General features: G+C 42.2%; 215 protein-coding genes (2 of these 215 cut by a window edge). 106 read left to right on the forward strand and 109 right to left on the reverse strand.

The annotated features are described in order from the left end of the window. Window positions 1–282 carry the 5' end (the start) of a chromosomal replication initiator protein DnaA gene (dnaA, locus tag H6F42_RS00915; protein WP_190397467.1) on the reverse strand. The gene continues 1,185 nt to the left of window position 1, outside the view, so the window shows 282 of its 1,467 coding nt (coding positions 1–282); it begins with the start codon at window positions 280–282; its stop codon lies beyond the left edge, outside the window. 373 nt (window positions 283–655) lie between these two features. On the opposite strand from dnaA, the gene pdxA reads away from it, so the two are divergent. Further along, on the forward strand, window positions 656–1,759 hold the full coding sequence (pdxA, locus tag H6F42_RS00920; RefSeq protein WP_190397468.1) for a 4-hydroxythreonine-4-phosphate dehydrogenase PdxA: 1,104 nt from the start codon (window positions 656–658) through the stop codon (window positions 1,757–1,759). Here pdxA and H6F42_RS00925 read toward each other — a convergent pair. After that, window positions 1,743–2,402 carry a Uma2 family endonuclease gene (locus tag H6F42_RS00925; RefSeq protein ID WP_190397469.1) on the reverse strand — a complete coding sequence of 220 codons (660 nt, stop codon included), beginning with the start codon at window positions 2,400–2,402 and terminating at the stop codon, window positions 1,743–1,745. The two genes, pdxA and H6F42_RS00925, sit on opposite strands and share 17 nt — an antisense overlap. Window positions 2,403–2,525: 123 nt before the next feature. Here H6F42_RS00925 and H6F42_RS00930 point away from each other — a divergent pair, with 123 nt between their 5' ends. The 5 genes from H6F42_RS00930 (at window position 2,526) to H6F42_RS00950 (ending at window position 6,109) form a co-directional block, all read left to right on the forward strand. Then, the gene (locus H6F42_RS00930; protein ID WP_190397470.1) at window positions 2,526–2,927 is read left to right on the forward strand and encodes a hypothetical protein; all 402 of its coding nucleotides are present in this window, start codon (window positions 2,526–2,528) and stop codon (window positions 2,925–2,927) included. Between the two features lie 3 nt (window positions 2,928–2,930). Beyond that, window positions 2,931–3,116 (forward strand): hypothetical protein, encoded by a 186-nt coding sequence (locus tag H6F42_RS00935; RefSeq protein ID WP_190397471.1) that lies wholly within the window; start codon window positions 2,931–2,933, stop codon window positions 3,114–3,116. Window positions 3,117–3,118: 2 nt separating this feature from the next. Continuing rightward, window positions 3,119–3,394 (forward strand): hypothetical protein, encoded by a 276-nt coding sequence (locus tag H6F42_RS00940; protein WP_190397472.1) that lies wholly within the window; start codon window positions 3,119–3,121, stop codon window positions 3,392–3,394. 32 nt (window positions 3,395–3,426) lie between these two features. Further along, window positions 3,427–5,034, forward strand: a complete 1,608-nt coding sequence (locus H6F42_RS00945) for a GUN4 domain-containing protein (RefSeq protein WP_190397473.1) — start codon at window positions 3,427–3,429, stop codon at window positions 5,032–5,034. 595 nt (window positions 5,035–5,629) lie between these two features. Continuing rightward, on the forward strand, window positions 5,630–6,109 hold the full coding sequence (locus H6F42_RS00950) for a transposase (protein ID WP_190397474.1): 480 nt from the start codon (window positions 5,630–5,632) through the stop codon (window positions 6,107–6,109). A gap of 230 nt (window positions 6,110–6,339) precedes the next feature. Here the strand turns inward: H6F42_RS00950 and rplI are convergent, their stop codons facing one another. Beyond that, entirely contained in the window at window positions 6,340–6,801 is a 462-nt protein-coding gene (gene rplI, locus H6F42_RS00955) for a 50S ribosomal protein L9 (RefSeq protein WP_190397475.1), read from the reverse strand. A 214-nt stretch (window positions 6,802–7,015) separates the two neighbouring features. Here rplI and H6F42_RS00960 point away from each other — a divergent pair, with 214 nt between their 5' ends. The 3 genes from H6F42_RS00960 to H6F42_RS00970 all read left to right on the forward strand — a co-directional run bounded on the left by H6F42_RS00960 (window position 7,016) and on the right by H6F42_RS00970 (window position 11,343). Further along, window positions 7,016–8,173, forward strand: a complete 1,158-nt coding sequence (locus H6F42_RS00960) for a FecR domain-containing protein (protein ID WP_190397476.1) — start codon at window positions 7,016–7,018, stop codon at window positions 8,171–8,173. Window positions 8,174–8,333: 160 nt separating this feature from the next. After that, window positions 8,334–9,467 (forward strand): two-component regulator propeller domain-containing protein, encoded by a 1,134-nt coding sequence (locus H6F42_RS00965; protein ID WP_190397477.1) that lies wholly within the window; start codon window positions 8,334–8,336, stop codon window positions 9,465–9,467. Window positions 9,468–9,858: 391 nt separating this feature from the next. After that, window positions 9,859–11,343: a mechanosensitive ion channel domain-containing protein gene (locus H6F42_RS00970; protein ID WP_190397478.1), complete on the forward strand. Its 1,485-nt coding sequence runs from the start codon at window positions 9,859–9,861 to the stop codon at window positions 11,341–11,343. A 92-nt stretch (window positions 11,344–11,435) separates the two neighbouring features. On the opposite strand, the gene H6F42_RS00975 is transcribed toward H6F42_RS00970, so the two are convergent. Then, window positions 11,436–11,882 carry a hypothetical protein gene (locus H6F42_RS00975; RefSeq protein WP_190397479.1) on the reverse strand — a complete coding sequence of 149 codons (447 nt, stop codon included), beginning with the start codon at window positions 11,880–11,882 and terminating at the stop codon, window positions 11,436–11,438. Window positions 11,883–12,177: 295 nt separating this feature from the next. Here H6F42_RS00975 and hisH point away from each other — a divergent pair, with 295 nt between their 5' ends. From hisH to surE, 3 genes are all read left to right on the forward strand, one after another. Continuing rightward, window positions 12,178–12,801 (forward strand): imidazole glycerol phosphate synthase subunit HisH, encoded by a 624-nt coding sequence (gene hisH / locus H6F42_RS00980; RefSeq protein ID WP_190397480.1) that lies wholly within the window; start codon window positions 12,178–12,180, stop codon window positions 12,799–12,801. Window positions 12,802–12,839: 38 nt separating this feature from the next. Further along, complete coding sequence (locus tag H6F42_RS00985) at window positions 12,840–13,355, forward strand: DUF2808 domain-containing protein (RefSeq protein ID WP_190397481.1); 516 nt, start codon at window positions 12,840–12,842, stop codon at window positions 13,353–13,355. A gap of 416 nt (window positions 13,356–13,771) precedes the next feature. Beyond that, the gene (gene surE / locus H6F42_RS00990) at window positions 13,772–14,539 is read left to right on the forward strand and encodes a 5'/3'-nucleotidase SurE (protein ID WP_190397482.1); all 768 of its coding nucleotides are present in this window, start codon (window positions 13,772–13,774) and stop codon (window positions 14,537–14,539) included. 40 nt (window positions 14,540–14,579) lie between these two features. Here the strand turns inward: surE and H6F42_RS00995 are convergent, their stop codons facing one another. The 4 genes from H6F42_RS00995 to cobS form a co-directional block, all read right to left on the reverse strand. Beyond that, entirely contained in the window at window positions 14,580–16,460 is a 1,881-nt protein-coding gene (locus H6F42_RS00995) for a bifunctional serine/threonine-protein kinase/formylglycine-generating enzyme family protein (protein WP_190397483.1), read from the reverse strand. An 8-nt stretch (window positions 16,461–16,468) separates the two neighbouring features. Continuing rightward, the gene (locus H6F42_RS01000; RefSeq protein WP_190397484.1) at window positions 16,469–17,266 is read right to left on the reverse strand and encodes a DUF2993 domain-containing protein; all 798 of its coding nucleotides are present in this window, start codon (window positions 17,264–17,266) and stop codon (window positions 16,469–16,471) included. A gap of 67 nt (window positions 17,267–17,333) precedes the next feature. Then, window positions 17,334–18,059 (reverse strand): hypothetical protein, encoded by a 726-nt coding sequence (locus H6F42_RS01005; protein ID WP_190397485.1) that lies wholly within the window; start codon window positions 18,057–18,059, stop codon window positions 17,334–17,336. A gap of 185 nt (window positions 18,060–18,244) precedes the next feature. Continuing rightward, entirely contained in the window at window positions 18,245–18,997 is a 753-nt protein-coding gene (gene cobS / locus H6F42_RS01010; protein ID WP_190397486.1) for an adenosylcobinamide-GDP ribazoletransferase, read from the reverse strand. Between the two features lie 144 nt (window positions 18,998–19,141). Between cobS and H6F42_RS01015 the strand changes: the two genes are divergently transcribed. Next, window positions 19,142–20,416: a S41 family peptidase gene (locus tag H6F42_RS01015; protein WP_190397487.1), complete on the forward strand. Its 1,275-nt coding sequence runs from the start codon at window positions 19,142–19,144 to the stop codon at window positions 20,414–20,416. A gap of 83 nt (window positions 20,417–20,499) precedes the next feature. Here the strand turns inward: H6F42_RS01015 and cysK are convergent, their stop codons facing one another. Next, on the reverse strand, window positions 20,500–21,453 hold the full coding sequence (gene cysK, locus H6F42_RS01020; protein WP_190397488.1) for a cysteine synthase A: 954 nt from the start codon (window positions 21,451–21,453) through the stop codon (window positions 20,500–20,502). Between the two features lie 216 nt (window positions 21,454–21,669). Between cysK and H6F42_RS01025 the strand changes: the two genes are divergently transcribed. The 14 genes from H6F42_RS01025 (at window position 21,670) to H6F42_RS01090 (ending at window position 26,594) form a co-directional block, all read left to right on the forward strand. After that, window positions 21,670–22,077, forward strand: a complete 408-nt coding sequence (locus H6F42_RS01025; protein ID WP_190397489.1) for a ChuX/HutX family heme-like substrate-binding protein — start codon at window positions 21,670–21,672, stop codon at window positions 22,075–22,077. A gap of 49 nt (window positions 22,078–22,126) precedes the next feature. Beyond that, window positions 22,127–22,411, forward strand: a complete 285-nt coding sequence (locus tag H6F42_RS01030; protein ID WP_190397490.1) for a DUF2281 domain-containing protein — start codon at window positions 22,127–22,129, stop codon at window positions 22,409–22,411. 5 nt (window positions 22,412–22,416) lie between these two features. Next, window positions 22,417–22,800 (forward strand): type II toxin-antitoxin system VapC family toxin, encoded by a 384-nt coding sequence (locus H6F42_RS01035; RefSeq protein ID WP_190397491.1) that lies wholly within the window; start codon window positions 22,417–22,419, stop codon window positions 22,798–22,800. 224 nt (window positions 22,801–23,024) lie between these two features. Next, window positions 23,025–23,315, forward strand: coding sequence for a DUF4258 domain-containing protein (locus tag H6F42_RS01040; protein ID WP_190397492.1), 291 nt, complete (start codon window positions 23,025–23,027; stop codon window positions 23,313–23,315). A gap of 16 nt (window positions 23,316–23,331) precedes the next feature. Then, on the forward strand, window positions 23,332–23,574 hold the full coding sequence (locus tag H6F42_RS01045) for a YgiT-type zinc finger protein (protein WP_199288857.1): 243 nt from the start codon (window positions 23,332–23,334) through the stop codon (window positions 23,572–23,574). Window positions 23,575–23,725: 151 nt separating this feature from the next. After that, window positions 23,726–23,947, forward strand: coding sequence for a hypothetical protein (locus tag H6F42_RS01050; protein WP_190397493.1), 222 nt, complete (start codon window positions 23,726–23,728; stop codon window positions 23,945–23,947). After that, window positions 23,925–24,188, forward strand: a complete 264-nt coding sequence (locus tag H6F42_RS01055; RefSeq protein WP_190397494.1) for a hypothetical protein — start codon at window positions 23,925–23,927, stop codon at window positions 24,186–24,188. The genes H6F42_RS01050 and H6F42_RS01055 overlap by 23 nt, the downstream gene beginning before the upstream one ends. A 135-nt stretch (window positions 24,189–24,323) precedes the next feature. Then, entirely contained in the window at window positions 24,324–24,515 is a 192-nt protein-coding gene (locus tag H6F42_RS01060; RefSeq protein ID WP_190397495.1) for a hypothetical protein, read from the forward strand. Beyond that, complete coding sequence (locus H6F42_RS01065; RefSeq protein ID WP_190397496.1) at window positions 24,508–24,843, forward strand: type II toxin-antitoxin system PemK/MazF family toxin; 336 nt, start codon at window positions 24,508–24,510, stop codon at window positions 24,841–24,843. The genes H6F42_RS01060 and H6F42_RS01065 overlap by 8 nt, the downstream gene beginning before the upstream one ends. A 157-nt stretch (window positions 24,844–25,000) precedes the next feature. Further along, window positions 25,001–25,216 (forward strand): hypothetical protein, encoded by a 216-nt coding sequence (locus tag H6F42_RS01070; protein ID WP_190397497.1) that lies wholly within the window; start codon window positions 25,001–25,003, stop codon window positions 25,214–25,216. After that, the gene (locus H6F42_RS01075; protein ID WP_190397498.1) at window positions 25,217–25,639 is read left to right on the forward strand and encodes a PIN domain-containing protein; all 423 of its coding nucleotides are present in this window, start codon (window positions 25,217–25,219) and stop codon (window positions 25,637–25,639) included. Window positions 25,640–25,680: 41 nt separating this feature from the next. After that, window positions 25,681–25,977, forward strand: coding sequence for a HigA family addiction module antitoxin (locus H6F42_RS01080; protein WP_190397499.1), 297 nt, complete (start codon window positions 25,681–25,683; stop codon window positions 25,975–25,977). Between the two features lie 99 nt (window positions 25,978–26,076). Beyond that, window positions 26,077–26,304 (forward strand): addiction module protein, encoded by a 228-nt coding sequence (locus H6F42_RS01085; protein ID WP_190397500.1) that lies wholly within the window; start codon window positions 26,077–26,079, stop codon window positions 26,302–26,304. Continuing rightward, window positions 26,304–26,594 carry a type II toxin-antitoxin system RelE/ParE family toxin gene (locus H6F42_RS01090; protein ID WP_190397501.1) on the forward strand — a complete coding sequence of 97 codons (291 nt, stop codon included), beginning with the start codon at window positions 26,304–26,306 and terminating at the stop codon, window positions 26,592–26,594. The genes H6F42_RS01085 and H6F42_RS01090 overlap by 1 nt, the downstream gene beginning before the upstream one ends. Window positions 26,595–26,665: 71 nt before the next feature. Here the strand turns inward: H6F42_RS01090 and H6F42_RS01095 are convergent, their stop codons facing one another. Next, the gene (locus H6F42_RS01095) at window positions 26,666–28,720 is read right to left on the reverse strand and encodes a serine/threonine-protein kinase (RefSeq protein WP_190397502.1); all 2,055 of its coding nucleotides are present in this window, start codon (window positions 28,718–28,720) and stop codon (window positions 26,666–26,668) included. A gap of 183 nt (window positions 28,721–28,903) precedes the next feature. Between H6F42_RS01095 and H6F42_RS01100 the strand changes: the two genes are divergently transcribed. The 5 genes from H6F42_RS01100 (at window position 28,904) to H6F42_RS01120 (ending at window position 36,832) form a co-directional block, all read left to right on the forward strand. Further along, the gene (locus H6F42_RS01100) at window positions 28,904–29,332 is read left to right on the forward strand and encodes a BlaI/MecI/CopY family transcriptional regulator (RefSeq protein WP_190397503.1); all 429 of its coding nucleotides are present in this window, start codon (window positions 28,904–28,906) and stop codon (window positions 29,330–29,332) included. A 4-nt stretch (window positions 29,333–29,336) separates the two neighbouring features. Further along, window positions 29,337–30,230: a M56 family metallopeptidase gene (locus H6F42_RS01105; protein ID WP_190397504.1), complete on the forward strand. Its 894-nt coding sequence runs from the start codon at window positions 29,337–29,339 to the stop codon at window positions 30,228–30,230. A gap of 440 nt (window positions 30,231–30,670) precedes the next feature. Next, window positions 30,671–31,882 carry a DnaJ domain-containing protein gene (locus H6F42_RS01110; protein ID WP_190397505.1) on the forward strand — a complete coding sequence of 404 codons (1,212 nt, stop codon included), beginning with the start codon at window positions 30,671–30,673 and terminating at the stop codon, window positions 31,880–31,882. Between the two features lie 188 nt (window positions 31,883–32,070). Next, window positions 32,071–35,025 carry a CHAT domain-containing protein gene (locus H6F42_RS01115; RefSeq protein WP_190397506.1) on the forward strand — a complete coding sequence of 985 codons (2,955 nt, stop codon included), beginning with the start codon at window positions 32,071–32,073 and terminating at the stop codon, window positions 35,023–35,025. Window positions 35,026–35,158: 133 nt separating this feature from the next. After that, a complete protein-coding gene (locus H6F42_RS01120; protein WP_190397507.1) occupies window positions 35,159–36,832 on the forward strand; it encodes a ShlB/FhaC/HecB family hemolysin secretion/activation protein in 1,674 nt (557 codons plus the stop codon). A 252-nt stretch (window positions 36,833–37,084) separates the two neighbouring features. On the opposite strand, the gene gltX is transcribed toward H6F42_RS01120, so the two are convergent. Further along, window positions 37,085–38,521, reverse strand: a complete 1,437-nt coding sequence (gene gltX, locus H6F42_RS01125; RefSeq protein WP_190397508.1) for a glutamate--tRNA ligase — start codon at window positions 38,519–38,521, stop codon at window positions 37,085–37,087. Window positions 38,522–39,010: 489 nt separating this feature from the next. Here gltX and H6F42_RS01130 point away from each other — a divergent pair, with 489 nt between their 5' ends. From H6F42_RS01130 to H6F42_RS01140, 3 genes are all read left to right on the forward strand, one after another. Next, the gene (locus tag H6F42_RS01130; protein WP_190397509.1) at window positions 39,011–41,479 is read left to right on the forward strand and encodes an NAD-binding protein; all 2,469 of its coding nucleotides are present in this window, start codon (window positions 39,011–39,013) and stop codon (window positions 41,477–41,479) included. Between the two features lie 219 nt (window positions 41,480–41,698). Next, window positions 41,699–42,094 carry a hypothetical protein gene (locus H6F42_RS01135; protein WP_190397510.1) on the forward strand — a complete coding sequence of 132 codons (396 nt, stop codon included), beginning with the start codon at window positions 41,699–41,701 and terminating at the stop codon, window positions 42,092–42,094. A 207-nt stretch (window positions 42,095–42,301) separates the two neighbouring features. After that, the gene (locus H6F42_RS01140) at window positions 42,302–42,508 is read left to right on the forward strand and encodes a DUF433 domain-containing protein (RefSeq protein ID WP_190397511.1); all 207 of its coding nucleotides are present in this window, start codon (window positions 42,302–42,304) and stop codon (window positions 42,506–42,508) included. On the opposite strand, the gene H6F42_RS01145 is transcribed toward H6F42_RS01140, so the two are convergent. The 6 genes from H6F42_RS01145 to uvrB form a co-directional block, all read right to left on the reverse strand. Continuing rightward, window positions 42,505–42,918, reverse strand: a complete 414-nt coding sequence (locus H6F42_RS01145; RefSeq protein ID WP_190397512.1) for a hypothetical protein — start codon at window positions 42,916–42,918, stop codon at window positions 42,505–42,507. The two genes, H6F42_RS01140 and H6F42_RS01145, sit on opposite strands and share 4 nt — an antisense overlap. Before the next feature lie 4 nt (window positions 42,919–42,922). Next, complete coding sequence (locus tag H6F42_RS01150) at window positions 42,923–43,267, reverse strand: hypothetical protein (protein WP_190397513.1); 345 nt, start codon at window positions 43,265–43,267, stop codon at window positions 42,923–42,925. Then, window positions 43,257–44,390: a dual specificity protein phosphatase gene (locus tag H6F42_RS01155; protein ID WP_190397514.1), complete on the reverse strand. Its 1,134-nt coding sequence runs from the start codon at window positions 44,388–44,390 to the stop codon at window positions 43,257–43,259. Before H6F42_RS01155 ends, H6F42_RS01150 begins: the two co-directional genes overlap by 11 nt. A 214-nt stretch (window positions 44,391–44,604) precedes the next feature. After that, a complete protein-coding gene (locus H6F42_RS01160) occupies window positions 44,605–45,045 on the reverse strand; it encodes a putative toxin-antitoxin system toxin component, PIN family (RefSeq protein ID WP_190397515.1) in 441 nt (146 codons plus the stop codon). Then, window positions 45,042–45,449 carry a hypothetical protein gene (locus H6F42_RS01165; RefSeq protein ID WP_190397730.1) on the reverse strand — a complete coding sequence of 136 codons (408 nt, stop codon included), beginning with the start codon at window positions 45,447–45,449 and terminating at the stop codon, window positions 45,042–45,044. The genes H6F42_RS01160 and H6F42_RS01165 overlap by 4 nt, the downstream gene beginning before the upstream one ends. A 136-nt stretch (window positions 45,450–45,585) precedes the next feature. Further along, window positions 45,586–47,589 carry an excinuclease ABC subunit UvrB gene (gene uvrB / locus H6F42_RS01170; protein ID WP_190397516.1) on the reverse strand — a complete coding sequence of 668 codons (2,004 nt, stop codon included), beginning with the start codon at window positions 47,587–47,589 and terminating at the stop codon, window positions 45,586–45,588. Window positions 47,590–47,942: 353 nt separating this feature from the next. On the opposite strand from uvrB, the gene thrC (H6F42_RS01175) reads away from it, so the two are divergent. Beyond that, the gene (thrC, locus tag H6F42_RS01175) at window positions 47,943–49,250 is read left to right on the forward strand and encodes a threonine synthase (protein ID WP_190397517.1); all 1,308 of its coding nucleotides are present in this window, start codon (window positions 47,943–47,945) and stop codon (window positions 49,248–49,250) included. A gap of 37 nt (window positions 49,251–49,287) precedes the next feature. Here the strand turns inward: thrC (H6F42_RS01175) and H6F42_RS01180 are convergent, their stop codons facing one another. The 4 genes from H6F42_RS01180 to H6F42_RS01195 form a co-directional block, all read right to left on the reverse strand. Next, the gene (locus H6F42_RS01180) at window positions 49,288–50,781 is read right to left on the reverse strand and encodes a glycosyl hydrolase family 57 (RefSeq protein ID WP_199288858.1); all 1,494 of its coding nucleotides are present in this window, start codon (window positions 50,779–50,781) and stop codon (window positions 49,288–49,290) included. Window positions 50,782–51,100: 319 nt separating this feature from the next. Beyond that, entirely contained in the window at window positions 51,101–51,550 is a 450-nt protein-coding gene (locus H6F42_RS01185) for an Hsp20/alpha crystallin family protein (RefSeq protein WP_190397518.1), read from the reverse strand. 291 nt (window positions 51,551–51,841) lie between these two features. Then, complete coding sequence (locus H6F42_RS01190) at window positions 51,842–53,053, reverse strand: MFS transporter (RefSeq protein ID WP_190397519.1); 1,212 nt, start codon at window positions 53,051–53,053, stop codon at window positions 51,842–51,844. Between the two features lie 243 nt (window positions 53,054–53,296). Further along, window positions 53,297–54,112 carry a mechanosensitive ion channel family protein gene (locus tag H6F42_RS01195; RefSeq protein ID WP_190397520.1) on the reverse strand — a complete coding sequence of 272 codons (816 nt, stop codon included), beginning with the start codon at window positions 54,110–54,112 and terminating at the stop codon, window positions 53,297–53,299. A 739-nt stretch (window positions 54,113–54,851) separates the two neighbouring features. Here H6F42_RS01195 and H6F42_RS01200 point away from each other — a divergent pair. The 9 genes from H6F42_RS01200 to H6F42_RS01240 all read left to right on the forward strand — a co-directional run bounded on the left by H6F42_RS01200 (window position 54,852) and on the right by H6F42_RS01240 (window position 66,035). Further along, window positions 54,852–55,283 carry a hypothetical protein gene (locus H6F42_RS01200; protein ID WP_190397521.1) on the forward strand — a complete coding sequence of 144 codons (432 nt, stop codon included), beginning with the start codon at window positions 54,852–54,854 and terminating at the stop codon, window positions 55,281–55,283. Between the two features lie 23 nt (window positions 55,284–55,306). Beyond that, window positions 55,307–55,729, forward strand: coding sequence for a large conductance mechanosensitive channel protein MscL (gene mscL, locus H6F42_RS01205; RefSeq protein WP_190397522.1), 423 nt, complete (start codon window positions 55,307–55,309; stop codon window positions 55,727–55,729). Window position 55,730: 1 nt separating this feature from the next. Further along, a complete protein-coding gene (locus tag H6F42_RS01210) occupies window positions 55,731–56,816 on the forward strand; it encodes a hypothetical protein (protein ID WP_190397523.1) in 1,086 nt (361 codons plus the stop codon). A gap of 341 nt (window positions 56,817–57,157) precedes the next feature. After that, entirely contained in the window at window positions 57,158–58,405 is a 1,248-nt protein-coding gene (locus tag H6F42_RS01215; protein WP_190397524.1) for a dihydroorotase, read from the forward strand. Between the two features lie 478 nt (window positions 58,406–58,883). After that, window positions 58,884–60,230 carry a CmpA/NrtA family ABC transporter substrate-binding protein gene (locus H6F42_RS01220; protein ID WP_190397525.1) on the forward strand — a complete coding sequence of 449 codons (1,347 nt, stop codon included), beginning with the start codon at window positions 58,884–58,886 and terminating at the stop codon, window positions 60,228–60,230. A 74-nt stretch (window positions 60,231–60,304) separates the two neighbouring features. Then, window positions 60,305–62,035: an iron uptake porin gene (locus H6F42_RS01225; protein WP_190397526.1), complete on the forward strand. Its 1,731-nt coding sequence runs from the start codon at window positions 60,305–60,307 to the stop codon at window positions 62,033–62,035. Between the two features lie 50 nt (window positions 62,036–62,085). Continuing rightward, on the forward strand, window positions 62,086–62,928 hold the full coding sequence (gene ntrB / locus H6F42_RS01230) for a nitrate ABC transporter permease (protein WP_190397527.1): 843 nt from the start codon (window positions 62,086–62,088) through the stop codon (window positions 62,926–62,928). 154 nt (window positions 62,929–63,082) lie between these two features. Continuing rightward, window positions 63,083–65,080 carry a nitrate ABC transporter ATP-binding protein gene (locus tag H6F42_RS01235; RefSeq protein WP_190397528.1) on the forward strand — a complete coding sequence of 666 codons (1,998 nt, stop codon included), beginning with the start codon at window positions 63,083–63,085 and terminating at the stop codon, window positions 65,078–65,080. Window positions 65,081–65,201: 121 nt separating this feature from the next. Then, a complete protein-coding gene (locus H6F42_RS01240; protein WP_190397529.1) occupies window positions 65,202–66,035 on the forward strand; it encodes a nitrate ABC transporter ATP-binding protein in 834 nt (277 codons plus the stop codon). 261 nt (window positions 66,036–66,296) lie between these two features. Here the strand turns inward: H6F42_RS01240 and recQ are convergent, their stop codons facing one another. The 3 genes from recQ to mnmE all read right to left on the reverse strand — a co-directional run bounded on the left by recQ (window position 66,297) and on the right by mnmE (window position 70,794). Continuing rightward, window positions 66,297–68,519 carry a DNA helicase RecQ gene (gene recQ, locus H6F42_RS01245; protein WP_190397530.1) on the reverse strand — a complete coding sequence of 741 codons (2,223 nt, stop codon included), beginning with the start codon at window positions 68,517–68,519 and terminating at the stop codon, window positions 66,297–66,299. A 3-nt stretch (window positions 68,520–68,522) separates the two neighbouring features. Further along, a complete protein-coding gene (locus H6F42_RS01250; protein WP_190397531.1) occupies window positions 68,523–69,221 on the reverse strand; it encodes a Uma2 family endonuclease in 699 nt (232 codons plus the stop codon). Window positions 69,222–69,369: 148 nt separating this feature from the next. Continuing rightward, the gene (mnmE, locus tag H6F42_RS01255) at window positions 69,370–70,794 is read right to left on the reverse strand and encodes a tRNA uridine-5-carboxymethylaminomethyl(34) synthesis GTPase MnmE (RefSeq protein ID WP_190397532.1); all 1,425 of its coding nucleotides are present in this window, start codon (window positions 70,792–70,794) and stop codon (window positions 69,370–69,372) included. A gap of 543 nt (window positions 70,795–71,337) precedes the next feature. On the opposite strand from mnmE, the gene H6F42_RS01260 reads away from it, so the two are divergent. The 3 genes from H6F42_RS01260 (at window position 71,338) to H6F42_RS01270 (ending at window position 77,086) form a co-directional block, all read left to right on the forward strand. After that, on the forward strand, window positions 71,338–74,928 hold the full coding sequence (locus H6F42_RS01260) for a PAS domain S-box protein (protein ID WP_190397533.1): 3,591 nt from the start codon (window positions 71,338–71,340) through the stop codon (window positions 74,926–74,928). Window positions 74,929–74,994: 66 nt separating this feature from the next. Next, on the forward strand, window positions 74,995–76,035 hold the full coding sequence (locus H6F42_RS01265; protein WP_190397534.1) for a PleD family two-component system response regulator: 1,041 nt from the start codon (window positions 74,995–74,997) through the stop codon (window positions 76,033–76,035). A 436-nt stretch (window positions 76,036–76,471) separates the two neighbouring features. Next, a complete protein-coding gene (locus H6F42_RS01270) occupies window positions 76,472–77,086 on the forward strand; it encodes a precorrin-8X methylmutase (RefSeq protein ID WP_190397535.1) in 615 nt (204 codons plus the stop codon). Between the two features lie 66 nt (window positions 77,087–77,152). Here the strand turns inward: H6F42_RS01270 and H6F42_RS01275 are convergent, their stop codons facing one another. Both H6F42_RS01275 and H6F42_RS01280 read right to left on the reverse strand, forming a co-directional pair. Continuing rightward, window positions 77,153–77,884, reverse strand: a complete 732-nt coding sequence (locus tag H6F42_RS01275) for a pentapeptide repeat-containing protein (RefSeq protein ID WP_190397536.1) — start codon at window positions 77,882–77,884, stop codon at window positions 77,153–77,155. A gap of 50 nt (window positions 77,885–77,934) precedes the next feature. Then, the gene (locus H6F42_RS01280; RefSeq protein WP_190397537.1) at window positions 77,935–78,162 is read right to left on the reverse strand and encodes a gas vesicle protein GvpG; all 228 of its coding nucleotides are present in this window, start codon (window positions 78,160–78,162) and stop codon (window positions 77,935–77,937) included. A 177-nt stretch (window positions 78,163–78,339) separates the two neighbouring features. On the opposite strand from H6F42_RS01280, the gene H6F42_RS01285 reads away from it, so the two are divergent. Both H6F42_RS01285 and H6F42_RS01290 read left to right on the forward strand, forming a co-directional pair. Further along, the gene (locus H6F42_RS01285; RefSeq protein WP_190397715.1) at window positions 78,340–79,452 is read left to right on the forward strand and encodes a quinone-dependent dihydroorotate dehydrogenase; all 1,113 of its coding nucleotides are present in this window, start codon (window positions 78,340–78,342) and stop codon (window positions 79,450–79,452) included. 222 nt (window positions 79,453–79,674) lie between these two features. Further along, complete coding sequence (locus H6F42_RS01290) at window positions 79,675–80,895, forward strand: DUF4336 domain-containing protein (protein WP_190397538.1); 1,221 nt, start codon at window positions 79,675–79,677, stop codon at window positions 80,893–80,895. A gap of 93 nt (window positions 80,896–80,988) precedes the next feature. Here H6F42_RS01290 and H6F42_RS01295 read toward each other — a convergent pair whose 3' ends face one another. The 7 genes from H6F42_RS01295 to H6F42_RS01325 all read right to left on the reverse strand — a co-directional run bounded on the left by H6F42_RS01295 (window position 80,989) and on the right by H6F42_RS01325 (window position 84,659). Beyond that, window positions 80,989–81,240: a hypothetical protein gene (locus tag H6F42_RS01295; RefSeq protein ID WP_190397539.1), complete on the reverse strand. Its 252-nt coding sequence runs from the start codon at window positions 81,238–81,240 to the stop codon at window positions 80,989–80,991. Between the two features lie 88 nt (window positions 81,241–81,328). Then, window positions 81,329–81,553 carry a hypothetical protein gene (locus H6F42_RS01300; protein ID WP_190397540.1) on the reverse strand — a complete coding sequence of 75 codons (225 nt, stop codon included), beginning with the start codon at window positions 81,551–81,553 and terminating at the stop codon, window positions 81,329–81,331. A 144-nt stretch (window positions 81,554–81,697) separates the two neighbouring features. Beyond that, window positions 81,698–81,904, reverse strand: a complete 207-nt coding sequence (locus tag H6F42_RS01305) for a hypothetical protein (RefSeq protein ID WP_190397541.1) — start codon at window positions 81,902–81,904, stop codon at window positions 81,698–81,700. Between the two features lie 7 nt (window positions 81,905–81,911). Next, the gene (locus H6F42_RS01310; RefSeq protein WP_190397542.1) at window positions 81,912–82,286 is read right to left on the reverse strand and encodes a GIY-YIG nuclease family protein; all 375 of its coding nucleotides are present in this window, start codon (window positions 82,284–82,286) and stop codon (window positions 81,912–81,914) included. Window positions 82,287–82,482: 196 nt separating this feature from the next. Beyond that, window positions 82,483–83,799: a hypothetical protein gene (locus H6F42_RS01315; protein WP_190397543.1), complete on the reverse strand. Its 1,317-nt coding sequence runs from the start codon at window positions 83,797–83,799 to the stop codon at window positions 82,483–82,485. Continuing rightward, window positions 83,786–84,232 (reverse strand): hypothetical protein, encoded by a 447-nt coding sequence (locus tag H6F42_RS01320; protein WP_190397544.1) that lies wholly within the window; start codon window positions 84,230–84,232, stop codon window positions 83,786–83,788. The genes H6F42_RS01315 and H6F42_RS01320 overlap by 14 nt, the downstream gene beginning before the upstream one ends. A gap of 199 nt (window positions 84,233–84,431) precedes the next feature. Beyond that, window positions 84,432–84,659 (reverse strand): hypothetical protein, encoded by a 228-nt coding sequence (locus H6F42_RS01325; protein WP_190397545.1) that lies wholly within the window; start codon window positions 84,657–84,659, stop codon window positions 84,432–84,434. Window positions 84,660–84,813: 154 nt separating this feature from the next. Here H6F42_RS01325 and H6F42_RS01330 point away from each other — a divergent pair, with 154 nt between their 5' ends. Both H6F42_RS01330 and H6F42_RS01335 read left to right on the forward strand, forming a co-directional pair. Further along, entirely contained in the window at window positions 84,814–84,999 is a 186-nt protein-coding gene (locus H6F42_RS01330; protein WP_190397546.1) for a hypothetical protein, read from the forward strand. 209 nt (window positions 85,000–85,208) lie between these two features. Beyond that, window positions 85,209–85,418: a hypothetical protein gene (locus H6F42_RS01335; protein WP_190397547.1), complete on the forward strand. Its 210-nt coding sequence runs from the start codon at window positions 85,209–85,211 to the stop codon at window positions 85,416–85,418. Window positions 85,419–85,460: 42 nt separating this feature from the next. Here H6F42_RS01335 and H6F42_RS01340 read toward each other — a convergent pair whose 3' ends face one another. The 4 genes from H6F42_RS01340 to H6F42_RS01355 all read right to left on the reverse strand — a co-directional run bounded on the left by H6F42_RS01340 (window position 85,461) and on the right by H6F42_RS01355 (window position 89,466). After that, window positions 85,461–85,796 carry a ribulose bisphosphate carboxylase small subunit gene (locus H6F42_RS01340; RefSeq protein ID WP_190397548.1) on the reverse strand — a complete coding sequence of 112 codons (336 nt, stop codon included), beginning with the start codon at window positions 85,794–85,796 and terminating at the stop codon, window positions 85,461–85,463. 27 nt (window positions 85,797–85,823) lie between these two features. Then, a complete protein-coding gene (locus H6F42_RS01345) occupies window positions 85,824–86,315 on the reverse strand; it encodes a chaperonin family protein RbcX (protein WP_190397549.1) in 492 nt (163 codons plus the stop codon). Window positions 86,316–86,387: 72 nt separating this feature from the next. After that, window positions 86,388–87,818, reverse strand: coding sequence for a form I ribulose bisphosphate carboxylase large subunit (locus H6F42_RS01350; RefSeq protein ID WP_190397550.1), 1,431 nt, complete (start codon window positions 87,816–87,818; stop codon window positions 86,388–86,390). Between the two features lie 883 nt (window positions 87,819–88,701). Continuing rightward, window positions 88,702–89,466, reverse strand: a complete 765-nt coding sequence (locus tag H6F42_RS01355) for a DUF1350 family protein (RefSeq protein WP_190397551.1) — start codon at window positions 89,464–89,466, stop codon at window positions 88,702–88,704. A gap of 63 nt (window positions 89,467–89,529) precedes the next feature. On the opposite strand from H6F42_RS01355, the gene H6F42_RS01360 reads away from it, so the two are divergent. Continuing rightward, entirely contained in the window at window positions 89,530–90,393 is an 864-nt protein-coding gene (locus H6F42_RS01360) for a bile acid:sodium symporter family protein (protein ID WP_190397552.1), read from the forward strand. A gap of 29 nt (window positions 90,394–90,422) precedes the next feature. Here the strand turns inward: H6F42_RS01360 and H6F42_RS01365 are convergent, their stop codons facing one another. After that, the gene (locus H6F42_RS01365; RefSeq protein ID WP_190397553.1) at window positions 90,423–91,031 is read right to left on the reverse strand and encodes a DUF3611 family protein; all 609 of its coding nucleotides are present in this window, start codon (window positions 91,029–91,031) and stop codon (window positions 90,423–90,425) included. Window positions 91,032–91,145: 114 nt separating this feature from the next. Continuing rightward, entirely contained in the window at window positions 91,146–92,858 is a 1,713-nt protein-coding gene (locus tag H6F42_RS01370) for an RluA family pseudouridine synthase (RefSeq protein ID WP_190397554.1), read from the reverse strand. A gap of 68 nt (window positions 92,859–92,926) precedes the next feature. Here H6F42_RS01370 and H6F42_RS01375 point away from each other — a divergent pair, with 68 nt between their 5' ends. Continuing rightward, window positions 92,927–94,420: a YdiU family protein gene (locus tag H6F42_RS01375; protein ID WP_190397555.1), complete on the forward strand. Its 1,494-nt coding sequence runs from the start codon at window positions 92,927–92,929 to the stop codon at window positions 94,418–94,420. Between the two features lie 402 nt (window positions 94,421–94,822). Here the strand turns inward: H6F42_RS01375 and H6F42_RS01380 are convergent, their stop codons facing one another. Together H6F42_RS01380 and H6F42_RS01385 are read right to left on the reverse strand one after the other, a co-directional pair. Continuing rightward, entirely contained in the window at window positions 94,823–95,140 is a 318-nt protein-coding gene (locus H6F42_RS01380; RefSeq protein WP_190397556.1) for a hypothetical protein, read from the reverse strand. Between the two features lie 65 nt (window positions 95,141–95,205). Beyond that, the gene (locus H6F42_RS01385) at window positions 95,206–95,358 is read right to left on the reverse strand and encodes a hypothetical protein (RefSeq protein ID WP_190397557.1); all 153 of its coding nucleotides are present in this window, start codon (window positions 95,356–95,358) and stop codon (window positions 95,206–95,208) included. Window positions 95,359–96,033: 675 nt separating this feature from the next. Between H6F42_RS01385 and H6F42_RS01390 the strand changes: the two genes are divergently transcribed. Further along, the gene (locus tag H6F42_RS01390; protein ID WP_190397558.1) at window positions 96,034–96,414 is read left to right on the forward strand and encodes an AbrB family transcriptional regulator; all 381 of its coding nucleotides are present in this window, start codon (window positions 96,034–96,036) and stop codon (window positions 96,412–96,414) included. A gap of 55 nt (window positions 96,415–96,469) precedes the next feature. Here H6F42_RS01390 and recF read toward each other — a convergent pair whose 3' ends face one another. Beyond that, entirely contained in the window at window positions 96,470–97,600 is a 1,131-nt protein-coding gene (gene recF, locus H6F42_RS01395; RefSeq protein WP_190397559.1) for a DNA replication/repair protein RecF, read from the reverse strand. Window positions 97,601–98,064: 464 nt separating this feature from the next. Between recF and H6F42_RS01400 the strand changes: the two genes are divergently transcribed. After that, window positions 98,065–99,990 carry an SPFH domain-containing protein gene (locus tag H6F42_RS01400; protein ID WP_190397716.1) on the forward strand — a complete coding sequence of 642 codons (1,926 nt, stop codon included), beginning with the start codon at window positions 98,065–98,067 and terminating at the stop codon, window positions 99,988–99,990. 85 nt (window positions 99,991–100,075) lie between these two features. Here H6F42_RS01400 and H6F42_RS01405 read toward each other — a convergent pair whose 3' ends face one another. Beyond that, window positions 100,076–100,264: a hypothetical protein gene (locus tag H6F42_RS01405; protein WP_190397560.1), complete on the reverse strand. Its 189-nt coding sequence runs from the start codon at window positions 100,262–100,264 to the stop codon at window positions 100,076–100,078. A 410-nt stretch (window positions 100,265–100,674) separates the two neighbouring features. On the opposite strand from H6F42_RS01405, the gene H6F42_RS01410 reads away from it, so the two are divergent. Both H6F42_RS01410 and H6F42_RS01415 read left to right on the forward strand, forming a co-directional pair. Beyond that, entirely contained in the window at window positions 100,675–101,592 is a 918-nt protein-coding gene (locus H6F42_RS01410) for an NAD(+) kinase (protein WP_190397561.1), read from the forward strand. Window positions 101,593–101,718: 126 nt separating this feature from the next. After that, entirely contained in the window at window positions 101,719–102,477 is a 759-nt protein-coding gene (locus H6F42_RS01415) for a pentapeptide repeat-containing protein (protein ID WP_190397562.1), read from the forward strand. 76 nt (window positions 102,478–102,553) lie between these two features. Here H6F42_RS01415 and pdhA read toward each other — a convergent pair whose 3' ends face one another. The 5 genes from pdhA to H6F42_RS01440 form a co-directional block, all read right to left on the reverse strand. Next, window positions 102,554–103,582, reverse strand: coding sequence for a pyruvate dehydrogenase (acetyl-transferring) E1 component subunit alpha (pdhA, locus tag H6F42_RS01420; protein WP_190397563.1), 1,029 nt, complete (start codon window positions 103,580–103,582; stop codon window positions 102,554–102,556). An 88-nt stretch (window positions 103,583–103,670) separates the two neighbouring features. Then, window positions 103,671–104,252 (reverse strand): Uma2 family endonuclease, encoded by a 582-nt coding sequence (locus H6F42_RS01425; protein WP_190397564.1) that lies wholly within the window; start codon window positions 104,250–104,252, stop codon window positions 103,671–103,673. Between the two features lie 368 nt (window positions 104,253–104,620). Further along, a complete protein-coding gene (locus tag H6F42_RS22240) occupies window positions 104,621–106,402 on the reverse strand; it encodes an SUMF1/EgtB/PvdO family nonheme iron enzyme (RefSeq protein ID WP_347272277.1) in 1,782 nt (593 codons plus the stop codon). 5 nt (window positions 106,403–106,407) lie between these two features. Beyond that, window positions 106,408–106,788 carry a hypothetical protein gene (locus tag H6F42_RS01435; protein ID WP_190397565.1) on the reverse strand — a complete coding sequence of 127 codons (381 nt, stop codon included), beginning with the start codon at window positions 106,786–106,788 and terminating at the stop codon, window positions 106,408–106,410. Between the two features lie 16 nt (window positions 106,789–106,804). Continuing rightward, window positions 106,805–108,241, reverse strand: coding sequence for a GTP-binding protein (locus tag H6F42_RS01440; RefSeq protein WP_190397566.1), 1,437 nt, complete (start codon window positions 108,239–108,241; stop codon window positions 106,805–106,807). A 258-nt stretch (window positions 108,242–108,499) separates the two neighbouring features. On the opposite strand from H6F42_RS01440, the gene H6F42_RS01445 reads away from it, so the two are divergent. Next, entirely contained in the window at window positions 108,500–109,342 is an 843-nt protein-coding gene (locus H6F42_RS01445) for a Tic22 family protein (protein WP_190397567.1), read from the forward strand. A gap of 84 nt (window positions 109,343–109,426) precedes the next feature. On the opposite strand, the gene H6F42_RS01450 is transcribed toward H6F42_RS01445, so the two are convergent. The 3 genes from H6F42_RS01450 to H6F42_RS01460 all read right to left on the reverse strand — a co-directional run bounded on the left by H6F42_RS01450 (window position 109,427) and on the right by H6F42_RS01460 (window position 110,999). Continuing rightward, complete coding sequence (locus tag H6F42_RS01450; RefSeq protein ID WP_190397568.1) at window positions 109,427–110,524, reverse strand: nucleotidyltransferase domain-containing protein; 1,098 nt, start codon at window positions 110,522–110,524, stop codon at window positions 109,427–109,429. A gap of 9 nt (window positions 110,525–110,533) precedes the next feature. Further along, the gene (locus H6F42_RS01455; RefSeq protein ID WP_190397569.1) at window positions 110,534–110,788 is read right to left on the reverse strand and encodes a hypothetical protein; all 255 of its coding nucleotides are present in this window, start codon (window positions 110,786–110,788) and stop codon (window positions 110,534–110,536) included. 73 nt (window positions 110,789–110,861) lie between these two features. Further along, complete coding sequence (locus tag H6F42_RS01460; protein ID WP_190397570.1) at window positions 110,862–110,999, reverse strand: hypothetical protein; 138 nt, start codon at window positions 110,997–110,999, stop codon at window positions 110,862–110,864. A gap of 86 nt (window positions 111,000–111,085) precedes the next feature. Between H6F42_RS01460 and H6F42_RS01465 the strand changes: the two genes are divergently transcribed. The 7 genes from H6F42_RS01465 to H6F42_RS01495 all read left to right on the forward strand — a co-directional run bounded on the left by H6F42_RS01465 (window position 111,086) and on the right by H6F42_RS01495 (window position 115,330). Beyond that, window positions 111,086–111,433, forward strand: coding sequence for a cation:proton antiporter subunit C (locus H6F42_RS01465; RefSeq protein ID WP_190397571.1), 348 nt, complete (start codon window positions 111,086–111,088; stop codon window positions 111,431–111,433). Next, complete coding sequence (locus H6F42_RS01470) at window positions 111,430–112,872, forward strand: cation:proton antiporter (protein ID WP_190397572.1); 1,443 nt, start codon at window positions 111,430–111,432, stop codon at window positions 112,870–112,872. Before H6F42_RS01465 ends, H6F42_RS01470 begins: the two co-directional genes overlap by 4 nt. Beyond that, a complete protein-coding gene (locus H6F42_RS01475; RefSeq protein ID WP_190397573.1) occupies window positions 112,869–113,261 on the forward strand; it encodes a Na+/H+ antiporter subunit E in 393 nt (130 codons plus the stop codon). Before H6F42_RS01470 ends, H6F42_RS01475 begins: the two co-directional genes overlap by 4 nt. After that, window positions 113,258–113,542 (forward strand): hypothetical protein, encoded by a 285-nt coding sequence (locus tag H6F42_RS01480; RefSeq protein WP_190397574.1) that lies wholly within the window; start codon window positions 113,258–113,260, stop codon window positions 113,540–113,542. Before H6F42_RS01475 ends, H6F42_RS01480 begins: the two co-directional genes overlap by 4 nt. A gap of 8 nt (window positions 113,543–113,550) precedes the next feature. Continuing rightward, window positions 113,551–113,832, forward strand: coding sequence for a monovalent cation/H(+) antiporter subunit G (locus tag H6F42_RS01485; RefSeq protein ID WP_190397718.1), 282 nt, complete (start codon window positions 113,551–113,553; stop codon window positions 113,830–113,832). Window positions 113,833–113,875: 43 nt separating this feature from the next. Further along, on the forward strand, window positions 113,876–114,556 hold the full coding sequence (locus H6F42_RS01490) for a DUF4040 domain-containing protein (protein WP_190397575.1): 681 nt from the start codon (window positions 113,876–113,878) through the stop codon (window positions 114,554–114,556). A gap of 114 nt (window positions 114,557–114,670) precedes the next feature. Then, window positions 114,671–115,330 (forward strand): Na(+)/H(+) antiporter subunit B, encoded by a 660-nt coding sequence (locus H6F42_RS01495; RefSeq protein WP_190397576.1) that lies wholly within the window; start codon window positions 114,671–114,673, stop codon window positions 115,328–115,330. 228 nt (window positions 115,331–115,558) lie between these two features. On the opposite strand, the gene rlmD is transcribed toward H6F42_RS01495, so the two are convergent. Continuing rightward, window positions 115,559–116,923 (reverse strand): 23S rRNA (uracil(1939)-C(5))-methyltransferase RlmD, encoded by a 1,365-nt coding sequence (gene rlmD / locus H6F42_RS01500; RefSeq protein WP_190397577.1) that lies wholly within the window; start codon window positions 116,921–116,923, stop codon window positions 115,559–115,561. 18 nt (window positions 116,924–116,941) lie between these two features. Continuing rightward, the gene (locus H6F42_RS01505; RefSeq protein WP_190397578.1) at window positions 116,942–117,448 is read right to left on the reverse strand and encodes a hypothetical protein; all 507 of its coding nucleotides are present in this window, start codon (window positions 117,446–117,448) and stop codon (window positions 116,942–116,944) included. 104 nt (window positions 117,449–117,552) lie between these two features. Between H6F42_RS01505 and H6F42_RS21780 the strand changes: the two genes are divergently transcribed. Further along, window positions 117,553–118,728 carry a rhodanese-related sulfurtransferase gene (locus tag H6F42_RS21780; protein ID WP_242018288.1) on the forward strand — a complete coding sequence of 392 codons (1,176 nt, stop codon included), beginning with the start codon at window positions 117,553–117,555 and terminating at the stop codon, window positions 118,726–118,728. A 33-nt stretch (window positions 118,729–118,761) separates the two neighbouring features. On the opposite strand, the gene H6F42_RS01515 is transcribed toward H6F42_RS21780, so the two are convergent. Further along, entirely contained in the window at window positions 118,762–121,773 is a 3,012-nt protein-coding gene (locus tag H6F42_RS01515; RefSeq protein WP_190397579.1) for an SMC family ATPase, read from the reverse strand. A gap of 157 nt (window positions 121,774–121,930) precedes the next feature. Here H6F42_RS01515 and H6F42_RS01520 point away from each other — a divergent pair, with 157 nt between their 5' ends. After that, the gene (locus H6F42_RS01520; protein WP_190397580.1) at window positions 121,931–122,302 is read left to right on the forward strand and encodes a hypothetical protein; all 372 of its coding nucleotides are present in this window, start codon (window positions 121,931–121,933) and stop codon (window positions 122,300–122,302) included. An 88-nt stretch (window positions 122,303–122,390) separates the two neighbouring features. On the opposite strand, the gene H6F42_RS01525 is transcribed toward H6F42_RS01520, so the two are convergent. Next, window positions 122,391–123,044: a DUF4276 family protein gene (locus H6F42_RS01525; protein WP_190397581.1), complete on the reverse strand. Its 654-nt coding sequence runs from the start codon at window positions 123,042–123,044 to the stop codon at window positions 122,391–122,393. After that, window positions 123,041–124,612, reverse strand: coding sequence for an AAA family ATPase (locus tag H6F42_RS01530; protein ID WP_190397582.1), 1,572 nt, complete (start codon window positions 124,610–124,612; stop codon window positions 123,041–123,043). The genes H6F42_RS01525 and H6F42_RS01530 overlap by 4 nt, the downstream gene beginning before the upstream one ends. Before the next feature lie 206 nt (window positions 124,613–124,818). On the opposite strand from H6F42_RS01530, the gene bchD reads away from it, so the two are divergent. Next, window positions 124,819–126,864: a magnesium chelatase ATPase subunit D gene (gene bchD / locus H6F42_RS01535; RefSeq protein ID WP_190397583.1), complete on the forward strand. Its 2,046-nt coding sequence runs from the start codon at window positions 124,819–124,821 to the stop codon at window positions 126,862–126,864. A 99-nt stretch (window positions 126,865–126,963) separates the two neighbouring features. Continuing rightward, entirely contained in the window at window positions 126,964–127,617 is a 654-nt protein-coding gene (locus H6F42_RS01540) for a DUF2459 domain-containing protein (protein WP_190397584.1), read from the forward strand. 23 nt (window positions 127,618–127,640) lie between these two features. On the opposite strand, the gene H6F42_RS01545 is transcribed toward H6F42_RS01540, so the two are convergent. Then, window positions 127,641–128,894 carry a tetratricopeptide repeat protein gene (locus H6F42_RS01545; protein WP_190397585.1) on the reverse strand — a complete coding sequence of 418 codons (1,254 nt, stop codon included), beginning with the start codon at window positions 128,892–128,894 and terminating at the stop codon, window positions 127,641–127,643. Between the two features lie 230 nt (window positions 128,895–129,124). Beyond that, the gene (locus H6F42_RS01550; RefSeq protein ID WP_190397586.1) at window positions 129,125–129,706 is read right to left on the reverse strand and encodes a type IV pilin-like G/H family protein; all 582 of its coding nucleotides are present in this window, start codon (window positions 129,704–129,706) and stop codon (window positions 129,125–129,127) included. Window positions 129,707–130,200: 494 nt separating this feature from the next. Here H6F42_RS01550 and H6F42_RS01555 point away from each other — a divergent pair, with 494 nt between their 5' ends. Further along, a complete protein-coding gene (locus H6F42_RS01555) occupies window positions 130,201–131,271 on the forward strand; it encodes a DUF1176 domain-containing protein (RefSeq protein ID WP_190397587.1) in 1,071 nt (356 codons plus the stop codon). Between the two features lie 145 nt (window positions 131,272–131,416). Here the strand turns inward: H6F42_RS01555 and H6F42_RS01560 are convergent, their stop codons facing one another. Beyond that, on the reverse strand, window positions 131,417–132,643 hold the full coding sequence (locus H6F42_RS01560) for a hybrid sensor histidine kinase/response regulator (RefSeq protein ID WP_190397588.1): 1,227 nt from the start codon (window positions 132,641–132,643) through the stop codon (window positions 131,417–131,419). Between the two features lie 216 nt (window positions 132,644–132,859). On the opposite strand from H6F42_RS01560, the gene ispF reads away from it, so the two are divergent. The 3 genes from ispF (at window position 132,860) to H6F42_RS01575 (ending at window position 135,970) form a co-directional block, all read left to right on the forward strand. After that, window positions 132,860–133,336 (forward strand): 2-C-methyl-D-erythritol 2,4-cyclodiphosphate synthase, encoded by a 477-nt coding sequence (gene ispF, locus H6F42_RS01565; protein WP_190397589.1) that lies wholly within the window; start codon window positions 132,860–132,862, stop codon window positions 133,334–133,336. 91 nt (window positions 133,337–133,427) lie between these two features. Continuing rightward, entirely contained in the window at window positions 133,428–135,206 is a 1,779-nt protein-coding gene (locus H6F42_RS01570; protein WP_190397590.1) for an ABC transporter substrate-binding protein, read from the forward strand. A gap of 71 nt (window positions 135,207–135,277) precedes the next feature. Next, window positions 135,278–135,970 carry a hypothetical protein gene (locus H6F42_RS01575; protein ID WP_190397591.1) on the forward strand — a complete coding sequence of 231 codons (693 nt, stop codon included), beginning with the start codon at window positions 135,278–135,280 and terminating at the stop codon, window positions 135,968–135,970. Between the two features lie 82 nt (window positions 135,971–136,052). Here H6F42_RS01575 and H6F42_RS01580 read toward each other — a convergent pair whose 3' ends face one another. The 4 genes from H6F42_RS01580 to H6F42_RS01595 all read right to left on the reverse strand — a co-directional run bounded on the left by H6F42_RS01580 (window position 136,053) and on the right by H6F42_RS01595 (window position 140,000). Further along, window positions 136,053–137,486, reverse strand: a complete 1,434-nt coding sequence (locus H6F42_RS01580) for a nucleobase:cation symporter-2 family protein (protein WP_190397592.1) — start codon at window positions 137,484–137,486, stop codon at window positions 136,053–136,055. A 184-nt stretch (window positions 137,487–137,670) separates the two neighbouring features. Then, window positions 137,671–138,216, reverse strand: a complete 546-nt coding sequence (gene mreD, locus H6F42_RS01585; RefSeq protein WP_190397593.1) for a rod shape-determining protein MreD — start codon at window positions 138,214–138,216, stop codon at window positions 137,671–137,673. After that, the gene (gene mreC, locus H6F42_RS01590; RefSeq protein WP_190397594.1) at window positions 138,217–138,963 is read right to left on the reverse strand and encodes a rod shape-determining protein MreC; all 747 of its coding nucleotides are present in this window, start codon (window positions 138,961–138,963) and stop codon (window positions 138,217–138,219) included. A gap of 11 nt (window positions 138,964–138,974) precedes the next feature. Further along, complete coding sequence (locus H6F42_RS01595; RefSeq protein ID WP_190397595.1) at window positions 138,975–140,000, reverse strand: rod shape-determining protein MreB; 1,026 nt, start codon at window positions 139,998–140,000, stop codon at window positions 138,975–138,977. 439 nt (window positions 140,001–140,439) lie between these two features. On the opposite strand from H6F42_RS01595, the gene H6F42_RS01600 reads away from it, so the two are divergent. After that, a complete protein-coding gene (locus tag H6F42_RS01600) occupies window positions 140,440–140,886 on the forward strand; it encodes an SRPBCC family protein (protein WP_190397596.1) in 447 nt (148 codons plus the stop codon). A gap of 103 nt (window positions 140,887–140,989) precedes the next feature. On the opposite strand, the gene H6F42_RS01605 is transcribed toward H6F42_RS01600, so the two are convergent. After that, window positions 140,990–141,451 (reverse strand): transcriptional repressor, encoded by a 462-nt coding sequence (locus H6F42_RS01605; protein ID WP_190397597.1) that lies wholly within the window; start codon window positions 141,449–141,451, stop codon window positions 140,990–140,992. Window positions 141,452–141,729: 278 nt separating this feature from the next. On the opposite strand from H6F42_RS01605, the gene H6F42_RS01610 reads away from it, so the two are divergent. From H6F42_RS01610 to thrC (H6F42_RS01630), 5 genes are all read left to right on the forward strand, one after another. Continuing rightward, window positions 141,730–142,941, forward strand: a complete 1,212-nt coding sequence (locus H6F42_RS01610; RefSeq protein WP_190397598.1) for a class I SAM-dependent rRNA methyltransferase — start codon at window positions 141,730–141,732, stop codon at window positions 142,939–142,941. 930 nt (window positions 142,942–143,871) lie between these two features. Then, window positions 143,872–145,647, forward strand: a complete 1,776-nt coding sequence (locus H6F42_RS01615) for an NB-ARC domain-containing protein (protein ID WP_190397599.1) — start codon at window positions 143,872–143,874, stop codon at window positions 145,645–145,647. A gap of 360 nt (window positions 145,648–146,007) precedes the next feature. Further along, complete coding sequence (locus H6F42_RS01620; RefSeq protein ID WP_190397600.1) at window positions 146,008–146,850, forward strand: Npun_R2479 family HD domain-containing metalloprotein; 843 nt, start codon at window positions 146,008–146,010, stop codon at window positions 146,848–146,850. Window positions 146,851–146,973: 123 nt separating this feature from the next. Then, a complete protein-coding gene (locus H6F42_RS01625; protein ID WP_190397601.1) occupies window positions 146,974–147,153 on the forward strand; it encodes a (2Fe-2S) ferredoxin domain-containing protein in 180 nt (59 codons plus the stop codon). A gap of 243 nt (window positions 147,154–147,396) precedes the next feature. Continuing rightward, complete coding sequence (gene thrC / locus H6F42_RS01630; RefSeq protein ID WP_190397602.1) at window positions 147,397–148,497, forward strand: threonine synthase; 1,101 nt, start codon at window positions 147,397–147,399, stop codon at window positions 148,495–148,497. A 79-nt stretch (window positions 148,498–148,576) separates the two neighbouring features. Here thrC (H6F42_RS01630) and H6F42_RS01635 read toward each other — a convergent pair whose 3' ends face one another. The 3 genes from H6F42_RS01635 to hisD form a co-directional block, all read right to left on the reverse strand. Then, a complete protein-coding gene (locus H6F42_RS01635) occupies window positions 148,577–150,259 on the reverse strand; it encodes an iron uptake porin (RefSeq protein WP_190397603.1) in 1,683 nt (560 codons plus the stop codon). 103 nt (window positions 150,260–150,362) lie between these two features. Further along, a complete protein-coding gene (locus H6F42_RS01640) occupies window positions 150,363–150,980 on the reverse strand; it encodes a Uma2 family endonuclease (protein ID WP_190397604.1) in 618 nt (205 codons plus the stop codon). A 6-nt stretch (window positions 150,981–150,986) separates the two neighbouring features. Beyond that, a complete protein-coding gene (hisD, locus tag H6F42_RS01645) occupies window positions 150,987–152,285 on the reverse strand; it encodes a histidinol dehydrogenase (RefSeq protein ID WP_190397605.1) in 1,299 nt (432 codons plus the stop codon). Window positions 152,286–152,380: 95 nt separating this feature from the next. On the opposite strand from hisD, the gene H6F42_RS01650 reads away from it, so the two are divergent. The 4 genes from H6F42_RS01650 (at window position 152,381) to H6F42_RS01665 (ending at window position 155,982) form a co-directional block, all read left to right on the forward strand. Continuing rightward, window positions 152,381–152,746: a nucleotidyltransferase domain-containing protein gene (locus tag H6F42_RS01650; RefSeq protein WP_190397606.1), complete on the forward strand. Its 366-nt coding sequence runs from the start codon at window positions 152,381–152,383 to the stop codon at window positions 152,744–152,746. After that, complete coding sequence (cobD, locus tag H6F42_RS01655) at window positions 152,743–153,828, forward strand: threonine-phosphate decarboxylase CobD (RefSeq protein ID WP_190397607.1); 1,086 nt, start codon at window positions 152,743–152,745, stop codon at window positions 153,826–153,828. The genes H6F42_RS01650 and cobD overlap by 4 nt, the downstream gene beginning before the upstream one ends. 210 nt (window positions 153,829–154,038) lie before the next feature. Beyond that, complete coding sequence (locus H6F42_RS01660; RefSeq protein WP_190397608.1) at window positions 154,039–154,548, forward strand: hypothetical protein; 510 nt, start codon at window positions 154,039–154,041, stop codon at window positions 154,546–154,548. A 252-nt stretch (window positions 154,549–154,800) separates the two neighbouring features. Beyond that, window positions 154,801–155,982: an RtcB family protein gene (locus tag H6F42_RS01665; protein WP_190397609.1), complete on the forward strand. Its 1,182-nt coding sequence runs from the start codon at window positions 154,801–154,803 to the stop codon at window positions 155,980–155,982. Window positions 155,983–156,042: 60 nt separating this feature from the next. Here the strand turns inward: H6F42_RS01665 and H6F42_RS01670 are convergent, their stop codons facing one another. The 5 genes from H6F42_RS01670 to H6F42_RS01690 form a co-directional block, all read right to left on the reverse strand. Then, window positions 156,043–157,005 carry a hypothetical protein gene (locus tag H6F42_RS01670; protein WP_190397610.1) on the reverse strand — a complete coding sequence of 321 codons (963 nt, stop codon included), beginning with the start codon at window positions 157,003–157,005 and terminating at the stop codon, window positions 156,043–156,045. A 238-nt stretch (window positions 157,006–157,243) separates the two neighbouring features. Next, a complete protein-coding gene (locus H6F42_RS01675) occupies window positions 157,244–157,432 on the reverse strand; it encodes a hypothetical protein (protein ID WP_190397611.1) in 189 nt (62 codons plus the stop codon). A gap of 355 nt (window positions 157,433–157,787) precedes the next feature. Continuing rightward, window positions 157,788–158,066, reverse strand: a complete 279-nt coding sequence (locus tag H6F42_RS01680) for a hypothetical protein (protein ID WP_190397612.1) — start codon at window positions 158,064–158,066, stop codon at window positions 157,788–157,790. A 224-nt stretch (window positions 158,067–158,290) separates the two neighbouring features. Next, window positions 158,291–158,641, reverse strand: coding sequence for a YkgJ family cysteine cluster protein (locus H6F42_RS01685; protein ID WP_190397613.1), 351 nt, complete (start codon window positions 158,639–158,641; stop codon window positions 158,291–158,293). A 143-nt stretch (window positions 158,642–158,784) separates the two neighbouring features. Then, a complete protein-coding gene (locus H6F42_RS01690) occupies window positions 158,785–159,669 on the reverse strand; it encodes an alpha/beta fold hydrolase (protein WP_190397614.1) in 885 nt (294 codons plus the stop codon). 240 nt (window positions 159,670–159,909) lie between these two features. Between H6F42_RS01690 and H6F42_RS01695 the strand changes: the two genes are divergently transcribed. Then, window positions 159,910–160,869, forward strand: coding sequence for an asparaginase (locus tag H6F42_RS01695; protein ID WP_190397615.1), 960 nt, complete (start codon window positions 159,910–159,912; stop codon window positions 160,867–160,869). A 30-nt stretch (window positions 160,870–160,899) separates the two neighbouring features. Here the strand turns inward: H6F42_RS01695 and H6F42_RS01700 are convergent, their stop codons facing one another. Then, entirely contained in the window at window positions 160,900–162,960 is a 2,061-nt protein-coding gene (locus tag H6F42_RS01700) for a hypothetical protein (RefSeq protein ID WP_190397616.1), read from the reverse strand. Between the two features lie 21 nt (window positions 162,961–162,981). Here H6F42_RS01700 and H6F42_RS01705 point away from each other — a divergent pair, with 21 nt between their 5' ends. Then, entirely contained in the window at window positions 162,982–163,617 is a 636-nt protein-coding gene (locus H6F42_RS01705) for an Npun_F5749 family FMN-dependent PPOX-type flavoprotein (RefSeq protein WP_347272279.1), read from the forward strand. Window positions 163,618–163,678: 61 nt separating this feature from the next. On the opposite strand, the gene H6F42_RS01710 is transcribed toward H6F42_RS01705, so the two are convergent. Then, window positions 163,679–165,382 (reverse strand): hypothetical protein, encoded by a 1,704-nt coding sequence (locus tag H6F42_RS01710; RefSeq protein WP_190397617.1) that lies wholly within the window; start codon window positions 165,380–165,382, stop codon window positions 163,679–163,681. 255 nt (window positions 165,383–165,637) lie between these two features. On the opposite strand from H6F42_RS01710, the gene dapF reads away from it, so the two are divergent. The 5 genes from dapF (at window position 165,638) to H6F42_RS01735 (ending at window position 174,511) form a co-directional block, all read left to right on the forward strand. Beyond that, entirely contained in the window at window positions 165,638–166,471 is an 834-nt protein-coding gene (dapF, locus tag H6F42_RS01715) for a diaminopimelate epimerase (protein ID WP_190397618.1), read from the forward strand. 62 nt (window positions 166,472–166,533) lie between these two features. After that, a complete protein-coding gene (locus H6F42_RS01720; protein WP_190397619.1) occupies window positions 166,534–166,872 on the forward strand; it encodes a histidine triad nucleotide-binding protein in 339 nt (112 codons plus the stop codon). A gap of 229 nt (window positions 166,873–167,101) precedes the next feature. Continuing rightward, complete coding sequence (locus H6F42_RS01725) at window positions 167,102–168,742, forward strand: Hsp70 family protein (RefSeq protein WP_190397620.1); 1,641 nt, start codon at window positions 167,102–167,104, stop codon at window positions 168,740–168,742. A gap of 277 nt (window positions 168,743–169,019) precedes the next feature. After that, window positions 169,020–169,529: a hypothetical protein gene (locus H6F42_RS01730; RefSeq protein ID WP_347272280.1), complete on the forward strand. Its 510-nt coding sequence runs from the start codon at window positions 169,020–169,022 to the stop codon at window positions 169,527–169,529. Between the two features lie 581 nt (window positions 169,530–170,110). Then, the gene (locus H6F42_RS01735; protein WP_190397621.1) at window positions 170,111–174,511 is read left to right on the forward strand and encodes a PAS domain S-box protein; all 4,401 of its coding nucleotides are present in this window, start codon (window positions 170,111–170,113) and stop codon (window positions 174,509–174,511) included. Window positions 174,512–174,540: 29 nt separating this feature from the next. Here the strand turns inward: H6F42_RS01735 and H6F42_RS01740 are convergent, their stop codons facing one another. The 4 genes from H6F42_RS01740 to H6F42_RS01755 form a co-directional block, all read right to left on the reverse strand. After that, complete coding sequence (locus H6F42_RS01740; RefSeq protein WP_190397622.1) at window positions 174,541–175,506, reverse strand: ABC transporter permease; 966 nt, start codon at window positions 175,504–175,506, stop codon at window positions 174,541–174,543. 177 nt (window positions 175,507–175,683) lie between these two features. Further along, a complete protein-coding gene (locus H6F42_RS01745; protein ID WP_242018290.1) occupies window positions 175,684–176,745 on the reverse strand; it encodes an ABC transporter permease in 1,062 nt (353 codons plus the stop codon). Next, complete coding sequence (locus H6F42_RS01750) at window positions 176,738–178,282, reverse strand: ATP-binding cassette domain-containing protein (RefSeq protein WP_190397623.1); 1,545 nt, start codon at window positions 178,280–178,282, stop codon at window positions 176,738–176,740. Before H6F42_RS01750 ends, H6F42_RS01745 begins: the two co-directional genes overlap by 8 nt. Before the next feature lie 2 nt (window positions 178,283–178,284). Beyond that, window positions 178,285–179,541 carry a BMP family ABC transporter substrate-binding protein gene (locus H6F42_RS01755; RefSeq protein ID WP_190397624.1) on the reverse strand — a complete coding sequence of 419 codons (1,257 nt, stop codon included), beginning with the start codon at window positions 179,539–179,541 and terminating at the stop codon, window positions 178,285–178,287. A gap of 442 nt (window positions 179,542–179,983) precedes the next feature. Between H6F42_RS01755 and H6F42_RS01760 the strand changes: the two genes are divergently transcribed. Beyond that, a complete protein-coding gene (locus H6F42_RS01760; RefSeq protein WP_190397625.1) occupies window positions 179,984–180,700 on the forward strand; it encodes a glutathione S-transferase in 717 nt (238 codons plus the stop codon). 94 nt (window positions 180,701–180,794) lie between these two features. On the opposite strand, the gene H6F42_RS01765 is transcribed toward H6F42_RS01760, so the two are convergent. Beyond that, window positions 180,795–181,139, reverse strand: a complete 345-nt coding sequence (locus tag H6F42_RS01765; RefSeq protein WP_190397626.1) for a hypothetical protein — start codon at window positions 181,137–181,139, stop codon at window positions 180,795–180,797. Between the two features lie 280 nt (window positions 181,140–181,419). On the opposite strand from H6F42_RS01765, the gene H6F42_RS01770 reads away from it, so the two are divergent. Genes H6F42_RS01770 through H6F42_RS01780 form a run of 3 tightly spaced genes read left to right on the forward strand, consistent with a single transcriptional unit; the run spans window position 181,420 to window position 183,949 of the window. After that, window positions 181,420–181,662, forward strand: coding sequence for a hypothetical protein (locus H6F42_RS01770; RefSeq protein ID WP_190397627.1), 243 nt, complete (start codon window positions 181,420–181,422; stop codon window positions 181,660–181,662). A gap of 39 nt (window positions 181,663–181,701) precedes the next feature. Then, entirely contained in the window at window positions 181,702–183,102 is a 1,401-nt protein-coding gene (locus H6F42_RS01775) for an ATP-binding protein (protein ID WP_190397628.1), read from the forward strand. 55 nt (window positions 183,103–183,157) lie between these two features. After that, window positions 183,158–183,949 carry a CPBP family glutamic-type intramembrane protease gene (locus tag H6F42_RS01780; RefSeq protein ID WP_190397629.1) on the forward strand — a complete coding sequence of 264 codons (792 nt, stop codon included), beginning with the start codon at window positions 183,158–183,160 and terminating at the stop codon, window positions 183,947–183,949. 109 nt (window positions 183,950–184,058) lie between these two features. On the opposite strand, the gene H6F42_RS01785 is transcribed toward H6F42_RS01780, so the two are convergent. From H6F42_RS01785 to H6F42_RS01820, 8 genes are all read right to left on the reverse strand, one after another. Beyond that, window positions 184,059–184,424, reverse strand: coding sequence for a DUF5615 family PIN-like protein (locus H6F42_RS01785; protein ID WP_190397630.1), 366 nt, complete (start codon window positions 184,422–184,424; stop codon window positions 184,059–184,061). Continuing rightward, window positions 184,421–184,669, reverse strand: coding sequence for a DUF433 domain-containing protein (locus tag H6F42_RS01790; protein ID WP_190397631.1), 249 nt, complete (start codon window positions 184,667–184,669; stop codon window positions 184,421–184,423). Before H6F42_RS01790 ends, H6F42_RS01785 begins: the two co-directional genes overlap by 4 nt. 73 nt (window positions 184,670–184,742) lie before the next feature. Next, window positions 184,743–185,087 (reverse strand): type II toxin-antitoxin system RelE/ParE family toxin, encoded by a 345-nt coding sequence (locus tag H6F42_RS01795; protein ID WP_190397632.1) that lies wholly within the window; start codon window positions 185,085–185,087, stop codon window positions 184,743–184,745. After that, complete coding sequence (locus H6F42_RS01800) at window positions 185,077–185,352, reverse strand: hypothetical protein (protein ID WP_190397633.1); 276 nt, start codon at window positions 185,350–185,352, stop codon at window positions 185,077–185,079. The genes H6F42_RS01795 and H6F42_RS01800 overlap by 11 nt, the downstream gene beginning before the upstream one ends. A gap of 441 nt (window positions 185,353–185,793) precedes the next feature. After that, window positions 185,794–187,323: a protein kinase gene (locus H6F42_RS01805; protein ID WP_190397634.1), complete on the reverse strand. Its 1,530-nt coding sequence runs from the start codon at window positions 187,321–187,323 to the stop codon at window positions 185,794–185,796. A gap of 155 nt (window positions 187,324–187,478) precedes the next feature. Next, window positions 187,479–187,877 carry a PIN domain-containing protein gene (locus H6F42_RS01810; RefSeq protein ID WP_190397635.1) on the reverse strand — a complete coding sequence of 133 codons (399 nt, stop codon included), beginning with the start codon at window positions 187,875–187,877 and terminating at the stop codon, window positions 187,479–187,481. An 11-nt stretch (window positions 187,878–187,888) separates the two neighbouring features. After that, window positions 187,889–188,122 carry a hypothetical protein gene (locus H6F42_RS01815; protein ID WP_190397636.1) on the reverse strand — a complete coding sequence of 78 codons (234 nt, stop codon included), beginning with the start codon at window positions 188,120–188,122 and terminating at the stop codon, window positions 187,889–187,891. Between the two features lie 98 nt (window positions 188,123–188,220). After that, a complete protein-coding gene (locus H6F42_RS01820; RefSeq protein ID WP_190397637.1) occupies window positions 188,221–188,901 on the reverse strand; it encodes a response regulator transcription factor in 681 nt (226 codons plus the stop codon). A gap of 479 nt (window positions 188,902–189,380) precedes the next feature. Between H6F42_RS01820 and purH the strand changes: the two genes are divergently transcribed. After that, on the forward strand, window positions 189,381–190,979 hold the full coding sequence (gene purH, locus H6F42_RS01825) for a bifunctional phosphoribosylaminoimidazolecarboxamide formyltransferase/IMP cyclohydrolase (RefSeq protein WP_190397638.1): 1,599 nt from the start codon (window positions 189,381–189,383) through the stop codon (window positions 190,977–190,979). A gap of 48 nt (window positions 190,980–191,027) precedes the next feature. Here the strand turns inward: purH and H6F42_RS01830 are convergent, their stop codons facing one another. From H6F42_RS01830 to H6F42_RS01845, 4 genes are all read right to left on the reverse strand, one after another. After that, the gene (locus H6F42_RS01830; RefSeq protein WP_190397639.1) at window positions 191,028–194,081 is read right to left on the reverse strand and encodes an ATP-binding protein; all 3,054 of its coding nucleotides are present in this window, start codon (window positions 194,079–194,081) and stop codon (window positions 191,028–191,030) included. A gap of 152 nt (window positions 194,082–194,233) precedes the next feature. After that, complete coding sequence (locus tag H6F42_RS01835; RefSeq protein ID WP_190397640.1) at window positions 194,234–195,649, reverse strand: ABC transporter substrate-binding protein; 1,416 nt, start codon at window positions 195,647–195,649, stop codon at window positions 194,234–194,236. Between the two features lie 150 nt (window positions 195,650–195,799). After that, window positions 195,800–196,636: an HAD-IIA family hydrolase gene (locus tag H6F42_RS01840; RefSeq protein WP_190397641.1), complete on the reverse strand. Its 837-nt coding sequence runs from the start codon at window positions 196,634–196,636 to the stop codon at window positions 195,800–195,802. A gap of 93 nt (window positions 196,637–196,729) precedes the next feature. Then, window positions 196,730–197,512 (reverse strand): aldolase/citrate lyase family protein, encoded by a 783-nt coding sequence (locus tag H6F42_RS01845; protein WP_190397642.1) that lies wholly within the window; start codon window positions 197,510–197,512, stop codon window positions 196,730–196,732. Window positions 197,513–198,226: 714 nt separating this feature from the next. On the opposite strand from H6F42_RS01845, the gene H6F42_RS01850 reads away from it, so the two are divergent. Further along, window positions 198,227–199,261, forward strand: a complete 1,035-nt coding sequence (locus H6F42_RS01850) for an AEC family transporter (RefSeq protein WP_190397643.1) — start codon at window positions 198,227–198,229, stop codon at window positions 199,259–199,261. A gap of 75 nt (window positions 199,262–199,336) precedes the next feature. Here H6F42_RS01850 and H6F42_RS01855 read toward each other — a convergent pair whose 3' ends face one another. Further along, a complete protein-coding gene (locus H6F42_RS01855; protein ID WP_190397644.1) occupies window positions 199,337–200,935 on the reverse strand; it encodes an iron uptake porin in 1,599 nt (532 codons plus the stop codon). Window positions 200,936–201,029: 94 nt separating this feature from the next. Here H6F42_RS01855 and H6F42_RS01860 point away from each other — a divergent pair, with 94 nt between their 5' ends. From H6F42_RS01860 to H6F42_RS01875, 4 genes are all read left to right on the forward strand, one after another. Continuing rightward, the gene (locus H6F42_RS01860; protein WP_190397645.1) at window positions 201,030–201,869 is read left to right on the forward strand and encodes a glutaminase; all 840 of its coding nucleotides are present in this window, start codon (window positions 201,030–201,032) and stop codon (window positions 201,867–201,869) included. A 328-nt stretch (window positions 201,870–202,197) separates the two neighbouring features. Beyond that, window positions 202,198–202,434 (forward strand): acyl carrier protein, encoded by a 237-nt coding sequence (acpP, locus tag H6F42_RS01865; protein ID WP_190397646.1) that lies wholly within the window; start codon window positions 202,198–202,200, stop codon window positions 202,432–202,434. Between the two features lie 118 nt (window positions 202,435–202,552). After that, window positions 202,553–203,806 (forward strand): beta-ketoacyl-ACP synthase II, encoded by a 1,254-nt coding sequence (gene fabF / locus H6F42_RS01870; RefSeq protein ID WP_190397647.1) that lies wholly within the window; start codon window positions 202,553–202,555, stop codon window positions 203,804–203,806. A gap of 723 nt (window positions 203,807–204,529) precedes the next feature. After that, window positions 204,530–205,063 (forward strand): hypothetical protein, encoded by a 534-nt coding sequence (locus H6F42_RS01875; protein WP_190397648.1) that lies wholly within the window; start codon window positions 204,530–204,532, stop codon window positions 205,061–205,063. A 78-nt stretch (window positions 205,064–205,141) separates the two neighbouring features. Here the strand turns inward: H6F42_RS01875 and purD are convergent, their stop codons facing one another. The 6 genes from purD to H6F42_RS01905 all read right to left on the reverse strand — a co-directional run bounded on the left by purD (window position 205,142) and on the right by H6F42_RS01905 (window position 214,026). Continuing rightward, window positions 205,142–206,416, reverse strand: a complete 1,275-nt coding sequence (gene purD / locus H6F42_RS01880; RefSeq protein ID WP_190397649.1) for a phosphoribosylamine--glycine ligase — start codon at window positions 206,414–206,416, stop codon at window positions 205,142–205,144. A 57-nt stretch (window positions 206,417–206,473) separates the two neighbouring features. Further along, window positions 206,474–207,097 carry a chromophore lyase CpcT/CpeT gene (locus tag H6F42_RS01885; RefSeq protein ID WP_190397650.1) on the reverse strand — a complete coding sequence of 208 codons (624 nt, stop codon included), beginning with the start codon at window positions 207,095–207,097 and terminating at the stop codon, window positions 206,474–206,476. Window positions 207,098–207,274: 177 nt separating this feature from the next. Continuing rightward, the gene (locus tag H6F42_RS01890; RefSeq protein WP_190397651.1) at window positions 207,275–209,593 is read right to left on the reverse strand and encodes a diguanylate cyclase; all 2,319 of its coding nucleotides are present in this window, start codon (window positions 209,591–209,593) and stop codon (window positions 207,275–207,277) included. A 340-nt stretch (window positions 209,594–209,933) separates the two neighbouring features. Beyond that, complete coding sequence (locus tag H6F42_RS01895) at window positions 209,934–211,673, reverse strand: DUF3352 domain-containing protein (protein WP_190397652.1); 1,740 nt, start codon at window positions 211,671–211,673, stop codon at window positions 209,934–209,936. A gap of 161 nt (window positions 211,674–211,834) precedes the next feature. Then, entirely contained in the window at window positions 211,835–212,863 is a 1,029-nt protein-coding gene (locus tag H6F42_RS01900) for an ABC transporter permease (RefSeq protein WP_190397653.1), read from the reverse strand. Window positions 212,864–212,925: 62 nt separating this feature from the next. Further along, on the reverse strand, window positions 212,926–214,026 hold the full coding sequence (locus H6F42_RS01905) for an ATP-dependent 6-phosphofructokinase (RefSeq protein ID WP_190397654.1): 1,101 nt from the start codon (window positions 214,024–214,026) through the stop codon (window positions 212,926–212,928). Between the two features lie 250 nt (window positions 214,027–214,276). Between H6F42_RS01905 and H6F42_RS01910 the strand changes: the two genes are divergently transcribed. After that, a complete protein-coding gene (locus H6F42_RS01910; protein WP_190397655.1) occupies window positions 214,277–215,380 on the forward strand; it encodes a VWA domain-containing protein in 1,104 nt (367 codons plus the stop codon). Window positions 215,381–215,387: 7 nt separating this feature from the next. Here the strand turns inward: H6F42_RS01910 and H6F42_RS01915 are convergent, their stop codons facing one another. After that, window positions 215,388–215,705 carry a type II toxin-antitoxin system RelE/ParE family toxin gene (locus H6F42_RS01915; protein ID WP_190397656.1) on the reverse strand — a complete coding sequence of 106 codons (318 nt, stop codon included), beginning with the start codon at window positions 215,703–215,705 and terminating at the stop codon, window positions 215,388–215,390. Window positions 215,706–215,707: 2 nt separating this feature from the next. Then, window positions 215,708–215,953, reverse strand: a complete 246-nt coding sequence (locus H6F42_RS01920) for a type II toxin-antitoxin system ParD family antitoxin (RefSeq protein ID WP_190397657.1) — start codon at window positions 215,951–215,953, stop codon at window positions 215,708–215,710. A gap of 274 nt (window positions 215,954–216,227) precedes the next feature. On the opposite strand from H6F42_RS01920, the gene H6F42_RS01925 reads away from it, so the two are divergent. From H6F42_RS01925 to H6F42_RS01940, 4 genes are all read left to right on the forward strand, one after another. Beyond that, entirely contained in the window at window positions 216,228–219,527 is a 3,300-nt protein-coding gene (locus H6F42_RS01925) for a tubulin-like doman-containing protein (protein WP_190397658.1), read from the forward strand. Between the two features lie 6 nt (window positions 219,528–219,533). Beyond that, a complete protein-coding gene (locus tag H6F42_RS01930) occupies window positions 219,534–221,237 on the forward strand; it encodes a hypothetical protein (RefSeq protein WP_190397659.1) in 1,704 nt (567 codons plus the stop codon). A gap of 8 nt (window positions 221,238–221,245) precedes the next feature. Continuing rightward, on the forward strand, window positions 221,246–222,028 hold the full coding sequence (locus H6F42_RS01935) for a flagellar motor protein (protein ID WP_190397660.1): 783 nt from the start codon (window positions 221,246–221,248) through the stop codon (window positions 222,026–222,028). An 87-nt stretch (window positions 222,029–222,115) separates the two neighbouring features. Beyond that, window positions 222,116–222,511: a hypothetical protein gene (locus H6F42_RS01940; protein WP_190397661.1), complete on the forward strand. Its 396-nt coding sequence runs from the start codon at window positions 222,116–222,118 to the stop codon at window positions 222,509–222,511. Between the two features lie 32 nt (window positions 222,512–222,543). Here H6F42_RS01940 and H6F42_RS01945 read toward each other — a convergent pair whose 3' ends face one another. The 9 genes from H6F42_RS01945 to H6F42_RS01980 form a co-directional block, all read right to left on the reverse strand. Continuing rightward, the gene (locus H6F42_RS01945) at window positions 222,544–224,499 is read right to left on the reverse strand and encodes an adenylate/guanylate cyclase domain-containing protein (protein ID WP_190397662.1); all 1,956 of its coding nucleotides are present in this window, start codon (window positions 224,497–224,499) and stop codon (window positions 222,544–222,546) included. A gap of 489 nt (window positions 224,500–224,988) precedes the next feature. After that, on the reverse strand, window positions 224,989–226,002 hold the full coding sequence (locus H6F42_RS01950; protein ID WP_190397663.1) for a type I glyceraldehyde-3-phosphate dehydrogenase: 1,014 nt from the start codon (window positions 226,000–226,002) through the stop codon (window positions 224,989–224,991). Between the two features lie 410 nt (window positions 226,003–226,412). After that, entirely contained in the window at window positions 226,413–226,568 is a 156-nt protein-coding gene (locus H6F42_RS21540) for a hypothetical protein (RefSeq protein WP_199288862.1), read from the reverse strand. Between the two features lie 30 nt (window positions 226,569–226,598). Then, window positions 226,599–226,742 (reverse strand): hypothetical protein, encoded by a 144-nt coding sequence (locus H6F42_RS21545; protein WP_199288863.1) that lies wholly within the window; start codon window positions 226,740–226,742, stop codon window positions 226,599–226,601. Between the two features lie 394 nt (window positions 226,743–227,136). Further along, a complete protein-coding gene (locus H6F42_RS01960) occupies window positions 227,137–227,520 on the reverse strand; it encodes a DUF5615 family PIN-like protein (protein WP_190397664.1) in 384 nt (127 codons plus the stop codon). Then, on the reverse strand, window positions 227,513–227,851 hold the full coding sequence (locus tag H6F42_RS01965) for a DUF433 domain-containing protein (protein ID WP_190397665.1): 339 nt from the start codon (window positions 227,849–227,851) through the stop codon (window positions 227,513–227,515). Before H6F42_RS01965 ends, H6F42_RS01960 begins: the two co-directional genes overlap by 8 nt. Window positions 227,852–227,878: 27 nt before the next feature. Beyond that, a complete protein-coding gene (locus H6F42_RS01970) occupies window positions 227,879–229,450 on the reverse strand; it encodes a WD40 repeat domain-containing protein (protein ID WP_190397666.1) in 1,572 nt (523 codons plus the stop codon). 66 nt (window positions 229,451–229,516) lie between these two features. Then, entirely contained in the window at window positions 229,517–229,726 is a 210-nt protein-coding gene (locus H6F42_RS01975) for a hypothetical protein (protein WP_190397667.1), read from the reverse strand. Between the two features lie 239 nt (window positions 229,727–229,965). Next, on the reverse strand, window positions 229,966–230,686 hold the end of the coding sequence (locus H6F42_RS01980) for a phycobilisome rod-core linker polypeptide (protein ID WP_190397668.1). The gene runs 2,030 nt beyond the window's last position; 721 of the gene's 2,751 nt are visible here — the last part of the coding sequence; its start codon lies off the right edge, out of view; it ends in the stop codon at window positions 229,966–229,968.

The raw sequence follows: 230,686 nt of genomic DNA on the forward strand, positions 1-230,686 counted from the left end.
GGGTTGCCCACTGGGCGGCTCGGCACTGGGCGCGGAAACAATATGCACCTCAACGGGATAGCCTAAAATTTCGCTTACCGCATCTGTAATATTTTGAAAATAATATTTATGGAGCCAATTTTTCGCAAAGGTGGATGGCGTGCGAATAGTCAAGCGATCGGCCGTTAGCTCATCAGCCACAACTGTCTTGATCCATCCTTCGTAGGTTGGGCGACTTAGTTGGCTTTCAAGTAGTTCAAGGACTTGATTCCAGAGTGTTTCTAAGGAAATATCAACAGACATTGTTGGTTGCGATCGGGAGGGCTAATGGCGAAGAATTACGATCTTATCCTGTGTACTAAAATTTGGGGAGTTATTTTGCAGAGTAATAGTAATTCTCATTATAAAAATTAGCTTTTCAGAAACCAATTTTGGTGATTCCAGTGCCAAAGGCACTGGAATCACCAAAATTGGTTTCATAATGGCAATTGCTGAGGGAGTAGAGCGATCGCCAAACCATTTATAGCCGTGGTCATTCTTGGAAGGACACAAAACCAGAAGACGAGTTGTGGCGCTTCGCGCCGCAACTCGCTTCTTGGGTTTTGATTTGTCCTTAGGCAAGTGACCCCAGCTATAGTCAATCTAGACGCACTTTACAGGAAATTTAAAATAATTTATGGAAATGAATGTGCTGCGGACTTCTCACCGCCAAAAACAACCGCGAATAGCTCTCACTATAGGCGATCCCGCAGGTATCGGCATGGAAATCATTCTGAAGGCTCTAAATAATCCTACTTTGCTGGATCTAGATGCAATTTTTACAATCTTTGGCGATCGCCAATATCTGACCCAAAGTTATCATTTGTTAAAAAATCAGACCGATGCATCAATGGTCGATCCCGATCGCTTGCCTGAGCATATAAAAATTGTCGATATCGCAGTAGATGGGGTAGATAGCAAGGATATTGTTTTAGGGCTAGGCAATCGCGCTAGTGGGGCAGCAAGTTTTGCATATCTTGATACAGCGATCGCCCAAACTCTAGCAGGAAAATTTGAGGCGATCGTCACTGCTCCCATTGCCAAATCTGCATGGAAACAAGCGGAACATAACTATGCGGGACAAACTGAGTTACTAGCGGAACGTAGCCAAATCAAGGATTTTGGGATGTTATTTGTCGGCAAATCGCCCTATACGGATTGGATCTTTAAAACTTTGCTTGCGACCGTGCATATTCCTTTGAGTGAAGTATCTCAGCGCTTAACTCCTGAGTTAATCGAACAGAAGCTAGACCTATTGAGCCGATCGCTCCTACAGGATTTCGGGATTTCTAATCCTCGCATAGCCCTATCGGGGATCAATCCCCATAGTGGTGAGATGGGACAACTGGGGCGCGAAGAATGTGATTGGTTACAGCCACTCATAGATCGCTATCGCCTCAAACATCCCCATGTCACCATTACTAATCCGATTCCGCCCGATACCATGTGGATTAACCCCGCTAAAGCTTGGCGCGATCGCGATCGGGTACATCTTGGTTATGACGCTTATCTTGCCATGTATCACGATCAGGGCTTGATCCCCGTCAAGCTGTTAGCCTTTGATCGTGCAGTAAATACAACTATTGGGTTGCCCTTTGTGCGAACATCTCCCGATCACGGCACAGCCTTTGATATTGCAGGCAAAGGCTGTGCCGATCCCGCCAGTATGGTCGAGTCCATTAAATTAGCGATCGAGCTTGCCAAAATCAGGAAAGAAACTGTATCTACTCAATCCCTGTGATGCGGCGATAAATTTCTGAAAGGGGAATTTCGATATTGAGGCTGGGCAAGATGACTTTCTGATCTAAGCGATCGCTTATTTGCAACTGCCAGATATTTCTATTCTCAGCCTTAAAATTGGTATTAGAGTAATGCTCGATATATGGCTCTGATTGACTGATGAGTAGATATTCAGCGAGGTGGGGAATGGAACGATATTTACGGAACTTCTCACCGCGATCATAGCCCTCTGTTGATGGAGATAATACTTCCACAATCAGCAAAGGATTGAGAATTTCGTCAGTGCGGTTCTCATTAAACTCTGGTTCACCATCAATCACCAGCACATCGGCATAAGTACCACAATTGAATTCTGGAATCCAGATCCGCATATCGCCGTTGTATATACGCAAATCGGTATCTCTTAGTAAAAACCCCAGATAAATGATCAAATTAACAGCGATCGCACTATGATTTGCGGTTCCTCCAGACATCGTAAAAACTTCTCCATTACAGTATTCGAGACGCTCTTCGGCAGTTTCAGAAAGCGATCGATATTCATCCAGAGTTACAAAAGTTTGGTTATTTAGATTAGCCTCTTGATCGGCAATATTTGGATCACTTTCGGGTGATGTTGGCTTAAGGCGATCGACTGTAACGACCATGACTACACCTTGAATTAATCTTTGATAATTATAGTGGTTTTCTATTAATCGCCCCAAACCCTATGACTCAGGCAGCAAAATGGAGCATAATTATTAGCAGAAATTTAGCTTTAAGGCAAACCTATGCAGGATCAAAATTGGGGTGATGAGGAGTTATGGATCGTGACCGCTAGTTCGGCAAATGTCCCACAAGCATCGACCACTGGTCAAAAAAGTCCAACTCGTGATTTCAATCCCTATAACAATCCTTCTAAGGCAACGGTATCAGGTGAGGAAGTGCAAGCGAGTCGCGTCAAGGCAGAAACTTTGGCTGTCCAAATGTCTCAGTTTGTTAGGATTATTGGTCGAGTCTTTGCTACTGCTCAACAACAAATCGATCCTCTCGCGGGGCTGCAACTGGATGAGATTAAGCTTGCCGTTGAGATTTCAGGTAAGGGTGAAATTAAGTTGCTGGGTACTGGTATCGAGACATCTGGCAAAGGGGCGATCGAGTTAAAATTTAAAAGGATTGATCCATCTAAATAAGTAATGGGTAAAAAGAATCATGAGAAATCAATTAATTCGCTTAAACAACGAATTATTGAGCATCAGCAAAAAATTGACGTAGAGCTACTGAAAGATTATCCCGACTTGGGATTAATTCGTCATTGGCAAAAAGAGATTCGCGCCTTTGAACTTGGTATTGAAAAAGCACAAAAAAGATTAAGGAGATAAATATGCAGGTTACAGAGTTCCCGATAAATTCTCTAGTGAATTCCTATAGACCAAAGACGATCGCCAATCCGACTCTTAATACTTTGATTGCTGAGCTAGGGGTTGAATGTCAGAGGGTGATCATGCTGGTACATCAACTGCAATTACCAAATATTAGCGATCGCCAAAAAGTTGATGTATTGGCAGAGTTAAATGCTTCTATAATTCATTTACAGTCTCATTGTGACGACGATTTACAGGATCTGATTGCGGATGAGTTGGAAAGTATTATTCCTTAAATCACATTTTTAGAAAGAGTTTGCAGTCAGCTATGGCGAGAAATTGCGCGGTAATTGTCGGAATCAATGACTATGATGAGATTTCGCCTCTGAAGTATGCCAAAAGCGATGCGGAGAGAATGCGTGATTTTTTCATGCAGGATTTGGGCGTTAGTCAGGACGATCTGTACTTTTTTACCGATGACTCGCCGCGCAATGCTCAGGGGCGCAAGACACAGCCGACCTATGGCACGCTCAAGTCTTTTTTAGGCGATCGCTTTGCCAACCCTTTTCTATCCGCAGGGGATACACTGTGGTTTTACTTTAGTGGTCATGGGATGCCCTGTGAGGGGCGCGATTATCTTTTGCCTAGCGATGGTAATCCGCGTTCTATTCCCGATCTGGCGATTCCGATTGGTTATGTGACGGAACGCTTGCGGCGGAGTGGTGCGGATAATGTGGTGATGTTGATCGATGCTTGTCGCAGTGATGGTGCGAAGAATGCGGGTATGGGCATCGGTGAGGAGAAGCAGCAGGGTGTAATTACGTTCTTTTCTTGCAGTCCGTCACAGGTTTCCTATGAGATTGATGAGATTGGACAAGGGGCGTTTACGAATGTGTTGTTGGAGGCGTTGCGGATTCAGGGTGAAGGAAATTGCGCGACAGTGGAGCGTTTTTATCAATTTTTGAGAACTCAAGTACCACGTCTGACGCAACGCTATAAGAACTATGTGCAAACACCCTATGCTGCGATCGAGCCAGCTACGAAGTTACATTATATTTTGTTGCCGAAATTTGCCAACCTCACCGATATTGGCTTACTGCGAGAAGAGGCGGGTGATGCCGAACTTGAAGGGGATTTTGCTTTAGCTTTTCAGTTATGGCTGCGGGTAAATGTCGCGGCTGGTGGTACGGATATAAAGGCTATTAAAGCTTTTCAGCGTTTGGCTAATAAGCAATCTGCGCCTAATTCGCAAACACAAGAAAGAATTAGCGATCAGGGTAGTAAAACTCCTTCAGTGTCGTCTATTTCACCACCTGCTGTTCCTAAAGAATTGCAGAGAGATATTTCCAGAACAACGCTGCAAATGTCGTTAGAGCCAGAGGTGACTAATAATCTTGTGAACTTGCTGAGTACTAAAGGGATCGACTATTGCGAGCTAGAAAATTTGCTGAAGAATAAGCAATGGTATGAGGCGGATAAATTGACCGATCGCTTGATGCTTAAGGCTTCAGGACGGGAGAAAGAAAGATGGATCGATCTTGATAGTATTAAAAACTTTCCCTGCGAAGATTTACAGACGATTGATCGCCTATGGGTGCATTACAGCAATGGACTTTATGGCTTTAGCGTCCAGAAAAAAATATATGTTGAGTGTGGTGGTAAGCTAAATTTTAGTAATCCGATTTTCAATTCTGAGCCTTGGAAAAGATTTTGCGATCGCACAGCATGGAAAAGCGAGGGTAGGTGGGTGGAATATCACCAACCATTTTTCAAGGAAAATTTTATGTGTGTTAAGGGACACCTCCCATTTTATAGGGGTTGTGGGAATGCGAAGGGTCTGGATTTTTATGGTTTCCATTTTGTGGGTGAAATTAATAGAATGGGGGGGTGGGTGGGTATTTACTTCTTTTCTCGCATCGAGACTTGTGAAGTCTAAACCGTAAAGCTTTCACACCTCTATTAAGATTTGTAAGCCGACAATTTCTTACAGCATAATCAGCATCCTAGCGTTTCGTTACCTGTCACCAGACCCATCATCCTGTAGGGGCAAAGCATTCCCACCACAATCTATAAATTCTGCAATTATCTCAAATTGGGAATGCTCTGCCCTTAACCTCCAACATTTATCGAAAATCCCCAAACTTCCCTTAACCTCCAACATTCACCGAAAATCTCAAACCGCTGGGATAAATTATCGGTAACCGCCAAGAGGGTAGAGCATTTGCGTATAAAGATTTCGGTGATAATTTGCAGATATTGCCGCAAATGCTCTACCCCTACAGCGATTGATTTCACGATTCCCTTAGAGGCAGAGCATTCCCGCCACAATCTATAAATTCTACAATCATCTCAAATTGGGAATGCTCTGCCCTTAACCTCCAACATCTACCGAAAATCTCAAACCGCTGGGATAAATTATCGGTAACCGCCAAGAGGGTAGAGCATTTGCGTATAAAGATTTCGGTGATAATTTGCAGATATTGCCGCAAATGCTCTACCCCTACATTTATCGTATTTGCCACATTTGTTTTATGTCTTACAATCCTGAAATTCATCATCGGCGCTCTATCCGTTTGCAAGGATATGACTACACAAACACAGGAATCTATTTTTTAACTATCTGTTGCAATCAAAGACAGCATTTGTTTGGAGAAATAGATAATGGAGAGATGAAAATAAATGCGATCGGTCAAATTATTTCTAATCTATGGCAAAAAATTCCTCAGCATTTCCCTAATGTAGAACTTGATAGATTCGTTCTGATGCCCGATCACCTTCATGAAATTATCCTAATCTCAGAATCAACAGAAAAATCCTCATTAGCCAATATTGTCCAGAATTTTAAATCTATTTCCTCTCGCAAAATCAACCGTATTAACAAAAACTACGGCGTATCAATTTGGCAACGCAACTATTATGAAAAGATTGTCAGGTCTGAACAGGAATTAAAAAATCTGCGTGAATATATCGAGAATAATCCAGCTAATTGGACAGATCGCAAGACCGAATAAATCGAAATAACGTTTTTATTTCCATAATTCCCTTAGGGGCAGAGCATTTCCGCAGAAATTTATGATTTTTCAGAACGCCTCAAATTGGGAATGCTCTGCCCTAAACCTCCAACATTCATCAACAATCCCCAGACCGCAGGGATAAGCGATCAATAAAAGCAAAGATGTCAACTTTAATACCATTAGCAAAAAAAAGAGGCGGCGCATTGCGCCGCCTCTTTTTTAGGAAATTATTCAGGAATAACTTGGATTTTAATGTTAGCAGTGACTTCAGCATGAAGCTTAATCGATACATCGTAAGTACCTGTTTGATTAATTTCAGGAATTGTGATGTCGCGGTGATCGATTTCGAGCATAGACTTAGCTGTAATCAACAGAGCTACTTCGCGATCGGTCACAGTCCCGAAAATAGAGTTGCCTTCGCCAACCTTTTTCTTGATAATAAAGCCGCCAATAGTTGAAAGCGCTACCTTACGGCTTTCAGCCTCTTGACGAATAGCAATCAAGCGTTGACGCTCAACTTCTTTACGTCTTTCGACTTCTTTAACAACACCTGTGGTTGCACGGATTGCTAAACCTTGAGGTATGAGGAAATTTTGAGCATAACCGGGCGCTACGGATACTAAATCGCCGAGTTTACCTAATTTTGTGACATTTTTGGTCAGCATGACCTGCAAATTACTCTTTGCCATGTGCTTTTGACTCTTGTTCGTTTAAAGATAAATTTGATGTTTACAAAAGTTAGCTTATAGCCAAATTTTGTAAAGCTAGGAAGTAGAATTGGAGCTACCTATGGTCAAACAACAATGTTAGACCTAATATAGATACATTAGGATTTACGGTTTTAACCAGACTCCCTAGTATAGCGAAAAAAACTGGCTTTGTAGACTCTACAAAAAATTTACGATGCAGCGTTGGCAGTTATCTAAAATCTTTGGGCGAACTTTGGGGCAAATCTCTGGGAAAATCTCTGGGCGAATTTTGCTTCTGTTGGGCTTATCGCTAACAGCCCTATCCCTACCGAGCTGTACGATCAACCAACCTCCTAAACCCTTTAGCTCTGAAGCTTTACCCACCGAAGCGATCGCCGAAATTAGTGAAATTCGCAGCTATCCAGTGCGGGTTAAGTACATTAACTCCTCATCCGCAAGACCCGCAACCGTTGGCGTACCCCTCAAGGTAAATGAAAGTGTTAGCACTGAAGATCAATCAACGGCTCAAGTAACCTTACGCAGTGGCACAATTATTCGCATCGGTGGTAATGCGAAATTGACCCTCAAACCTCAAAACCAAGTGGAATTTGCCTCGGGGCGTTTAGTCGCATGGGCAGCCAGCGATCGCAAAGCTCCCGCCCAGATCAAAACGACCTTTGGCGAAATTTCTAGCAATGATGGCACGCTGTATCTAGAAATTCCTGAAAAGGCCGCAGAAGATCGGCGCATTATGGCTCTTGATGGCACAGTTACCGTTTTACTAAAAAGCACATCGGAAATTGTGACCATCGGCAAAGGCGAAGAAATCAAGATCAAAGCCGACGGTAAGGCAACTGCACCTAAACGCATCGACAAAGAAAGCATTGATAAACGGATCGCTAATAATTCGCTGATTTTTGGCTTTAATAATCAATTAGCCAGCTTGCCCCAAATCACTTCTGAATTTGGAGTGACCGCAACGGTCAAGGAAGCCAGCACGATCCAGTTCCGCCGATCTGACTTGCCTACTAAGCCTGCTAATGATGCCAATAAGCCCAAGGTTACTTACACCTCAGGATCGGCAAATAACGATCGCCGCGAAGAGCAAAGTAGCCCCAGACGTGAGGAACAAGCGGCGGCTAAAAATACGGAACCTGCACCTTCGGCAAAACCAGCTGAGCCTACACCAGTAGATCCTAAATCGCCGACAACGCCACCACCCTCAGAGCCAAGTCCTGTTACCACCAATACTCCTCCCAAACCTATTGAACCTGTGGCTCCGCAACCAGTCCCCCTCGAGCCACCTCCTCAACCCGTTCAGCCCGAAATACCTGCCCCAGAGCCACTACCTAGCACTAAGCCCAAAAACTAGAAATAAAAAAGCGCCGCAAAGCGGTGCTTTTTTATTTCTAGTTTTTCGATACGAACAAATTGTGTATGAAAAAACATTTTTTTGTATGGCGATCGCAAACTCTTGTGTTAACATCTGACGCTTAAAAGCGTTTAAAGAGCATCAAGTGATGGTGGATAAAATGGTTGTAGCCCCAAACACATCAAAAAACATTGCTAAGGCAAAAGGAGCGATCGCTACAAAGTTCCCCAAAGCCCTATTAGCCCTAACAGTTAACCTAATCGGTCTATGGGCTGTAGGTTCGGTAAACATAAATAAGGCGGAAGCCGTAATCGTTGATAGTCAACTTCAGGCTAATGAAAGAGCCGACTTAAAATCCTTATCGCCCCATTCTTTATCCCCGAATTTTTTATTTGCCGCCAAACCGTTATCGATTGATCGCCGTATTAGCGCCACTTTAATTGATAGTCAAAATAAGTTATGGATTGGGACTTGGCGGGGCTTAATCCAAATCGATCGCCGCACGGGCGGAGCAGTTACTTCCATATCTTTGCCAAATTCTACAGTTACGGCTCTATTAGAAGATCAACGGGGATATTTCTGGGTTGGCACAACTTCGGGACTATATCAAATTGATCCCGACTCAGGCAAAATCGAAAATATTGCGATCCAGCTATCATCTAGCCGCATTTTAAGTCTCGCCATGGATCGCGCAGGGTTTATCTGGGTAGGAACTGATTTGGGCATAACTCGCATCAGTCCCTACAACGCGGAAACCTATGCCAGATTACCAAATATTCCCGGAACTGCCGCTAATGTGATGCAGCTTGATAAGGATGGAAATATTTGGGTTGGCACTTTAGAGGGTTTATTTAAACTCAATCCGGGAACTGCCAAAATTATCACTCGGATAGCCTTTGTTTCAGGGCAGATCGTGCAAACGATCGCGATCGATCCATCGGGTACAGTCTGGGCGGGAACCCCTCGCAATGTTATTGAAATTAATCCTAAAACCAACAAAGCGATCGCTCGCATTAATCCCGTGACAGGTCGAGATATTGTGGCTTTAGCTAGTAATAAGAAGGGAGAACTATGGATTGGAATGCGTGATGGACTGGTTTTAGCTAATACTTACAATGGCGAAATTACCTCACTGGTGAATAATTTGCCTAACAGTACGATTAGTAATCTCTTAATCCGCGATCGGCAATTGTGGATTGGGACAGAGGGGGGATTGAGTAAGATTAATACCACCCTAAAAGAATCAGAAATACCCAACGCAACTGCTACCGTAGTTTATAAAGTACAGAAGTAGACTAATACCGAACCCGCCAAGAATTAAAGGTGAGGGGCTTTGCCCCTCACCTTTAATTCTTGGCGGGCATGGCGGGGTTGGAAAAGAGCTTTTTTAGGCTTTCTGCATGATCAAGCTTTTTTCAGAAATTGGTATTATAGCGGTGGTCACTTGCATTAGGACAAATCAAAATCCAAGAAGCAAGTTGTGGTACTTCCCGTCCCAACTCGTCTTCTGGAGTTGTGTTCTAACAAAAATGGCAACAGCTAATCCCTTCCGAGTCTAAAAAATGGACATTAAAACCCAAGAATTAGCTATGCGGCGCGAAGCACCGCATAGCTAATTCTTGAGTGGGAAAGGAGTAGCTACTTATTTAAAAGCGACATATTTGTGTTGGAGAAATAGACAAACAATGGAAGTGGTAGCCACCAAACTGCACGAAATCTTCACAGCACAAATACTAGACATCGGGGGTACTAAATTCTCGATCGCCACCTTTGCTTCTTTGCTATCGCTAATCGTCTTATCTCTTTTTATTTCCAGACTTATTAGCGAACTAATTCGGCGATCGCTGTTAACCCGCCTCCGAATCAATCGCGGTTTACAAGAAGCAATTACAGTATTTATTAAATATCTATTGATCGTATTGAGCAGTACGATTATTTTGCAAACCGCAGGATTTAATCTAAGTTCCTTAGCGGTGATTGCTGGGGTTATTGGTATTGGTATTGGTTTCGGTTTACAAAATATTGCTAGTAACTTTATCAGTGGATTAGTCCTACTTTTTGAGCAGACTCTTAAAGTAGGCGACTATATCGAAATTGGCGAACTCAAAGGCACAATCGAAAAAATTTCTATTCGCTCCACGATTTTACGAACTGATGACGATGTATTTGTGATTGTGCCGAACCAACGTTTTTTGGAAAATAACACGGTTAACTGGAGCTATGCAGGGCATACTTGCCGCATCCATATTCCCATTAGTGTGGCTCAAGATACCGATCTCCTCATCCTCACAGAAGCCTTGCTCACCGCCGCAAGACATGAACCCAGAGTCTTATCCAATCCCCCTCCCGAAGTTTGGTTCAAAAAATTTGGTGGTGATTCCTTAGATTTTGAGTTACTAGTTTGGATTGATGAACCTGATGTCAATGAACCCATTCGCAGTTCACTAAACTTTCGGATTGCCTATGAAATTCGCGAAAGAGGTATCATCGTTCCGTTCCCTACGCGAGAAATCATATTGCGTAATCCTCAAGCTTTGACTCCTACTCTCACAGCATTAACTTCGGGAAATTACAGTGACCAAATTCCACAGACCAAAATTAAGCCTCAACTAATAGAAACCTCTTCTTCGGTTCCCAAGGAAATTAACAGCAAAAATTTACGAGATTTATTACGAAAAATCTCTTATTTTGAAAGATGTACAGAAGTAGAGCTTTTTGCGCTAATTGCAAGAGGCTATCGAAGACATTTTGATATTGCCCAAGTAATTTGCCAAGAAAACGACCCTAGTGACGAGTTTTATATTATTTTGTCGGGAGTTGTCGAAGTCTTTTCGGAGAAAAACAATCAGCCGATCGCGACTTTAGGCGAAGGAGAGTTTTTTGGAGAAATATCCTTATTAACTGGTACGCCGCGAACTGCTACCGTTCGCGCTCTCGCTCCCGATACAGTTTTATTTGTGGTGGAGCGACTCCAGTTGCAAAAGCTATTGAGTGAGCATAAGGAGTTAGGCGAACAAATTGCTTTAAAGCTGTCCGAGCGTCAACAGGTTCTCATTAGTCTAGGTTTACTTAACGAAGAAGAATTGCAGCGATCGCAACATGCGGCTTTGTCATGGGTGCGCGATCGCCTCAATGTCTTATTTGGCATTAACCTTGGCAAAAATGTCTAGCTTTCGCGCCGTCACTTTTATCTGGGGTTTGTGTCTTACTCCCAAGAATTAGCTGTGCGGCGCTTCGCGCCGCACAGCTAATTCTATTAAAATCAAAACTGCTGCTGAAAAGTTTGTGGGGCAACTACGCGAAAAGGTTCTGCACCAAGGGACTTAGGTTCTATATGCCAAGCCTCTGCTAGGGAGCTATATTCGGCTAACTTCTGCGATCGCCGATTATGTAGAACTACATTAAAATTTTGCTTTTGGGCTTCAGTTCCTAACTTAAACAAAAAGCTGAACCGCTTTAAATAATCAGAAGCGCCCCATCTAGTTGTATTGACCGTGATGATCGCCTTTCTAGTTTCAGGCTCAATATTAATGCCCTCGACCCAGCCCTCCTCTAGTCTTTGCGATTTCCACCAGAGGCTTGGCTCGACTAACTGTTGCGGGATGTTAATAGTCTCTTCAGCGATCGCTGAATTGGTAAGGCTAAAGGGGGCGATCGCTGTGGTACAAGCGACCAATAGCAAAGGGGTTATTGCTAGTTTGTTAGTCATCCTAACCTCTGAATGTGTTTTTGCTAAACGCTTATATTATATATAGCAAGATACAAAGTGGCGGCGCAAAGCGCCGCCACTTTGTATCTTGCTATAGCCAAATAAGAACCCAGAAGAGAGTTGCGGCGCGAAGCGCCGCAACTCTCTTCTGGGTGGAGCACCCCTTTGATTGATATAGCAAGGTAAATTACCTTGTGCTGTGACAGCTATAATTCTTTGTATAGAGAATTTTAAACCTGTGGAGAATACAAAGTATTCTCCACAGGTTTAATGATTAATACATAGGAGTAATATCATGCCAGTTGTGGCAGTGATTGACTACGATATGGGCAATCTGCACTCAGCTTGTAAAGGCTTAGAGCTAGCAGGTGCTACCCCAATTGTCACCAACAACCCACAGGAATTAGCCGCCGCCGATGGCATTGTTTTACCCGGGGTCGGTTCCTTTGATCCTGCAATGCATAAACTACGAGCCAATCAACTCGAACAGCCAATTCATGAGGCGATCGCTTCGGGTAAACCATTTCTAGGGATCTGTCTTGGAATGCAAATTTTGTTTGAAAGCAGTGAAGAAGGTCAAGAAAAAGGCTTAGGTCTTATCAAGGGTAAGGTCAAACGGTTCAGCCCTGAGCCAAATCTGACAATTCCGCACATGGGCTGGAACCAGCTAGAAATAACCCAAGAGAAATGCCAACTATGGCAAGACTTAGGTGATCATCCTTGGATGTATTTTGTGCATTCCTATTACACTTCCCCCATTGATGACACTGTTTCAGCCGCAAAAACTACTCACGGAAGCCAAACTGTCACCGTCGCGATCGCCAAAGATAATGTGATGGCAGTCCAATTTCACCCCGAAAAATCCTCAACCCATGGGATACATTTACTAACCAATTTCGTCAGAATGATGAGTGCGTAGCATAATAATAAAGTCTCGTGAGATTTATGAAGATCCAAATGATCAAAAAACTAGGTATTGTTTCTTGTCTGGCTGTAGCTTGCGCGGTGATTTCTCCCTCGGTAGTTCGCGCCCAATCGAATGCGGGATTTATTTTATTTGGCGGGGTTAAAGATAGCGCACTCGATTACTGTCTTGATAATGGTGGCAGCAGTCGAACAGATCGCTACTATCTAGAAGTCAAACCGCAAAAATTTAAAGTTTCCGAAATTATCATTACCTATCCAGATCATTTCACAGGCAGTTTTGATACGTCGGACATAAAGCTACGCATAACGGATCAATGTCGTGGTGGTAAGGATTTGGAAGTTGCCTCTGCTACTTGGGATAAAGAAACTCGCCGCGTTACCGTTATACCGAAGGAAGCGATTCCTTCCAAAACTGCTTTGAGAGTGGTGTTATCTAATGTGCGAAACCCTGACTATAGTGGTTTCTATCAATTTGATGGCAGGGTGTTGCGTGCGGATATACCTGTGCCCGTCTACATCGGTTCTTGGGTAATTACCCTTGATTAAAAAATAAAGGGGGCGATTTGCCCCCTTTATTTTTTAATCAAATTGAAATCACAAGAAAACCTTTAAAAGCGTTGCTTTGCAACGCTTTTAAAGGTTTTCTTTGAGTCGGTTTTGAGCGTAAAGCGTTGCAGGTAACTGATGTTACGTGCAACCCTCACCCCCCAGCCCCCTCTCCCATCAAGGGCGAGGGGGAGTAAGACTAATTTCTTGTTCCCCTCTCCCCCTTTGGGAGAGGGGCTAGGGGTGAGGGTCTTGGAAACTTCCACGTAACAACAGTATGTAAGTAGCTAGGCAAATTAAAAAAAGTCAAAACCTGTGGCGCTTACTGCGCCACAGGTTTTGGGGTTTTATATTTAATAGCGCTCAGCTATTTTTTTAGCAACAAAATTCTGGAAATTATTTTTATATCTGTAAATATGAATATTCTGATTAGTAATGATGATGGCATTTATGCACCGGGGGTAAGAGCATTAGCCGAAGCTCTTAGCGAGACAGAACATCGAATTACCGTGGTTTGTCCCGATCGCGAAAGATCGGCAACGGGTCACGCATTAACCCTGCAAGAGCCTTTGCGAGTAGATCAAATAACAGGAATTTATCCAGACAGCATCGAAGCTTGGGCTTGTTCGGGTACACCATCGGATACAGTGAAATTAGCCCTTGATGCCTTGTTAGTGGAACCTCCCGATTTAGTATTGTCAGGAATTAATCGGGGCGCAAACTTAGGAACTGATGTTTTATACTCTGGCACTGTTTCCGCCGCAATGGAAGGTGTGATGGAAGGTTTACCAAGTATCGCTTTTAGCCTTGCTAGTTTTGCTCATCTAGATTTTAGTGCGGCGGCGAATTTTGCCAAGAAAATGGTGAAGGCGATCGCCGCTTATCCGTTAGAAGAAGCAATCTTACTAAATGTTAATGTCCCCGCGATCGCGGAAGAAGATATCTGCGGTACGGTGATTACCCGTTTGGGAATCCGCCGTTATAAAGATCTCTTTGAGAAGCGCATCGATCCCCGTGGCAAGACTTACTATTGGTTATCAGGCGTAGTGGTGGAAGAGGAAGCAGAAGCGGATACTGATATTCAAGCCATTAGAGATAACTACATTACAATTACGCCGCTTAAATACGACCTAACCCTAGCCCCAGCTATTCCTTTTCTCAAAACATGGACAGATAAAGTGTAATTTAAGTTTTTGGTGAGTAGCAAAGCTACTCACCAAAAACTTAAATTACCAAGGTAACGGCAAGGCGAAACCCTGTACAGCGATCGCCTTGATTAACGGCATTTTTAAAGCGCTTGGCAGAGCGGCAGTAATGGGCAGGATCGCGCCACGAGCCACCACGAACTACCCGACAACTAGAGTCGCCCCCTTGAGTCCAAGCCGATCCATCCTTCGGCAATAGGTCATAATCATCATGCCAATTGTCCTGACACCATTCCCACACATTGCCATGCATATCATGTAGTCCAAAAGCATTCGCGGGATAGCTGCCCACCTCAGTCGTACCAGAATTACTAATTCCCTGCGGAGCATATTTATAAGGAACTGTGGCATTGTAACTGGCTAAATTAGCGGTGAGCGTTTCGCCAAAAGCAAAAGCAGTCATCCCCCCGCCCCGACAGGCATATTCCCATTCCGATTCACTGGGGAGGCGATAGGGTTTGCCAGTGCGCTCAATTAGCTTCTGACAAAAAATCTGAGTGTCATTCCAAGATACCGTTTCCACTGGGCGATCGCCATTGCCAATAAAAATAGCAGGGTTATTATCCATAATTACTTTCCATTGTCTTTGGGTAATGGGAAACCTTGAGATAAAAAATGTGGGAACATTCACCATGTGGCGAGGAGATTCATCTTCACTATGTTCCATTTCCGTATTTGGTGAGCCAATGTGGAACTTGCCAGAGGGAATATATACCATTTCTAAGTTGATAGATTTTCCTTGAATATGACCTAAAGTCTCAAAATAGGAACGTCCCGACTTGGTTTTAGTTTCGATTTGTAATTGAGTTTTGGTAAGTTTCCCAACTCCAATCCGTTTGATCTTGACTGTCGCTGTCTCAAAGGTAAATTGGGTGAGTTGCGGAGCGATCGCCTTAATAGATGGATTTACTGGTGCGGCAATCGGCGTAATGTTAGTTTTGGCGCTTGCCTTATAACTACTGGGTCTGACAAAGCGAGGAACATAGGCTTGATGGGATGGTGAACTCAGGTTTTGGAGATCATTAATGACAGCTTGAGCCGTCTGATAGCGCTGACTGGGAGCCACACAAATCAAGCGATCAAGAATTTGTCCAAGCACAGAACTAATGGCATTATCCCTTAAAAAATTTCGCCAAATCCATGTTCCATCCATATCCATTAATTCAAAGGGAGAAACATCTGTTAATAAATGGATGCAGGTCACCCCCAAACTATAGAGATCGCTTGCAAATATCGCCTTACCGCGCATCTGTTCAGGAGCTACATAGACGGCACTACCAATCCTTGTACCTGTCTGCATCATGGCTGCCGTAGATACAAATTTCGCTGCGCCAAAATCCACTAACACATGACTGCCCGCCGCCACTGAGCCTGAAACACTTGGCAAGCGTCGCCGAATAATATTTTCGGGTTTAATATCTCGATGGATTACTTGGCGATCGTGAATGAATTGAAGGATAGGCAGTAAATCCACCAATAGTAGCCGAATTTTGGCTTCGCTAAAGGCTCCTTGCTCCTGCAATTCCTTTAATAAATCCTGTCCATCGATAAACTCTTGAATGAGATATTGTTTGCCGTCCAGTTCTAAATGAGCATACAAAGTTGGTATTTGCGGATATTTACCCAAATCATCAAGTCTAATCGCCTCCTGTTGAAAAAGTTCGGCGGCTTTATCGGCACTCCCCAGATCCGCAGGAAAAAACTGCTTAATCACACATTTTGGTTGTGAAGGGAGAGCTTGGTCAATACCAATAAATGTTCTACCAAAACCTCCTTGTCCAAGAATTTGCAGCGCTCGATAGCGATCGCCAATTTTGAGTTTCGCTCCACATTGCTGACAAAAACTAAGCGATGGTTCAAAATTGAGATGATTGCAGCTAGGGTTGAGGCATTGACTCATAATCGCAACTACTGAGTGGGAATAGAATCCATTTTGGCAAAACCAATTACTTGCATTTTGCCTTCCGTTAATTCCAATTTGAGAACCCTCGCAAAAATGCCCTTGCTTTCCAATTGTCGCAAATCTAAGACTTTATTCAATCCTTGAGCAAAAGCATTAGCAATCTTATCGGGAACAGGTGTTCCTTCTAGTTCAATTCTAGGATTAACTATTTGGAGCTTCGTACCGCCTATGGTTTTTAATTCTGCATTCACCGAGACGTTAAGTTTTGTAGGCTTGGGTTTAATAGCTGTGGGTTGAGACTGCAAGCTTGCGGATAAGCGCAGGCGATCGCCTTCTAAAAAAGTAACTTCGGGATTCACTAAATCTAATATTTCGGGATTCTTATTGGTTCCTGTAATGTCAATGCTGAGGCTTTTGAAGGAGGATTGAATAGTTGGCGATCGCAGAGCCATATTAACGTCTTCAGATTTTAAGACCACTCTTGCTGCGGCTTGAAGCGGACGACGCAGCACGATCTGACCCGATTGCAAGGCATTTGGGTCGATACTAATAGGATCGGTTTCTAAATCAATCTGATCGATTCGCAAAAAATCTAAAACGTAGACTCCTCGACCCGCTACCCGAATGCGATCGACATTTCCTAAAAGGATTTGATAGTTAGGTGCATTGTCCACACGTACTTCTAGGGAATCGGCTCTAACGATTTGCCCCCGCAAAAAATCCGTTGCAATCCGATCAATTGCAAGACCGGGAGCGCCTGCTAATCCTAAAACTGATGTGAGTAACCCAGCGAGTAATTCCATAATCAGCAGATAAGTACTTCTGCAATCATATAGCAAAAAACACCAATATTGATTGAGCAATAAGTCATTAAACAGGCAAGCCTAGAAAGGTTTTGATTAACTTGATATTTTCTTGGGCTTTTTGTTGCCAATTGCCGTTATTAGAGAACAAATCTAAAGCTAAATAAACGGATATCTTTTGACCTGAATTTAGAACTACATAAACTGGATTTACGGGAACACCGTTGGTTGCTAATGCTTCTGGACTGATAATAACATCTGAGATTTCCTCTAAAGAATATTCAGAGCTTTTTTGACTTATTAAGCCTTTACTTTCTATCTTAAATTTATAGAGATTCTTGTCAAAGGTGCAAATTCTAATCTGAGCAACTGCCAAGAAAAATAATGTACTAAGGGGCATCCATAGGCAAAACCAAATTAGTAAAATTGCACTGGGATACAGATTTACGGAAAATGATTTTTGCTGACTATTTCTCAAGAAATTATTGATTTGATAAGCCATTTCATCTTGCTTTAGAGTATTGCCTCCGCTTTCCCATACCTCACTTAATGGAATACTTCCTTGTTTCGTATTAATTTCGATGCGATGCAGTATTCCTTCCCGATCATATTTTCGCTTAACCTCAGCACTTAGCAACTGGTTGAGTGGAATTTGGGTCGTGCGAGTTCCTAGCACACTGACAGTTGATTTTTGGCATAGGTCATTTCCCGTGCCTTGTCTTTTACAGCTAAAGGATTTGATGTCTATGAAAAAAGCACCAATTAACAGACCAATCGTAGGAAATATTGCCATAAATAGCCACAATCCCATCGGTCTGCTATAGAACACAAGTCTCTTGGGTGTCTGTTCTAATATCTTCATGGCATTAAAGGTTTAGCTTTTAACTATAGTAATAGTCCCGCAATTGAATGAAGAACTAATTTTTGTGGCGCGGCAAAGCTGCACCACAAAAATTAGTTCTTTTGAAATTATAGGTTTTATAAGAAAGCGATCGCTACTAAACTCAAAGCCTCCGTCCACTCGACGATCGCCCCGTAAGTATCGCCTGTATGCCCACCAAGTTGGCGATGAAACCATGCACCCATCAACCAAGCCAACCCAAAACATATCGCTGTTAAATTAATTGCGAAAGCAAATGAATTGTAAACATAGCCGATCGCTAAATTAGAGATCGTTAACAAAATCGCCACTAGCCACACTTGCCAGTGATGCAAATCCTCTTGATGGAACTTGCCTTTACCTGTCGCTTTGAGATAGGGATAAGCCATGATTGCGCGTAACTGTCCCCACCTTGCCCAAGCCCAAATACTCGCTAAAATCCAAAGGCGATGATTGCTGATACTGGCAAGGGCGAAAACTTTTAATAACAAAATGGCGATCGCTGCCATTGCCCCGAAAGCTCCCGTATTGCTATCCGCCATCACCTCAAGGCGACGCTGAGGATCGGTGACTGCTAACCCATCGGCGGTATCCATAGCCCCGTCAAGATGTAAGCCACCTGTGATTAATAGCCCTAATAAAATCGTGAGTAGCGATCGCAGGTAGATAAAGTCAGGTGTGGGCTTGAGCAGTCCTAGCCCGAAGTCCAAACAGGCGATCGCCCCCCCAATCAAAGCCCCAATCAGGGGAGCATAAAGGGCAATTCCCCGAAAATCTAGGGTTCCTTGGGGATTTAAGGGCAAACAAGTATAAAAAATCAAAGCTGCTTGAAATTTTCGCCAATATTGCATTTTAAGTAAAGCTAAAGTAAAGCTAGATTATCTCCATTTGGCGCTATTTAGACAGCCCGCAGCGCCGCCTAAATAGCGCCAAATGAAGTTAGATTGGTTAGGATAGAGAGAATATTTTTTGCATCAAGAGTTTGCATAGAGAGCATGATAAAGCAGCGTCGTATTTGGTCTTGGTTATTAATTGGTGTAATGGCGATCGCGATCCAGTTTTTGGCGATTAGTGGCGCAAATGCTGCGGTTACCGACTATTTACAAGAACAAAAATTTTTAACTAATGTTTGGCAAATCGTTAATCGTTCCTATTTCGATCCTGAATTTAATAATCAAAATTGGTATAAAGTTCGCCGCCAATTCATCAATCGCAAGTTTAATAGTCGAGAAGAAACCTATGCGGCGATTAAAGAAATGTTGGCAACTTTAGATGAACCATTTACAAGGTTTCTCGAGCCAGAAAAGTTTAAAAGTATGCAAACCAGTACGGCGGGAGAGTTAACTGGGGTGGGTTTGCAGATTGCGGTTGATGAATTTGATGAGCGAGTGACCGTAATTGCGCCGATTGAGGGTTCGCCTGCGGATCTAGCGGGGGTGCGATCGCGCGATCGCATTGTTGGCATTGATAATATCCCCACTAAGGGCTTAACGCTGGATGAATGCGCTAACAGAATGCGTGGAGCGATCGGCTCTGAGGTCAAGCTCACCCTAGAACGCCCTCTCGCTGATGGTAAAGGCGTTGAAAAATTAGACCTATTGATTAAACGCGATCGCATTGCTGTAACACCAATTATCGCCAAACTCAATCAAGAGGGCGATCATAAAGTTGGCTATGTTCGTCTCAATCAATTTAATGGCAATGCCTCGGCGGACATGGAAAAAACCCTGAAGAAGTTTAAAGCGGAAGGAGCCGATCGCTATGTCTTAGATCTACGCGGAAATCCGGGGGGGCTGTTTGATGCGGGCTTACAAATTGCGCGGATGCTCATTTCTGAAGGAACTGTTGTCTACACCGTAGATCGGCATGGAGTGCAAGAAAGCTTTGAAACTAAAGGGGACGCAATTATCAATGAGCCTTTAGTTGTTCTGACCGATGGCGGCACGGCAAGCGCTAGTGAGATTCTCGCGGGTGCTTTACAGGAAAACCATCGCGCCCAATTAGTAGGTACAAAAACCTTTGGCAAGGGCTTAATTCAATCTCTCTATGAATTAGAAGATGGCGCAGGTTTAGCCGTGACGATCGCTAAATATGAAACTCCCTTACATCACAATATCCATAAACGCGGCATTATTCCTGATGTGGAAGTTTCCCTCAGTGAGCCAATTACTCGTAAGCAATTAGGCACAAACGAAGATTCGCAATATATTGCGGCTCTATCAGTTCTAGATGGAACCTATAAAAATGTAATTGTGAAGTCTGCTAACTAACCCCCTTTGGTTCCCCCTTGGAAAGGGGGAAGACCATAAATCTAGTTTCCTCCCCTTCCAAAGGGGAGGACTAAGGAGGGGTTCTAACTTAGTGCCATCAATTCAGGATCTTGGAATAGAGGCGTACTTAAGTAGCGCTCACCAAAACTAGGCTGAATCATCACTACCATCTTGCCAGCATTCTCAGGACGTTTTGCAATTTGAACTGCGGCATAAAGCGCCGCACCACTAGAAATACCCGATAGAAGTCCCTCTTCTCTGGCTAATCTGCGTCCAAAGGCGATCGCTTGATCATCCGATACAGGAATAATCTCATCAATCAGTTCGGTTTTCAAAACCTCTGGGATAAATCCTGCGCCGATGCCTTGAATCTTATGAGGGCCGGGGCGACTTCCTGCTAAAACTTGACTATTGGCTGGCTCAACGGCGATCGCTTTAAACGATGGCTTACGGGACTTAATTACTTCCGCAATCCCTGTAATCGTTCCGCCAGTACCAACTCCAGAAATCAAGAAATCAATTCCGCCATCGGTATCTTCCCAAATCTCTTCCGCCGTAGTTTTGCGATGGATTGCAGGATTGGAAGGATTGCGGAACTGCTGCAACATATAAGCATCGGGAGTGGTTTCGCTGATTTCCTTAGCGCGACGGATTGCGCCGCCCATTCCTTCTGTTCCGGGGGTAAGTTCGAGAGTGGCTCCGTAAGCACGTAACATTGATCGCCTTTCCATACTCATAGTTTCAGGCATGGTCAAGATCAATTTATATCCCTTCGCCGCCGCTACCATGGCTAGGGCAATGCCTGTATTGCCCGAAGTTGGCTCTACTAAAACGGTCTTATTGGGTGAAATTAAGCCCTGTTCCTCGGCTTCTTGAATCATATTCACCCCAATCCGATCCTTGACTGAGGCGGCGGGATTCATGCCCTCTAGTTTGACGATAATTCTTGCTACACAGCCTTCAGCCTTGGGAATACGCTGCAATTCGACAAGGGGAGTACGACCGACTAATTCAGTTATGTTATTGGCGATTTTCATAGATAAAAGCTTAGATGATTGCGGGTAAATGAGCTTGTAGTCAACTTTAGAGCATTTTTGAGGGCTTGGAGCTTTTAGACAAATCCCGCGATCGCTACTTTTCTCCCCCAAAAGCTACACACACTAACCTTTTTCGGCTTTAATGGGGATGTGGCGATCGCAAAAAAATTTCACAACATCATCACAAACTTATTAATTAATATTAAATAAACTCCTATGGCTGCTACTTTAAAAGATTTTTTAGAAGAATGTCACACTCTCGGCTTAGTCCGTCTGATCGTTACCAGTGATGCGGGTGTGTTGGAAGCTAGGGTAAATATCGAGAAGCTTTTTTATGCGGAACTCCCCAAGGGCAAGTATGCGAATATGCATTCTGAGCATATCGAGTTTCATCTAAACATGGACAAAATCACCGATGTCCGTTTTGAAACCGCCGAAGCCAAACGCGGCAATTTCACCACCTACGCCATCCGCTTCCTCGATGCTGATGACAAGGCGCAAATGAGTGCTTTCTTGCAATGGGGTAAACCGGGGGAATATGCTGAAGGTCAGGTCGAAGCATGGACTGCTCTCAAGGTCAAGTACGGCGAAACTTGGAAGCCTGAACCTGTTGAGAGTGTATAGGTCATAATTGTTAATATTTCTATCTGCAACTACGCCAGAGTGAAAGTCAATGCAACAAACTATTACTAAAGATCAAGAACTTAGCACCAATATTTCCTTAGATGATGAGGTGCTAAAAATCTTTGCGAAAATGCCAGACGCTCTCAAGATCGAGGTTCTGCACTATGCGGAATATCTATTGAATAAGGGAATTGAAAAATCATCGGGTTCGGCGATCGCAAGTGATGGCATACCCAAGAAAAAGTACAGGCAAGCAGGAACGATGACAGGGCTGATTGTGATGGCAGAGGATTTTGATGAGCCATTGGCAGAAATGCAAGAGTATATGTATTAAGTCCTATGCTTTTAGATACGCATACTCTACTTTGGTTTCTCAATAATGATTTACGCTTGCCAGTAAATGTCAGACAAAAAATTGAAGAAACTGAGCTTATATTTGTTAGTGCTGTTTCTCTTTGGGAGATTGCAATCAAAATCAATATTGGCAAACTAAACATCCTGACTTCTTTTGAAGCAATCAAAGAGAATATGAATGCTCTGAACATTCAAGAGTTGCCGATTGAATTTGATGATAGCCTTGCCTATATTGGTTTGCCAATCCTAAAAGAACATAAAGATCCCTTTGATCGGATGATTGTCTCCCAAGCTATGAGGCGATCGTTGACTCTAGTTAGCGCAGATAAAAAACTTGATGCTTATCCAGTTAACAGACTCTGGGAATAAGTGAAGTTATAATCAGATTTCAAAGACAAGTACTGTAAAACTTGAAAACCTCAACCAGTTGATAGTGCATAAGTTTTGTAAAAATATTTTGATATATCCAAATTCGATATTTCAAGAGATTATCAAAAAGCACTTATTTTGTTCAGATTGCCTATAAAAATGCAATAGATTTCAATTATTGCTACTTTGTCTCCAAGTAAATGTTTCTGAAATCTATGATAAATATGTCGAGAAACAATCAAAATGATAATACGATCAATCTTATTAAAGATAAAATTCAACGGCGTTATTATGATATTTCACGTTTTGCAATGGAGTCTGCGGCTCAATGCGGTCTAACAATCTTGGATATTGAAGTAGCTATTTTAAATGGTGAGATCATCAATATTGAAGAAGACTCTAAAGGAGAAAAATATGAAATCGTGGGTGAAGATGGTCTAATTATTGTTGAGGGTAGATTTTCATTCGCTGGCAAATATATGATTTTTTCAGTTTACACAATAAATGTATGGTAGCGAAATATTAATATTTATGAAAATGGATAATAATTGTGAATATTGCCAAGGAACTATTTATCAGCACTATGTCAAACAAGAAGTATTTAAGCATAAAGTGAGAATTGTAATTATTGAAAATACCTATGTTGGAGTCTGCGGTAGCTGCGGAAGTAGATATTATTCAGCACAGCTTCTTCATTTGGTTCATGACGTTGCTACAGGAACTAAATTGCCACAAAGAATTGAACAAATTCCAGTCATAGACTTATTAAATTAGCCCTAGTTGCCCAAACAGCTTAAACAATGCGTGATCGATTTTTGATTTTTGAAGTGGCGATTGCGATTTTGGGTGTTGGGGGGGCGATCTCTTGACCTCATGTTAGGATTTGTCAATGTAAATATACTGATACTCACAAATTAATTCTCTTATGAACACCCTAGTAGAGATTAAAACAGCGATCACTAGATTATCTGATGACGAAGCATCAACATTATTGTCGTGGCTACAAGAACGCTCAGAAGATGACTGGGACAAGCAAATAAAGAAAGACTCAGAGCAAGGTAAATTAAACAAAGTCCTTCAACGAACAAAAGCTCATATCGCCGCCAATCGCGTAAAGAAACTGGATGAAGTCCTTAACAACTCCTGATTTTTGGGAATCTTGCGCAGCCTTGCCACCAGCCATCAAAGCCCAAGCCCAAAAAACTTATCAAATCTGGATAAGCGATCGCTTCTATCCATCCTTACACTTTAAAAAAGTCAATCAAAATCTATGGTCTATTCGCATCAATAGAGAATATCGAGCTTTAGCCTTAAAAGAAGGAGATGATTACTATTGGTTCTGGATCGGTTTACATGACAAATACGAGAGATTAATTGATGAAAGTTGATTTTGAACAGGCGATCGCTGGTTGATTTTTTTGAAGTAGCGATCGCGATTTTGAGTTTTGAGGAGGCGATCGCTGTTTAAATTTTTTGTTGTGAGGGTCATGTTAACCTGTAGATAGAAATTAGGGAATAAAGCGATGACTGCTGTAGTACAAGAGCTTCTAAATACCTTTGACAATCTGACATACTCAGAAAGACTAGATTTGTTGTCAGAAATTTTGAGGCGTACAGTTGATCTAGAATTTGAACCATTATCTGACGAAGAACTAACACTAAATGCCGAAGATATTTTTCTAGCATTAGACGAAGAAGAGTTAACCTATGATTAGTCCCGAACGTGGAGAAGTTTGGTTAGTTGATCTTGGCTATGTCGCGAAAGTCAGACCATGCTTAGTTATCAGCATTCCAGCCCTAGAAAGCGATCGCGCCTTAGTAACCCTAGTTCCACATACAACAAGTTTGCGCGATTCCAGATTTGAAGTACAACTTAAAGCTAAATTTCTTAGAGAAGGCGCATTTGACGTACAAAATCTCATCACAATTCCTCACGCCAAACTTTTACGTAAATTGGGAGAGCTAACATTAGAGCAAATGCAAGACTTAGAAGATGTATTGCTAGTATGGTTGGGACTTGAATCCGAAGAAGATGAAGACTAAGTATGGAAAAATTTGAGGCTTTAAGAAAGGCGATCGCTGGGTGATTTTTTTGAAGTAGCGATCGCAATTTTGGGTGTTGAGGGGGCGATCAGTCTGTATTAACAAAGCGACTCAATTGTTATAATCATTTTTACAACATGAATGAGTTCTAACCCTAATGTCAATAACCCTAGAAGAAAGAGTAGCAATCCTAGAAGCTGAAATCAACTTGATTAAGAATAAAGTGGAAAGTTCCACAACTACAGTAAAACCTTGGTGGGAGCAAATCACAGGAACATTTGCTGATAGCCCAGACTATGACAAAGCCATGCAACTAGGCAAAAAATACCGTGAGTCATTGCGTAAGACATCAACAAAGTCCCGCAAAAAATAGATGTACATCCTCGATACAGACCATCTCAGCGTATTGGATCGTGGGGGGATTAACGCTCAGCGTCTTCTTACTCACTTAGCAAAAGTCAATCCTAATCAAGTCTCAGCAACCATCATCAGCTATGAAGAACAGACAAGAGGGTGGTTAAGCCACATTTCCAAAGCACGCAATCTTGAAGCACAAGTTGAAATTTACAAACAACTTAAAAGGCAAATCAACAATTACTGCGCTATCCCAATTATTGATTTTGATATAGAAGCCGCGAATGAATTCCAACGCCTCAGAAAGTTATATCCTCGCCTCGGCACAATGGACTTAAAAATTGCAGCGATCGCGATCATTAACAATGCGATCGTATTGACTCGTAATACTTCTGATTTTGGGCAAATTGCTAACTTACAAATAGAAGATTGGACACAGTAAATAATATTGTGAAAATTGTTGATTATCATTGAGGAATCAAAATGAACGAAGATAAACTTAATCCAATTCATCCTGGGGAAGTTCTTTTAGAAGAATTTCTTAAGCCAATGAACTTGAGTCAAAACCAACTAGCGTTAGCTCTTCGAGTTCCCGCCCGACGTATTAACGAAATCATTCACGGTAAGCGACGAATCACCACAGATACGGCAATTCGCTTAGCATTCTATTTCAATATGTCCCCCAGATTTTGGCTTGGATTACAAATGGATTACGATTTAGATATAGCTGAAGATGAAGTTGGAGAAAAACTAAAAATGGAAGTAGCAGTTTTTAGCTAAAGCGATCGCTGTTTGATTTTTGGTTGAGACGCTATTACACCCATTAAATTTGTTTTTTGCTAGACTACATACCAAATACTCATTACTTTGAGGTTATTTATGAGATCAATAGAGCTACTAACGAAAGAATTATTATCTCTCCCTAGCATTTCTAGAGCGCTATTAGCAGAAAAACTAGTCGAAAGCCTAGAATTTGATACCGATCCAAATGTTCAGGCAACATGGATAGCCGAAGCAAAAAAAAGACGTGATGCAGTCCGTGATGGTTCTGTTCAAACAATCGAGGGAGAAGATGCTCTAGCTCAGGTAAGACGGTTACTTGCATAATGAAGTATGTATTTCATTCTGAAGCACTTGCCGAATATTCTGAGGCAGTTCAATATTATGCTGAACAGAGAACGGAAATCGCCCAAGCTTTTATCAATACAATTGAAGATGCAATTTTTCGGATTAAAGAATCTCCTAATCGTTACGCCACAATTGATGAAGATATTCGACGATGCATGACAGGGAAGTTCCCTTACGGAATCCTCTATACGATTGAGGAAGATTATATTCTGATCTTAGCCGTGATGCATTGCAGTCGAGAAGTTGGATATTGGAAAAATAGGAAGTAGGGCGATCGCTATTTGATTTTAGGTGGAGGTGATCGCGATTCTCTGTCAGTCAAGTGATTGGAAGGAGAACATTATTTTATTTTCCAGACTTTTATTTTGCCATCTAGACTGCCACTGACCAGTAACTTTTGATCGTTGCTGAAATCGACAGACGAGACTCCACGTTCATGTTCGGATATGATTTGAACTGTTCGTTTGTCTTTCAAACTCCAAATTCTGATGGTTTTATCAGCACTGCCCGTAGCTAGCAAGCGATCGTCATTGGTAAAAGCTAAGGTATGAACTTCGCCACTATGCCCCGTCAGAACTTCCTTAAGTTGCCCCGATTTACTATCCCATAGACGCACCGTATTATCTTCCATTGCAGTAGCAATAATCTTGCCATCATTACTATAGGCAAGCGATCGCACAGAGCTACCACTAGCAATCAAAGTTTTGATGACTTTACCTGTGGCGACATCCCATAGACGGATCGCTCCATCCTTACTGCCACTGGCTAAAATTTTGCCATCGGGCGTAAAAGATACGTCATAAATCCATGATTTATCTTGAAGAATGTGGATTGATTTTCCTGTATCTGCGTTCCATAGTCGAATTGTGCGATCGGAACTAGAACTAGCGACAATCTTGGCATCGGGACTAAAAATCGCTGTATATACTCGTTCCTGATGACCTTCTAAGGTATTTAAAATCTTGCCTGTTTTGACATCCCAAATTATCACTTTGCGATCGTCACCGCCACTTACTAGCCGCTTACCGTCGGGACTAAAGTAAATATCGTAAACCCTTCCGATATGTCCTTTGAGGGTTTGAATTTTTTGACCAGTTTGGAGATTCCATAGTTCAATATTGCGATCGGATGTCCCCCCCGCCACAATGGACATATCTGGACTAATACTGGCTCCATAAAATGCATCGTTACTATCGACAGAGAATTCCTTAAATAAGGCGGGATTAGCATTAGTCGAAATTGTAGAATTATTGGGTAATGGGTTACTTGAATCAGAGGGAAGAGATGGATTTTCGGTGGTTAATGGTTCGGAAATACTACGAGTCGTTTTAGAAGAATTACCAAATAGAACGACAATTGTGGTAATGGCGATCGCCCCGAAAGTGATGATAAATAAGCCAATATGCCAAGGCTGAATATATTGCCAAATCCCAATTTGGGACGATCGCGATGATGCGAATTTTTGATCAACTGGGCGATCACTGGTATTACTAATTAGGCTGGTTTCAAAGGTAATTGGGATAGTTGGGAGACTGTGATTAATGCTGGAGATAGGGTAGCGATCGGCAAATTCTCTAATCGCATCATAGGCAGCTTCCGCAGATTGATAACGTTGGCGAAAATCAAATTTCACCATTTTTGATAGGATTTCCGCCAACTCTGGATAGACCTTAGGCGCATATTCTCGCCATATTATTTCTAGTTGATCGTCCTTGTTGAGATGATTTGGCGGCATCCCTGTTAAAGCTTGGATACCAATCATGCCGATCGCATAGAGATCGCTTGCAAACTTGGGTTCCCCATGAGCCTGCTCGCTAGGCATATAACCGGGGGTTCCAATTCCCACCGTATAATTTTCCGAGGTATTGCCAGAAGCAATCATCGTGGGGGAGGCGATTTGTTTAACCACGCCAAAATCAATTAAAAAAAGCTGTCCATCACGACGACGAATAATATTTTCAGGTTTAATATCCCGATGGATGACATTATTTTTGTGGACAAAGCTAAGAACAGTTAAGAGATTTTGTAATAAACTAACAACGATAAACTGCTCCCATATTTTGCCCCGTAAAAGTTCATGACTAAGATCATTTCCATCTATATATTCTTGAACCAGATAAAATTCAGATAATTCTTCAAAGTGAGCAAATAGCTGAGGGATTTGGGGATGTGTGCCTAATCGATAGAGAACTTGAGCCTCAGTTTCAAAAAGTCGTCGGGAAAGCTGTAATACATTTTCTTCTTGAATACGCGGACTGAGTCTTTTAATTACTCGTAATGGATGATCGGGCAAGTGTAAGTCTTCTGAGAGATAGGTTTCTCCAAATCCACCACCCCCCAAACGAGCCATAACTTTGTAATGCCCGCCGACTAATTGCCCTTCTGTAAGACTCATAAGTTATTTTTTTGGACAGTAGATTTAATTATGAATCCAATTTTGTTTTTTTCAGCATAGAATACTTAAAAAAAACAAGAAGAGAAAAGTATCCTTTATCTTCTTGTTTTTCTCTTCTTGTTTTTTGTGGAACAACATAAAGCGCGGTATTATTGATATCTAAATAATCCAGTCTCCGCCGCTATGACTCAGTTGCCGAAATATCGACCTAAACAATTATCTCTAGGTCCCTTAGAATCGGAACTCCTAAATGTGATTTGGGATTGTCCTCGACTAAGTGCCACAGAGATTCACGATCGCATTTTGGCTGATCCCGATCGCGAACTTGCCTACGGTTCGGTAATGACCGTCTTGCGCCGCTTAGAGCAGAAGGGGTGGATTGATTATGAAAAAGAGGGGCGGACTCTCTGTTGGCAAGCCCGCATTTCCCGTGAAGAGGCTCAAGCCCTGAAAGCCTATCACCAACTTAACCGCTTTTTAGAGGTGGGTGATGCGGATATTGTGGCAGCCTTTGCTGATGACTTAGACTGCGCCAGCATGGACAAACTTGCCGCGATCGCCGATCGCCTCAAAAATATGCGTCAATCCCGCACCCAATCACAGGAAGGTTAATGCCATGCATTTTGTGATGATAATTGGTTCCCTAGGACTTGCTTGGGGATTGCGTTATGGTTGGCAAAATCTACGCGGAGATTGGGCTTCCCGTTGGCAGAAAGCTCTCATTTGCTATGTCCTGCCACCGCTACTGGTCATCATGACGGCAATCGCGGTGTTATGTATGGGAGCCGATGGACAAATGATCGGCTTACAGGCTGGGCGCATGAGCTATGCGATCGCTTGCCTATTTTTAGTTTATAGCGGTGTGCGGATTGGACAACTTGCCTTGCAGGGTTGGCAATCTCTGCGAAGGTTAGAAAATCTAGTTATAGATCAAGATGCCGAGTCGGTAGGGATAGGGCTTCCCATTTCGGAGCCTGTAAAGCTGTTAAATCTACCAATGTTTTTTGCGGCGCAAATTGGCTTTTGGCGATCGCATTTATTCGTGAGCCAAAGTTTGCTCGAACATCTGGATGCGCCCCATCTAGAAGCCGTATTACTGCATGAACGCGCCCACGCCCATTATCGAGATACCTTCTGGTTTTTCTGGCTAGGTTGCCTCAGACAAATTATGCCTTGGCTACCCCATACCCAAGCCCTTTGGGAAGAGTTGCTATTACTGCGCGAACTTCGCGCCGATCGCTGGGCGGCTCAGCACTTAGATGGGCTTTTACTGGCGGAATCATTGCTAGCTCTAGTCAGTAGCAATATGCAACCGACAGAAGTTTTTACGGCTGCTTTTGGCTCTAGCAATAATAGCGATCGCCTTGAGGAACGGATTAACTTTTTGCTAGCTGAACCAGAACCACTGCCCCAATTGTCGTTGCTTTCCTTCTTTTGGCTCAGTTTGTCACTTTTGCCTTTAACCCTCTTACCCTTTCACGAAAATATACAGCTTTTTTCCCTTTCTTAAATCTCATTTCCAGCAAACAAATCAAGAAAATTTTTTAAAAGTGTTGCAAAGCAACACTTTTAAAAAATTTTCTTGGTTCAGAAATTACTTGTATAGCAATATAAGTTTTGATTAGGGCATAAAATCCAAAAAGCGAGTTGCGGCGCTTCGCGCCGCAACTCGCTTTTTGGGTTTTAGATAGCTGTTGCCATTCTGGTTAGAACACAAACCCCAGAAGACTAGGTGCGGCGCTTCGCGCCGCACCTAGTCTTCTGGGGTTTTGATTTTTCCCAATGCAAGTGATCACAGCTATATTTCTCTTTATTTTAAGATATAGCGTTACAATCTAAGGATTTGGCACAATTTATAGCTTTTAGCAAAACTTTAGTTTTATAATTGTAGCAATACGACTTTTGTCGTAAACGATCGCCACCATTGCATATTCATGGTCAAAGCGAAATATGAATCAACCGCCATCGGAGCAAAAACTCCAATATATCCGCATTGATCGCGGCATTAGTCAGTTTAACAATGATTATTATGCGGCTTTGGGATTGCCGATTATTACCAGTCCCAATTATATTCGCTATGTCTATTTGAGCATTGTGCGGATTTTGCACCCGGATGTGTATGGGTTTTCTCCTGAGCAAAAGGAAATGGCTACCCAGTATTTAGCCAAGCTAGTTAATCCTGCCTATAACGTCTTGATGAAGGATCAAGAGAGGCATACCTATCAAGCAATTTTTAAGCTGCTCGCGAAGCGGCTCATGCAAAAATCGCGCAATATTCCTATTTATTCCGCCGCAGCTTGTGAGTTATTGATGAATCCTAATGATGGCACTTACGAGCGCTCAGTCTCCGCGATCGCTAAGTTGCAATACTCATCCCTCGACAATATTCTGGAATATACTGCTCAGATTAGCGAACTCAATCTCGTTTATATTTTGTGCAAAGAAGGATATAACTACGCTTCAGATACTATTTCTCCAGTCCTCGATCCCAAAATCAAGGTTAGCTCTAACCGTACTAATTACAATCTCAATCAAAACATCGTCATCCCCCAGCCCTCCGTGACGAGAGCTAATACTACTAGCTATCCGACCACTCCTAAAACCAGTCATAATTACCAAAATTATCAAAATCCTCAACCTAATACCTATCAACCTTCTCAATCTCGTCAGTCATCGTCAAAACCAGATGCTGATGAAACTGTAATTCAGTCCAAAATTGATGTAGGGAATGTGAGTGGAGTTAGCGATCGCCTCAGAGTTTGCGAAATCTATATGAGTCAGGGTGATTGGAAATCGGCACTTAAGGAACTGCGCGATATTCTATTAATTGATAAAGACAATAGTAAAGCTCATGCCATGCTAGGCGTGGTTTACAAAAATATCAATCAGCCTCAAATGGCAAAGGTTAGTTTGAAGCGATCGCTTCAACTTAATCCTCAAGAACCATTAGCCCTTAAGCATATTCAAGATCTTAATAATTCCAGTTCCTCTCAGCCTATTTCTACAACCAAAATCCAAAAGTCCAGCGCTCAGACTAAGAAAGTTGATGCTAAGGAAAATACTGAGAAAAGTGCTAAAAAAGCCAACATTCCTGAGCCAGAAAAACGAGGTTGGTTATCTAATCTGTTGGGATGGGTTTCTCCTAACGATCCCAAAAATTAGTTGTCTTTAGATAAACTTGCCTAAGCGATCGCTTATATTTTGTAAGAAAGCAAGGGGCTTAAGCCCAATTATAACGAGGAGATTACATGGGTATTTTTAAGCAATGTTTAAGGCTTTTTCTTTTATCTTTAGTAATATATCCAGCTAACAGCATTTACGCCCAAAGTATCATCCCCGCAAATGATGGATTGAATACAAATGTCAATCAAATAGACAGACAATATAACATCACGGGCGGCACACAGGCAGGAGCAAATCTATTTTATAGCTTACAAAAGCTTGGCTTAACGACAGGAGAAATCGCCAATTTTATTAGCAATCCCAATGTGCAGAACATTCTCACTCGCGTCACAGGTGGAGAATCTTCCTTAATCAATGGATTGATACAAGTTACAGGCGGAAATTCCAATCTATTTATTCTCAATCCCGCAGGAATCGTATTTGGCGCAAATGCGAGTTTGAATTTACCTGCTAATTTCTCCGCGACTACGGCGACAGGGATTCAAGTTGGGAATGGCTGGTTTGGGGTTAATAGCAGCGTAGATGAGGTTCGCCAACTCACTGGCAATATTACGGGCTATGGGTTTACTACGCCTTCACCAAGTTTAGATAACAATAATTCGGGAGTAATCCTCAATCAAGGTAACCTTAGTACTAATGCTGGTCAAAGTGTCACTTTAGTGGGTGGAAAAGTTGTTAATACTGGCACGATCGCCACACCTTCGGGAAACATTACGATCGCTACGACTTCTGACAATAAATTCATCAAAATCACCAATGAGGGCAATGTCCTTAGTTATGAATTACCAATTAGCGATCGGCAAGCCTTAGGGAATGCAACCGTATTGCGAGGTGTGGATTTGCCAAGCTTGTTGACTGGTAAAAATGCAGGAACTACGGTTATTTCTGGCAATTTGGATGTGTCAGGAGATAAGGGCGGTAATGTCCAAGTTTTAGGAAATGATGTTAGCTTGGTTAGCGCGAATATCAATGCATCGGGCATCAATGGCGGCGGTAAGGTCTTAATTGGTGGAGATTTGCAGGGTGTTGGTACTACGCCTAAATCTTTGTTTACGAGTGTTGATGCAAATAGCAAGATTAATGCTGATGCTTTGGTGAGTGGGAATGGTGGTCAGGTAATTGTTTGGTCAGATGGGTCTACGGTCTTTGATGGCAATATTTCAGCCAAGGCTGGGGCTTTAAGTGGCGATGGTGGATTGGTTGAGACTTCTGGGAAGGTAAATCTCTCGATTGGCAGTAATGCTCAAGTTGACACTTCGGCTTTGAATGGTTTAACGGGAACTTGGTTGCTCGATCCCGTTAATTTAGTGGTGGTGAATTTTGGTGGAACTAGCCCAATTGTGGATGGAACTAATAGTGTTGCGGATAGCACGATCAATAACTCTACAATTGTGGCAGCGTTGAATATTACAAATGTTAATCTGACAGCAACTAATTCAATTTCTGTTAATGCGGTGATCGATGCTCGGGGGAATGCTAATGCGCGTAATTTGACACTGAATGCTCCGATCGCAAATTTGAATGCACCGATCGCTCTGAGAACAGGAGGTGTGTTATCTGGAACGGCAACTACGGTCAATCTTGGAGCTAATGCTGTGATCCAGAATGGGCTGGATGTGGCGGCTAGGAATGGCATAATTAACTCGGCTATCCCGAATTTGCCGAATTCAAGGGTGAGTATCAGTAAAGAATTCGCTTCAACGATTCTGAATATTTTTTATTCCAATAAAGACATTAATCAAAACCAAAAACAAATAATTGCGACTATATCACCGTCACAAATACTGCCAAGCCTGATTAGTGGGAAATTTTCAACTCAAAATCTCAATCAAGCATTTTCTATCGCAAAAGTAGCTTTATCTACATCTCAACGTGACCAAGCTACTCAATTTATTAGAGGTGGCAAATTGCAAGAAGCGATCGCCAATCTGGAATTAAGTCGCATCTCTGAAATAGAGGCTTTTATAGGCAGACCCATACTCACTTCATTGTTGAACGTTAGACCAGATCCATCACTCACTCGCGAAGAGCTAAGTCGAGTTTCAGAAATTACAGGTAGTTCCACAGCTTTATTTTATCCACTTATTCTTAGCGATCGCCTAGAGATTTTGGTATTCTTCCCCAGTGGAAATATATTACAAAAAACTGTAAATGATGTTCCTAGAGAAGCTATTCAAGCCTTAATTTCAGACTTTCGCGCCAACCTGCTGGATGCGGGATCTAACGATTATCTCAATGAGGCCCAAAAACTTCATAGCTGGCTCATTAAGCCAGTGGAAGCAGGGCTAGATGCAGAAAAAATTGGTACGATTGTTTTTGTAATGGACGGAGTGCTGAGATCAATACCACCTGCGGCGCTCCATGATGGCAAAAAATTTCTCATTGAGAAATATGCCGTAGCTAGTGTACCGAGTCTCCGCTTAGCCAAATTAGAAGAACGCGATCGCCGCAATAGCCAAGTATTAGCGATGGGCTTAACCGAATCAGTTCAAGGATTTTCCGCCTTGCCATCGGTAGATGTCGAAATCAATAACATCGTGGGTAGGAATAACGCACCTTCATTGCTAAACGGAGATTCTTTTCTTAACAAACAGTTTACTGTCGATAATTTGCAGACACAAAGACAAAAGAAAAACTACGGCATCATTCACCTTGCGACTCACGCTCAGTTTTTGAGCAATAGCGCCGATGGTGCTTTTATCCAATTCTATAATGATCGCCTTAATCTCAGACAGATTCCGCAACTCAGTCTGGATAACCCTCAAGTAGAAATGTTGACCTTGAGTGCTTGCCAAACCGCAGTGGGTAACAATCTGGGACTTGGCGGACTGGCAGTAACCTCAGGAGTTCGCAGCGTCTTAGCCTCCCTTTGGACAGTGAGTGATGCTGGCACTGTTCCTTTAATGCTGGGCTTTTACAGCCGCTTTTCTGATGCACCCAGCAAAGCGATCGCCTTACAAAAGGCGCAGTTAGCCATCATCAAAGGTGAAGTGAAAATAGATAAAGATAAGATAATTGGCATTCCCTCTTTGCCATCAGTTTCATTACCTGAAAACAGTCCAACTAACATTATCCATCCCTATTTTTGGTCTTCTTTTATGCTCGTTGGTAGTTGGCTATGACAAGTAAGGGCAATTCATGAATAGCCCTTACTTGTCATAGCCAGAGAAATTTGGGGAGGCGGCGCTCCGCGACGCTTTCCCAAATTTCTCTGATATATATACAGAAAATCAATCAAATGGTGTGAGAAACCCAATGAATAGAACAACAAGATATGCTTTTGACAATTTCAATTTACTGCTTGGATTGGCGATCGCTTTAGGTTATTTCGTAATGCCTCAACCTAGCGATGCAGAACTGAACAAGCAAAAGAATTTGCCAGAGGTAAAATTAGTATCTGAAAAAACTAGAGATTCCAAAATCGCGCAAGCCAAGACTATCCAAAAAGTTCAGCTAATTGGAAATACTATTCTCACAACAGCAGAAGTAAATCCCATCCTCCAATCTCTAAGCAATCAAACCATCACTCCTGAAACAGTTGAAGCGATCGCTGAAGCACTCACCCAAATTTATATCAGTAAAGGCTACGTTACTTCTCTCGTCAAATTTGACCCACAAGATCCCAATAGCATTATTAATGGAGTTGCTCAAATTAGAGCGATCGAAGGACAAATTGAACGAATTGATATTGTAGGGCTATCCCATACTAATCCTGATTATGTGCGATCGCGCCTAAATTTAGGGATCACAAATCCATTTAATGCCAACCAAATTGAAGATCAATTAAGACTGTTAAGGAGCGATCCACTATTTCGGAGTGTTACCTCTAGTCTCAAGCCTAGCAATACCGAAGGGAAAAGTTTGCTAGTTGTCCAAATAGAAGAGGTAAATCAGTTAACTGGTTCCGTCAGCTTTGACAATTACTCTCCAGTTTCCGTTGGTTCCGAGCGCATTGGTGGGACGCTAAACTATCGGAACCTCACAAGGTTTGGTGATTTACTCACTACCTCTTACTATCGCAGCACTACAGGCGGTTCCAATCTTTACGACTTGAGCTATAGCATACCCGTTAATCCCATGAATGGTACTGTAGCAATCCGCTACGCTCCAAATAACTATCGCATTACCATTTCTCCCTTCTCAGATTTAAACATCCGTGGTTCCAATAGTGTCTATGACATCGTTTATCGGCAACCCCTCATTCGTTCGCCTAGAGAAGAATTTGCGCTCTCCTTAGGATTTAATTATCAAACTGGTCAAACCTTCCTATTTGAGAACCTTGCCGTTCCTTTTGGCATTGGTCCCGATGCTAATGGAGTCAGTACCACCAGTGTTTTTCGCTTTGGACAAGACTACACTCTTCGCGATACCGAGGGTACTTGGGCTTTGCGATCGCAATTCAATCTGGGTACAGGATTATTTAACGCCACCTTTGTCACTACCCCTAATGCTGGGTTCTTCAGTTGGATCGGACAAGCGCAACGGGTGCAAGTATTAGGCAGTGATGCCCTTTTGATTGCGTCCCTTGATTCCCAATTATCTGCCAATGCTCTATTACCATCTCAACAATTTGTGATTGGTGGTGGTCAGTCATTGCGAGGCTTTCGCCAAAATGCGCGATCAGGCGACAATGGCATCAGGTTGAGTCTGGAAACTCGCATCACTGCGATGCGTGAAGAAAAGAGCAGGCGATCGCTTGTCCAAATTGCGCCATTTATCGATCTCGGTGCGGTTTGGAATAATGGCAATAATCCCACACCTTCTCAATCTCAAAGTTTTTTAGCCGCAAGTGGGCTAGGCTTAATTATCGAACCCATCGAGCGACTTATTTTACGCCTTGATGCAGCCATTCCCTTTGTAAATCTGCAACAGCGCGGTAACAATCTCCAAGATGCTGCTGTTTATTTCAGCACTAGCTATCAGTTCTAAGTACCTCGTAGAGACCAGATAAGCTGATTCGTCCGCTTCGCGGACGAATCAGACAATTATTTACTGATGTTGCGTGGAAGTTTCCAAGACCCTCACCCCTAGCCCCTCTCCCAAAAGGGGAGAGGGGAACAAGAAATTGTCTTACTCCCCTTCTCCCTTGATGGGAGAGGGGACTGGGGGGTGAGGGTTCCACGTAACATCAGTTAATCATGTCTACCCACTTAAAGGCGGCGCTTTGCGCCGCCTTTAAGTCTATTGGTTTAACGCTCTTTGGAGACGGCTTAAAGCTAAGCCTTTGCGGTGAAGTAATACCAAAGTAGGTAAGATCTCTGGCCCATGCAGATCGCCTGTGAGGGCGGCGCGTAGGGGTTTCATCACTGCACCTTTTTTCACCCCTTGGGACTTTGTGACGGTCTTAATGATTTCACCAGCACTCTCAGCATCAAGGTCAGCAACTTCCTTAAGAGCCTCAATCAGGGCGGTGATAATGCCAAAAACAGGTTCACCTTGCAGCGTAGTCTTTGCTTCTTCGGTGTAGTCCTCAAACTCAGTGAAGAAAAACTTGCTAATCGTCGCCGCATCGGTCAAGAGCGTTAAGCTAGGCGCAATGAGCTTAGTCAGATCGAGCAACCACTGCCGATCTACTGTTTCTAAATCATAGCCAGCATCTTTGAGAAAGGGAATTAGGCGATCGCATACATCCTCGGTGGGTAAAGAATGTAAATATTGGCTATTAATCCAATTCAACTTATCCCAATCAAATTTTGCGCCTGCCTTATTTACGCGATCAAAGCTAAAAATTTGAGAGGCTTCTTGGAGGGTGAAAAGTTCCTTGCCATCGCTTGGAGACCAACCCAACAAAGCCATGTAGTTATTAAAGGCTTCGGGAATATAACCCATATTCCGAAATTCCCAAACCGAAGTTGCGCCATCACGTTTGGAGATTTTTGCGCCTTGCTGATTGAGAATTAGCGGCGTATGTCCAAACTGAGGTGGAGTTGCACCAAGAGCTTCATAAATCAAAATTTGTTTAGCGGTATTCGCAATATGATCTTCTCCACGAATTACTTGGGTAATTTGCATATCAATATCGTCTACGACTACCGCAAAGTTATATAGAGGTAAGCCAATATTGCCTTGCTCATCGACACGGGCAATCACCATATCGCCGCCAAGGTCGCTGCTGCTCCATGACACATTACCGCGTACTAGGTCATTCCATGCAACGGTGCGGGGTTCCTCAATGATAAAGCGGACAACGGGACGACGACCTTCGGCTTCAAAGGCTTGACGTTGCTCATCGGTGAGGTTGCGATGGCGATTGTCATAACGGGGGGCTTGTTTATTAGCTTTTTGGGCTTCGCGCATTGCGTCTAGCTCCGCCTCAGTGCTGTAGCAAAAGTAAGCTTTTTTGTCAGCTAGCAACTTTTGAACAGTGGCGATATAGCGATCGCTGCGTTGGGTTTGGAAAAAGGGACCCTCATCAAAATTAATTCCCAGCCAAGCCAAGCCTTCTAAAATATTCTGAGTATATTCATCCTTAGATCTTTCGCGATCGGTGTCTTCGACTCTCAGGATAAATGTCCCTTGTTGGTTACGGGCATATAGCCAGTTAAATACGGCTGTACGGGCCGTGCCTATATGTAGGTTACCCGTTGGGCTTGGTGCAATACGAACTCGAACAGACATGAATTTGTAAACGTTATAAAATCCGATTATCCTTCATATAGCACTTTTCAAGCAAGGTAGGGAGTTTGTTTATCCGCCTTCGGCGAATAAACAACGCCGACATTGACCATAATCTCCCATTAATGTTTGTGGTTTATGCTTAAAGCTTTAACTAACTGATGTTCCGTGGAAGCTTACAAGACCCTCACCCCTAGCCCCTCTCCCAAAAGGGGAGAGGGGAACAAGAAACTACTAGTCTTGCTCCCCCTCTCCCTTAATGGGAGAGGGGGCTGGGGGGTGAGGGCGATATTCATTCCACGTAGCATCAGTAACTATTTGATTATGTCCAACTACTTACAGTAATTGCCGAGCAAACGAGCTACAAAAAGATTTTTTGAAAGTGTTGCTTCGCCACACTTTCAAAAAATTTCTGGGTTCGGGTTTAAGCACAAAGCACTGTAGGCTATTAATTTTGTCACGATCGGATCGATGAATATCGATCAATAAAGAATGAGATCACTTGCCCTACTCATTAAAAATTGTTTACTTGATTTAGAGATCAAAGTAAATGTCACCATTCGACAAAAGCGCAAAGAACTGCATATTTTGTTAGAGTCTACCTTTTTTGGCGATCGCCAAAGGCTGCTCGAGACAATTGACAAGTGTTTGCAAGATGTTGATGATCATTTAAAAATAGCCAGAATTTATGCTTTTCAGTTTGGACAACCTTTACCACAATGGATCGAAATAATCGATCTCGATCAACCTCCCGAAAGTACTGGCAAAGCTAAAGAAGAATTTATTGCCAGAATTTTTGAGAAAGAACCTGAAAAAGAATCGGAGAAGGTGGCTGTATGCGATCGCTTTATTATTTGCGGCTTAGGGAGTTTAGGGCAACATTCGGTATTTAATTTAAAGAAGTTTGCCTATGGGGAATATGAAGTCAAAATCTGCGCGATCGATAAGATGCAGCCAGAGATAATGGAATTTGATAACTTTAATGAATTGCTAGATGAGCCTTTAATCATTGGCGATTGTCGGCGCTCAGAGGCTTTAATTAAGGCGGGAATCTATGACTGTCGAGCAGTTTTGTTGGTAACGAGTAATGAGAATATCAACATTGAGACTGCCATCTCAGCAAGGCGACTTAATCCGAATGTCCATCTTGTGGTTCGCTCTTCGCGGCAAAATCTCAATCAATTACTGAAGGATCAGTTAGGGAACTTTGTAGCCCTTGATCCTGTAGATTTACCTGCGGCGGCTTTTGCCGTAGCAGGTTTGGGTGAGGGGACTTTGGGCTTATTTCAAATAGGCGATCGCAAATTGCGGATTGTGGAACGTAATTTAGAAGCAGACGATTATCAATTTATAAATACGCCTGCCTATTTGCTCCATAAAAAATATTTGCGCCTGTTAAGTATTGATGATACTCAGAGCGATCGCCTGTTTTTTCAATGGCAACCTGATCAATTCCTGCAAATTAACAACACAATCGCCTTCATAGAATGTTTGGATAACGATACATCTCTAATTAATAATAAGAATAATTATAGGAATAGTTACGGACGTAAGAAAAGTGAATTAGTAGGAAATCAAGAACATTCTCAATTATCTAACTGGGGAGATTTACAGAGCCTTGACACCATCAAGCAACAAATCTCCCATCAAAGCTTAGGGGGCTATTTGGGCAGCTATTTGGGCAACTATTTGGGCAACTATAAATGGAAACAAATAGTTACTTGGTTTAAAGCAGAGCGATCGCGCAGTTTAGTACTTTTTGGCGTAATTACAGCGATCGGACTTTTGTCGATCAGTTCCGTAGTTTTGTACTACAACGTGCCGAATATGTCGTGGCAAAGTGCCATCTCTACGAGTACGATTTTGCTTTTGGGAGGCTATGGCGATGTTTTTGGCGGCTTAGGTGGAGAGGATCGCGTTCCCTTTTGGCTAATGATTTTTTGCATAGCCATTACCCTCATTAGTTTGCTATTTGTCTTAGGAGTAGTCGGGTTAATTGCAGATAAAATCCTCAGCGCTAAATTTGAATTTTTTAAGCGATCGCTCCCTTTACCAGAACGCGATCACATTATCCTGATTGGATTTGGCAGATTAGGACAAAGGATCGCTGATCTTCTCTTTAAGTTACAGATTCCATTTATTATCGTCAGCGAAAATCCCCATGATTGTGACCTTGCTGCTAAGGTTCCTTGGCTAACAGGCAGCACTATTGAGGAACTCTCTAAAACCAATCTTGCAATGGCAAGGAGCATTCTCACGGTCACCGACGATCAAATGCTCAATCTCGAAGCGGCTTTATTGGCTCGTGATGCGGCAAAAAAAGCTAACAGAGAGATGAATCTCGCCATTCGTACCTACGATCGCTACTTCAGCGAAAATCTCGCGGAATTATTACCGAAATCTCAATCCTTTTGCGCCTATGCTCTATCGGCAGAAGCGTTTGCAGGAGCAGCTTTTGGCGAAAATATGCTCAGCTTATTTCGATTAAATCAGCGCACAGTGCTAGTGGCGGAATATCTAATTACGGAGAACGATACTCTCATTGGGAAGAATCTATCGCAAATTGCCTACGGCTATACCGTTGTGCCAGTCTATTTAAAAACCCGTGAGCCTAAAGCGGGTGGTCATCGCGACTTCTTTATGCCATCCGATGATGAGGTGATGAAGATAGGCGATCGCTTGACGGTTTTAGCTTCTATTTCTGGGTTGCGTCGCATTGAGCTAGGCAATCTCCGTGCGCCCAAGCAATGGCAACTGCGGGCTAAGCCGCCCCTTAATTCGAGTGTGTTACTTGATGCGGGAAATAAGCTCAAAAACATCTCTGGTTGCGACTTGGAGCTTGCCCGTAGGTTTATGCAAAGTCTCCCTGCGGCGATCGAGTTACCGATGTATGACACTCAAGCCCATCGCTTAGGACAAGCACTCATGCGTCTTTTACCAATTAAAATTTATCCACTTTAAACAAGCGCAAAGCTTTCATTAACCCAAAGATAAGTGACGGTACTTCGCGCCACTTATCTTTTTTGGTTTTGAGTAGCTACAGCTTTTCTTTATATTTTGTAATTTTTAATACAGAAAAATACGCATCAACTATTTTTGTAGCAAAATATACTAAGTAATATAATCAACGCAAAAAATATAGTGGCGCGAGATCGAGCCATTAAGACTAGGAGTAATGTTATGAACCAAGTTACCAATTCTGCCTTTCTTTACGGCGGCTCGACAGTTTCTGATAGTTACAAGAAACATCTGGCAAGTATGTGGGATACCCTAGAGCGTCGGATTGAGATTGCTCGTACTAACCACAACGCCGAGCTTTTAGCGCTATTAGAACTAGAAAAAAGTGCGATCGCTCCTTATCAAGTAAAGACAATCGCGACTCCTGTTAACAATTTCGCATCGGCATGGCAATCGCTAAGGAATGTTCTATTACCCAAAGCCGAAATTAAGGTTAAGCAAGTTTGCGATCGGGCTGGCAATCAGTGGTGGTATGCCTACAATCCTTTAACAGGTCAGTCTGTCTATGCCGAAACTGATAATGAAATGCGTCTATGGATCGAGCAACAAGCGCTATAAAGTTGAACGATGAGAGGATTATTAAATACGCTTAGTTTTTGTAGTTCAGCGATCGCTTGGCGATCGTTTTTTAAATTTGTTTATTCCTCGTTAGTTCAATAGGTGACTATTTTTCTATGCCATTTTTACTTGTCAAAATCTTGATAACTATAGGAAAATTAATTGCTACAATGACTGTAAGCAAATGTTTATGGTAAATGTTGCCATATGGACTATCACAACATCATCACGATTGAATCTGGAAAGCGCAGTGGTAAGCCTTACATAAGAGGAATGCGAATTACTGTTTACGATATTTTAGAATATCTAGCTGGGGGCATGACAGAGACTGAAATTCTGGAAGATTTTTCTGAGCTTACTTTGCAGGACATTAAGGCTTGTCTGAGTTTTGCGGCTGAACGCGAGAAAAGCTAAGCTGAAATCAGTTGAAGGGTTTGTTGATTTTGTAGATACTCTAAGACCAAGAGTCTAAGATAGTCTAGCATACAGATATATGACTGCATCTGGGGATAATGCGATCGCGCTTCGCTGTAAAGTTGAACGATTAGGTGGTTGTTAAATACGCTTAGTTTTTGTAGTTCGACGATCGCTTGGCGATCGTTTTTTAAACTTCCTGACGCAGCGATTTGGCTGGCGTAACCTCGAATACTTACTGTCAGCAATTCAATTTCTTCTAATGGGGTAAATTCTGCTTCGGAGTGGGGGAAGTTTTGGGCAATTTGTTTTCTTTCTGGCTTGGTGTTTTGATAGTTCACGTTTAACTGTTCTAGGAGTTGAGCAATATAGTTTCGCTGAGATGTTAATTGATTTTGAGTTTGTGTCATTTGTTTATTCCTCGTTAGTTCCATAGGTGACTATTTTCTCAATGCCATATTGATCTGGTGGCACGATTAGAAATTCTGTACCTTTGCGGTAAACGGCTGAATCATCTTGTCGATAACCTGAGCGTGGAACTCTTATTGAGCCTTTTTTGTTAAAGTTATGTGCTTTGCGTAGATATCGAAGTATGGTAAATCCTTTTCTTTGAGCATGATCTAAGACACTTTGCGCGATGCTGCTGTAGGTTCCTGCTTCCCATTCCTTGAGATAGTTGAGTAATTCAGCTACTTCGGTATCGGTATGTCCTTCAATGATTTGGGCTAGGTATGGGTCTATGGGCGACTCATCTTGCATCTATTTTGACGTATTCACATAATGCTTGTAGTTGATATGCGTTAGGTTTTGCATCTTGATGTTTTATGCTGACCTCCGCGATCGCCGTATTAATTTTCATTCTTTTAATGGCAACCAGATAAAGCATACATATTAATGGTGAACGATTCGCTCCCGCCCGACAATGGATATAGATAGCCTTACGATCTTGATACCACTGAGACAATATTTTATAAATATCGTAAAGCTGATTCTGGCTCAGTGGATATCCTTTGCCTACTAACGGAGAGAATTTATAAACATCAACAAGAGAATAGTTAACATAGGCAAAAGATTTATCTATGCCTTTTACAGGATTGTAGTTATCGGTGTCTTCCGTCAAATCTAAAATTGCATTTATGCCAATTCTTTTTAAATGCTCTAATTTTTCACCTGAAGGAGCACAACCAACATATAGTTCGGAAGGCAAGATACAACTAACAAAGCTAGGTATAATTCCCCCTAGTGGCAGCCGAAAATGTTCTATCCATTTCTCACAAATTTGACTCCATATCTTGGTAGAAGAGTAAGCTACAACTTGATTTTTTACTTCTTCAGTAGGTGGTTCGTATAATCGAATCTCCCATTTAGATGCCTGCCATAGTTTTTTAGAATCTTCAGAAATTAGATTTGAATTTTGAAATGATGATAGGTTTTCATAGACAAGATTCATCAATTCTTCAAAATGATTGTCGCTATAGCCATAGGCTAGACTAAGATGATAAGAATTAGAAGATTTAACATTAATAGATACAATATTCTTAACTTTCTTCTTGAACTTCGTTAAACAACTTTCTAAATAATCACAATTCATCGCAATTTTGATGGTATTACCTAGAGAACCTCTGAGTCTAACGTTATTCATTAATTCAGAAGGTGGATTAGACTGAGAGGAGATTGAATGTAACTCCTCTATTAAAATGGGAATATCTCGTCGTGATCGCAAATCAAAAAAACTTGTAAGCGTCACATGGGGAATATATTCATGGACTTTATTAAGTCCAAATTTAGCTTCTGACGATTCAAAAAAAATATTTAACTCATTCTCCAGAATTCCCACAGGACAAGCATAGATAATTAACCTAACAGAATTAGTTGTCGCCATAGAATTAATTCATTACTTTACATTTGCCTAAATATTAACTTGTTTTCAAGATTAAGGCTTTACCGATGAGGCGATCGCGCAGCAATTTAATCTTGTCGCAAAAAGCAGAAAATCACTCAACCTCTTGCTTCTTTAATGCATCTTTCATTTGTATCAGCGATCGCATTGACATGAATTTGCCTCGCCGTCTCAACCTTGTGTTCGACATCTTCCATCATATTTCTTTTCCACTAGATGTACTTAGACAAAAAACATCCAAAAAATCAGCAGGGGTAAGGATCGGAATACCAGCAAATTCTTCAAGTACTAGCAAATCAAGATCGCCTGAAACAACCAATAAAGCTTTAGCAGCGATCGCTGTTCTTAAAATCACTGCATCATCAGGGTCTCGCAAATTGGGAACATCAACCAAGATGGGTACACAGACTTCACAAAGATGACGCACGAGATAGATTAAGTCTTGAGAAGTTATGCCAAGCGATCGCATTTTTGATTTAAATTTTGTACGCGCAAGTACCTCTTCTAATTCGCTCAAAATTGGCTCTGAAGTAATTATATTTACCGCTCCAGATCTAGCTAAATCAATAATTTGTCTGGGAACACCTTGCCATAACAAACCAGAGATCCAGACATTAACATCTAAAACTAGCCTCATGCAATTTTAGCCCTACGAGACTGTCTCACCTCTTTAACAATTTCACTAATTTCTTGCAACGAAGGTTGTTCTGGATCTTCCCCTGCTACCTCAATCTTTTGAGACAATTCTTCCCAAGTCAAGATGTTTGAACCAATTCTTTTGAAGATGATCTCATTGGTTGTTATCGAAACTTCATACCGATCAGAAGACTCTAATTCAGCTTGCAATTTTTGGATCTCTTCAATATCAGTAGTAAATGTGAGGTTGCCACTTTTTTCCTCAGCCACACTAGCCAGATAATTTTGATAAATCTCATCACGCCGCCGCTCAATTTGACGATTACGAATAATTTGTAACAAGATATCTTGTTGTTCTGTAGATAACTGTTCAACAACCTCAATTGCTGATGCAAGTGTAACCATTTTAAAACACTCCACCTGATACTTTTATTGATTTAAATTAATTGTGCCAGAATTTTCTACATTAGCGATCGCCTTTACTGTTGCATTGTCTCTAGTCTCATTTACTTTTCCTAAAATATATCTTGTTTTCCAAAATTTACGCCTTACCAAGTAACCGATCGCGTAGTAATTTAATCTTGTCGCGAAAGGCAGCAGCTTGCTCAAACTCTTGTTTCTTAGCAGCATCTTTCATTTGGGATTCCAACTCTCCAATTAAAGCGGGAATATCATCAAGGGGAATCTCTTTGGCATTGTTCACAACATACTCAAGTTGACGTTCGTTGAGGCGGCGCGAAACTGAGAGAAAATCAAGAATCGCATTACCTTCAATCGACTTCACAATTGACCTTGGCGTAATCTTATTATCCTCATTATATTTGATCTGAATGTGGCGGCGGCGTTCCGTTTCCGAAATTGCTTTTTCCATGCTATTGGTCATGCGATCAGCATACATAATCACCTGTCCCGCAATATTTCGGGCGGCTCTACCGATGGTTTGAATAAGCGATCGCTCGGCTCTTAAAAATCCTTCCTTATCAGCATCTAAAATCGCCACAAGTGACACTTCAGGCAAATCTAAACCTTCTCTCAATAAATTTACACCAATCAATACATCAAACGTACCCCGCCGCAAATCTTGGAGGATTTCAATCCGTTCAATCGATTTAATGTCGGAATGGAGATAACGCACTAAGAGATTCCGTTCTTGAAAATAAGTAGTCAAATCCTCCGCCATTTTTTTAGTCAGGGTTGTAATTAAGACCCGTTCTTTGCGCTTAATCCGCAATTGAATTTCATGGTAGAGATCATCAACTTGCCCTTCAGTCGGGCGCACAAAGATCTCTGGATCAACTACGCCTGTAGGTCTGATGATTTGCTCTACTACTTGCTCAGAGACTTCCATTTCCCAATCTCCGGGGGTCGCCGAAACAAAAATACATTGCTTGACCATTCCCCAAAATTCGTCAGCCTTGAGAGGTCGATTGTCGGCTGCGCTGGGCAAACGGAATCCGTGATCAATTAACGTCATTTTTCGGGCGCGATCGCCGTTATACATACCCCTGATTTGCGGTATCGAAACGTGAGATTCATCAACAATCAATAACCAATCGTCTTTAGGGAAATAATCCACTAAACAGGCTGGGGATTCTCCTGCTTGCCGTCCTGCTAAATGCCGTGAATAGTTTTCGACACCATTACAGAAACCTACTTCCTGCAATAGCTCCAAATCATATTTAGTGCGCTGTTCTAGACGCTGAGCTTCTAGTAATTTCCCTGCATTGGTTAACTCTTCCAGCCGTGCTTCCATTTCTTCTCTAATTTCCGCACAGGCAATTTCAAGGCGATCAGCAGGGGTGACAAAGTGCCTTGCAGGATAGATATTCAAAGCTTCCATACTTTGCAAAATCTCACCCGTCACGGGATCGACATAGCGAATTGCTTCGATTTCATCGCCAAAAAATTCTACGCGAATGGTGCGATCTTCGTAGGCGGGACCAATTTCTAAAATGTCGCCTTTGACTCGAAATTTCCCGCGTCCCATTTCGATATCATTGCGCTCGTACTGGACATTGGTTAAGGCTTTTAATAGTTCTCTTTGGTCATATTCCACACCGACCGCTAAGGGAATCGAAGCCTTGAGATATTCCTCTGGAATCCCCAAACCATAGATGCAGCTTACGGAGGCAACCACAATTACATCTTTACGCTCGAAAAGCGATCGCGTGGCGGAGTGGCGTAACATATCGATTTCATCATTAATCGAAGCGGTCTTCTCGATATAGGTATCGGTAACGGGAATATAGGCTTCTGGCTGATAGTAATCGTAATAGCTAATGAAATATTCAACGGCGTTATTGGGAAAGAATTCGCGCAATTCATTGCATAGCTGCGCCGCTAAGGTTTTGTTATGGGCTAAGACTAAGGTGGGCTTTTGATATTGGGCGATCGCATTAGCCACAGTCATCGTTTTACCTGTACCTGTCGCACCCAAGAGAGTTTGATAATGCAGTCCTTTTTGTAAACCATCAACTAATTGGGCGATCGCTTTAGGTTGATCGGCGGTGGGTTGCCAAGGAGTACGGATATCAAATATTGCCATGAGGTTAGGACTGAAGGAGAAGGTGACAAAAATTATCAATTCTGATCATACCAAACCTGCCAAACCTAAATTTTGACGAACTAAGCAACGTTATCCCAATTCACTAAAGTGTTGGCACACTTTAGTGAATTAAAGAAAACCCAGTAAGGGTTTTTAAAACTAAAAATGGCTACGCCATTTTTAGTTTTGATATCACTATGGTTGGAGCGAGATCACTTTATATTCGCGTCTTAGCAAATATACCCGACTAAAATAGTCTGGTATATTTGACGACCATTGAACCCTATGTTAAGGTGCATATCAATTAAGAAATCAAACAAAAACTTTTAGCGACTAAAAGGGCGACCAAGAACATGACTGCAACCATTGCTTCTCCTTACACCAGCGAGCGTGTAGACACCTTCAGTAATCTCAAATGTAAAGAGTGCGGTGCTGAGTACGAAGCCAAGGCAATGCACGTTTGTGAACTGTGCTTTGGTCCTCTAGAAGTTGCCTACAACTACGATGTGATCGCCGCTAGAGTCAGCCGTGAAACCATTCAAGCTGGTCCACTCTCCATTTGGCGCTATCGCGATTTTCTCCCTGTCAAGACTGACGACTACATTGACGTATCCACTGGCATGACTCCCTTGATTAAGGCTAATCGCCTTGCCAAGCGTCTCGGCATCAAAAATCTCTACATCAAAAACGATGCTGTAAATATGCCTACCTTGAGCTTCAAGGATCGTGTAGTTTCGGTAGCTCTCAGCCGCGCCCGTGAACTTGGCTTTACCACCGTAGCCTGTGCCAGTACTGGTAACCTTGCCAACTCCACCGCCGCGATCGCCGCCCATGCAGGTCTAGAGTGTTGTGTCTTCATTCCCTCTGACCTCGAATCAGGAAAAGTCCTCGGCACGACCATTTACAATCCCAAAGTATTTGCGGTACATGGCAACTACGACCAAGTAAACCGTCTCTGCTCGGAAGTAGCGAATACCCACGGTTGGGGCTTTGTGAATATTAACCTTCGTCCCTACTATTCCGAAGGTTCTAAGACCCTCGGCTATGAAGTCATCGAGCAACTGGGCTGGAAACTTCCCGATCACATCGTTGCCCCTCTTGCCTCTGGTTCTTTATTTACCAAGATCTACAAGGGTTTCAATGAGTTTGTGAAGGTGGGCTTAGTTGAAGATAAGCCTGTTCGCTTCAGTGGCGCACAAGCGGAAGGTTGTTCGCCGATCGCTGCTGCTTTTAAGGAAGGTCGTGATTTCATTACGCCTGTTAAGCCGAAGACTATTGCTAAGAGCATTGCGATCGGTAATCCTGCGGATGGCATCTATGCGATCGATATCGCTCACAAAACCAATGGCAATATCGAATCGGTTAATGATGATGAAATCATCCAAGCGATGAAGTTACTTGCGGAAACCGAAGGTATCTTTACGGAAACTGCGGGCGGAACCACGATCGCAGTTCTGAAGAAGCTCGTTGAAGCTGGCAAGATCGATCCTGAAGAAACCACCGTTGTCTACATCACTGGTAATGGCTTGAAGACTCAAGAAGCAATTCAAGGCTATGTGGGCGAACCTTTCCTAATTGAGCCTAAGCTAGACAGCTTTGAGCGTGCGTTAGAGCGTTCACACACCCTAGAGCGCCTAGAATGGCAAACTGTCTCTGTATAAACAAATAAAAAAGCAGCGTGTTACGCTGCTTTTTTATTTATAAAAGGCTAGCTCCGCGACGATATAACTCGCGGGCGTAGTCTGTCCATGTGCCTTGTCCCCAATATCTAAAGCAACTAGTTTGCACGAGGAGATTATAAAGCAACGCTTCCTGATAATCCGATCGCTTAGTTATCGCAGGATCACCCGCAACAAGCGCATCATACTTCTCATGGAACTTAGCACTTAGTTGATTCATAGGCTCTAATACATTTTCGTACCCATTGACCCAACTCATACTATTTGTCCAAGACGCACCATCCATGTGAAATTGATGATCGCTTGTCTTAAGTTCTTTAATTGCTAATTCCACAATCTCGCTATTGAGATTTAGCTTTTGGCGATCGCCGATCTGTTCGACCTTTTGCCAGACCTTATGCTGTTGCACCGCTTGGATTTGGAGATAATCAAGGGGACTTACACCCGCAGCCTCAATCATTTCTAGATATTCAGTTCCATTCAAACCAACTACCCCAGAACTCCCACGACCATTAGTTTTAAGCTGATCCCATACCAAAGGATAATCACGAGGAAATTCATTCATCATCACGCCGCCATTCTCACCATCGGCAATTTGGGAAACGAGCGAAGGAATAGCTACATTCCCTAAATGCTGTCTGCCCCGACCTTTTGCCTCATGGTAGGGCTGCATTTGCGCGACTAGCTTTGTATCCGAGCCTTGAGTCTTAATTAGAGCCGTGATGCTAATTGAATCGCCTTGAGAATTTTGGGCGACTAGACGATTAGGCAAATATTTCTGATCTTGGCTTAAGCCTGAACCATCAAGAGATTCGACGGAATGTTCTTGTACCAGTAGCCAACGATAGCCACATTCTTTCAGGGCTTTAATATATTCATAGAGCGTATCAGGATGGTTGGGAAGATGCATCTCTGGCGGCGAAAAACCTTTAACGCGCTTGAGAGCTTCAATTCCAAAAATAGAAGCAAAATGACTTTGCCATGCTTGAATATGGAGCTTAATATCAGGAATCGGTGTGGAAGGAATGACGGCATGACTCCACATTGTGCCGAGCCATTCGACATAGGGCTGATATTGGCGATCGCAGGTAATACGCTTCAGATTATCCAAAATGTCATGGCGTTGCATCTGCTGCAAACCCCAAAGTAGATTTCCTGAATAATCCAACATAATCCGAGGATTGCTGCCCTGTGCCACTAGTTGAGGGATAAAATCACCCATGCGACTGTAGCACCACGCAAATACCGACGCATTGTGATTATCGCCTTCGCCTTGATGCTCAAACATGTTCTGAAGGTTGCAAATCAAAGCTCCATTTGCCCCTGCGGGAATCGTCGGTTGATGCATATGTAAGGCACAGGCAAAGGCAGAAGTAATCTCTTCTAATTTGAGATTGTTGTGATGGAGAAATACGGGAGCATCTTCTTGAATGGCATAATAAATGGCTTCTTCATTGCCACAAATAGCAGGAAAATCAGAGGCGACAAAGCTTGATGATGTAGTTGAAATCAAAACTCGTAAAACCTTGATAAATTTATATTGATAGTCAGCCTAACACAGCACATCAAGGCTTTTCCCTAGCTCAACAAGAAGAAACAAATCCAGAGAAAGGGGGCGCAATGCGCCGCCTTTCTCTGGATCACAGAAAAGTTTCTAAAAGTTCTGACTTACGCAAAGCTAACGAATTTATAGAGTTTTGGGTAGATGTGGCGCGACCACATCTACCCGATGCGTAAATTCTAAAAGTATTGCTTTGCAACACTTTTAGAAACTTTTCTATGAAAGAAGTAGAAATGGAAAAAAGCTGGGAATATCCCAGCTTTTTTACTAATTATGAAGCAGGTAACTCGGTAGCAACATTAACCTTAAAAGCTTTGACTTCATTAGCTTTGGGCAAGGTTAGAGTAAGAATGCCATTGGTATAGTCGGCTTTGACCTGTTCATTTTCGATCGCTACAGGCAAGGCAAACACACGACGGAATTGACCATAGCTGATTTCACTCCAGTAATAGCCCTTTTCATTCTCTTCTTTGCGTTCAAGACGACGTTCGCCAGATACAGCAAGAGAATCTTTAGTTACTTGGATATCGAGATCCTTAGCATCGACATCAGGAATAGCGAGTCTGAGGGTGAGATGATCGCCATCGTCTCGCAATTCACTCGCAGGAACCCATGCGCCTTTAGCAGTCTCTTGATCAATGGTGGAAATATCGCGGAACAAGCGATCGAACTGACGACGAACTTCTTCGATTTCTTGAAAAGGTTGCCAACGTACTAACATAAATATCACCTTTAATCTATTTCAAAACAACAACTAAAGTTTGAGCTTTTATTGTGCTGTAGGCAAATAAAAGCTGCTAACACAATGAACATTAAGAAGTAGATGCAAGATGGAGCTGATATTTTGGACTTCTCCTATAGATTGCTCTTGTGGACTTCTCTTTTGTTCACAGAATTATTATGGGATAACCTCAAAGGTATGACGAGCAGGAGAACCGAACTTTTGTTATTAGGGTTCACCGCACCATTTCCATAGAAATAAAGGCGGCGCTCTAAGCCGCCTTTATTTCTATCAGGTTTTACTTACTTTAATTGCGTAATCTTTCCGTTTGACAAAGGCTAAGCCTAAGACAAGGAATGTACAAATTCCCGCTAAATAGAGGGGATAGCCATAGGAAGTTGGATATTCTTGATTGACCATTAATCCTGCAATGACGGGACCAAAGGCATTGGAAACACTGAGATAGGAGGAATTTATACCTAATATGGTTCCCTGTTCTTCGGGTTTGGCGTTGAGGGAAATCAAGGCGCTAATCATCGGCTGTACCACCGAATTTAGCAAGGAGAAGAGAACACAAACCACAATAAAGTAATAGATGTTTTCCCAAATGGGCATTAATACAAAGGAAAGACTGCGGATAAATAATCCCATAAAGAGAATCTGGACTAACTGCAAACGTTTCGTCATTTGAGCAATGCCGATGGTTTGCATGATTACGGCTAGCACACCGAATAATAAAAACATCAGCGCTAGTCCATCGCTATTTTGATGGAGAACTTTGAGGAAGTAAGGCTGAAAAGCAAAGGTAAAGAGGGTAAAGGTTACACCTGTAAGGAAGTTAATAATTAAGAGAATGCCAATTTTGGGCATGAATAAGCCCTTAATTAGATTTTCTAAGCCGATATCAAAAATATTTTGGGCTTTCTGAGCTTTAGTTTGCAGTGTCTCGGGTAAAAAGAAGATAGTCAAGAATAAGGCGATCGTGGCAATCACTCCTGAAACTAAAAAGGAAGCCCCGAAGGAAGTTCCGAGCGGTGTATTGAGGGCGGCTTTTTGCGCTACTAAACTGATGGCGGGGCCCAGCACAAAACCCAGTCCAAAGGCAGCTCCATTAATACCAAAGGCTTTAGCACGGTGTTCGGGAGCAGTGACATCGGAAATAACTGCTTGGGCGACGGAAGCATTGCCGCCTGTAATCCCATCTAAAAATCTTGCAAAAAACAGAACGGCAGCAGTGGTGGCAGCTCCCGCCATGAGGTTCGCGACGACGGTTCCCGCTAAGCTGATAATTAGTAGAGGCTTGCGTCCAAAGCGATCGCTAAGTTTGCCAATAACTGGGGTTGAGAAAAATTGCGAAATCGCAAAGATGGCAAATAATAAACTGGTCTGAAAATCATCTAAATTAAATTGTCTACCATATTGATATAAAACAGGGATAAGAATCGTAAAACTCAGGGAGTTGATGAAAGAAATGAGAGCAATAATCCAAAATTTACGATTCATGCGCTTAAGCGATCGGCAAGTACTTTCTGTCTATACTACAGTCCCACAGATATAGCTGCCGCTATTCCCCATAAATTAAGAGATGCGTGGCTTTGCCACGCATCTCTTACACCAAAACCCAAAATGGCAAAGCCATTTTTTAATTGGGTATTATTTATTGGAAATTACAAACCAAAACCCATAAAGTAGCGCCCATTAGAGGCGCTACTTTATGGGTTTTGGTAATTTATTTTGCACAACCACTTAAGATTGATGAATTTGAACATGCTGTTGGGGAACAGGGAATCCTGACTCACTGAAACATTCACGAATTACGCGATTGGTATCAAAGTAAACTTGCCAGTAGTGAGCAGTATTTGTAAAGGGTCGTACTACTAATTCAGTTCCCATAGGAGTGAATTGCAGAATTTCAATCACGGGAGCAGGGTTACTGACAACATTAGGAATATTAGCAATGCGATCCTGTAGAACTCGCACTGCTTCATTGGGATTGACGGAGTGATTTAAGACCACTTGAATGTCAACACGGCGGTAGGCATTAGCAGAAAAATTCTGGATATTTTCGGAAAACAGTTTATTGTTACCGATAATGGTACGCACGTTATCGGGGGTGTTAACTGTAGTAACAAATAAGCCAATTTCTACGACAGTGCCTGTAATACCTGCGGCAGAGATAAAATCTCCAACTTGGAAGGGGCGCAGAATAATTAAAAATGCACCTGCGGCAAAGTTGGCTAGTAAACCACTCCATGCAGCCCCGATCGCTATACCAGCCGCCGCTAAGAGTGCGGCAAAGGAGGTGGTCTCAACACCAAAGTAGCCCAGAATAGCAACTACAAGGATGATATTTAATAAAACAGCAAGGCTAGAAATCAGGTAGCTAATTAAAGTAGGGTCAATACGCTGATTTTTGAGAGCGCGTGAGGTGATATTAATCGAAATATCAATGAGTTTACGTCCAATAAACCAAAGGATAATTGCAGCAATAATCTTAAATGCTGCACCTGTAAGCAGGTTTAAGTTAGCCGAAAGAACATTTTGAATTGTTGTAGCATCCATTGTGGTAAAGTTTTCCTCCTTAATTAAGGTATTGGCAGAATGAAGAATTACATATTACATCCGTTGAAGGTGTAATTATGAAATCATAAAGACAGTTTACAATGACATTTATAGATTTTGATTTATGCTTGCAAAAACCCTAAGGAGTTTTTTAGTTTATTAATATTTTCTTTTGTAAGGGGCTAGGGGCAGTTAAAAGTAAAACTCTAGAGCCTGTAGCGCACGCTGCGCGTGCGCTACAGGCTCTGGTTTTACTTTTTAATAATTTCCAGATATCTAGCAATCCTCTTGCATTTATGAGAACGGCAAGGGGCTTAAGCTCCTTTTTATAAGCTTCAGTTTCTCATGACTCATTTGGGGTTTAGCTAAGGCAAAACAAAGCCCCAAAGATAATTGGCGGTGCGAAGCGCCGCCAATTATCTTTGACCAAAACCAGAAGCTAGTTGCGGCGAGAAGCGCCGCAACTAGCTTCTGGTTTTGTGGGCTAACAAGAATGGCAACAGCTATATCTTTGATGGGGAGGGAGTAAGATGTGGATAATACCTTTTGAGTGAATATTTAGTGGTGCTTACCTCAGCTACTTACATCACGCCATATTTCCTCAAAAAGTAGTAATACCAATTCGCCAACGTATGAAGATACTTGTGTGAAGGAAAAACTAAACTCAGTAAGGGTTGTAAAGCCCAAAAATGGCTATGTCATTTTTGGGCTTTACAACTCGGTATAACAAGGTAAATCTATGAGCCGTTATCCTAAGCCCGATCGCCAAGTTAAGCCGCCAGAAAATATCTCCCGTGATTCGACAAAGGAGCGAATTGAGATGTTTTTTTGCTTGATGCCTGTATTTGGACTGATCCCATCGGCGATCGCCTTGGTGCGGCAAAGAAGCAGTCGGAAAGTACGCGATGTTAGCCAAGTAGCGATCGCTTTAATGGTTACTTGGGCGATCGTCTATAGTGCGATGGGTGGCGTACCCATTGAGGGGCAATCAATTCAAGTAACAACGGAATTATTCAAAGCAACTGTAAGCTCAGGATATTTTGCTGCTTGTATGTATTTGATGTATCGGTTATATCGCCATCAAGCGATCGCCTTGCCTTGGCTAAAAGGTATCTCCGACCATAAAGAGCCAAAAGTTATGTCAGACAAGATGTCCGACTCACAAAGATAAAAACAATTTAGGAGAAATATTCTATGGCTTTACAAAATGGTAAACGCCTTGCTGGGGGCTTTTTGAAAGACTTTCATGCATTTATCATGAAAGGTAATGTAATTGATTTAGCGGTGGCGGTGATCATTGGCGGTGCATTCGGCAAAATTGTGACATCTTTGATCGAAGACATCATTACTCCCATCTTGCTAAATCCTGCACTTAAGGCGGCGAATGTTGAGGATTTGGCTAAACTCCAAATTAGTGGTGTGAAATATGGGGTATTTTTAGCATCGGTTATTAACTTTATGGTGATTGCCTTTGTCATCTTTTTGATCATTCGCTTCTTTGAGTCCATGAAGCGGAAAGAAAAACGAACTGAAGCGACTGTTGAGGTCAAACCAGATCCCCAAGAACGTTTAACTTTAGCGGTGGAACGTTTAGCAGAAGTGATGGATTCCAAATAGAATGTTAGGTGCGTATTCAGAAACCACGCAATTATTCCTCGAAACGTCATTTCTAGACTGCTTGCATATCATGCCCTTTAGAGAATTCAGAAAAAAAACTTTCTACGCTACGTTTTTACTTTTTGTAACTTTAGGAATTGCTCTTGGTATCAATGCTTGCGTTAGTCCCAGTAATGATAAAAGCCTTGAAGCAACGAAATCGCCTGTTCCGATTTTTCTATTTATTCAAGCGTCACCCGACGGTAAGACCATTGAGGGGATCGTCCCCTCGGACTTAGTGGAGCAATTGGGGAGCTTAGATCGGGTGATTCAATCTATCCCCGTCGGCAGTCAGTTTGCGGTAATGCAGTTTGGTAAACCCTTAGGCATGTTTCAAGTTAGTGCAGTCCGAGGTTCCGAAGCCTTTGGCGCGATCGCTAGTTTTAAAGTCCAAGCTCCGAGCGATGGCTCAAAAAGTCCATCGGCAAAAGCCTTCGATCCGACCATTCTCAAACAACCAAATTTAACGATTGTGGCAAGCGATCGCCTTAATACCAGCAGCGATCGCACCTACTTTTTTAACTGTCCCAACAAAATCCAGCCTCTCGTACTAGAAAAATCCCGCAATTTATTTTTAAAACTGGGTGCAAATCAAGGTGCAATTTCACAGGTAGCGATCGCTTCCTTATCCTGCATCGATATTGACGGAGACAATCAGCCTGAAATCATTGCAGGTTTACGCCTTGATAACCCGATTCGTCCTGTGGGCTTTGACCCGCAACTATGGAAAGAGTTTTTATCGCGCCCCGCCCTAGAGCGTCAAGAGTACAGCCTATTAGTGATGTTGCGAAAATCGGGTAATGATTGGACTGCGGAGCCAATTTTGACCCATACCAGAGCGCTTTCTTACATTAATGATAGTGTTAGCAGCTATGCCCTCTTTGGCATTCAAGAGATTAATGGCGATCGCTACCCTGAAATAGTAGTTAAAGAAATTGGCTTAAACTCCGTGGATGTGCGGGTATTTACTCCGAACGTAGATCCAACTGGCAACTGGCAATGGCGCAGTTATTATCAAAATCAAAAATCCCTAAATATTGTCCAGTAATACCAAAGCACTAAATGGCATAGCCATTTAGTGCTTTGGTAGGGTGCGACCTCGACCTGATGACGTTAGCTCCTGTAAGGCTTAGCCACCGTAATTACCGATATGATTTCATGAGATTAGACATACAAAAACTTGGTCAGCATACACTTTCAGATTCTCCCCAATGAAATCAGATGGAGGTCGCACCCCTTTGGTATTACTGGGTTTGGTTTTTAATTCACAAAAGTGTTGTCACATTTTTGTGAATTGGTATAAAAAAGTGTGGTGATGCTTCGCATCACCACACTTTTTTTGGCTTTGAGTCCCATCGCGCTATACAGTAAAGAAAAAATCGTTTTGTTATGCCTTTAGAAAATTCCCTTGCGTATCCCCTCCTTCTCAAACAGGTATGCATTCTTGATGCGGCTTCAATCTCAACTAATTCCCCCCTATTAAGCGATGTATTGATTGATCGCGATCGCCAAATTCATCTACATGTGGATGTTAACCAGATTCCTGAAGATATCAATATAGATGAGCGATCGGGATTAATTTTAGGAACTGGGGCGATCGATCTCTACAGTACTAGCGGTGAACCGGGGCATGAATCGCGAGAAACCATTACCGAATTAGTCCAAGCCGCAAAAAATGGTGGTTTTAGCACCGTGGGAATTTTGCCCAATACCCAACCTGCGATCGATGACATTGCGGCGCTAGAATTTTGGCGGAATGTTCAGCAAAAATATGGCGATCGCCTGCAACCTTGGGGCGCAATTACTAAAGGCTTAGAGGGAAAACAATTCACAGACATGGCGGAACTTGCCGAATCCGTCATTGGCTTTACCGATAGCAAACCTGTCGCCAATCTCTTGTTAGTACGCCGAGCGATGGAATATATCAAACCACTAGGCAAGCTAATCGCTTTATTTCCGCAAAATCCTGACCTCGCTGGCAGTGGTGTCATCCGCGAGGGGAGATGGTCTTTGCAATATGGCATGACAGGCTATCCCGCCGCCGCCGAAACCTCAGCCCTTGCGGCTCTCATTGAATTAGTCCGCCTCACCAAAGCCCCCACCCATTTCATGCGAATTTCCACAGTCCAAAGTGTGGAACTAATCGCCCAAGCCAAAAACGATGGCTTGCCCATAACCGCCAGTACAACTTGGCTACATCTCTGTCATTGCGATCGCGATTTAGAAAGTTACGATCCCAATTTACGCTTGATGCCTCCTCTGGGTAGCGAAGGCGATCGCCTCGCGCTAATAGCTGGTATTAAGTCAGGCGCAATCGACGCGATCGCGATCGACCATACGCCCTGCGCCTATGAGGAAAAAGTAGTTCCCTTTGAGGTAGCTCCCGTCGGGGCGATCGGTTTGGAATTTGCGATACCTGTACTTTGGCAAAGTCTAGTTACCACGGGCTTATTAACTGCTAGCGAATTATGGAAAGCTCTAAGCATTAATCCTGCCAAAATTCTTGGAGTCGCTCAACCTCAACTCGCAACTCTCTTCGATGCAAACTTAGAATGGCTAGTTGATGCAAAAGCGATCGCCTCCCAATCAAAAAATAGTAGTTACATCGGGCGATCGTTAATCGGGAAAGTAATTTAATCCCCAACAATAAGAGATTTAACGTCGAATTTTGTGATGTAGCCATTTAAGCGGTGCTTAAGACATAAAACCCAAAAGAATAAGTTGCGACGCTTCGCGTCGCAACTTATTCTTTTGGGTTTTAATTTGTCCTAGATATCTATTTCATTCCCTCTGCTGGAAGTCCTAATTAATGGAGAAATCGAATTTTTATCTCTGGATTTATAGGAGAAAATCAATCAAAAGATAGATTAGATTTATTTATCTAATTGATTTATGGGCTTTATTTCTAAAATCCAGACCTAGCAAGCATAGAGACATCGGAATGTCTGAATTAGCGTGAAAAGCAGATAGATCAACTTTGAGAGGAGCTTAGCAAAAACTACATAGATTAAAACCTATGTTTATTATAAGAATAATAGACTTTACTCTATTAGCGCTTCACTCTAAGATATCAATAGAGATAAATCAATCGTTTTTACAAAACACCTAAAAAGTCATGTCCAGTCTTAAAAACAACATTTCACGGCGGCGCTTTATTGCGACAGCAGGAGCAACAGCTCTTAGCTCAGTCCTTCTCAAAGGATGTCTTGGCAATCCTCCTGAAGACACCCCAACCATAAGTTCTGCTAATGCCACTAAAATAAATATTCCCCCTGAACAAGTCCCTGAAACTACCAAAGTCAGACTCGGTTACTTGCCCATTATCGAAGCAGCACCTCTGATTATTGCCAAAGAGAAAGGATTCTTTGCAAAATATGGCATGACTGGTGTAGAGATTTCCAAGCAAGCCAACTGGGGTGCAGCCAGAGATAACGTCAAAATCGGTTCCTCCGCAGGTGGCATTGATGGCGGTCAGTGGCAAATGCCGATGCCCTATTTAATTTCCGAAGGCATCATTACTGACAATCAAAAAATTCCGATGTATGTGCTGTTGCAACTAAATACCCATGGCAATGGCATTGCGATCGCAGGCAAGCACAAAGATAAGGGTTTAACCCTCAAAATCGATAAAGCCAAGGATTTCTTTGAGAAGACTAAATCTGAAGGCGCAAAATTCAAGGCTGCTTACACTTTCCCTAAAGCCAATCAAGAATTTTGGATTCGTTATTGGTTAGCAGCCAATGGAGTCGATCCTGATGCTGATATCGAATTATTGACCGTACCTGCGGCGCAAACTGTCGCCAATATGAAAACTGGCTCAATGGATGCTTTTAGCACAGGCGACCCTTGGCCCTATCGCATCGTCAAAGAGAAGATCGGTTTCATTCCTGCGCTGACTGCGGAAATTTGGAAAGGACATCCTGAAGAATATCTAGCGCTACGTGCGGATTGGGTCGATAAATATCCTAAAGCAACTAAGTCCTTGCTGAAGGCAATCATGGAAGCGCAGCAATGGTGCGACAACTTCGACAATCGCAAAGAATTAGTGCAGATCCTAGCCACTCAAAACTATTTTGGCGTTGCTCCTGAAATTCTTGCAGACCCAATGATGGGCAAGTATGACATGGGTGATGGGCGCATCATTGATGACAAGAGTATGGCTCCTCTTTATTGGAAGGATGCTAAGGGCAATGTTTCCTATCCTTACCAAAGCCATGACCTCTGGTTCTTAACTGAAAGCGTGCGTTGGGGCTTTTTACCCAAATCATCACTAGCCACAGCCAAGGATTGGATTAAGAAGGTCAATCGTGAAGATCTTTGGCGGGAAGCTGCTAAGGAAGCAGGTTTCCCTGATATTCCCTCTAGCACCTCTCGCGGCATTGAAGAGTTCTTTGACGGCACAAAGTTTGATCCTGAAAATCCACAGGCTTATCTGGATAGCCTAAAAATCAAGAAGGCATAGTCTTCCAAGGCTTCCTTCCGAAGCTTCAATAGATCTACAAATAAATTAAAAATCTTGTGTGTGTGTGAATCATCTTGAAAATTAATACTAGTAAACTCGGATTACTTCTACTCAGCTTTCCTTTATCTTTGGGAGCAATATCTGTATCGGCGGAGGCTAATCCTACTAATTCTTCAGCCGTTCCATTCACTGAAAACCCAGCTTCTATAACAGAAATTTCTAGTGAAAATCAACTTAAGGCGATCGCTACAGATCCAATTGCACAGAATGTAACTTCTGTTTCCCAGTTATCAGATGTGCGTCCTACGGATTGGGCTTTTACCGCCTTACAATCATTAGTTGAGCGCTACGGCTGCATTGCGGGTTATCCCGATCGCACATTTCGCGGCAAACAAGCGACCTCGCGCTATGAATTTGCGGCTGGCTTAAATGCTTGTCTCGACAAAATCAATGAGATTATTTCGGCGGGATTAGCGGACAAGGTTAGCAAAGAAGACCTCGCAACTTTGCAAAAGCTTCAAGAAGAATTTGCCTCCGAACTCGCAACCCTGCGCGGTCGAGTTGATGCTCTTGATGCGAAAACTGCCAAACTGGAAGCGCAACAGTTCTCTACTACCACCAAACTGAGTGGCGAAGCAATTTTCAGCGTTTCAGGAGCAACAGGAGCAAATCCTAACAACGGTGGCACAAACACTAACATTGTTTTCAATAACCGTGTACGCCTGAATTTACTGACCAGTTTTTCTGGTAAGGACTTATTGATTACAGGATTGCAAGCCACAAATATCAGCAGTCTAGCCGCACCTTTAGGCTATACCGATCCCCTTGGTAGTTCCAGTAATGTCCGATTGGGATTTGAGAATCAATTCCTCAATTTCAATCCATCTAACTCTAATACAACAGCCGCAAACTCAGTTAATCTTTATAAGTTACTCTACATTTTTCCAGTTGCTGACAAGCTGACACTGTTTGCAGGTTCTAGTGCAGAAGTTTCCGATGCCTTCCCCGCGATCAGCCCATTTGCGAGTGAAGGTCAAGGCTCTATCTCCCGTTTTGGTCAAGGTTTAAATGCTGCGACCCGTGTATCGGGAGGTACATCGGGGACTGGGCTAGCGGCGGCGGTGGGTTTCATTTGGAATCCTTCCGATCAGGTTGATTTTCGTGCTTTATACGGAAGTGTTAACCCTGCGATCGCTACTAGTAGCTCCACTACTTTGCTTGGTGCAGGCTTCTTTGGTGGCAGTACAATTGCGGCGGCTCAATTAACTCTCAAACCCACTTCCAATCTTGATATCGGACTCAACTATGCTAATAGCTATCACCAGATCAATATCTTGGGAACTGGCTTAGCTTCCGCAGACATTAATGCAATTAGTGGCGCAGGGACAGCACTAACCGACCCAATTAAATTGAATTCTATTGGTTCAACTTTGACATGGCGGATTACTCCAAAGATTGCTTTCAATCTATCTGGTGCTTGGATCTTTGCCAATCTTACTAATAAGGATGCTTCCACAACCTTTACTAGTTGGATGACAGGCTTCCAATTCAGCGATGTCTTCAAAGAAGGTAACACCGTTGGGCTTATCTTTGGACAACCTCTAGCGCGTAATGCTGTGGGTGGAATTGCCTCAATTCCTAATGGGTTTACGGCTACGCCCTATCAGTTGGAAGGATATTTCAATTTTAAGCTTTCTAAAAATATCAGCGTTACCCCCGGGGTGTTCTTTGTATTTAATCCCGAAGGCATCAATAATGCGCCTACCGCAACCGTTGGGGTACTACGCACAACATTCACCTTCTAAAAACTAAGACAAATTAAATTTTAATTGAATTTCGCAGGAGTAAAAAGTTTATGGCAGCAAGTGTTGGTAATCGTAATGGCAGTTTAGGGCATTCGCTAAATAAGTTTTGGCAAAAAAATGCTCAAAACTGGGCTTTGCCAATCATCGGACTTTTTGGCTTTTTGCTAATTTGGCAAATTCTCTCTGGTACAGGCTTACTGAAGTTGCCAAGTCCGATCAATATTCTTTCAGAAAAGTCCACTCGCAACCTACTGCTCTATCCATTCTTTGATCGCGGTGGTACAGACAAAGGGCTATTCTGGCAGACTCTCGCTAGTTTCGAGCGTGTGGCTAAGGGTTACTCACTAGCGGCGATCGTCGGTATCGGTATGGGTATTTTGATTGGAACTACACCCGTCGTTGACAAAGCCCTCGATCCTCTCTTTCAGTTTTTGCGAACAGTGCCGCCCCTTGCATGGGTTCCGATCGCTCTCGCCGCTCTCCGACAAAATGAACCAGCAGCTCTATTCGTTATCTTCATCACTTCTGTATGGCCGATCTTGTTAAATACTGCGGTTGGTGTGAAGCAAATTCCTCAAGACTATCGCAACGTTTCGCGAGTGCTGCAACTTTCTCGCCAAAAGTATTTCTTCAAGATTTTGATTCCCTCAGCACTGCCCTATATCTTTACTGGTTTACGCATTTCCATCGGTCTAGCATGGCTAGCGATTATCGCTGCTGAAATCATCATGTCAGGTATTGTCGGTATCGGTTTCTTTATCTGGAACTCCTACACCAATGACAAAGTGGGTGAAGTAATTTTGGCTCTAGTTTACATCGGTGCTGTCGGCTTGATTCTCGATCGCGCTGTGGCATGGCTCCAGAATGTGATCTTGCCTGAAGAACAGAAGTAATACCCCCCTTAGTCCCCCCTTTCAAGGGGGGAGATAAGAAGTTGAATTCCCTTCCCTTGAAAGAGGAATAAACAAGAAATCTTGTTCCCTCCCCTTTCAAGGGGAGGGTTAGGGAGGGGTTAAAAAGTTTTATAAAACGAAGGAGAATTTTAAAATGCAGGATTTTGTTTTAGTTGATCAGGTAGAAAGGACATTTCCCTTGGGCGGCGGCAAAGAATATATAGCCCTTAAAGGAATTGACCTCCAAATAAAAAAAGGCGAATTTATTTCTCTCATCGGTCACTCTGGTTGTGGCAAATCCACCTTGCTCAATATGATCGCAGGTTTGGACTTACCCAGTGGCGGCGTGGTCATGCTCGAAGATGAGCGCGTCACTCGCCCCGGACCCGATCGCATGGTGGTATTTCAAAACTATTCGCTGTTGCCTTGGCTATCGGTACGCGAGAATGTGGCTCTTGCTGTTGATGAAGTGCTTTCTCATTTGCCCAAGGGTGAGCGTCATGAATTAGTAGAACGCTATGTAAAAATGGTCGGGCTTGCCCATGCGATCGACAAACCACCTACTCAGTTATCAGGTGGGATGCGTCAACGGGTTGCGATCGCCCGTGCTTTAGCAGTACGTCCCAAACTTTTGTTACTCGATGAACCCTTTGGTGCTTTGGATGCGTTGACTCGCGGTAATTTGCAAGAGAAGTTAATGCAGATCTGTAATGAAGACCAAATTACTGCTGTCATGGTTACCCATGATGTCGATGAAGCGGTATTGCTAAGCGATCGCATTGTGATGTTGACCAATGGTCCCGCCTCGAAAATCGGTAACATTTTGGAAGTGGATATTCCCCGTCCCCGTCAACGGATGGAAGCGGTAAATCATCCCAGTTACTACAGCCTTCGCAGTGAAATTATTTACTTCTTGAATCAGCAAAAGCGCGTCAAGAAATTAAACGCTCGCAAGGTGACAACTGTTGCCCGTCACGGATTAGAAAAAGTCAATTTAGAGATTGGCTTCGTTCCCTTAACCGCTTGTGCGCCGATCGCAGTTGCTAAAGAGAAAGGCTTCTTTGAGAAGCACGGTCTTGATGAAGTATCTCTCGTTCGTGAAACCAGTTGGCGCGGTATTGTCGATGGTATTGCAGGCGGCTATCTTGATGCGGCGCAAATGCCTTCGGGTTTACCGATGTGGATGACATTGGGCGGTAATGGTGCTTGTAAGCCCATTGTTACGGCTTTAACCATGACCCGTAATGGGAACGCGATTACCCTCGATAAGCATTTTTACGATCGCGGCGTTCATAGCCTCGCCGACTTCAAAGCGATGCTGCAAAATACTCGCGATCGCACTCACCGCATGGGTGTAGTTCATCCGTCCTCAATGCATAATCTGCTGCTCCGTTACTGGTTAGCGGCTGGTGGTATCGACCCCGATCTCGATGTAGAACTCAAAACCATTCCTCCCGCCCAAATGGTAGTTGACCTCAAAGCAGGAAGTATCGATGGTTTCTGCGTCGGTGAACCTTGGAACTTCCGCGCCGCCATGGAAAACATCGGCTTCACGGTTGCCACGGATTTAGAGATCTGGCAAGGACACCCGGGCAAAGTTCTCGGCGTTCGCGAAGATTGGGCTAATGCCTATCCTAATACTCACATTGCCCTCGTCAAGGCATTGCTAGAAGCTTGTATCTATTGCGCCGATCCCAATAATGCCGAAGAGATTCGCCAGATTCTGTCGCGTCGCGCCTACGTCAGCACCAATGTTAACTATATCCACTTGGGTAATCCCGATGATGTTACCTGTGCGATCGACTCTCCCATGCGCGAACCTGCTCACCACCAGTTCTACGGTGCTGGTGTCAATCGTCCTAGCCGTTCTGAGCATCTCTGGCACATTACCCAGATGGCGCGTTGGGGCGATGTTCCCTTCCCACGTAACTGGGTGGAAGTATTAGAGAAAACCTGTCGCGTTGGTGTATTCAGCACGGCAGCCCGTGAACTCGGTCTAACGGATATCACCTATAGCCGCAATGCGATTCAACTCTTTGATGACATTCCCTTTAATGCCGAAGATCCGATCGCCTATCTTAACCAGCTAGACATTAAGCGCAATATCACGATGGCTGAGATTGGCATGGACTCTATGCGAATGGTTGCTTAAATACGATCCCCCTCAATCTCCCTTTTTAAGGGGGAAGAAGAAAAGATTAATTCTCCCCCCTTAAAAAGGGAGATTGAGGGGGATCTAGATATCAAACTTTAAGAACAAAATTAAAAAGAAAATGACACAAACCACCCTTAATCACAAGCCTGTTGCCACCATCCCCCCTCAAGAATCTTTCCTTCGCATTGAAAACGTCTCTAAAATTTATCCCACACCAAAAGGTGAATATGTCGTTCTTAAAGATGTTAATCTGCATATTCAAGAAGGTGAGTTTATTTGCTTAATCGGTCATTCAGGCTGTGGTAAATCAACACTTTTAAACATGGTAGGTGGCTTCTCCAAGCCCTCCATCGGTGAAGTTACGGTTAATGGCAAACTAATTACCAAACCAGGACCCGATCGCATGGTGGTATTTCAAGGCTATGCGCTCTTACCTTGGCTAACTGTCTATGAAAACGTGATGCTTGCTGTTGATTCCGTTAACCCTAATATGTCGAAAGGCGAAAAAAATGATATCGTCCGCCATCACCTCGCGATGGTGGGACTAAGTGAGGCTGCAGAGAAAAAGCCAACCCAAATTTCAGGGGGGATGAAACAGCGTGTCTCGATCGCTCGTGCCTTAGCAATCCGTCCCGAAGTATTGATCCTTGATGAACCCTTTGGCGCATTGGATGCAATTACCAAAGAGGAACTCCAAGAGGAACTATTACAAATTTGGACAGAGCATCGCTGTACGGTGTTGATGATTACTCACGATATCGATGAAGCTTTATTTTTAGCCGATCGCCTTGTAATGATGACTAATGGGCCTGCCGCGAATATTGGCGAAATCATGAAAATTCCTTTTCCCCGTCCCCGCGATCGCGCTCAAATTATGGAAGATCCTTTATATTATGATCTTCGTAATACTGCTCTAGACTTTCTATATAACCGCTTTGCCCATGACGAGTAATCATCGTGGTTCCTTTCTCTAAGGAAAGGAGCCATTATCTAGAAATAGACATTAAGACCCAAGAATTATAGCGAAGCAAGAGTTAGCCAGTACAAACCAAAACCAAAAAAGCGAGTTGCGGCGCGAAGCGCCGCAACTCGCTTTTTTGGTTTTATGTCTTAAGCAAAACTTACATTGCTATAGCTGTGCGGGGCTTCGCGCCGCACAGCTAATTCTTAGGTGAGAAGGAAGTATATCCAACTACTTATAATTTCTCAAAGTTTATAAAGGTTCTTTTTCATTTTGCCAGATGGCGCGAACGATTTTGATTTCATCGTAAGTATATTCTTCGCGCAGATGATCAAAGAGATTGCGGAGAGAGTCGCCACCGATCGCTTCGAGGGCTGCATAAATTACATTTTGGCGTTCTGGACTAACAAGGCGATCGCAATTAATCGCATAGCCCGCTTCAATTAGTTGCACCAGATGCGTCCAAACTGTCGCAGGTTTAAGCCCGCGATCGCGAGCAATCTCATCAATATCTAAACCATTCTCATACATCGCTAAGGTTTCGCGCTGTGTGCTTGCTTTAGATAATTTCGATTTGGACGTGACGGATTCTTGCTTAACCCTCGAAGTTGTTGATTCTTCAGGTTCCGCAGGCGGGTATTTGAGATGATGTTCGAGAATAATTGCGATAAAATCATCGGCATACTGCTCTAATTTTTTTGCGCCAACACCCGATAATTTGGCAAACTCTTTGCGGCTTGTGGGTTGCTGTTCGGCCATTTGATTAAGCGTAGCATTGCTAAAAATCACGTAGGGCGGAACTTCCTGCTCATCCGCGAGATTTTTACGCAGTAGACGCAATCTCTCAAAGAGAATTTCCACATCAACTGATCTTTCGCTCGTTTCGCGTTCTGCAACTATTGTAGGTTCCGTATCGCGTTCTATTGGTAATAACACATTACGCTGATTACGCATCACTTCCCAACTGCGATCATTCAGCTTGAGAATGGCATAACCATCGGCAGTTTGGGTTAAATAGCCTTGATGAATTAGCGATCGCGAAAGTTGTCGCCATTCATCCAAACTACGATCTTTACCAATGCCGTGAGTAGAAAGATTTTCATGCCCATGCTGCAAGATCTTTTTATTCAGAGAACCCCGCAAAATATCAATAATATGCCCTGCCCCAAATCGCTCCTTTGCCCTTGCCACACAGGACAAGAATTTTTGCGCCTCCACTGTCCAATCTTCCATTGGCTTTGGTGTGAGGCAGTTATCACAATTGGCGCAATCACCTTGAAAATGTTCGCCAAAATAGCGTAAGAGAATCGTGCGGCGACAGGCTAAACCTTCGGCATAGTCAACGACTTGGCGCAATTGCTGTTGAGCAATTCTCTGTTCCGCTTCCAACGGCTCATTGGTATGCGGATCGACCTTTTGAGCAATGAGATATTTGATCGTTTCTAAATCCCCATAGCCTAAAAACAAAGTACAGTGAGAATCTTCGCCATCTCGCCCCGCCCGACCTGACTCTTGATAATAACCTTCAATATTTTTGGGTAAATCATAATGCATTACAAACCGCACATCAGGCTTATTGATCCCCATCCCGAAAGCGATCGTCGCTACCATCACCTGCACATCATCACGAATCCATCGGGTCTGATTTTCCTCCCGTTCCTTAGCACTTAAACCCGCATGATAGGGAATTGCATCGACACCATCCTCTCGCAAGCGTTCGGCGATTTCATTGACGCGCTTTCGACTCAGGCAATAGACAATGCCTGAGCCTTGCATTCTCTTGATTTGCCTTAATAAATCCACATAGGATTGCTCAGTTCCTTGTTTAGGAACAACTTCATAATAGAGATTATTACGATTGAAGCTAGCAACATGCACATAAGGCTGTTGCAACTGCAATTGTTGAATGATATCTTCGCGTACTCGCTCTGTCGCTGTAGCCGTCAAGCCAATGACAGGCACATCGGGATAGAACTGGCGCAAGCGGCTAAGTTGGCGATATTCAGGACGAAAATCATGACCCCATTCTGAGACGCAATGGGCTTCATCGATCGCAAATCCTGCAATGCCAATCTTATTTTTAACAATATTTAGAAATTCAATAAACTGCTCTGCAAATAAGCGTTCGGGCGCGACATAGATTAATTTAATCGCTCCATTTAAAATTGCTTGCGATCGCTGATTAGTTTCGCGACCTGATAAAGTGCTATTTAAAAAAGTTGCGCCAATCCCATTCTCTTTAAGCGCCGTAACTTGATCCTGCATTAGGGCGATTAAAGGCGATACAACGATGGTTACGCCTGTTTTTAATAAGGCTGGCAATTGAAAACAAATAGATTTTCCGCCCCCCGTGGGCATAATTGCCAAGGTATCGCGCCCCGCAAGATGTGCTTCGATAATCTCGCGCTGTCCAGCCCGAAAGGAGTCATAGCCAAAGTATTGTTTCAGTGCTTGCGGTAAAGAATTGCTTGTCATAAATTAGGATTCTGTCGGAGATTTCGCGAAAGTCTGAAATATCCATTTGGTGATTTCACCGTCATTTTGAGCATAACTTAAATGTAATGCTTCTTCGACTTTAGATATATCTAAACCTTTCAGAACGTGTGATTGTGTAATCCTTCCACTGTGACCATTAGCGATCGCAAAGGCAAATATCTCTAAACTACTAGCATTAACAGCCCAATATTCTTGAATTCCTAAACGCTCGTAGAGCAATCTTTTATAACCTAGATCCTCTTGAATTGTCGTTGCGGAAATTTCTACAACCAAAGTTGGTAAATCAAACTCATTTAAATCGACTGGCGCATTATTTCTAGGAGGAATTTTTAAGTCAGCCCCTACATAAAACACCATATCAGGTTGAAATTCTGCATTACCTGTTTTTCTGAAACTACAATTAAGGTATTCATAAATGCAAATATCAGCAAAAGCGGCAAATACGCTAATTACTTTGTAAACAACTCCATTTTCGTGAGCGTGAATTGGTCCAACGGGTGACATCTCAATCCTCATTAAATGCTGGTCATAATAAAATTTAGCCTTGTCTAAGCTTGGTTCTTCCGCAAGAGCTAGAAACTCCTCCCAAGAGGCTCTTACCCAAACATCAGAGATGATTTCTGGCTTGACTTCTACAATTTCTTTGGGATCGTTTACCTGTGCGCTAACCGTAATAGTCATAGTTAATCCAGTTAGTTGTGATTCTTAATGATTTTAACATAGCGGTTTTCAGACAAGGCTATTTAAAGCCCAAAATAGAGTTGCGACGCGAAGCGTCGCAACTCTATTTTGGGCTTTAAATAGCATAATCGTCTAATGTCATAAGCAATTACTTCCCAATACAGAAGCGACTGAAGATTTGATCAAGAACTGATTCTGTCACTTCTTCGCCTGTGATTTCACCGATCGCACTGATGGCAGCCCGTAAATCAATTGTCCAAAAATCAAGGGGCAATTGATCGGTAATTGCGATTTTGACATTATCTAAAGATTGCACAACCCTTAATAGACAAGCCTTTTGGCGCTGATTAATCGCCACATCCAGATTGGCGGCAGCGATCGCATCTTGCTGGATACATTTAAGTATTGCGGCTTCTAAATCCTCAATACCCTGATTTTGAGAAGCTGCGGTTTTTACAATGGGAATTCCCTCACCCCCCAGCCCCCTCTCCCGCAGGAGAGGGGGAGTCAGAATTTGTTCCCCTTGCCCTTTGGGAGAGGGGCTGGGGGTGAGGGCAAGATCGATCTTATTCATCACCAAAATCACAGGGCGATCGTTAACAATCTCATAAATCTCCGTATCCTTCTCAATCCAGCCAATACTGGCATCAATCACCATCAGGACTAAATCCGCCGACTGAGCCGCTTGGCGCGATCGCTCTACACCGATTTTCTCCACGACATCTTCCGTTTCACGAATACCAGCCGTATCGAGAACTTGAATGGGAATCCCACCAACTACTAATTGGGAATCGACCACATCGCGAGTTGTCCCCGGCAAATCCGTAACGATCGCGCGATCACTTCGGCTCCAAGCATTTAACAAGCTTGATTTCCCCACATTAGGACGACCAACAATCGCCACTTTTAAGCCTGTCCGCAATAGCTCACCCCGATCAGCTGTTGCTAAAATTTGCTGCGATTCCTGCGCGACAAAACTAATTTCTGATTTTACCCATTCCACATCAAGGGGTGGCAAATCATCTTCAAAATCAATCCTTGCTTCGATTTCCGTGAGCAGATTTAAGCATTTGCCGCGTAGATACTTGAGGGAATGGGCAAGCTTACCACGCAAAGAAGCGATCGCCAATTGCACCGCCTGTGCTGACTTTGCTCCTACTAAATCATTAATACTTTCCGCCTGTGTGAGGTCAATACGACCATTGAGAAAAGCGCGTAAACTAAATTCGCCAGCCTCCGCTAGCCTTGCGCCATTTTCTAAACATAGATTTAGTACCTGTTGGACTGCCATAATCCCCCCGTGACAGTGAAATTCCACCACATCCTCACGGGTAAAAGACCGTGGCGCTTTCATTAATAGCAATAGGCTTTCATCTACTATTTCCCTACTTGAGGGATTTCGCACAAAACCATAGAGAATGCGGTGGCTTGCCCATTCCTGTTTGCCCCCTGCATGGAAGATTTGCTTAGCGATCGCCTCTGCGCGATCGCCTGATAATCGCACAATGCCCACACTGCCCTGTTGTGGGGAAATCGCCGTAGCGATCGCCGCGATCGTGTCAGATAGACTCATTCGTAATATTTATAAAATTGGAATGGATTAAGATTGAGAAAACATTATAGCAGTCCTAAATGATTAGGACTTAAGCAATGGCAACGAAATTTATAGCAAATCAAGAAATGGCTACGCCATTTCTTGATTTGAAAACCTTGCTAGGTTTGGTTTTTAATTCAAGAAAGTGTTGTCACATTTTCGTGAATTACCAGTACTGGGTTTCGATTAGAGGTGTAAGTCTTAATCATTTATAAATTTTGGGGTTTGTGGAAACTTACCCTCATCGGGCTGTGACTCTACAAACCATAGAGGATTACTCTCTACACAAGGCTAACTTTGGTAAATTTTTTGCTAAAGCTTAGCTAATAAGATTTACAATAGAATCAAAGTATAATGAAGTTTGATATAGCTAATTAATAGACTAAAAGTTTAAAAAAATCAGTATTCCTTGCGTAATGATTTTATCTGTTTGGGGGATTCTTTCAGTTTTTAGACTCACTTTTAATTTATTAGTTCTTTGTCAATTTTTTAGAACAGTTTTGAAATTGGGTCTTTCACGCTATGCGAACATTTAATAATGGTGATTTGCCCACTTACCCAGATCAGGGTACAAAGAACTCTCGCATCCACTCCTCTTTGACTCCTAGCAAAAAGAAAAGAGTTAATCAAAAAGCATCGGCAAATACCAACAAGGCATCTTTAAGGCTACATCAAGCTATTTTAGATAGTGCTAATTGTTCAATTATTGCCACTACAGTTGATGGCGTAATCTGTGCTTTTAATGCAACTGCGGAGCGCTGGTTAGGCTATTCTGCCTCCGAAATGATTGATAAACAGACCCCCGCTTGTTTTCACGATCCCCTAGAAATACAGCAAAAGGCGATCGCTTTGACTGAAGAGCTAGGAATACCCATAGATGTTGGTTTTGAAGTATTTGTAGCAAAAGCCAAAAGAGGAGATTTAGAAGAGCAGGAGTGGAATTATATTCGGAAAGATGGATCGAGATTTCCTGTCATGCTTTCTATTTCGGCACTGCGAGATACGGACAATCGGATCTCAGGTTTTTTAGGCATCGCTAATGATATTACTAAGCGTAAACAATCTGAAGCCGAATTACATAACACCTTACGGGAGTTAGCTTTTCAGAAATTTGCTCTCGATCAAGCCGCGATCGTAGCGGTGACTGATTTAAATGGCTATATTACCTATGCCAATAGTAAGTTTTGTGAAATATCTGGATACAGCCAAGAGGAAATATTAGGCAAAGATCATCGAATGCTTAATTCTGCATTTCATGCTCCAGAATTTTTTGATAATCTTTGGGAAACTATTTCTAGTGGAAAGGTCTGGCGAGGAGAAATTCGGAATAAGACTAAGGATGGCAAGTTTTATTGGACTGATAGCACTATTATTCCCCTTGTCGGCGAGGATGGCTTGCCAACTAAGTATTTAGCAATTCGCTTTGATATTAGCGATCGCAAAAAGGTTGAAGAGACTCTACTTTTACAAGAAAGAGCGATCGCCGCCAGTCACAATGGAATTGTGATTACCGATCATCGTCTTCTCAATAATCCCATTGTGTTTGTTAATCCCGCCTTTGAAAAAATCACTGGCTATTCCGAGATTGATGTCGTCGGAAAAAATTGCCGATTCTTGCAAGGAAACGATATTTTTCAACCCGAAAAAGAAATCATCCGTACGGCCATTCAGTCAGGAACATCTTGCACTGTAGTTATGCGTAACTATCGCAAAGATGGCACTTTGTTTTGGAATGAATTGAATATCTCGCCCATATTTTCCGATGATGGTTTAGTAAGCCATTTTATTGGGATTCAAACGGATATTACCGAACGAAAAGAAGCGGAAAAAGACTTAAAAAGACAGATGCGTCTGACGGTTCTGCTCAATCGCATTACCGACGAAATCCGTCAAAGCCTTGATGTGGATAGTATTTTTCAGACTGCGGCTCGACAAATTCAATTGGCTTTTCATGCTAGTCGCTGTTTGATTTATAAACTGGAATATATCAAAGATGCTGCTCCCAAAACTACTCCTACAACCAAAAATATTTCTAATCAGATCCATATCTCGCTAATGTCCGAACAATTAGCTGAAAAGATTTTCTCAGTTAAAGAGATTGAATTGCCATTACTAAATAGTACTTTTGGTCAGAGGATTTCTTCGCAAGATCAAGCTATAGCCATTAAAAATGTCTATGTAGAGACTGAGTTAGAGCAGTTTAGTGATTTATTCTATCGGATGCAATTGCGCTCTATGTTAGCAATTCGCACTTCATCCCACGGATTAACCAATGGTATTATTCTATTACATCACTGCAATACTTTCCATGAATGGACAATCGAAGAGAAAGAATTACTGGAATCCGTTGCAAAACAGGTAAGTATTGCTCTATCTCAAGCGCATTTATTGATTCAAGAAAAGCGCCAAAGAGAACAGTTAATTAAGCAAAATGCTGAATTAGAAGAAGCCAAAATTATTGCGGAAGCGGCTAATCGCTCTAAGAGTGACTTTTTGGCAACGATGAGTCATGAGATTCGCACCCCGATGAATGCGGTAATTGGCATGACGGGAGTTTTACTAGATACCAAACTAACCAAAGAGCAACGTGAATTTGTCGAAATCGCGCGTAATGCTGGTGATACTCTGCTAACGATCATTAATGATATTTTGGATTTTTCTAAAATTGAATCAGGACATTTAGAGCTAGAAGAACAAACCTTTGATTTGAGAACCTGCCTCGAGGATACAATCGAGTTACTTTCAGCAAAAGCGATTGAGAAAAAAATTGATCTAGGTTATTTAATTCATCCCAATGTTGATGTATTGATCGTCGGGGATATGACTCGTTTGCGCCAAGTCTTAGCTAACTTAATCGGTAATGCGGTCAAATTTACCAGCCGTGGCTCGGTGAATATTTCGGTTACGCAGTTACAAGATCTCTGCTATGCCCATTGCGATCTTTATAATCATCATCAAGAAGATAATTTATTGCGAATCTTACAGTTTGCGGTCAAAGATACGGGAGTAGGCATCCCTAGCGATCGCCTCTATCGTTTATTTCAACCCTTTAGCCAAGTCGATGCTTCTACAACTAGGCAATATGGAGGCACGGGGCTGGGGTTAGCGATTAGCAAGCGTCTGTGCGAGTTGATGGGGGGATCGATGTGGGTGCATAGCAATGTTAACCAAGGCTCTACTTTTTATTTCACAATCACTGTTCCTATCAATAAATGGGATACCGAGGAACTTACCCATGCTGGCAATAATGCAAATTTATCGCGCCCATTGCAATACACCCAAGCTAGCCAAATTAGTCGGATTTCCATCGATCGCAGCTTGGAGCAGCAAGGATATGCCTTCGATCCCCGCATGGCGAGAAATCATCCTTTAAGGATTTTGCTGGCTGAAGATAATGTGGTTAATCAAAAAGTTGCCATTCATATTTTGCAACGCATGGGCTATCGGGCGGACATTGCTGCTAATGGACTAGAGGTACTAACCGCACTCTCCCAGCAAACCTACGATCTCATATTTATGGATATGCAAATGCCTGAAATGGATGGGCTGGTTGCCACCCGACAAATTCATCAAAATTGGCTCAATGGGACGCTGACTAATAAACCAAGAATAGTGGCGATGACCGCAAATGCCATGCAAGGCGATCGCGAAATTTGTTTATCCTCAGGTATGGATGATTATTTGAGTAAACCCATTCGTCCAGCCGAGCTTGTCAGGGTATTATGGGAATGTCAGCCAATTGCTTCAAATATATCTGTGAAAATATCATCAATTAATATCAACACTTTGCATGAAGTTGTTAACGATATTGGCGGTGAAGATCCAGAGTTCTTATCTGAACTTATTGATAGTTATCTTGATAATACGCAATCACTCCTCCAAGAGTTATATACTAGCCTTGCTGAGCCTGACTTCGAGCGACTGCTTCGGACAGCTCACTCCTTAAAATCTAGTAGTAGCGTAATCGGCGCTGACGATCTCGCAAGTTTGTGTCGAGAGTTGGAAGCGTATCTAAGAAATAATCATCGTGAGGATTTAGATATAAAAATTAATAAAATTGCTGATGAATATGCAACTGTAAAAACTGAGTTAGAGCATCAAAAATATGGTTAAATCCTCATTTGCTCTCTTTTGATTTCCTCCCAACTCTAATCCTGTCCAGTCCTGTCTAGTTATGTAATGACAACCGACGATACCAGCGATCGCAATAAGCATCCAATCTCTGAACTAAATATCTCACCCCCAGACGTAACATTTACAAAGTCTCCTTTGATTCTCGTGGTTGATGACGATTTGTTCATGCGTAAAATTTTGGTGCGCTATTTAGAACGGGAAAACTATCGTGTAGTTGAGGCGGCTAACGGGATGGAGGCGTTAAAGCTTTATCAAGATCTAGAGCCAGATATGATTTTGTTAGATGCGTTGATGCCTGTGCTGGATGGTTTTGAGTGCTGTTCGAGATTGCAGAAATTACCTAATGGTGACCATACGCCTGTTTTGATTATTACGGCTCTCGAAGATCGCGAATCGGTGGATCGCGCCTATGAGGTGGGCGCTTCGGATTATGTGACTAAGCCGATCCACTGGGCGGTATTACGTCAAAGGGTGCGCCGCTTGCTAGAACAAGCCAATTTGCGCCAACAACTAGAAGCCGCAAATCAACAACTAGCTTTTGTGGTCAAGGAATTGCAAAGATTAGTTTCTATTGATGGGCTAACTCAGGTAGCTAATCGTCGCTGTCTGGATGAATATCTCGATCAAGAATGTCGGCGATCGCTGAGGGAGCAGATTCCGATTTCTTTGGTGTTATGCGATATCGACTTTTTTAAAAACTATAACGATAACTACGGTCACCAAGAAGGCGATCGCTGTTTGCAAGAAGTAGCGCAAGCCATCAGCAGAGCCACGAATCGTCCTGCGGATCTAGTAGCTCGTTATGGGGGAGAAGAATTTGCGATCGTCTTACCAAATACGGATGAAGAAGGGGGAATGAATGTGGCTTTAAGAGCCACAGAAATCGTGCGATCGCTCCAGTTAATCCATGAGCATTCTAAAGTTTCGGATTTTGTAACGATTAGCTGTGGGGTTGCCACGCTTACCCCTTGGCAAAATTTGCTAGCTCAAGCTAACCATTTGTTAAAAGCCGCCGATCGCGCTTTATATACCGCTAAAGGTGAGGGGAGAAATTGCGTTAGGCAAACTGATGTGATTGGCGATTAAAAGCACGGGCACTTTGCGCTCAACTCCCAATCAGGAAATTTTTAAAAGGCTTGCTTGCAAGCTTTTTAAAAATTTCCTGTGGTTTGGTTGTTTGGTAATTACAGCAAGGGAAAACCGCGATAACTTTCTTGGCAACTTATGGTACGGTCATACCTGATTGCTATCATTTTCTGAAAGTATTGCAAAGAAACCCTTTCACAAAAATATTTTGATGTATATCTATAAGTCAGCAATGTAATACCAAAATTAAAAATAGCGTAGCCATTTTTAGTTAAAAAACCTTACTGGGTTTGGTTTTTAATTCATAAAAGTGTGATTATACTTTCGTGAACTGGTATTCATAGAGTTGTCGAGCTTCGCGCCACAACTCTATTTAAGGGCTTCTACATCTATAACTCAAATAGTCAAACTCAAGTTAAATATTTTGCATAATCCTATGGAATGGCACATTACGGACGCACAGAGCTTAGCAATCATCGATAACGAAATTGGCGAACATTCCCTCACACCTGCTGAATATGAAATAGTGCGTCAGGTAATCTATGCAACTGCTGACTTTGAGTATAAAAGTCTGGTCAGATTTTCGGAGCAAGCATTACAAGCAGGAGCTACCGCCCTAGCCAACCGAGCCACGATTATTGTCGATGTGCCAACGGTGCAAGCAGCGATTTTTCCGAATATCAGTGATACCTTTGTTAATCCTATTTACTGCGCGGTAGAAGCGATTACTCGTCCCCAAAAGGGTAAAACTCAAGCAGCTTGGGGGATCGAAACCTTGGCAAAGCGCTATCCTGAAGCAATTTTTGTAATAGGCGAGTCTCAGACGGCTCTGGCGACTCTGGTGGATTTGATTGAATTGGAGGATGTAAAGCCCGCCTTGGTAATTGGTACGCCTGCGGGTTTTATTGATACGGATGTGATTAAGTCGCGTTTAAATGATTCGCTGATTCCCCATATTCGCGTGGATGGTCGTAAGGGCAATGCGATCGCTGCCGCCGCCATATTTAATTCCTTAATCAATTTGTCGTGGCAAGCCTACGGCAATAAATAATCCAAAGCCCCAAAGCGAGTTGCGGCGCGAAGTGCCGCAACTCGCTTTTGAGCGCAAAGCGCAATATCAAGACCAGATAATTCCTGATAAATTTGCCTCTTGAGTCTGCATACCATCAGTAACCGCATCCGCCAGCTTGGACTTACTCAAATTAGCCTTATAAAAATTGACACGGCTGAGGTCGGAGCCTTGGAGATTGGCGCTAGTTAAGTCACACTCGCTAAAATCTGCATCACAAAGACTTGCCCCATACAAACTCGCAAAGGTTAAATCCGCCTCCGATAATGTTGCTTTACAAAGATTTGCCCCATTTAGACTCGAGCGGCTTAGATCGGCTCGTTGCAAAATACTTTCATTGAGATTTGCGCCAAATAATCTGGCATCTCTTAGCACCGCTTCACTAAGATCCGCCCGATTTAACTTTGCTTTGCCTAAGTTAGCCCCATTTAACTTAGCGCGAGGCAATTTCGCTTTACTCAATATAGCTTTATACAAATTTACGCCATACAGCTTTGCTTCACTCAGATTTGCTTCACTCAGATCCGCCTCTCCTAGATCTGCGCCACTAAAATTTGTGCCAATGAGGGTGGCGCGATAGAGCTTAGTGCCATTCAGATCGGAGCCGTTGAGCTTGGCATTACTTAGATTTGCACCATAAAGACTTGCTTCACTGAGATTTGCGCCACTTAGATCAGCATTGCTTAGATCAATGCCATTCATATCGGTTTTACAGAGATTAATTCCCGCAAAGTTCCGCCGACCTGCGTAGTAGCTATTGATTAGTTCACTAATTTCCATGAGTTTTGAGATCGATAATTGAACAAGAGAAATAAAGATGCTGTGTATCTTTATTTCTCTTGTTCATCCAATTCTGCTTCCATTGCCTCTAAAATCTCCTGCTCTTGAGCTACAAAATCCTCTTCACTAATATCTCCAAGATCGAAGCGTAATTGTAATGTGGTGAGCCGCTTTTGCAGATTTTCTTGTTTTTCTAATTCGGTGGTAGCCCGTTCTTCGATTTGTTCTGCAATCCAGACTAAACCGTCGAGAGGTGCTGTCAGTAGTTGCCATACCATAGGAAAATATACTCTCAGTTATGAAATTTATACCAGTAAGCTAAGTTGCGGCGCTTTGTGCCACAACTTACATCTTGGGGATTTTGATTTGTCTTAGCTAATTCTTGCATTGCTATAATTGTGAAATTTAGGATGTTTTGTGAATTAGGCATCCTAAAATATGAAACTCGTAACCTTATGCTAAACCTTGCCTATCAATACGGGGTACGTCCCCTTTTATTTTCACTTGATCCCGAAGCAGCTCATCATTTAGCGATCGCTACTTGTCGGCAAATTAGTGAATCATCAATACTCCAATCGATCGCGAAGTCTATCTTTTACTATAGCGATTCTCGGCTAGAACAAACTTTATGGAACTTAAAATTTGACAATCCTGTGGGCTTAGCGGCCGGGTTTGATAAAAATGCGGAAGCGATCGGGGCATGGGAAAATTTAGGTTTTGGTTTTGCGGAAGTGGGGACTATTACCGCCAAGGGACAGTCAGGCAACCCCCAACCCCGCTTATTTCGCTTACCAAGCGATCGCGCCGTCTTAAATCGCATGGGCTTTAACAATCGGGGCGCGGCAACAACTGCGATCGATCTGCAAAATTATTTAGCAAATCATCGGCTGAATATTCCCCTTGGGATTAATCTTGGCAAATCAAAAGTAACGGAACTTGCCGACGCAAAATTTGACTATGCCGAAAGCCTGCGATCGCTCTATGAGTTTGGTGATTACTTTGTCGTTAATGTGAGTTCACCGAATACCCCTAATTTACGTGATTTGCAAGCCACTGAGCAGTTATGCGGCATTCTGGCGGAGCTAAAACCCATTAATACCGCCAACAAACCCATTCTGGTTAAAATTGCCCCTGACTTGAATGATGCGGATATTATCGAGGTGGTTAAAGCTAGTCAGTCCTACGGTGTCGCAGGAATCATCGCCACGAATACAACGATTTCGCGCCAAAATCTCACGACTACGCATTTATCGATGACGGGTAAACCTGTGACAGAAGAGGCGGGCGGTATCAGTGGTCAGCCTGTACGCGATCGCTCCTTAGCGGCGATTAACTTGATTTGGCAAGCCACCAATGGCAGCTTACCAATTATCGGCGTGGGCGGCATTTTCACCGCCGAGGATGCTTGGCAAAAGATTACGGCTGGTGCGGCGATCGTGCAGGTTTATACAGGCTTAATCTATGAGGGACCTTTAGTCATTAAGCAAATTCTGCAAGGTTTAGTCGCTAAGCTCGAAGCTCACGGTTTAGAAAATATCCAACAAGCGATCGGCTTAGCGCATCGCTAAAAAGCAGAAAATGGCTACGCCATTTTCTGCTTACTTAAAACCCAGAAATATTTTTGAAAGCGGCGCTTTGCGCCGCTTTCAAAAATATTTCTGGGTTTTAAGTAAGCGCAAAGCGCTGTATTACAGCGCTTCGCATCTTAGAAAATTTGATTAGTGTTAACGCTCGCCTTATGATACTAAGAACAGCACCACAGCAAGAATTCGATAGAGAGATCGAGATTAATGACTGCCGAAGCAATACATAGCAAGTCTGAGCATGAGCCAAGTAGCCCAAAGGACTGGTCATGGAAATTTTGGCAAGTAGTGCCACTTTATCCCTATGGACAAAGACGCACAATTCGACAAGAAATCGTCAAAGATCAAATTTGGACATTTGAGCAACTTCAAGGAATTTTTTATGTAGTTGTACCCATTCGGATGACGGTGGTGAAATTGGAAGCAGGAGGACTGCTGGTATACGCTCCTGTTGCACCAACGCCCGAATGTATTCGCCTTGTTAACGAGCTAGTTGCGGAGCATGGCGATGTTAAATACATCATCTTGCCGACGGTCTCAGGCATTGAGCATAAAGTATTTGTGGGGCCATTTGCGCGACAGTTTCCTCAAGCTCAGGTTTATGTCTCTCCCCATCAATGGAGTTTTCCGTTCAATTTGCCTCTAAGTTGGTTGGGACTGCCTTGGGGGCGCACCCATCTTTTGCCGTCCGATTCCTCTCACGCTCCCTTTGCGGATCAGTTTGACTATGCAATTCTGGGTTCCATTGAGTTAGGCTTAGGGAAGTTTGCCGAAGTTGCCCTTTTAGATAAGCGATCGCAAACTTTGCTAGTCACCGATACAATCGTATCCATTACCGAATATCCTCCCGAAATCCTCCAAATCGATCCCTATCCTTTGCTGTTTCACGCTAGAGACAGCGCCGCCGAGCCGATCGCCGATACGCCCGTTAATCGCATTCGTGGTTGGCAAAGAACCTGTCTATTTCTCTTCTATTTCCGTCCGCGAGTTTTGGAAACTGTCTCTTTAGTCCAGTCATTACTCGATATTACCAAGGCTCCAGAGCGATCGCGCAAAGCATTCTTTGGGCTATTTCCCTTTCGATGGAGAGAAGATTGGTATCAATCCTTTGAAGTGTTGCGCGGTAATGGCAGAATTTTTGTTGCTCCCATTCTCCAAACCCTAATTCTCAATCGTGATCCTCAATCGGTGATTCAATGGGCTAATAAAGTAGCAAGTTGGAACTTTAAGCGCATTATTCCTTGTCATTTTGACAATGCGATCGCCGCTACACCCAATGATTTTCGTCAAGCCTTTAGCTTTTTAGAAAAGGATTCTCAATTTAAGACTACTTCTAGTCTACCCGAAGAGGATTTTACAGTTCTCAATCAAATTAACAATCTTTTACAAAGCAATCGCATCATTTTTAAAGCAAAGGAAAAAGTCTAAGCGATGTAGCTATCACACGAATCATCTCAATCACATAACATTTATGCACTTTTGATCTACAGAGCTTTGTACGTTTGATTAGATAATCGAGATTTACGGATTTTCAGATTTCATTGATAACTGGTCGTCTAATTGTGATGAGTTTTGCTTAATTAATCGCATTAGCAATCTTAGTCCTTCATTGACTGATTCCGAATTTGGAAATAATTTAGCAACATCAGGATCTAGGGTGACGGTGACAGCGCTTTTCTTTCTTCCCTGACCACAAGCAACAACGGTCATTTGAGTAAAATCATATTCAGGAAGTAAATCATCTTCCATCTCAATCTCAAAGTTCTGATTCATATACGTGAAGATAAGACGACTGCGGGGCGACATTTGATACCAGTAACAGCAGGAAAATCAACGGTCACTATATCGCCAGATTGAACTTTCACTCAGTTATCTCCTCTTCTTCAAACAAAGCAGTCACCGCATATTGCATAGAAAAAGCAGCTAAGTCTAGTTGATCCTGCTCTGTCCAAGTGTCGCTATTATCAATAACAGCAACGTCTTGTTTGACTAAGCCATTGAGAATCAGTGTCGCTAACTGTAGTCTCTCAGTTGGTGGAAGGCTTGAAATAATCTGTGTATAGATTTCCTGAACAGCTTTTGGCATAAGACATTATTAAAAGACTACATATATTCTAATTCGCGATAGCCCCCAACCCAAAATCAACAAACAGCGATCACCTTTTCATCTCCTCAACACAAAAGGGATCGCCACTAATCAAAATTAACTAGCGATCGCCTGTTTTCTGGGTTAATATCCACGATTGGGTTTACAGTCGGAAAAACTTATTGCTTCTGTATCCAAAAAACTAGCGATCGCCATTTCAATGGTTGCTTCAATTGGATAATCTATTTCTTTGGCACGAGCAATAATTGCTGATCTAATTCTCTCAGGTAGAAGTTTTAAAATAACTTCTGCATCTTTAGATGAGATTCGCTCTACCATTTCTACTTGCATAAATTTACTACTCCATTGGGATTTGGACATTGTAGGGTGGCTCAGTAGCTCGAAGAATTATTGCCTCTAGCTCCAATAGTAACGCAGGATTCTGGGAATATGGGATTATTTGTACAGCAATACGCACATCTTCATCTTTGTATTTATCAAGCCATGCCCACAGAAAAGCTTTATGCCCACCTTTAAAACGACTCCTTAAACTTTTAGTTTTGCCAATGTAAAGCAAACCTTCATACTTGTGTCTGATTGCATAAATGCCAGGGAGATTAGGAATATTGCTAAAATCGCGATCTAATGACTGGCATTCTTCAAAGGGAGTGAAAGCGATCGCATCTAAGATACTTTTGGCTTGTTTTTGTATTTCAGATTCGCTCATTGGCATAGAAATCAATTTTGAATAATGTGCTGACTATTTTAACCTGCGATCGCTCCTCCCTTTCTCCACAGCAAAGCGATCGCCCCTAACCAAATATCAACAATTAGAGATCGCTCCTCCCTCTCTTCACCACAAAGCGATCGCACCCAATCAAATAAGAGTATTTAGGGTTGCTCGTATAACCTCATCACTAACTAAATTACTAATAAGGTAGCCCAACGTCTAAATAACTAGAAGAGATTAAATTGTTATTCACTAGTATTGATTCGACTGTTTTTTCACTCACATTGAAGTGTGCAGAAGCGTTTTCTATAGCTGATTGCGAGTAGTCATTATCTAAATAAGCCTGTAAGCTACTGAGAGGACAAAGAAATTCAGCAGCAAAAGCACGCTGATACTTCTGCCTTGAAGTTCTAAGATCTGTGCTGGCAAGCCAAGATGTACCCTTATTACCATAGAGTAAATAGTCGCCAAGAAGTCTGGCTAGTTCAAATCTCTTTGCAGTTGGATGTGGTTTTCTGGGGTGAAAATGAAGTTCACCATTATCTAATGGGACTGCAACTGAGATATGTTGTCTGTTAGGAGGATTCCAATGTTCATACTCAGACTCCTGTAAACCAAGTAGTTCGCACAGTTTGCCGTTAGACATCGGTTCCTCTCCAATGTCAATAGCTTCACGTGTGCGGATTGCCAGATCGTTCGCTCGCTGCCAAGGTGCATTTGGAATTTCTTGATCAAAAGAATGGTCAAGCAAAATATTGGGCTTTCCTCTCAGCCCTGATGAATCACTAATTAGATCTGTGATTGCACTGAGTGGCTCTTCTTTTGAATCCTTGCCACAAGTGGGGGCTAGTTCTGAAAGTGTTTTCATGCCCATTCGCTTGCCAAGGTTAAGAGCAGATTGGACAATGGCTTCAGGACACTCATCAGGATCAAAACCCAATTCGGCTTCACAACGTCGGTAATTCGTTGCATTTATATCAGAACGTTCTTCTTTAACTTCCTCCCAAAGGTTAGACAACGATGTATCGTAAACTGAAGTTGCATTGAGACGACTTATGACAGAGTCAATAAATGTCTCTGCTATGTGATCAAATTCAAGAAAGTTGACTGAGACTGGAAAATCAAGACTATTTATGTATCTAACAGACTGTTTATCAGCCGCGTTAGATGAGGTAGACCATAGCTGTATTGATTCTGTATCTGAAGCAAATATTACCCTTGGCCAAATAAACCCTTGGTTGGCAGCAGTGAGTTCATGCGCCATCCTCCAGTCAACCGATGGCTTGTTTCCAGTAGGTGGGAGAGGCTCAAAAAGCAACCTCCACCATGAGGATGCTATCCACATAGCCATAGGATAAGCAGAAACTAAAACAGAATCATCAATTTTTTGAGTCCAAATATTCTCGTTCTGAGTAAGATTTACGCCTCCTGCTCGTAATGTAAACTTACCCATAGTTTGTTGGATTTCGGGCGAATCGTACCCACTTATCAGCCATTCAAAATTAGGACTTAGCATATTTACTCCTTTCACTCCATGCAGCAATTACTTTGGCGCAAAAAGGATCTTCTCTTTGCATAGGATATCCGTGGTAAGAACCTGTTTCAGATGAATCAATCTGTGCTTCTAGTGGAGTCCCATCATCCATAACTGACCAAATGTTTTTAGGCCACTGCCCCTCAAAACGATCACTAACCAAGCCATTCTTCAAACCTTTCTGTAGCAGTTCTAGAGCTTCTTTTCTAGTAAAGACTTTAACAGAGTCACAAAGAGATTTACCTGCTCTAGGACAACTAGGCGGGATGAGTTTAAAATCGCCTGGATTTTTCTTGTGTTCAGCGTTTCCACCATACTTAGCCTTTAAAGAAAGGTCTGAAAGCTGTTTAAAGTCACATTCGTTGATCTCAAGCATTCTACGTTTGGGGTTGAACTTATTGTTTCGCGGTTTCATGACTACAAAAAGGGGCGTTTGCCCGTAACATATTTCCATATTTCATACAGACAGCAGATGCATTTTGAGTTTTGTGTGGTTTTGGCTGCATATCTCTACAAATTTGCTCTAGCTCATAACTTCATCATAAATTCTGTACAAATAGAACTAATTATATTAGTTGCCGCAAAGTCAATTCCACCTTATTGCTTATAAATTTTTATATTGAATGTCTAATTTTTACAAAAGTTTGTAATTTCAGTGATTGATAGTACGAGTAAGGAGCATCACCAGAAAGTAAATCATCATCTTCCACTTCCTGCATCAACTTAGCCAAACCAAAATTTTCTAAGATTTCTTTGATTTGATTATATATAGCTATAGGGATTTGCACCGCAACAGGACGGTGCTGCTCATCAAAAACATATTGCTTTGGGATATCAAGCATCAGTAAACTACCTCAATATTCTTGTCATATACTAGCACTAGCCATTTTGTACGTGAATGCAAATACTATTGCGACCTATTGCGACATTTTTATAAAAATATGCTTGTTTTGTTACAATGCAAGAATATCCTACGCAATGGGGTGATATTTAGCCATGGCTAAAAAATCTAAAGAAAGCGGCTTAAATAGCTCAGTCGCAAACAAAACTGCAAAGAAAAAAGCTTTGAGTCGGAAAAAAAAGGTTGAGGCATCCAAAAAAGCTAATCAGGCAATGATGAGGGCTTGGAAATTGATCTCACAGAGAAGCTTTAATAGCCCAAATGCCAAAGATCACATTTGACACAAATATTTTCATATCTCGAAAATATGCTCAACTGCCAGACAGTTTCTATATGTCGGTTGTCGTGCTTCAAGAGCTTGTTGTAGGGGCGCATGATGATAGTGAACTGAAAGCTTTAAATATTGCGCGGCGAGAGTAATGAAAAATCGGGAAAGCTATTAGTTCCAACAGCAGAAGATTGGTGGCTTGTAGGGAAAGTTATTTATGCTTTGCAAAAAGGATTAAAGTCCCGTACAGGTGGACTAACGCCCAAAATGTCTGTCGATCAAAAATATCGTATAACCCATGATGTTTTGATCGCGAGAACCGCAAAGAGAGCAGGAGTAACTGTGGTTACAGATAACATCAAGGATTTTGAAGCTATTCAGAAATTTTGCAATGTAAGGTTTATGAATGGAGATGATTATTTTTTTAGATAACAAAAAAGCCCCGCAATGCGGGGCTTTTTTGTTTGTTAAAGCTTAGTAACGAGCGCTGTTAGGCTTGTGTACGATGAAGCTTTGGACTTGGCACTGCTTGATGTTGTCGAAAGCAACAACACGAATGAAGCTACCAGGATAGCTAGAGCGGCAAGCTTGCACTTCGCTCAAAACTTCTTGAGGAGTTCTGGCGTTGAACAAGGGCAACTTCCAAAGAGTCCAATAGTGGATTGCAGGATCGGAATCTTCGTTAAATTCGATCGCAGGATAGAAACCTTGCTTCAAGGTGTACTCGATTTGACGAGTGATTTGAGCATCGCTCAAAGGGGGAAGGTAAGAAAGAGTTTCGTAGTGACGCTCTTTAGGTAAAGTTTGCATTATTTCCTCGCGATTGAAATTATATTGCTATTGATTTTGTTGGGTGGGAGCGCGATCGCCTTCAACAACTGGATCTAGATCTGAATCTGACACAACTTCTAAAGGAACTTCGAGATTAGTTTCAGAACTAGCTTCTAAACTAGGTTCTAAATTCTCACATTCTGCATATCCTTCCGAAGCTGGCACATTCATGATGTGTTCAAAGTGTTGACGACGAAGCTGCATATTTGATTGTTGGATTCCAGTACGAGTCATTTCTGGCAAAAAATCTAAAATCTCATTCGCTAGATGTTCTCGCACCGTCATTACTCTAAAAGCCATTTCTTGGTGAACTGCGAACAGATCTTTGATATAAAGTTCGCCATTTTGGAGTCTTTCGCGCGTCGAGAACTGATTAAACCAGAGAGCTTTTAACCTATCAGTTTCTTCCAATTGCTCGGCAATCGTCTTTACAGCTTCAAATGTCAAAAAATTTATTAACATTTTGGCGGTGGACTTAGTACTGCGCTTGATATCCATAGGCTCACTTAACCAAGATTTCTTAATATAGTGTTTCGCAATGCGAAACACTATATTAATGGAGCTAATTGATTAGAGGGTATCCATTGCTTCAAACTCGAACTTGATTTCCTTCCAAAGTTCAAGAGCAGCATTCAATTCAGGAGACCAACGACCAGCTTCACGAAGGATGTCGCCACCTTCACGCATCATGTCGCGACCTTCGTTACGAGCTTGTACGCAAGCTTCGAGCGCAACGCGGTTAGCGGTTGCACCAGGAGCAGCACCCCAAGGATGTCCCAAAGTACCACCACCGAACTGTAAGCAAGAATCATCGCCGAAGATTTCAACGAGCGCAGGCATGTGCCATACGTGGATACCACCCGAAGCAACGGGAAGTACACCAGGCATAGAAGCCCAATCTTGAGTGAAGTAGATACCACGATCGCGATCGAGTTCGATGTGGTCTTCACGCATTAGGTCAACAAAGCCCATGGTGATGCCCTTTTCGCCTTCGAGCTTACCAACAACGGTTCCAGAGTGGAGGTGATCACCACCAGACATACGCAAGCACTTAGCCAAAACGCGGAAGTGAATCCCGTGGGTCTTTTGACGGTCAATAACTGCGTGCATAGCGCGGTGAATGTGCAACAGCAAGCCATTGTCACGGCAGTACTTAGCAAGAGTGGTGTTAGCTGTGAAGCCACCAGTCAAGAAGTCATGCATGATGATCGGAGTTTTGATTTCCTTAGCGAAGGCTGCACGTTCCATCATTTGCTCACAAGTAGGAGCAGTAACGTTCAAGTAGTGACCCTTGATTTCGCCAGTTTCAGCTTGAGCTTTTTCGATTGCTTCTTGTACAAACAGGAAGCGATCGCGCCAGCGCATGAAAGGTTGAGAGTTGATGTTTTCGTCGTCTTTGGTGAAGTCCAAACCGCCGCGTAGACATTCGTATACTGCACGACCGTAGTTCTTAGCAGACAAGCCCAATTTAGGCTTAATGGTACAACCCAATAGAGGACGACCGTACTTGTTCAACTTGTCGCGCTCAACTTGGATACCGTGAGGAGGTCCTTGGAAAGTCTTCAAGTAAGCAATAGGCACACGGATGTCTTCTAGACGAAGTGCGCGAAGAGCCTTGAAACCAAATACGTTACCAACCAATGAGGTGAGCAAGTTGGTTACAGAACCTTCCTCGAACAAGTCAAGAGGATAAGCGATGTAAGCAATATATTGATTATCTTCGTTAGGTACTGGTTCGACATCATAGCAACGACCTTTGTAGCGATCGAGGTCGGTCAACAAGTCTGTCCATACAGTAGTCCATGTACCTGTAGAAGATTCTGCGGCAACTGCTGCTGCTGCTTCTTCTGGAGGTACGCCTGGTTGAGGCACGAAGCGGAAAGCGGCGAGAAGGTCAGTATCTCTGGGGGTGTAGTCGGGGGTATAGTACTTTAGTTTATAGTCCTGAACACCTGCGTCGTACCCAGCCTTGGCTTTAGACTGTGTTTTTGAGTAAGACATTAATATCTCCTTACTAGAGTTAAATTGAGAATCGTTTAAATTTCCACCATCCGTCCAATGGCAGTTTGCTCCCGTGAGAGTGCGTCAGGCAAAATCATGCCTCAAGACTCAAAACGATGATTGACAGTAATCAAGACTAAAAGGCAAGCTGCGGAACTGAAAAATTTTCTGGGTTCTGTGCGTCACTGAGTCTTAAAACTGGGTTGCCCGCAAACTGCACGGGGCGCTGCAAAAAAACTGGAAGAGTCAGAGTTCAAAAAATCAAATCAAAAAGTTAAATCGAAAAATTAAATCAAAAATTAGCTCTCTAATTGGCTTTTTGTTAGCTGCCTCTTTGGTGGAATATTTTTTGCTTTATATAAGTTAATCCTATCAGGAATTCTTCGTGTGAAGTCCTTGAGCGATGTCTTTAATTTAAACATAAAGTGCGTATCTACATTTACTTTTTTTGAAAATTTTTTTGAGTAAAGCACCATTTTTGCTTATAAATTCATATAAAAAATTTATATCACTCTAATAAGTTAGATATATCCCCTGATACTTGTTTATACAGTTTTTTTTGAGTTGATTAAGCTTAAAGCTTGCTATATCAAGCTTTGCCCGATGAAATTGGCAATGAGTTTATATTAAGAAAAATGCGTGGATATTATTCAATTTTTGCGATCGCCCGATACATATTGATACTAAAAGCGATAGGAATGGGTAGAGATTTTAACAATATTAAATCAATATTAGAAATCCTAATCACTCAGATATAAATACAAAATCAATCTATTTTGTTCGGACATTATTATTAACATAGTTGTTAAATTGTCTAGAGTATTTGTACTCATAGTCACGAAGAGAAGGGTGGTACAAAGCGCCGCCCTTCTCTTCAGCTAGGTCAACGGGAAGCTTGGCGATTAAGCCATGAAATCAAGACTTGCTCTAGGGTTTGGTTGTTTTTGTGCATTTCTTGCTTGACCCATTGAGCGATCGCGTCAATCGCGGAGAAACTAGCCCCAGCTTTCCATTTGACATCAATGCCCATAGAGGTCAGGTGCGTACCTTCGAGGGTTTGTAAATTTACTGTTTTGGGAAATTTTTGCTTGAGGATCTCCGCGAGACTGGAAATCTCGTCGATATCGTCATCAATAAACTTGATGAGTAAATTGTGAGTAGTTTGGTAGTTTGCCCTAACTAGCTGCTCGGTTTCCTTGGGGGTAGGGGTAAACTCCATCGCTGACATTTCAGGGATAGTGCCTGAGAGTTCTTTAAAGAAAGGGATTGAGCGATCGGCGCTGTAGTTGTTGTAAGCAATATAAATATTGCCAGCACGGGTGGGTTTATACAGACTATTAATTAATAGATGAATTTTGCAACCCATGCTATGTCCCATGCCAAACACGGGAAAATAATCCAGAAATAGTTTGCTGCGTGCCTTGCGAAAGGATGTATGAACATCACGGGCAATTTGGCGATGGTCAAAGGTGTTATTGAGGAATGGGGTGGCGACGATCGCATAGTTATTTTGAGCAAGTTGCTCTAGCACGCGGCTATAGGCAACCTGTGGGGCAGCAGCAAAAAATGCACCACCAAGAAAGTGAATCACACCTTTGGGATTAGCTGGAGTCAATACCCAATTTTCTTCAACCTGCTTCCATTGCATTGGCTTAGCCACTATTTGTGTTTTACACTTCTTTACATCTTCCTTATCTTAGTCAATTCACCCATGGAATCAAATATTTTTACATCGCTGATCTTGCCGATCGCCTTAGGAACGATGATGCTGGGTATGGGTTTATCCCTTGTGCCAGAGGACTTTCGTCGGGTGGGAAAATATCCGAAAGCGGTGGCAATCGGCTTGATCAGTCAATTGATTCTATTGCCACTCATTGGGTTGGCGATCGCTAAGCTTGTCCCCATGCAACCAGCGATCGCTACGGGTTTGATGATTCTGGCTTTATGTCCGGGGGGAGTTTCCTCAAACTTGGTCACATTTTTAGCGAAAGGGGATGTTGCGCTCAGTGTGACATTAACGGCTTTGAGTAGTTTGATTACGATATTTACGATTCCTGTTTTTGCGAATCTGGCTAGCCAACATTTTTTTGGGCAAGGTGCGGCGGTTGAGTTGCCAATTGGCACGACAATTCTGCAAATTTTTGTGATTACATTTCTACCGATCGCGATCGGCATGAGTATTCGTCAATTTGCGCCTAACCTATCTGCAAAATTAGAAAAAGTAACCAGTGTTTCGGCAGCCGTATTATTGGCAGTAATTATTTTGTTGCTGATCATTAAAGAATGGAGCCGTCTGCCAGACTTTATTGTCCAAGTTGGGGTTGGCGTTTTGCTATTAAATACGCTTTCGATGGCGACAGGATTCTATTTGAGCAAATTTTTTCAGCTTAACCCCAAGCAACAAATCTGTATCAGCATTGAAGTGGGTCTGCAAAATGGAACTTTAGCGATCGCGATTACCGCAGGATTGCTCAATAATCCAGATATGGCGATTCCTGCGGCAATTTATAGCTTACTGATGTATGTAACGGGATTATTGGCGATCGGTTATGGTCGTAAATTGGCTGAAGAATAAAAAAAGAGACGGCGTAGCCGTCTCTTTTTTTATTCGCGATTAGGCTTGTCAGTGGCGCGATTTAGCAGCCAGAGGGAGGTGACTAAGCCGACAAAGTGGGCAAAGATAATATTGAAACTGGCTTGAATAATCTGAAAGTCGAGGGGCTGAATGGTCAGGTTAAAATTTCCTGCTCCTGCAAATACACCCTGTTGCGATCGCAGGGTGAGCGCTCCCACAATCGAAGCGGCTCCGATCAAAGTAATCAGCGTCCCCACTAGATTAATGATGATGCCAATTTTGATTTGAAATACGGTTTGGCTTTTGGTGGGACGATCAGGCGATCGCAACTTGTTCGCCATTTGGGTATAACGAAAATTCCAAAAAATACTTGCACCAAGCACGGCAATCCCTGCCCAAGCAAAGCTTAAACCCGGCAGTGTCGCAGGGTTGCTATCTGCGCCTGAGGGTACATTGGTGGTGGGAGATTTTAAAAGGATCAGTTGTAATAACACCAGTGCCGAAACTACGCACAAAACAACCTGTGTCCAGAAGGAAGCCCAACCCCAGCGCCGAAATGCTAAAACCACGCGCAGGACATTGGGCGAAACATCGCTGTTATCTTCTTCTTTTGGTGCGTTTTTGAGTTCTCTGGGCATAGTTGATCCGAAATAAACGAATTTACTGTTTTTTGTTTAAATGGGACGCGAGCTTTGTCCGCGCTACATTTGCACGATGCGTTAGTTTTCCCTAAGTATATCAGGACGTAAAACCTAAAAAGGAACAGAAATTCGTAAATGAATTAACTTTTGCGATCGCGGATGTCTGAACGTTAGCTCCTTGGCATGAAGATGTAGGCGATCGGTAGCAACCTGACAACCATAGAGGCGATCGCCTAAAATCGGCATTCCTAAACCACGGGGATCGACCGAGTGAACTCTCAATTGGTGAGTGCGTCCTGTTAAAGGCGTAAACTCGACGCGCGAATAGTTCTGTTGATAGCCAATTAGGCGAAACTTGGTAACGCTCGGCTTACCTTTCTGAAAGTCCACCTGTTGACGGGGACGATTCTCAGGATTACCCCATAGAGGGAGATCAATTACGCCTTCTTTGCGTTCAAGTTTGCCCGATAGTAGCGCCTCGTAGATTTTATGAATTTCTTTTTGTTGAAATTGAGCGCTTAAATTGCGAAGAGTTTCTAAATCATGGGCAAATAATAAAATCCCTGAAGTTTGGCGATCGAGGCGATGGACTGGGTAAAGGAGAGAAGATTCCCCGAGAGTTTGCTGTAATCTACTTAGCGCACTGTCTTGAGTGTCGAGGTAGCGTCCGGGGATGGAGAGAAGCCCTGCGGGTTTAGCGATCGCCAGTATGCATTTGTCATCATAAATAATTTGAAAATGTTGCGAAGCAACATTTTCAAGGACAGAAAGATTTTGAGAATGTTGCTTCGCAACATTCTCAAAAGAAAGGGGGGCTGGTGGAGATCTCCTCCCCGACAACAGAAATCCCATTAAGGGTTGACATCGCTCCACACAAGCACCATAAAACTCACCTTGAATTTTGTAACCGTCGAGAGATGGTTTTCCCCACCAGAATTCAGCCATTGCTAAGGGCTTAAGATTATGATTCGCCGCATAATCTAATAATTTGGGAGCGCAACAATCTCCCATTCCTGTTGGCATTGCGCCTTCGGTGATTAATTCCCGTAGCGATCGCGTTTCTCCTGCGAAATTGGTTAATACATAAGCCCTGTGCATCTGGGTTTGCAAAGTCCGCGATAACTCGCGACGTTGAGTTTTGAGAATTTGCATTTTACAATCAGCAGCCTTAATTACTTCTAGCAGAGGTAAAAGAACTTGATCGCGATCGCGTTTAAAATTTCGCCTTGCCATCTTTTCCCTTTGACTTTCTCCCTCTAATTCTTTGAGAGCAAGTTCTAATTCTGTACCTGTGAAGGCGGCTAACAATTGCGATCGCTTAGCTTGTCTTGCTTGTTTAAAAACTTGATGGCGATCGCGCAAAACTTGTAATTGGAAAGCATATTCTTGAAATTTTTGTTCATACTCTAAACGTTCAGGAATCTCGCTTAGTTCAATTAATTCTTGTTTAATTAGGGCTAATTGATTTAAGGTAATGGATTCTGCGATGGCGACTTTTTCACGACCTGCGATCGGGGGAATCCATCCGTCCAGATGACTTTTGCCATTTAATAAGCCCGAAAAAGCCTTGAGAACCAACTTCTCTCCTATTTCCGATTCTGCTAGCAATACCCCATACATTTTTCCTTCCATTCCTGAAAAGACTTCGGTTGAGCAAGGCTCAACTGAAGTCTTTTCATAATCTTTTTCCAGTTCTTGCATTAACTGGCGGGCGATCGCCTCGATCTCTAAAGTGCGCGGCAGCCGAAACAAATCACCACTATAGGGACAAATCCCTTCATACCAATAGTTAACCGTTTGATTATCCTCTGAGGCAAGTATCATAGCAGAAGTATCATATAGTTAAGGAGTGGCGGCGCTTCGCGCCGCCACTCCTTAACTTATAAATCCTTATGAGTCACCCTAGCAACCCCTTTCTGAAACTCAATTACGAACCTGTGATCGAATCCCTAGCGGACTATCATGATGTTGTGTCTGCTGCTGAATTTCCGCTTCATAAATTACGCTGGCGTAATGATGATATTTTGCCAACGTTAGGGCTTGAAGCCTCTCAGGTGAGCGATGATGACTTTATCGAAGCCTTTGGACATTTTCAAGCGGTGCGACCATTTTTAGCCCTGCGCTATCATGGCTATCAATTTGGTGAGTATAACCATCAACTGGGTGACGGACGCGGCTTTATCTATGGACAAGTGCGCGGAATTGATGGAGAACTCTACGATTTTGGGACAAAAGGATCAGGTCGAACTCCCTACTCACGGACTGCGGATGGTCGGCTCACGCTCAAGGGTGGTGTGCGCGAAATTATCGCTTCCGAAGCTTTACATCGCATGGGTGTAAAAACTTCCCGTTGTCTGAGCCTTGTTGAGACTGGTGAAGATCTGTGGCGAGGGGATGAACCATCGCCAACTCGCTCCTCGGTAATGGTGCGCTTTTCGCGATCGCATATTCGTTTTGGCACATTTGAGCGTTTGCGTTGGATTGGTAGCCCTGACCTCACCCGCAAACTGCTAGATCATGTTCTCCAAATTTATTATCCCCATCTCGTTAGGATAGAGACTTGCGACGCTTCGCGTCACAAGTCTCCAACATCAGATCAAGAAGTAAATAAAGATGTTCAAGCACAGCAAGATCAAAAATTCTATTTAGAACTAGTGGAACGAGTGGCAAGGCTTTGCGCTCAATGGATGGCGGTAGGTTTCTGCCATGCGGTTCTCAATACCGATAATATGTCGATTACAGGCGAAAGCTTTGATTATGGTCCTTTCGCCTTTATCCCTAGTTACGATCCGCGATTTACGGCGGCTTATTTTGACTATGCAGGTCGCTATAGCTACGCCAATCAACCTGCCGCTTGCTATTGGAACTTAGAAAAGTTGCAAGATCCTTTAAGCATGGTGATGGATAAAGATGATATGCAAGCTTCATTGCAAAAATTCAAAGATTTCTATCGAGTTGCCTATTGCGAAATGATGCTGAAGCGATTGGGATTTACTACACTTTCCAAGCCTGAAACTGAAGACTTAATTGGTGCAACCTTAGAGTTATTATCCAATGTGCAAGCGATCGGCTATAACCAATTTTTTGTAAAACTCCGTCAATCTTTCCAAACTGATTGGCGAGAAGATGCTAAAAATATTTTTGCCAATCACGATTGGGAAATTACAGAGGAACAATTGCCAATATTGGAAAAATGGCGCGAAGTTTATCATCAACTGCTGATCCGTCAACCGATCGCCGAGATGGCAAATGTCGCAAAGCAGCTTCAGCAAGCTAACCCAACAATTATTTTCTTGCGTCCCAAGATTGAGGAGTTATGGGAAAGAATTACTGTTGATGACGATTGGCAACCTTTTTATAAGGCGATCGCCCAACTAAAAGAGTAACTGTTAGGACTTCCGCATCGGGTAGATGTGGCGCAGGCTTCACTCGCGCCACATCTACCCAAAATCCAATAAATTCCTTAGCTTTGCATAAGTCCTAATATTTTAAGCTAAGCGCTATTTTGATGATTTCCTTTTCATTACAGTTTCACCTCGCACGTTAACACCAATTTTTTCAGCTAAAAGACTCAATCATAATAGAAAGAATTGTGGACTATCCTATTGCCATCATTGCTCAATCTCTTGTTCAAGAATATCTAAAAGTTCCAATGAGCGTAACCCTCGCCCGAAAATAACCGCGATCGCCTAGATCTAATTCTTCAATAATCGTAAATGTAGCGATCGCACTGCTGGAAATCAGTCAAGACTTAATATTTTCAAGATATTGGCTAGATACCATAATGATTATTGTCTGTTTGGTTGTAAAACCTGCAAACGCTCTTGAACAGATTGCCAAAGCTCATAAAAAACACTCCATTCAAAATAATCCATATCATCACCTAAACTGCCTTCGTTAAATCTTTGATAGAAAGTATCCGAAGCCATATGATATTGAAGTTCGTATGCTTGCCACTTAGTTTGTAGTTCAGAAGCTTGTTTAAGATTATTAGCTCGCTCTAGCTCAATGATTTTATTAAGAGAACGATCAATTAAATTACTGCGATATCCCTGTCGATAAAGTAATTCTAGAATTTGTAAAGGTTCAAGAGTTGGTGAGATCATACTTTTACACCCTATTTCTCAAAAATAACCACAGGTAGCAGATATAAGATATCAAATATAAATCGTCAATAGTATAGCGACGATTCCAAAGGATTAGCTGCTATCACCAAAATCCTGACGAGATCGCCTGCTTTCTCTAGCCGTTCCGCAATCCCAATATTGAGGTTCCGCACATTTACCGTTCCGCCTTGCACGTTAATACTAATTTTTTCAGACAAGAGATGGATCATAATATTAAAACTGACGAACGATCTTATTATTGTCAGATTTTGGTTGTATTACAAGTATTTGTGTAATTGGCAAAGCTAAAATCTAATTGATGCATAAATAGCTTTGCCATCAAAAATCATTAATAACCAGCTTTAAATTTCGGCTTTATCCAAGTAATCAAATCTCAACCCCTTGTTCAAGAATATCTAAAAGCTCTTAAATGTTAGCATGTAACCAGAATCGCCTTATTACTACCATTAATGCGATCGCGCTAGATTTTGATTGTTACTGGTCTAACAAATAAACCGATATATTCTTTTTAAAACTCTATAAGTCCATTTGCTAGGTAAATTAAATGGATAGATACATCAGCATAATAAAAAACGATATCAAGATAAGATAACTCTTCTAAACATTGCGGGAGAATTATCCTATTTTAATTTTATGCTTAAATACTGCCAATTTACTTAATCAATCAATTATTACCTAGAATCTTGGATAATATTTATTTTGATAGAGTGACTCAAACTTATGGCGCTAAGAAATTTTCTCTAGATGATAACTGGGTGCAATTACTGTTAAGTTAGAGATCTAATCAAAAAGTTAGCTAAAAAATTTGACGAATCTTGCAATTATCTTACATACTGAAATACAATTATTAATTGTAAAATTGTTAGAAAAAAATGGCAAAAATTAAACAACCAGTCCAACTCTCAGGCGACGCATTATTACAGAAAGTTAAAGAGTTAGAACATCTATCTAAAGAAGAAAAAGCTAAAGCTTGTGGTTATGCAACCATTACCAAAAATAACCAAGCTCGTGTTAACTTGATGAAGTTTTATAATGCTTTGATGGAAGCGGATGGTGTAGAACTTGAATCGAAAGGTAGTGGCAAAGGTGGACGTAGTGCGAGTTATCGCGTCAGTGTCCAAAAGAATGGCAATTTATTAATTGGTTCGGCTTATACACAACTTATGGGTCTAAAGGCTGGGGATGAGTTAGAAATTCGTCTGGGTCGTAAACATATTCATTTACGTCAAGTTGGTGCTGATGACGAAGAATAAATAGAAATAAAAAACAAAAAAACAAGCTTAATACTGACAGCTTGTTTTTTGCTTTTTAAGATGAAATTTTACCATTTTCTACTTGAAAAATTCGGGCTGAATTAAGCCACTGAGCATCAAACGATCCCAAATGAGTAGTTGTAATTATTGTTTGTACGCGATCGCCGATCGCATTTAAGAGATGATCTTGACGATGGAGATCGAGTTCGGCGAGTACATCATCTAATAGTAATAAAGGCGGCTCTCCAATTACGGATTCTAGCAACTCTAACTCAGCAAGTTTGAGGGCAAGCACTAGAGTTCTTTGCTGTCCTTGAGACCCATACTCTCGTGCAGGTGTAGCATTAATTGTTAGGGATACTTCATCGCGATGGGGACCAATTAAGCTAGTACCTTGATGTTGCTCAATGATGTTTTTTTGTAAAATCGCCTCAAAAAAAGCTTGCTGAATATTTTCAACTGGATCTGTTGGCGAAAAAATAAACTTGGGAACATAGGTGATTTCTAAATATTCACTGCCACCACTAATTGCTTGATGCCACGTACGTGCAATGGGAGTTATTCGTTCTAATAAACGCGATCGCCGCCTGATTAATCTTGTTCCAGTAGTAACTAGTTGAGCATCCCAAAGCGCCATTTGTTGGGGTTCGTATTGTACCTGTCCCTGTTTGATAGACTTAAGCAACGCATTTCTTTGGCGTAAAACTTGATTATATTGTTGTAAAAGATTGATATAAATTGGTTCTAGTTGAATGAGAACTGTGTCTAACCAATTGCGCCGACTGTCAGGACTACCGCGCACTAGGTCTAAATCTAGACTAGAAAACATGACTGCATTTAAATTCCCTAAAAAATCCAAATGTCTTGCTTGATTTACTCCATTTACATTTAAAGTCCTTTTGCCGCTAGCCCGCAACCGCATTAATAACTCAATGGGATAACTTTCTGGCGATCGCGATCGTTGATAAATTGCGTTAATCTCGGCGAGCGTTTCGCCGCTTTTGACCAGATCACGATCTTTACTAACTCGATGCGATCGCAGGGTTGCTAATAGCAAAACCGCTTCGAGCAAGTTGGATTTGCCTTGGGCATTGTTACCGACAATTACAGTTTTTGGGGCTGAGAAGGTTACTTCTTGATCGATGTAGTTGCGAAACTGCTTGATATGGAGAGATTTAAGATACATTCATGCAGATGATGCTATTGGCAGAATTTCTAGGATAAAGCTTTTTTTCAAAATTGCAGCGCTAATTTCTATTAACTTTACTCTTGACCTTAATTATTAGGATTTACGCAAAGCTAACGAATTTATTGGGCATTGAGTAGATGTAGCGCGGGCTTCGCCCGCGCTACATCTACTCAATGCGTAAGTAACCCAAACCTGTGGCGCACGCTCTGCGTGCGCCACAGGTTTGGGTTTTTAAACTTATCGAATAAAAGACGCGGCACAAATTGCTGCATCTTTTATTTGATGTTGTTATTAATTTTCTTAGTTGATTTTTTAGGATTTTTTATAACTGCGTTAGATTAACTTCAGTTCTGGAAAGTGGGGTATTACAGGTGAAAAAACTAACTAAAATTCAGGATAATTGTCAAAGCTTTGGGAAGCAAATTTGGCAGCGATCGCTATTAACGGGTGCAGCAATCGCCATGCTAGGCACTGCCTCCTTATCAATTAGCCATAATCAAGAAGCGGCGATCGCTCAGCAAATTTCCCAAGAAATCAGTCGCACAGGCAATCAAAAAGATTCTATACAAAACCAGTCGCCACCAATCCAAGCAATGCAAGTTGCTGGCTTAAATCTCCCATTTTTTGTATGGGTAATTGGCGGCGTGGTGATTATCTTTATTTTTCTGCCCCAGATGGGCTGGATCTTAGGATTAATCGTCATCGGTGAACGTGAAGTAGGAATCGTAGTTAAGAAGTTCTCTTTTAAAGGTGATTTACCCCCTGGACAATTAGTCGCCCTCAATGGTGAAGCGGGTTATCAAGCAGATACCCTCGCCCCTGGGTGGTATTTTGGCTACTATCCTTGGCAATATGGAATTCGCAAGGAAGCTGTAATTGTGATTCCCCAAGGGGAAATCGGGCTGATTATTGCCAATGATGGCAAATCTATTCCCCCCGATCGCATTCTTGGCAAAACTGTACCCTGTGACAACTTCCAAAATGCTAGACAGTTTCTCCTAGCAGGTGGCGAAAAGGGAAGACAAATCGGTATTTTAACCGCAGGAACCTATCGAATTAATACGGCTTTATTTTCGATTATTACCTCCACCAATGCCGATCAGAATGGGATGTCACCTGCGGAATTAAAGCTTTGTTCGATCGCTTCCGAGAAGGTCGGAATTGTCACAACTTTAGACGGAATTCCCATTGAAGCAGGGGCGATCGCGGGAGCCATTATTCCCGAACATGACAACTTCCAAAATGCTCAATTATTTATCGATGGGGGTGGTCGGCGGGGATTGCAGGAGCAAGTCATTCTCTCTGGTTCTTGGAATCTCAATCCTTGGTTTGCCCAAGTCGAACAGGTAAAAATGACAGAGATTCCCATTGGCTATGTGGGTGTCGTCATTTCCTTTGTGGGCGGCGCTCAGGATGATGTCAGTGGTGCGTTATTTACCCATGGACATTTAGTTAATGTCGGTGATAAAGGAGTATGGATTGAGCCACTTTACCCCGGTAAACATCCACTTAATACCCACATTATGAAAGTGGAACTAGTTCCCACTACGAATATTGTATTGAACTTTAGCGATCGCATTGAAGAACATGGCTATGACTCCAAACTCCGCGCCTTAAATGTGCGTTCTATCGATGGATTTGCCTTTAATCTGGAAGTTGCTCAAATCATTCATGTTGGTTCACTCGACGCGCCAAGGGTGATTTCTCGCGTTGGCTCTATGCAAAATCTTGTCGATCATGTTTTACGCCCGACCGTGGGTAATTATTTCCGCAATTCCGCCCAAGCTTATACAGTGTTAGATTTTCTGATCGCCCGTAGCGATCGCCAAGCCGAAGCTGCCGATTTTATCCGCGCCGCCATGCAATCCTATGATGTGCAAGCGGTAGACACCTTGCTCGGTCAGATCGAACCACCCGAAACCCTGATGCAAACCCTCACCGATCGCAAAATCGCCGAAGAACAGCGCAAAACCTATGAAGTCCAGCGAATTTCTCAAACGCAACGCCAAGAACTAGTCCGCGAAACTTCCCTCGCGGATATCCAAAGAGAAATAGTCACTGCCGAGCAAGGCGTGCGAATTGCCGAACTGCAAGCGAATGCCAAGGTCAAAGAAGCCAGTGGCGAAGCGGAAGCAATTCGGGTAACGGGTGAAGCCAAAGCCGATGCCTATCGCGCTGGGGTCAATGCATTGGGCGGTAATTCCTATGTGGCTCTGCAATTGATGCAAACCATCGGTGAAAGTCAGGTACGCGTTGTGCCAGATGTCGCGGTCAATAGTGGCGATCGCGGTTCAGGTTTGCTGGATGGTGTATTGGGAATGTTGCTTTGGAATCAAAATAAGGAATCAAAAGTAGAAAAAGTAGACAACTCCCATCATTTGCCTTAACCAAAAAATAGTGGTGAGAGACGATGTCTCTCACCACTATTTTTTTTCAAAGAAGATGGCGACGCTTTGTGTCGCCATCCTCTTCTTAAGTAATACATTGGGCGATCGCCTTAAAATTTGTTGCGGGGGCGATCGCGGGGATATCTATTTCTGAAAAGTAAGCCGAATATAAACTACAAGCCGACCACTTTCCCTGAACTGGCACGGTTAATAAACTGCAATAACCACCATTTCTACCTATTGGCGTATAACTTTTGCAAAATCGGCAATTCATATTCACATCTAATAACCAGATTATTCGCCAGATTAAGCGTATATCTTCATATTTATTGACCTCTACTTCAGTGATAAGTTGCTGAATTTATTGTGATCACGATCGCAGCAAATTTTACAGAGAGAAGGGCAGCCCTTTGCCCTGTCCTTCTCTGGTAGAGTTTTGATACAAGAGACAGTAGTTATATAGCAATGTAAGTTTTGTTTAGGACATAAAACCCAAAAAGCGAGTTGCGGCGCGAAGCGCCGCAACTCGCTTTTTGGGTTTTGGTTTGTACTGGCTAACTCTTGCTTTGCTATACTTAGTAGCCTAACCAACACAAAGACCCAAACCAATCAATAAAAGCATTGCTAAAAGCTATAATTACCAAATTGACAAAATATTTTGAATAGTCTAGGTAGTCATTGAGCGTGCCAAAAGTCGGTATTGTCTATAACGACGCAAAACCTGTCGCTGAGCGTGTGGCGTTGGATATGAAATTGTGGCTCGAAAAGCGCAATATCCAGACTGTCATGGCGACAGGACAAGGAGGCATTTTGGGGTATGGAAAACCCGATGCTCCCGTTTGTCACACCCAGATCGAAAGCTTAGTACCTTTGGGTTTCGATCAAGATTTAATGTTTGTAGTTGCTTTGGGGGGAGACGGTACGGTGTTATCCGCCTGCCGTCAAATCGCTCCTCTAGTTTTACCTTTGTTAAATGTCAACACAGGGCATATGGGTTTTTTGACCGAAACCTATCTCACGGATTGGGAAGAAGCTCTTAGCCAAATCCTTGAAGGTCAATATGTGGTCGAGCAGCGATCGATGATGACCGTGCGGGTCTACGACAACCAAGGATTATTGTGGGAAGCCCTATCGCTTAATGAGATGGTGTTGCACCGCGAACCCTTGACTAGTATGTGTCATTTTGAAGTGCGAATTGGTCATCATTTGCCTGTGGATATTGCGGCGGATGGCGTGATTATTTCTACTCCCACAGGCTCCACAGCCTATGCACTCTCCGCAGGGGGGCCTGTCATTGAGCCGGGAATTCCTGTGTTTCAGCTTATTCCCATTTGCGCCCATTCGATGGCTTCACGGGCTTTAGTATTTGCTAATACTGAGACTGTGACTGTAACTCCCGCTAATCGTCATCGCTTGGTGCTGGTAGTAGATGGTAATGCTGGCTGTTATGTCTATCCAGATTATCGAGTGGAGGTAGAGCGATCGCCATATCCTGCAAGATTCATTCGTTTACAAAAAGGTGAATTCTTTAAGGTCTTGCGTGAAAAACTGGGCTGGGGTCTGCCACATATTTCCAAACCAACTTCTGAAGAATTAAAGTAATTTGCACGCAAAGCTTGCAAATTAAGACGGCTATACAAATTCGCAATAAGTATATTTGAGAGCCGCACTAAAGTGCGGCTCTCAAATAAAATAAACTCAACGCATATTGGCATATTTAGGGGCGCTATGAGTCAAGGGCTGAACTTTGCAAACCAAGATTTACGCGATCGCTCTTTTCAAGGCAAAAACCTGATTGGTGCTGACTTTAGTGGTGCAGACCTACGGGGGTGTAATTTTTGTCGCTCTCAATTGAAATCTGCTAATTTTGCCAATGTTTTAACAGGTCGAAGTCCACGTCAAACGATCTTGGCGGGGATGACATCCTTTGTGATGGCATTTTTGTTTGCGGGGACAGCGATGATTGCTTCTATTTTGCTCATCACATTTAGCTTGGCTTTTATCTTTGGCTCCCAGATTATTAATCTCGACACTGTCTACTGGGTAGCGATTATTGTAATTGTGGTGTTTGCGGTGGGTTTTGCAACTACGTTTACGGGTAGCTTTGAGATCGTGGGGGTGAGAGGTATTTTTGCGGCAATTCCGATTTCTCTAATTACGGCATTTGCTTCAGGTTTTTTCGGCTCTACTTTTGCCAAACTTTTAGTTTCTGGGGCTTTTAAGGCGATCGCTAATTCTTTAAAGGCTAATAGTTGGACGGCTCTACTAACTTTTTTAGCGATCGAGCCATTACAAATTTTTGGCAGTCTTTATTTATTTCGCCTAACTATTAATATGGCAAGGGCTAATATAGGCACTAAATTTCAATATGCAGATTTAACTAAAGCCTCCTTTCATCAGGCAACTTTAGTAAGTTGCGATTTTTCCAACGCAGTGATGAATGATGTGAATTGGGAACAAGCACAGATCATAAAATGCAAGTTATAAAAAAGGCTTCGCTTGGCGAAGCTTTTTTTATAACTTGCCACATAAAAAAGAAGGGACGCAAAGCGTCTCTTCTTTTTTATTCGTCTTCAGCAAACTGATAGCGGAATAGATCTTTAGGATCTGGCTCAGGAGATGCTTCGGCAAAGCGAACACATTCTTCAACCACATCGCGAATTTTCTTGTCGATCGCCTTTAATTGGCTTTCCTCTACCACACCATGTTCAATCAGGGTGCTAGCAAAAATTTTAATCGGATCACGACCAAACCACTTGTCTTTGTCTTCCTTGCTGCGTAGCTCATCGGGGTCAGCGAGAGAGTGACCTCTAAAGCGATAGGTCATACATTCTAAAACCGTAGGACCTTCACCCGCACGGGCGCGACGAACTGCCTCTTGAGTACGTTCACGTACTGCCAAAACATCCATCCCATCGACTTCATACCCCGGCATTCCAAAAGCTTCAGCTTTCTTGTGAATCCGTACATCCGAGGTGGCGCGATGGTGCTTCATCCCGATCGCCCAATCATTATTTTCAATGACAAAAATAATCGGCAATTTCCACAAAGCCGCCATGTTTAAGGTTTCGTAAAATTGACCATTGTTGCTTGCGCCATCGCCAAAGAAACAAGCCGTCACTTGGTCAGCATTGGGATCTTTCATTACTTCACGGCGATACTTCGACTGAAAAGCCGCTCCCGCCGCCACAGGAATCCCCTCTGCGACGAAGGCATAGCCGCCTAAAAAGTTATTCTTTGCGGAGAAAATATGCATAGAGCCGCCCCGACCCTTACTACATCCTGTCTCTTTGCCAAATAGCTCAGCCATGACTTCATTTGCCGTAACGCCAGCGCTCAAAGCATGGACGTGATCGCGGTAGGTGCTGCATACATAGTCATCGGGACGCATCGCTTTAATCACGCCAGAGGCTACAGCTTCTTGACCGTTGTACAAATGCACAAACCCAAACATTCTTCCGCGATAATACATTTCCGCGCACTTGTCCTCAAAAGTACGCCCCAACACCATGTCTTCATAGACAACTAAGGCTTCGTCTGGGGTGATATTCAGTGCAGAGGTCGCAACATTCGCAACAGTGTCTTGAGGCATCGATTCAATACTTTGCTAATCGTTAAATTTTTCTTTTGTTAGTCTAGCAGTCAATGCCCCTTGAGGTACAGACTTATAGCGATCGCGATTACTCAAAAATCTGAGCTAGGGGGCAAGCGAATTCTGGCAACAATGGTGAAGTGAGAGTATCACTTTCAAATAAAGTCATCGCTAATTTGAGAACGCCATTTTCACGCCGATAGATTTTAATTTGCTTAGCTCGCCAATCCGCTATCCAATATTCCAATACTCCCTGAGATGAATAGAGCTTTAACTTCACTTCGCGATCGCGCCTTTCATTTTCTGTTCCTGAAGAAAGTACTTCGATCGCAATATCAGGCGCACCGAGTAGATGTCCAGCAGTATCAATCAAAGCTTCATATTTTTCTTTACTGATCCACAGCACATCAGGGATCACATCATCCTTATTGCCAAAGATTACACCTGCCCCCATAGACACATATCCTAATCCTGTTTTTGTTGACCAATCTTTTAGCTCAAAACAAAAGTTAATACAGGTAGCTTGATGTTTCCAATGAGGCGCTCTCGTCACGAAAAGTTCTCCATTAATAATTTCATAACGGTTACCATTGTCTGGTAATAGCTCTAGGTCGGCGCTTGTCCAAAGAAGCTGACCTTCAGTTTCGGGTGTAATAATCGCTGGAGTCATGATGTTTTCCTAAGCAGAGCGATAAGGTGATTATAGCAATCATCCTCTTTTGTCAGAATTTGGATTGAGATAGATTTCGTAGGGGCAGAGCATTCCCGCACAGACTTATAAATTCTCAGATTCCCTTGATTTGGGAATGCTCTGCCCAATACCTAGCAACGCAGGGACAATTTATCGGTGAAAGCGAAGAGGGTTGAGCATTTGCAAATTGCAACTGTGGTGATGAGTTGAAAGATTGTGGCGCAAATGCTCAACCCCTACAGGGATATGCCTCGTATTGAGAAAAATTCGATCGCCTAATGGCGAATGGGATATCAAAAGAAAAAGAGCAAATGGTTAAATTCATAAAGAGAAAAAATACACAGTCCTTACGAGAAAGAATTAAAAATAAGACGAAACCCAACACCTCTGTTATGACCACGTGCGTAGTGCCTACCCCGATACGCAGACCGACAACCGATCGCATAGTCGCCCCAAGAACCACCTCTCTGTAGATAGTAATTGTTATTATTATCCATATTTAATTCGCCCCAAGCTTGATTTCCTTGCTTCTTGAGATTTTCTGGCTTATCTGCATAGCTATCATGCCATTCATCCAAACACCATTCCCTGACATTGCCGTGCATTTGATAAATGCCCCAAGCGTTCGGCTGAAAACTATTCACATTTACCGTTACTTGTCGATATTCGCCCTTAGGTGCATCCCCATAGGGATAATTTCCCTCGTAGTTAACTTGATCGGTCGTAATATTGTTACCGAAGGCAAAAGGCGTAGTCGTACCTGCACGACAGGCATATTCCCATTCTGCCTCAGTGGGCAGCCTTACCTCCCTTCCTGTCTTTTGTTGCACCCTCTCACAGAATGCCATAGCCTCATGCCATGACACACCGACAACGGGCTGCAAATCACCCTGAAACTTTTGGTCTTTATTTGCTGAGCCTTTAGTTTGCATCACCGCTTGCCATTGGGCATTAGTGACTGCATATTTCCCAATCAGAAATTCCTTTAACTGCACCTGATGAATTGGCTTCTCAGAGTCATACTCCTCGCTCCCCATCATAAATTTCCCTGCGGGAACCTTGACTAATTCCAGTGTTACGCCATTGCCAAGATCGATAGTTAAAGGTTTGCTCTCATTAACTTTTTGACCCTCTTCAACTGTTCTCGCATTTACTTGTCGCATCGACATTTCTGGACTATTCGCCACAACAGAAGCGAGAGACTCGGATACCTGTTGATTAGCTGAAAATCGCGCTTCGACGATCCGCTCAATTTGCTCGATCGCCTCATGGTTTGCGCCATCTACCGCCAAAATTTGCATCCATAAACGTTTAGCAACATCCCATTTGCCGTTACTAAAAGCTTGGTAAGCATCGCCTCTAAGCCCCATGAGATCGGTTTTGTCCGCATATTTCGGCATCAAAATCAAATTCTCCTTCTCCGTCGGATCAAGCAGCATACGCGGAGTCTGTTTAGTTTTTGCTAACTCAGGCACGCGATGTTTGAGATAAATATTTAGCTTTGCTGCCGTCGCACAGCGCCCTTGCACACCCAAACCCTCAACCAAAGCATAGGTAAATGCCCCATGTTTAAGCTCTTCTATTTCATAAGAATATTCTGTAGGACTGCAAGCCGCAATACTAATCACATCGGCAATTTTGGCAATTTGCTCCGTTTCGCGTCCAATGCCCTCACCCGATCGCGTCGTCCCATTGCGCCTCACCTGATTGCGACAAGCATCCAGCGCCAAAATCACATTTCCCGCACCACTAAGTCGCAAGTTTTGGATGACCCGATTGACCGAAATGCCCGTGTCCGCAACATTATCAGGATCGCCATCGCTCGGCATCAGATAGTCAATGCCATCGTTACCTAAAATCCCATGCCCCGCAAAAAAGAACCAAAAATTATCACCATCTCGTAGAGGTTTGTTCGCAAGTCCATTAAATACCCTCAGCAAATTATTACGAAAAGGCTTAGTCGTCCTGCCCTCAAAATCTGGCGAATCATCGGAAAAATAGAAAATGCGATCAAACTTTGCCTCATTTCCTAAAAAATTACAAATATGCAGCGCGTCATTCTTTGCATACTTCAAAGGATGCAAAAACTCATATTGATTTACCCCGATCGCGATCGCCCAATTTGCCACAAGTCTTATTCTCCCTTCTCACGAGTAAATTTAAGCTTAATTGCACTTTTACCGTTAGCCTTAGCACCGCTACCGATTAGACGGATTTCGCCCTCAGCACCAATCTCTACTGACAACTCAATTTCAGTAAGATTCATTCCCGATGTCTTTTTTGCCTCCTTTTCGGCACTGCTAAAAATCCGTCCTACCATCTGCAAAAACCCTGACATCTTGGCTTCAAGTTCGGCAACACTCAAGGTTTTTTCATGCTTGGCTGAATTTTTATTTGGCTGATCCTCATTAAACCAACCTCTTGGGTTGCCCCCCGAAGTTTCCTCAGGTTGAGGTTCTTGATCGTAGGGTTCAACAGCGATCGTAATCATTTCGTAACTAGTATCTTGAGTCATTGCTGTTCCTGCTGTATCAAACTTTTCTCAACCTTCTCAGGTCAATTTTAGCGCGGAGTTCATCTTTAATTCTTGCCAAGATTGAATCCTCGTCAATGGTTTCTAAAATTCTTTTAACCACAGCTTTGGGACCATCGGCTCCCCACGATGCACCATTGGCGAGATATTCCTTAGTGACTAATCCCAGCGCATAGGTTGAGAAACCTGCCACACCTGCTTGGGCGATCGCCACTGATACATAGCCACCCAAGGTCGCGCCGCCTGTGACGGGCGCAGCAATACCCAATAAGCTTTTGAGGGAACTTAAGCCGAAGGTCGCCAGAAATTCACTTGCGCCGATGCCCCCCATCCCGATCGCAATTTTTTGCATCAGGGAAATTGCGCCACGATTACTCATATTGATCCCATAGAGTTTGGATAGCGCCACGATCATTGATACATCGATGATGGCGCTAGTAATTACATCTACTACCGTGAAGGGATTAACGGCGATCGCTACGGCTTGAGTAATCACACAATTCCAGATAATGCGATTGGCTTGGCGATCGCGCACAAACATTTTGCGTTGAACGACTCGCTCCTGCACCATATCGGCAAATAGCATCGTATTTAGAGCGATTAAAGATTTGCCCTCGCGATCAAGTACTTCTAAGATTTTTAGCTTTAAATCATCAATCTGGGGCTTGCCATTCACTAACTCCGCCTCGAAGGAGCCATCGGGCTGACGCACAGCCTTAGCCACTAAAGGAGAAGCAGCGGTCATCACAATTTCATCTTGAGTTAATAGCTCTTTAACGCGATCGTCGCGAATTTTGGCATAAATTGCTAAGCGATCTTCGGGCGGATATTGGTCGATTTTATTAAATACCAGCAAAATCGGTTTACTAGCGCCCCGTAGTTCCGAAAGAGCATCATATTCAACCTTGGTGATATCTCCCGCCACAATAAATAGGATTAAATCTGCTTGCTGAGCAATGCGCTTCGCCAGTTCGGCACGTCCCTCGCCATCCACTTCATCAATGCCGGGGGTATCGATTAATTCAATGCGGGCTTCCCCTCGTCCTTGAAATGAGGCTCTGAGAATGGTGCGATCGCCATTGGATTGCATTGCCTCACGCGAGATCTGCCATTCGGCAGCTTGCCTACTTGTCGTGACCCCATGCAAAGGTCCAGTTTCGAAGACTTGCCCTCCCATCAGGGCATTCAAGACCGACGACTTGCCACGCCCCACCATCCCAAATACGGCTATTTGCAAAACTTGACGCTCTAACTTATCCAGCATTAGCTGAAGTTCTTCTAGTTCTTCTTCTAGTCCTCGGCGTTCTCTTTCCGATAAATCTAGGTTTGCCACAATATCGCGTAAGGTGCGCTGTGCTTGGCGATAATTTAACTCCTCAAAGATTTCATCAAAGCTGAGGAAATTTTCATCTTGTGGCATAACTTTGCGAGACATGACTTTGCATAACTATATTTAATTGTAAATTTAATTGTGAAGAACTAGAGCCGTCGCTCCTTGATCTCAAATTACCAGAAGAGAAGCGCTGACTTTCTCTTCTGGTAATTTGAGATCAAGAGCATTTATTGTTGCAGTATGTTTTATAGGAACTATACTTATGGTATTTAAGTCGTAGAAGATAACAATTCACTGTTACTTGTGTCTCCCTTAACTTTCCCAAACAAACTCAATAAGCATATTGTAGCTAGGAGAAATATGTCCGTATTTAAGTCGTTGGTTAATCTAGCAGCCACCGCAGGTGTCGCAGTGGCGATCGCTGTTAGTCCCATATTTACTCTCAAGGCTGAGGCTCTAACTGAGGCGCAAGTTTTAGAGCGGTTGGGGAGCATTCCTATTTTCACCATTACTGATGATAAGGGTTCGCCGCTCTTGGGTGCGATCCCACAACAACCTAATGCTAAGCCTGATGATAGTCAGCTTTTATTCTTCTTCCTTGGTCCTGACGAAGCTCAACAAATGCTCACTCAGGTACAAAAGTCTAATCCTGATGTTGGTAAAAAAGCCCAGATCATCGTCCGTTCCATGAACGATGCTTACCAAGTGATTCGCCAAAACAAGGATAAAAAGGTTGTCTTTCAATTTATCCCTAGCAAATCTAGTATTGATTCCGCTAGAACTATCTTGAGTTCTCAAGGCATTGCGGCGGACAAGGTTCCTAATGTGCCTGTATTCTTTGCGATCGGTGGTCAAACTAATAATCAAGGCTTATTGACGATGAGCATTGACCAAAATGGAAAGAAGGAGCAAGTCGTTCCATTTTTTCTAGACAAATCGGATTTGCAAAGTTTATTAGACCGAGCAAGCAAGGATCAGCCTGATGTTGCCAAAGCAACCAAGATTCAAGTTGCTTCCTTGTTTCAAGTTCTAGACTCGATGGTGTCTAAAGATAATAAGCCCAATCCTGAAGTTGAAAGATTTCAGTTTGTCCCTTCGCGTACTTCCTTTGAGTATATTCTCAAAAATAGTAAGCAATCTACTACCCCTCAGCTAGCGCCAAGTAATGCACCTAAAGTACCTGCACCTGCTCAGAAAAAGTAATGAATTAATAAATGGCAATGCCATTTATTAAATTTATCTATAGAAACAAGAAATCCTCGCAATGCGAGGATTTCTTGTTTCTATTTAAAGAGAAAGATATGCCTTGATAATCTCCATCTGTTTTTCTTCAATCAGTTTTTGATCTGGATACTTAGGAAGTTTAGTATTTTCCATTGCGATCGCCAGTTGGGTTGTTAGTCCATCAACCTCTGCAATCAAAGCGTCATAGGATATTTCACCATTGCGAATTTGCCGAATAAATTGAGCATCGCCTGTAATTTCGCGATTAGGAATAACGCCCTCACCATTCAAGATCTCGATTCCAGACTTGAGCAAGCGATAGCAATGACCAGAATGCTTGCTGTCGTAGCCCACCTTTTCTTCGATCGCCGCCCGTTTGGAATTGCGATTTTTACGCCATGACTGAAAAGCTTCGTACTCTTGCAATGCTTGGCGATAGGTTTGTGTATTGTGCAGTAAGGTCACAAAATCGTTGGTTGATCTGGTGTAGTACTGCACTGCTGGCAACAATTCTTGGGCTAACGGATATTGCTTCAGTAGCCCCTTATAGTCCACATGAGTTAACAACTCGGTTGCAACTTCACTATATTGACTCGCATCTTTAATGAGGATGTAGAGAAATTCCAGAAAAGCATTTAACTGCTCTTTGCGGAGTGGATTTTCTGATAGTCCATAGTCTTGAGGATTTGGAGGCGATGAGAAAAAATTGGGGTCTTCTTTATATCGCAACAACCATTTTCTGTGGGTTTGCACTTTTTTAATTTGCGCTTGAGCGTATCCAGAATAACTGTAAAAGACTTTCTGGCTCAAAAAAGCATCGCGTATTTCAATTAAAGATTCGCCAAAACTGGTCAGAACGAGATATTCGCAGCGGTCTATCCATAGCAATTCAAGGATGTTCGGATTGTTGAGTGTTGCCAAATGACAGAACTTTTTGATGTTATAGATATTGCTGTCAGTATTGGTTAATTCTGGATATAAGCAGGTTGGCTCAATAAACCTATCTAGTTGCTCGAAATTTTGTGTGCCAATGAAATAAGGAAGTGTGGGAATACAAATTCCCTTGTAATCATAATCGCTATCTTCGTTATGAACTCGATACAGCCTAGAACCAGTCAAGGTCAATAGAATTGTTCTTGTCTCAACTTCAATTCTCTTCATAATTACCTCCTAAAATAGTTCTGGACAAAGAAAGTCAAGTTTAACTCCATGTTCTGCAAGGGCTTGTTTGGGATTGTACCAGTCAGAGTCAACAGCATTAGCGATCGCGGGTTTAGCATGATGAGTTAGAGCAACTGCTACAAATTTGCGATCGGATGGATCGAATTTTTGAAGAGATGGGGATTTTGGAAACTCGGCAAAATCATTTTCGCCAATTCTCGTAATCGCAACTCTTTCGCACCGTTGCGTGGCTTGATGTGTCAAAACCCATTTCAGAAATGCGTCACCTGCATGAGGTGATCATCGAAATTAGGCACACGATTTCTATAAACATCGGTCACTGACCGACACGGATTATCACCTGCTGAATCAAGATTCCTAAACCCTTTATCCCATCGGACATAATCACTACACAGGTTGAGGGCAATGCATAATTGCGGTTCCGCCGCACTACTTTAGTATCGAAGCTACCCATAGAGAATTTTCTGGGTTGGCTAGTGGGTAAAACGTGTCATGAAACCCTAAAGTAAATTTCAGTAGTGATGCTATAAGCGCCAGTTAATGCCAATTAATTTGTTAGAAGCCTTTGTCCTTGCGGTGATACTTTGTGGCTTTTTGGGGATTATTCTCAAAAAGAATTTAATCATGAAAGTAATCTCAATGGATGTAATGAGTAGTGGGGTAATTGCCTATTTTGTGGTGATTGCTGCCCGTCAAGGCGTATTTACGCCGATCCTTGGGGATATACCAAGGACTAATTATGCTGACCCTGTGCCACAGGCGGTGATCTTGACGGCAATCGTGATTGGCTTTTCGATTCAGGCGCTGATGTTAGTCGGGGTGATCAAGTTATCCCGAAACAATCCCACTCTAGAAATCCACGAGATCGAGAAGAGTGACCTTGTATGACCACCCTAACTTTAATCTGGATTGTCTTGCCATTTATGGTGGGATTTATTATTTATCTACTGCCCAAGGGCGATCGCTATTTGGCGTTAATGGGGGCAGTCGCCTCAGCGCTGTATGTGATTCCATTGTTTATCCAGCAAACTCCAATCAATTTACAATTGCTCGATAACTTTGGTGTGACCTTGACTCTTGATCCCTTGGCAGGATTTTTTATCTTGACCAATGCTCTAGTCACGGCGGCGGTGATTATTTACTGCTGGCATAGCGATCGCACCGCCTTTTTTTATGCTCAAGTCATATTGCTACATGGCAGTATCAATGCGGCTTTTGCCTGCTCCGACTTCATCAGTTTATATGTAGCTCTAGAAGTAATTAGCATCGCCAGCTTTTTATTGATTGCCTATCCCCGTAGCGATCGCTCGATCTGGATTGGTTTGCGCTATTTGTTTGTTAGCAATATCGCCATGTTGTTTTATTTAATTGGCGCAGTACTGGTTTACAAGGCAAATCACTCGTTTACCTTTATTGGATTGCGTGGCGCACTTCCTGAAGCGATCGCCTTAATCTTTTTAGGACTATTGGCAAAGGGTGGTATTTTTGTGTCAGGACTATGGTTACCATTGACCCATGCGGAATCTGAGTCGCCAGTGTCGGCGCTGATGTCGGGGGTGGTTGTCAAGGCGGGAGTTTTACCATTGTTGCGATGCGCCCTATTGATCGAAGAACTTGATCCGATCGTACGGCTCTTTGGGGTCAGTACTGCGTTATTAGGTGTGACCTTTGCCGTATTTGAAAAAGATACTAAACGTCTATTAGCATTTTCAACGGTTTCCCAAGTTGGATTTATTTTAGCTGCACCTGCCGTTGGTGGATTCTATGCTCTGACTCATGGCTTAGTTAAGTCATCTTTATTTTTGACTGTGAGTAAATTGCCTAGCCGCAATTTTAGGGAATTAGAAAAACAGTTAATGCCTCGAAATATCTGGATTGCTCTTGTAATAGCAAGTTTTTCGATTTCTGGATTTCCATTATTGGGTGGATTTGGGGCAAAAATATTAACCCTTAAAAATGTTTTGTCTTGGCAAGATGTGGGGATGAGTGTGGCGGCAATTGGTACAGCGATTTCCTTTGCCAAGTTTATTTTCTTACCCCATCAACCAGAAATTGAGGCTCATCCTTCAAAAAATCAAACTTCCTATTGGGTGGCAATCTCGATTTTATTAGGCGGACTAGTTATCGCAAACATTGTCTACTATGAAGCCTATACTCTGGAAAATGCCATTAAACCTCTGGTAACGATCGCGATCGGTTGGATAGCCTATTGGCTCATTTTCCGCCGTGCATCCGTTAATTTACCCGTCTTATTTGAAAAGTTTGAGAACCTAATCGGCTGCATGGGACTGATGTTAGTTTTACTGTTCTGGATGGCAATTGCATGATTGGACAATTTATTTTAAGAATCGTGATTTGGTTTTTACTAACCGCAAATTTTAGTATTACCAATATCATCATCGGTTTGATTGTTTCCCTGCTAATGCCGTATTACCGATCAGAAAACGTTCGCTTTAAAGATGTTTTACAGAGCCTCGTTAGGATTATTAAGGCAGTGCCACAATCCTATATCGAATCGATCCAGATGATCTGTCAACCTCACAAACACGAAGAAGTATTGCTCGAAAAAGCCAAACTTCACCGATCAGCAGCATTAGTTTTCTTGGACATTTTCCTAATCACCTATACCCCCAAAACCATTGTTCTCAGACATCACGAAGAAGGCTGGTATGTGGTGCATCATGTGATCAAACGCCAGAAGAGGTCAAACCCATGAATATTGATTTATCAACCAAGGCTGTATTAAATTTTGCTGTCGGTGCGATGGTTGTCGCTATGGTGATTCCGCTATATCAAGCTTGGAAACACAACGATAATATTTGGGAAATCATGCTTGCTTTTTCCAGTATTGCCGCCAAATCCTCAGTGCTGATTTTAGCGATCGCGATCTTACGAGATGATTGGATGATCGGTGTAGTTGGCGTGATTATTTTGAGTGTTGGCAATGCTGGCTTTATGCTCCTAGCCCATATCATCAGACGCACAGGAGAAGTATAACCGTGGCAATCTTCATAAATATTCTTAGCTATATTTGTATTTTTGGTGGATTAGTGTTTTGGTTTTGGGGAACTGTGGCTCTCCTGACAAAGCGATCGGTTCTTTTTAAGCTCCATAGTCTATCGGTATCCGACACCATTGGCTCGATCGCGATCGTCTTTGGCTTGATACTACTCCGCCCCAAGGAATTACCATTACTAATTCTTGCGATTATTTCCTTAGCCCTATGGAATACGATGCTGTGCTACGTGATGGCTTACTGCTCTAGCAGTACAAGAAGTAATAAATAGCCTTTAAAAATTCAATAAGCAAATAAAAGAGGTAAAGAGGTAAATGAACAGTAGTTATGATGGTTATGTCTATGCGATCGCCGTACTGTTACCCATATCAGCAGCAATGTTAGTATCTCAAACTAATCCCTACAATGCCCTAGTCATACGCGGCATTTTGGGGGCATTATCAGCGCTAGTCTATACGATTTTGGGAGCGGCAGATGTGGCTCTGACTGAGGCGCTAGTCGGTGCTTTTTTAGCCACAATGCTCTATGCAGTTGCCGTGCGCTCTTCTTTAGTTTTGCGCTTAGGTGTGGTTGAATCAGTTGCGATCGCCCACAATTTAGAAGAAGAAGAATTAAATAAACTCAATCTTCCCTTTGAACAGCTAAATCAACAATTGGAGCAACCTGAGCAGAATCGTGATCCAGTTCCTAACTCTGATTTAAAAAAGCTGATCGATGTTCTCAAAAGCACTTTCAGTAAGTACTATATGCGGGTTGAGCTAGTTCCCTATTCAAACGAAGCAGAACTAGAACAAGCTCTAACTGATAAAATTGTCCATGCTACCCTACATAATTCAGAACATCAAGATGCGGAATATCAAGAAGGTGTGAAATCCAACTTTTACCAAATCAAAATCCGTCTGCATCGTCTCTATGAGATTATGCTAACCAATCCAGTTTTAGCAAATGTCCAGTTGATTTATACCAATGCCGCAAATGGAATTGCCATTTCCTAGAGAGCTTTGCGCTCAAGTCAAATAAACTTTTAAATAAACTTTTACAAGTATTGCGAAGTAGCGCCTTTAAAAATTTATTTGTGATTCAACGATAAGAAACCTTTGAAATAGATTATGAAATGGATTTATATAGTTGCTGGCATTGCTTTTTTTGTGAAAATGCTTTTTTTGTCTAACCCAGCCCCTAGCCTGCCGTTCTCGATTGTCGAGGTGATCGCTCAAGATAGTGGGGTTAGTAATGTAGTTTCAGGAATCATTTTTCGCAATCGACTGTATGACACCATTTTTGAAGTGATTGTCTTCACGATCGCCATCATGGGTGCAAATTTCTTGCTTGCCAATGAGAAACCATTTACGCGAATTTATCAATTTACCGATCAAACTTCGATTGTCCTTGCCCATCTGGGCGCTACTATTGCTGCTCTAGTAGCGATCGAGTTGGCAATTCGTGGACATCTTAGCCCAGGGGGAGGCTTTGCGGCAGGTGTGGCAGGTGGAACGGCGATCGGCTTAATCGCCATTACTTCACCTCCAGAAAGACTGCAAAGCCTCTATAAACGCTGGCATGCCGCCACTTGGGAAAAGATCTCAGTACTGATTTTTATTATTCTGTCAGTAATTACTCTTTCAGGGTTAGAACTACCCTACGGACAAATGGGCGATCTATTTAGTGGCGGCATTATCCCAATTCTGAATATATTGGTGGCAATTAAGGTGGCGCTAGGCTCATGGTCAGTTGTTTTAGCCTTCATTCGCTATCGAGGTTTATTGTAAATAACTAGTGAAATTTGTTCTTCTCGGAATTACTGGCATTGGTTCAGTCTAATTGGTAGCCTGAAACCGTTACAATACAAGCCGTTAACAGAGAATGCGAAGTTGAAGTAGTTCCTTACAAGTTAAACCTTTTTGGAGAATATCAAGAGCGACAGCAGGAACTTTTCGCATGGTTCTTGCCTCAACTTCAATTCTCTTCATAATTTTCTCTTGATCAATATCCCAAGTTTATGATTTTTTAAGAAAGGCGATCGCCTCTACGTGAGATGTTTGCGGGAAAAAGTCGATTGGTTGAATGCGGGTGAGTTGATAGCGATCGCCTTCGCATAATAGTTTTAAATCTCTGGCTTGAGTGGCGGGATTGCAACTGACATAGACGAGATGGGCGGGAGGATTTTCGCGCAAAAAGTTAATTACTGAGGGTTCGCAACCTTTACGGGGAGGATCGAGAATGACGATATCGGGTTGTAGATTGAGAGTGCTAATTAATTCTTCGACCTTGCCCGTGTGGAATACTACGTTATCAATGCCATTAAGGTCAGCGTTGAGTTTGCCTTGGGCGGTTGCCTGTGGCTGGATTTCGATCGCGATCGCCTGTTTGACTTGTTCAGCTAGGGGTAAAGCGATCGTGCCAATGCCAGCATAGGCATCTAAGAGAACTTCTGTTCCTTCTAGTTGCAATTCTGATTCGATAATGTTGAGCATCTTCTCTGCTTGCTCTGTATAAACCTGAAAGAAGGTATCACCACGCAAACGGAAAGTTAGACCCGCAAACTTTTCTAGGAGATAGTCCTTCCCAGCAATGCAACGGCTATCACGACCAAAAATGGCGTTGGTTTTATCAGGATTGCAATTGAGGATTACGCCTACTACCTTGTCGTAACGCTCTAGCCATGTCTGGGCAAATACTCCCAAATTCGGTACATCCCAATCACGGGTAACAATCGTAATCAATATCTCGCCCGTATGCCGGCCAATACGAAGCCCTAAATGGCGCAGCAAGCCTGTGTGGGTTGTCTCGTCATAGATTTCCCAACATTGGTTATGGATATCCATTTTGAGTTCGGCAAGCATCGGATCGAGGCGTTCATCTTGGGCTGGGCATTGATTGAGATTGACAATTTTATGACTTCCCTTTTGGTAATAGCCTGCTTTGAGATTGCCATCGCGACCTGTGGCGAGGGGATAGGTCACTTTATTGCGATAGTGGAGGCTCTCTTTTGCGCCAACGATTGGGGAGATTAATTCTTCTAAAAGGTCAGCATCAAAGCCGCCAATTCTTTGCATCGCCTGTAGGACAAGATTTTGCTTGGTTCTCAATTGGGCGGGATAGCTGACCGATTGCCACTGACAACCGCCGCATTTATCAGCAACGATGCAGCTAGGGCGAACGCGATCGCGAGAGGGTGTGAGAATTTTTTCAATACTTGCGTGGGCAAAATTTTTCTTGACAAATTCAATTTTGGCAACAATCTGATCGTCAGGGACAGTGTTAGGCACAAAGATGGCAATATTTTCATAACGTCCCACCCCATCGCCGCTATCGGCAAGATCATCGATGGTGAGCGTAATTTTTTGTCCCTGTAATAGCATTGTTTATCCTAAGAAAATTTAATCTGTACCTGCCCACGTCCAAGTGGGATTACCATCTTTGACTTCGTTTTTGAGAATGACAGGTGTAAGCCTATTTGCATCATACATCCCCGTCATGTCTAAAATCAGATAAGCATTGCCTTTTGTAAAGCGCATTCGGATGTAGGAATGACTTTGAAAGGGTTCATTATTCTTTGTAGCAATCCCTGCGGAAGCGACACAGTTTCGATATTTTTGTTGGAGTTTGGCGACCCAAATGACGCTGAATTGATCGGTGGATGCAATTTTAAACTCTCTGGTCAGCCAACCCATTTGCGCCTTGCCATCAATAGTATAGCCGCCTTCATAATAGGGGCGAGATTGTTCAGTGACGGTGATTTCGGTGGGACAGATCGGGAAGGCATCTTGAGGATTTAGGGGATATACCTTCAGGGTCACGGAACCCGCAAGGGCTGTATTGGCAAAATTCAGGATCGCTGTTTGGGCGATCGCTAAGCCCATCAAAAACGTAACTTTTCTAAACATGATTTTCTCGTTATAGAATTTAAACAACCTAAATTATTGTTTATATAAGTGAGCAAATGAGCATAAGCTCATTTGCTCACTTCTCCATCACTTGATTGAAGACTATGTTAATTCGATTGTTCCAAAGCCAAGATAGCGATCGCATCGCCCAGTTATTCCATGATACTGTGCGCGAGGTGAATATTCGTGATTACTCACCCTCACAGGTAAGAGCATGGGCTCCCGATGACCTCTATTTCACCAACTGGACAGAAGACTGTACGAATAGCTTCACCTATGTTGCCGAAGAAGAATCGGAAATCATCGGCTTTGCTCAGTTAGAAGCCAATGGTCACATTGACTGCTTCTTTTGTCATAAGGATTATCAGCGCTGTGGTGTGGGAACTCGGCTATATCGCGCCATTGAAGCAAAGGCTCTAGAATTAAAAATTGATCGCTTATTTGTGGAAGTGAGCATTACTGCGAGAGCATTTTTTAAAAGTCGTGGCTTTAAGGTGGTGAAGGAGCAGCAAGTTGCTTGTCGTGGCGAAAAGTTAACTAATTTTGTAATGGACAAGTCTCTTACAAAATATCTTGAGAAGCCTGAGCATTTTGTGGTGGCGACCTTCTACCATTTTGCTGATTTAGCTGATTATCGAGAAATGCGATCGCCTATTACAGATTTATGCGATCGCCATGACCTGAAGGGTGTAATTTTATTAGCGTCAGAGGGGATTAACTCCACCATTGCAGGTAGTCGAGAAGGGATTGATGCTCTCTTAAGTTATCTGCGTTCCGATCCACGGTTGCATAATTTGGAGCATAAGGAAACTTACTGCGAGGTGAGTCCCTACAACAAGGTACGAGTAAGGCTCAAAAAGGAACTTGTAAAATTTGGCGTGACAGGGATCGATCCTAGTAAAGAGGTGGGAACCTATGTCGATCCCAAGGATTGGAATCAGTTAATTGCCGATCCTGAAGTGATCGTTATTGATACTCGCAATATTTACGAAGTAAAATTTGGCACTTTTAAAGGGGCGATCGATCCAAATATTGATTTTTTTCATGAATTCCCCAAATATGTTGAGGAGAATTTAGGTACTAATAAACAGCAAAAAATTGCCATGTTCTGCACAGGTGGCATCCGTTGCGAGAAGGCTAGCGCCTATATGTTAGCTCAAGGCTTTGATGAGGTTTACCATCTCAAGGGAGGAATTCTCAAGTATTTAGCGGAAGTTCCCCCTGAAGAAAGTCTTTGGGAAGGCGAATGTTTTGTTTTTGACGATCGCATTGCCCTTTGATACCAAAGCACAGAGATGATTTCAACTCTACACTTAACCCACTAACTGCACCATTGAGCCTTCTTCACCCTTCGATACCTCGATTAAAGTATTAAAGGCTTCCTTCATTTGCGGCATATGCGTAATGACGAGAATACACTCAAAATCTGGCGCGATCGCATTGATGGCACTAACAAGGCGATCGCATCCTAACTGGTCTTGACTGCCGAAACCTTCATCAATGATTAGGGTTTGGAGAGTGCTGCCTTTGCGCTGGGCAAGGACGCGGGAGAGGGCAAGACGCACTGCGAAGTTAATTCTAAAGGCTTCACCACCTGAATAGGTTTCGTAGGGTCTAGTTCCTTTGGTGTCGGCAATTTCAATGTCGAGGGTTTCGATGATGCGATCGCTTTTTTTGCCCGATTTTTGGGTGATGAATCGCACATTTAATTGGCGATCGCTGAGTTGGGCGAGAATTTGATTGGCTTCCACTTCGATTTGGGGTAGGACATTTTCGAGCATCAGCGCTTGAATGCCATTCTTGCCAAAGGCTTGATAGAGTTCATTATGGATGCGTTGACGTTGACGGGCTGTTTCGATTTGAACAAGGGTTTCCTGTTCGCGTTGGTGGCTTTGCTCTAGTTGTTGTTGGGCTTGCTGAAGGCTACCGATTTGGGCGAGGAGAGAGTCCATTTGCGATCGCCAATTTTGCAAATTTTGTTTTAGCGCCTGAATTTCTTGAGCATGATCGCCATGCAAAGCTTGGACTTGAGCCTCTAATCCTATGATTTGAGTAGAAAGAGTTTGTAATTCCTGTTGATGATGGGTTTGGGCTTGTTGCAAATGGCTTACCTGTTGCTGAAGTTCGGGATATTCCTGTTCGGCGCGAGTGAGTTCTTGATAGCGCAATAAGGATGGCGTGAGTTCTTGCTTTTGACTGCGAAGTTGTTGATGGCGGTCAGGCTCATAGCCTAACTGAGTCAGAGTGCGATCGCATTGTTCGAGTTCGTGCTGAACTTCTAGATCAATCAGATTTTTAGTTAAGCGTTCCTGTAATTGATGAATCTTGGTTTGCAGATCGGGGATTTTTTGCGAGAGATTATCCGCTTGACGTTGCGCGTTTTTTAATTCCGATTGTTTGATTTCCGCCCAGCGCCATCGTTCCACATCTCCCCGCGCAAGGGCATGATTTTTTTCGTCATAGGCAAATTTATGAATATTCTTATCGATTAATTCCATTTCCTCCCATGCTTCACGCAAATAATTTTTAGTCCGCAAGCGATCGCCTAAATCTTGAATCTCGGCATCAATTAGCCCTAGCCTTTGCACTGCCTCAGATATAGCTTTCAATCTTTCCTGCAAAGTTCCCTTGCGCTGAATCAAATCATTAAGGGGCGCGAGTTCTTTTTTAAGATTACGATATTCATCGCGCAAAACTTCAATTTCGCAATTAGAAGCCGCCTGTTGCTCCTTCACCACCCAAATATCCGCTTGCAAATCGCGAGATTCTTGCTTGTGTTTTTTCTGGACTAACTGCCAGTGAGCTTCATCAAGGGGGCGATCGCATAAGGGACAGGGGGCATTCGGCACGGTTAAGTGACGCATTTTCGCTTCTAATTTTTTAAAAGCAGCTTCACTATCCGCTAAACGCGATTTTAATCTCTCCAAAAAATCCCGCCTCTCTAATCCCTTTTCATGGACGCGCTGTTGATAGACTTGCTTTTTTTGCAATGCCTCGATTTGGCGATCTAGCTCCTGAGCATGACCGAGCAAGCGATCGCGATCTTTCACCTGCAATTGCAACTGGTCACGTTTGGCAACTAATTCTTCTAACTTGGCGGTAAGTTTGGTTTCTTCACGTTCTAACTGATGTTTGAGGGTCTGATAGCGATGGACTAGGGGTGTAGATTGGGCATGGAGTCGATCAAATTCCTGCAAAACCGCCCTTGCTTTGTGTAATTCAGCGATCGCCCCTTCAATTTCCGTAGCTCGACTCCGAATCCCCTGTAACTCGCTTTCCTGCTGCACTAACGACTCTAGCTGCGCTTGATAATGGCGTAGTTGCCCTTTCAGATCACTTTGCAGACTGGCAAGTTTATGACTAAATTCTCCTCGGCGATCGCTGATTTGTTGATACTTTTGCAATTTGCGATCTAGTTCTGCCTCCTGCGCCGATAGCAATTGATAGCGTTCATAGTCTTGTAAAATTGGCGACCGCTGCAACAGATAGCCTTCTAACTGTTGCAATTGTTTTTGCTGATTGGTAAGTTGTCTTTCTATTTGAGCAAGATTACTTGCCAACGAATTTTGCTGCTGTTGCTGCCAAGTTAACTGTTGGGAAACGCTTGTATATTGCTTTTGTAAATCTTCTACGGTTTGTAATTGAGTGCGATCGCGGCTTTCCCATGCTTGCAACTCTGTTAACTGCGATCGCAAAGTTTCTAACTGCGGTGCGATTTCGGCTCCTGCTAAGATCTGTTCCTGCAAATGCGTTAATAAATTCTCTAAAATTGCCAACTCCGCCTTGCTGGTTCGCGCAATGTCCTTTGCCCTCTCCGCCAACTCGTCATACTGCGATAGCGCCAGCATATCCGCCAAAATCTGCTTGCGATCGCTCGGACGCTTCAGCATAAATTCATCGGCACGACCTTGGCGTAAATATGCCGAATTAACAAAAGTTTCGTAATCCATCTTGAGATGCGAAATGATTGTCTGCTGCGTGGATCGCACCTTGCGCTCCGTCAGAGATTTAAATTTCCCTTCGCTCTGCACCTGAAATTCTAAAGAGGTGGAACTATTGCGCGATCGGGTTCTGATTACTCGATAGACCTCACCACCAGCAATAAAGGTAAAGTCCACTTGAGTCTCCTTAGAACCCACATGAATTACATCATCTTCACTCGCCGCCCGACTGGCTCCCCACACTGCCCATGAAATGGCTTCTAATAAAGAGGATTTGCCCGCCCCATTCGCGCCACAAATGCAAGCAACATGTAGCCCACTAAAATCTAAGGCTAATTGTTGATAGCTCAAGAAATTTTTTAATCTTAATTTCTGAGGGATCATTTTGATGTGACAGAATCCATCTTAAGCAGTTATACTAATTGTTATCTTATTATCATAATAATGTATTACCAACTTACTTGATAAGAAGACTTCTTTAATTAAACAATCCCTTAAATACTCAGAATCAATGTATTGCTGCTGACAAGATGAGAGAGTTATGGAAATATGGGAACAAATTAGCCGCCAAAGAGTAAAGCACATCGTCGATAGCTATCAGTTAGATGGTGAAGACGATGAGTACTTCTATGAATATTTAGAAGATTTACTACAAGCCTACGCGCCGCCCCAAATCGAGCTAGCCCTTGTCGAAACTTTAGTTGAAAGTTGGCGCAATGTTCCGCTTCTACGGGGAGTTGTCTTTTTAGAGCGATCGCATGAAATTCTCAAGTCTTGGGAAACTAAAATCTTTGCCCCCAAAATTTCTCCTACCCATTTTCAACTGATTACAGGCTTAGATGCAACCCCCATCTTCGGCGCAGACAAAACCCAGCATCCCAAGCAAGTATCCTCTCTTGCTTTCCCCACTTAGAATATGCGGGCAAGTACTGAAAAAGTACTGAAAACTTGTTTCGTCTTCAATTTTTATCATAACAATACGATTTTTTGACTTAACCAAGTCATGAAGTTAGCAAATCAGAAAAATGCTTTCTTAAAGTTATTTCCACTTCTTTTTCCAGTTCTTGAAAAGCAGATAAATTTCTCAATGGCTCATAGTCTTCTATTTCCTCAGCTATTCTAACGCAATAGTTGGAAGGGATATTTACCCTTTTACCACGTCTATTTGGAAAACTAGCATCAGTTAGAAGCTTTTCTAGTCTTTCTTTAGGATCAGCTATTTTTTCGATTTCAGAAATCTTTGGCAAACTTAAATTCTGTCTACCACTGGGATTTCCTACTACTTTCCGAATTGCCTCCTCATTGAAAAGAAGCCAAGATTCAATCATTTTTATAGGAATCACGCATACAATTGGAGGCAATGTCTTTTTTATAAGCTTTTCTGCTTTGCGAATTTCCTTTGTACGAGTTTCGATAGGAGTTTCATCGGATTCAGCATCACGGTGAATAAACAAAATATTACAGGGGAATAAATCCAAAGCGATCGCGATTTTATCTTGTAACCTCTTAGGAGGATTTCGTAAACTTCCTAGAATTGGCAACTGCGGCTGGATTCCAATTTTTACTCCTAAGTTTATTAAAAGCCAAGTCAGGATTGGTATTAAAGCATCATCGGTACGTCCATCTGCGATTAATGTATATTTAAAATCGTTCATAACTCTAGGATAGCCTCCGTAAATCCAGTGATATATGGCTGTATATCATCTCTATCAGCAACTCTAGATCTTTTCTTGGATTTAAGCTTAGGATTTCCACCATTATTATTGACATCAATTTTTTCATTAGAAGCAACTGGATTAAGATAACCAAGTAGTCTACCTTTTGCGACAATATTTGTCGCCTCATCTTTAGTTCGCCAAGTATCATTTAAACAACTAAATCTAACCCCTTTATATCGTTTGTGATTATTAACTATCTCTTTTAACTCTGCAATAACAAGACTATCATCTGGAACTTGCAATACAACCGCAGGAGAATGGGTGTTAATTATAACTTGACGTAGGGGATTATCAATGTCAACTGGCTCATTAGCATCTGTAGCAATACTTTGTAAAAGCTTTAAAATTGCAGGTATTCTTTCAGGATGAATACCATTTTCAGGTTCTTCTAAACATAGCAAGCCTTGAGTTTCATGATCAAGATTTAGTACAGCTAAAGCAAGAAACCTTAAAGTCCCATCACTCAAGGCTCTAGCAGGATGGAATGTTCCATCCCGACCTTGAACCATTAAAGTTAAAAGCTGACGCTTTTCATCGCGATCAATACTTACACTCCTAACATCATGAATTAACTCAGAAAGAGTATTTGCAACTTGAGCATAAATTTGCTGCTCACTATCATCCAAAGATTCTCCAGTATTTAAGTTTTCTATATCATTTGCAAGACGGTATAATGTAGCAGGAAGATGAGAACCATCCATACCTAATACTGTATCAGACATAAAATCATCTGATTCCCTTAGTGATGAAGGCTCAAGCTGTAGAATACGCCATGATTGCATCTCTCTTTTAGCCAATAATGCTGTTGGACTTTCTAACGCATTAGATTCTGAAAGAACAGTTCTTGGCAAGGTTTTTGCTAAAAATTTTCTTGATGTACCGACAGATCCTCCTTCGTCTCTACCACTACTACCACTATCTTGATGTACCTTTATCTTTCTATCATCATCATATTTCTCTCCTTCAGTAGAAATAAATGGAACTCGACGTTGAGACTGAGATTCAAACCAAGAATTAATCCATTGTTTCGAGTAATCAAAAAGAAGATTTTCTTGTATATCGTATTTTTTAATTCTTACAAGCTCTTCCTTAAGAATTTCCAGTGTTCCTAATGATTTTGGAAATCTTTGTTCAGCACGATAAGCCACAATTAATGTATAACGAAGAAAAGTACTACTTGCTTTTGCCCCCTGTCCTAGATCGTCTATACCCTGCTTAGGTATAAGCATCTCAGCTTCAAAACTCATTTCTGTATCGTATTCATCTCCTACTCGATGAAAAAGACTACGAATATCGGGATTCTTTCGACTTTTTTCATTTTCCTCTCGAATTGATCGGGCGGCTTCGATTAAAGAGCGATCGCTTAGAGCACTTAAAAACTGAATAGCATCAAAAAGATTGGACTTGCCTACCCCGTTAGCTCCAGCAATACAGGTAAACGGAGAAAATCGGATGTCTACATCCATGAGATTCTTAAAACCAGATACCTTTAAACGAGTAAGCATAAATAGTTCCGTAGGGACAAGCAATAAGAGATTTTATTTCAATAGCGTCTTGATTGTTAGCTAAAACTTACCTAAGAATAGAAAGTTTGAGTGTTGTTGTCAGTAAATTACATTATATAAATAGCTTAGTCTATAATTAAGCTGAAACTTAAAATTTCATTTCTTAAAACTTTTATATTTTCAAAACTTTTAAATAACCTGATCGCATGGTATCTTCGCTGCCCCTAACCACAAACATCTCCTATACTCCTATCACCTTTCCTCTTGCGGCTGTGGTCGGTCAAGAAGCGATTAAAACCGCTTTACTGCTTGCCGCGATCGATCCTGCGATCGGAGGGATTGCCCTCGCAGGTAGACGCGGTACAGCAAAATCTGTTCTCGCTCGTGGCATTCATGCCCTATTACCACCAATCGAAGTCGCGGTTGAATCCCTCAGCAATTGCGATCCGACTAAGCCCGACACATGGGACGATGTGCTAGTCAAGGCGATGCAGGATAAAGATCTTAGTGAAGTTGCCACAAAAGTTATTCCCGCACCCTTTATCCAAATTCCCTTGGGAATTACTGAAGATCGATTAATTGGTTCGGTAGATGTGAGCCGTTCCGTGCGTGAAGGGCAGACGATATTTCAACCGGGGTTGTTAGCAGAAGCGCATCGTGGCGTTCTCTATATTGACGAAATTAATTTACTTGATCCGCAGATTTCTAATTTACTGCTTTCGGTTCTCTCCACAGGCTATAACCAAGTCGAACGCGAAGGAATTAGCTATCAACATCCCTGTCAACCTTTGCTGATTGCCACTTATAATCCAGAGGAAGGAGCGCTAAGTCAGCATTTAATGGATCGGATTGCGGTTAATCTGTCAGCCGATGGAGTTCTTTCCCTCGATCAGCGAGTGGAAGCTGTGGATATGGTGTTGGATTATGCCAATTCGCCTGAAGCTTTCTTACGTGGCTATGATGCCGATGTCGATGATTTGCGAACCCAGATTATTTTGGCGAGAGAATGGCTAAATGATGTGACTATCGCCAGAGCGCAAATGCAGTATCTGATTGCGGAAGCGATGCGGGGTGGTGTACAGGGACATCGTGCCGAGTTGTTTGCGGTGCGTGTAGCGAAGGCGGCGGCGGCTTTGGAAAGTCGCACTCAAGTTAACGCCGATGATTTACGTCAGGCAGTGGAGTTGGTAATCGTACCGCGATCGCCTCTTTCTCCAGAACAACAGCAACAACAACCCGAACAGCAGCAACAGCAAGCACCACCACCGCCGCCCAATGATGATGGTGAACAGGAACAGGAGGATAATCAGGAAGATCAGGAACAGGAGCAAGAACAGGAAGATGAATCTCCTGAAATTCCTGAAGAGTTTATCTTCGATCCTGAAGGTGTAATTCTCGATCCTGAAGTGCTATTTTTCGCGCAATCGATGCAAAAGCAAGGGCGATCGGGTACGCGCAATGTCATCTATTCCCAAGAACGTGGGCGTTATATTAAGCCAGTTTTACCCCAAGGAAAGAGCGATCGCATTGCTGTTGATGCTACTCTCCGCGCTTCGGCTCCCTATCAAAAGGCGAGAAGATTGCGTCAACCCCATCGCAAGGTCATCGTTGAAAGTACCGATGTCAGAGCGAAAAAGTTAGCTCGTAAGGCGGGAGCATTAACAATTTTCTTAGTGGATGCGTCTGGTTCGATGGCACTCAATCGAATGCAATCGGCTAAGGGCGCGGCTTTGCGGATGCTTACTGATAGTTATCAAAATCGTGACCAAATTTCCCTAATTCCTTTCCGAGGTGAAAAAGCCGATGTATTGTTACCACCAACCCGTTCCATTGAGGCAGCAAGGCGGCGTTTGGATACGATGCCCTGCGGTGGTGGTTCGCCATTGGCGCATGGTCTGACTCAAGCCGTGCGGGTGGGCTTGAATGCTCGTCAATCGGGTGATGTTGGCTCGGTCACGATTGTGGCGATTACTGATGGACGTGGCAATGTGCCACTAGCGCGATCGCAGGGTGAGCCAATTGATCCTGAAAATAAGCCTGATATCAAAGGTGAATTAATCGATATTTGTCGCAAGATTCGCGCCTTGAATATGGGGCTATTGGTAATTGATACGGAAAACAAATTTGTATCAACGGGTTTTGCCAAGGAACTTGCTGCCGCAGGTGGTGGCAAGTATTACCATTTGCCTAAGGCAACCGATCAAGCGATCGCGAATGTAGCACTTAGTGCGATCGCTGATTTGCGTAACTAAAAAAGAAAGGGCGCTTTGCGCCCTTTCTTTTTTATGGCTCAATTCCTATCTTTAAGCTTTATGATAATTAGAGATTAGACAATAGATTGCAAGTTAATTGTGACGCGCAAAAGAAAAATTGCAATATTGTTAGGTGTATTACTGGGGATTGCGGTGGCGATCGCTGGTTATTTTCTCTATTGCCCTAGTCCAACTATCGGGCTATTTCCGCCTGCTCCAAGCGCTAAAACTCGGACGATTTATTTTATACAGCATGACTGGCATTCGGGCTTAGCATGGGCGCAACAAGACAAGGAAAACTTTGGGGTAGAAGCATGGAAGGATGCGCCATTTGTAGAAGTGGGATGGGGCGATCGCCAATTTTATTTTGCTGGTGATCAATCAATTCCTTCGATGCTACGAGCAGCTTTCATTCCATCAGATAGCGTGATGCACGTAGCCAGTTTTGCCGAACCACCTGAGCAGTTTTTTAAATTCCCCGTTTTTAAAATTGAATTATCAGAATTAGGATTTCAAAATTTATTTACCTACGTAAAGCAGACTTTTGCAGTGAATGAAAGGGGCGATCGCTTAGCAGCGATCGGTCAGGGGCAGTATGGTATAAGTAATTTTTATGCGGCAGTTCCCAAATACTTTTCGGCATTTAACTGCAACACATGGGCGGCTGAAGCTTTGCGCCAAGCAGGGGTTTCTATCTGTCCTAATCGCGCTCTGTTAGCCAAAAATCTTGCCGAGCAACTAAAACACCAATAAAGATATTGGCTTCGCCAATATCTTTATTGGAACTCCTGCAACGCCGATCGCAATATTTCCGCAGTTTCGTAATTTTGTTGCTGCTCATGTAGTTGAATTGCTGTAGTAAAAGAGGTGATCGCCTCTGGAAAATATCCCACTTTCATCAGCACCACCCCCAAATTTTGATGAGCATCGGCATAGGTGGGTTCTAGGGAAATAGCCCTTTGATAGGAAGCGATCGCTTCGGTGAAACGTCCCGAAGTTTTAAGCGCAATTCCATAATTAAAATGACCTTGAGCAAAGTTAGGCGCAATTTGGGTCACCTTTTCAAAATAGGCGATCGCATCCTGCGGATTAAGCTCTTGATAGATATTTCCCAAGTTGAGATAAGCCGACAGTTTAACAAGATTAGGAACATCAAGATCTATTACTTGGGTATAAGCTTGTTTTGCTAATTCCCAATCCTTATTTTGTTGATAGGCAAGCCCTAAATGATAATAAATCTCACAGCGAGTTAAGTTCTGCTGCTCGCTATCATCCATTAATGACAAGCTCTTTTGTAATAGAGAAATACCAAAATAGCGATCGCTATCAGGATGATTGATATACAAAGCCCCTAATTTGTTGAGCATATAACTATCCTCAGGAAACTCGTCTAAATGCTTGTGCATTAACCTTTGAGCAAACTCATACTTATGCCTTAGCTGAATTTCACTATCCCTATAGCCATAATGCCGTAAAACTGGAACTTCCACATTTAGAACTCGCCAATGTGGTTCTTTTGCTTGCAATGCAACCACCGATTGATCAATGGATTCATGATAGATTCCTGTAAAAGCAATCTCAGGAAGATTGCGAAATAGGCGTAAAACCAGAGAATATGGCGCTTGCTTCGCCCCAATTTCTGATCGCATCAAATTTACGGCTAGGCAATCCGACTGTTGCATCACCTCTTGCAAAAGGGCGATCGCCCTTTGTTCTAAAACCTCATCCGCATCAATTACAAATATCCATTTCCCCTTAGCCTGTGAGATCGCATAGTTCCGAGCCTGTGCAAAATCATCACACCACTCAAAATGCAAAACTCTCGCCTGAAATTTCTTAGCAATACTTATAGTGCGATCGCTCGAACCTGTATCCACGACAATAATTTCATCGGCAAGCGATCGTAAACTCCCTAAACATTGCGATAAGTGCTGTTCCTCATTTTTAACAATCAAACAAGCACTTACCTCAATTGCAACAGGCGATCGGGCAAAGGATCTGGATTTCTTATGATGCTTTTGGTTTGACATGTACAGCTACTCCCTTCATAGTCAAGAATTAATGTTGCGGAGTTTTTCTTGCAACACCAGTTCTTGACCTTATTTTGCAAGCACCTATATGGGTTGAGTCTACCATTATCATCAAACAGTTGCATAAAAAATTCGGAAAACCTTGGATATCCCTGAAACCTTTACCTTTACCTAGGTAAAGGTTTCAGGGATATCCAAGGTTTTCTACATCACAAAGCTCGTTAATATAGCTATTGAAAAGACTTATAGAAGTTACTAGGACAAGATACAGTTGCAGTATTAACACTACCTGCTGTAGACAACACAATCTGACCAAGTTGACTAGAATCACAGACAAGAGCTGAAAACGATGCGCTTCCGCCCACATCTATAATTCCTACCACGCTAACAAAAGCACGTAAAGTTCTTTCTCCAGCTTTAGGAATAGCAGAATTTGTAACGATTCTACTCAAATCTGAGGGGCTAGATGAAGCAATATTACCGTTAATATCACCTTGAATAGAAGAAAAGTCATAGTAAGTCGAAGAGCTAACTACACCAGCCCCCAAGCTATTAAGATCGGTAGTAAACGTCTTTTTTTCCATGTAATAGGCTTGTTGTAAACGGTTCACGGTTCCCACATAGGACTTAGCTTCCGCAGCTCTCGCTTTACTCACTTGATTCAAAAAAGATGGTAAAGCGATCGCTGCTAGTAAGCCAATGATAATAATAACTACTAGTAGCTCGATTAAGGTAAAGCCGTTATCATTATCCCTATTTGATAACTTAGACAAATAAAATGACACAAGCTGAATAGAGGTTTTAGCGTTCATTGTCTTGAAATCCCTAGGTAAATTGATGAGCTGATGCTCAGCAAATAGATGTGATTAATTCGTTGATTTTTGGCTGTGCGCTCACAAAATTTATAAAATTCCCCAAAGCAGCTTGGCAAAAGTTTTTACCAAGTTAAATGACCCGTGATATTTCTAGCCTTTTATCAACTTACCCAATTTCAAAGAAAATCAATCAAATCAACCAAGTTAATAACTATACCTTTTACATTAATTTGTAAACAGAAAAACCTTTATAAATTCGTTAAAAAGGTTATACCTAGATACTTCCAACGAATTTCTGTCTATATTGAGTGGAAAGATTGTATGAGATTTTTAATATCCCTGTGGTAGATTGAAAATTGTTATACAGGAACTTAATCTGCCGTATTACACGTCATAAGGGCTTAAACAAAAAAGTATTTTTAGTGATTATTGGATTAGTTTAAGCAGAGGTTTATTCTAATCCAAAGATTATAAACAACGGATCAAGATTTATGTTGCAAACTCGACTTAGTTTAATAGCTACATTAACTAGCTTGATATTTTTGGGATGTACGGGTCAGGAAGCGACAAATTCCACACCATCTCCCACTAGTTCACTGGCTACAACTTCTAAACCTACTAGTTCCTTATCTGAGTCTCCTCAATCAACACCAACAAATAGTAGCCCCTCTACAGCAAAGGCGATCGCTGTCGGTGATATTAAAGAAATCGAAGATAATAGCGTTTGCGGTAAAACCAAAGTGACCTATGCCTATGGAGAAACCTCTAACTATCGTGTTTATATCTGTGCAGACACGAATGCTCCAGAGCGTCCTCGTTATTACATCAGCCGTAATAAGGATGGTAGTGGCGGTTTGGATATGGAAGCGATGAATTATAATCCCCAAAAATCTGGGGCAATTGAATTTAAAAATGATGGTTATTTGTATACCCTTGAATCTCCGACCACTCAAAATCCTGAGCCTGTTTTGCGTGTTACCTTTCCGAATGGCAAGTTAAATGAAGAGCAGTTATTACGCTATCTGTCGAGAAGCAATAACTCTAGTAATTCTAATAATGCGGATGCGACTGCGAGTAAGCCTAGTTCTTCAGCATTACAGTATGTATTACAAAATCGTGAAAGCTTAGGAATTTGTAAAGATAACTTCCGTGCAGAGGATGGTTCTAAAGCTATAGGTTCGAGGGAGTTTCAAATTTCTGAGAAGAAGTATTTGGTGCAAATTCAATGTTTCCTTGCTGCTTATCAGGGTTCTTTTGAATATGCGCTATGGATTGATGAATCACCTAAACCTCGTGTTATCCCTCTAGAATTTGATGGTTTTCAAGAATCCAAAGAGGGCGAGCCCCCTAAGCGGATCACCAGTAGATCGATCGCTGGTACTCCGAGATTTAATGTGCGATCGCAAACTATGACTAATTTCACGAAGTTTCGTGGAGTTGGTGATTGTGGGTCTTCGGCACTTTATAAGCTCGAAGGCGATCGCATGGTTTTGCAAGAGTTTCGGGCTAAGTATGCTTGCGATGGCAAGTATATTAAAGACTTCCCAATTATTTATCCTTAGTATTAACCTTACGAAGTCGGTGCGAAGCCCCGACTTCGTAAGGTTAATCTAAGCATAATTACAAACCAAAAACCGTAAAGTTGCGCCCCTACGGGGCGCAACTTTACGGTTTTTGGTAATTTATTTTGCCCAAGCACTCATAGTATTAACTGATTGGCAGAGTAAACCAAAACCGTGAGCCGACATTTGGTTCACCAATTACGCCAATCTCCCCACCATGAGCTTGGACAATTTGACGGCAGATATATAGCCCTAAGCCAAGACTTAGCGATCGCCGATTGAGATTAGGTTGGGTCTTACCCTGTGCGTAAAGCTCAAAGAGATGTTCGCTCTGTTCGCGGGTCATTCCCACACCGTTATCTTCCACTTCGCATATCATCATATTCTGGGGACTAATCTGAGCCGAAATCTTCAGTTGAAGATTGGGTGGATTGTGTTTAATCGCGTTGGCAATCAGATTTTGAAAAACTCTGCAAATATAGACGGAATCAATGGTTACCGTTGGCAAATTATCCGTAACATTAATGACAATTTCGGTTTCTTCCTTATCTAAAAGTCCTTGGAGATCATCGATCGCCGCTTGGATAACTTCTCTAATCGCAATAGAGTGCTGACGAATTGTAATGCCATGCACATCATTAGTATGGGACTCTAGTAGGGAATTGATTAGGGCTAATTGGCGATTACTGCTTTGGCGCATTCGCGCTAGGGTTGTACGGGGCAAGGGGACATTTGGTTCATGATCTGGGGATGTCGAGGACAAATGATCTAACACCATGAGCAGTCCTGTAACAGGATTGCGGAGATCATGGGAAACTGCATGAAGGAAAATCGTTAAGGCTTCTTCGGCACGCTTACGTTCGGATATTTCCGTTTGTAATTCAAGATTTTGGAGTTCTATGGTTTGACGTTGCTTAGTGATCGTTAAATGGGTACGAATTCTGACTAAAACTTCTTCATGCTCAAAGGGCTTCGTCACATAGTCTACGGCTCCTAACGACAAGCCCCGCACCTTATCCACTGTTTCCGATAGGGCGGTCATAAAAATAACGGGAATCTTAGCGGTTTCTCGATTAGCTTTTAGCCTTTGACAGGTTTCAAATCCATCAATTCCGGGCATCATTACATCTAGGAGAATTAAATCTGGCTTGACATAGCCAATCTGCTCGATCGCACTTTCTCCATCAGTGGCTACCAACACCCTCAGTCCCACATTTCGCAGCAAGTTGACCAATACACTTAAATTAGTGGGATTATCGTCTACGACTAGCACACAGCCTTCGAGCGCATGACAGAGGTTGGAGATGGCAGAAGTCTCCACTGTTGTCCTATCGATAGTCTGATCAATGAAATTTTGCAGGCGATCGCTCATAAAGTTACGTAGCTACTAACCTAGATTATGTCAGTTATGAAACTACTTGGGGATAGGGATTATTGCTGGATTGCAAGAATTTGTAATAATATGCTGTTTTTTACATGAACTCCAAGGAAGATGGTAGAAGGTTTGCAAAGCAAACCTTCTACCATCTTCCTGACAGCGAAGCCCTTGGGTTTAAAATTGTAAATAGTTAAGCTCAACAAATCATCTATGAATATTCGCATTGGCAATGGTTATGATCTGCATCGACTCGTTAGCGATCGCCGCCTGATTTTGGGCGGAGTTGAAATTCCCTACGAAAAAGGCTTACTGGGTCATAGTGATGCTGATGTATTGACCCATGCGATTATGGATGCGATGTTGGGAGCGCTTGCCCTTGGCGATATTGGGCATTATTTCCCACCCTCTGATCCCCAATGGGCAGGAGCCGATAGCATGATGTTATTGCAACAGGTGCAGGAATTAATCGGCGCACAGGGTTGGCGAGTGAATAATCTTGATGCGATGGTTATTGCGGAAGCCCCTAAGTTAAAGCCCCACATTAAAGCAATGCGCGATCGCCTAGCTCAAGCCCTGAATTTACCGATCGATTGCGTTAGCGTCAAGGCTACGACTAATGAAGGGATGGATGCGATCGGTCAGAAAGAGGCGATCGCTGTTCATGCGGTAGTTTTATTGGTGAAATAGTATAGCCAGCACTTCAGGCTGACTATACTATTTCATGAGAATGGTTTCTAAATAAAGATAAGAAAAAAAAATGGCGATCGGGAAAAGAAGTATGCAGAAACGAACTAGGGTCAAACAATGGAAAGCCGCCATCTTGCTGCTGATCATCGGCATGTGTTCACTGCTGCTTTGGGGTTGCTCAATTAAGTCCGAAGCCCTCAAAGATCGCCTAGTTGTTCCCTTAGATAGCGATATTAAAACCTTTAATCCGATTCTAGTTAATGATGCCTATAGTGGCATTGCGATGAGCTACACCCTCACAGGACTAATTGTCGAAAATCCCCTCACCAAACAATTAGAGCCAGAACTGGCAGAGAAATGGGAATTTCAGCAAGAAGGCAAACAACTTATTTTTACAATGCGTCCAGACCTCAAATGGTCAGATGGTCAACCGCTTACCGTGGACGATGTCCTATTTACCTTTCAAGACATTATCTTTAACGAGAAGATTCCTTCAGGTAGTCGTGATGTATTAAGAATTGGGAAATCTCAAACCTTACCAAAGATTGAGAAGCTAGACGATCGCCGCATCTCCTTCTTCATGAGTGAACCTTTTGCCCCAGCCCTGCGGACTATTGGCGGCACGAGTATTTTACCTAAACATGTTTTTGCTTCTACAGTCGTAGAAAATCCCAATGACAAAAAAATTAAATTCTTAGAAACATGGACACTCAATACGCCCGTTAATCAATTAGTTGGTAATGGCGCTTACATCATGCAGGAATACCGTCCTTCCGAAAGAATTATCTACCAGCCAAATCCCTACTATTGGAAAAAAGGAACTCCTAAGATTGAAAAATTTGTGATGCAAGTTGTGGAATCTCCTGATACCGCCCTACTGCGGTTCCGTTCAGGGGATTTAGATATGTATCGGCTCCGAGGAGAGGACTATCAATTATTAAAGCGTTTTGAACAACGCGATCGCTACAAAATTTATAATGCTGGGCCCGCGACAGGTCAGTCCTTTATTATGTTTAACCTTAATAAGGGACGAGATCCTAAAACCAATCAGCCCTTTGTCGATCCGATTAAATCGAAATGGTTTAACGATGTTAATTTTCGTCGAGCAGTCGCCCATGCCTTGAATCGGGAAGCAATGATTACGAATTTGTCCAGAGGATTAGCACAAACGCAAAACTCGCCCGTCTCTATTGGTAGTCCCTATTACCTTTCACCAGAGCAAGGGCTAAAAGCCTATGACTACCTGCCCGAAAAATCTAAGGAAATTTTATTGAAGGCTGGCTATAAATACAATTCTGAGCAGCAACTCCTTGATTCCGAAGAAAATCTTGTTCGATTTACTTTATTGACTCCTGCGGGTGGAAGAGTTCTCTTAGGCGCACAGATTAAAAACGATTTAGAAAAAATCGGGATGAAAATTGATTTTAACCCTGTGGAATTTCGGATTATCTCCGATAAACTGAATAACTCTAAACAATGGGATGCCACGATCCTCGGCTTTACGGGTGGCGCAGAACCAAACAGTTCCATTAATCTCTGGGCTACCGATGGAGATTCCCATTTATTTAACAAGGGTAATGTAGGCGAAGAAAAGCCTTTTATTGGGCGTGAAGTTGCGGATTGGGAACAAAAAATTCATGATCTGATGATTAAGGGAGCGCAAGAGTTAGACGAAACTAAGCGCAAAGTGATTTACGCAGAGTATCAACAACTAGTACAGGAGCAACTGCCACTAATTCATTTAACCGTTCCTTTATATCTTGTTGCGGTGCGCGATCGCATTGAAAATGCTATACCCTCAGCCTTGGCTGGTAGTACGGGCGTAACAGGCGCTTTGTGGAATGTCGAGCAGTTAAAATTAAAGTCTTAAAGTAATACCTATAGAAGTTGTCATTTTGCCTACGGCAAAATGACAATTCAAAAACTTTATTTGGGACTTTTATGAAACATCCAAGCCTAGAAAAACTTTTCTACTCCAGTCTAGTTACGGAACATATAGTTCCTGAAGGAAAGGATGCCGAATTTAAACATTGGTATCAACTACTTGTAGAAGACGCTAAGCAATGCCAAGGTTTTCTTTGCTGCGACCTCTGCCCACCACTTGTTTGTAAAGATCCCGTAGTCAAGTGGTACTACATTATTCATTTTGATTCGCCAAATCACCTCAATAAATGGATGGAATCAAGCGATCGCCTCAAATTATTAAAATCTGGTCAGGATATTTTTTACGCCTATCGCTTCAAATCTTTCACCACAGGTTTAGAAGGTTGGTTTTCGATGCAATCAGGTAATGCTGAATATGCAGGGCTGGGACCCTCCCGATGGAAACAAATTCTTGCAGTAGTTCTAGGGCTTTATCCGATAGTTATGTTGCAATCCCTTATTTTTTCCCGTTTAGGAATCATGCAATCTTGGTCATTGGCGAATTCGATGATTGTTAACAACCTAATCACTTCCACGATTTTAAGCTTAGTAGTAATGCCTTTTATATCAAAGAGACTAAGATTTTGGCTCAAGCCTGCTTATCTGCCAATATCGCTAAAGACTAATATCTTTGGTAGTGCTGTTGTAATAACGTTAATGGGAATTATGCTGATTCTTTTTGGAATAATTTCTCCCGTTAATACCAATTAGCCCGTACAAACCAAAACCAAGAAGCGCCGAAACTCGCTTCTTGGTTTTGGTTTGTACTAATGCAAGTGACAACACTTATCATTCACTTTTTGGGAGATAAAACAATTGACTCCTCTTCATGATTTGGTAATAGCCAACTCAGCAGAATAGCTGTCAAACCTCCAGTGGAAATTGATGAGCCAAAAAGATTTTGAAAGATTGGTGGCTTATTAACAAAAACTTCAGGTACAAATATTACGCCCAATCCTAAGCCTAGAGACACTGCCACAATAATCATCGAACGACGATCAATTCCCGCAGATACGATAATATTTAACCCCGCAACCGCGATCGAGCCAAACATGACTAAGGTAGCTCCGCCCAATACTGGCTGGGGAATAGTTTGGAAGATGCCACCCACAAAGGGCAATAGACCGAGAATCATAAAAATCCCTGCGACATAAAAACCTACATAACGACTACCAACACCAGTCATTTGAATTACGCCATTGTTTTGGCTAAAGGTAGTCGTGGGGAAGGTATTGAATGCGGCGGCAATCAGAGAGTTGATGCCATCACCTAAAACACCGCCCTTAATGCGACGAAGATATACGCCACCTGTGAGAGGCTGACCCGATACCGATGAAGTTGCCGTCAAATCACCCACAGTTTCGATCGCTGTTAATAGATAAATTAAAATAATCGGCAAAAATGATGTCAAATCAAAACTAATCCCATAACGAAAGGGAACGGGTATTCTAAATAACGGCTGTTGACTTAGAGAACTGAAGTTTACAAGACCCAGCAAGATAGAAATAATAAAGCCAATAGTTAACCCGATCGCGATCGCGCCCATGCGTAAAAAGCGATTTTTAGAAAGCGTCAGCATAATTACAATTAGTAAAACAGTGCCGCCAAGGACAAGATTTTGCGTACTTCCAAAAGAACCATTATTCTTTTCTAAAGCAACTATTCCTCCCGCAAGGCTGATAATTCCTGTTTTGATTAATCCTAAACCGATAATCATCACCACAGTTCCTGAAACTACAGGAGTAATTATTTTATCGAGGAGATGCAAAAAACGGCTTAAGATAATTTCGACAAAAGCCCCAAACAAGCAAACTCCAAAAATTAAACCTAAGGCTTGTTCAGGTGTGCTTCCGCCTTGCAGAGCCACTGTTCCAACTCCCAAAATAGGTCCTAAAAAAGCAAAACTAGTACCTTGCAGACTTAGCAGCCCCGACCCAATCGGTCCAATTTTTTTGCATTGAATATAGGTTCCAATACCCGAAACAAAAAGCGACATGCTAATTAAATAGCTGGTATTGGCGGCATCTAGCCCTAAACTGCTACAAATAAGGATGGGAGGAGTAATAATCCCCACAAAAGCAGCCAAAACATGTTGAAAAGCGACAAAAATAGATTCTGCAATTGGTGGATGATCATTCAAGCCATAAATTAGTCCAGATTTTACTATTTCGGATGCCTCGCTAACCTCAACCTCATCACTAGCACTTAAATCTATATTGGCTTGCATATATTGATATTTTAATTGCTTTAAATATTTGTGTATACTGTATACATCTAGATTTATTAATTCCGCTAGAATAAATACAAAAGATAAAAATCAGTCTTATATAACAACCCTAAATAATTTAAGAGAGTACAGTCCTTCGGACTGTACTCTCTTAAATTATTTAATTTCATCAATGCAAAGATGACTACTCATCTTTTCTTTCTAGCGATCGCCACCAGCGACTGAGCGGAAAATAAATTGCTGGCGACCATAGACTGCTGAGAATCGCGGAACTGAGAGCAATTCTTTGCTGTAAAGTCCACACATTATCCATACTTGCGCCCATGGCAGTTAGTTGGATGGCGTGCATCGTCTCCACAATTACCGCCATACCAAACACAATCAGCGCGATCGAAATAAAATCCTCTTGCATATATCGCTGTTTTTGGAGCAAAGCAGTTAAACCACCAGCGATCGCTAAGCCTAAAGCATGGGTCGGAGAAGTTCGTACTGCTGCAAAAGTCATACTATCTTGCAAAAGTCCCAGTCCTATTCCTGCCATGGTCGCCAAGATTACAGGACGATTAACACTCCATGTCACCAACCAAATCAATAACCAATTGGGCGCAATTCCCGCCAAAGTCATTCCCGGAAATCGCGTATACATCGCCAACACACAAACAAATAGCGAACCACCTGTTACAGACCAGTTCACCACTTTTGTCGCTAGAGACACCTTGCGATCGAGCATTTAGCGCTTCTCTTGAAAAGGATATACCTTTACATATTCTAATAAACCCAGAGGGGTCGAAAACTCGACGATCGCCTCAGGAGAAGGTTGCTTATCTAAATTAATTGACTTGATCCTACCGACAGGAACACTTTCAGGAAACAAAGTGCTGAACTGCGAAGTATGGACAATATCCCCGATCTTAACGTCAGGATCACGCTCAAAAAACTCTAAAGTAGCAGTATTTTGGCTTTGCCCCTTTAGCATTCCCGTAAAGCGACTCCGACTAACGACTACCCCCACTTGACTATTAGGATCGCTAATTAACAAAATTTGACTGCTATTAGGAGAAACATGGGTGACACGCCCAACTAAGCCCCCGGGAGCGACAGCGACCGAGCCAGCTTTGATGCCGTCATTACTGCCCTTACCAATTAAGATTTGATTCCACCAAGAATCAGCACCACGACCAATTACTACAGCCCAAACGCCAGAATCGGTGGGGCTAACTTTTACCTTTAAAAGCTCCTTCATCTGCTGGTTTTGAGATTCTAGCTCAGTCAATCGGTAGCGCAGTTCCCGTACTTGAGCATCTTGCAATAACTCTTGCTTAGATACACTTGCCTGAAAAGGGCGACTAAAAAATTGATAAGTTTCCATAATTGCAACACCATTGGTTTGGCGAATAAACCAAGCCAAACCAAGCCCCGTTGCAACGATAGCAGTCTGGAAACTATAACGCTCCCACCAACTACGAATTGAATCCATGAAAAACTTACCTATAAATTTTTCAAGCGACTGGTGAGTACACGACCAAGATTTTTGTAGTCTTCGAGTACTCGACCCGCACCAATCACCACACAATTAAGTGGTGCTGGAGCAATGTGCGTGACAATGCCTGTCTCATGGCTAATCAGGGTATCGATACCATTGAGTAAAGCACCACCACCAGCCAACATAATGCCGCGATCGATAATATCGGCAGCAAGTTCAGGAGGAGTCCGTTCTAAGGTTCTCTTTACGGCTTCGATGATTACCGAAAGTGGCTCACTCATACTTTCTCGAATTTCTGAAGACTTAACGGTAACGGTGCGGGGCAAACCTGACAATAGGTGTAAACCTCTCACTTCCATTGAAGTTTCTTCTTTAATTGGATAGGCTGAGCCAATTTTGATTTTGATTTCTTCAGAAGTGCGTTCCCCAACTACGAGGTTATGAACGGTCTTCATGTACTTCATGATGGCTTCGCTGAGTTCATCACCTGCCACACGTACAGACTCACTCAATACAATGCCTTGTAAGCTCATAACCGCAACTTCGGTCGTCCCACCGCCGATGTCAATGATCATGTTACCCGTAGCTTCGGTTACAGGCAGCCCTGCCCCGATCGCTGCGGCAATGGGTTCGTCAATGGGGTAAACTTCGCTCGCACCAGCACGACGCGCCGCATCCATGACGGCTCGCCATTCTACGCCTGTAACGCCACTAGGAATGCCGATCGCAATGCGAGGATTAAATACTCCTTTTTTGACTTTTTGAATAAATGCTCTAAGCATTAATTCCGCAGAGTCAAAATCTGCTATTACTCCGTCTTTGAGGGGACGCACCGCAATAATGTCACCAGGGGTGCGCCCGATCATTTTGTTTGCCTCATCTCCAACTGCGTAGGCAGTCTTATCTCGTTGATCGATCGCAACAACTGATGGCTCTTGCAACACGATACCTTCCCCAGACACATATATAAGTGTGTTGGCAGTACCGAGGTCAATGCCGATGTCTTTTGTAAAATGGCGTAATAAACCCACAGTAAACTCTTCCAGTGGTCAAACTAGCTATATCGCCTTTAAATTTTATTACGATTGTTGTCATTTAGTCTAGTCTTAACCACTATTCCCTGAAGCCGATACTTTAGGAGGGTGATATTTAAGTGCTTGTACAAAATAAATTACCAAGACCCGTAAAGTTGCGCCCTGTAGGGGCGCAACTTTACGGGTCTTGATTTGGAATTAATTAAGCCTACTCCCTTCCCAGCCTAAAAATAGACATTAAAACCCAAGAATTTAGCTATGCGGCGCGAAGCCCCACCTAGCTAATTCTTGGGTGGGAAGGGAGTAGCTACTTACTTTGTGAGGTTTTTAGGTTTAATGCAGTGGCAAGGCTATTTTTTAAATCTAAAAACCTTGGATTGGTTTGTTGCGATATGATTAAGATACATAACAATTATTAACAATTAACTATTATCCAATGAGTGATTGGCTAGAACATACCGTACAAACCGAAGTAAGTATTCCTGTGGAATATGCATGGTCGTTGTGGTCAGATTTAAGCGCCATGCCCCGTTGGATGAAGTGGATTGACTCTGTAGTAATCACTGATGATCCTGAAATATCGGCTTGGAAGCTTGGCACGAACGGCTTAACCTTTACTTGGAAATCTCGGATTCTCAAACAAATTCCCAATCAGATTATGCAATGGGAGTCGATTGGGGGCTTACCTAATCGCGGAGCTATTCGCTTTTACGGTCGCCCTAATCAAACTACTATCGTGAAGCTAAGTATTGCCTATGCCATTCCTGCGATCGGGCAGCTAATGGATAATTTATTTTTAGGAAAGATTGTTGAGACTACTTTGCAAGAGGATTTAGACCGATTTAAAGTTTATGCCCAAGAGGACTTTGCAAAAGCAAGCTAAGCAGAAAAATTTTTTAAAAGTTTGATAATCCCAAAAAGAAAAGGATTTATATTGCAAGGATCGGCGGCGCGAAGCGCCGCCGATCCTTGCCTATTTAGGATTATTAAAAGATAGATCTTTGTCCTTCGGGACTAACTCCAATAATTGTGAGTTGACAGTCTAGAACTGAGAAACCATATTTATCTGCAACTTTTTTACTAATCGTTAGGATTTGATCGTTCTTAAATTCAATCACTCGATTGGTCTTGACACAGACAAGATGGTGATGATGATGGGGTCTGGGCTGATTAATTTCGTAATGTTTATGATCTTCGGTAAGTTCTAATTCCCGTAAAATTCCCATCCGTGCCATCATTTTTACAGTGCGATAGATAGTGGATAGGCTAATATTTTCACCTTGAGTTTTCAATCTTTCATATAGATCTTCAGCGCTTAAATGCTCGCCTTCGGGGAGAGTTTGGAATGTATTTAGAATCACCTCGCGTTGCGGAGTCATCCGACAACCCTTTGAATTGAGTTCAGCTTTGAGGGATTCAGGTGAATAGGTGGTCTCCACGGAAGTCATAGCATTATCAATAACGATAGCTTCTTGAGAATAGCATAATTAAAAGCAGTGCTAAGCAATGCTTTTAATTAGCTAGGCATAATTAATTACAAACCAAAACCCATAAAGTTGCGCCCCGACGGGGCGCAACTTTATGGGTTTTGGGAATTTATTTTGCACAAGCACTTAATTAGTGAACAGCCTGTAAAACTACGGCGTACAATGCGCGGGTGACCCAGTTTTGCAGTGTAGCTACTTATGCTATGGTTAAAAATCTCTGTAAATTAAAGTAATTAGCCATGCCATCGTTGCCCCGTGCGATTATTCATCGTAAAAAAGTCGATGCGGTTCAGCGTTTTCATCCTTGGATTTTTTCGGGTGCGATCGCTAAACTCCAAGGTGAAGTCCATGATGGCGATTTGGTCGAAGCCTATAGCGAGGATGGCAAATTTTTGGCGATCGGCTTATGGGGCTTGGGTAGCATTGCGATTAAGGTGCTATCGTTTCAGCCTGTGGAGTCGATGCAAAGCTTACTGCGCGATCGCCTGAAGCAAGCTTTTATTTTGAGAAAGCAATTAGGTTTAATTGATAATCCAGAAACCAATTGCTATCGGTTAATTAATTCGGAAGGGGATGGCTTAGCAGGATTAATTATTGATATTTATGGTGATACGGCGGTTTTGCAATGCCATTCCTTAGGAACTTATCGCTATCGTCAAGATATTGCGGAGATTTTGAAGGAAATTTATGATCAACAGGCGGGCGATCGCTTGCAAGCAGTTTATGACAAAAGCTCAGCGACGCTTTCGCGCAAATCACAAGCTCAGTCTCAGGATGGTTTATTGATTGGCGAGAAATCGGCTGATAGTGCGGAAGTTTTGGAATATGGACATCGCTTTATTGTGGATTGGGAAAAAGGTCAGAAAACAGGCTTTTTCTTGGATCAAAGAGAAAATCGGCGGTTGTTTGGCAAGTATGCGGCTGGGAAAAAAGTTTTAAATACCTTCTGCTATTCGGGCGGCTTCTCGGTTTATGCGATCGCGGCAGGGGCAAAGGAAGTGCATTCGATCGATAGTTCGGCGAAGGCGATGGAATGGACGGATCGGAATATTGCGGCAAATTTCGACAGCGATCGCCAAGCTATTCATCAATCCTTTACGGGTGATGTCTTTGATTTTTTAAAGCAATGCGACTCTGATTATGAGGCGATCGTGCTTGATCCTCCTGCTTTTGCGAAGAGTCTATCCGCGAGGCATTCGGCAATGCAAGCTTATAAGCGCTTAAATTTACAGGCGATGGCAAAATTAAAAAGTGGTGGATTGCTGTTTACTTTTTCCTGCTCGCAGGTGGTGAATGTGGAGAATTTCACAGGCGCAGTGACGGCGGCGGCGATCGAGTCAGGACGGACTATTCGCATTTTGGATCATCTCCATCATCCTGCTGATCATCCTACAAGTATTTTTCATCCTGAAGGGGCTTATCTGAAGGGATTAGTTTTAAGCGTAATTTAATCGAGAGAGCATCTCACTTGGGAACATTTGATGAAGGCAAGGGGCTTAAGCCCCTTGCCTTCATCAAATTAGTAGTACATAGCAAATTTGGAAAAAGCCTGCAAAGCAGGCTTTTTCCAAATTTGCTTGGGTTTTAAGATCTAGCAATGTAAGTTTTGTTTAGGACATAAAACTCCCAAAAGCGAGTTGCGGCGCTTCGCGCCGCAACTCGCTTTTGGGGTTTTGGTTGGTACGGGCTAACTTTTGCTTTGCTATAGCTCTCTATGTATTTAATCTATAGTTGTAATTGATTTAAATCAATCATTAGAAATATCAAAATGGAATAGTCTCACTTTGGCGGCGACACGGTTTTGCCAAGCCCAGAACAAAGAGCTTAATTCCCTTGCCTTTATCAAATGTTCCACAGTTAAATGATCTCTATCAAAATCATCTTAAACAAACCTTAATCACAGCTAAGTAATCTATTCCATAGCAATATTACTTTGGAGTGATTTTCAAGATTTTCTAATTATTTAATATTTAAACTTAAATATAGCAATTTTATTTCATTTGTGAGAAAAGCAAGGGGCTTAAGATAATTGTTAATAAGCTTCTGTTTCACAGGAATTATTTAGGATTGCTATAGTTATAATTAATAAATGAGCAACATAATCTCACAATCTGAACATTTTTCTTGGGGAGAATTGTGTTTAATGGAAAAACAGTTTTAGCCTTAAAAAATCAGCAAAGCCTATAAACTCTATAAATCTAGTTTATAGAGTTTATATATTTTAAGACTAAGTTTATAAGACTGTTTTTCTAAAATTATTACTAGTTCTATAATCTCCTAAATTTATGTTAAATGTCATCCAATAAAATGATATTTTTAATTTAACTTCAATTAAAATGATGTGCTTAATCGGAATTTACAGGAGTTAATTAGAGAGGTTCATGAATATTGAAGAAGGGACATCCCTTATATTGACTACCTGCCAAAATTATGAAGTACCGCTAGATTACTTAGATCGACAATTACTGATTGGGGCTTTAAATGGGTTAACTGTAGAAAAAATTTATTTGGAATACGATCTTAAAAGTGCCTGTACTATTGGATATTTAAAAACTAACCGATCGCCTAAGTTTTGGAAAAAACTAAATAATCTTTTTCAGTCTATAGGATTAATTTCTTCCGTAGATAGGTTGGGTCGTTCAAATATTTGGTCATATACTCTTTCATTACAAAAAAGAATTCAAGATAACACTTTATCTTTTACTTATGAGCGTATTTGGGATCGCCCGATTCCTGAGGAAAAAAGCGATCGCTTTAAAGTAATTAATGATTCTTCACTTACTAGGAATCAATCAAAATCATCGGTTCCAACTAGTAGAGAGTTGCCTGAATTGTTGGAATTTTATGGTCGAGAAGCCGAACTTCAGCAACTTCAAGAATGGATTGTGCAAGAAAAAAGTAGAATTGCAGCGTTAATCGGCATTGGTGGAGTTGGCAAAAAATCTTTAGCTTATAAATTAATTGAAGAAATTCAAGGCAATAATCCAGAAAATGCTTTTACGAATATTGTGTGGCGATCGCTACGCCATGCCCCACCAATTCAAGAGCTTTTGAGCGATGTGATTACCGATATTTGCGATGATGCAAATGTCCCAGTGATTAAAAATGTTGATCGAGGCATTTCTCAATTACTCAGCTTGTTGAGATCGCAACGTTGTTTATTAGTGCTGGATGATTGGGAAGTTGTGTTAGATCGCAATCGTACAGGGGTTTATCAGCGTGAACATAGCGATTATGGAGAGCTATTAAGATCGGTAGCCACCAATGAACACAACAGTTGCTGCATCATTATCAGCCGCGAGATGCCTATTGAAATTGTCAAGAAGGAAAAACTAGCTAATTCTGTTTATCGAGTTTTACCTCTTAAGGGGCTGGATGTGAATGCAGCAAGTCAGATTTTGATATCTAGAGGAATCGATCCCCAAACTCCAAAATTATTTGACTTAGTCCAGCATTATCAATGCCATCCTTTTGCCTTGCAAATTGTCGCTAATATTGTGCAAGAGCAGTTTAATGGCAATATTGCCAGCCTTTTACGTTCGAGTACTGTTGTCCTCGATGATGCTCTCCAAGATCTTTTAGACGAGCAGTTTGAGCGCTTACAACCGACAGAAATACAGGTTATTTATTGGTTGGCGATCGCCTCTCGACCAGTTACGCAAGAGCAAATTCATAGTTGGTTAAGCGATCAACCTCCGCGCTCAGTTACGATTTCTACTTTAGAATCCCTCAGGCGGCGATCGCTACTCCAGATTGTGGATATAGAACTCGCGAATTTATTACCAGCGGGAGAAGAGCCTTACCCAGCTATTGGCTATACCTTAGAGCCTGTGGTAATGAAATATGTGTTGGGAAGATTTATCGAGCAGATTTGCCAAAATATTTTGTCACTTCTATCAACTAAGCAAATCGAGCGATCGGGACTGCTATGTAGTCATTCAATTTTGCAAGCAGAATCTCCTGAAGAAATTCAACTAATTCAGAAAAGACTCTTAATCTCGCGGATTCGGGCAGTTCTCGGTAGTCGCTGGTTTAGTCAAGAGGTCTTGTTAGCAAATTGTCGTGAACTTTTGCAAATGTATGAAAATAGCACTTTGATCACTTTGTGTTATGCAGTCCATAATTTGCAGCTGATTATGGATATGGAAATTTCTTAAAGAAGCAATTTTTGGGGTTGCGGCGATGCCGCAACCCCAAAAATTGGGCGTTAATATACTTGACGGACTTTACAAATTCCTACCCCCCTCAGTCCCCCCTTGGAAGGGAGGAAGTCTGAGTTCTCCCCCTTGAAAGGGGGAGTTAGAGGGGGTTCTAGATATTTGGTGTTCAAGTATATGAATGCCAAAAATTGCTTATTTTAAGGGCTTTAAAAACCAAATCCAGTAAGGTTTTTCAAAACTAAAAATGGCGTAGCCATTTTTTAGTTTGCGTATTACTTTTTGGCGATCGCCTCAAAACTAAAAGTTGGGCTTATGATCTAGGGTAGGTTTTGGCTGTACATAGGTATACGAAAATTTATGTTTAATGCAACTGAGCTACTGATTAATAACTTTGTCGAGCAATTAAAACTAGGATATCGCCGAACCTATGGCGGCTATATGCATGACTATGAAGATATTATCGGTTGGGCTGGCAATATGGCTCTCGAAAATATCGCCAATAGTGATGCCCTCTACCACAATGTGGAACATACGATATTAGTGACATTGGTAGGTCAGGAAATTTTGCGCGGTAAGCATATTCGGGAAGGCAGAGTATCTCCCGAAGATTGGTTGCATTACATTATTTCTTTGGTATGCCATGACATTGGCTACGTTAAGGGCGTATGTCTTCAGGATGGCAATGGCAAATATGCCACAGGTATCGGTGATGCGATGGTGGAGCTACCCCCCGGAGCCTCGGATGCGGGTTTAACGCCTTACCATGTCGATCGCGCTAAGTTATTTGTCAATCAGCGTTTCGCCAATCATGCCCTCATTAAAGCCGAAAAAGTTTGCCGCAATATTGAGCTAACTCGATTTCCTGTGCCGAAAACTGGAGATCATCAAGAAACCACCAATTTTGCGGGACTGGTGCGATCGGCGGATTTAATTGGACAGCTTAGCGATCCCCGCTATCTCAAAAAGATTGGCGCATTGTTTTATGAATTTGAAGAGACAGGCGTTAATGCTGCTCTCGGATACGCCCACCCCGGAGATTTGCGCCGCAATTATCCTAAGTTTTATTGGACAAACGTTTATCCCTTCGTCAAGGATGCTTTGTATTATCTATCTCTGACCCAACAGGGACAAGAAATCGTAGCTCACCTGTATTCCAACGTTTTTGTAGTTGAGCATGAAAAGCCCGAATACCAAGCATAGAGAGACTGAACCAAACCCTAAATTGTAATGGCGATCGCTAAGAGAAAACCCAATTTAACTTGCATTCTCATTTGCCAAAATTCACACTGTTGGCAGAGTGGCGGCCAAAAGATTTATCAAATTTTGGAAGCAGAATTAAGCGATCGCGGACTTAGCGATCGCCTCCAGATCCAAAAAACGGGTTGCCAAAAGCAATGCCATCAAGCGCCTAATTTAGTTTTTATGCCCATGAACTTGCGCCAAAGTCACGTCCAATCTGTACAAGTAATTGGGCTGCTAGATCGCTACTTTCTCGACTATTAGGGCTTTGCCACAAAATAAAGAACCAGACTTTCGATGGTGAGGCTGAGCCTCACCATCGAAAGTCTGATTCTTTATTCAGCTTCTTCGGCACTTAACAAGAGCCATCGCTATAGCAGCAACTATTTGCAGTAATATATAAGCTTATACTTGTTTGCCAGTACCACTCAAACCCCCTGCGGATTTTGAAATTAGTATAGGGCTAAACTCGGTTTAACAATTTATAAGCATTTATTAAAAGAAAGCGTGATTGATACCCGTCTCGATCTTTACACGGCAACTACAGTTCCTAATGGTTGGCCCGGACTGATATGTCGCTATGCGGACTACTTGCCAGTTACTGACCAAACCCCAATTGTCACTTTGCATGAAGGCAATACTCCCCTAATTCCCGCGATCGCCCTTAGCGAAAAGCTAGGACGCAATATCAAAGTCCTGCTCAAGTATGACGGACTCAACCCCACTGGCAGCTTTAAAGATCGCGGTATGACGATGGCGATCTCTAAAGCTAAGGAATCTGGATCGCAGGCGGTAATTTGTGCGAGTACAGGTAACACTTCCGCAGCAGCAGCAGCCTATGCAAAGCGTGGCGGACTCAAAGCTTTTGTATTAATTCCCGATGGCAAGATTGCGCTGGGTAAATTAAGTCAAGCTTTAATCTACGGAGCCGAAGTAATTGCGATCGATGGCAACTTTGATCAAGCTCTTAAAATTGTGCGGGAAATGTCGGAGAAATTCCCGATCACGCTAGTTAATTCGGTCAATCCCTATCGTCTTGAAGGGCAGAAAACAGCCGCCTTTGAATTAGTCGAAGCGATCGGTGATGCTCCCGACTGGCTCTGTATCCCTATGGGTAATGCGGGCAATATTACCGCCTACTGGATGGGCTTCTCGCAATACTATGCATCGGGCAAGTCAAAGAAACTACCTCGCATGATGGGATTTCAAGCCGCAGGTTCTGCCCCCCTAGTCACAGGTCAAGTCTTTGAAAAACCTGAAACGATCGCTACAGCCATCAGAATCGGCAATCCTGCAAACTGGGCAAAGGCGCTTAAGGTGCGCGAAGAAAGCGGTGGAGCTTTCCATAGCGTCACCGATGTGGAAATTCTCTCAGCTTACAAGTTTTTAGCAGGTGAAGAAGGGGTCTTCTGTGAGCCCGCCAGTGCTGCTTCTGTAGCAGGTTTGCTCAAAGTCAGCGATCAAATTCCTTCTGGAGCAACGATTGTCTGTGTACTCACAGGAAATGGAATTAAAGACCCTGACACCGCGATCGCCTGTGCCGAAGCCAAGTTACATAAAGGGATTGCCCCTGACATTACCAGCGTCGCTAAGGTCATGGGCTTTTAGTAAAAAGAAGTGATGCAAAGCATCACTTCTTTTATGTCCAAGAGAAATGGCGACGCGAAGCGTCGCCATTTCTCTTAGATTAGAAACTAAAAACAGTTCTCAAAGTACCGACGGTTACGGTGCTATTGGCACTGTTGTTATTAGCATTAAAAATCAACTGAAGATCGGGAGTAATGGTAATGTTGTTGGTGATAGGGAATCGAATGAAAGCCTCTAAATTGGTTTGGGTGCTATTACCAACCTTACTTTCAATAAAGGGCTGACCCACGGCGATCGCGGCAAGAGAACCCTGTTTCAATAGATCAGGAAATGCTAAACCGATCGCAAAGGTTTGAGGACTAAAACTTGAGGTAGTTCCACTAGCAGCACTCGCATTACTAAAGTTAAAGGTAGGATCACCCAAAACATTATTGCCCACAACGGCTGTACCGCGATTGTCGATACTACCAAAGCCATAGCGACCAAATATAGCAACTCCTTTAGAAAAAGCCCATTCTGCATTAATACCACCTGTATTAAAGTCGAGGTTATTCACAGTACCTCTGGTATATTGCAGACGAATCGAAAAAGCACCTTTTTCCCCATTACGCTTTGGTGAATACTCTAACTCCACCGTGCCTTGGTAGGGATCACCACCAAAACCAGCGTTACGAGAAATGGCAGAGCCAGCTGTTACTGCGACAGGGCTAGGCGTACCTGCATTAGCGGCAAGATAGAGGGCGCGAAAGTTAAAATCGCCGCCGTTAGGGTTCCAATCAATAGCTCCACCTGCTCCACCTGTTTGGGGATTGATCAGTACAACTAAAGGATTATTGATGAAGAATGTCGAGGAAAAGTCAGCAGCTTCATCATTAGCAAAGCTATTCTTATCCACATGATCATAGACATGCATCACAGGACCTAGAGAAACCCTGACATCTTTGCCAAGGTTGAAGTCATAGCGCAATTTCGCCAAAGTAAAGTTAGAGCTATTGCCCGCATAATCAAGGCGAAAAGTATTGAAACCCACATTACTGAATTCATTTAAAGGGTTTCCCAACACGCTGCCAGCCGTTCCTCCACCATTGCCGACTTCAAGGCGAGTCAGCAAAAGATCGCTACCCGTAAAGCTCGTATTCAGGTCAAGTCTTACCCTTGCATTGACTGTGGTATTAACGTTGCCACTACCAGCGATCGGCAAGCCATTGTCAGGAGGTAAGTTCAGTGTATTTCCTGCAAGTGCATTGGTCGAGCTTAGGAATGGACTAGTACTACTGCCACCACCAGTTATCGCAAAGATGGCTTGCCCAGTCAATTTTGTCGTGGTCGAAAACTGGCGTTCCTCTAATTTACTGGTCTTGGCTTCTAACGAATCAACTCGTCCCCTCAATGTCGAGAGTTCTGAAGCAAATTCCTCTTGCAGTTTTTGCAAAGATGCTAGATCTTCTTTACTGACTTTATCCGCTAAACCAGACGAGATGATTTCGTTGATTTTGTCCAGACAAGCATTTAACCCTGCAGCAAATTCATAACGACTCAGGGCAGCTTGACCCCGATAGGTGCGATCGGGATATCCTGCAATACAACCATAGCGTTCTACCAAAGATTGCAATGAAGTGAAAGCCCAATCCGTTGTCTTAACATCACTTAGTTGCGATACCGATGTGACATTTTGGGCTAGTGGGTCACTTTGGCTATTAGGAACTGTGGCGATCGCTGCATTTCCACCAGCCATAGCCAGTAGTCCTAAACTTCCAGTCAAAGCCAAATAATAAGCCTTCATAAATCACTCCTCACCAGAGTATTGAAATTTGTGAGCAAAGTATAGCAAAGACAAAAGCATTGCAATAAAAAAGAGTGGCAGCGCAATGCGCTGCCACTCTTTTTTATTGCAATGCTTTGAGAACTACTGACATATCCCCCTTTAATATGGCGATGACATTTAGCCGTAAGCCTTCAAACTCCCGACTATGAATAACTCCCGCGTTATCAGGAGCTAACTCCACATATTGACCATTTTCTAAAACAAACCAATTGATCGCTTGATCCAATGTTCGCCAGACAATATATTCCTTTACGCCATTACGTTCATAGGCTCTTTTTTTCGCGTGTAAATCATAGGAAACTGTACTTGCCGCAATCTCCACAATTAATTCAGGTGCGCCTGTAATATAGCCATCTTCATCAATTTGAGCATTTCCCCCTACCCTAAAAAGCACAGCATCAGGTTGCGGTTCATTATCATCATCAAGCCTCACTGTTGGCTCAATGCCTACTTTTAAACCACTTACCATTGCTTGATATGCAATCAGCCATCCAATAATGCGACCATGAGGTTCAGCATGGGGAGTAAATCTTAAGGGAGATGCCACGTATACAATTCCTTCGATGAGTTCCGCTTTCTTAATGTTTGAGGCTGTATAACGCCGTTCAAATTCAAGACGATCTAGGCGATCGCCATTTTCCAAAATCGTTAACGTTGGCGAAGAATTGGCTATAACCATAGCTGTTTACAGATCTGGTAGGCGTAATCTGACGGAATCACCATGGGAGGGCAAGCCTTCGGCTTCAGTAAGTAAAGCGATCGCCCCAGATACTTCTTTTAAAGCTTCAGGACTGTATTGAATCAAGCTGGAATGTTTGAGGAATGTCTCAACTCCCAATGCCGAGGAATATCGCGCACCTCCACAGGTCGGCAAAGTATGATTGGGCCCTGCCAAGTAGTCACCCACGGCTTCGGGCGTGGAATGTCCGATAAATATTGCACCAGCATGGCGAATTTGATCAATCAATTGCCAAGGTTCTTCGACTTCTAGTTCTAAATGTTCGGGTGCAAACTGATTCGATAACTCAGCAGCCGTATTTAGGTTATCAACAACGACAATTAAGCCATAATGGGCGATCGCCTTTTCGGTCATTAAGCGGCGAGGATGATTTTCTAGCATCCGATTGACTTCTTCGCAGACCCGATTAGCAAGGCGCGAGTCATTGGTTAGCAATATTGAGGCTGCCATTTGGTCATGCTCGGCTTGAGCAAGCATATCGGCGGCGACATAGGTGGGATTGGCACTGGCATCGGCAATGATTAATACTTCTGATGGTCCCGCGATCGAGTCGATGCCGACACGACCAAATACTTGTTTCTTGGCGAGAGTCACGTAGATATTTCCTGGCCCCGTAATCACATCAACCTTGGGGATAGTCTCAGTGCCATAGGCTAAAGCGGCGATCGCCTGTGCGCCGCCCACACGATAAATTTCTTCGACTCCTGCTACTTGGGCGGCTACCAAAATTGCAGGATTAATTGTGCGCTCCTGCCCCGGAGGCGTAACCATCACAATCTTTTTTACTCCTGCTACTCTTGCAGGTACGGCATTCATCAAAACTGTACTCGGATAGGCAGCTTTTCCCCCCGGAATATAAATACCTGCTGCATCAACGGGCGTATAGCGCTTGCCTAAAACTACATCCTTGTCGCCAAAATGCACCCAGCTTTTCGGCACACGCATCTTGTGAAATTCTTCGATACGCTTGTGCGCCAGTTCGATCGCTTTCAGTAGACCACCTTTGACCTGCTGATAAGCAGCATCAAGTTCCGATCCACTGACGCGCAATTCGGCCGCCGTGAAGTCCTGACCGTCGAATTCAGAGGTATAGTGCAGAAGCGCTGTATCGCCTTTGCGTCTTACCGTTTGAATGATTTCGGTGACAGTGGCTTCTTTGTGGATCATCTGATCGTCATAGATGCGATCGCAAATCCGTTTGATTTCGGATTCTGCTTCAGTTCTCTGGGTGACAATTCGTAGCATAGATTGTGACGTAAGAGGCGATGATTAATCCTAGCTTAACCTGTATTCTCGTAAGTTGTGTGACCTAAAATCTAAAAAGAGAGTAAGGAAATAAAATGATCAGTTCCCATGATTTGCAAACTTATATTGCAGGAGCAAAGCAACGACAACGGCAAAAACAAATCTTGCTAGATGATCGCTATGAGCTTTTGCAAACTATTGCCCAAAAGGGAGCAAAAATACTCAAAACTGATTTTGCCGCTCATAAAGTTTGGTTATTTGGGTCGGGACTACGCCGCGAGTTAATTCATTTAGAATCGGATGTCGATCTTGCCGTAGAAGGCTTGGCAGAGGGTCGTTATTTAAGGTCGGTTAGTAGATTGCTAGACCTAAATGCTAATGTCAGTGTGGACTTGGTGATGCTCGATGAGGCTTCTGAAAGTTTACGCGATCGCATTCTTCGCGAAGGTAAGGAGTTATGACAGAGTATTTAGCACATTCGACTCGTCCAATTCATGGGGGAAATCTTCAATGGGCGGCGAGTATGGCTGGTATCTCACCAGAGCAAATCTTAGATTTTTCGGCGAGTATTAATCCTCTCGGCACACCACAATCAGCGATCGCGGCGATTCAATCCCACCTAAGTGATCTAAGCCATTATCCTGACCCCGAATATACATTGCTGAGACATGCTTTAGGAAAGTTTCATCAGCTATCACCAGAATGGATTTTGGCTGGTAATGGTGCAGCCGAGCTATTAACTTGGGTGGGGCGTGACTTTTCGCAATTAACGTCCACGGTTCTGTTTACACCCGCTTTTACCGATTATTATCGCGCTCTAAAAGCCTTTGATTGTCAAGTAGAAAGATATCCGTTTCTATTACAGAATCAAGAGGTAAGTTTTAATGGGGAACTTCCAGAAATTACTAATTCCCATACTAAAGGAATCTTGATCAATAATCCCCATAATCCTACGGGCTATTTATTTACAAGAGATAGTATTTTGCCCTACTTAGAAAAGTTCGCACTGGTGGTAATTGATGAAGCTTTTATGGATTTTCTCACACCAGATCAGCAGCAAAGTTTAATTGATTTAGTTCCCTCTCATCCTAATTTAGTGATTTTGCGATCGCTGACTAAATTCTACAGTTTGCCAGCATTACGACTTGGCTATGCGATCGCCCATCCTGAGCGTTTACAACGTTGGCAAACATGGCGTGATCCTTGGAGTGTCAATAGTTTAGCTGTCGCCGCAGGTATTGCCGTATTAGACGATGTGGAATTTCAGCAACAAACATGGGCTTGGCTAAAAAGTGCAAAATCACAACTATTTACAGGCTTATCCCAAATATCGGGTTTAAATCCATTACCAAATGCTGCAAATTATCTATTAGTCCAAACAGAAATTGCAGGTTCTCTTTTGCAAAAGGAATTATTACAAAGAGATAAAATTCTCATTCGTGATTGTCTGAGTTTTCCAGAATTAGGCGATCGCTATTTTCGGGTTGCAGTAAGACTAGAACACGAAAACCAAAAATTAATAAACGCTCTTTCTCCTAGCTAGCACTTGTTAATATAATTAGACCTAAGTTTGTAGTGAAGTTTGTGATGAGAAATTGTTACTGATTCAAAATTTCAAATAAAATTGTGCTTAAGTACCTCGGCTTAATAAAACCAAGAACCCAAATAAGCGGATTCGACCGCTTCGCGGTCGAATCCGCTTATTTGGGTTTTATATTTAATTATGCCTACCTACTTAAGCAAGTAAACAAAAATGAGTGAATATAGAAAAAGTCAAATTCCGTCGAAAGAGATTTTTGGAAATGTCAATAAATACGAATCATATCGTGAGGCATGGTCACGGATTAAATTAGCCCAAGAAAATCATTTTTTCTTGGAAGCAATTACAATTCAGGAAAGTATTATCTCTGATCGTCTCATCAGCTTTTTATCTAGACCCGAATCTCCCAATCCACTACCTGACCACACGAGGGGAAGATATCTTTCTTTCAATCAGATCATTCAGAAATGGCGCTCAGAGGTTTCAGATACATCAGTTTCATGTATAGCTTTAATTGACGCAGTTGATCGATGGCGACGTATTAGAAATGAAGCAATTCATGCAATTGTCAAGTCCGATACTGGAGAATCAACACAATCTATTGATTTATTCTTGCAAAAAGCCAAAGAAGCAGCGGACGAAGGAGAAAGACTTGCAAGAGAGGTATGTAAATGGTGTAAAAAGGAGAAGATTGGGAAAAATTCGTCTCTATCTACATCCTAACTAGGGTTTATAACAGAACAGAAGTACGTCCTATCTGGTTGTTATAGCAAAGCAAGAGTTATTCAGTGCAAACTAAAACCCCAAAAGCGAGTTGCAGCGCTTCCCGCCGCAACTCGCTTTTGGGGTTTTATGTCCTAAGCAAACCTTACATTGCTATAGAACATAAAAAATATACAGTTTGGGAAAACCTAGGACTATTGCAAGATCGTAATCCATAATGTAGTATGCATACTACATTATGGATTACATATTATGCCTTTTCAAAAACTAGATATCTCAACGCCCAAGCCAGTCTTATCTTGGGCATCTCATGACCTCGGTCATGCTGAAACCCAAATGGCAAAAAATGTTGCCTCCTTGCCCTTCGTGTTTAAACATGTTGCCCTTATGCCCGATGTCCATCTCGGAAAAGGCGCTCTTGTTGGTTCTGTCGTTGCTACAAAAGAAGCAATCGTCCCTGCGGCAGTAGGAGTGGATATTGGTTGCGGTATGGCAGCCATCAAAACTCCATTTCCCTATGAACAGATCGAAGGAAAGCTTAAGCAAATTCGTTTAGAAATTGAAGCCGCAATCCCCGTAGGCTTTAACGATAATAAAGAAGTTGAAAAGCCCGTCCTCAACTGGCAAGGATGGCGAAACTTTCGCGATTTACATAATGGAGTTCAGCATCTGGAAAGCAAAGCTATGAAGCAAATGGGTTCCCTCGGTGGGGGAAACCACTTCATAGAAGTCTGCATAGATACCGAAAGTCAGGTATGGCTGATGTTACATTCTGGCTCTCGAAATATTGGCAATATGCTTGCCCAAAGACATATTGATACGGCTAAGGATTTAGCAAAACTTGCAGGAACTTCTTTACCCGATAAAGATCTTGCCTATTTTGTATCTGGTACTTCTGAATTTGCTGCGTACTGGCGTGATTTGCAATGGGCGCAGTCCTACGCACTTTTTAATCGCGATGTGATGATGGCTCGATTTAAGAAGATTATCGAAAAGCACGCTAGTGGAGGTAAGCCATTTAAGCCATTGCTAACAGTCAATTGTCATCATAACTACGCTGAGAAAGAAACTCATTTTGGTGAAGAGGTCTATGTCACGCGCAAAGGTGCGGTCAGAGCGAGAACTGAAGACTATGGAATTATTCCAGGATCGATGGGAGCGAAGTCTTTCATTGTCAAAGGGAAAGGAAATACTGAAAGTTATTGCTCTTGCTCTCATGGTGCAGGACGCTTGCTATCTCGCAGCAAAGCGAAGGATAGCTTCACTTTAGATGACTTAATTCAGCAAACTCAAGGGGTAGAATGTCGCAAAGATAGGAGCCTCATTGATGAGATTCCTGCGGCTTACAAACCAATTGAGCAGGTGATGCATCAGCAATCTGATCTAGTAGAAATAGTTGCTACTTTGAAGCAGGTGATTTGTGTAAAAGGATAGAGACTTTCAAAATTGCAACGCAATTTTGAAAGTCTCTATCAAAAAACAAAAGTGTGATAGCTATAGAAGCTCTTTGAGCTTTGCTTGATATTCCTCAGGGGTGAGGCTACCAGCTTTTAGTTCCTCACTTAGCAACTGCACCTGTGGCTCGATCGCTTGCTTCTTCTCGGCAATTTCATCGGCTTTGGTTTTATAAACCGCTTCACCTTCCTTCTTCGCTTGCTTGAAGGCTTGACGGAGGCTAAAGGCATCCATCTCGCCGCCTGAGGCAAAATATTCGTTGGCAACTTTGCCAAGCGCCCATGTACTCGCAAAGGCAGTTGTTGCACCAACTACCATGCCAAAGACAGGAACGAGTTTCGCCAAATTGCTCACCGCAATTCGAGTTCCCGTAAGTCCTAAGCTGCCAAATAACGCTTTGCGAAGGTTTTCATTGTCGCGATCGTATCCCCAGCTCTGTCCAATGGTTTGAGCGAGATCAAGTTGATTCCAATAAATCAACATATCGAAGGCGATCGCAATCCCCGGAAGCGGAAAAGCGCCTAAAACTGCATTAAGAAAACAAGCATCTGTAATTGCATTGTCAACTTCGATCGCCCGTCTTTCGGGATCATCAATTTGACTAACTTGTTCGGAAATAGACGATCTTCTCGCCCGTCTTTCCAAAGTTTCTAGCCATTCCTGTTTTCCCCAAAGCTTAGAGCTAGTGAAAGTTGTGCCAATTTTGTTTAAAAGCTCTTTTTCTTCTTCGCTGCATTCGCCATCAATATTAGCCATAGCATAGGCAGATTGATAAACCATCTCCTGTGCAATTTCACTGGTAATTTGAGAAAGCAATGCATCAATTGGTTCATCGTCCTCATTTAGGAGACGATCTACGGTAACGCCTTCGGGAAGATGAATTTCTTCAAAAGTGTCGGCAAGACTAGCAAACTCTTCTTCGAGCAATTTGCCGTCGGCTTTTGCCATGCTTACCAATACCTTAAAGCTTGCCAAAACTTCTTGCTGATTGACTGCGGACATCGAATGCTTACTCCTTTCCAGAAATTGTGACTGATGGTAACAGCGATCGCTCTGCAAGTCTGTATAAACTTAACCTACTTCTTTGCCCACCCATAGTACCAAAACCAAATTTGACCTTTGATCTTGACTTATTAAGAATTTTTCTAGTTTTGGGCAAACCTCAAAGATAGTTGCAGTGCAACTATCTTTGAGGTTTGCCCAAGTATAAATTCACTGTTTACTATCTCTAAAACTGAATTTAGCTAACTTGACTAACTTTGCCTTGATCGATCGCTTTCATCAGATATTCCAAGGCTTCGTAGTCGGGATCGGTGATGTAGCCTTGTTCAGCCAGCTCATGATTAATCATGTTTTCGATCTCAGGGGTAAGGCGTTTGACGAGGAGTGCGCGGCTAACTAAATTTCGGATAATACTTTTGTTGTTCATGACTTTCTACTAGGCTGATATTTCTACACAAGTCAGCATCCTTCAAAATTGAGAATGGAGATGTGACTTATATCTATTCGTGAAAGTGATTGTTGTCATAAATGATCAAGGTCGATATCTCTATATTCCTGTGATCTTCATCACCCAAAGCTTTCTAGCTTGGAAGTGAGGAAACTCAACCCAAAGATCGGCGCTTCCTTACTTCAGTTAGGAGCGCTATAGAGGGCTTTGACTTACAAAAGTTTTTATTGTTCCATAGCCCAAATAAAAGTGGCGGCGCAATGCGCCGCCACTTTTATTTGGGCTATGGAAATAATTGGAGAGATTGCGCCGTCCCTCTTTTTGACGAAGCAATCTAGGCAAATTCTCTGGGCATAAACTTTTGGCTCCAACGCATATCCATGCTGAGGTCGAGATCAGTCAAAGAAATCCCCCTTTGAAGTTGATGATTAGCTCGGTTATCGATACGCTGCTGCCTTTTTTTGACTTGATATACAGAAGGTAACTGTTTAAGTATTTTGATGTCGTGGCTTTGCCAATTTGTGTAGCCGTCTAGCCACCGATGATTCGTCTCTACGGGTTGTTTAATAGACCCATAGGAAGGATCAGGGATATGGGAACAAGGCGAAGACATAACATTAAAGATTAGGAATTTAGATTTAAATCTCAAGAATACTTCTGTAGCTTTTAATACATTATTCTTGATTTGTTCTCATATCATAACATATCAATTTTTGGATTATATAAAGATTTATAAATAGCGTTCCTACACTTTGCACTCACCCCAAACCAAGAAATTTTTTGAAAGGGTTGCTTCGCAACCCTTTCAAAAAATTTCTTGGTTCTTTATTCCCTTTGTTAAGCATTAATCGCTTGCTCGAAGCGTAATAATTCGAGAGAGCGATCGCCATAGATGGATTCGATATGCTCTTCGCAACAGGCGATCGCAAATTCATCTAGTTCTTCTGGCTCTATGCCAAACATATCGTAAAAAGTATCTGCACCTACCCGACAAAAGCGCGGGCGGTTTTCGTAAATAGAACATTGGCGATTGAGACGATCAAAGTTAATGCACCAGCCATCACTACCAACCATGCTCAGATATTGCTGTAGCTCGTCAGGCGTGAGGTAGTCTCCGAGGTCGGGGCGATCGCTAGGATCGAGGTAGCAGCAAGCGCCACAACCACTAATACATTTCCAAGTGGTCATTATTTAAATTGCCATTATTAATATTTGAGTCTATCCTAAATAAGTCCCTGAAAGCGCTGCAATGCAGCGCTTTCAGGGACTTATTTAGGCTTTTCAAGTAAGCGAATAGGGTTAAACCCTATGCTCAGCGCAAAGCGCTGTGATTACGATAATGATTGATACCAATCTCTGATTAAACCATTGACAACTTCTGGTCGCTCATCGTGGGGACAATGTCCTGCATTGATGTAATGCTCACTGAGCGATGGATAATACTCGCGGAATTTTGCACCCCTAGCGCGAGAATTCATCCAAGGATCACCTTCACCCCAAATGATTAATAGGGGACAGGTCATAGCCGTTAAAAGTTGATCGACTTTTTTGCCTTGTGGCGTACTAAACACTGAGGCAAAAACTTGGGCAGCTCCTTCATCGCTAGAGGGGCGATAAATCTCTTCAACTAGTTGATCGGTTACGGCAGATTGATCGAGATATACCTTTTGCAACGTACTCCGAATTCGAGATTTTTGGCGCACAAAGCTAAATAGTAACTGGTTCGCCCAAGGCTGCCGTAAAATCCCCTGTAGGGTTTGACTAATCGCTTTTTGGAGCGGATTAACTTTTTTTGCGCCGAGGGGATTGGTATCGGTAAAGGGCCCTGCACTATTGAGTAAGACAATACCTGCTACGGATTGTGGATAGTCGGCAGCAACACAAAGAGAGGCATAGCCACCAAGGGAATTTCCTGCGATGACAGTCGGGCGTTGAATTTTTTGGTCGATAAAGTCATGGAGTTGATCGCGCCAAAGATCGCCGCTATATTGCCATGCAGGTTTTTGCGATCGCCCGAATCCTAATAAATCGATCGCGTATACTTCAAATTCTTGACTTAGTTCGGCAATATTTTTGCGCCAATGGTCTGTGGATGCGCCAAAGCCATGTATTAATAGCAATGGTGGACGTTGCGTGTTCTTGCCTGCGCTCACGTAATAAATTTTTTGTTCGCGCCAAAGCCAATATTGACCAGCGATCGGTTCAGTTGCAATCATTGAATTCTGTTACATATCTTTATATATATCCTAATACTTTTCCAGTCTATCGCCATCCTCAATAGATTGAGAGAGTACGCCCCTAAGGGGCGTACTCTCTCAACCTATTGAATCTCATAAATGAAAATAGGATGGTTATATAGCCATCCTAAATGGTTGGAGGAAACGCCCCCCTTCTTAATGCTTTGCATAATTCAAAACTAAAGTAGGATGATGATGACGATCCTAAAACGTTAATTTATGAATCTTGGCAAGCGTAATCGTTTCTCTGCTAACAAAATTACTGTGCAACTACTACGCGAGGGGATAGTCGAATCGATCCACTCTTGCCAAGCGGCGGTGGTTGACACTCGCGGTCGAGTGCTTTCAGCCGCAGGTGATCCCCAGACGGCTACCTTCGCCCGTTCTTGCCTTAAGCCCATTCAGGCTTTACCCGTTTCCATTTCTGGCGCACAGGAACGGTTTAATTTTTCGGAAACCGATTTAGCGGTTATTTGCGGTTCGCACCAAGGCACGATCGCCCATGCTAGGCAGGTTTTTAGTATTTTGTGGCGTTGTGATGTGGAGCCAAGTGCTTTGCAATGTCCTCTACCAGAGTGCCAAAAGAGTCCTTTGCAACACAATTGTTCAGGTAAGCACGCAGGCATGATTGCCATTTGTAAACAACAGGGATGGCAAATTTCCTCTTATATGGATCGCCATCACCCCGTTCAAAAACTGGTTTTGAGTACGATGGCAGATTTATTGCATATGCCTGCTGCCGAATTTATTAGCGCCCATGATGATTGTGGTGTCCCCACCTACTTATTAGAACTGAGTCAGTTAGCTCACCTTTATGCGCTACTTTCAGCGCATGATCAATTACATCTAGAGCGAATTACGCGATCGATGACTCGTCATCCTGAAATGGTTTCTGGCAATGGTCAGTTTGATACGGAACTGATGCGTTTGACGAATGGCGAAATTTTGAGTAAGTCGGGAGCCGAGGGTGTGCAATGCATCGGACGGATTGGTGAAGGTTTAGGTTTGGCGGTTAAGGTGATGGATGGTTCTAAAGCCGCTAAGACTGCGGTTTCGATCCATTTATTAAAGCAATTGGGCTGGATTAGTCCCACTGTTGCCCAAAGTCTCGAAGAGTCGTTCCTCTCGATTGGCAAATATAGTCGTCTAGAAGCGGTGGGCGAATTATCTCTTGCATAGAAATATGGCGCTTCGCGCCGTATTTCTATTTTATTTGCTAATTTCAATTAAGGGAAGCAATACTCCATTTTGGATTTGTCCATTGGTGCTGAGTTCGCTGTGGCATAGATAGAGGCGATCGCCTGTACGCGCCAATAAATCTCGAAGTAACCTTTGGAGGCGTTGCATATCGGCTTGGTTTTGGGCTTCGGCTGTCCATTTTTCGCCATTCCATCCTTTTAGGAAGAGGGGAGCGGCGAAAAGAGCAGCCGATCCTCCCTGTAGCCAAAGATCGGAACTTGCATCTAGCCAAAATTGCCAAGGATGAGAAAGTCTTGCCATGCGGTATTGGAAGATGGTGGCGAGGACAACGCTATTTTGGGGAGGATTGGGGGCATAGGGATTAGCGGTGACAGTGCCTTGGCGAATGAGTTGGATAAAATCCGCCAGAATTGTGGCATCTGGTTGATCGAGACGAAGGCTTAATTGCCAATAGTATTGAGCAGTTTCGATGAGGGATTGGAGAGTGGCTGTATGTTCGTAATTGAGTTTGAGAGGTCGGAAAAAGATGTTAATCGCCCGATCTATAAATAGAAGTGGTGCAAGGGTCGGCGATTGTTGTTCTACCCATTGGCGCAAGTTTTCGTAGGCTTGATTGGCTTCATAGCCGAGTCGATTCCATTGGTTATAGGTTTCGGAGGGTAGAAGTTGGGGATTATCGGGATGGGGCGCGAAGCAATAGTCGGCAAGGATGCCAGCACGGACAGGATCGATCGCTTCGGTTAAAACCACTAGCATTTCGGCAATGTGATCGCGACTAATCAATTTACCGAGATGGGGATAGACCAAGGCAAGCAGAGTAAGCAGCGATCGCACTTGGGCGGAATGGGAAAGGGGGCGCTGATCGTTGAGGGGCTGAATATGGATTTGTTTTTTCTGTAATATTTCGGCGATCGCATAGTTGGCGATGTTATCGAGACCGGGGGCAATAATGGCGATATCACTAGCTTTTACTACTTCAGAGGTGATGGCTTCGGCGATCGCCTCAGCAACGTTGCGAAATAACTTGGCACGGGAAACGGATTCGATGGAATAGACATTCGGATAGGGTTCGAGAAATTGGAAACTGGGGCTGCTGACTAAGTCAATAACGGTTTCGGTGATTTCTGCCCCTAAAGTATTGGGTTTGGGTGGTAACTTCTCAACCTCACAGGCTGATTTTATTTCTTGCCAATAGTCAGGATCTGCGCCTAGTCCCAATCTCGCTGAACCATCGGGATTAAAGGTAAAGACACCTTGAGCATGGTTTTTAAGCAGAAATTTGCACAGATCACAGGCGATCGCGGGCATTTCATCAGCGCGATCGACAATTACATATTTAAATCTCTGTTTGAGTTGACGTTGGTATTGAGGATTGGGAAGTAAATGGTGGGCGAAGAGGTCGGTAATAATGCCATAGGTGAGTAATCCGCTTTCCCAGCAATAGTTGCGCCATTCTTGCAACGCTTCGCTAATTTCTTGCCATTGCTCTGGCTCGGAGGGTTGTATCTCCGCCGCAGGCGGAGATACAACCCCATTCTTTGGAGATTGCTCCAAAACTTCAAGGGAAGTAGTTTCGATACCCGCATTTAAAATTGTAGGAATTTCCGTAAGATCCCACCCACCATAGGCGGCTAGGAGAAACAAATCGAGTAATCGTCGCACAAGGCGATCGCGCCCGACTCCTTCCATTTGCAAAGTATTGGTATCTAGGCGATCTTTCCAAACTTTGCCTGCGAGTTCCTGTTCGTTTTCAACCCTGAGTAGCAAGGGGAATTGGGCTTTTAAGCTCAGTTTTTTGACTAATAATGTCCAAAATAGGCGGACTTCATCCCGAAAAAAGCTGAGAGGTGTGACAGCCGTGACGGGATAGCGTCCGTGGGTGATCAACATGAGGCGATCGCTAAGGCTGCGACGTTGTTGCGAATCGACGGTGAGGACTAGGACTTTTTGTGAAGCTGCTTGAGGATTTGGCTGGTTTGCAAAGTCAGTTTCTGACCACTGGCAAAATTCCTGCACCATGCGCTCAGTTTTATTGCTAAGACTACCACCCTCAATCCACAAATTAGGCATAACATCACATAAAATAGACAGGTGCAAAGCACGGATCTATTTTATGTTTTTTCTCTGTGTTTTTTCTTTATGTGGCGATCGCATTTAGCTCGAAGTTTACAGCAACATCTCAGCCAGCCTGAAGCTAAGTTTTTGCACCTAGCAACCGTTGGACACGATCAACGCCCCCGAAACCGCACCGTAGTATTTCGAGGCTTTTTAGAAAATGGCGATCGCTTCTCTACTCCGCTTACGGATTGCCTCAAAATTGTGACGGATATTCGCAGTCAAAAGGCGATGCAAATTGCCGAAAATCCTTGGGCTGAGGCAAGTTGGTATTTTACAAAAACGCGATCGCAATTTCGGATCTCTGGCAAATTGCTATTAATTGATCACGATTGCCAAGATTTGGAATTGCAAACTGCAAGGCTTGAGACATGGCAAGCGCTGTCTGATCCCGCCAGAATTCAATTTTCTTGGGCGCATCCAAGGGAGCCAAGGGTACATTTCCCCAAGACGGAGCCACCTGCGGCGGATGCGCCTCTCGCTTCTTTTTGTTTGGTGTTGCTGGAACCCTGCGAGGTTGATCGCCTTGAACTAAGAGGCACACCTCAAAATCGCTGGATCTATTGGCGAGATGATCAAGGAAATTGGCTAGAAAAAGAAGTAAATCCATAAAAGTGGCGGCGCTTCACGCCGCCACTTTTATGGATAAAAAGAAGTTCTAAGAGCTGCTTTTTTATCTGTGTTTTCTATTGCCGTAGCGAATGGAATTGATGAGTTGCTTAGGAAAATTAATAAAGCCTTGCCATAGGGAAATGAAGAAATTTTCGATTTTGAGAATGATGCCATCCAGCCAAAATACTACTACCATCACAGGATTATAGACGTAGCCTAACAATGCGGCATTTGCTTCAATCCATGCCCTCAGAGGGCGATCGCTTTCGGAATCGGTAAATGAAGAGGAATAGGCAAGTAATTCCTCTTCTTCTAAAATCATGCCACCATCTAAACGTTCTTGAGAAAGTTGGGAAGTTGTAGTTTCAAAATTTTGTAGCTCTCCCGAAGAGTTAATCGCCGCCATATCTGGGGACTTGCTAAAAGCGACGGATTCATATTCTAAAGGAAGGGGCCAGGGCCCGTTATCATCACCAAAGACATCTTCCATTGTCAGCCACGCTCCTTCGCTAGGCGTGAGGTCGGAGGTTTCATCAAGGGTAGGTTTATTCAATTGTTTACCAAAGAAATAGGCGATCGCTGCTTCGATGAGGCGTTGGAGTCGTTCAAGTTGGTCATCTATTTTGAGAGAATTTGCCCTGTCTTGATCTTGATTGCTTACAGAATCTTGAGGACTATTTTTGAGCGGCTCGGCTGCTTCGCCAAAGAAGGACTTAGGGCGATTACCACGCAGATTTGCGGCGGATTGCTTTTGATTGATTTGGCGATCGCTAGATGCTTGATTAATTCCACCCTTCATTCCATCATTAATGCCATCGTTAATTTCGCCATCACCAGCGATCGCTTTTTTGCCAATGAAATAATCAATGGCGGCGGCGATGAGTTCGCGCAACTGTTCGAGACGTTCTCTCGTGCTGAGGGGTGCGTTCTCTTTGAGCGCACTAAAAGCTTTAACTGAGTTTTGCGTCCCAGATTTTCCAGAATCTTGATTAGCACTAATGCGCTTTCTTCTTAACTTGGGGCTGTCTGGCAAAGCCTGACTAATATTATTCTCAGTTCCCTCAAGCCCTGCTATTTCATCACTTTTACCATTTAATTCATTAGCCTGATCGTTTGGGAGTTCAGTCCGAAATTTAGCATTCTTCGCTTCAGGATTTCCGAAAAAGTAGGCGATCGCTGCTTCAATGAGGCGACGTAATTGTTCGAGACTTCTATTTTTACCGAGAGCGACATTTTCCGCTAAGCCATTATTTTCTTTGAGTGCGTTTTGGTTTGCCTGACGTTGTTCTATTTCCTGTTGCCAGATTTCCGCAAAGATTTGATTGGCAAGTAATTTCTGTTCCATGGCTGTAGGAGCCGTCATATTTTGCGATGGTCGCTTGACGATCGCGGCAATTTTGCGGTCGAGCTGCAATTTGGTGCGATCTATCCAATTGAGAAATCTGGTGAGGGGACGCAAATTATTTGGCAAAATCTCCTCGGTCTCATTCAATAACCCTCTGACATCGGACTGCGATCGCAATTCTTGCTTTGGGGTATTTTTTTGGCGATCGAGGGCGGGAAAAGTACGCTTGGCGGTTGAGGCGATGAGGTATACAGGATATAAAGCCGCTTTGGCAACTTGATAAACAAGGAGGCGCGGTAATTCGTTGAAGCTAGGAATTTTTTGTAATTGTTGATCTAGCAATTGCCTTGCTCTGCGCCCTAGTTTGGCAGGCAAGGATTGGTCGATCCAGTTAAAAAGTCGGCTTTGATATCGTGGCATAGATAACATCATAAAAAAAGAGCGGCGCGATCGCATCTTTTTTGTCAGATTGATTGATTTTACTGTAAATAATCAGAATTATTAAGCTAACCAAAAAGCAAAATGTTATGACATTTCGCTATTGGTGCGGGCAATTTCCCGATAACGAGAAGGCGATCGCCTCCTTGATAAGTCCTAGAACTAAGAGAGAGCGTACACTTCGCGCACTTTTACCTTTATTGGTAACATAGATGCAGAAATATATTGAAATAACTCATGGCGATCGCATTTAGTAAATATCATGGCTTAGGCAACGACTTTGTATTGATTGATAACCGCCACAGCGCTGAACCCATCCTCACTCCAGAACAAGCAGAGAAATGGTGCGATCGCCATTTTGGCATCGGTGCAGATGGCGTAATCTTCTTGCTAAAGACCGATAATGGCGAACATCAGATGCGAATCTATAACTCCGATGGTTCCGAACCAGAAATGTGTGGCAATGGAATTCGCTGTTTAGCAAAGTTCATGGAGGATTTAGGAATCCCCACCGTTGACGGCAAATATTCCATTCACACAGGCGCAGGCTTGATCGTGCCGCAAATGGATGCCGATGGATTAGTAACCGTTGATATGGGCAAGCCCTTTTTGACTGCTGCCGAGATTCCCACCACTTTAGGCGAAAGCGATCAAAAAGTAGTAAACCTTCCCCTCGAAGTCGGTGGCAAAACTTGGAATGTGACTACGGTGAGCATGGGAAATCCTCACTGCATGACCTTTGTGGATAATGTTGATCGCATTCCCTTAGCCGAAATCGGCGTTCTTTTTGAACATCATCCTGTATTCCCTAAACGCACAAATACCGAATTTGTGGAAGTTGTTAATCGCGGCTATGTAAAAATGCGTGTATGGGAACGTGGTGCTGGCGCAACCCTTGCCTGTGGCACAGGAGCTTGCGCCACAGTGGTCGCAGGAGTCTTAAATGACCTATGCGATCGCACCTGTACTGTCAATCTCCCCGGGGGCGATCTCAAAATTACTTGGTCTGCCGAAAGCGATCGCATTTTGATGACGGGACCCGCCCAACTAGTATTTACTGGATCGGTATAGAGTTGTTTTCCCTCCTTTATAGGGAAACAACTCTATTGACTTAACACCTCAAACAAAAAACCATGACTGAAACTATTTTTAGCAAAATTATTAGGAAAGAAATTCCTGCGGCGATTCTCTACGAAGACGAGCTTTCTCTAGCTTTTCGGGATGTAAATCCTCAAGCCCCAGTGCATTTTCTCGTCATTCCCAAAAAGCCGATTATTAATCTATCGGATGCGACCGAAGCCGACCAGTCTTTGTTAGGACATTTGCTTTTAGTCGCAAATAAAGTCGCTACACAGGAAGGCTTAACAGGTTTCCGTCTAGTTACTAATAATGGAGCCGAAGCAGGTCAAACCGTCTTCCATTTACATATTCATGTCTTAGGTGGACGATCGCTCAACTGGCCCCCCGGATAATAAATTTGGCGTTAATATACTTGACGCACTTTACAAATTCTTACCCCCCTCAGTCCCCCCTTGGAAGGGGGGAAGTCTGAGTTCTCCCCCTTCCAAGGGGGAGTTAGAGGGGGTTCTAGATATTTGGTGTGTCAAGTATATAAATGCCATAAATTTGCGGCGCAAAGCGCCGCAAATTTAGAAAAATTGAGTGCGGACTCATTGGCAAAATAAAAAACTAGAGAAGTATATGACTGTTGTTGCCATTGATTTTGGAACTAGTAATACCGCGATCGCTATTCTTGAACATACAGAAGGCAATCGCCAAATTGCAAGACCCAAAACTTTACACTTCAGCGATATTTCTCACGAATTTATCACCCGATCGCCCAGCCCTATAGAAAGTCATCAGGTTTGGTTAGTGCCAAGCTTAGTCTATGTGGCTGGTCAACATCAATTTCTCATCGGAGAACAAGCGCGATCGCTAGAAAGTTTAAAAGAGAAATCTGCTGAGCAGGCAAAGAGGCGATTTAAAGGATTTAAGCGCGATATGGTCGCCAAATTTCAAGCGCCTGCTCGCGAAATTGATGGCGATTATTATGATGCGGAAGCGATCGCCGAAATATTCTTAATGGAACTTTGGCAAAGGCTCCAATCTCAAGACATTCAACCCACTCAATTGATTTTCACAGTTCCCGTGGGAGCTTTTGATTCATATCTGCATTGGTTCCGCAGTTTTGCCGCCAAAATCCAGTTCTCTAACTTTCAAATAATTGATGAATCCACCGCCGCCGCCCTTGGCTATGCGATTACTCGCCCTAACGCCTTGGTGTTAGTTATTGATTTTGGTGGCGGCACGCTGGACTTGAGCCTAGTTCGCACAGCACCGATTAATCATAATTCTCAAGCGTTCAAAGCCGAAGTGATCGCCAAGTCCGATGCCTATATTGGCGGTATTGATATCGATCGCTGGATTGCCGAACATTTTTTGCGTCAATTACAAATTGAGCGATCGCAATTGCCAGAATCTAGTTGGCTCAGTTTGTTAGAAATCTCTGAGAAAATTAAAATCCAATTATCTCTTGCTCAAGAAGTGCAGGAACATTGGCTTGATCCTGCAAATCAATTTGTCTACCAGCTAACTCTCATTCAAGATGAATTGACAGAAATTCTTGAACAAAACCACCTAATTGATCAACTGCGCGAAGCTATTGATGAAGTCTTATTGATGGGACTAAATAAAGGGATTAGTAAAGCGGCGATCGAAGAAGTTTTGTTAGTGGGCGGTAGTTGCCAAAATTTAGCAATTCAGCAATTGATTATTTCTTACTTTGGCAAATCTAAGGTCAAGCTAGGTAAACCCTTTGAAGCCGTTGCTCACGGAGCCTTAGTTTTAGGTCAGGATATCGCAATTGAAGACCATCTGCGCCATAGCTATGCCATTCGTCTATGGGAACCATATCTTAACTACTATTCTTTCTATACATTATTTGAGAAAGGCACAACCTATCCCTGTCAGCGTTCTGAGCCATTGATCTTACAGGCGGCGATCGCTGGTCAATCAGAAATTTGGCTAGATATTGGCGAGGTAGCTGAAGTTACTCAAGCGGAAGTTGCCTATGACCAGTCGGGGCGGATGACCAGCAGTCAATTGCTCAAACAGTCAGACTTTCGATCGCTAGCTATAAATAGTCCCGTTCGTCAAAATAATAGAGAAGAAGATATAGACAAAGTTTGTATAGCCCGACTTGATCCCATCGGTCAGTTAGGAATCGATCGCATTTCTGTCAATTTTAAAATTAATGACCGTCGCCTCCTCATAGCAACAATTAGAGATTTGCTTACTAATAAAATTCTCATTGATCAGCAGGCGATCGCTAAATTAGAATAAAACCCATGAAGATAAGGGGGGAGCGTTGCTCCCACTTATCTTTGGGAGTTTTACAGCAATTCCTGATCAAACGAAACACAAGAGAAGATCGATATAAAATTTGTGTTTAATTTAAGCTCTTGTCTAGATTTAAAGGGCTGAAATTTTGTAGAATCTATAAAGGTATAGCGATATTCATTAATGCTAAGAGCAAGCCAAAATCTGAAATAGGGTTGCGGCTCTTAACGATGTATCCCATATCCTGACACAAACTTTCAGTCGATGACAGGCAGCACTTGTGACTTATACGCGCTCAAAACATTCTCGCCTGATGATTGCTGTCTTACCTGACGAATCCTCAGCTTTTGAAGCATATCGTCTGCTTCAATGTCATGGTATCTCTCCTGAAAATTTGGCGCTAGTTGGTAAAGGCTATAGCAGTCCTGATAGTGTGGGGTTATTTAATCCCACTCGCACTACATGGCGCTATGCCAAACGAGCAATGCTTTGGTCAGGAGCGCTCAGTAGTAGCTTGGGAATTATTTTGCATTTACTGTTGAAATTACAATTGCCAAATCTTGACTGGTATCAGACCCTTTTTGTGATTACTTCTACTCTTGCGCTCATTGGAATGCTGCTTGGCGCTGCCCTTGGAACTCTATATGGTTGGTTTTTTAAAAGCAGTCTGTCCATTTCTTGTCGCAACTGTCTAGATCGGGGACAGTATTTATTAATGCTTGAAGGGTCAGAATCTTTAACGCGAAAAGGTCGAGAAATTCTTAATAGTTATACGGTAAAACCTCATTGATTGATAGCTGTAAGGGCTTCGCCGTAAAATAAGAAATTGACTGGACTGATTTTTTGGGTGTAGACGATAGCTTTTTAAAGAGAATTGGGAGAGATCTAGGCAATTTTTAAATAGTTTTTTATAGCTGTTGCCATTCTTGTTAAGACACAAAACCTAAGAAGCGAGTTGCGGCGCTTCGCGCCGCAACTCGCTTCTTAGGTTTTGATTTGTCCTAATGCAAGTGACCGCAGCTATAAAAACTTATCGCCATAAAAAACAACCCTTAACCCAAAAAAGGATAGCCTCGCTATCCTTTTTTGGGTTTTTATATCAAATTTAGTTTGTTGCTATACCTTGACGTGAATAGCTACAGCTATATTAGTAATAAGGCACTAATTATTCATATATTCTTTTGATCAGCTTGTAATACCAAAATCCAAAAAGACACAAAATGACCCATAGCCATTCTAATTTTATTTGTGAGATTAAAGGACTTGAGAGAATGCGCCTTAAACAAGCCTACCCTCTTAAATCATTTAGGATTGCTATATTCAGCTAATCCACCATCGGGCAAATTTTAATCTCTAATCAGTCAGTAAGTCATGATTCATTCTGATAAAACCAGTATAAAGATTCTAATTGTTGATGATTCGGAAACCGATCGCTGGCTTTTTCGTCATTATCTAACCAATAATCCTACCTATAATTACGATGTTCTCGAAGCCAAAAATATACACCAAGGTTTAGAAATATGGCGATCGCATAAACCTGATGTAGTCTTGGTAGATTTTAATTTAGTGGGGGAAACGGGGCTACAATTTCTTGAATCTCTGCATGAGGAAATTCAAGCAGAAAATCTGGAGAACGGGGAAGAAAAAATTTTAGAACTAAAATTGCCAGTCATCGTCTTGACGGGGCATGGTGATGACAAGATGGCGGTGCAGTCAATGAAATTGGGGGCTGCGGATTATTTGGTCAAAAACGATGTGACCGATTTCTCCCTGCACCAAAGCATTCTCAGTGTCAGAGACTACTTTGCGGTAAGACAGAAGCTCGCGCAATCTCAAAAGCGTGAATCAGTGGTTTCTCAAATTGCCTTAGGGATTCGTCAATCCCTTAACTTATATGACATTTGCCTAACGGTCACGCAGGAATCTCGTAAATTTCTGAAAACCGATCGCATGGTGATTTATAAGTTTAATGACGATATGAGTCGGCGGATTATTGCTGAAGACTTTGGGGAACCTTGGCAATCCTGTGGCGAATTAGTTAACGAATGTAATTGTTTTCAGTTGTCAGACCAAGTAGCTCAAGAATATCAAAACGGGAAAATTCTAGTTGCTAATGATGTGCTGAAGGCGAACTTTGCGGAATGTCATGTGCAAATGTTGCAGAGATTTCAAGTTCGCGCCAATATTGTCGTGCCAATTCTGGTGGTGGATGCTTCCGCCAATAATTTAGGGGAAGAAAACTTAGCGCCATCTGGGTTAAAAGATATTAATCGCGAACATCAGCACAAACTCTGGGGATTAATAATTGCCCACCAATGCTCAGCTACGCGCAATTGGGAGGACTGGGATATTCAATTCTTGCAACAGTTATCAGTTAATCTGGCGATCGCTGTCCATCAAGCCGAAATTCATCACGATCTACATAGGCTAAATGCAAGTTTGGAGCAGCAAGTGCAAACCCGCACGCAGGATCTCCGCACCAGTGAACAGAAATTAAGTTCTATTCTCAATTCCTTGCCAGATATTATTAATTTAATTAGTCATGATGGTATTTATTTGGAGTCAAAACGTGATAATCGTCTTTATGACTTGATTCCAGAAACAATAAATCCTGTTGGCAAGCACATTTATGAGCTTTTGCCAGAGCATATCGCCCACAGGCAAATGCAAGCAATCCACCAAGCGATCGCTACTAGAGAAATCCAATGCTTTGAGCAGATCTATCAAGTAGATCATCTCTACTATTACGAAGAAGTACGCATTGTGGCGATCCGTGACGATGCGGCGATAGTAATTGTGCGGGATGTGAGCGATCGCCGCCGTGCGGAGGAGTCCCTAAATATAGCGGTGGAAGCTTTACAAAAAAGTGAAGAACAACGCCGTCTTGCGATCGATCTAAATCATATTGGTTGTTGGGATTTTGATGTGAAAACTGGTCTTGCAATTTGGAACGAGAACCATCATAGGATAATGGGACTCGAACCAGACCAAGCTGAAAGTGGCTACGCAACATGGCGCGATCGCGTCCATCCCGACGATCTAGATTGGGTAGAAACAGCTATCAATACAGCTTTAGAAAATCACTCCATGCTGGAAGTGGAATATCAAATTATTCATCCATCGGGCGAAATTCATTGGGTGTTGTCTAAGGGGCGAGGTATCTATGACGATCTCTCCAATAAACCCGTGCGTATGGTGGGAGTTATATTAGACATTAGCGATCGCAAAAATGTAGAGCTAGCACTCGAAAAAGAATTTATCCGTAATAAAACTCTCTTTAATAGCTCCTTTGATGGCATCTATATTTTGGATAGTGCAGGTAAATTTATTGAGGTTAATCAAAGCTACGCCAATATCTTGGGCTACAGCATTAACGAAATGCTTAACCTCAGTATTTATGATATTGATGTTAAATGGACAAAAGATGAGCTAGATACAGGGTTGGCGGAGTTTAAGAAACAAAAAAAAGTGATGTTTGAAACCCAACATCGGCGCAAAGATGGCTCCATTTGTCATGTAGAAATTAGTGCTACTTCGGTAGATTGGGATAATGACATTGTTCAGTTCGGCATTTGTCGTGATGTAAGTAATCGGAAACTTGCCGAAGCAAAACTTCAGAAACAGCAGCAGGAGCTACAAACCCTTGTAGAAAATATTCCTGATGTGGTCGCTAGATTTGATCGGGATTTGCGACGTATCTATATCAATCCCGTGATTGAGTCAATTCGGGGGATTTCGGCTGAAGAGTTGATTGGTAAATCCCCCGAAGAAGTTCCTCTTCCTAATGCGCTCCTAGAGGCTCTCCATAAGGTTTTAGAATCAGGACAACAGGAGATCATTGATTTTGCCTATGATTCAATTAGTGGATTGAGATATTTTCAATCGCGACTCGTTCCCGAGTTTGATGCTAATGGTGAAATTATTTCCATTTTAAGTATATCTCGTGACTTTACGGAGCAGAAAGTTGCAGAACAAGCTTTGCAATATCGGGTTGAGCGTGAGCAACTCCTAAACTTATTTATTCAAGTTATGCGTAGTTCTCTAGACCTAAAAGTGGTGTTTAGATCTGCGACTGACGCGATCGCCAGATTACTGGATTTAGAGCAAGTAGCGATCGTGCAATATTTACCAGAGCGCAAAGTTTGGAAGCATGTAGCTGTTTTAAAGGAAAGTCCAGAGGTTTTTGATGATATAAGTTTAGAAATTCCCGATCTGGATAATCCTTTTGCAGCAAAGCTCAAGCAGAAAGAGATTGTACAAATAATTGATGCCGAAGCTATCGAAGATAAGATTAATCGTGAGATAGCCACAAAAGCTTCAGGAGCGTGGCTATTAGTGCCGATTATTGTGAATAATCAAGTTTGGGGTAGCCTGAGTTCGCGCAAGTTAAATAAAGTCACGCAATGGGAAGCTCAAGAAATTGATCTAGCACAGACGATCGCCAATCAGTTAGCGATCGCTATTCAGCAAGCTAATCTCTATCAACAACTCCAACAGGAGCTATCGGAACGCAAACAAACCGAAATCGCTTTAGCTCAAGCAAAGGAAGTCGCCGAAGCTGCTAGCAAAGCCAAGAGTGAATTCCTAGCCAATATGAGTCATGAAATTCGGACTCCCATGAATGGAGTAATTGGCATGGCTCAGTTAATCGCCTCTACACCTTTAAGGGAAGATCAAAGAAAATTTGTACAAATCATCTTAGATAGTGGAGATGCCCTGTTAACAGTAATTAACGACATTCTCGATTTTTCAAAAATAGAATCTGGGAACTTACAACTAGAAAGCAAAGATTTTCATATTATTGAAATTATTACTTCGGCTTTTAATCTTTTAAAGCAACAAGCCGTAGATAAAAACATCCAGATTCACATGCAAATTTCTCCGCAAATCCCTCATTTTGTAATCGGAGATAAATCTCGTCTACGTCAAATATTAATCAATCTATTAGGTAATGCCATTAAATTTACTAATCAAGGCACTGTTATCTTAAAAGTTGATGGACAATTTATTTCTGACACCATCTATAAATTTAAATTTGCGATCGCGGATACAGGCATCGGTATTGAGAAAAATCATATTACTAAACTGTTTAGACCCTTTACCCAAGCCGATGCCTCCATTAGTCGTCAGTTTGGTGGCACAGGTTTAGGATTAGCGATCTGTAAGCGTTTAATTGAGTTGATGAATGGCACAATTTGGGCGGAGAGTAGTGGTAATATCGGCGGCATCCCTGACACGAAATGGATTCCCCAAAATACTACTCAAGATGGTACAACTTTTTATTTTAATATCATCTTGCCGATCACCATTCATCAACCGACAAGTCAGAACTCATTAAATATCACGGTATCTAATTCCATCCTTAATCCTGAAGAAAGTCCTGTCAAAATTTTAGTGGTGGAAGATAATACTCTGAATCAAAAACTAGCAATATTAATGTTGCAAAAGCTAGGTTATAAAGCGGATCTAGTAGGTGACGGTAGTGAATGTGTGAATTTAATCCTTAATCAAGATTCTGGTTTAGCCTATGAATTCATATTTATGGATCTTCAAATGCCAATTATGGATGGAATTAGTGCGACAAGGTTGATTAGAAGTAGGCTGGGTAGTCCTGATAAACCTTGGATAGTGGCTCTGACAGCCGATGTTTTAATGGAAGAGCGCCAAGCCTGTATCGATGTGGGGATGAATGATTATATCAGTAAGCCTTTTAGCGCTAAAGATCTAGTCAGAGCTATATCGGAATATCTAAGAGTAAAATCCCAAAGATAAAGTCTAGAAATGTCTAGGCTTCAATCTTTTCAATCTTGATCAAAAACTTTGCCCAAAGAGGCGGGCGGCGTAGTCCTAATCGTGCTGAGGATGCCTTGCCTGAGCGATCGCGGCAAAGTTGATAGGAGGCGATCGAGCCATTCTCCAGAGGTCAGCGCTAACATCAAGATCATCAATACAAAGGGAGCCGTATTAAATACCTGAGTTGGCACATCGGGAATTGCGCTCTGGGCAACACTGGCAAGGGATTGTAAAATCCCAAACAGGTAAGTTCCAAGGGCAACCCGTAGCGGATTCCAGCCGCCAAAAATGACGATCGCCAGAGCAATCCACCCATAGCCTGCGGTATGTCGATGACTCCAACCTGCTTTAAAATCCAGAGAAAAGGCGGCTCCTGCAATGCCCATTAATGCGCCCCCAAGGAGCGTATAGAGATAGCGCATTTTAACGACATTAGTACCTCTAGCAAAAGCGGCGGCAGGTTGTTCGCCTACGGTTCTTAAAATCAATCCGCCTTGGGTACGATAGAAAAAGAACCAACTAAATAGAATCAAAATATAGCTACTGTAAACCAGTAAATCACTTTGAAATAGCAATTTACCAAGAACAGGAATACTTTCAAGAATTGGGATTTTGAAACTGGGAACGGTGATTCCTTCTACCCTCACAATAGGATTACCGAGGAATGAGGATAAATCGCCACACATTAGGGCCAGCACAAAGCCGATGGATACCTGTGATTGTTTGAGCGTAATCGCGCCAATGGCGACGATAAGAGCGATCGCTGCTCCCACGAGCGCCGCCGCCGCAAATCCCAAGATGAGACTATTGGAGAATTTAGCTACGGCAAAACCCGTCATCGCTGACATGAGAATTGTGCCTTCGGCGGAGAGATTGATTACGCCTGCGCGTTCGGTGATAGTTTCGCCAATCGTGGCAAAAATCAAAGGTGTAGAGGTGGCGATCGCTGTCGCTAAAATCGTAATGATATCCATAGGTTTGTGCTTGTTTAATTAGGTTTGAACTTACGCAGACTTTTGTAAGACCCTTACCCCTAGCCCCTCTCCCAACAAGGAGAGGGGAACAAGAAAAATCTCTTACTCCCCTTCTCCCAGAAAGGGAGAAGGGGTTGGGGGATGAGGGCAAGTTAGATTGGGCGAATCTCCCATAGCCTATGATGCGGAATTTTTAGTTAACTTGGCTAAGCCTTCGCCCAGAATGGCAAATAATAATAAGGCTCCTTGGATAATTCCCGAAAGGGAAGAATCTAGGCTTAAGGATAGCGGTAATTCCAGACTGCCGACATTGAGCGAACTAAATAGAAAGGCGATCGGCAAAATTAAAAATGGATTGTAATTAACCAGCATCACCACCAAGAGAGCAAGAAATCCCAAATTACTGGAAATATTGGGAATCAAGCGATGGAATACGGCTACTACTTGCAAAGATCCTGCAATTCCTGCAAAAGCACCACAGATCGCAAAACTACTCAACATTTGGGCGATCGCAGGAATCCCCAAAACATAGGCGGCGCGTAAGTTATTACCCACTGCTTTGAGCTTCAGCCCGAAATAAGTTGCCTTAATAATTACCGTCGTGAAGATCAGCGCAACAATGGCGATCGCCAAAGCGATCGGGCTAAATTCCGTATTGCCAAAATTGGGCAGTGATAACGCATCACTAAAAGGTTCTGTGCCACTCATGGAGGCTACACCCGATCTTTTCCAAGGACCAAAAACTAGATAGAGCGCTAGCCCTTGCGTCGTAAAATTCATGCCTAGCCCTGCAAAAATTTCGCTGACCTTACCATATATATTAAGGAATCCCGCTAAAATCCCCCACAAAGCGCCGCCTAGAATGCCCGCTAATATTGCTAAGGTAATCGCGATCGCTGGTGAAAATCCTTCAGGAATCGCTCTTAACAAAAAAGTGGCGGCGATACCACCTGCGGTAATCTGTCCTTCAATGCCGAGGTTATAAAGCCCTGCGGTGAAGGTAAAAATCAAGCCACAGGCGGCAAGTAATAATGGACAAAGGGTGGAAATTACTCGCGCAAAGCGATCGCTACTGCCAAAGGCTCCATTCCACATCCCCGCCGCTACTTGAACTGGTGAGGCGCTAGATAGCCAAATCACCACCGCAATAAATAATAGGGCGATCGCAAAAGCCCCGATCCGAAAATAAGTAATTTTAGGAATCTTGGAGATTTTGGAGATCATTGGCAAACTATTCAAACTTCCCTCCGATCGCTTGTCCTAGCCTATCTACACTCAGATTTTTTGCATCCATCGGTTGCGATACCTTGCCGCCACTAAATACCAAAATGCGATCGCTATATTGCAAAATCTCATCTAAATCAGAAGAGATAAAGAAAATCATCATACCCTTTTCGCAACGCTCCATCATTTGTTTCCAAATCCATAGGGAAGACTCAATATCTAATCCCCTTGTCGGTTGTTCCATTAACAGCAAATTTAAATAATCAGGCAATAAAGAAATTTGGGTACGTTGCTGATTACCACCCGATAGCCGCTCCACCTTAGACGCAGGCTTACCACGAATGTTAAACTTCTCAATCGCTTGATGCGTAACTTGGCGCGTCTCACTCCAATTAATAAATATACCTGATTGCGAAATAGAACTAGCTTGGCGGAGCATAAAATGCTCTTGAATCGAGAGTCCCCGAATTAAGCCATCCTGCAAGCGATCGGCAGGCAAATAGGCGATTCCTGCTTTGAGAAATTGCCGATAGGGTCGGTGAGTCATATCTAAATCACCGATGCGAATTGTGCCAGTTTTGGGCTTCAGCAATCCCGCACAGGCGAGTAAAAGTAACTGCTGCCCATTCCCTTCTAAACCCGCCAGTCCAATGATTTCTCCAGACTTCACCGTTAACTTATCGAGCTGCAAACTTAGGCGATCGCCTTCAATAAGCAAATCATGAATACTTAAGGCAATTTCTGACTCCTCTAATTTACCCTCATGCTTTGCAGGAAGTGCCATTTCGCGCCCAAACATCATATCTACCAAAGACGCAGCTAACTCTGCGGAATCCCTTCCTTTTATCTCAGATTCTCCTACGACTTCGCCCTGACGCATCACCATCAGGCGATCGCATAGTTCCTCTACATCCTCTAATTTATGGGACACAAAAATAATTGACTTGCCTTCAGAAGCTAATTGCTTCACCGCTTTAAATAAAGCCGTTTTTTGAGAAGCGGAAATACCCGTAGTTGGCTCATCCAGAATTAAGGTTTGCACCCCCAGCGATAATAAGCGCAAAATTTCTAGCTGTTGCCGTTCGCCGACAGTGAGATTTTCGAGGCGATCGCTAGGATGCAAATCAAAGCCAAAAGCTGCGGCAAGTTGTTGCAGTTCTCGCGTTAGCTGTTGGCGATTAATTTGGTTGGCTTTTTTTACTGGATTTCGGCGCTCTTGTTTAGCCTGTTGCTTTGCTAAGATACTCCGCCCTGCCATGAAATTATCGAGTACTGAGAGGGAAGGAAAGTCCAAAGGATCTTGGTGTAACATCCCAATACCCGCACAAATGGCATCCGCAGGAGTTTTAATCTCAACCTCAGTTCCATTTAATAGAATTCTGCCACTATCCTTGGTAATGAAACCACTCAGGATTTTAGAGAGAGTGCTTTTGCCAGCACCATTTTCGCCTAAAATCCCGTAAACACTTCCTGCCTCAACGGTCATTGAGATATCGTGATTAGCGCGGACATTACCAAAGGATTTAGAGATGTGGCAGAGTTCAACTTTCATGGTTATTTGGTAGCGCCTTCAATACCTTGTAAGAGTTGGGTGAAGTACCAAATCTGTTGTGGGGTAGCCGTTTCACCTTCTTTAAGGAAAGGAGTCCCATCTTGATAATTGAGAGGTCCTTTATAAAGATTAATTGTGCGATCGCCCAATCCCTTAATAAATTCCGTAAGGATCTTATCATTCTCAGGAGTCAAAGCCTTACCCTTCTCAAAGCCCACGGCGGAAGTGTCAGGATTATTTAAATCTTTCCAATTTGGCTCTGCGGAGATAAATTCACCAGTAAATTTACCTTCCTTCACTTTTTTGATCTGATCGAGATAGGCGGGACCCCAGTTGTAGTAGGGAACGCCAACACAAATGTCAGGAGCAAGATTACAACCTGTTTTGAGATCGTAATGCACAAACTTAACCTTCTTACCAGCCTCAGCAGCTTTCTTGCCTTGAACCGAAACTTCGGGAGTATCAATCCCTGACATGACCACATCAAAACCATTGTTATAGAAGTCATCAGCCACCTTGGTCGGATCAAGGGTCTGTCCCGGAATATTGAACCAGAAACCAATCCAAACCACTTTGAACTTCAAATCTTCAGGATTTTTCTTGCGATAGGTTTGCCAGCAGTACTTAGCCCCTAAATAGCTAGCAGAAGCCAATCGGCGCGTTTCATCGTTAATTAAGGGGCCCACATAGCCAATTTTGCCCAATTCAGAACTGAGCGCCGCCGAGCAACCCGCAATCATTTTGCCATACTCGATCTGAGGCATCACATTGCCTAGATTTTTTTGATTTTTAAAATTCTTTCCTTCTTTCCATGCGTAATCACCACTGGAATGAATGACCGAAACATTGGGATGTTTTTTTGCTGTTTCTAATGCATCATCCTTAAAGTCATCGGAATTGAAAATTATGAGCTTTGCACCCTTAGCAATCAAGTCATCAGCCACCTGTGAAGCCTTCACATTAGGGCGATCGCCGGGGTTAACCTTATCCACATAATCAAACTGAATTCCCGTTTGCTTTTCCATTACATACTTAGTTGCTTCGTAATGCGCCTGATTCCAACCAGAGTCATTCTTAGGACCCACCAAGATCATTGCGGATTTAAACTCTTTAGAAGCATCGGCACTTACCGAAGGTGCGGCAGAAGGCGTTGTAGGGGTCGGACTGTTACAAGCACCAGCCATAATTCCTACTAAAGCCGCAGTCCACAAATATTTAGTGGAAACTATAGAAGCAATTCTATTGATTATTTTTCCCATGGATTATTTTAATTAGATTTTTAGATCCTGACAAAAGAAGACTGAGTTTAGATAATACTTTGATTACACCAAGTTTAATGCTAATTTCGTAAGGTGTAGGTACACTTTACGAAACTGGAAGTAAGGCTCCCGCAGATTTTTACTTTTTATATCTAATGGCGCTTTGCTCCTGCATCACTGCCTATAAACTGTTGTAAAAAGCATTTGATTATACTTTTTTCATTTAAGGCGATCGCTTTAGGAGCAAAGGTATTAAAGATTACATTCCGAAAGGCTTCAAGGAAGAGAATTAGGTTGATTTATGGGACAATTCTCTTTTTGAGTTTTACAATCTTGTGCGGAGAAATATTTTTAAAAGCGGCGATTTGCGCCGCTTTTAAAAATATTTCTGGATTTTAGTTAAGCGCAAAGCGCTGTAGTAGGTAGACGTTAGATTTTATTTATGAGATTCTCAATTCTTTATTCATTTAGACGATGTCCCTATGCAATTCGCGCCAGAATGGCGTTAGCCTATGCTGGTATAGCCTATGAATTGCGGGAGATTACTCTCAAAAACAAGCCAAAGGAAATGTTGGAAATTTCTCCTAAAGGAACAACTCCTGTAATGCAAGTATTTGAGAATTTTGATCAGGAGGGGGCGGCGTTTAAGGTTTTAGAAGAAAGTTTAGATATTATGCAGTGGGCGATTCAACATAATGATCCTGAGAACTGGAAGGATTTGTCCGCTACTTCCTTAGAAGTTACCCAGAGGCTTATTAATTCTAACGATCGCGAATTTAAGCAAGCCCTCGATCGCTACAAATATCCCAATCGCTACCCAGAGCGATCGCAAGAATCCTATCGGCCACAGGCGGCGGAGTTTTTACAGGTTCTAGAATCCCAACTTCAGGGAAATAATAATTTCTTGCCTAACTTCTCAAATAATTTTCTGGTAAGCGATCGTCAAACCTTAGCTGATGTTGCCATATTTCCGTTTGTGAGGCAGTTTGCCTATGTGGATATCAATTGGTTCCTTGCGAGTCCCTATCCTCATTTGCAACAGTGGCTAAAATGGCATGAGGAGAGCCAGCTTTTTGAACTTGTCATGCAAAAATTTCCCGTATGGACTCCCGATCAAGAATCGCCAATATTGTTAGGACATAAACACCAAATATTGTGAGGTCGATAGGACAACCCCAAAACCAAGGATTAGCTGTGCGGCGCTTCGTGCCACACAGCTAATCCTTGGGTGGAAAGAGCGTAGGCATCACGATTTAACGTAATTGGTTAGAGCGATGATAGTCGTAATCAGTTGAACGATAGATAGACTGGTGTTGCTGTTGATAGAAGAGCTCTTCAATCCAGATGCGTACTTCTTCTTCAGAACCAAAGGTTGCTGAGCGATTGGTATTAGGGTCATAGACGCGCCAGTAGGGCTTACCCGAACGGGCTTGGAGTTGCCAGACCTTTATTTCAGATTGGGAAGTAAAATATTCAGCTATTTTTTGTCCTAGTCTTTTGAGAGATTCCATGAGGCTATAATTCTGTGGTAGAGGCGTTTCATTATTGAGATTGAGTGCTTGAGGTTCCAATGGAGATGAAGTTAAGGGCGTATTCATGGCGGTTAGTGAAGTAGTTTGTTGTGAATAACCAAATAGTAGAGTAATCGCATTTTCTTCACATCACCCGTCTCGACTCAGTAGATTGGTTTATCCGATTGGTTCATCCAATCGGATAAACCAATCGGATAAACCAAGTGGATGAATCAATCGGATGAACCAATCGATAAAAAATTACCTGCGATCGCGGGAATTGCGAAAAGCCTAATATCCATGATGCTAATCACAACCCAAATTAAACTTTCTATCAACATTGGAGATACATATTGGAGATACCTATATGCAGAATGTCGCAACTCCCGATCCGCTGATCTTTAGACAAGCAAATCCCAGAACTTCATCGATCAGGAAAGCTAAACACAATCAAAACAACGAGCTTGAAATATGCTTAATAACCTTTGTGCGTAGAGCCTTAGACGCAACAACCAAAGGTGATTACTCGATCTATACATCACTGTCAATCCTTGATCATGCATGGACTGCCCAAAAGTTAATATGGAGTCTGCGCGAACATCAGGACTAGGATTATCAAGGCATAAGCTCAGAAATCACAGGAATTGATATGAGGTTGATTCGCCCTTTTCAACGATTTATTAAAAGATTGACTTTGCCAAGCCAAATCAACAGCGTATCCTCTGAATTTTTGGCATGGCGACAGCAATTTTTTATCGAGCGACTTCAATTACTTGCTTGGGTAGTTTGGATCGTTTTAATTTTGGTGACGCTTTTAAACCTGACGGTGGTAATTCCTAGCCTGAATGGCACTGGCGATCCCAAGCTCATGTTTAGCTATGCAAGGACACAAAATTATTTGGAACGTGCGCTTAGCCAAGTAATTTGTTTTTCAATAGGTCTATTAATTTGCCGATCACCTTGGATTCATCGAGCGCCAGTCAAAGTGTTTTTGATATTTAATGCACTGGTTCTTTTGCCTTCCCAAATTCAAGCCGCCTTGTATGGTGGAATTAGTCTGGATAGTGAGGTTTGGTTAATTTTCTATCCCTTGCAAGCATTCCTAATTCCTGTCCATTGGCGTTTGCAAGTGCTTTGTCAGGCTGTGCCTTTGGTATATTTTCTGATTGGCTTTATTTTCGGTTTACGAGATCCCTTTATCAGTCTATTACCGCCCTATGTCGTTACAGGGCTGTATACCCTCGTAATTTGTGCAGTTGCGGATGCGGGAGCTTTTCTATTCGAGCGATCGCGTAAGCGTGAAATGGAACTCAGACAGCAGTTACGTGCTTTTATCCATGCCGTATCCCACGATTTACGCAATCCTGTCTTAGGTGCGGTGATGACCCTCAAAAGCTTTCTAAAACCATCAGAATCAATGGCAATGATTCCACAGGAATTATTAGAACAAATGATTGACAGTGGCGAACGTCAGGTTGAGTTAGTGAATACGCTTTTAGAAACCCATAATACTGAGTTACGGGGAATTGTGATTCATCCACAATCTATTTTATTACATGAATTAGTGGCAAGTATTCTCCAAGATTTTCAGCCCTTTTTTCAGCAGCATAAAACTTCTATTAATAATGTTATCCCCCCTAATCTGCCCTCGATTTATGTTGATTCTCTCCAATTTCGGCGCGTCTACGAAAACTTAATTTCTAATGCGCTGAAATATAATCGCACAGGATTACAAATAACCCTAGATGCGGAAACCTTTGCAAGTAAACGGCAAACTAAAAAGTTGTTAGGTAAATCTAAAAACTCAGAAACAATAACTTGGATGCGTTGCACCGTCAGTGATAACGGTGTCGGTATTCCTCCCGAACAATGCGATCGCCTCTTTGATTTATACAGTCGTGGTCGTGACCAAAGGCGATCGCTCAGTCTTGGTTTAGGACTGTATATGTGTCGTCAGATTATCTGCGCCCACGGTGGTGAAATTGGGGTCATCAGTAGCCCCGAAAAAGGTTCGACATTTTGGTTCACCGTTCCCATTGTCCAAAATTAGGATAGGCATTGCTTTGCGCCGCCTATCCTCTGTCTAAAAATTACAAATAACTACCATGAATATCCATTCAACTAATCATCAATCCATCCATTCTGCTACCCATAGAAATATTCGACTCGCACTATTTTGGGCAGTCTTAGGCGGATTCGGAACCCTCGCAGGATTTCCCTATATTTTGTCACTCATCCCCCCATCGGCAACTCCACCCGTTCCCTTACCAATTTTGGCGATCGCTGGTGCGATTCAGTCGGGAGTATTAATGTTCTTTTTAAGCTGGATCGGTTTGCGTTTAGGGCGATCGCTTGGACTAGATACTCCCTTTGCTCGCGCCTTGGTCTATGGCGCAAAATTACCCAGAGTCTCAAAAGCAGGACTAAGACTATCTCTAGTTAGTGGCCTTCTCGGCGGCGCAATTTTAGTGATTCTTGCTTTATTGTTTCAGCCTCTCATGCCCCAGACATCTGTATCTACTTCCTTAAATATCGATCTCTGGAAACGATTGCTAGCAGCTTTCTATGGCGGAATTACGGAAGAGATTCTCCTACGCTTATTTTTAATGACTCTGATTACTTGGGTACTTTGGAAAAGTGGCTTGAGAACGAAAAATCATCCTGCAAAATTAGCTTTCTGGATCGCGATCGCGGCGGCGGCTTTAATCTTTGCGATCGCCCATTTACCAGTTGCCGTAACCATCTGGACATTAACCCCGATTGTGATTATCCGCACGATTTTACTCAATTCTTTGCTAGGTGTTGCCTTTGGCTATCTCTACTGGCGTTGGGGATTGGAATATGCAATTTTCTCTCACTTTCTCGCTGGGCTAGTTTTACATGGTATCGGTGGATAATTATGTATGGTAGGCGATCGCTGTCAATGTTACAGAGAGGTTATAGAAAATGGCTGGCGCTCTCAATCATAATGGTTAGCTAGGTTTGTGAGAGGGCGTTGATATCTCTCTATTCGCTTTGCTGATAAATGCGGATACGTCCACGCTGAATTATCCAGAGATTGCCTGTGATGTTCTCACGCTGTAATCCTCCAATTAGAGTTTGAATAGCATCGGTCAAATCATCTATTGTTGCTCTATTCGGAAGTCTTAACACAGCAATTCCTTTGTATTCAGATGGAACATATTGTAGAGGGTTGCTAAAGTCTAGGTCTAGAGTCACAAGACAGCGATCTTCTGCCTGACATACTGTGATGACCGTTGGATCGGATGCTGATGTTAGTCCTTGTTCGAGTACTGTAGAGACATCATGACCTGCTTGTTTTGGTTGATTGATTCCTCTTTGACCGATATTCTCGTCTAGTTTAAATTTCATGCTGATTGCTCAATGGGAATATCAATATAGCGATCGCTCGACATGGCGGCTCCATAGGCAATGCAAGCATAAATGTCTTCTGGTTGCAGTTGGGGATATTCTTCTAGTAGTTCAGGGATGCTAGTGCCACTGGCTAGAAAGTCGAGAATTAGAGATACCCAAATGCGATGTCCGCGAATACAGGGTTTTCCAAAACAAATATTAGGATTAATCGAGATTCGATTTAGAAGTTCTTTTTGTTTCATAACTTTAGTTTTTGGTTATCCTACACATCAAACGCGATCGCCATGATGATCATCCTCTTATCGTAATTTTATTTTATTCGTAGTTAGCCAGAATACGGCGAATTTCTGCGGCTGGGATATTTGACTGCTCAGATTTTGAGTAAATCGTAACTAAAATCACCGATGTGGCTGTTTTGACGTAGTAAATGACTCTGTAACCTGCGCTTTTACCTTTTTTGTTGTCTCGATTCTTAATCCGCAATTTGAAAACTGTATAGCCAATGTTAGTAATTTGATCGCCTTGAAAGTTTCCTGCTTGCAGATCGTCAAGAATCGGTTGCAAATCTGCGCGAATGTTCCGATACTTTTTCGATAAATCGCGAAGTTTATTTTTAAACTCTTCTGAAAATTTAAGTTCAACTAATGGATCAATCGACATCAATCCCTTCCCATAGTTCTGAAATTGGCTTGGTTCTGCCATTCATTACGTCATCCCAACCACGCCGAAAACTTTCTATCGCAGGTTCGAGTTCCTGTGAGGTTTCTTGTGGGGTTAAGTTTTGAGTTTTTCGTTGAGTTACGGCAATATCTCGATCTAATAGTTCTCGTAGTTTGATTTTCTCGCGCAGTTCCAGAGAACTCATCATTTCTATGAGAGCTTTAAAAGGAAGAGATAAATTTACTTTTACTTGTGTACGTTTCATGTTTAGTTTAGATCCTCATTTTTGTATTTATGATTTTTTATTGCAATTTTACACTTCCAGAAGGATCTCAAGTGTTTACTAGCAATATATATTACCCTGTGTAAATCGCTATTTTGATTTTCGGCAGATTAAGGGCGATCGCCTCTCACCAAACCCAAACAAAACCCAATAATCGAGTTGGTACTAAAGATCGCTCTTGCTTGAGGATGCTAATTTAGGATGGGCGATCGCTGTCAATGTTACAGAAAATTGTTGTCGCTCTAAATTAGAAGGTTGAGATAAAGTTTAGCGCGATCGCTCTTTGAGTCGAGTTTGATGTAGTTGCTGTTTTAGATTTCAGAAAAGTACTCCCTTTCACCAGCTAGGCTGAAAATGCTAACATAATCTCAGTTATTCATTACTAATTAGCTTGGCATTACCTCTTTAACAATACTTTCTACTTTAATCAAAAATTTCTATTTTGATTTTTGGAACAATAGAACCAGAACCAAAACACCAGCTCTCTCCTGTTTTAGTATGTGATTGAGCCTCAATAGCACGCATCAATTCTAATGAGGCTTTATTCTTCTGTTCTAAATCAAACGCAATATGCTCACTTCCATTTCGTATTACTTCTTCATTAATATAATATATTTTTATATTATTTATATCGTAACCAATTGCATCAAGAGTCTTTAAATAAAAAGTACAGTTTAAGTCGTACTCCATGTTAATTAATATATCAAGAATTAAAGGAATCGCATTTCTAGCTGGCAAGCCTATTTTACCTACTGCAATAATTGCAGACTTACAAATTTCGTTGTCAGAGTCTCTAATTAACTCAATAATAGAAGACACTACTTCTATAGCATCTATACCAATTTCTGAAAGCGCCCAAGCAGATTTTCTTCGGATTAACTGTCTTTCATCTTTAAGTAAATTCGCAATAGGTATAACTGCTTTAGCTCCGATATTTACTAAAGTATCCCAAGCCTCAATATTTCCTTCATTTTGAGATTTTATTAATTCAATAAGTTGTGGAATAGCTATTTGTGAGTCTTCTCCAAACTTAGACAGAGAATTAACTGCTAAAGGTTTAAAATGATCAACTGGAGAAGATAATAATGAGAGAGAGACTTGAATATCATTCTTACGTTTTATATAATCAATATTCTGAAGTTCTATAAGGACATCTTGTGCTGCTTGAAAGCGCTCTAATGGATCAATTGCTAACAAATTTTTGATAATTGAATAGGTGTTATCTGAAATATATTGCTTGCCAGATTCTATCCAAGATTCATCAAACAAAGTTTGTAGATCTTCTGGTGACATTCCAGTTAGTAGATGAAGACATGTAGCTCCAAGAGAATATAGGTCACTAGAAAAAGAAGAATAATTATCTGGAGATTGATAACCTTTAGTACCATCTGGGAAGCTATAGGGTTGTTGAATATCACATTTGTGATTGCTATTTTTAACAATTTGCTCGGCTGTACTTCCATCCATTCTCTTAGAAATACCAAAATCAAGCAGCAGCAGCTTACCACTATTTTCTTGCCTCATAACATTAGATGGCTTGATATCTTTATGAATAATACCTTTTTTATGAACAAAATCTAATATAGGTAATATTTCAGAAAGCAAGTCTAAAATTTGTGTTTCACTAAATTTGCCGTTAGATTGCAATTCATCTTCAAGATTTTGACCTTGAATTAGTTCTTGCACCATACAATCTTGGTCATCGATATAAGCAAGCAAGTTTGGTGTCTGTGAGTATTTTTCAAGTTGTAAAAGGATTCTTGCTTCTTCCTTAAATAAATTTCTTAAATCTTTTTTATCTTGGAAATAAGTATATACAAACTGTTTTACAACACATTTTTCATCAAACCTTAAATGGTCTTTAGCTAGAAAAGTTTCGCCAATCCCCCCTGATTTTAATTCCTCAATGATTTCATATCGATTGCTTAATAAGCTACCAATTTCTAAATTCATGATTTCAAACTTAAATAGATTTACATTAATTGTACTTATTGATCCAATAAATTTTTACTCAGTTAGATAAACCTTGTATTAAATTGCAAAAACTCTGACCTGCTTGTTATTTTTGTTGTGTTTTTTGTAAAGATTGCACGATCACCTTAGTCAAACTACCAAAAAATACTAATCAAGTTTGCATCAACAATATTTTGATCACAACTCAAAAGAGCTACCTGATTTCCTTGCCCCTCTACCACCATAGCCGTTGATACAATCTGGCGATCATGCATCTCATTGATAGAAATGAGTTCCACACTTTTCTCAATTACATCAGCATCAAGTGGATAGATAGAAAGTCGTTTATCTTGTTTCACTACCTTTAACAAAGCATCAACAGAAGGAATCGATGTCTTGCCACGACTCACAATCCATACCGACTCAGCCAAAGCGATCGCAGGTAAAATCAATTCACTACTTGAATCCGCAATAATTTCTTTAGCAGTCACCCCTAAACGAGAATTACCTTCCAAAAACCAAATTAAAGCGTGGGTATCAAGAATATATTTCATAATTGTTAGAATCAAGCCCACCCAAGAGCATCGTCAATATCACCATTAAACTCAGCATCTCTAAAATCAGCTTCAGTCGATTGTTGAGAACCTGAAAACATCCCAAACGACATAAACTGACTAGCTCGATTAACTGATTCAGGCTTAAAGAAAGTCACAAAAACTTGACTCTCCGTAATATCTTGGGGAATTTCTGCTAACTCGACTTTACCGTTCCGATATATTCCTTGGATTGTCTGTAACATAATCGTTTGCGCTGGTTAATTTGAGCGATCGCCAATCAAGTGTAGCACTACAACATTTTAGTGAATATTCATAGCGATTAGCATAACATCGGTAGCAGTTAGCTCACTAATCCCGATCGCAATGCTAGAACCGCCGCTTGCACGCGATCGTTGACCAACAACTTATTCATAATGCCGCGTACATAGGTCTTTACCGTATGCTCACTCAAATATAAAGCCTTTGCAATTTCAGGATTACTATAACCTTCGACGATTAAACGTAATACTTCCATTTCTCTTTCTGAGAGCGTTCCCTGTGGAATTGGTGGTATGTTTTTTGATATAGGCGTGGCAATCTTAACCTGATCCACCACCAACTGGGCAATTTGAGCATCCAAATATGTCGCTCCCTCATGTACTACAGCGATCGCCTGCGTTAACTGATCCACACTTGTACCCTTAACGCAGTAACCATCCGCACCACTAGATAGCGCCGCAAACACCTCTGTCCGTTCCGTATGCGATGTCAGCATGATCACCTTCATCTGGGGCAGCGCTTGCTTAATCTGTTGGGTTGCAGCGATCCCGTCTAAGTGAGGCATTCCCACATCCATCAACACCACATCGGGAAGCAGACTCGTGGCAGATTCGATTCCACCATAGCCATCCTCAGCAATACCAACTATTTCAAACTGAGAATTAGCTCCCAACAAATGCTTTAAACCTACCCGCACCATCGGATCATCTTCGACAACTAGCAGTTTAATTTTTATCGGGTTTAATGTTGATTGTTCACTCATATTGCTAGTTTGTGATGGTTAGGCGATCGCATAAGAACATAGCTAAAACCTGCTCCCCATGCTGGGCGTACGCCACAGGCTTTGGGATTTTAGATTTAATTGAACCCAGATACTTATTAAGTATCATGACCTGACGAAGAGCATTAAATTTGCTAACGTCTAAACTCATTGGAAGAACTTAGCTAAATCAAATTTTACTCAAAAATACCATTTATTAATCATACTCCTTTCCCAGTCAAGAAATAGCGGTGCGTGGCTTTGCCACGCACCGCTATTTCTTGGGTTTATATGTATATTTCTTTGGTGAGAAGGGAGTAAAGATTTGATGGAGAGCATCTCACTTTGGAACGTTTGACAAAGGCAAGGGGCTTAAGTCCCTTATCTAGGCTTGGCAAAATCGTGACCGCGCCAAACCCTAAGCGATGTAATTGCTGCGCTAAGCGCTGTAGAATAACTTGATGAATATGGAGCGAATATTTATGAAACCCCTTGCCCTTTTGAGTGTTTCTGACAAAACAGGACTACTCGACCTTGCCCGTGAATTATCAACCACTTACCAATATCAATTAATCAGTAGTGGCGGAACTGCTAAGGCACTCAAGGCGGCAGAGCTTGAAGTTACTAAGGTTTCGGACTATACTGGCGCACCCGAAATTTTAGGTGGCAGGGTAAAAACCTTGCATCCGCGCATTCATGGCGGCATCTTGGCTCGCCTTGATTTACCCGAACATCAGCAAGATTTGTCTGACAATGAGATTCAACCAATTCGGATTGTAGTTGTGAATCTCTATCCCTTTGAAGAGACGATCGCCAAGCCTAATGTTACTCTAGAAGATGCGATCGAAAATATAGACATTGGGGGACCCACCTTAATTCGAGCCTCAGCGAAGAACTATAAACATGTTGCGGTCTTATCTAGTCCTAGCCAATATGCAGAATTTCTAGAGGAACTAAAAGCGAACAATGGTGAAACGACTTTAGAGTTCCGCAAAAAATTAGCGATCGCCGCTTTTAGACATACCCAAGCCTATGACACAGCGATCGCTAAGTATCTAAGTGGCGATTTAGAAAATAGCTTGCCAAGCAATTTGGAAACAGAAATCCTTAATACGGAAGAGAAATTATCCAATACAATTTCTTCCTCCTATACCTTGTTATGCAATAATCCTAAGCCTTTGCGCTATGGCGAAAATCCCCATCAACCCGCCACATGGTATCAAGTCGGAGCAATTCCGAAAGGCTGGTCAGCCGCGCAGCAATTGCAAGGGAAAGAACTCAGCTTTAACAACTTGCTCGACCTAGAGGCGGCGCGTAGTATTGTGGCAGAATTTAGCGATGAGCTAGCCTGTGCCGTGATCATCAAGCATAACAATCCCTGTGGTGTAGCGATCGCGCCGACCATTGCGGAAGCCTATCAAAAAGCCTTTGATGCCGATTCTACTTCGGCTTTTGGTGGTATTGTGGCGCTCAATCGTCCCATTGACGAAGAGACAGCCAAGCTTCTCAATAAAACCTTTTTGGAATGTGTGGTTGCGCCTGCATGTGTGCCAAGTGTCACAGAGATTCTAGCGAAAAAGCAAAATCTGAGAGTTTTAGTACTATCGGACTTCAAGCATGGTTCGCAAGAGACCGTCAAAACCATTGCTGGAGGGATGTTGGTGCAAAAATCTGATGATGAGCCAGTTCAGTCTGATGCATGGCAAGTGGTCACCCAAAAGCAACCGACCCCAGAGCAGTTGCAAGAACTTCTCTTTGCTTGGAAGATTTGCCGTCATGTGAAGTCCAATGCGATCGCCATTACCAAAGATCTCACAACCCTCGGCGTTGGCGCGGGGCAAATGAATCGAGTGGGTTCGATCAAAATTGCCTTGGAGCAAGCAGGCGAAAAGGTTCAGGGCGCTTGTCTCGCCAGTGATGGCTTCTTTCCCTTTGATGACTCGGTGCGGACGGCCGCAGCAGCAGGGATTACCGCGATCGTTCAACCTGGGGGAAGTATGCGTGATGCTGATTCAATCAAGGCTGCCGATGAACTTGGTTTAGTGATGGTGTTAACAGGCGTGCGCCATTTCTTACATTAAACTTGCCTAAAAAAAGGCGGCGCAATGCGCCGCCTTTTTTTTGTGGGATTACTCCGCAATTAAAAGAAAGCGAATGTTTTCCATATTGCTCTCATTTCGCAAAGCTTGAATTTGGGTGGCAATCTTAGTGCTGGCGATAATTACATCGGGCTGAGAGGCGATCGCATGGCTTCGCAGATCATCGATGGGTGAAATTGTTGAAGGTAGAAAGCCTTGATTTTGTAGCATATCCGTGAGGATTCCAATCGACACAAAGTTCTCATCAACGATTAAAACCTTTTTGCCTTTGCTAGTTTTGCTAGACAACAAAAGCTCCACTTCACGCATTAAAATCACCATATCAAGGGGCTTAGTCACATAGCTATCAATTCCCAAATGTAAGCCCTTTTCCTTATCATCGAGTACAGAGACGATAATAATGGGAATGTCTAAAGTCGCAGGATCGGACTTAAGAATGGCGGCAACATCATAGCCATTGATGCCATGCATGACGATATCAAGGGTGATTAAATCAGGGCGACTTTCCCGCACCTTCCCGATCGCATCCTGCCCATTATCCGCTTCTCTGACCTCATACCCCTTCGCTTCTAGCTCCTGTCTCAGCAAATTCCGAATGCTAGGATCATCATCAATTACGAGGATATTTTTAGGAGTCTTCCTATCGATCTGAATATCAGTATTTAGATCTAACTGAGCTTCATGGATAATTCTCTTTTTAAGCTGTTCAATGAGAATATCAAAGTTAATGGAAGGAATGTCATTTTGGGGTTGGGCAGCCTTAGCGATCGGGATACTAAAGGAGAAGATGCTACCCTTGCCGATTTCGCTCTCCACCCAGATCTTACCACCATGATGCTCGACAATTTCTCTGGAAATCGGCAAGCCCAGCCCCGTACCCTGTGGCTTGTCGGTGAGGGTGTCGCCCACCTGCTTAAACTTCTCAAATACCTTGGGCTGATCCGATTCCGAGATCCCTACGCCTTGGTCTATTACACTCACCACGATTGTTTGCTCTTGTCTTTGCACGCGACAAGTAACACTACCGCGTTCCGTAAACTTGACGGCATTCGAGATGAGATTAATCACCACTTGGATTAAGCGATCGCGATCGCCAAGGATATTGGGTAAATTCTCCTCAATTTCTCGAATAGGATTTAATCCTTTCTGCTCAAATAGTGCCGAGGTGGCGGCAAAGGCTCGATCAATCACTTCATTAATTGTCAAGCTATCCATATTCCATTGCATCTTGCCAGCTTCAATCTTGGCAACATCCAAAACCTCATTAATTAATTTTGTAAGTCTAGTTCCTTCAGAAACAATAATTTCAATATTTTCGGCAACTTGACGGACACTGCGTTTCACCTTCTTATCTTCTGTTTGAATGAGAGGAAAGATTGATTCGTCTAGTTTTTTCTGAATGAGCTTAGCAAATCCTAAAACCGAAGTAAGTGGCGTTCTTAATTCATGGGATACCGTGGAGATAAAGTCTGTCTTCATGCGATCTACTTCTTTCTCCGCCGTAACATCGCGAATTAAGATCACAGTGCCTAAATAATTGGTGCTTAATTCAGCCTCTTCATCAAGATTAACTTCCCTAAAAATAGAAGTTGCGACCGCTTTACCTGTACGGCGATCGGGCAAGTTAAACTCCGCACTAAAGACCTGTTTGGGATTTTCTCTAGTGCTAGTGACTAGATTTGCAATCTCCTCGGCTTTAAAAATCTCGCTATAGCTAGTCGCATTGGCTAAAGTCTTACTACTTACGCCAATCATCCCCGCGATCGCAGGGTTAAATTGAGTAATCCGATCTGCGCCATCGACCACCAACAAGCCATCCACCATGTTATCGATAATGGCTTTAATTTCACTGGTGCGCTGCTCAACCTTCTGCTCCAGAGTGCGGCTGTAGTCAGCCAACTGCTCACCCGAAGCCTTTAGCTGCATCGTCATTTGATTAAACGCCAGAGCCAGAATCCCAATTTCATCCTTAGTTAAAATTGGTGCTTGAGCATTCAGGTTGCCTCCTGAGACTTGGTTTGCAGCATCAGCAATCACCAGAATTGGCTGGGTAATCCGTCGGGCTAGCAAATACACAGCAACCAGCAAAATACCTGCGGAACTAAGTCCAATCAGCAAGATGTCTCGCGCTAACCGATTTGCAGGTTCAAAAGCTTCATCCTGATTGATTTCCGATAGAATAGCTAAGTTTTGACTGGTTGACCAACGGAAAACGCCCACTACAGGCACACCTGCATAGTTAGTGTATAGCCCATAACCATCCTGCTTCGCAAGCGCAAGGTCAATACCTTCACTTCTCACTTCAGCGATTTCTTTTTTATCGGTTTTTGCCTCTGTTTTCGTGTCTGTTTTGCTATCCCCTTTAGTATCAGCTTTATTTTTATTCTCTTCCCTAGAAATGAATACGCTCTTTTTGCCAGCACGACCGACTAAATAAGTAGCACTAGTTTTACCTAAGCCAGTCCGTTCACGAATGAGGTTATCGATGTCTTGGAGCGCTAAGTTAACGGAAATCGCTCCCATTCTCGTGTCTTCGCGATCAAATACGGGAGTAGCAAAAGTAATCTGCGCTCTTCCTGTGGCAGGTGACAAATAGAAATTAGGAACAACGGTATTCGCACTTTGCAACGTAAAGAAAGTTGTGGGATCGCCTAAAGGTCGAAACTTGCCAGCCAGATTATCTCCTTCACTAGAAAAAACGACGAAACCTCCATTAGTAGTGGCGATAAAGCTCGTTAAGTTAGGTTTGGTGGCAATTACTTCCGATAAAAATTTGTTCAAACGGGCATAGGCGGCGATGGATTCAGGGGTTTTGGGAGTATTAGTTAAGAGGGTGGTTAGCTCTTCTCTGACGTTAGGTAACTGGGTTAGTAAAATGACATCTTTGCGTTGATTGCTAACCCATTCATTCAGTTGATATTCCTTAAGAGATGTGGCTACCTTTAAACGGTCAATTACGGAAACTTGCAGAGCATCACGCGATCGCACATAGGCGGAGAAAGCCACAATACTTACCGTTACCGTAGACAGTATTGAGAAGTAAGTAACTAGTTGAAGTAGTAGGCTTTTTCCCCAGAAATTCATTTTTAACCTCTAGTTTGTTTAATCCGTTAACTCTAAGAACGATCTTCACAACCATCTTTAAGTTGTTGCGATCATCCTAACTCGACTTTTAATATTAGTTTAGATATTACTCAATCGCGTTAATTTAGGACGATTAATATCTAAGCCGCCATCTATTTCCAATTGGAAAATATTTCTGTAATTTGCGTGATCGCTTTATTGGCCGCTTGGTCAGGTGCAACTTGATCTTTAACAATACTTAAAATTGCTTTAGCCCAAATGTTGCGCTCTAAAACCACACTATAGGCAGGATTAATGGCTTCATAGGAAGGACGGGTTGGCGTTTTTAGTAATTGGTTGATTGCTGAGGCAAAATGCGGATCTGGTTCCTTCCAAAAGGGATCTTCTAAAAGTTGCGGCATCACAGGGATCATTCTACCTTTACTCCCTTCACGAATAAACTTACCTAAAACCTCTGGCTTTAGTAAATATTTTAGAAAGCTTTTAGCGGCTTCTTTATTTTTTGATTTTTGAAAAATCACGACTTGCTTAATACCTAAAATTGACTTCAAATCAGAGCCATCAGGACGATTTGGCAAATCGGCTGTCACAATTTTACTAAAATACAAATCACGAGAAGATTCGTTATATTTATTCTTAGCTAGCTTTTGGGTTAGAGGAATCGAGAGGGTGCTGTTAACAGTCATCACTGATTGCGATTCCAAAAAACTAATATTATTTCCAGAATCAGACCATTCAATTGCTTTGGGAGGGACATATCCACCTTTGTATAGTTCAGTATATTTACTTAGGGCTTGAACTACTTTTCCTTTATTAGCGGCTTCATCTAAAATCAGCTTGCCATTATCGTCCAAGATCTTGACATCATAGGCTTCTAGAAATTCTTCAAACCCTAAAAAAGTATCTGTACCAATATCCGACATAGGGATCGCCATGCCATATTGAGAAGTTCCGCCCCTTTTTGTTCTTATATTTTGCTGAACTGTTTGCCAAAACTGCCAATATTTATCCCAATCTTTGGGAATATCACTATCTTTAAATCCTGCTTCTTCTAAGAGATTGCGCCAATAAAAGACATGCACAGTTTGTTGCCCAATCGGAGCGGCATAATAATGCCGTTGATTAATGGTTCCATTTTGGTAATTAACAGTTTGCAGAGCTACAGGTTGATAGGAACTTTTAATTGGCTCAATTACATCGGATATATCAGCTAGTTCATTTTTCCAAGCTAGTTTTGGGAAAAGGTTAGTATCTCCCGTTGTGCTGTAGAGAAAGTCAGGGGGATTACCTGAGTCTACAGCCTTAACTACTTCCGAATCCAAAAGATTAGCTGGTATCAAGCTTAAAGAAGCCTTGAGTCCACTTTCTTTTTGCCAACCCTCGACCAATTGAGCAACTAGCGTGTTCTCTTCGGTCAGAAAACCTTGTGGCCACCAGATGCGAAATTCTTCTGAGTCGGAGGAGTTTCCATTGCTGGTAGTGATATTACTGTTATTAGAGGCGCTACATGTAATCAGCCCAAAGGTGATGAGAAATATGATGAGCCAATTGCCTATCCGCTTATACATTTTTACTTGCCTTTCTGATTACCTTTGGAGGATGTTGTAATTAGAACTAGTGAATCTGATTTCTCGGTGAAGAGAGCCACTCCCTTACTTTTTGAAGCCTAGTAACACTTTTTGAATATAGTGGGAATTGACTAGGAATACTAGAGCAAATCATATAACTTTAGATAGTGCGCGGAGGCTGGGCATACATAAGCTCGGTCGAATGGATTTGCTGGAAGCATCCAGATAAGACGAGGTCTCGGTGATCCAAATGCTCGGAATTTTTGCTTTGTTTGCCATAAGGATGTCGGAAGCTAACATATCACCAATTATGAGACAGTCTTTGTAAGCAATCTGTAATTTTTGGGTGATAATGTCTAACATAATTGTATTGGGTTTTCCGATTTCCACATCAGCATTACGCGCAATGGCTGACTCGATCGCCCCGACCATTGCGCCACACCCCGGCATAAGCCGATCGCCTTCCACAGGAAAATTGGCATCTCGATTACAGATGATCAATTTAACGTTACGGACTAAGGCTCTAAGCGCGATCGCGATCGCTTCATAGTCAAACTTCGGGTCAAGCCCCACTAACACGGCTCCACAATCATCTGGCTCTGCTAGTTTTAGCCCTTGGCTTACTACTTCAGCCTTTAGAGCCTCAGTCCCAATTACTAGCACTCCTTGATTTTGGTCAAGTTGATGTTGAGCGATGTAGCTGGCGGATGCCTGAGCCGCCGTCAAAATCTCTTGGCGATCGCAAGCTACACCTAAACTATTAAGCTTGCTCAAAATCGCATCGGTGGAACTAGCAGAATTATTAGTTAAAAAGACAATTTTTTTATCTAGTTGTCGAAATTTGGTGATCGCTTCATCCGCCCCTTTAATCACTTGCTTACCCTTATAGACCACCCCATCTAAATCGATCACAAAGCAGGATTTCTCTCTTAGCAAATCCTGAATGTTAAGCCCTGTATCTTCGTCTAAGTATTGGTCATAATCCATAAGCGATCGCGTCCTTAAATATTACAGAAAGTTACCAATAAGTAAAACTAAAGCACAAAAGACCGTAGCCATTTTGTGCTTTTAAAGTCCTTACTAGTTTGGAATGTTTAATCTTTTCTCGATCATGGCAATCCGAGCATCATCTTCCGAGAAAATCTTACCGTAGTAATTTTTCTTATTCTTCAACCAGAGTAACTCAAACTCAATGGCTTTACTAAATGCCACAGGGGGATTTTCTAAAGCTTCAGGACAACTAAAAAGCACTTTGCGAGTTTCATAACGATCCAAATGACCCGCAGGAAAAGCGCGTAAAAATGGCAAAGAATTAGCCGTAATTGCACCGCCAACTACGACTTTTAGCCCCAGTTGTTTTGCTTTAGCAGCTATTTGTAAAGACAAGTCCAGAATAGTCTGATTATGATCAATAGAACTGCGATCTAAACCTAAGGAACCAGATAGATCTACTCGTCCAATGACAATCCCATTTAAAGAACTGATTTCAGGGATTTCAAGCATTTTATCAAAGTTATTACAGGCAGTAATAGTTTCGATATTCACGAAAAATTCTACATTCTGATCTGCTAAATGATTTTTCGTAGAATTGATAAATTTCTGTAAGGCGTAACCTGACTCTACCATGGGCGCAATAATTCTTTCAGCGCCTAACTTAGCCACGTCAAAAAGATCTCTAATGGCTTCACAGCCACCAATTTTTAGATTAAAACTCAATCCCGATCTCAAAGCAATTTCTTTAAGGCGCATAGCTTCATCTATACGAGTTCCTTCTGCTTCAAATTCAGCCTTCACTCCCGTTACATAATACCTTTCCTTCATTTCTGAAAGAAGTTCTACCATGCGATTTTCTAGAGAATTCATTGATTAAATCACCATCTATTTCAATCTTGAATTTGCCTTATATAAAGTTCTCTTCCGCAGGTTATGGGATAGAGTGATTTATATTTTCGTTTTAATAATTAAGTAGCTCGGCATAATTAAAAACCCAGAATCAAAACCTGTGGCGCACGCTGCGCGTGCGCCACAGGTTTGGGGATTTTATATTTAATTTCGCTTAGCTACTTAACGCCAATTTTTTGGGTAAGTAACATTTAGCAACCGATAAATCCCAAAATCAGCAAAGAACAGATGTACTCTACTAAATACAGAATTACTATATGATCCTTTGAAAATTCTTACATAGTAATAAAGAAGAAAAAATCAGCATTTTATTGTGTATACCTTCTAAAAAAGCACATTTTAGATGCTTAGGATACCAATTTTAGTGTTTTTGCTTAATTTTATAAAGTTAAGCGAAAATGAAGCCCCTAGCTGCTGCTTATATTGTCACGTTAACACAGCAAATTATGAAAAACTTTTTTCAAGTAATTTTATCGCGCTCCAACCAAAATCCAAAGATTTTTGGAAAGTGTTGGTTTGTAACACTTTCCAAAAATCTTTTGTGGTTCACTTAATCAAAAATTGCTGTAAATGTCTATCCCTATGCCTTGTGTAATCAACAGCAGTATTCTCGCGTATTGTTGTTTCGCATTTCTAGGCTTACAATTTCAATCATGTATCTTGACTTAAATTTTCATGGAACTTAGCCTAGATAATCCATTAATTAATCTCTATACCAGACTCATTGGATGGGTAATGGCAGGATTTATTTTAGGTAAGTTTATAATACCCAAGGGTTTTACTGGCTATCTTAGTAAGTTTTTGTTTTTCGTGGGAGCACCCTTTAGTGTGGTTGCCTTCATGCGAAAAACTTCGTTGTCTGGTTATATGGCGATCGCCCCTGTTTCCGCTTGGACGGCTTTGTTAGTAGGGGCGGGACTTGCTTGGATTTGGATTGATTTGGGTCTATCTGACGAACGCTTAAAAAGTATTTCTAGGGGATTAGCCGTCAAGGAAAGTCAAGAGCATGAGCGCGTAGATTATATAGACAATGGAAAACTCGTTCTCACTAGTAATTGGAGTAGACCCACACAGGGAAGTTTCCTATTGGCGATGATGGTCGGCAATACTAGCTTTTTAGGCTTTCCCGTTATTTTGACTCTAGTGGGAGCCGAATATTTTGCTTGGGGACTATTTTACGATTTGAGTATTTCCATTGGCGTGCAGATTTTTGGGGTTGCTCTCGCCGCTTATTATGGCTCTGCTGAAAGAATTAAAGGATGGGTGGGGCCAGTGATGACGGTTATCAAAAATCCGTCATTATGGGCTTTTGTGATTGGTGCTTATATTAAAACCTTGACTTTACCTACTTTTGTGGATCAGCTTTTTCAATCAGGAGCTTGGTTTGTAATTAATTCTTTCTTGATTTTGATAGGTTTACAACTGAGCAGACTTACATCATTAAAGAATCTCAAACAGGGGCTAACTTGCCTATCTATTAAGATGTTGCTGACTCCTTTGGTTGTGGGAACTGGATTAATGTTTTTTGGTGTTACTGGTCCCCCTCGATTATTACTAGTTTTGTTAATGGGAATGCCTCCTGCCTTTGTAACTACTCTATATGCGGAGCGATATGGACTCGATCGCGATTTAGCAATTACTACGGTGGCGCTAGGTTCGGTCTTGATCTTATTTACGATTCCCCTATGGATGTGGTTATTTGGAATGTAAAAAAGGATGCACAAAGTGCATCCTTTTTTTGAATATTGATAAATGGCGACGCTAAGTCGCCATTTATCTTTTGGACTAGAAAGAGAAGGTTGTACGAAGTAGACCGACAGTGGCGGTTTGATTGGCGCTAAGCCCTTCAGGATTAAATACCCAATATACCCCGGGGGTAATGCTGATGTTCTTGGTGAGTTGATAGCGATAGAACAGTTCTAAATGATAGGGAGTAGCACTAGCATCATTTCGCTTGAGAGGTTGACCAAATAGAACAGCACCGTTGCTGCCTTCGGTGAAGAGATTCGGGAAGTTAAATCCAGCAATCCAAGTGGTAAAGGTTTGAGATGCACCTGCGGTAACTGTATCGACAAAAATCACTGTACCCGAAGTACTGAAGGTAATTGAGGGATTAATCCGCCATACCAAGTTACCTGATAGCAAATTGGATTTACTTGCTGAGCCTAGAGATTCGCCACTATTTACACCTGAAGTACTATTAATAAGTCCTGTATTAAGACTACCTGTAGGTAAGTAGGTGTTAGCGTAAGCGATCGATGTATCAAAGTTGCTAGCAATTTTGAAGAGGAATTGAGCAGCGATCGAAGTAGTTCCACCGAATAGACCGCCATCACCTGCGGCTGTAGCAGCACTGCCAGCACTATAGCCAACTTGCAGATTTACCTTGTCATCAAATTTGTAATCTACGCCGATGAGGGTGCTAGTACCACCAATGCGGAAGAAGGGATCGAAGCGTCCAAATCTGGAAATGGAGCCTTGACCACTGGAGGCAAAGGGGGTGATTTGGGTGAAGAAGTCATCGGGCGCGGCAATGGGACCAGCAAAGAAGGTAGCTTTACCGTCAAAGGCAGGAAAACGATAGAACAGCAAGTTCATATTTGCCACATTGGCAGTTGCGGCGTTTCCTGAAGCAAAACCAACTCTAGATGTATTCGTGCCGAGGGTGTTAGCAATTGTGCCAGCCGTCCCATTACCACCAATAAGCAGATTGCCAAATTCAAAACGGGTTCTCAGTAAGTCTTTGCCTGTAAAGCTAGTGTCAAATAGGAGACGAACGCGATCGCCAAAGATCACATTAGAGCGATCATTTGTTGGTCCACCAGATGCAGCAACTGCTCCAAAAATTGCTTCACCTCTTAACTTAGTGGTGGTGGAAAACTGTTGGGCTTCGAGCTTACTAACTTTGGCATCGAGAGCATCAACACGACCACGTAAAGTTGCTAGCTCCGAGGCAAATTCTTCTTGAAGTTTTTGCAGAGTTGCTAAATCTTCTTTGCTAACTTTGTCAGCTAGCCCTGCGGAAATAATTTCATTAATTTTGTCTAGACAAGCATTTAAACCTGCGGCGAACTCATAGCGGCTGGTTGCTTGGTTGCCGCGATATGTGCGATCGGGATAACCTGCAATACAACCGTAACGTTCAACTAGTGACTGTAGAGCCGTAAAAGCCCAATCTGTGGGCTTTACATCACTGAGTTGAGATACTGAGGTAACATTTTGTGCTGTTGTTTGCGTTTCTTGCTTTAATTCAATAGCCTTGTAGGGATCGCTATTCGTTAAAGATGGTGAGGTTTCAGCTTGGGCTAGACTGGGAAATAATGTGGCTGTCGATAGTAGAGAAAGACTAACTACAGCACTAAGTGAACTTTTGAGCTTAAACATCCTAAACTTATCCTCTTATACACCTAATTTATAAGCGTAAGTCTGTTAGCCTTACTTGTCAAAGGAATATTTGGCTGATATATCAATCTATGCTATGCGTGAAAAAAACTTGCCTCTATGGCTAGAGTTAGCAAAACAAGAAACACCTAAAGGAAAATTGCCTAGCTATATTCCTTTACTGGCTCAAGTTGATCCACAGGCGATCGCGATCGCTATACATCACCCACAAGCAAGTAAATCGGAAGCGGCTGGTGACATTACACTTACCTTTCCTTTAATGAGTGTAATTAAGCCATTTTTGTTGTTGTATTTATTAGAAACAATGGGTTTTGAGCAGGTTTTTCGCCTAGTCGATCGCCTGCCTAGCCAAGAAGCATTTAATGCGATCCCAGAGGGAAAGCCTCGTAATCCGATGTTAAATAGTGGGGCGATCGCGCTCTCATCCCTACTGGCATCTTCAAAGATTTTGCAAAATTGGCTAAATCATCGCTCAAATGCAAGTTTATACCTCGATCAAGCAATGCTCGATTCGGTCAGATCGGTGGTTAATCGGCGTAATTTGGCGATCGCGGATCGTTTGCAAGCATTAGGCTTAATTTCTAATCCTGAGCAAGCTCTAGCGGTTTACGAAGAAATTTGTTGTTTACGAGGCAATGTTGAAGATTTAGCCAAAATTGGAGTTTTGCTAGTAGATACACAGCGATCAGCATATATTCCGATAGTTTTAGAAATCATGACAAAATGTGGAATGTATGCTGCTTCTGAAGAATTTGCACAAGATATTGGTTTACCCTCTAAATCTAGTGTTAGTGGGGCAATTCTGTCAGTTGTGCCAGATGTGGCGGCGATCGCTTGCTATAGTCCCGCCCTTGATGCGATCGGCAATTCCGTCGGAAGCTTATTTTTAATCCATCAGTTAGTAGCGCAATCCTGAATGGTTTGTGAAAGCACACCCAAAAATCTACAAATGATAGGGTTGCGATAGATTCAGTGGCGATCGCTAGAAATTCAACCCCCAAAAAGCAATAGCGGCATTTCTTGTCGCCCTTGCTCTTTGGCAATTAGGCGCAATTAAAAACCAAAAGCTGTGGCGCACGCGCAGCGTGCGCCACAGCTTTTGGTTTGGTCTTGATTATTACGCCCAAATACTTATTACTATTTTTGGAATCGGTATTCTTAGCGATCGTGTATATACAGCTACCGTTATCCGATAAAATGAAAAACGCTAAAAAGTTTTTGGTTAACAAGTAGAGATTAAGTAAATGAGTACCTTTGAGCAAGTTCAAGAGATCGTTGCATCCCAATTAGGCGTTGATAAAGCCGAAGTTAAGCTTGAAGCTAGCTTTGCTAACGACCTTGGCGCTGACTCTCTCGATACCGTTGAACTAGTTATGGCTTTAGAAGAAAAATTCGGCGTTGAAATCCCCGACGAAGACGCAGAAAAAATTGCCACTGTTCAAGACGCAGTTAACTACATTGATGAGAAACAAGCTGCTTAAGCAACTGTTTTTAGTTAAAAGCTTTGTTGCTCAACGCAACAAGGCTTTTATTTTCTAGCCGAATCTTCTCGCCTAATCTTAAAATCATAAAATTTTTGACATACTGATTCCAAACGAAATGCAAAACCCTCAGCCCCTCTCTCGCGTCGTTGTCACTGGACTAGGTGCAATCACACCGATCGGTAACACGGTCGAAGAATACTGGCAAGGTCTAGTCGATGGCAGAAACGGCATTACAGAAATTACTCGCTTTGATACTACCGATCATGAGTGTCGTGTTGGTGGCGAAGTTAAGGACTTCGACCCACTTACCTATATCCCTGCCAAAGAAGCACGTCGCATGGATCGCTTTGCCCAATTTGGTGTAAGTGCCAGTATCCAAGCATTACGTGATGCTAATCTCGAAATTACGCCACTTAATGCGGCTCAAGTTGGTGTTTTGCTAGGTACTGGAATTGGTGGTTTGCAAGTGCTGGAAGATCAGCATGAAATCATTCGTACTAAAGGACCATCTCGCTGTAGTCCATTTATGATTCCGATGATGATCGGGAATATGGCGGCAGGTTTGACGGCGATTCACACGGGCGCACAGGGACCTAACTCCTGCACGGTGACTGCTTGCGCGGCTGGTTCCAATGCGATCGGCGATGCATTTCGTTTAGTCCAAAGTGGCTTTGCTCAGGCGATGATCTGCGGTGGCACTGAGGCAGCAATTACGCCTTTAGGTTTTGCAGGATTTGCTTCCGCCCGAGCCATGTCTCGACGCAATGATGATCCCGCCCATGCTTCTCGTCCCTTTGATAAGGAGCGTGATGGCTTTGTGATGGGTGAAGGTGCAGGGATTTTGATCATCGAAAATCTCGATCATGCTCTAGCGCGTGGAGCAAAAATCTATGCCGAGATCGTTGGTTATGGCTGTACTTGCGATGCTTATCACATGACATCACCATCCCCTGACGGTGAAGGAGCAATTCGGGCGATGTCCCTAGCGCTGAAGGATGCTGAGATTACGCCTGAGATGGTGGACTATATCAATGCTCACGGTACAAGTACGGCGGCAAATGACAAGACTGAGACTAAGGCGATTAAGAAGGTCTTAGGAGATCACGCCTATAAAGTAGCGGTTAGCTCTACTAAGTCAATGACTGGTCACTTACTCGGCGGTTCGGGTGGTATTGAGGCTGTGGCTACGGTTTTGGCAATTCATAACGATATTGCCCCCCCAACCATGAACTTAGAGAATCCTGATCCTGAATGCGATTTGGATTATGTAGCGAATCAGTCGCGCCCCATGACAATTAATGTGGCGACTTCTAATTCCTTTGGTTTCGGTGGTCATAATGTGACCCTTGTATTTAAGAAGTATCAGTAGAAATAGGGCAGCGCAATGCGCTGCTGGTATATTTCGAGGCGGCGCAAAGCACCTCCTTAAAAAAAGAAAGAGGCGGTACTTTGTGCCGCCTCTTTCTTTTTTTTGAGAATTTGTCAGAAAATGCTAGAAAAAAAGAACAGACTTTTTCTGTTCCAATAACTTGTTTGTTTATGTCTTGATTGTTGTCATTAAATATCAGAATCTTTATCGTGAAAAACAAGTTTGCGCTAGATCAAAAAAACAAGACATTCCCTGAAAACCATGCTAATAGTTGTTTTTGAGGTTTACATCTATACAATTGCCTTGCATAACAAGTTTAAATAAACTGTGCTAACTTAAAAAACATAGAAAACATTTAGTTCTCTATTTTATTCTCTAGCTTACTATCTAAATATTTCTGACGAGTCGAACGGATGGGTGTTGAGTAATTACAAACTGTGCAATTAATTTTAATATTTGTTTTAGTACTTGTTTTTTACTGGTTTTAGTTTTTGGATTGGCAATAGTATTTTGATGTGTTGAGTATAAACTGGATGTTTATTTGTCTAACTAGATGGAGATTTAGGTAGAAAGTTCCAATCTAAAACAAGAAGTTAAAATCAATAACTTAAAACAATAATTTGCATAAAAGTCAAAAAATATTTTTCTGACTCGTTAGTTTTTTAGAGATGGAATCTAGGCAGGAATAATTAATAATAACTTAGTGGATTGTGAGGGAAAACGATGACTATTGATGACGCACTCAATATCGTAGATTCTGTTTTGGGAAATAAGAGTCTCAGTACAATTCAAGAGGCAATTTTTCGCCAAACTTGGGATGGTAAGACCTATTCAGAAATTGCCGAACAAGCAGGTTATGATGCTGCTTACATTCGCGATGTGGGGTACAAATTGTGGCAATTACTATCAGATGCTTTTGGCGATCGCGTGACTAAAAATAATTTGCAAGTGGTGCTACGTCGCTACAGCAATCGATCGCTACAGGCTGGTAATACTAGTTCTAATATTAGTTCTAATATGTCCTATGCAAATATAGCTCCGATGGTTGCTAGCCCTGTCAATTTGCCCATTAGTACTGATTCCTTTAGTCAGGAAATTAGTAATGGTGCGGCGAAATTATTACAGTTGTTATCACGGGTTTTAACTGAGCCAATTGGCGATCGCCCTATTAATCACTATTTACAACAGATCCATGATTCCAGTACTGATTCGTCTCTAAAATTGACGATTACCGTCAATCTCAGCATGGCTGATTAAGAATTGATAGGCGGCGCTTCGCGCCGCCTATCAATTCGACTACCAAAGGTGTTCCCTGTGGGAACACCTTTTTTATCTTTAAGTAATTGCTTTGCTAGCAATATCCTTGCGGAAATACATACCGTCGTAGGCGATAAAATCAACGGCGCTATAAACATTCGTAATTGCATTGCGAATGTCATCACCTAAAGCGGTAACACCTAAAACCCTTCCGCCATTGGTGACAAGGGCATTATTTTTGAGCTTCGTACCTGACTGAAACACAAATGCGCCAATATCTTCGGATTTGCCGATACCTGTGACAAATTGACCAATTTCAACTTTGTCAGGATAGCCCCCTGCTGCCATGACCACACATACCGAGGATTGATTTTTCCATTTGATAGGTGGTAATTCGGCAAGCCTTCCTTCTACACAGGCGAGTAGCAACTCATCCAGAGGGCTGTCGAGCAATGGCAACACGGCTTGAGTCTCAGGATCGCCTAGACGACAGTTAAACTCCACCACTTTGGGTTCCCCCTCAGGGGTAACCATCAAGCCCGCATAGAGGCAACCGCGATAGTCGATGCCTCTTGCCCTGAGAGCGGCGATCGTTGGTTCGAGGACTTGGGTTTGCACTTTTGCCATTAACTCAGGCGTGGCGAGTGGGGCGGGCGCATAGGCTCCCATTCCACCAGTATTCGGTCCCGTATCACCATCGCCAAGGCGCTTGTGATCTTGGGCAGGGACTAGAGGACGAATGGTTTTGCCGTCAGTGAAGGCAAGAACTGAGACTTCCTGCCCTGTCATAAATTCTTCTATGACCACCGTTTCGCCTGCGGAGCCAAATTGTCCCGCAAAAATGCGATCGAGGGCTTCGATCGCTTCTTCAATGGTCATTGCCACGGTGACCCCCTTGCCACTGGCTAAACCATCGGCTTTGATCACAATTGGTGCGCCCTGAGTTTGCACATAGGCTTGGGCAGCTTCGAGACTTTGGAAGGTGGCACTAGCAGCAGTGGGGATATTCGCCTCTTGCATGAGCGTTTTTGCCCAAGACTTGCTAGCTTCGATTTGCGCTCCTTCTTGGGTAGGGCCAAAAATTAGCGCTTCGGCAGCCTGGAAATAATCGACAATGCCTAGCGCTAATGGCAGTTCGGGACCAACTATGGTAAAACCTACACCTTGAACTTGGGCAAATCGCAACATTCCCTCAAAGTCATCAATGCTAAGGGATACGTTTTGGCAATTGGGCATGGTTGCTGTGCCACCGTTGCCCGGAATGCAAAAGACGCGATCGATATTTGGAGATTGTAGAAGTTTCCAAGCTAGGGCGTGTTCTCTACCGCCACTGCCAACTACGAGGACTTTCAAATTACACCTATAATACTCACACTAGTTTTGCTGTAAATCTAATTTATCAGCAACTTATTATACCTGAGGAGTAGATCCTAGTGGAATTTCATCGCTAAAGCTGAATTTTTTAGTAAATTGAAAGGCTCCTGCGACTGAACCCCAGACCATTTCATCGGTGACGATATCGTAACCACGATCAAGACTGCTGTAGGTTTTTTCGGTGACTTCAAACTCAATGCTGAGGTAGGTATCTACGCCTTTGCGATTGATGCAGCATTTTTTGCCTGATTCCACACTGCCTTTAAAGGTTTGATGATCGGCGCGGTATACCCATTGGGTGCAACCATGCAGTTGATCGATCGCCTCAGCATCAATTTTGGCAAGGCGATCGCGATCGCGGCTAGCTCCAAAAAATTCAGTAGCATTTTTGAGTTTGTAATTAATCATCTCGATGCGATCGTTTTTATAGATCAGATGTAAGACTGCGGTGCGATAGGGATGATTTAGCTCATAGTCATAGGCTTGTTCGAGATAGAGCCATACACCTTCAGGGGTGATGGGATTAGGTAGGGCGCGGATACCTACACGGATATGAGCAAAGAATGGTGGGTTTTCGATCGCTTGCTCCCAATTACTGTGATCACCTGCTAGCCATTGGGAAAGGATATAGACATCGGTGGGACTGGTTAAAACTGTCATATTAAATGGGGTGCTTAAATGTTTGGTTAAACGCTTTTATTTATAATCTGTCGCCAATTGTATAGCAAAGCAAGAGTTAGCCAGTACAAACCAAAACCAAAAGATGAGTTGCGGCGCTTCGCGCCGCAACTCATCTTCTGGTTTTGGGTACTAACAAGAATGGCAACAAGTAAGAGATTATTGCTTAAATACAACGGACTGATTGCGTCCTTGCTTTTTGGCTTGATAGAGCGCTAAATCGACATTTTTAATTAAGGTATGGGGCGATCGCTCTAAATCGGGAATTGCAGAGGCTACGCCTTGACTGACCGTAACCATGTCATTCACCTCAGAGTATAAATGCGATATTTTTAAGCCCTTAATACCCTGATGAATCCGTTGGGCTACGGCGATCGCTCCAGAGATATCTGTGTTGGGCAAAATCACCATAAATTCTTCCCCTCCATAACGAGCCACCAGATCGGCAGGGCGTTGAATTAGATTTTGGACAGCTTGAGCAATTTTCACTAAGCATTCATCTCCTGCCTGATGTCCATAGTGATCGTTGTAGTGTTTAAAATAATCAACGTCAAACAATAATAAAGCTAAAGGTTGCTGTTCGCGATAAAGCCTCTGCCACTCCGTGATAATGCGATCGTTAAAACAACGCCGATTGGCTATTTGCGTTAAGCCATCAATATTAACCAAGCGTTCCAGTTCTTGATTGGCTCGTCTTAGATTTGCTTCGATTTCTCCGAGAGTGATTTCCGCTTTTTTGCGATCGCTAATATCGATCGCAAAGCCATACCAAGCAATATCTCCATTTGAGCGTAACTCTGGACAAGCCTGAGTCTTGATCCATTTGATTTTTTTCTGAGGAGTGATAATTCTCCATTCATAGTTAAAGGTTTGCATCGAATTTAAGCTTTTGGTGATGGCTTCTTCATATCCTGCGATATCGTCGGGATGAAACAACTCATAGTGGGGATTGGGACGATTGAGTAAATAAGCAATATTCACTCCTAGTAGTTCTTCAGTGGCGGCGCTAGCATATTCAAATAGATAAGTTCCATCAGGATAACGCACCATAATATAAATAGATTCTGGAGAAGTATTGGCGATTTTTTGAAATCTGGCTTCATTTTCCTGAATTAGAGCTTCAGCCCGTTTGCGATCGCTAATATCGGTGACCCGAACGAGATTGATTTCCTTGCCTGCGACATTAATTTGCTTAACTGCGAGATTTCCCCAAAAATGATTACCTTTTTTGGTGATATATTCCATTTCGCGATGCCAAAAGCCATATTCTTGAATTTGTTCATTGATAGAGTTCAATTCTATTTCGGTAAAGCGATACTTTTGTAAGGTTTGACCTTCGATTCCCAGCAATTCATCCTTACTATCTGCTTCAAACATAGCCACAGCCCTTTGATTGCAATCAAAAACCAACAGACTAAGCGGATCGACTAAAAAAATTGCATCAGCAGAATCATTGTAAATTACTTCTCTAAGTTCACGGCTATAGGCTAGTTCTAATTCCGCACGGATGCGATCGCTAATATCTAAATAAATTCCACCGACAGCATAGGGCTTATTATTCTCATTTAGCAATGGAAATTTAGTGATAAAGAAAGTATGTAAACCGTCGGGGAGAGGAACGGATTCTTCAAAACTAACGGCTATTTCCTCAAAAATAGCCTGTAGTTCCTGCTTACGCACATTTTGGACGTTGTGTTTAGGGAAAATATCATAGTCTTTTTGATTTAAAATCGCTGTCTCTGGTAACTGTACCAAATAGGTAAATTCATTATTGACAGAAATATAATTTCCTTCCAAATCCTTGATGGTAATTGGTGTAGGAGCATTATCTAAAAAAGCCTTGAGGCGAGCTTCGCTTTGACGTAAAGCTTGTTCGGCAAGCTTGCGATCGTTAATGTCCGTAAGTGAGCCAATTATCCGCACTGGCTTTCCATGATCATTCCAAATTGCTTGACCACGATCCAATAGCCATTTGTAGCGACCATCCTTACACAAAAATCTATAGTCAGCGATATATTGCGGAACTTCACGCTTTATATGTTTTTGAAAAGCCTTGATCACCTCCTGTTTATCGTCAGGGTGGATCAATGCTAACCATTGCTCAATAGTTGCGATTTCCCAAAAGTCATAGCCATGAATTTCTGCACAACGTTCCGAAATAAACTTTTGCTGGGTGATGAAATCAAAATCCCAAATGCCATCATTACTTGCCTGCATCGCCAATTTCCAGCGATCTTCGCAACTATGCTTTAGATGTAAAATTGGTTCGATAATGAAGCGGTTTACCGATATAGCAAACATTATCAATAACAGCAGTGAGAAACCGCCAAAAAACAAAAAATGGTTACGGTAATTCTCAGAACCGCTACTTACTAAACATATCCAGACAAAAAACTGCAACGCAAAGGGAATGAACATCGTCCATCTTAGAGGAATGTTACACAATAAAGCCCGACTTAATGGACGACTGACTGCCATAGTTTAGTTTTTGGAAATTAATTAAACTTATCGTGTCCCTACCTCAGCACTTTAGGCTGAAATAAAAACTGATATTTCGGTTAATACAGGCTATTTAGATTTTGGGTATTAGAGATAAATTTTCAAAGAGATTTTTTCGCAAGCTTTTTAAAAATTTATCTAGGTTTTAAGAAGACGCAAAGCATTGTAATTTTGATTTTATGATTAGGGACGCTTCATAAAATCAAAATCAGATTTTTGGCGTTAAAGTTCACCCCCATCCAATAAATTTACTCTTTTATTAAATGGCAGAATCTTTACTTTAGTCTTCGTCTAATTCACTCAACTATGTTACCCATAATTATTTAAAAAAGATAAAAAGTTCACCATTCTGTACATTAGAGCTACTATCGGCAAAACTTAAGATATTAATATGTTGGAAAATTGCTGAGGATAGAGAATTATTAAATATTGGAGAAATTCGCTCATTTATTAATAAACTGCTCAAATTATTCGTTAAGTTTAATAAATCAGCGGATTCACCAATATATCCGTAGATTTGTCGATCTTTTGGTAGTTTTTTAGCAATAGTTTTGAATTCCTTAGAGGTGGCGATCGCTTGATTACCTTTAAGATTTAGAGCCGATTCCAATGCTGAAAGCGAGTTGGATAGATAAATATAGTTGTTGGTTTGAGCGTGGGCAGCGACTATTACTCCCGCGACGCTCTCCGTGTTGGCAGTATTTAGACTGTTAGCCGTAAGTTTTGTCCAAACCGTTATAGGTTGATTTTTAAGGGATATTTCGCCAACTGTAAGCTGGTTGCGTACTTGATTGTCTAAGACGGCGATCGCAGTTTTAGAAGCTTGAGCATCTTTGACTGGGGCAACAATCAGCCATTCTCGATTTTGATTGGCTTTATCCTGAGTTGCTTTATGAAGATTATTTGGCGGCAAAAGGGCGATCGCGTATTCATCCTGCGCCCATGCGAAAAGATTACTCTTAAGAGCATCACTATTAAAGGGAAGGGGGGCGATCGCTTGGACTAATAATTTCTGAAGGTCGGGCGAGAGGGAGTTATTGATACCTTGCAAGGTTTGCGCGAGATTATTGCCAATAATTACAGAACTACTTAATGGAATATTTTTGGCAATATCGAAGTTTGTCTTTTTAACAGCTTTTGCTTTAGTAGCTAGATCAGGACTAGATTTTGTCTCTTCTATCTCTAAATTATCTAAACTAGCTGAACTTTCTGAACTATCTGAAGTAATTGCTTCGCGACTAAATAGAGTTTTGGCACGAATTCCTGACTTGTCTAAACCGAAGCTCAATAATAGACTTTCTTGCGGCAAGGTTTGATCTAGTTCCGCCAAATTGACATAGGCTACGCCGATCTTGCCTGTATTAATTTGCGCTAGGCGATCGCCAAAGTTTGCCACATTCGCTAAGGCGGACTTAGTATCAACTTTGTAGAGATTAATCGCCTCTTTAATTACCCGCGAGTCATTAGCAAAAAGGACAAATTTACCCAAAATCGTACCTGCGATCGCGGGCTGATCTTCGTTGGCGCTACTTAAAATTGAGGTGTCTTGATATTGCTCAAATCCAATATCTGAGCCATTGACCGCTAAGCGTTGCCAAAAAGCATCAATGCTACTTTGAGCGATGGCTATATCTTTAGCCGCAAAAGCCAGTAAGTATCCTGTTTGGGAACCATTTTTGGGCTGGTGGTCTAGATCGATATCCGTGACCGCTAGGGTGATTTCTTGATCAAGCCAAGGCTGAATATCTTCCTCATAGTCAAGTAGCCAGTTTTGTTTTAATTGCTGTTTGAGGTTAGCGATTTCATGGCGCACATCACCGCGATCGCTTGGTTGCGCTGCCAATTGCGTAAACAAGCTTAATTTGTCGGGATCAACTAGAAATGATAGGAATAAAGGCGATTTTTTTGGTAATAACTTGGTTGCTAAGGGCTGCGCCTTAACGCCTGTCAACAAATCACGGGGATTTGCCGCAAATACCTTTGCCAAAGTGCTGAAGCTCAGTACTAATAACAAAGCTCCGATTACCGCAATTCCTACAAAAACAGGTTTAATTTTCATCCCAGAAGTACCAACAACAGCTATGAGGAATTCAATATATTAGATGGCGCGGCTTTGCCCTGCCATCTAATATATTGGTTCTTAATTTTACGGCGCAGCCCTAATCAAAACCCAAATTTTTTTAGTAACTCGCAATGCGAATTATTAAAAACATCTGGAATTTAATAGCGAATCCTCGGATCGATCCATGCATTGATAATGTCTACGAGAATACTCGCGATCGTGACAATGATTGCAAAAAACACCACAATCCCCTGTACCACAGGATAATCGCGACCGACGATCGCCTCAAATAATCGGTTAGCTAGCCCCGGCCAAGAGAAAGTTACCTCAGTCAATACCGCACCGCCCAACATCGAAGCCAAGGTCAAACCAAGGATCGTAATCACGGGAATCATCGCATTTTTAAGGGCGTGATTAAACAGAATTGAACTAGGTTTAATACCCCTAGCCTTTGCCGCTTCCACATAGTCAGATAGGAGTGTCTGCCGTAAATTTACCCGCACGATGCGCTCAAAAATGCCACTAATGACTATCCCTAAACTGGTCGCAGGCAAGATCAGATATTGAAAACTCGTCCAGAGATTATTCCAATCACCCTTCATCAATGAGTCAATGGTATATAGTCCAAATACCGTAGTTGGCGGCTCGGCACTGGCGGGAAATCTTGTACCGATAGGGAGCCAACCCAATTGCACCGAAAACACCAATTGCAAAATCATCCCTACCCAAAAAAGCGGCAAGGAATAGGTAACAATGCCAAAAAGCCTTCCGCCCACATCCCATTTAGAGTTAGGTCGTAAGGCGGCAATAATACCTATGGTTAAGCCGACAATTAGCGCCACAATTAAGGCATAAATTGCCAATTCCGCAGTGGCTGGAAAAAAGTTCTTAATGATTTGCCAAACAGTTTGCTCTTTGGTGCTGATGGATTTACCTAGATTAAATCGCATCAAATTTTGCATATATCCTAAATACTGCGACAAAAGAGAACCTGTTAGTCCCACTTGTTCTCTCAGGGCAACCTTTACCTCTTCGGGGGCGCGAGGACCCAAAATCGCATCAATGGGATCGCCGGGAGTAGCCCGCATGAGCAGGAATACTACGGAAGCGATCGCCCACAGCATGATCGGCGCAAGCATCAATCGTGCTGTTATGTAGTAAAAGAGTGCTTTGATGCGACTAGACATAGGCAAGAATTTGCTAGATAAATTAGGGTTGCGGGGCTAAGCCGTGCAACCCTAATTATTCATTAAGAAGGTAGCAATTTATCAATTTCTCCAACATAAGTTCCTAAACCAACCGCAGTCCGTACCAATGTGCCGTGAATATCCACAGCGCTATATTTAGCGATCGCTTCGCTAATTGGCACATCGATCACTTCGCGATTGACCCAAGCCACCATGCGATCGTATTTTTCTTGGGCAATAAGATCTACGGCGGCTACACCAAAGGCTGCACCCAAAATCCGATCAAGAGGAGAAGGGGTACTACCGCGCTGCACATGCCCCAAAATGGTGACTCGGCTTTCCATGCCTGTACGAGTACTAATTTGATCGCCGAGGTATTGACCAATTCCGCCATAAAGGGTCTGTCCAAGGCTATTGGTATATTTCACAGGCTCACCCGATGGGGTTTTCACCGCTTCCGCAACCACCATCGTACTGAAGTTAAACCCACGCAATGCTCGATTCATCAGGCGATCGCATACTTCATCAAGATCATAGGGAATTTCAGGAATCAGCACCACATGCGCTCCGCCCGCAATCCCCGCACTCACCGCAATATGCCCAGCATCCCGTCCCATTACTTCCAAAATCATTACGCGACTGTGACTAATGGCGGTATAAGTCAGGCGATCGAGCGCTTCCACTGCCACGCTTACAGCCGTATTAAAACCGATAGAATTCTCCGTCGCGCCCAGATCATTATCAATGGTTTTGGGAACTGCTACGAAATTCATCTTCCCTTGCTGGGCAAGGCGGCGCAAGATTGCTAAACTTCCATCGCCACCGATCCCGATCAAGGCATCTAATCCCAGTTTGTGATATCCATCAATCACTTCCTCAGAGCGATCGACAATGGAACCATCGGGCATTGGATAAGCAAATGGATTCCCTTTATTCACAGTTCCCAAAATCGTACCGCCATAGCGTAAAATCCCTGAGACTTTCTTAATATCCAGCAACTCTGCTTCCACTGGACGATTCATCAATCCTTGGGTAGCGCCTTTAATGCCATAAATTTCCATATCATAGTCGCGAGCGCGGCGCACAACTGCCCGAATGACCGCATTTAGACCTCCACAATCTCCACCACTCGTCAAAATCCCAATACGCTTAGTTTTTGTCATAAATCTTCTATTAGTTGCTATTAGTTGTAAAAGCCGAGAGAATGACGACACTTTGCGCCGTAACTCTTTCTTAGTTTTTGGTTTGAGTGAATACTCATTTCAAAACCGCCCTAGGGTATGCAGCGATCAGATTTATTATCACGACTTAATAGGACAAGATATGGTGAGGATTTTTGAATATTTGTGAACTTAACTTAGCATAATAGTAATTGCAGATTGTTATTTTAGAATATTTGTATTAGGTACAGACATGAAATCGAATTCAGTTTATCCATCACAAGAAAAATTATCTCCAGAACAGAAACTGGGTCTGGGAATTGTATCTAAACTGGTTTCAAATCAAGGTCGGGAGATAGTTATAGCCATTGATCGCACTCAGAGTGTGAAGATTGAGGAGGAGGGACGCACAAGGATTACACAGCTTATTCGTGATGCTTTACAAGTGGGCGATCGCATTTACATCATTGATTTTGCTACTGATATAGATGATGCAAAGTTAGCTAAAGAGCCAATAATTATTCGTTCTAATGAAGACAAAACTAAACTGTTGGATAATTTGAGCTTTGAATCAGATCCTAACTTACGCAACACAGATATTCAAAACGCTGAGTGGAAAATTTATAAGCGTTTAGCAGAACTGAATCAAGAGAGATTAATTGCTAAACAACCGATTTATAGTCAATCGGTAATCTGGATGACAGATGCACCGTTATTTACTCAGTCTCCTGCTACAGAACAAAATTGGATTGAAACGCCGCTCAATAGTCCTTTTCGAGATGCTAATTCCCAGCAAAGTAAGGACAGAAGTGCTTGGTTGCAAAGTTTGGATCTGTTAAACAAGCCCGAGAGATCGCACCAAATTAAAGATAATTACAAATTAACCGTAGTTGATATTGCGCCGACAGTTCAAGAGGTTTGCACCTATGCCCCTAGCGGACAAAGTAATTGCCTAGTTGCACCTTATCTAGTGAATCAGTTATGGCTGCCATCATTCATCTTAGGCATTAGTAGTCTGGCTGTTTTATTAGGATTAATTGTGAGTGGCTTACATATTTATGCCAGCCGAAAAGGATGGAAAATCTCTATCAATGATGAGCATCCAAATGTGAAAATGAAGAATCGATATAATTTAGGAGAATATCCTTTTGATTGTGGAGATTCTGAAATTAGAGGCTATCTTCTGCGAAGAGGCAAGGATCTTTGGTTAGAGGCTAGTAAAAATGATACTTTGAAAATTTTTCTTGATGGACAAGAAATTGTACAAAGAGAAAAAATATTAAAAGAGAATTTTACTTTAACGTTGAATTGTGAAAATTCTAACCCAAAAGAATTTCTTGTAAGAATTACCAAATAAAAAAGTTTTAATCTAAAAAATCTATAAGATTTTCTAAGTCTCTTGCGCCATGCAAGACTCGCAAAATCTCTACTTTTTGTTCTTGAATAGTATAAAAAATTAAATATTCCTTGAAATTTTTAAGTCGCCATTGACGAATCGCTGATATATCAGGTAGCTGTAAGTTTTTACCGATATTAGGCGTTATTGCCAACTGATTAAAAGTATATTCCGCAGATTCTAAAAATCTTTCGGCTGCCTCTCGATTTCCAGTTGCTAAAATGTAATTTGCTTGTTGTCTTAGATCCTGAGTGGCGCGATCGCGGACAATTACTATGCAATTCATATTTACTGATTCTCTGTTCCTAAAACCGACAAGCGTAAATTTTGCCAATATTCTGGTGTTACAGCTTCAGAGCTTGAATTTAAACCTTCTTGCAATAAGCTAGTCAATCTTGCTTGAGCTTCTTTCTTTTGTCGATCTTGATTTAAAAGTGCTAGGAAATAGTCTGCAACTGTGTTGTAACCTCCAGACTTAATCTGCACTTGGACATAAGTTTCAAGTTCTTGAGGGATGGGGATGCTAACATTCATGGAATATTGGAGATGCAAATTACTGTACTACTAGTCAAATAATTTTAGCATTTTGAAATTGTAAGATTACAAAGATCGCTTGTACTTTTTCTTCTTTTACCTGTGTCTGTGTTTGATGAGTAACTGCTTTAGTTTAGTCACTTGTGGTTTGAAAACTGTTTACATAAACACCTAATTTTTTATGAAATTAATAGTACAATTATCGGACTTACCCTAATTACAGGGAAGATAAAAAACTTAAGCAGCTTACAGATTATCAAGGGAATATCTCGCTATGCCTGAAAGAACATATCAAGGGGTGACAAGAGCTGTCTGTATTGGTCTGGGGGGAACAGGATTACAAACTATTATGCGTTTGCGGCGTTTGATTGTCGAGCGTTACAGGTCTTTGGACAACTTTCCGATTGTGAGATTTGTTCAGATTGATACAGATAGTGGTTCTTTAGATAATGCCGAATTGAAAGGTAGTAGTTTTCATCGTGGGGTTGATATTAGTCTTAAAGCTCAAGAGAAAGTACATATTGGCATGAGGGCAGCAGATGCTGATGCTCTACGTTACGCTTTACGAGATCCTGACGCTGACACCCCTTATAACCATATTGCCGAATGGCTACCAAAATCTGTCGTTGAAAATGCGAAAGCTATTGATAACGGTGCTAGTGGGATTCGTGCTGTTGCGAGACTAGCATTTTTTCATAACTATGCTGCAATCAAAAATAAAATTGTAGAAGCAGAAAGAGGTACCAGAAATCCTTCTCCACAACTAATCAATGATCTGAGACTGATAATAAATAATGAGATAGATATATTTATCGTGGGATCTCTCTACGGTGGAACTGGCAGTGGAACCTTTCTAGATACAGCCTATGCAGTCCAAAAACTATACCCAAATGCTCAGGTATATGGTTATTTAGCCATAGAGCCTGAAGGTGGTTTTGATCAACAAGCAAATGCTTACGCTGCATTGATGGAACTAGATTTTTATTCCAGAAATAACTCTTTCACTGCTGTCTACGACAGTAATGATCCCGAATCTTATATACATAGCAATAGACCTCCATTCAAGTACACATTTTTAGTAGGTAGAAACACTAGTAATCCTCTGTATACAATTCAGGACAGCAACAAACTTTTTAATTTGATTGCCCAGAAAATCGCTCTTGAATTTTCCAGTGAATTTGCTACACAACTAAAAGCAAATCGAATTAATTTTAAGCAGTATCTAGAACAAAATGACAATCATCCTCGTCCAAACCCTCAGTATTACCTAACATTTGGCTTGTCAGAGATTTACTGTCCCATTGATCGAATTATTGAAATCACTGCTGCTAGGGTTAGTGTATCCCTCATGCAATTCTGGCAAGCTGGTTATGGTCAAGCACCAGATATCACGAGTTTGATGCTTACTTTTTATACTAAATATGATTGGTATAGAGATATCAATCAACGCTTAGGTTTTCCAGGAAAAAAATTGGATGCTATTGCTTTGGAAGGTAATAACACGGCGAACTCAATCATGACTAACTGGGTCAGTAGCCGTCAGAGAGAAATTAATGAATGTAAAACCCCTAGTGATCTTGCATCTATTGGTTCTCAGCTAAAAAATACTTTCCGTAGTCAGTTTCGCAAGGTGCAATTTGGTGATAATGACGCTATGCGGGGAGAATGGCTCACTAAAATCTTGCGGGAAGTTGATTCTGCAATCAGAACATATATTCAAAACATTAATGATTTTTACTTGCGTCTTCTAAATCCCCATGATGAAAACTTTAGTATTGATAATACTCAGTCATGGGTATCCAGATTATTGCAAGATCTCAACGATAATCGCCGCCGCTTAGAAGGTGAACTTGGGCAACTTGGCGAAGAGAAAAATCTGGATGTTTTAGAGTCTCGCTGGCGACAAATGGATTCTGAAATTGAAGAAGAGAATCGCAAATTTAATTTTCTAGGGCTAAAAGATAAAAAAGAGCCTATTAAGACTATTTGCCGCAAATATTTAGAGGAAACCCGCAAAGCAATCGAGCATAATCGTAAGGTGTTTGTTTCCAAGCAGTCTATCAACATTACAGACGATTTAATTGCTCATTGTCAGACAATCAGTAGCAAGCTGATTATTGGCAAGAATAAAGCTACGGAAATCGAGCTTAAATATCGAGAGATAGAACTGAATAGACGAGAAATGAACCTTGATGAGTTAAATGGTGAAGCGATATTTACTAGTCAAGATATTAGTGATGCTGAAAATGCACTTATTCCACAGGTAGATCGTCTTCTAAACTATCAGCAGATTAGTGATGAGCTATGTAGAGCTTTACAGATTGATACTTCTTTAGTGGATTTATTGCAACAAGTCTCCGTGGAAGCTACTCTCCAGAAAATGGATCAAGTTTTGGAAAAAATATTCAGCAATCGAATTATTTCGTTTGGTCGTCCTGTAATCGAGGCTTTTTTAGACAAGTATCAAAGACTAGAACCTGAAGCAATTCAGAGATTTAGTCAAATCTTGTCTATGGCGGAACCCAGATTACCAATGGTTTTACAAGATCCTTACCACGATCTCAATGTGACACAAAGATCTTTTATGCTCGTTGGGTTTATGGATGAACAAACTCCAGCGTGTGAAAGGTTCAAAACTTTGCTATCACGGAATCAAGCAAATAAAGACTCTAAATATGAGGCTGGTAATGCTCGATTCCTCAACAATGAAGTTACTCTAAATGAAAAAGATCGTGTTCTTACAGTTACAGAATTTGGAGTATTCCCGCTCAGGATTCTACAGGGTATGCAAAACTACAGGTTTCACTATCAAAGAGGAATCCAGCAAAACAAGCCTTTGCATATAGACAAGCGTGTACAGTTTACGGACTTTATGCCTCCATCTTTTCAAGATATGGAAAGATTACAATTGATTTTCTTTCCATGTTTAGCAATAGGTGCTTTTGGTGACTACAGCCAGCAAAAATTACAATTCAACTACTGGAGTCCAACATCATTAAGGATGGAGGAGAGTAGCCTAGAAGGAAACTGGGATCAGTGTATGGAGACAATTCAAAATGATTCTGACTTGTTAGCTGGTTTAACGGAAGAACTAAGAGATTTTGAAGATAGGTTGGATTCTGAGACTTTAGGAGAACCTGCTACAAGAAATAGAGAAAGCACTGGCAATATGGCAAAAATTGATCAATTTCAACAATATATTGCTGGCTTACAGGATGGCTATAACAAACGCTACCAAGATAAACTGATCGGTACAGATGGGATCTTGGCAAAGTATCGAAGAAAACTTCAAATAGTTGTGGCTGATAAGTCAGCCAGTAGTCAAGCAACTATATCTGGTGCTGGCACACAAAATATCTTGGCTTCTTCCGTTTCAGATGATCCAGTTGTAAACGCAGAATTTGTTAATGATGTTGGAAATACTAACTATGAACCTTCATCAGAAGATACAAATGCACGTCAGCGTCGCCGTGAAGAAATCGAACAATGCAGAAAAGATCTTGAGGATGAAATCATAGATCAGGAAGAATATGATAGAGAAGTTGAGGCAATAAAACAAAGATACCCCGTATAAAACAGAATGGACTTTAATTCATTACTCCCATTACTAAAAATTCTGACATCTCCTGATGGACAGAAGATATTTTTCTTTTTAGTTGTTAGTTTAACTGTTGTTGTTGCTGTAATTAGAATTGTTTTAAGAAAAGACTTAGAAAATTTAATTTCACAAGTAAAAAAGCTCATTTCAGAAAGAGACTTAGCTTTAAAGCATCCTATTATCGAAGAGGTAGAAAAAAGAATCATTACTTATGAAAAAAGAGCAGATACATTTAATGCTTCAGTAATTATTGATCAAGTTTATAGCCGTGATAAATTAGGGATTGCCAGTAGAGATTCTTGGGATTTTGTGTGTCGCTCTTTCCCAAACGTTTTAATTTCTTTGGGATTGCTCGGTACATTTGTGGGCATCACCTCAAATCTAGGCAGTATTCAAGGAATTTTAAGAAATTCCACTGGCACTACGGAACAAATAACTGCCCGATTGCAAGAACCTCTAAATGGTATGGCTACCGCTTTCGGAAGTAGCCTCATTTCCTTAGTATGTGGCATAGCTTTAACGCTTGTAAACCTAATTTTTAATACAACAGTAGCAAAATATCGATTCCTGAGCTTGCTTGAAGATTACCTTAATAGTAAAGCTCCTAGCACTCCTACTGGCGCATTTTTAACTGAAATTCAAGGATCTCTTAGAAGCTTTCGACAAGAAATGGTTAGTATTTTCAAAAATGAAATTGCTCAAGCGATCGGTAATTCTTTCACTAGCCAGATTGCCCAAATCACAGAAGAAAATAAGCGATTAACGGCTAACCTTAACTCTCTTGTCACTGGCTTTAGAGATTCTGCAACACAGATATCAAGTAGTTCTGAAGCATTTAAAGACGCTGCCGAATTTCTATCTAGATCTGATTTGCCAAATAGTGTAAATAATTTCTCTAGCACTATAGAAAAAGCCACCTCAATATTTGAAGAAACATCTATCTCTATTGCCGATTCGTCAAAACAATTTCAAGAAGCAACCCAAAAACTAGACGCTCATTCAGAGAATTCTATTGAACTCTATCAGACACTCAGCGAATTAATTCAAATTACGCAAAGTAACCAAGAAAATTTATTGGATGCAATGCTACTTATTCAAAAAGAGAAGGAAGTATTAGTTAATACAGTAAACTTAATTAAAGATATTCGATTAAATCTTGAAGAATCAGCTAATGATTTTGATGCTAAATCTAAAGACTCCTTACTGGTAAAGGAGGAGTTAGTTAAACTAACAAGAAATGTTAAATTATTAACAGAAAAAACTATAGAAAAGCTGTATCAGGGTTTAGATTTTGGTGGTTTACATGAAGACAATCAGAAAATTATTGATTTGCTTCAAGAAATTAGTGTAAACCCTAACATCTTTGATAAAAATACTCAATTTAATTCATCAAATAAATCACAAGATAATTATTTAAATGAGTCTCTGATGTCCATATCAAATGATTTACAAAAGGTAACTTTAATTCTTTCAGAGAAGAAAGACTCAGATCAAGAAACTAAATATTCCAATAGTTCTAATTTGTTGCAAATAGATGGATTAAATAAAATAGAGACAAGAATATCTCAACTTTATGGACTAATCAATAATATTAATAAACAGATCACAACTACCTCTAACTATATTCAGCAAAACAACAAAGGCTCATGGTTTCAAAACCTTATAAAATCAAGAAATAAAAAATAACAAAATATATGAGACGTAGATTTGAATCTGAGGGTGATGATTTAAATATTTGGGTTGCATTCACAGATTTAATGTCCAATTCATTTTTAATAATTAACCTTTTTTTGATAACTTCATTTTTAGTTAATATTGCTAAAAGTAAATCTGGCAAAAATGAAGTTAAAGATTATGGAATTTTAATTTCAACCCTTGAAAGAAAAAATAGCGATCTTCAACAAATAAACGATGATTTACAGAAAGAAATAGATAGACTAAAATCTAGTATTCCTAAAAAGACTGACACACCACCAATTATATTTTTGCGTGATTCAGGAGCGATCCGTTTTAAATCAGGCAGTGCTGGCTTGCAAGGTCAGCAAATGCTACAAGAATTTGATAAAAAAGATGGATTAATAGATGAAATTCAAAACAATGCAAACTTATATGGAATCAACCTAGTAGAAATTATAGGACATACAGATCTTCAGCCTGTTGGTGATGTTTCCAGTAATCTTGACAAGGATTTAGCCAATATCGCCAATAACGCGGATATTGATCGAGTAACTGCCGATAGACTTGTAGCGGGATCTAATGCAGACTTAGGCTTAATGCGTGCCGTAGAAATCATGCGTATTTTGCGATATCACCAAAAAAATAATGGCAGATTAAAAGGCTTGGAATTCCGTGCATATTCTGCGGCTCAGTTAGTGCCACCTAAATTATCAAACAATGTACCGTCTAAAGATGATGACAAAAGACGTATTGAGATTCGATTCACTAGATTAGATGAAAGTAATACGATTCGCAGATAATTAAAAGTAACTTTAGTGATAAAACGTCCTAATCGCTTATCACTAAATGATGTAATAGACTTGGTTAACTATGAATCCATAAAATTTATGAGAATAAGAGAAATATCTAAGGCTTTGCGGAAAGCGCTATTGCAAGAGGGAAGTATGGATACGGCTCTCTATCAAGACAAACTATCTGGTCATGTCGAAGAATGGTATGAAGAACTCATGGCTGATGAAGGTAGTTTTGTTTTTGTAATCGCGGAAAGAGAGGAGAATATCGCGATGGTGATGATTGATAAGGACAAAAATATTCTGATGAATGAAGCGGGCCGGGAGAAACTTGCCAAGGTTTGGGCGAAAAATTATGTTAAAAACACGAAATTTTTAATTTCAGACTTAGCGGATCGGATTAATGAGTACGGGCTAGCCATTACGGGAATCACCATCAAAAAAATTCCGCAGCGTACTAAGGCGATCGGGATGGGCAAAAAAAGCCTCTAAACAAGTATTGTAAGGCGGCGAAATGCACCGCCTTACAATACTTGTTTTTTATCCATGGAAAGTGGGCTAAGCTGACCTGTGCGCTTTTGGAAATCAAGCACGCGATAGATTCCAGTTTCTTGGGTTTTACCTTTGAGGGCATATTTACCCACAAACTCTGTTTGGAAATTATTATCCAAACGCTGATAGGTCTCTTCGCTAATCAAAATGTGATGGGGTCCCCCATCAACTTCTTTGTTAAAGCTCTCCAATCTGGCGGCTATGTTGACAGTATCGCCTAAAACTGAATATTCTAAGCGCTCGGCACTGCCCAAACTACCTGCAATGACAATGCCCGAGTTTATGCCGATGCCAGTGGTTACGGGAGGTAAACCTTGGGATACCCATACATCATTCATTTCTCCTAATTTGTGAGCGATCGCCAAAGCTGCATCGACAGCGCATTGAGCATCGCGAGTTCGCTCTATCTCATTGCTGTGGGGAATTGGCACACCAAATACAGCCATTACCGCATCGCCAATATATTTATCGACCATTCCGCCATGAGCTAACACTTCATTGGCGATGGCGCCAAGGTAATTATTGAGCCAATTTAGTGTTTCTCCGGGGGCTTGGGCTTCGGCGGCGGTACTAAAATTCCGCATATCCGTGAATAAAACGGTGACATATACCTCTTGACCAGTAATTCGCCCTTCTTGCATAAACTGTTCGCGATTAGACCAAATGATATCGACCAGTTCCTTAGAAACATGGCGTGAAAATAGTCCCATCAGGACTTTACGTTCGGATTGCTGGACAGCGAGTTGGTATGCCGTGACTAATACGTTTGCCGTAATTAAACCCATGAGGGTAGGAAATAATGGTATCCAGAGGGCTTGTCCAAAGGCAAAATAGCCAATTCCTACTAGACCGCTAGATAGTACGCTCAACAGTCCGATATTTTTGATGGCATGGGGGAGGAAGGTCGCGAGACTACCACCGATGATTGTCCAAAAGACAATCCAGAGATTTTCCAGATTCGTTGACCAAACTTGAATAAATTGGCGATCGTCGAGGGTGGCGCTAATTAGTTGGCTGATGATATGGGCATGGATTTCTACTCCATACATTACTTCACCATCAATAGTTACGGGGGTTGGATAGCTATCCTTGAGACTTTCCGCCGTGACCCCGATTAAGACAATGCGATCGCGAAGTTTATCTGGGGAAACAATCCCATTGATGACATCGCTAGCTTTGATATGTTGAAATGATCTCGGTCTACCACGATAACGAATCAGCATCTGATAGCCGCTGTCATCTTCTTTACGATAAGCGCCATAGTTGTTGCTGATACGCGGAATAACTTGTGTTCCTGCGGTGAATTTTATTTCTGTAGGATTAAAATCAATTTGTTTTTTATGGATATTTTGTAAATATAAGTTAGAAATCTCTAAGCCAAAGGAACCAGAATCACCTACTAAGGTGGTTCGGCGGACGATCGCACCTTTATCAGTCAGGAGGTTAACATATCCATAGCGACTAATCTTTTCTAAATCTGGGGCTGGATCGACACCACTTCTACCTTCAACGATGGCAACAAATTTGGCATTTACGACATTGCCTGCATTTTTAATCGCTTCGACTAATTCAGTGCGTCCTTCGAGGACAGGCAGATCTAGATATTTATCAATGCCAATGACTGCGGGCTTTGATTTAGAAATCTGATTAACTAATTTGGCAAATAGGCGATCGCTAAAGGGCCATCCTAAAGATTGAATGTCGGCTTCGGATATTTCGACAATAACAATGCGTTGATCGCTGGGTTCTTGAAGTTGCGATCGCATAAGACTATCGTAGCTCCAAAGCTCAACCTGCTTAAAAGCACCATTTTCGCGGAGTACGACGACAGCTAAGGATACAGAAAAGGTAATCAATCCCGCAATTAATTGCTGGTGATTGCGTTTGCAAAAAGCGCCAAAATTAACTAAAGGGGATGGAAATTTCATTTTGATTGCCAATTGATTGCCGATCAGAAAAGAGCGCCCTGTGAGTTTTGCATCGAAAATAAAGATTTTTATTTACCAGAATAGCAACTGAATATGATTGTTAAAATAGTTCACTTTTCCTCACAACTCTCGATTACAGCCTTTTATAAAATTGAGTAGTACAGAAAGATTTTTGAAAGCGTTGCGAAGCAACGCTTTCAAAAATCTTTCTGGGTTTTAAGAACGCGCCAAGCGCTGTAATGAACAGCTATTACTATTTGTTTTAATCATGAGGGGCAGTAGATGTATTCTTCAGATTTTATTTAATCTAAAGAATACATCTACTGCCATCTTTCCTTGCATCCGCGAAATAGCCGTATTTTGACATCAATTACCTATAAAAAAAGAGCAACTGCTGAGCAGTTACTCTTTTTTATGGGTCTATGCACATTCAAAAAGTCTCTAGGTTAAAGAGATAGCTCACGCTTAGCGTGAGCTATCTCTTTTTGATTATTTCCAGTTCTTCGCAACAACTTCAGCTAAGTCAACAACACGTTGGCTGTAGCCCCATTCGTTGTCATACCAAGCAATAACCTTTACCAAATTGCCGCCCATAACCATTGTCAAGGAAGCATCAACAATAGAAGATGCGTCAGTACCACGATAATCAATCGATACAAGAGGTAGTTCGTTGTAATCGAGAATGCCCTTCATCGATCCTTCAGATGCAACACGGAAAGCCTCATTAACTTCCTGAGCGATCGTGTGCTTTTCGACTTCTACCACAAAGTCAACAACCGATACGTTAGGAGTGGGGACGCGCAAAGCGATACCGTTAAGCTTGCCAGCGAGTTCTGGCAATACTAGGGCTACAGCCTTAGCTGCACCAGTAGAGGTCGGCACAATGCTTAAAGCGGCGGCTCTAGCACGACGCAAATCACGGTGGCTAGCATCGAGCAAGCGTTGGTCACCAGTGTAACTGTGGGTGGTGGTCATTACACCCTTAACGATGCCAAAGTTTTCTTGGATGACCTTGGCAACAGGAGCTAAACAGTTGGTGGTACAGCTAGCATTACTGATGATGTTGTGGATGTCATGGTCGTATTTATGTTCGTTTACACCAACCACAAAAGTACCATCTTCGTTTTTGCCAGGGGCTGTAATTAAGACTTTCTTTGCGCCTGCGTTGATATGTCTGCTAGCGCCTACTTTGTCAATAAATACGCCCGTCGATTCGATGATCAGATCGATGCCCCAGTCTTTCCAAGGCAAGTTGTCTGGATTGCGATCGGAAACGGTTTTAATTCTACGACCGTTAACTGTGATCGTATCGTCATCAGCACTTACGTCTGCATCGAATTTGCCAAGCATGGAGTCGTACTTTAGCAAGTGAGCGTTGGTTCTAGGATCGGATGTATCGTTAAGTCCAACTACTTCTATGTTTGTCTCTGTGCGACCAGCCCAGCATCTGAGAAAGTTACGCCCGATACGCCCAAATCCATTAATCGCTACCCTGATAGTCACTGCTTATCGCCCTTTATATAAATTTAACTTTTAACTTTAATCTGATGCCTATGATACCGAAAAACCGTACCCAATTTATTTCCTCTTGCAGCAATTTTTTAACAAGGGCTTAAGGTGTTCATTTAGCTTTCTGATGGCGGTTTCGATCCTAATAAATAGAGATGCGGCGCATAGAAATTAAATGATTTTTATATGATTTATCAAGAACTTTCCCAATGACGAGATCTTCAGTATCGAGGAGCCTAGCGATCGCTAGATCATCTAGCTCAGTTCTGCCTAATAGTTTATGTTCCTAGCGAAGCTTCGGCTTCTACGCTTATTCACGAAAGAACGGCGAAACTTTAATCGCGATCGCTACTTCAGCAAAGCGATCGCCCTAATAGTTTCTACAAAAGGCGATCGCCCATGATTTACAAATTGCTTTCACACTCTTGAAAAACTGAATGCAATGCTCCTAAAGTCCTAGCTTCGTCATCAGCAGTATACATTCCTGTTTCATAGACTTCTCCTGCGATCGCCAGTTTATAAAATATCCATCCCTGTCCATTAGTAACAATTCCCAACACATCAATATCTTTATTAGCTTGCCGATTTTCCTATTGACAGGCTTGCATTTCTACTAGGCACTGAGCTAAACCTTGTTCAAAGTCGTCCCGTTGAGCTTCAACAATACAGAGAAAGGGAGTATCTAAATAGTCTTGTCTAGCTGCAATTAAATAATCAGCATTACCAACTATCACTTTCTATCTTTCCTCCTTTCCATATTTTCAACTTGTCGCTGCTATCCATTGCTTCTTCGCAAAAGGCATCAATTAGAAGCTTTTTGGATTCTTCGTAAATTCGTAGATCGAAGTTGCGATGCAAGCGTTCTAATCTTTCGATAAAAAATTCACTAGGGGCGATCGCTATGTCTGGCAAGTCCCAATGGGTTAAGGTTTTGATTCCTAGCTGTTTATAAGCAGAGGCAAGATCGAAGCTAGAGGAGCTTTTTTTTTAGATTTTGGTAATTTTGTCTGTCTCATAGGATTATTTGAAGAGGAGAAAAACTAGCCCTCATAGTGTTGAGGTAAAGTTTAGCATTGAGAACAAAGCGATCGCCTTTTGTCATCATCAAGCGCGATCGCATAATATTCTCTAGTATTCACGAACTATAAACACTGGTTTACTAGACTTGGGCTGATTTTGCTTTTGAATGCGAATTAGGCGATCGCTAAGTTCTGTTGTCTGGGATTGCAAAAAATCATTGATAAATTTGGCTTGTCCCTGATAGTCGCGATCGTCTTTACAAATAATGATGCCACTATGATTCATGCCGCTACGATGTAAGTCGATAAAATCATCACGATTAAAAGTTATTAGAATTCGGTTTTGGTTTATGGCAAATCTTAGAACTTCAGGATCGGGAATCCCTAGATTTGCTTGTCCTGCATCGTAGGAGGTGAGTACATCATGACCGTAATCACGCAGGATTTGCACAATATCGATCGCAAAGTTTTCGTTGGAATAGAGTCTAGCCAATGATCGCTTCCTCTTGCTCGTATTGATGAGAGGCGATCGCGCGATCAATTTCTTCTTGATGTGCAGTGTAATAGAATCGGGCGTTGCTCAAGTCATCTGTTGTCAATGATAGGAAGTTTCGTAAAAGCTCTGGGGTATCGGCTCCTTGTTTTTGGAGTGAGATGATTGTCCAAACGGGGATGCGGGTATTACGAATTCTTGCATGACCTCCACATACGCCAATGGTTTTCTGGATTGTGCGAGATTTTAGCTTTTCTTGCAATAGGGCATATTCATCTGGTGCAAGAGATTCGATTACTTGGGCTAAGGATTCTACTAATTTTGTGTTCATAATGTGATAAATTTCGACACTCAATTTCTATTTACTTTTTTTGCGGTTATATCCTTTCACCTGTGTACCATCTTTCTTTTGGTAGTCCTTAACATAAGTTCCATCATTAGAGCTTGAATAACTGCGCCCATCACCACTAAAAAGCTCATCCCAAAAACCTTTCTCAGCTTTTTTCTTAGACTCTTCTGCTTTCTTCTTTTGCTCTTGTCTTGCCTCTTCCTGCTCTCTGGCTAGACGCTCCCTTACTGCCTGTTCTTTCCTCTCTTGATAAACTTTTTCTTTGCGCTCTCTTTCTTCTTGATCTATCAGCTTTTGTCTAGCTTCTTCTTGCTCACGCCCTGAACGTTCACGTGCTACTTGCTCTTTTCTTTCCTTTTCTCTTTGCTCACGTTGAGTTTGTTCTTTTTGAAGACGTTCTTCTCGTATTTTTTGAATCTCTAAAGACACACCTCTCATTCTAATTCTTTCTTTTGAACGTTCTTCTTTTCTCCTACTTGCGTACTCTTGACCACATTTCTTTAAATATTTTCTGAGATCGTCTCCACTAATCTGAAGATCCGAAAATGAAATAGTTAAAGATTCTTGCTCAAAACGAAATGATTCTGGTTCAACTACTGATTTAATAGGAGAAGATTCAATTATTGGTTTAACAAGTGATCCTTCCTGTTGATAATTCTGAGCCTTATTAAGTGAAAACAACATGGACATACTAGATGCCATAACATTTACATTTCTATCCCAACCACTACTTACTAACACCTGATCATCAGAGGTAAAAACAAGACTACTAACTCCTGAAGAATGTAGCTTGTAATCAAAAATCAATTCTTTGGAGGATAGATCCCATATTTTTATATTTCCTCCATCATCACCACTAGCCATTATCTGATTATTTTTACCAAAGACAAGAGAACGAACGCTACTAAGGTGTCCATAAATTGTAACTTCTGGCATTCCAGACTCAATATTCCAAAGAATGATATCGCCATCGTCTGAACCAGCCACAACAATTTTATCATTGCAATCAACACAACGAATATCTGAGGAATGTCCATACAGCGTAAACATTTCTTGATAGCTGGTAGCACTCCAAATCTTGGCAGTTCTATCACAACTACCACTAACAATCCATTTCTGATTTGGTGATACAGATAGTGATTGAATATAGCTTGAATGACCTTTCAATACTGCCACTTCTTGAAAATTTTGTAAATTGTGAATTTTGATTGTTAGATCATCACTACCACTAACTAGCAAGTTTTTAGATTTTAGTGTAGCAAGCGTAGTTACTGAATTGGTATGACTACGGATTTCACCTATCTGTTTCTTATCAAATCTATCCCATAATAAAATTCTACTATCATCACTGCCAGATACTAAGGTCTTGCCATCTGGTGTAAAAACAAGGGAGCGAATAGATCCTGTATGCCCTTTTAAGGTTGAAACTATCTTGTTGCGGGTAATATCAATTATTTTTATCCCATGATCATCACCCGCACTTGCAAGATCTAAACTTTGCGAATTGACTGCAAGTGTGCGAACTCCTCCCCAACTAGAATCTGAGTTAATTGTACGAGCAAGCCACCACTGATTACTCACTTTTTTTGCCTAAAAATTATCGTAAAATCAAAACAATATTAGCACGATAAAATTTTAGGTAAAGCGCTATAACTTTCTTTCATTACAAAAAATAGACTGATGATGAGAATCGTAAATCTTATCCCAAACATTCTCTAGAAGCTGATTCGCTTTTCTAATCAACTCCAACTTCTCCTTACAGCTTAAGTTCTTTTTCCCAGAAAGATTTTTAACACCAGTAGATTTCTTACTAGTACTACTTGTTTTTTCTTGACTAACTTTTTTAGCTACAGCCATATTAGTACTCAGCCTCAAAATCAACATTATTAAGATTATAGACTATAAATTCATTGAGAAAAATATGGCTGAAACAGTTGTTTTACAAATGCTAGAAGCATTTAATCAACGCCTAGCGATCGCCTTTTCTTTCCCCTAATACTGATTCTCAAAATACTTAACACTACTCATTCCGTTCACATCACAAAAAAAGAGAGATGGCAAAGCCATCTCTCTTTTTTTAAGCTAAAAGCTAAAAGTTAGACTCCAGTAGGAACCTTGGATTTAACAGGAGCGAAACTAGGCACAACAATGGACTTGTCTTGCTTAGTCAAGCGGTTGTATAGCTCTTGAGTATTGGGATAGTTAGCTGCGGGGAAGGTTTCGTAGCGATTGTAAGGTACAACATCTTCACCGAAAGCATCGAGATATTCGCGGCAGTTGACCATATCCGTAACCATCGCCTTGAGACCACTGGTAGCCAAAATCTGATTGTATTTACGGATTTCAGCTTGATCGAGGGGAGCGCGTCCGAGGAAGTGCTTGGTTCCCAATTCGATAACCTTGGTGTTAGGGAAGGGAGCGTAGAATTCCTTGATGTATAGCTCGGATGTACCGATCGCCAAGATGAATTCCTTAACCGTGATTTCTTCGTTAACCAACTTGGAAGCATATTGGCTGAACTGAGAACCAGCAACATAAGCATCCATATCACGCTCGAATACTTGACGGTATGCGGCGCGTACTAAAGTGGCAGTTTCCACAGGATCAGTAGTGGTGAGCTTGAAGATCTTGCGTTGTTCGCGCTTCTTATCAACACCTTGGTTGATGCGATCAGCGATCGATACTTCAGAGCGAACTTCCGTGACTTGACCAAGTTCGACGAACTTCGGAGTAGGCTCAACTACAACCTTAGTACCGCGATCTTCACTCAAGTTACCGACACGATTCTGACGGAGAGATACACCTGCGGCAGTCAGA

The organism is Pseudanabaena sp. FACHB-1998, from assembly GCF_014696355.1.
GTDB lineage: Bacteria > Cyanobacteriota > Cyanobacteriia > Pseudanabaenales > Pseudanabaenaceae > Pseudanabaena.

Coding starts and splice junctions, on each gene's coding strand:
- H6F42_RS01130 (WP_190397509.1), top strand. CDS start 39,011: ATGAGATCACTTGCCCTACTCATTAAAAATTGTTTACTTGATTTAGAG.
- rlmD (WP_190397577.1), bottom strand. CDS start 116,923: ATGCTATTACAGGGACAAAAAATTACGCTCACCATCGATGATCTTGCC.
- H6F42_RS01920 (WP_190397657.1), bottom strand. CDS start 215,953: ATGAATGTTAGCATCCCCATCCCTCAAGAACTTGAAACTTATGTCCAA.
- H6F42_RS01075 (WP_190397498.1), top strand. CDS start 25,217: ATGTACATCCTCGATACAGACCATCTCAGCGTATTGGATCGTGGGGGG.
- H6F42_RS01025 (WP_190397489.1), top strand. CDS start 21,670: ATGGCTGCTACTTTAAAAGATTTTTTAGAAGAATGTCACACTCTCGGC.
- H6F42_RS01520 (WP_190397580.1), top strand. CDS start 121,931: ATGGAAATATGGGAACAAATTAGCCGCCAAAGAGTAAAGCACATCGTC.
- H6F42_RS01030 (WP_190397490.1), top strand. CDS start 22,127: ATGCAACAAACTATTACTAAAGATCAAGAACTTAGCACCAATATTTCC.
- pdhA (WP_190397563.1), bottom strand. CDS start 103,582: ATGCCTCAAGACACTGTTGCGAATGTTGCGACCTCTGCACTGAATATC.
- H6F42_RS01735 (WP_190397621.1), top strand. CDS start 170,111: ATGATTCATTCTGATAAAACCAGTATAAAGATTCTAATTGTTGATGAT.
- H6F42_RS00930 (WP_190397470.1), top strand. CDS start 2,526: ATGCAGGATCAAAATTGGGGTGATGAGGAGTTATGGATCGTGACCGCT.
- H6F42_RS01435 (WP_190397565.1), bottom strand. CDS start 106,788: ATGACTCAAGATACTAGTTACGAAATGATTACGATCGCTGTTGAACCC.
- H6F42_RS01770 (WP_190397627.1), top strand. CDS start 181,420: ATGCAGAATGTCGCAACTCCCGATCCGCTGATCTTTAGACAAGCAAAT.
- H6F42_RS01820 (WP_190397637.1), bottom strand. CDS start 188,901: ATGAGTGAACAATCAACATTAAACCCGATAAAAATTAAACTGCTAGTT.
- hisH (WP_190397480.1), top strand. CDS start 12,178: ATGCCAGTTGTGGCAGTGATTGACTACGATATGGGCAATCTGCACTCA.
- H6F42_RS01150 (WP_190397513.1), bottom strand. CDS start 43,267: ATGCAAGATGAGTCGCCCATAGACCCATACCTAGCCCAAATCATTGAA.
- H6F42_RS00970 (WP_190397478.1), top strand. CDS start 9,859: ATGGAAGTGGTAGCCACCAAACTGCACGAAATCTTCACAGCACAAATA.
- H6F42_RS01930 (WP_190397659.1), top strand. CDS start 219,534: ATGGACTTTAATTCATTACTCCCATTACTAAAAATTCTGACATCTCCT.
- H6F42_RS00995 (WP_190397483.1), bottom strand. CDS start 16,460: ATGAGTCAATGCCTCAACCCTAGCTGCAATCATCTCAATTTTGAACCA.
- ntrB (WP_190397527.1), top strand. CDS start 62,086: ATGGCAGCAAGTGTTGGTAATCGTAATGGCAGTTTAGGGCATTCGCTA.
- H6F42_RS01080 (WP_190397499.1), top strand. CDS start 25,681: ATGAACGAAGATAAACTTAATCCAATTCATCCTGGGGAAGTTCTTTTA.
- H6F42_RS01415 (WP_190397562.1), top strand. CDS start 101,719: ATGAGTCAAGGGCTGAACTTTGCAAACCAAGATTTACGCGATCGCTCT.
- H6F42_RS01935 (WP_190397660.1), top strand. CDS start 221,246: ATGAGACGTAGATTTGAATCTGAGGGTGATGATTTAAATATTTGGGTT.
- H6F42_RS01005 (WP_190397485.1), bottom strand. CDS start 18,059: ATGGCAATATTTCCTACGATTGGTCTGTTAATTGGTGCTTTTTTCATA.
- H6F42_RS00945 (WP_190397473.1), top strand. CDS start 3,427: ATGGCGAGAAATTGCGCGGTAATTGTCGGAATCAATGACTATGATGAG.
- H6F42_RS01440 (WP_190397566.1), bottom strand. CDS start 108,241: ATGTCTCGCAAAGTTATGCCACAAGATGAAAATTTCCTCAGCTTTGAT.
- H6F42_RS01660 (WP_190397608.1), top strand. CDS start 154,039: ATGAGTGAATATAGAAAAAGTCAAATTCCGTCGAAAGAGATTTTTGGA.
- H6F42_RS01240 (WP_190397529.1), top strand. CDS start 65,202: ATGACACAAACCACCCTTAATCACAAGCCTGTTGCCACCATCCCCCCT.
- H6F42_RS01390 (WP_190397558.1), top strand. CDS start 96,034: ATGGCAAAAATTAAACAACCAGTCCAACTCTCAGGCGACGCATTATTA.
- H6F42_RS21780 (WP_242018288.1), top strand. CDS start 117,553: ATGTTAATTCGATTGTTCCAAAGCCAAGATAGCGATCGCATCGCCCAG.
- H6F42_RS01575 (WP_190397591.1), top strand. CDS start 135,278: ATGAAACATCCAAGCCTAGAAAAACTTTTCTACTCCAGTCTAGTTACG.
- H6F42_RS01515 (WP_190397579.1), bottom strand. CDS start 121,773: ATGATCCCTCAGAAATTAAGATTAAAAAATTTCTTGAGCTATCAACAA.
- H6F42_RS01700 (WP_190397616.1), bottom strand. CDS start 162,960: ATGCCTAATTTGTGGATTGAGGGTGGTAGTCTTAGCAATAAAACTGAG.
- H6F42_RS01355 (WP_190397551.1), bottom strand. CDS start 89,466: ATGCAATGGAAGCAGGTTGAAGAAAATTGGGTATTGACTCCAGCTAAT.
- H6F42_RS01260 (WP_190397533.1), top strand. CDS start 71,338: ATGCGAACATTTAATAATGGTGATTTGCCCACTTACCCAGATCAGGGT.
- H6F42_RS01055 (WP_190397494.1), top strand. CDS start 23,925: ATGAAGTCCTTAACAACTCCTGATTTTTGGGAATCTTGCGCAGCCTTG.
- H6F42_RS01975 (WP_190397667.1), bottom strand. CDS start 229,726: ATGGCTGTAGCTAAAAAAGTTAGTCAAGAAAAAACAAGTAGTACTAGT.
- H6F42_RS01450 (WP_190397568.1), bottom strand. CDS start 110,524: ATGAAGAGAATTGAAGTTGAGACAAGAACAATTCTATTGACCTTGACT.
- H6F42_RS01465 (WP_190397571.1), top strand. CDS start 111,086: ATGCCAATTAATTTGTTAGAAGCCTTTGTCCTTGCGGTGATACTTTGT.
- H6F42_RS01910 (WP_190397655.1), top strand. CDS start 214,277: ATGAAATCGAATTCAGTTTATCCATCACAAGAAAAATTATCTCCAGAA.
- H6F42_RS01165 (WP_190397730.1), bottom strand. CDS start 45,449: ATGGTTACACTTGCATCAGCAATTGAGGTTGTTGAACAGTTATCTACA.
- hisD (WP_190397605.1), bottom strand. CDS start 152,285: ATGCTACGAATTGTCACCCAGAGAACTGAAGCAGAATCCGAAATCAAA.
- H6F42_RS01365 (WP_190397553.1), bottom strand. CDS start 91,031: ATGCCCAGAGAACTCAAAAACGCACCAAAAGAAGAAGATAACAGCGAT.
- H6F42_RS01105 (WP_190397504.1), top strand. CDS start 29,337: ATGCATTTTGTGATGATAATTGGTTCCCTAGGACTTGCTTGGGGATTG.
- H6F42_RS01035 (WP_190397491.1), top strand. CDS start 22,417: ATGCTTTTAGATACGCATACTCTACTTTGGTTTCTCAATAATGATTTA.
- H6F42_RS01270 (WP_190397535.1), top strand. CDS start 76,472: ATGGAATGGCACATTACGGACGCACAGAGCTTAGCAATCATCGATAAC.
- H6F42_RS01265 (WP_190397534.1), top strand. CDS start 74,995: ATGACAACCGACGATACCAGCGATCGCAATAAGCATCCAATCTCTGAA.
- cysK (WP_190397488.1), bottom strand. CDS start 21,453: ATGAAAATCGCCAATAACATAACTGAATTAGTCGGTCGTACTCCCCTT.
- H6F42_RS01850 (WP_190397643.1), top strand. CDS start 198,227: ATGGAACTTAGCCTAGATAATCCATTAATTAATCTCTATACCAGACTC.
- H6F42_RS01525 (WP_190397581.1), bottom strand. CDS start 123,044: ATGAACGATTTTAAATATACATTAATCGCAGATGGACGTACCGATGAT.
- H6F42_RS01600 (WP_190397596.1), top strand. CDS start 140,440: ATGAGTGATTGGCTAGAACATACCGTACAAACCGAAGTAAGTATTCCT.
- dapF (WP_190397618.1), top strand. CDS start 165,638: ATGGCGATCGCATTTAGTAAATATCATGGCTTAGGCAACGACTTTGTA.
- bchD (WP_190397583.1), top strand. CDS start 124,819: ATGGTATCTTCGCTGCCCCTAACCACAAACATCTCCTATACTCCTATC.
- H6F42_RS01490 (WP_190397575.1), top strand. CDS start 113,876: ATGAACAGTAGTTATGATGGTTATGTCTATGCGATCGCCGTACTGTTA.
- H6F42_RS00935 (WP_190397471.1), top strand. CDS start 2,931: ATGGGTAAAAAGAATCATGAGAAATCAATTAATTCGCTTAAACAACGA.
- H6F42_RS01945 (WP_190397662.1), bottom strand. CDS start 224,499: ATGAAATTTCCATCCCCTTTAGTTAATTTTGGCGCTTTTTGCAAACGC.
- H6F42_RS01040 (WP_190397492.1), top strand. CDS start 23,025: ATGTCGAGAAACAATCAAAATGATAATACGATCAATCTTATTAAAGAT.
- H6F42_RS01215 (WP_190397524.1), top strand. CDS start 57,158: ATGCCTTTAGAAAATTCCCTTGCGTATCCCCTCCTTCTCAAACAGGTA.
- H6F42_RS00960 (WP_190397476.1), top strand. CDS start 7,016: ATGCAGCGTTGGCAGTTATCTAAAATCTTTGGGCGAACTTTGGGGCAA.
- H6F42_RS01815 (WP_190397636.1), bottom strand. CDS start 188,122: ATGTTACAGACAATCCAAGGAATATATCGGAACGGTAAAGTCGAGTTA.
- H6F42_RS01580 (WP_190397592.1), bottom strand. CDS start 137,486: ATGCAAGCCAATATAGATTTAAGTGCTAGTGATGAGGTTGAGGTTAGC.
- H6F42_RS01470 (WP_190397572.1), top strand. CDS start 111,430: ATGACCACCCTAACTTTAATCTGGATTGTCTTGCCATTTATGGTGGGA.
- H6F42_RS01195 (WP_190397520.1), bottom strand. CDS start 54,112: ATGGATGCTACAACAATTCAAAATGTTCTTTCGGCTAACTTAAACCTG.
- H6F42_RS01405 (WP_190397560.1), bottom strand. CDS start 100,264: ATGAATTGCCGATTTTGCAAAAGTTATACGCCAATAGGTAGAAATGGT.
- H6F42_RS01780 (WP_190397629.1), top strand. CDS start 183,158: ATGAATATCCATTCAACTAATCATCAATCCATCCATTCTGCTACCCAT.
- H6F42_RS01425 (WP_190397564.1), bottom strand. CDS start 104,252: ATGACTCCAGCGATTATTACACCCGAAACTGAAGGTCAGCTTCTTTGG.
- H6F42_RS01065 (WP_190397496.1), top strand. CDS start 24,508: ATGATTAGTCCCGAACGTGGAGAAGTTTGGTTAGTTGATCTTGGCTAT.
- H6F42_RS01100 (WP_190397503.1), top strand. CDS start 28,904: ATGACTCAGTTGCCGAAATATCGACCTAAACAATTATCTCTAGGTCCC.
- fabF (WP_190397647.1), top strand. CDS start 202,553: ATGCAAAACCCTCAGCCCCTCTCTCGCGTCGTTGTCACTGGACTAGGT.
- H6F42_RS01380 (WP_190397556.1), bottom strand. CDS start 95,140: ATGATCTCACCAACTCTTGAACCTTTACAAATTCTAGAATTACTTTAT.
- H6F42_RS01610 (WP_190397598.1), top strand. CDS start 141,730: ATGCCATCGTTGCCCCGTGCGATTATTCATCGTAAAAAAGTCGATGCG.
- H6F42_RS01310 (WP_190397542.1), bottom strand. CDS start 82,286: ATGCCAATGAGCGAATCTGAAATACAAAAACAAGCCAAAAGTATCTTA.
- mscL (WP_190397522.1), top strand. CDS start 55,307: ATGGCTTTACAAAATGGTAAACGCCTTGCTGGGGGCTTTTTGAAAGAC.
- H6F42_RS01000 (WP_190397484.1), bottom strand. CDS start 17,266: ATGGAATTACTCGCTGGGTTACTCACATCAGTTTTAGGATTAGCAGGC.
- H6F42_RS01350 (WP_190397550.1), bottom strand. CDS start 87,818: ATGTCTTACTCAAAAACACAGTCTAAAGCCAAGGCTGGGTACGACGCA.
- H6F42_RS01740 (WP_190397622.1), bottom strand. CDS start 175,506: ATGGATATCATTACGATTTTAGCGACAGCGATCGCCACCTCTACACCT.
- H6F42_RS01635 (WP_190397603.1), bottom strand. CDS start 150,259: ATGAAGGCTTATTATTTGGCTTTGACTGGAAGTTTAGGACTACTGGCT.
- recF (WP_190397559.1), bottom strand. CDS start 97,600: ATGTATCTTAAATCTCTCCATATCAAGCAGTTTCGCAACTACATCGAT.
- H6F42_RS01560 (WP_190397588.1), bottom strand. CDS start 132,643: ATGAGCGATCGCCTGCAAAATTTCATTGATCAGACTATCGATAGGACA.
- H6F42_RS01505 (WP_190397578.1), bottom strand. CDS start 117,448: ATGTTTAGAAAAGTTACGTTTTTGATGGGCTTAGCGATCGCCCAAACA.
- mnmE (WP_190397532.1), bottom strand. CDS start 70,794: ATGAGTCTATCTGACACGATCGCGGCGATCGCTACGGCGATTTCCCCA.
- H6F42_RS01810 (WP_190397635.1), bottom strand. CDS start 187,877: ATGAAATATATTCTTGATACCCACGCTTTAATTTGGTTTTTGGAAGGT.
- H6F42_RS01250 (WP_190397531.1), bottom strand. CDS start 69,221: ATGACTATTACGGTTAGCGCACAGGTAAACGATCCCAAAGAAATTGTA.
- H6F42_RS01845 (WP_190397642.1), bottom strand. CDS start 197,512: ATGAATTCTCTAGAAAATCGCATGGTAGAACTTCTTTCAGAAATGAAG.
- H6F42_RS01345 (WP_190397549.1), bottom strand. CDS start 86,315: ATGGATATCAAGCGCAGTACTAAGTCCACCGCCAAAATGTTAATAAAT.
- H6F42_RS01890 (WP_190397651.1), bottom strand. CDS start 209,593: ATGGCAGTCAGTCGTCCATTAAGTCGGGCTTTATTGTGTAACATTCCT.
- H6F42_RS01135 (WP_190397510.1), top strand. CDS start 41,699: ATGAACCAAGTTACCAATTCTGCCTTTCTTTACGGCGGCTCGACAGTT.
- H6F42_RS01110 (WP_190397505.1), top strand. CDS start 30,671: ATGAATCAACCGCCATCGGAGCAAAAACTCCAATATATCCGCATTGAT.
- H6F42_RS01695 (WP_190397615.1), top strand. CDS start 159,910: ATGAATCTTGGCAAGCGTAATCGTTTCTCTGCTAACAAAATTACTGTG.
- H6F42_RS01830 (WP_190397639.1), bottom strand. CDS start 194,081: ATGAATTTCTGGGGAAAAAGCCTACTACTTCAACTAGTTACTTACTTC.
- H6F42_RS01360 (WP_190397552.1), top strand. CDS start 89,530: ATGGAATCAAATATTTTTACATCGCTGATCTTGCCGATCGCCTTAGGA.
- H6F42_RS01555 (WP_190397587.1), top strand. CDS start 130,201: ATGTTGCAAACTCGACTTAGTTTAATAGCTACATTAACTAGCTTGATA.
- H6F42_RS01300 (WP_190397540.1), bottom strand. CDS start 81,553: ATGCCAAAAGCTGTTCAGGAAATCTATACACAGATTATTTCAAGCCTT.
- H6F42_RS01305 (WP_190397541.1), bottom strand. CDS start 81,904: ATGCAAGTAGAAATGGTAGAGCGAATCTCATCTAAAGATGCAGAAGTT.
- recQ (WP_190397530.1), bottom strand. CDS start 68,519: ATGACAAGCAATTCTTTACCGCAAGCACTGAAACAATACTTTGGCTAT.
- H6F42_RS01460 (WP_190397570.1), bottom strand. CDS start 110,999: ATGGGTAGCTTCGATACTAAAGTAGTGCGGCGGAACCGCAATTATGCA.
- H6F42_RS01445 (WP_190397567.1), top strand. CDS start 108,500: ATGTCCGTATTTAAGTCGTTGGTTAATCTAGCAGCCACCGCAGGTGTC.
- H6F42_RS01280 (WP_190397537.1), bottom strand. CDS start 78,162: ATGGTATGGCAACTACTGACAGCACCTCTCGACGGTTTAGTCTGGATT.
- H6F42_RS01050 (WP_190397493.1), top strand. CDS start 23,726: ATGAACACCCTAGTAGAGATTAAAACAGCGATCACTAGATTATCTGAT.
- thrC (WP_190397517.1), top strand. CDS start 47,943: ATGACTGCAACCATTGCTTCTCCTTACACCAGCGAGCGTGTAGACACC.
- H6F42_RS01605 (WP_190397597.1), bottom strand. CDS start 141,451: ATGACTTCCGTGGAGACCACCTATTCACCTGAATCCCTCAAAGCTGAA.
- H6F42_RS01875 (WP_190397648.1), top strand. CDS start 204,530: ATGACTATTGATGACGCACTCAATATCGTAGATTCTGTTTTGGGAAAT.
- H6F42_RS00965 (WP_190397477.1), top strand. CDS start 8,334: ATGGTTGTAGCCCCAAACACATCAAAAAACATTGCTAAGGCAAAAGGA.
- H6F42_RS01885 (WP_190397650.1), bottom strand. CDS start 207,097: ATGACAGTTTTAACCAGTCCCACCGATGTCTATATCCTTTCCCAATGG.
- cobS (WP_190397486.1), bottom strand. CDS start 18,997: ATGCAATATTGGCGAAAATTTCAAGCAGCTTTGATTTTTTATACTTGT.
- mreC (WP_190397594.1), bottom strand. CDS start 138,963: ATGGATTCAATTCGTAGTTGGTGGGAGCGTTATAGTTTCCAGACTGCT.
- H6F42_RS01570 (WP_190397590.1), top strand. CDS start 133,428: ATGCAGAAACGAACTAGGGTCAAACAATGGAAAGCCGCCATCTTGCTG.
- H6F42_RS01925 (WP_190397658.1), top strand. CDS start 216,228: ATGCCTGAAAGAACATATCAAGGGGTGACAAGAGCTGTCTGTATTGGT.
- H6F42_RS01785 (WP_190397630.1), bottom strand. CDS start 184,424: ATGAAATTTAAACTAGACGAGAATATCGGTCAAAGAGGAATCAATCAA.
- H6F42_RS01290 (WP_190397538.1), top strand. CDS start 79,675: ATGACTGCCGAAGCAATACATAGCAAGTCTGAGCATGAGCCAAGTAGC.
- H6F42_RS01155 (WP_190397514.1), bottom strand. CDS start 44,390: ATGGCGACAACTAATTCTGTTAGGTTAATTATCTATGCTTGTCCTGTG.
- H6F42_RS01855 (WP_190397644.1), bottom strand. CDS start 200,935: ATGTTTAAGCTCAAAAGTTCACTTAGTGCTGTAGTTAGTCTTTCTCTA.
- mreD (WP_190397593.1), bottom strand. CDS start 138,216: ATGCTCGATCGCAAGGTGTCTCTAGCGACAAAAGTGGTGAACTGGTCT.
- H6F42_RS01895 (WP_190397652.1), bottom strand. CDS start 211,673: ATGAAAATTAAACCTGTTTTTGTAGGAATTGCGGTAATCGGAGCTTTG.
- H6F42_RS01295 (WP_190397539.1), bottom strand. CDS start 81,240: ATGAATCAGAACTTTGAGATTGAGATGGAAGATGATTTACTTCCTGAA.
- purH (WP_190397638.1), top strand. CDS start 189,381: ATGAAACCCCTTGCCCTTTTGAGTGTTTCTGACAAAACAGGACTACTC.
- H6F42_RS01220 (WP_190397525.1), top strand. CDS start 58,884: ATGTCCAGTCTTAAAAACAACATTTCACGGCGGCGCTTTATTGCGACA.
- H6F42_RS01725 (WP_190397620.1), top strand. CDS start 167,102: ATGACTGTTGTTGCCATTGATTTTGGAACTAGTAATACCGCGATCGCT.
- H6F42_RS01120 (WP_190397507.1), top strand. CDS start 35,159: ATGAATAGAACAACAAGATATGCTTTTGACAATTTCAATTTACTGCTT.
- H6F42_RS01320 (WP_190397544.1), bottom strand. CDS start 84,232: ATGAAACCGCGAAACAATAAGTTCAACCCCAAACGTAGAATGCTTGAG.
- H6F42_RS01860 (WP_190397645.1), top strand. CDS start 201,030: ATGCGTGAAAAAAACTTGCCTCTATGGCTAGAGTTAGCAAAACAAGAA.
- H6F42_RS01480 (WP_190397574.1), top strand. CDS start 113,258: ATGAATATTGATTTATCAACCAAGGCTGTATTAAATTTTGCTGTCGGT.
- H6F42_RS01720 (WP_190397619.1), top strand. CDS start 166,534: ATGACTGAAACTATTTTTAGCAAAATTATTAGGAAAGAAATTCCTGCG.
- cobD (WP_190397607.1), top strand. CDS start 152,743: ATGACAGAGTATTTAGCACATTCGACTCGTCCAATTCATGGGGGAAAT.
- H6F42_RS01015 (WP_190397487.1), top strand. CDS start 19,142: ATGATAAAGCAGCGTCGTATTTGGTCTTGGTTATTAATTGGTGTAATG.
- H6F42_RS00985 (WP_190397481.1), top strand. CDS start 12,840: ATGATCAAAAAACTAGGTATTGTTTCTTGTCTGGCTGTAGCTTGCGCG.
- H6F42_RS00975 (WP_190397479.1), bottom strand. CDS start 11,882: ATGACTAACAAACTAGCAATAACCCCTTTGCTATTGGTCGCTTGTACC.
- H6F42_RS01545 (WP_190397585.1), bottom strand. CDS start 128,894: ATGTCAAACCAAAAGCATCATAAGAAATCCAGATCCTTTGCCCGATCG.
- H6F42_RS01675 (WP_190397611.1), bottom strand. CDS start 157,432: ATGAACAACAAAAGTATTATCCGAAATTTAGTTAGCCGCGCACTCCTC.
- H6F42_RS01690 (WP_190397614.1), bottom strand. CDS start 159,669: ATGATTGCAACTGAACCGATCGCTGGTCAATATTGGCTTTGGCGCGAA.
- H6F42_RS01140 (WP_190397511.1), top strand. CDS start 42,302: ATGGACTATCACAACATCATCACGATTGAATCTGGAAAGCGCAGTGGT.
- H6F42_RS01370 (WP_190397554.1), bottom strand. CDS start 92,858: ATGATACTTGCCTCAGAGGATAATCAAACGGTTAACTATTGGTATGAA.
- gltX (WP_190397508.1), bottom strand. CDS start 38,521: ATGTCTGTTCGAGTTCGTATTGCACCAAGCCCAACGGGTAACCTACAT.
- H6F42_RS01275 (WP_190397536.1), bottom strand. CDS start 77,884: ATGGAAATTAGTGAACTAATCAATAGCTACTACGCAGGTCGGCGGAAC.
- H6F42_RS01200 (WP_190397521.1), top strand. CDS start 54,852: ATGAGCCGTTATCCTAAGCCCGATCGCCAAGTTAAGCCGCCAGAAAAT.
- H6F42_RS01790 (WP_190397631.1), bottom strand. CDS start 184,669: ATGAAACAAAAAGAACTTCTAAATCGAATCTCGATTAATCCTAATATT.
- H6F42_RS01680 (WP_190397612.1), bottom strand. CDS start 158,066: ATGTCTTCGCCTTGTTCCCATATCCCTGATCCTTCCTATGGGTCTATT.
- H6F42_RS01710 (WP_190397617.1), bottom strand. CDS start 165,382: ATGCCACGATATCAAAGCCGACTTTTTAACTGGATCGACCAATCCTTG.
- H6F42_RS01615 (WP_190397599.1), top strand. CDS start 143,872: ATGAATATTGAAGAAGGGACATCCCTTATATTGACTACCTGCCAAAAT.
- H6F42_RS01940 (WP_190397661.1), top strand. CDS start 222,116: ATGAGAATAAGAGAAATATCTAAGGCTTTGCGGAAAGCGCTATTGCAA.
- H6F42_RS01160 (WP_190397515.1), bottom strand. CDS start 45,045: ATGAGGCTAGTTTTAGATGTTAATGTCTGGATCTCTGGTTTGTTATGG.
- H6F42_RS01325 (WP_190397545.1), bottom strand. CDS start 84,659: ATGCTTGATATCCCAAAGCAATATGTTTTTGATGAGCAGCACCGTCCT.
- H6F42_RS01800 (WP_190397633.1), bottom strand. CDS start 185,352: ATGAAACGTACACAAGTAAAAGTAAATTTATCTCTTCCTTTTAAAGCT.
- H6F42_RS01495 (WP_190397576.1), top strand. CDS start 114,671: ATGAAATGGATTTATATAGTTGCTGGCATTGCTTTTTTTGTGAAAATG.
- pdxA (WP_190397468.1), top strand. CDS start 656: ATGGAAATGAATGTGCTGCGGACTTCTCACCGCCAAAAACAACCGCGA.
- H6F42_RS01070 (WP_190397497.1), top strand. CDS start 25,001: ATGTCAATAACCCTAGAAGAAAGAGTAGCAATCCTAGAAGCTGAAATC.
- H6F42_RS01315 (WP_190397543.1), bottom strand. CDS start 83,799: ATGCTAAGTCCTAATTTTGAATGGCTGATAAGTGGGTACGATTCGCCC.
- H6F42_RS01640 (WP_190397604.1), bottom strand. CDS start 150,980: ATGGTTATAGCCAATTCTTCGCCAACGTTAACGATTTTGGAAAATGGC.
- H6F42_RS01045 (WP_199288857.1), top strand. CDS start 23,332: ATGAAAATGGATAATAATTGTGAATATTGCCAAGGAACTATTTATCAG.
- H6F42_RS01795 (WP_190397632.1), bottom strand. CDS start 185,087: ATGTCGATTGATCCATTAGTTGAACTTAAATTTTCAGAAGAGTTTAAA.
- H6F42_RS01095 (WP_190397502.1), bottom strand. CDS start 28,720: ATGAGTCTTACAGAAGGGCAATTAGTCGGCGGGCATTACAAAGTTATG.
- H6F42_RS01965 (WP_190397665.1), bottom strand. CDS start 227,851: ATGAACACAAAATTAGTAGAATCCTTAGCCCAAGTAATCGAATCTCTT.
- rplI (WP_190397475.1), bottom strand. CDS start 6,801: ATGGCAAAGAGTAATTTGCAGGTCATGCTGACCAAAAATGTCACAAAA.
- H6F42_RS01340 (WP_190397548.1), bottom strand. CDS start 85,796: ATGCAAACTTTACCTAAAGAGCGTCACTACGAAACTCTTTCTTACCTT.
- surE (WP_190397482.1), top strand. CDS start 13,772: ATGAATATTCTGATTAGTAATGATGATGGCATTTATGCACCGGGGGTA.
- H6F42_RS01060 (WP_190397495.1), top strand. CDS start 24,324: ATGACTGCTGTAGTACAAGAGCTTCTAAATACCTTTGACAATCTGACA.
- H6F42_RS00925 (WP_190397469.1), bottom strand. CDS start 2,402: ATGGTCGTTACAGTCGATCGCCTTAAGCCAACATCACCCGAAAGTGAT.
- H6F42_RS01235 (WP_190397528.1), top strand. CDS start 63,083: ATGCAGGATTTTGTTTTAGTTGATCAGGTAGAAAGGACATTTCCCTTG.
- H6F42_RS01085 (WP_190397500.1), top strand. CDS start 26,077: ATGAGATCAATAGAGCTACTAACGAAAGAATTATTATCTCTCCCTAGC.
- H6F42_RS01145 (WP_190397512.1), bottom strand. CDS start 42,918: ATGACACAAACTCAAAATCAATTAACATCTCAGCGAAACTATATTGCT.
- H6F42_RS01750 (WP_190397623.1), bottom strand. CDS start 178,282: ATGAAAGTTGAACTCTGCCACATCTCTAAATCCTTTGGTAATGTCCGC.
- H6F42_RS01400 (WP_190397716.1), top strand. CDS start 98,065: ATGCTAGGCACTGCCTCCTTATCAATTAGCCATAATCAAGAAGCGGCG.
- H6F42_RS01915 (WP_190397656.1), bottom strand. CDS start 215,705: ATGAATTGCATAGTAATTGTCCGCGATCGCGCCACTCAGGATCTAAGA.
- uvrB (WP_190397516.1), bottom strand. CDS start 47,589: ATGGCAATATTTGATATCCGTACTCCTTGGCAACCCACCGCCGATCAA.
- H6F42_RS00950 (WP_190397474.1), top strand. CDS start 5,630: ATGTCTTACAATCCTGAAATTCATCATCGGCGCTCTATCCGTTTGCAA.
- H6F42_RS01670 (WP_190397610.1), bottom strand. CDS start 157,005: ATGTCCGCAGTCAATCAGCAAGAAGTTTTGGCAAGCTTTAAGGTATTG.
- H6F42_RS01475 (WP_190397573.1), top strand. CDS start 112,869: ATGATTGGACAATTTATTTTAAGAATCGTGATTTGGTTTTTACTAACC.
- H6F42_RS01765 (WP_190397626.1), bottom strand. CDS start 181,139: ATGAATACGCCCTTAACTTCATCTCCATTGGAACCTCAAGCACTCAAT.
- H6F42_RS01650 (WP_190397606.1), top strand. CDS start 152,381: ATGATCAGTTCCCATGATTTGCAAACTTATATTGCAGGAGCAAAGCAA.
- H6F42_RS01665 (WP_190397609.1), top strand. CDS start 154,801: ATGCCTTTTCAAAAACTAGATATCTCAACGCCCAAGCCAGTCTTATCT.
- H6F42_RS01685 (WP_190397613.1), bottom strand. CDS start 158,641: ATGACCACTTGGAAATGTATTAGTGGTTGTGGCGCTTGCTGCTACCTC.
- H6F42_RS01550 (WP_190397586.1), bottom strand. CDS start 129,706: ATGAACGCTAAAACCTCTATTCAGCTTGTGTCATTTTATTTGTCTAAG.
- H6F42_RS01835 (WP_190397640.1), bottom strand. CDS start 195,649: ATGTATAAGCGGATAGGCAATTGGCTCATCATATTTCTCATCACCTTT.
- H6F42_RS01185 (WP_190397518.1), bottom strand. CDS start 51,550: ATGTTAGTACGTTGGCAACCTTTTCAAGAAATCGAAGAAGTTCGTCGT.
- H6F42_RS01775 (WP_190397628.1), top strand. CDS start 181,702: ATGAGGTTGATTCGCCCTTTTCAACGATTTATTAAAAGATTGACTTTG.
- acpP (WP_190397646.1), top strand. CDS start 202,198: ATGAGTACCTTTGAGCAAGTTCAAGAGATCGTTGCATCCCAATTAGGC.
- H6F42_RS01620 (WP_190397600.1), top strand. CDS start 146,008: ATGTTTAATGCAACTGAGCTACTGATTAATAACTTTGTCGAGCAATTA.
- H6F42_RS01755 (WP_190397624.1), bottom strand. CDS start 179,541: ATGGGAAAAATAATCAATAGAATTGCTTCTATAGTTTCCACTAAATAT.
- H6F42_RS01090 (WP_190397501.1), top strand. CDS start 26,304: ATGAAGTATGTATTTCATTCTGAAGCACTTGCCGAATATTCTGAGGCA.
- H6F42_RS01805 (WP_190397634.1), bottom strand. CDS start 187,323: ATGAATTTAGAAATTGGTAGCTTATTAAGCAATCGATATGAAATCATT.
- H6F42_RS01840 (WP_190397641.1), bottom strand. CDS start 196,636: ATGGATTATGACCAATACTTAGACGAAGATACAGGGCTTAACATTCAG.
- ispF (WP_190397589.1), top strand. CDS start 132,860: ATGAATATTCGCATTGGCAATGGTTATGATCTGCATCGACTCGTTAGC.
- H6F42_RS01900 (WP_190397653.1), bottom strand. CDS start 212,863: ATGTCTAGTCGCATCAAAGCACTCTTTTACTACATAACAGCACGATTG.
- H6F42_RS01210 (WP_190397523.1), top strand. CDS start 55,731: ATGTTAGGTGCGTATTCAGAAACCACGCAATTATTCCTCGAAACGTCA.
- H6F42_RS01375 (WP_190397555.1), top strand. CDS start 92,927: ATGAGTCACCCTAGCAACCCCTTTCTGAAACTCAATTACGAACCTGTG.
- H6F42_RS01285 (WP_190397715.1), top strand. CDS start 78,340: ATGCTAAACCTTGCCTATCAATACGGGGTACGTCCCCTTTTATTTTCA.
- H6F42_RS00940 (WP_190397472.1), top strand. CDS start 3,119: ATGCAGGTTACAGAGTTCCCGATAAATTCTCTAGTGAATTCCTATAGA.
- H6F42_RS01190 (WP_190397519.1), bottom strand. CDS start 53,053: ATGAATCGTAAATTTTGGATTATTGCTCTCATTTCTTTCATCAACTCC.
- H6F42_RS01330 (WP_190397546.1), top strand. CDS start 84,814: ATGGCTAAAAAATCTAAAGAAAGCGGCTTAAATAGCTCAGTCGCAAAC.
- H6F42_RS01530 (WP_190397582.1), bottom strand. CDS start 124,612: ATGCTTACTCGTTTAAAGGTATCTGGTTTTAAGAATCTCATGGATGTA.
- H6F42_RS01905 (WP_190397654.1), bottom strand. CDS start 214,026: ATGACAAAAACTAAGCGTATTGGGATTTTGACGAGTGGTGGAGATTGT.
- H6F42_RS01760 (WP_190397625.1), top strand. CDS start 179,984: ATGAGATTCTCAATTCTTTATTCATTTAGACGATGTCCCTATGCAATT.